The organism is Pseudomonas sp. SWRI111, from assembly GCF_014268555.1.
Taxonomy (GTDB): Bacteria; Pseudomonadota; Gammaproteobacteria; order Pseudomonadales; family Pseudomonadaceae; genus Aquipseudomonas; species Aquipseudomonas hamedanensis.
Genome location: NZ_JABWQQ010000001.1, coordinates 1 through 230,686 on the forward strand (window position 1 = coordinate 1; position 230,686 = coordinate 230,686).

Sequence of the window (230,686 nt, forward strand, 5' to 3'; positions counted from 1 at the left end):
AGGCAGTTCATTGGTGACTGACACTCCGCTTTCGCGAGCAGGCTCGCTCCTACAATGGGTTTTGTGGGTTGCCTTGATTCCCGGACGCCTCAGGCCCTGTGGGAGTGAGCTTGCTCACGAAGGCGGCAGGTCAGGCGGTGAATCCGTTCGAACACTGCGTTTGCTACTGGAAGGTGAACCGATCCTTCCCCGTATGCTTTGACTCATACAGCGCTGCATCCGCCTTGACCAGGGCCTGATTCAACGAATCACCATCGTTCACCCGGGCAATGCCGATGCTGATCGTAACGGGATGCCGGGTGGGCTGTTCGCGCACCAGTCGGCACAGTTCGGTGGCAAGCCTTTCCACATCCTCGCGCCGTACGCCGGCGAGATAAATCGCAAACTCTTCGCCGCCCAGGCGCGCATAGTCGAACGCCACCATCACAGCCTTGATATCGGCAGCGACACGAATGAGTACCTCGTCACCGATGTCATGCCCGTAGGTGTCGTTCACTTTCTTGAAATTGTCGATGTCGATCATCATCAGGTAATGGTCCTGCTCACGCGGACTCGCTTGCAAACGCTGTTGCGCGTGAGTCATGAACGAGCGGCGGTTGGGAATCTGCGTCAGCGGGTCGTTGTAGGCCTGATCGAGCAGCAGCCTGGACATAAGGTAGTTGTTGAGCTTGGCCTCGCGAAATTTCACAAACGTATACACCGTCAGCGCACAGAGAAACACGCTGTAGCAGGCGGTCAGAACGCCGCGCAGTTCGGTGATTTGAGTGGTGGTGTCGAGGAACGGGTTGAGGATCACCCAGATGACAACTTGCACCGCAAAGAACGCCCAGCGCCTGAGCGGGAGGACCGACACGCTGTACAGCATGCTGGCCGCCGCAAGCACCAGCCATAAACTGTGCGATGCAGGCGTAAGACCGTCGACGACCATTCGCACGCCGACTGTCAGACCAAGGACCAGCAGCAGGGTCAGCACATCGAAATGGCTGACCTTGCGCGTAAACGCGAGAATCGCCGTCAATAGCGCAAAACCGGCGAGAAACACCACCGAGCGCCATGTGAAGCCCTGGCCGCCAAGAAAGCTCACGATCAGATCAAACAGCAGCCACATGAAAATGCTGACCGCGTAAATCAACAGGCTGAACGGTTTGAGTCGCTCGAACTCACGTTGAAGAAATTCCGCTCTCAACTCGGTCGAGGCGGTTTGCTTCAACGCTTGCGCTTCAATGGTCTCGAACATGCTCTTCCTGATGTCTGCGCCAATCCTGGCAACCACCCGAACGTGAGGGCGGGAGCACAACGTATTCGCTCAACAGCAAAGCAGGCAGATAACGGCTTGTCCAATCCCGCTCGGGCGGTGTTCCGGCGCGCAGGTCAGCGCAAAACCCGGTGACGCGAGCGCGAGACGGTGCGCAAGGCACGAAGCGTCTGACGCAACCAAACCAGGTCATGCCTGCGTTTGCGTGGCGCCGCCGGGCCCCTGGTCTTGCCGACGTGCCGGGCGAAATCCTTGGCGAGGGTTTCCTCGCTGCCGATGCCTTTTAGCTTTTTTACCAACCTGCCGTTTCGGTAGAACAGCACCGTGGGAGTGCCGGTCACGCGCGGGTGCCTGGGTGACTGGCTGGTGTTGAGCATGTAGATATTGGCGCGCAGTCGGTAAGGCTCGGCAATCTGCCGAAAGATCGGCCCGGCCCATTCGCAGGCGGGGCAGTGTTCGTTGGCGAAATAGAAGATGACCGGGCGCCAGGTTTTCAGGGCTTTGCGATAAATCGGTGCCAGGCTGGGATCAGCGAGGGAAATGCTCATTGAAGACTCCTTTTCAATGCCCGGAAGGTTTGATGACATTAAGGGCGTAAGCGTGCTGCGGTCTACTGTCAGAAATTACAGGTAGGCTGCACAAATCTCCGATTCGCGGCCCAAAGCGCGAGATTGCGCTGACAGTTGTCGCCCCCAAACGCTGAAGGCTCGATTTGATTCACCGTCAGGCTGAATGCACCGAAACAGCACAGCCCGACCCTCGTTGGGAACCTGCTACCCGCGTCAGTAGCGATAGGTAGCGCCTCATCCGTTCAGCGCAGGGAGTGATCGCCCATCTTGACTGACCGTATCTCTTTGATTCCTCGAACATTTGACATCGCTGCGGATTTCCCGCGAATCCTGTGGCACACTTTCTGCTGTCTATTCCGTAGTAACAAACCGTGTTCCGGTATAGCGGAATAAACACCACCTGGAGTGCTCGCCATGCATCACCGTCCTTCGTTGTTCAAAGCGTGTGTTTTCGTACTTGCCGCTGCTTCCTCGGTCATGGGCCTGGCCCAGGCCGCCGACAGCAAGCTCGACAGTGTCCTGGCCCGTGGCAAATTGATCGTCGGCACTGGCAGCACCAATGCGCCGTGGCACTTTCAGGGCACGGACGGCAAGTTGCAGGGTTTTGATATCGACATCGCCAGGATGGTGGCAAAAGGGTTGTTCAACGACCCGAGCAAAGTCGAGTTCGTGGTGCAGTCGTCCGATGCGCGCATTCCCAATCTGCTGACCGACAAGGTCGACATGAGTTGCCAGTTCATTACCGTCACTGCCAGCCGCGCACAGCAAGTCGCCTTCACGCTGCCGTACTACCGCGAAGGTGTTGGTCTGTTGTTGCCGAACAACAGCAAGTACAAGGAAATCGAAGACCTGCAAGCGGCGGGCGATGACGTTACCGTTGCGGTGCTGCAGAACGTATACGCCGAAGAACTGGTGCACCAGGCACTGCCCAAAGCCAAGGTCGATCAGTACGACAGCGTCGATCTGATGTACCAGGCAGTGAACTCTGGCCGCGCCGATGCCGCCGCCACTGATCAGTCGTCGGTCAAATACCTGATGGTGCAGAACCCTGGCCGCTACCGTAGCCCGACTTACGCGTGGAGTCCGCAGACCTACGCCTGCGCCGTCAAACGAGGCGATCAGGATTGGCTGAACTTCGTCAACACCGCGCTGCATGAGGCCATGACTGGCGTTGAGTTCCCGACTTACGCGGCGTCCTTCAAGCAATGGTTTGGCGTCGATCTGCCGTCGCCTGCCATCGGTTTCCCTGTCGAATTCAAATGATCCCGTGAGAGTGGGGCGAGTCACATCGCCCCGCTCAAGGTACTGCTGACCATGAATTATCAGTTGAACTTTGCCGCCGTGTGGCGCGATTTCGACACCTTGCTGGCGGGGCTCGGTCTGGGCCTGCAACTGGCACTGTTGTCGATCGCCATCGGCTGCGTGATCGGCCTGCTGATGGCGTTTGCCTTGCTGTCGAAGCATCGCGCCTTGCGGGTGCTGGCCTCGGTGTACGTCACGGTGATTCGTAACACGCCGATTCTGGTGTTGATTCTGTTGATCTACTTCGCCTTGCCAGGTCTGGGCATCCGGCTGGACAAGATTCCTTCGTTCATCATCACGCTGTCGTTATACGCCGGGGCGTACCTGACCGAAGTGTTCCGTGGCGGCTTGCTGAGCATTCCCAAGGGACAGCGCGAAGCGGGGCTGGCCATCGGACTCGGTGAATGGCAGGTCAAGGCCTACATCACCGTGCCGGTGATGCTGCGCAATGTTCTGCCGGCGCTGTCGAACAACTTCATCTCGCTGTTCAAGGACACCTCGCTGGCCGCCGCGATTGCGGTGCCGGAGCTGACCTACTACGCGCGCAAGATCAACGTCGAGAGCTACCGGGTGATCGAAACCTGGCTGGTGACCACGGCGTTGTATGTCGCGGCCTGTTACCTCATTGCCATGGCGCTGCGTTTTCTCGAGCAGCGTCTGGCGATCCGCCGATAGGAGGCTGCGATGTACGAATCTCCCAGTTGGTTGCATGAATTATGGGTGGCGCGCGAGCCGCTGTGGCAGGGCTTTTTGACCAGCGTGCAGGTTTCGGCGCTGGCCATTGTGCTCGGCACGATGCTCGGTGTGGTCGCCGGCCTGGTGCTGACTTACGGTAAGTTCTGGATGCGCGCGCCGTTTCGCGTTTACGTTGATCTGATTCGCGGCACACCGGTGTTTGTGCTGGTGCTGGCTTGCTTCTATATGGCCCCGGCGCTGGGCTGGCAGATCGGTGCATTTCAGGCTGGTGCGCTGGGCTTGACGCTGTTCTGCGGTTCGCACGTCGCGGAAATCGTTCGTGGTGCGTTGCAAGCCTTGCCGCGCGGGCAGATGGAAGCGAGCCAGGCCATCGGTCTGACTTTCTACCAGTCCCTCGGCTACGTCCTGTTGCCTCAGGCATTGCGGCAAATCCTGCCGACCTGGGTCAACTCATCCACCGAAATCGTCAAGGCCTCGACCTTGCTCTCGGTGATCGGTGTCGCTGAATTGTTGCTCAGCAGCCAACAGGTCATCGCACGGAACTTCATGACCCTGGAGTTCTACCTGTTCGCCGGTTTTCTGTTCTTCGTCATCAACTACGGCATCGAATTACTCGGCCGGCACATTGAAAAGCGGGTGGCCCTGCCATGACTCAAGCTCAAGTTTCCCCACAGCATCAGGCGTTGCTGGATATCCGCGGCCTGCACAAACAGTACGGCGCGGTGGAAGTGCTCAAGGGCGTCGACCTGAGCATGCAGCGCGGTAACGTCGTCACGCTGATTGGCTCCAGCGGTTCGGGCAAGACCACGCTGCTGCGCTGCGTGAACATGCTCGAAGAATTCCAGGGCGGGCAGATCCTGCTCGACGGCGAGTCCATCGGCTATGACGAGATCAACGGCAAACGCGTGCGCCATGGCGAAAAAGTCATCGCTCGCCATCGTGCGATGACCGGCATGGCGTTCCAGCAATTCAACCTGTTTCCGCACCTGACCGCGTTGCAGAACGTCACCCTGGGCTTGCTCAAGGTGAAGAAAATGCACAAGGACGAGGCCGTAGTGCTCGCCGAAAAATGGCTGGAGCGCGTCGGCCTGCTGGAACGGCGCAATCACTTTCCCGGTCAGTTGTCCGGCGGTCAGCAACAGCGCGTGGCGATTGCCCGGGCGATCGCGATGAACCCGAGTCTGATGCTGTTCGACGAAGTCACGTCGGCCCTGGATCCGGAACTGGTCGGCGAAGTACTCAACGTCATCAAGGGTCTGGCCGAAGACGGCATGACCATGTTGCTCGTCACCCACGAGATGCGTTTTGCGTTCGAGGTCTCGGACAAGATCGTTTTCATGAATCAGGGGCGGATCGAAGAGCAGGGGCCTCCCAAGGAACTGTTTGAACGCCCGCAATCGCCGCGTCTGGCTGAGTTTCTCAAAAGCACGCGGTTTTGAATCTGCACTTTTGCAATCAGGAGAAATACCCATGAGCATTACGCGTTACGGGACCGGCAGCACTGCCGCCGGCGGCCAGCCTCGTCCATTCGCCCGCGCTGTTGAAGCAGATGGCTGGCTGCACGTGTCCGGTCAGGTGCCCGCAGTGGATGGCGAGATCATCGTTGGCGGTATCGTCGAACAGACCCACCAGACCATGAAGAACCTGATCGCGATTCTCGAAGAAGCCGGTTATGGCCTGGAAGACGTCGTGCGTGCCGGAGTTTGGCTGGACGATCCGCGGGATTTTTCCAGCTTCAACAAGGTGTTCGCCGAGTATTTCAAACCCGAACACGCCCCGGCGCGGGCCTGTGTGCAGGCGAGCATGATGGTCGATTGCAAGGTTGAGATCGACTGCATTGCCTACAAAAAGAAGATGTGAACGGAGGTGACGCTATCGCGAGCAGGCTCACTCCTACAGGAGAACGCATTTCAACTGTAGGAGTGAGCCTGCTCGCGATGGCGGTCTAACTGTCGACACGGGACTCTCGGTAAACTCTCGGCACTTTTATTGGGAACTGAAGAAATGACCGAAGACACCATCAAGCGCCGGGCACGCGGTCTGGACCGGGCGTTCGATATCCTCGATTTTCTCAAAGAAATCGGCCAGCCGTTGCGCCCCAACGACATCGCCAACGGCATCGGCAGCCCGAAATCCACGGTCTACGAACTGGTCGCCTCGTTGCTGGAGCGGCGGATTCTCGAGCCGGTGGGCAAGGACGGCCATGTCTATCTGGGCCGGCAGTTGTACTTCCTGGGGCAGGCGCATTTGCGTCATTTCGACCTTAGCCGTGAGGCCGATCACGCCTTGCAGGAGATCGTCAGCCAGACCCGTGAAACCGCGCAGATGTGTCTGCTCAACGGTCGTAAATACACGGTGGCGTTGATGAAGGAGGGCGAGCGGCATTTTCGCATCTCTTCCGACATTGGCGAAAACGCGCCGATTCCGTGGACGGCGTCGGGCCGTTTGCTGCTGGCGCATTTGAGCGATCAGCAGATCATCGACCTGATCGATGAGGACGATTACATCCTGCCCGACGGCGAGCGCCTGCCGCTGGAACGTTTTCTGGCGGAGATCCGTCAGGCCGGCAGCGATGGCTTTTTCTCCTTCGACAGTGTTGCCGACACCTTCACCCATTGCTTCGCCGCGCCCGTCAAAGATGCGCAGGGCGTGGCCATCTGCACCCTGTGCATCGTCGCCCCGCGCGCTGATGCGAAGAACAATTACAACGACTATCGCCGGGTGCTGATTGACAGCGCCAATAGCCTCGCCCGGCGTATCAACGAATAACCGCGGCTGCCTGCGGCCGCGACTGTGAGGATTCGACGATGACCACTGCCATCAACTCTGCAGTAGAAAAAGGTGACGCCGCCATCGGCGCGCAGTTGACGCGTGACGTCAGCCTGCCCGCGCTGGTGCTGCACCGCGATGCGCTGGAGCACAATCTTCGCTGGATGCAGACGTTTGTCAGTGGCAGCGGCGCGCAACTGGCGCCCCACGGCAAAACCAGCATGACGCCGGCGCTGTTCAAGCGTCAGCTCGACGCCGGCGCATGGGGCATTACCCTCGCCAGCGCCACCCAGACCCGCGCCGCTTACGCCCATGGCGTGCGCCGCGTGTTGATGGCCAATCAGCTGGTCGGTACACCAAACATGGCGCTGATTGCCGACCTGCTGGCCGATGCGGACTTCGATTTCTATTGCATGGTCGATCACCCGGACAACGTCGCCGACCTTGGCGCGTATTTCGGTTCGCGTGGGGTCAGGCTCAACGTGATGATCGAGTACGGCGTGGTCGGCGGGCGTTGCGGTTGCCGCAGCGAGCAGGAAGTCATTGAGCTGGCAAAAGCCATCGACGCACAACCGGCGCTGGCACTGACCGGCATTGAAGGTTACGAAGGGGTGATCCATGGCGATCAGGCGGTCAGCGGAATCCGTGCGTTTGCTGCCTCGCTGGTGCGTCTTGCCGTGCAGTTGCAGGACAGCGGCGCTTTCGCCATCGCCAAGCCGATCATCACCGCGTCGGGCTCGGCGTGGTACGACTTGATCGCTGAATCCTTCGAGGAGCAGAACGCCGCCGGACGCTTCCTCAGCGTGTTGCGTCCGGGCAGTTACGTGGCGCACGACCACGGCATCTACAAAGAAGCGCAGTGCTGCGTGCTGGATCGGCGTAGCGATCTGCACGAGGGTTTGCGCCCGGCGCTGGAGGTCTGGGCTCACGTGCAATCGTTGCCGGAGCCGGGCTTTGCGGTGATTGCCCTGGGCAAGCGTGACGTGGCATTCGATGCCGGTTTGCCGGTGCCGTTGCGGCGCTACAAGGCGGGTGTCGTACCTGCAATGGGCGATGACGTCGGTGCGTGCAAGGTCACGGCAGTGATGGACCAGCACGCGTTCATGACGGTCGCGCCGGCGGTGGAATTGCGCGTGGGTGACATCATTTCTTTCGGGACGTCCCATCCGTGCCTGACCTTCGACAAATGGCGGGTGGGCTTGTTGGTGGATGAGCAGTTGTCGGTGGTCGAGCGCATGGAGACTTGTTTCTAAAGCCTGAGATTGCGTCGTGGCGGCTATTCGCGAGCAGGCTCGCTCCCACAGAAAACGCATTTCAAAAGTAGGAGCGAGCCTGCTCGCGAAGGCGTCCGCCCTGACACCATTGAATCAACAGAGACACCACCAAGAATGAACACCTTAAGCCCCCTGGGCCCGAACACCCCACGCATCGCCCTCATCGGCGAGTGCATGATCGAGTTGCAGCAGCGCGCCGACGGCAGCCTGCAGCAAAGCTTCGGTGGCGACACCTTGAACACGGCGGTCTACCTGTCCCGCGCCATGGGCGACAAGGCGCAGGTCGACTACGTGACTGCGCTGGGCGACGATAGCTTCAGCGACGCCATGTGCCGGCAGTGGGCCGAGGAAGGCATCGGCCTCCAACAAGTGCAGCGCCTGCCGGGTCGTTTGCCCGGCCTGTACTGCATTCAGACTGACGCCAGCGGCGAGCGCCGCTTCCTCTATTGGCGCAATGAAGCGGCGGTACGCGATTGCTTCACCACGCCTGCCGCCGAACCGATTCTGGCCGCGTTGCCGGATTACGACGTGCTGTATTTCAGCGGCATCACCCTGGCTGTGCTTGGCGCCCAGGGCCGGGAGCGGCTGATCCAGGTGCTGATCGAAGCCCGGCAGCGCGATGCGCGGATCGTCTTCGACAACAACTATCGTCCACGTTTGTGGGCCTCACCCGAAGAGGCGCGCGCGGCCTATCGCAGCGTCTTGCCTCATATCGATCTTGCGTTATTGACCGTGGACGACGAGCGGGCGCTGTTCGGGTTCAGCGATTGCGCGGCGCTGTTCGAGGCTTACACGCAGATCGGCACACCGGAGGTGGTCCTCAAGCGTGGCGCCGAGGCGTGTTTGATTCGATGTGAGGGCGAAGCGTTTGAAGTGCCGGCGCAGAAAGTTGCCAAAGTCGTCGACACCACGGCAGCGGGGGATTCGTTCAGTGCGGCGTATCTGGCCAGTCGTTTGCTCGGCGGCAGCCCGGCGGAGGCGGCGCAAGCGGGACATGAACTGGCGAGCCGGGTGATACAGGCGCCCGGGGCGCTGATCCCCAGGTAATCGGCGAATGGCCGCTTGCTGCGCAATCGGTTCGCGGGCAAGCCCGCTCCCACAGGGTTCCGAGTGTTACTCAAATTCCAGGCAACCCACAAAGCCCCTTGTGGGAGCGGGCTTGCTCGCGAAAGCGGAGTGTCAGCCACAGATAAATTGCCTGACCTGACGCCTTCGTGAGCAAGCCCACTCCCACAAGATTTCCGGTGCTACTCAGATTCGCGGCAACCCACAAGATTTCGGGTGCTACTCAGATTTAAGGCAATCCACAAAGCCCCTTGTGGGAGCGGGCTTGCTCGCGAAAGCGGAGTGTCAGCCACAGATAAATTGCCTGACCTGACGCCTTCGTGAGCAAGCCCACTCCCACAAGATTTCCGGTGGTACTCAGATTCGCGGCAACCCACAAGATTTCCGGTGGTATTCAGATTTCAGGCAACCCACAAAACCCATTGTGGGAGCGAGCCTGCTCGCGAAGAGGCTCGAAAGCCAACCAGTCAATCGCGGTAAAACACCTGCACCAGGTGATAGCCAAACTTGCTCTTGATCGGTCCATGCACCGTGCGCAGCGGTTTTTTGAAGATCACCGCGTCGATCGCGCCCACCATCTGTCCCGGGCGTACCTCGCCCAGATCGCCGCCGCGTTTGCCGGACGGGCAGGTGGAAAATTTCTTCGCCAGCACGTCGAACGCTTCGCCCTTGGCAATGCGCTGTTTGAGTTGTTCAGCCTCTTCGGCGGTTTTCACCAGAATGTGGCGGGCTTGAGCTTTCATCGTGGCAGTACCTGATAACGGGGTGACGGCGGGGCGCGGGATTATGCCTCAAGTCACGCCGTCGGGTTGATCATCGTGCGGATCTTGCTCGCCAGGCGTTCCAGCGCAAAGGGTTTGGCGACCATGTCCATGCCCTCTTCGAGAAAGCCCTGGCGTTCCGCGGCGATCTGCGCATAACCGGTCATGAACAATACTTTAAGACCAGGGCGCTGCTGCCGCGCGATTTCCGCCAGCTGTCGACCGTTCATGCCCGGCAAACCTACATCGGTGACCAGCAGGTCAACTTCGGCAACGGTGTCCAGCAGCGCCAGCGCAGCGGTGGCGTCGACCGCTTCGTACGCCCGGTAACCCAGTTGCTTGAGCAAATCCAGCACCAACATGCGCACGGCCGGATCGTCTTCGACCACCACGACGGTTTCCCCGGACGTTGCCGTGCAGGGCGCACTGATCGTCTCGACCGGTGCCTGCTCCGGCATTTGCAGGTACAGGCGCGGCAAGTACAGGCGCACGCAGGTGCCTTGGTCGGGCAAGCTGTCGAGGCTGACATGGCCGCCCGATTGCTGGGCAAAACCGTAAATCATCGACAGCCCGAGCCCGGTGCCCTGGCCGATGGGCTTGGTGGTGAAGAACGGGTCGAAGGCCTTGGCGCGCACGGAGGGGGTCATCCCGGTGCCGTTGTCGCTGACCGCCAGCATCAGATAGTCGCCGGCCTTGACCGGCTCAAGCGTGGTGATGTCGTTGCCGTCGAGGTAGACGTTGGCGGTCTCGATCAGCAACTCGCCCCCGTGGGGCATGGCATCACGCGCGTTGATCACCAGATTCAGCAGGGCGTTTTCCAATTGACTGACATCCGTGCTGACCGGCCACACGCTGTCGGCCAGGCGCAATTTAAGCTCGATCGGATCGCCCTTGGTCCGGCGAATCAGATCTTCCAGCGAGTGAATCAGTTCGTTGACGTCCAGGGTCTTGCGATCCAGCGACTGGCGACGGGAAAAGGCCAGCAGACGATGAGTCAAGGCGGCGGCACGGTTGGCGGAGGACACGGCGGCTTCGGTGAACCGTCCGATCTCATTGGCGCGACCGTCGGCAATGTAGCGCTGCATCAGGTCGAGGCTGCCGATGATCCCCGTGAGCATGTTGTTGAAGTCATGGGCGATGCCGCCGGTGAGCTGGCCGACCGCTTCCATTTTTTGCGCGTGGCGCAAGGCGTCCTCGGCGCGCTCACGCTCGAACATCTCGTTCTGCAGACGCTGGTTGGCCTGGGCCAATTGTTCGGTGCGGGCGCTGACGCGCTCTTCCAGGGTTTCGTTGAGGTTGCGCAGGGCTTCTTCGGTTTTCTTGCGTTCGGTTTCATCGATCACAAAGATGTAGAACCCATTGACCGCACCATCGGCGCCGTGGCGCGGCAGGTAGTTCATCAAGGCATGGCGGTTGCTGCCGTCACGGTGCGTTGTGTAGAGGCTGAATGAACAGGACCGGCCGGCGAGCGCCTCGGCGATGTACGGCGCGCGCAGAAAGTAGGCTTCTTCGCCGATTACTTCGCGGATCGTACGGCCATAGAGTTCTTGCGGTGTCAGACCGTACCAGTCCAGGTAAGCGGCGTTGTTGAGGCGAAAACGTTCTTCGCGGTCGACGTAACTGATCAGGATCGGCATGGCGTTGATGATCAATTGCAGCTCGGTCTGGCTTTGGCGCAAGGCCTGTTCGGTGTGTTTGCGCTCGGTCAGGTCCAGCGCCGCGCCGAGAAAACGGGTCGGCCGGCCATGGTGATCCTTGTAGCAGCGGCCGCGGGCAAACGCCCAGCGCAACTCGCCATCGGTTTGCAGCAGGCGATACTCCTCGGCGTATTCGGTGCCGTGGGTGATGCAGTGCTTGATGCCGCGCGCGACCATCGCCCGGTCTTCCGGATGGACGCCTTGCAGGTAATCGCTGATCGGCAACTGGCTGGCCAGCGCCGGATCGACACCGTGCAACTGGGCGAAATGCGCGTCGGCGATAAACCGGTCTTCAGCAATGTTCCAGTCCCAGGTGCCGACTGCGTCGGTGGCGGCCAGCGCCAGCTGCAGGCGCTCTTCGGATTCGTGCTGAGCCTTGAGGCTTTCTTCGGAGCGCTGCTGCAACTCCAGGGCAATGCGTCGGCGTTCATTGGTTTCAATGGCGGTGACGAGGATGCCCGCCACTTGCGCGGTTTCATCCCGGATCGGGCTGTAGGTCAGATCCAGCCAGACGTCGGATTCTTGGCCATCGCGCAGCAGGGTGAAGCGGCGCTCGCTGTAGGTACGCACCTGGCCTTGCAGGACGGCGCTGTAGATCGGGTCGGTAAAGGCTCTGAGTTCCGGCCACATCTGGTGTGCCGGTTGCCCGAAAGCGTGCGGGTGCTTGCTGCCGGCCAGCATGGCGAAGCCGTCGTTGTAGATCTGCGTGAGTTGCGGTCCCCACAACAACAGCATCGGCATTGGCGAGTGAACCACGATGTCCACCGCGGTGCGCAGGCTTTGCGGCCATTGGCTGGCGGCACCCAGTGCGGTGTTGCTCCAGTCGGTACGGGCGATCAGTGCCTGGGCGTCGTCGTTGCTGGGTACAGCGTTCATTGCGTCGATCCTGAGCGGCGTTCGGTGAGGCGGCGTCTACTATTCTTCGAGAGGGTAGACGCTCAATGTACCGCTGCGCCACAGCAGCGGGCCATGTCTGAATATTCAAGCCGGTGGGTGAATTTGACCATGGAAATCGATGTGCTGTTAACACGGCTGGCCAACCAGCATGGCTCGGACCTGTTCCTGTCCACGGGAGCGCCACCCAGTGCGCGCTTTCAAGGCGTATTGACCGCTTTGAGCGAGCAGCCGTTCAAACCCGGTGAAGTGGCAGCCATTGCCAACGCCCTGATGGATGCCGAGCAGCGCCAGGTGTTCGACCGTGAGCTGGAAATGAACCTGGCCATTTCGCTCGCCGGTATTGGCCGCTTTCGGGTCAACGTGTTCAAGCAACGCAACGACGTATCCATCGTGATTCGCAACGTGAAGCTTGATATTCCACGCTTCGAAGACCTCAAGTTGCCCCCGGTACTGCGTGAAACCGTCATGCTCAAGCAGGGCCTGATCCTGTTCGTCGGCGCCACCGATTCGGGCAAATCGACCTCGCTGGCGGCATTGATCGATCACCGTAACCGTCACAGCGCCGGGCACATTGTGACGATTGAAGATCCGATCGAGTACATCCATCGGCATCAACTCTCGATCGTCAATCAGCGTGAGGTCGGCGTCGATACTCGCAGTTTTCACGCCGCGTTGAAAAACACCCTGCGCCAAGCCCCGGATGTAGTCCTGATTGGCGAGATCCGTGACCGCGAAACCATGGAGCATGCCTTGGCCTTCGCGGAAACTGGCCACCTGGTGTTATCGACGCTGCACGCCAACAACGCCAATCAGGCGCTGGACCGGATCATCAATCTGTTCCCCGAAGAGCGTCGTCCGCAGTTGTTGCATGCGCTGGGTAACAATCTGAAAGCCTTTATTTCGCAGCGATTGGTGCGCACCGTTAATGGTCAGCGAAGGGCTGCTGTCGAGGTGCTGCTGGGTACGCCGACCATCGCCGATCTGGTTCGACGAGGTGAGTTCGGAGAGCTCAAATCGATGATGGAAAAGTCCACGGAGCTTGGTATGCAAACCTTTGATGGCGCTTTGTTCGCCTTGGTGTCGCAGGGTGATATCAGTGAAGAAGAAGCGTTAAAACATGCCGACTCGGTGAATAATCTAAAGTTGCGCATAAAGTTCGCCACGGAAATAAAAAACCCCGATGAGCCGAAGGCGGGGGAGTGGGGCTTGATGGATTGAAAATCAATCATTAGTTTGCTGGCAGTAATAGCATTTAATATTTTAAGTGTGGAGTATAAAGTATTGCGGTCGTACAACGTCATCAAGCTGAATGGTCAGCGTAACCGATTGATGAGGTTGTTTAATGAGTTTTGCAGAAAGAAATAAAGTGATCTGGTCGGACCATGTCGTAGTTGCCAGTTTTAAACTAAGAACTGCAGCCGATGCCGCTGAGCGGCAGCTGATGATTGCGCAGTTGGAGCAGGCTGTGAGCCAGTATTCTGCTGATGAAGTCGTCAACTGGTATGCCCACGAACTGGAGTTGCAGGAAGGTTCGTCACTGTACGAAATTTATAACCCCGGCCTGCGCCTGCTCAATCAATTACTTGAAAGCAGTCCGGTCAACAGCGCACTTTCCCAGGAGCGCGCCAGTCAGCATAACGGCCTTGTGCGGGTGTCCGCTGACGGCAAAATGGAAGTGTATGGCACCGCCGGCTGGGTTGATCTGGTCGCTGCGGGTCATTTTAAATACAGTCGCTCGACGCTGGATGATCTGAAGCTGATCGCTGATTTCGCCGAGGCGGCGCGCGGGTATATATGGGCTGATCTGGACATTACGATGGATCAGTGGTTCAAGTTTCACGAGATAGATATCCCTGACACACCCGCAAAAATCAGCAACTTGCTCGAGTTGTTAAAGTTTGATCCTGCGGTCAAGGAGCCGGCCAATTATTGGGAACATTTTGCAGCGAGCGGTCAAAAGCTGGCCACGCTGTCCCAAGAACAGTTTTCAGCCATTGGCCAAGCGACCGCCAAACTTCTTCCGGGGAAAAGTCTCCTGACGGCGCTGTATAACGTTACGGGTAATGCGCCGGTATCGCATGAGAACGCAGCCCAGCGAATCAACGAATATGTCAACTACCCGGTTGCCTGCATACTGGCTGAAAAGTATTTGAAAGAACTGGGGTGGCTCGGTGGCCAAGCGGGCGAACCTATTGGCGAACAGGTTCTTCCACAGCTATTGTTGACGGCGCTGTTGCTCGATCTGGATCCGGCCATCGAAAACTTTTGTCAACGCAGGAAGATCGCTGGGTTCGAGTTGTATGCAGCCACTTATGTTGACCGGCATCCTTCGGTTGTACTCGAGGATCTGACGACGTTTCTACGAACCCGACTAAAGGTGGATGCCCGTTTAGTTCCTTTGGCCACCCACCTGTTGCTCGCGCGAACCGCGCCAGAGTTTATCGTCAGGGACATCCCGGCGTCTGTTCTCATGGGATCGATCGCATGGATCAACTTCTGTCGCGCCGTGGTGCTGGTCGAGGCGGTGAAAACCGGCGCAGCACGCGTCTTGACCTACTCGCAGATAATGGCTTATGCCGATTTGCAGCCGGTCAGTGACTCGCAAAAGCATTTGCGCGATCTGGCAATGATTGACCCGATTGTCGATTGGGCGCTGCTCAATCAGGTCGTCACCCCGGGTGAGCTTGATCAGGCAGAGGAATCGACCACACGACGGGCAATTGAGGCCTTCGAACAGCACACCGAAAAATTCACCCAGATCGCCCGGGCCTTTTCGACCGCGCTGCCCAGCCGTGCAGGCATCGCCCGCGCAGCGTTGAAAGTCGCCGCGCCAGGCTGCGATACGCTGGACGAAAAAGCATTGTCCGAGATCGGCGGGCAGCAGGTCATGTCCATGGTGGACCTGCATCAATCAGGTGACCTCGTCACCGGCAAGTGGGACAGGCGCACGGTTCGCCTGGTCACCAACGGCATACCCAGTCCGGCCATCAATTACAACCCGTCGGGCATCAGCCTTTACACACGTTATCCAGCGCTACTGAAACTCAAATCCTGTGACGACGAAATGGATCGGCAGTTGGCGGTGCATTTCAAGGATCTCAACAGTGCCATGTCGTCGACGGTGAAACTCGCGCTGGCCCAAATGCCTTCAGCGGATTTACAAGCCTTCATAAATGGCCGGATCGACTTTTTCACCGTGCGTGAGTCGGCGATTTACACCACCACGCATCGCATTGGCGGCCCGGTCACTACTCAATTGCCCAAGGAAACACAACAGAGCCGGGATGCTGCCACCGGGCGGTTTGGCTTGGTGATGTGCACGTTTCACAACAATGCCTTTATCTGTTATGAGCTGTTCACATCCCGGGGGGAGTTGCGCAAGAACGATGCCTTGGGTGAGTTGATCATCCGCGAGCGCAAACTCGAACAACGTTCGAGAATGAGCCGTGCTGCCAGTCTGACCACTCAATTTGAAGTGACTTATCCGAAAGAGCTGCCACTGAATGTGAAGTGCCATACTCATGCGATTGCCCAAGATTCCGCGGTCTCCAGCAGTATGGGGATCATCGACTATTTTGGCGCACTGGAAGAGCCCGCTGCTGCGACGGCGCTCAGGCAAGGATTTTATGCACGGTTCAACGCTCCGGAGGTTGCCCGTATCGCCGATTTCATTGTCAGGTATCGACCGTTCCTCAATGCTCAGGAGCTGCGCGAGCTGGTCCGTATCCCAACGCCGCTCGAGGAGTCTCAGGAGGAAGGCGAGCGATTGCTCACCTATTTCATCGACCTGGTGGTGCCGTTCAAAAAGTGCATCGAGGACATTGCGTCCGGTGAGCATAACAAGGTGGTCGATGGGATCTACGGCTGTCTGATGGATGGTATCGGGCTGGTAGGAACGGTGGCTGGGGCCAGTTCGAAGGCGTTGAGTATTTCGGCCAAGGCCATATCCACGACATCGAAAGCTGCGCGATTCACCAAACTGGCCTTCACGTCGGCAATTTCTTTGTTCAATCCGCTCGACGGCGTACCTTCGGGTCTACAATCCGGCGCAAAACTGGCGCACAAAGGCCTGCTGCGGTTCAATAAAAACACCCACGACATTATCGCCAAGGCGAACAGACAATTGCACACGCTCAGTGGGCGGCGGCAGTCTTATGATTTGATCGATAGCGTCGGCGGCGCGCAAGTGGGGCTCGGTAGCTGGCGCCCACGCGGCTCGGCGAGCGACGCCGTTGCTGTGCTGGCCGCGCGCCGAGACAACAAATGGTACGCCTTGAATCGTCGTGGCAACCCGTGGGGCAAACCGCTGGATGGCTTTTCCTATAACGCTCCGCTGCGTTTGCCTAACATGCCAAAGACCTTGCCAGAGAGCTATACGCGCAAGTTCATCGAGCAGAGTCTGCCTCGTGCCCGAGTGAAAATAGATAACGCGATCGAGGCCATCGCTCGGCATGACATCAAGCGCGATTGCGATCTGTTGATGAAAACGTTGTTCGGCGATACCTCATCGGTCGCCATTGATCGACTGGTCAACTACCTCCGCTTGATCCGTTTCGATTTCGCAGGTTTTTCCTTGAGTAACATTGTGCTCGATACCCTCAAGGAAAACAGCACGATCGCGGCATTTGACGTGGACGGTTATGCGCGCTGGAAAAGCGCGCGGGCCAGCGAAGGGGCTGATATAGCCTTCGTCGAAGTCTATACAAAAAACCTTAACAGACACTTTGTCAGCCTGGGCTTCAACCATGACGTGGTCGCCGATGACCTGATCCATGAGCTGTTTCATGCCAGCGCGCAAACCGATGATATCGGCTATGCCACCGATGCGCTGAGCGACGCTGAAACCGGGCAGCGACTGGATGTCGCTGCGCTGCTCAATATTGCCGCGGGCTGCCTGCCGGTCGCGCAGGACAGCACGGTCTGTCACGCGCCGTCCAAAGCGTTTGCCAATGCCGATTCCCTGGCGGTGGCGACCTCGTTGCTGAGCCAGCTTTGCACTGACAAAGCCGGCTTTGACCGCAACATGGCAGTCATTACCAGTGCCCTGGGCGCCAGTGGTGGCAAGGCCATTGTCGAGCCAGTGCTCATCACGCTGAACAAACCGGTGTGATGACTCCGGTGTTGAGTTGACGCCTGTCCCTTGACCGGTCAAACCGCCAACTCCGGCCGATCCTGAAACTGCTCAAGCGCTTCGGGATTGGCCAGGGCGTCGGTATTTTTTACCGGCTCCCCATGCACTATATTCCTCACGGCCAGCTCGACGATTTTGCCGCTGAGGGTGCGCGGTATATCCGTGACCTCGACGATTTTCGCCGGCACATGCCTTGGGGTGGTGTTGGCGCGAATCATCTGGCAGATCCGCTGTTGCAGCGTTTCATCCAGTGCCACGCCGTCCTTGAGGCGCACAAACAACACCACCCGAACGTCATCCTGCCATTGCTGACCGATAGCCACACAGTCCAGCACCTCGCTGATCTTTTCCACCTGTCGGTAGATCTCCGCTGTGCCAATGCGCACGCCACCGGGATTGAGTACCGCGTCGGAGCGGCCGTGAATCATCATCGCGCCGTCGGGCAATTGCTCGGCGTAATCGCCTTGCGCCCAGATGCCGGGAAACAGACTGAAATAGGATTTGCGCAGTTTTTCTCCATCAGCATCATTCCACAGGCCGATCGGCATCGCCGGGAAATGCCGGGTACACACCAGCTCGCCTTTTTCGCCGATCACCGGCTGACCGGCGTCGTTCCATACTTCAACCGCCATCCCCAGGCTTTTGCCCATGATCGCGCCGCGCCTTACCGGCGACAGCGGGTTGCCATTGACGAAGCAGGAAACGATGTCGGTACCGCCGGACATCGAGGCCAGGCAGACGTCGGCCTTGACGTCGCGATAGACGAAGTCATAGCTCTGTGGCGACAACGCCGAGCCGGTGCAGAGCAGGGTTTTCAGGCTGCTCAGGTCATGGCTTTGTCGCGGTTTGACGCCGCTGCTTTCCAGCGTCGCGAGGTATTTCGGACTGGTGCCGAATACGCTGATGCGCTCATCTTCGAGCAGTTCAAGCAAACGTTCCGGCCCTGGGTGAAACGGCGAACCGTCATACAGCACCACGGCGCTGCCGACCGCGAGGGCCGAGACCAGCCAGTTCCACATCATCCAGCCGCAGGTGGTGTAGTAGAACAAGCGGTCACCGGCACTGAGATCGACGTGCAAACCGTGTTCCTTGACGTGCTGCAACAACACGCCGCCGGTACTGTGGACGATGCATTTGGGCACGCCCGTGGTGCCGCTGGAGTACAGCACGTAAAGCGGATGCGCGAACGGCACCGGGACGAAGTGGGGGATTGCGCCGGGCTGATAAAAATCGTCCCACAACGTGACGTCGGCCGACGTGCGATAGTCGTCGCTGCGGGCTTGCGGCCGCGCATAAGGCACGACGATCAGTTGTTGCAGCGACGGCAGTCGCGCGAGGATTTCATTGAGCTTGCTCGTCTGGTCGATGTCCTTGCCGGCGTAGCGAACCCCTGCGCAGGTGATCAGCACCTTGGGCTCGATCTGGCCGAAGCGATCAATCACCCCCTGGGTGCCGAAGTCCGGCGACGAGCACGACCAGATCGCGCCGAGGCTGGTGGTCGCCAGCATTGCCACCAGCGTCTGCCAAGTGTTGGGCATGCACGCCGCCACCCGGTCGCCGAGACCGACGCCTGCCGCTTGCAGGCTGGCCTGAAAACCGCCGACCTGGCGGGCCAGTTCATCCCAGGTCAACTGTTCGCGTTGACCGTTTTCCGCAACCGCGACCACGGCGACGGCATCGTCGCGACGACGCAGCAGATGCTCGGCAAAATTCAGTGTTGCGCCGGGAAACCATTCGGCGCTGGGCATGTGGGCGCCTTCGCGCAGCACGGCGTCGGGTTGCGAATGAAAGTGAATAGCAAAGAAATCGACGATCGCCGGCCAGAACGCTTCGCGCTGATCGATGCTCCATTGATGCAGGGCAGGGTAGTCGGCAAGGTGCAACGAATGACGCTGATTGATAAAGCGCCGGAACGCGTCCATGCGCGAACGGGCGATACGGTTGGCATCGGGTTGCCAGAGGATGTCGGACATGGTTTGCCTCTTTTTATTTATGTCGCCACCAGGGTTCCACTTGATCTCCTGTGGGAGCGAGCCTGCTCGCGAAGGCGTTGTGTCAGTCGCCGCGACGGTGCCTGGCAAACCGCTTTCGTCGGAACGCCGCCCGGAACAGGCTCACTCCTACAGGGGGGCGCGGTTACTGCGCGAGCCACCCACCGTCAATATTCCACGCCGCCCCGCGCACCTGGCTGCCAGCCTCGCTGCACAGGAACAACACCAGCTCGCCCAGATGATCAGGCGTGACGAACTCCAGCGACGGCTGCTTCTCGGCCAGCAGATCATGCTGCGCCTGCTGCGGATCGACACCTTTGGCCGCGCGATCATCGATCTGTTTTTGCACCAGTGGCGTCAGCACCCAGCCCGGGCAAATGGCATTGCAGGTGACATTGCTGGTCGCCGTTTCCAGGCCAACCACTTTGGTCAGGCCGATTACTCCGTGTTTGGCGGCCACGTAGGCAGCTTTGCCGGTCGAACCGACCTGACCGTGCACGGACGCGATGTTGATGACCCGGCCCCAGCCTTTCGCACGCATCCCCGGCAGGCTCAGCCGGGTGCTGTGAAACACCGAAGACAGGTTGATCGCGATAATCGAATCCCAGCGCTCGACCGGGAACTCTTCCACCGGCGCGACATGTTGAATGCCGGCGTTGTTGACCAGAATATCGACGCCGCCAAATTCGCGTTCAGCGTAAGCAACCATGTCGGCGATTTGTGCCGGATCACTCACATCGGCCGGATGATGACCGACCTTGCCGCCGTACTGGCCGACCTCGGCGATCACCTTCGACGCATCGCCAAAACCATTGAGGATCAGGTTGGCGCCGGCCTTGGCCAGGCTCAGGGCGATGCCCAGGCCGATGCCGCTGGTGGAGCCGGTAACCAATGCGGTCTTGCCCGAAAGAAGGGTCATGAATACCTCACACAATGCCAGTGGCGTAGAAGGTGCCGATCACAACGAAAACCGCGAGGGTCTTGATCAGCGTAATACAGAAAATGTCTTTATAGGCTTCGCGGTGTGTCAGGCCGGTCACCGCCAGCAGGGTAATCACCGCGCCGTTGTGCGGCAGGGTGTCCATGCCGCCACTGGCCATCGCGGCCACGCGGTGCAGCACTTCCAGCGGAATATTGGCTGCGTGGGCCGCGCTGATGAACTGCTCGGACATCGCTGCCAGCGCAATGCTCATGCCGCCCGACGCCGAGCCGGTGATGCCGGCCAGCAGCGTCACAGTAATCGCTTCGTTGACCAGCGGATCGGGAATTTGCTTGAGCCAGTCGGCCAACACCAGAAAGCCTGGCAGCGAGGCGATCACCGCGCCGAAACCGTATTCGGACGCGGTGTTCATCGCCGCCAGCAATGCGCCGCTGACCGCACTTTTGCTGCCCTCGGCGAGTTTGGCGCGAATCGCCTTGAAGCCGAACGCAAGCACCATGAGGATGCCGACCAGCAATGCGGCCTGCACGGCCCAGATGGCGGTGAGCTTGGCGATTTCCGTGGTCACCGGTGCGCTCATGCCCGGCAGCGCGAGGCTGTGGGTCTTGCCGTACCACTGCGGAATCCACTGGGTGAACAGCAGATTCATGATGCCCACCGCCAGCAACGGCGAGAGGGCGATCCACGGATTTGGCAGTTGCAGGTCTTCAGCGGTTTCCGGTTCGTTGCGCAGCTCGGTGCCGTAACCTTCGCCCGCACGTTGTGCCTTGTTGCGCTGGCGTTGCAGAAACAGCATGCCGGCGCAGAACACGAAAATCGTGCCGATCACGCCAAGCCACGGTGCCGCCCAGGCGGTGGTGTTGAAGAACGTGCTGGGGATGATGTTCTGGATCTGCGGCGTACCGGGCAGGGCGTCCATGGTGAAGGAAAATGCGCCGAGGGCGATGGTCGCCGGGATCAGGCGCTTGGGAATATTACTCTGGCGAAACATCTCGGCGGCAAACGGGTACACCGCAAACACCACCACAAACAGCGAGACGCCACCGTAGGTGAGCACAGCGCAGACCAGCACAATCACCAGCATCGCTTGCCTGGTGCCGAGCACGCGAATGGCGGCGGCGACGATCGAGCGCGAAAAGCCAGACAGTTCGATCAGCTTGCCGAATACCGCACCGAGCAGGAACACCGGAAAGTACAGCTTGATGAAGCCGACCATTTTTTCCATAAACACGCCGGTGAAGGCGGGCGCCACGGCGGACGGGTCGGTGAGCAGGACCGCGCCGAGGGCGGCGATCGGGGCGAAGAGGATAACGCTGTAGCCACGGTAGGCGGCCAGCATCAGCAGCGCCAGGGCTGCCAAGGCAATGATCACACTCATGGTGTGTCTCTCCAGAATTGTTATTTTTGTGGGTGGAACGGGTGTGGAGAGGCTTTAGCGAGAACTGTGCCATATCGCTAACTCATTGAAATATAAGTGTTTTGTTGGTTTTTTGAGGCTGAATTTTTACTGTTTGTCTCTTTCTGGAGACTTGTGCTGTCTGGAACGGCGCCTTCGCGAGCAAGCCCGCTCCCACATTTGGAGTGCATTTCCCCTGTGGGAGCGGGCTTGCTCGCGAAGCTTTTGCTCTTGTCTTCAAAAGGAGATGCAATATCTCGATATGGAGACTAAGCCAGCCCCAGCGCCACCATTTTTTTGTACAGCGTCGAGCGTCCAAGTCCCAGCCGAACCGCAGCCTCCGGGACTTTCCCCGCGCATTGCGCCACGGTCGACTCAATCAATTGCCGCTCGAATCGTGCTCGCGCCTGAGCGAATGTTTCCCCGGTCAGCGCTGGCACCGGCGGCGCAGCGCTGCGCTCGACCGGCGTTAAAGTGCCAATGGCCGCGCGCAGATCACTTTCCGTCAGGATCAGGTCATCGCTGAGCAGTGCCGCCCGTTCCAGCACATTGCGCAATTCGCGGATGTTCCCCGGCCAGGCATGCTCTCCGAGCAACGCCAGCGCATCACGGTGCAATTCATGCTGGCTGCGCAGCTCTTCAAGGATCGCTTCGCTGAGCGCCGGCAAATCATCAAGGCGCTCGCGCAGCGGCGGTACATGAATTGGCAGGACATTGAGGCGATAGTACAAATCGGCGCGAAATTCGCCGCGCTTGATCGCCGCCTGCAGGTCCGTCGAAGTAGCCGCGATCACCCGTACGTCGCTCTGGATCACCTCATTGGAACCGACCGGTTCGAACTCTTTCTCCTGCAATACGCGCAGCAATTTGCTTTGCAGCGGCAGCGGCATGTCGCCGATCTCGTCGAGAAACAACGTCCCGCCCTGAGCGATCTGCAGTTTGCCGGTGCGGCCCTTGCGGTCGGCGCCAGTGAAAGCACCGGGTGCCGTGCCGAAAAATTCGGCTTCCAGCAACGCCTCGGGAATGGCCGCACTGTTGATGCTGACGAAGGCTTTGTGGGCGCGGGGCGAAGCGCTGTGGATCGCCTGCGCGAGCAGTTCCTTGCCGGTTCCGGTTTCCCCCAGCAACAGCACCGGCGAGTCGGCACTGGCACTGCGCCGCGCCCGGCGTTTGACTTCGAGGCTGGCCGCGCTGGTGCCGATGAAATGGGCGAAGTTGTATTTGGTCTGGCGAGCGCGCAGCAGGGAGCGGGTCGAGGCGAGTTCTTCCTGCATGCTCAGGTAGCGCTTGAGCATTGGCGACAGGGTGCGCAGCTCGTCGAACAGCGCGAAACCGATCGCGCCGATCACCGTGCCGGCGTCGTCGTGAATCGGCAGGCGCATCACTACCAACGGTTCCTTCGGCGTGTCCTGCATGTCCAGCAAAATCGGGCGCCCGGTGCGCACCACTTCACGCAACAGACTGCCAGGAATCACGCTTTCACAGGCTTTGCCGATCGCGCCTGCCGCCGATTCGAGGCCGAACCGCCGGGCGTAGCGCTCGTTCATCCAGACGATATTGGCGTCGCGGTCGACAATCACCGTGCCTTCGCTCGACTGCTCGATGATTTCGAACAGTGAGCGGATCGCCAGGGTGCGCACCCGTTGATAGTCCTTGAGGCTTTCGGTGGTGTTCATGAAGGCTGATCCTGATTGTATGTTGCCAGTGCCGGCCTTTCGCGAGCAGGCTCGCTGCCCCAATTACCCTGTGGGAGCGAGCCAGCTCGCAAAGGCCGCGACGCGGTTTCAAGCCGAGCGCCAATTATGCCTACCCCGGATGCGCCGCCGCCAACAGCTCTTGGGTATACGGGTGCTGCGGGTTGTCGAACACGTCATGACTGGCGCCGCGCTCGACCACCTGGCCGTCCTTGATCACGATCATGTCGTGCGCCAGCGCGCGCACCACTGCCAGATCATGGCTGATGAACAAATAGGTCAGGCCGTGTTTTTCCTGAAGCTGGCGGAGCAGGGCGACCACTTGCTTCTGCACGGTGCGATCGAGCGCCGAGGTAGGTTCGTCGAGCAGGATCAGCGCCGGTTTCAGCACCAGTGCCCGTGCAATGGCGATACGCTGACGTTGCCCGCCCGAGAACTCATGGGGGTAGCGATGGCGACTTTGTGGATCAAGTCCGACCTCCTCAAGCACGCGGATCACTTGCGCGTCGCATTCATCGGCGCTCGATGCGCAATGTACTTCCAGGCCTTCGCTGATGATTTGCGCCACCGACATGCGCGGGCTGAGGCTGCCGAACGGATCCTGAAACACCACTTGCATCTGCCGTCGCCACGGGCGCAGTTGTTTCTGATTGAGGCCGTCGAGCGCTTCACCCTGAAAGCGAATGCTGCCCTCGGAGTCGAGCAGGCGCAGGATCGCCTGACCCAGCGTGGACTTGCCGGAGCCGGACTCGCCGACAATGCCCAAGGTCTTGCCGCGCTGGATGCTCAGGCTGATGCCGTCCACGGCGCGCAGGTATTGCTTGCGCTGAAACAGCCCGCCGCCGACGACAAACTCGACCTTGAGATCGTCGACTTCCAGCACGTTTTCGCGTTCGTCCCGAGGCAATGCCTCGCCCTCGGGTTCGGCGTTGAGCAGCACGCAGCTGTAGGGGTGTTTGGGTTCAGTGAACAGGGTTTCACACGGCGCCTGCTCGACAATCTCGCCGGCTTTCATCACGCAGACCCGCTGGGCAATGCTGCGCACCAGATTAAGGTCGTGACTGATCAGCAGCAGCGACATGCCCAACCGTTTCTGTAGCGATTTGAGCAGCAGCAGGATTTTGCGCTGCACGGTGACATCCAGTGCCGTGGTCGGTTCGTCGGCAATCAGCAGCTCCGGTTCGCAAGCCAGGGCCATCGCGATCATCACCCGTTGGCGTTGGCCGCCGGAGAGTTGATGCGGGTAAGCCTTGAGCCGCTCGGCAGGTTTCTGAATGCCGACCAGCCCGAGCAGTTCCAGGATGCGTTGCTGCGCTTGCTTGCCGCCGAGGCCACGATGCAGCAGCAGGGTTTCGCCGATCTGCTTTTCAATGGTGTGCAGCGGATTGAGCGAGGTCATCGGCTCCTGAAAAATCATCGCGATGCGATTGCCGCGCAGTTCCCGCAATACTTTGGGGTCGGCCCCAAGCAGCTCCTGATCGCGATAACGAATGCTGCCAGTGGTGTGCGCCTCGGCTTCGGGAAGCAGTTGCAGGATCGAATGCGCGGTTACCGATTTGCCCGAGCCCGACTCGCCAACCAGGGCCAGGCATTCGCCGGGACGGATGTCCAGACACAGGTCACGCACCACTGGCTGGCCATGGAAGGCGACGGTGAGATGACGAATTTCAATCAGGTTATCGGTCATGGCCACGCTTCAGGATCGAGGGTCGAAGGCGTCACGTAACGCTTCGCCGATGAAAACCAACAGGGAAAGAATCAGTGCAAGGGTGAAAAACGCGGTCAGCCCGAGCCATGGCGCTTGCAGATTCTGTTTGCCTTGGGCGATGAGTTCACCCAGCGAGGCGCTGCCGGCGGGCATGCCGAAGCCGAGGAAGTCCAGTGCAGTCAGGGTCGAGATCGCCCCGGTCAGAATGAACGGCAGATAGCTCAGCGTCGCGTTCATGGCATTGGGCAGGATGTGCCGAAAAATGACCTTGCGGTCCGTCAGGCCTAATGCGCGCGCCGCTTTGACATATTCCAGGTTGCGCCCGCGCAGGAATTCGGCGCGCACCACATCCACCAGGGCCAACCATGAAAACAGCGCCATGATCCCGAGCAGCCACCAGAAATTGGGTTCGACAAAACCCGAGAGGATGATCAGCAGATAAAGCACCGGCAGTCCCGACCAGACCTCAAGCACACGCTGCCCGAGCAGGTCGACCCAACCGCCGTAATAGCCTTGCAGCGCCCCGGCGGCGATGCCGATCAGCGCACTGACCAACGTCAGCAACAAGGCAAACAGGATCGAAACCCGTGCGCCGAAGATCACCCGTGCCAACACGTCGCGCGCCTGGTCGTCGGTCCCCAGCCAGTTGACCGATGTCGGAGGACTCGGCGCCGGTTTGTTCAAGTCGTAATTGGGGGTGTCGTCACTGAACGGAATCGGTGGAAACAGCAGCCAGCCACCGTCCTTGCGGATCAGGTTCTGCACATAGTCGCTGCGGTAATCGGCCTGGAACGGCAGTTGCCCGCCGAACGCCTGCTCGGTGTGGCGTTTGAACACCGGGAAATACCACTGGCCCTGATAGCTGACCATCAGCGGCTTGTCGTTGGCGATCAACTCACCGCCCAGCGTCATGACAAACAGTCCGATAAACAGCCACAGCGACCACCATCCGCGGCGGTTTTTCTTGAAACGCTCAAAGCGTCGACGGCCCAGCGGGGAAAGCTTGAACATCAGGCGTTCCTCGCAGCGAAGTCGATACGCGGGTCCACCAGTGTGTAGCAGAGGTCACCGATCAGTTTTATCAAAAGGCCGAACAAGGTGAAGATGAACAGTGAGCCGAACACCACGGGATAATCGCGCGACACCGCCGCTTCGTAGCTCATGCGTCCGAGACCGTCGAGGGAGAAAATCACTTCGATCAGCAATGAGCCGGCAAAGAACACGCTGATAAAAGCCTGGGGCAGGCCTGATATCACCAGCAGCATTGCATTGCGAAACACATGCCCGTACAGAACGCGACGCTCGCTCAGGCCTTTGGCTCTTGCGGTCACCACATACTGGCGAGTGATTTCATTCAGAAACGAGTTCTTCGTCAGGATCGTCAGCGTGGCAAATCCGCCGATCACCAACGCCGTCACTGGCAACACCAGATGCCAGAAGTAGTCGGCGATCTTGCCCAGCGTCGACAGCGACTCGAAGTTGTCCGAGACCAGACCGCGCACCGGAAACCAGTTCAGCGAGGTGCCTCCGGCGAACACCACGATCAGGAACATCGCAAACAGGAAAGCCGGCATCGCATAACCGATGATGATCGCCGTGCTGCTCCAGATATCGAAATGACTGCCATGGTGCACGGCCTTGCGGATGCCCAGCGGAATCGACACCAGATAGGTGATCAGTGTCGCCCACAGCCCGAGGGAAATCGTTACCGGCATCTTTTCCAGGATCAGATCGGTCACCGTGGCGCCACGAAAGAAGCTTTTGCCGAAGTCCAGTTGCGCATAGTTTTTCAGCATCAGCCACAGGCGTTCGTGGGCCGGTTTATCGAAGCCGTACTGTTTTTCAATGTCCTTGATCAGTTGCGGGTCCAGGCCTCGACTGGCGCGGGACGTGCCGCTGAGGGTTTCGCTCGCGCCCCCGCCGACGCTGGCCCCGGCCCCGCCGATGCCTTGCAGGTGGGCGATGGCCTGCTCGACCGGGCCGCCGGGCGCGGCTTGAATAATCACAAAATTGACCAGCAGGATGATCACCAGTGTCGGGATGACCAGCAGCAGACGCCGCAGAATGTAAGCCCACATCAGCGCGGCCCTCCGGGTCTGCCGCGAGCGATTTTCTCGGCGGTCATCTGCTGGTTGGTCAGCGCTGTGGTGCTGATTTCCCACCAGCTCTCGATGGCTTCGTCATTGCTGGCCTGAACCGACGGGATGCCGAAGCGGTTCCACCAGACCGTCGAGGAACCGGGCGGGTAGTAGTTGGGAATCCAGTAGTAATTCCACTGCAGGACCCGGTCCAGCGCATGGGCATAGTGGAGCATGTCGGATTGGGTCGATGCGCGTATCAGGCCGTTGATCAGGGTATCGACGGCGGGGTTTTTCAACACCATGTAGTTGTTGGCCCCCGGATCGTTCGCCGACACCGAGCCGAAGTAGTTAAGCAACTCGCCGCCCGGTGACGTCGACACGGGATAGCCCGTGACGATCATGTCGTAATCGCGGCTCATCAGTCGGTTGACGTATTGCGAGGAGTCGATCCGGCGGATGTTGAGGTCAATCCCGATCTGTTTCAGCGTGCGCTTGTAGGGCAGCAACAGGCGGTCCATGCCGTTCTGGCTGACCAGAAAAGTGAAGCTCAGCGGCTCGCCGTCGGCATTGACCAGTTGATCGCCGTCGGGCTTCCAGCCGGCCTGCTCAAGCAGCTCGAGGGCTTGCAGTTGTTTGTCACGGATGATGCCGCTGCCATCGGTCTTCGGGGCTTCGAAGACCTTGCTGAAGACTTCGTCAGGCACCTGGCCGCGCAGCGGTTCGAGGATTTTCAGTTCCGCTGCGTCGGGCAGTTCCCGGGCGGCGAGGGCGGTGTTGGAAAAATAGCTCTGCTGGCGAATGTACAGATTGCGCATCATCTGCCGGTTGCTCCATTCGAAATCCCACAGCATTGCCAGCGCCTGACGCACGCGGCGATCCTGAAACATCGGTTTTTGCAGATTGAACACAAAACCCTGCGCCGACTGTGGTGCCTCGGTGGCCAGATGCGCCTTTTGCAAGCGACCGTCACTCAGGGCCGGGCTGTCATAGCCGATCGAGTAACCGGTGGCGGAGAATTCGCGGTTGTAGTCGTACGCGCCACCACGCAAAACCTGGCGGGCGACGTCGGTATCGCCGAAGTACTCGATGCTGAAGTGGTCGAAGTTGTACAAACCGCGACTGACCGGCAGGTCTTTGCCCCACCAGTCGGGGTTGCGCTCGAAGGTTATACTGCGCCCGGAATCGACTTTGCCCACCCGATATGGCCCGCTGCCCAACGGGGGTTCATAACCGCCGCCGCCGGCGAAGTCGCGGTGCTTCCACCAATGTTCGGGGAGTACCGGCAGGGTTGCTATATCGAGCGGCAGGGTGCGGTTTTCGTTGCTTTTGAAGTCGAAGCGCACAATCAGCGGCGCCTCGATTTCGACGCCTTTGACGTCGGCAAACTGGGTGCGGTAACGCAGGCTGCCCTGGGTCATCAGAAGGTCATAGGTATAGCGCACGTCCTCGGCGGTGATCGGCTTGCCGTCGGCAAAACGCGCCTTGGGGTTGATGAAGAAGCGCAGCGACAGGCCATCGTCTGAACGCTCCATCTTCTGCGCCACCAGACCGTAGACGGTGTACGGCTCGTCCAGCGAGCGCTGGGCGAGTGGCGAATACAGCAGACCGTCGATCTGGGTAACGCCGATGCCTTTGTCTATATAGGGCAGCAGATGGTCGAAGTGGCCGATCTCCAGTGCCGAGCGGCGCATCGTGCCGCCTTTCGGCGCTTGCGGATTGGTGTAGTCGAAGTGGCTGAACCCGGCAGGATATTTGGCGGGTTCGCCGTATACGGTCAACGCGTGTTGTGGGGCAGCGTTCACGCTGGCGACACTCGAAAAGAGTGCGAGGGCGGTGAGCATCAATGTCGGGAAAACCAGTCGCATCGTCAGCCTTGGAACCGGGAAATCGATAAGCGCAAGTTGTACGCGAGAGGCGCGCCAGTCGCCAGTCGCATGTGTAACTGAAACACAACGGCCCACCAAGGGGCGGGCCGTTGCGCGCAATCAGTTCAACATCAGTCCTGACGGCTGGTCACTTCCAGCAGGTGATAACCGAACTGGGTTTTCACCGGGCCTTGTACGACATTGATCGGTGCGCTGAACACCACGGTGTCGAACTCCTTGACCATCTGGCCAGGACCGAACGAACCCAGGTCGCCGCCCTGACGGCTGGACGGGCAGCTGGAGTTGGTTTTGGCGACTTCGGCGAAGTCGGCACCGCCTTCAATCTGGGCCTTGAGTTCGTTGCACTTGTCTTCGCTGGAAACCAGGATGTGGCGGGCAGTGGCTTTAGCCATGGGAAAACTCTCCAATCATTTATCAGTAAAGTGCGGAGCCTACCGCAATCAGGGGACGAATTCTCGGCAAAGTTCCGTCCGCGTCTCGTTCACAGGCCGGCAGTCCGCAAGCGCTCGGCATGCTCGACGTACAGCTCGATCGGGTCGGGCGAAGAGCGAGTGGCGATGACGGGACGACGCAGACTGGCCAAGTGGTCCAGTGAATAGTCGGAACGAATCACCTGTCCGAGATGAGAGCTGAAGCGGCCGACGAAGCCGTCATTCTGTTGCGGCTCGGTGGTGAAGTAGTGCGCCAGTAACCGGCACATGCCTTGGACCGGATCCAGTGTCGGCATCTGCTGGCTGGGTAGCACGCCGCTCCAGGAGTAATAGTGCACACCGTTGACCTTGGCCGGGCCATGTCCTCCCCACGTGTCGGGCAATCCTTGCGGGTATTTGTCATTAAACGCGCCGACACCTTCCGTGGTCAGCGCATTGAGTGCTGCCACCGCGCTCTGCGGCAACGCCGTGGTCCCACTGAGCAGCGACAGGAAGTCGGCGAACTGTGTCGCCACATTCTGGGCCACCGCTTCCGGCAATTTGCCGGGAATCAGCGCCTTGCGCAGAAAATCCGCCAGCTCCGAGCCGTGGTTCGGGCCGCTCACCGACGTCACCGATGCGACGCTGCCTGGCGTAACCGCCGCAGCGTAGCGAGCCGCCAATGCGCCCTGACTGTGTCCAATGAGATTGACTTTTTCTGCACCTGTGCCTCGCAGCACACAGGCGATCTGTGTCAGCAACTGTTCGCCTCGCGTTTCGTTGTTGTGGGTAGCGGACAGGTGCGGAACAAACACTCGGTTGCCGACTGCTTTCAAGGCGTCCTTGACGTCATGAAACAGCTCGAAATGGCCTATCCGTTCGAACCCGAACAGACCGTGTACCAGCAGGATGGGGTAACGCGTCGGAGCATTCCGTTGCATGTTCTTACCTTTTTCGAAATGGTTCATCGGGGAAATCTGCTGGCCACTCTAAAACACTCATTGGATTGAAGAAGTACGAAGAGGCTTCATGTTTATGTTGAAACTGGACTAGGGCACGTAGGACGTTTCGGATCTCCATGAAATCCAAGTCGGAATATCTGGACGTCTTAAACCTCAATGACGCCCATTTGGGCTTGCTTGCCTACCCGGCGCGTAGCCTTTGCGCTGTAGTCGCGACGTATCGGGCTGACATTAAAAACTACGGGCAAAGCGCTCAATGCATAGTGTCGATATCGCCCACGAGGGCGCTACGTTATCCAGGGAATGGAGCCGAGAATGACTCATCACGAAGTTGGCTTTTGCTATTACACATGCCACTCGAATAATGTCCGCCCGGCGTCGGAGGCGTTGCTGGCGCCGATGATCGCCGGACTGCAAGGCGATGTGCTGGACCCCGCCCTGGCCAGGGTCGTCGTCCGTGTCGCCGCCTATGCCGGCATGGCTTGTGGCGATCAGGTGCGGCTTTATTGGGAGGGCCTGGACATCGAAGGCTTTGCCTACCAACACGAGAGGGTCCGGTTTGTCAGCGAAACCTTGGTTGGCCAGGACCTCGTTTTCGTTATCAAGGGCATGCACGTGTCCGCATTGGACGGCGGATCGCTGCAGGTTTTCTGGACACTGCTGAGCGTGGATTTGCCAGCTCCGCTTGAGTCCGAGCGCCTGCAATTGTCTGTCGGCGACGTCCGGACGCGGCTGTTGGCACCGCATATTGAAACCATGGTGGGCGGAACGCTGGACCCCTCACGCGTCGAGGAGGGTGTGCTGGTCACGTTGCAACCCTATGCGCGAATGTCCGCGGGCGACCGGATACTGATGGCGTGGCGTGGAACCCAGTCATCAGAAGCGTTCAACGATGCGCTGACGGTGCAGGCATTTGCTGTCGGCGGCATGTTGTCGTTCTGGATTCCAGCTCGGTACATCGAGGCGCACCGTGGCGATCACGTCAGCGTGGACTATCGTGTCGAATCAGCGTGCGGCGCGGTTCGACCGTCAGACCCTGCCAGTGTCTTCATCGGTCCGCTTTTGCGCGGCGAGCTGGAGGCTCCGGAGGTGCTTGAAGCCGTCGACGATGTGCTCTCGGTAGCGGATTCGACGGATGGCATTACTGTCGAAATCGGCAATGCACAAACGCTGGAAGACGAGCTGGTCTATCTCAAGTGCGACGGCGACTTCTTCAATCATCGCGATGACCGGGAAATTACCCGGGAAACGGCCGGTCAGCCGCTGATATTCATCGTGCCCCACCGGTTCTGGCGCGAGCACCAGGGGACCACCGTGCGGATTGCCTACACAGTCGAGCGTCTGGATGATGTCAGTCAGAACTCGGCGGTGAGACACCTGAGGGTAGAGGCGTAGCCTGGGCGCAACACCCGCCGGTTTCATTTGAAAGCGGCGGGCGATATGGCTGCTGCGTCAGCGGTGCGAAGCGAGGCGCCGGGCGGCATCAAGCAACAAGCGCTCGGTTGCCTCGAAACCAAGGCAGCCATCGGTAATCGACACCCCGTAGCGCAGCGATGCGCTCAGTGGCTGACAACCTTCGAACAGATGAGATTCGAGCATCATGCCGATAAGCGAATGATCGCCGCGCAGCCGCTGTTCAAGCACATCGTTGAACACCGCCGGTTGACGTAACGGGTCCTTGCCGCTGTTGGCATGGCTGCAATCGACCATGATTCGGCTGGGGATCTTCACGCGTTTCAGCTCGGCGTTGATGCTGGCGACGCTCGTTTCATCGTAGTTGGGGCCGGGATGGCCTCCGCGCAAGACCAGATGCGTGTCGGGGTTGCCGGGGGTTTGAATAATCGCCGGGTGGCCTTGGCTGTCGACGCCGAAGTGCCGATGCGCATGGGAGGCAGAACGCATTGCATCGACGGCTACCGCTGCGCCGCCATCGGTACCGTTTTTGAAACCCACCGGCAGGTTCAGGCCGCTGGCCATTTCACGGTGTATCTGCGATTCGGTCGTGCGCGCACCAATCGCAACCCAACTGAGCAGGTCGTCGAAGTAATGGGCGGCCATCGGTTGCAGCAGTTCCGTGGCGATCGGCAAGCCGAGACGGATCATTTCCAGCATCAGCTCGCGCGACAGGTTCAGGCCGGCGGCCATGTCGTCACTGCCGTCCAGATGCGGATCGTAGGCCAGGCCCTTCCAGCCGACGGTCGTGCGTGGCTTTTCAATGTAGGCGCGCATCACCAGGAGCATTTCGCCGCTGACGTCATTGGCGAGGCCGGCGAGCTGGCTGGCGTATTCCAGCGCGGACTGAGGATCGTGGATGGAGCAGGGGCCTACGACAACCAACAGGCGCTGATCTTCGCCGTTGAGGATCGCGCGAACGGCCTGGCGATGAGCAGTGACTTGCTGGCTCAAGGCGTTGCTCAACGGCAATTGCTGCTTGAGTTGCAGCGAGCTGGGCAGACGCACGGTCAGTGCTTCGTTGGCACAATTGAGGGAGGACAGCGGCAAAGCGGAAACGGACGAGTTCATATTCGGTCTTCCTGGGCCAGTGGCGGGGGCTTCCCGCGCACTCGACCCTACTGGGGTGTTCGACAATTGGCCGTACCGGCCACGACTGTATGTTTGCCACCTGTGGGTGACCGATCGGAGGCGGCAGGCTGTCCCGAGCGGAGGCTGGTAAATCGCCAGGCGCTAAAGCTGTCGTAACGGTAATAAGTGGCGTAGTTCATGGTTTGATCCTCAAGGTGTCTGGTGTGCTGCTGAAAAACGGGCTCTGAAAAAAACAAAACCCCCGGTCGGGAGGCCGACCGGGGGTTGAGAAAATCTCTGGTTGGCGACCCGTTGTCTTGGGCGCCGTGTGGGTATCAGGCGCGCCAGTGGCTAAACCAATACCCAAAATAAAAGCTCACGGGAGCGCAGGCGTCATTCACCCGGACAGCCGCAACCGAGCGCGGTGCGCTGGCGATCGATAGCTGTGAATGGGCGTTGAGCATGGTCTGTCTCCGGTGAATGCGCCGAGCTTACTAGAGGCCTGCACGCATCAGCAATCAGAAAATGCTATCGCCCACCGAGTAAAACGCCTATCACTTGAGCGCAGCAAAGGTTGTGACACACTCCGCGTTTATCCAGGCGGGAGGGGTGAATGAGCTTCCAGATACGTCGCGCCACTGAAGATGACCTTGGTTTTGCGCGCGAGCTGACTTGCGCGAACATGCTGCGCTATTACATGGACTACGATTTGTTGTGGCAGGACGCGGCGTTCGATGCCGGGTGGAGCGGTCGCGAAAACTGGCTGATCCTCCTGGCGGGTATGCCGATCGGTTTTTTCAGCCTCAGCCAGGATGCGCGGGCGCTGTACATTCGCGAGTTGCAGATTGCCGAGGATTATCAAGGGCGCGGTGCGGGTTCCTGGGCGATTGATCAGGTTATCGATAGGGCACGTCAGGCAAGACGCCCGGCCGTGCGTCTCACCGTGTTCGAGACTAATCCGGCGCAACGGTTGTATTGGCGCAAGGGGCTGCGCGTGCAGGGCAGGGACGAGTATTTCCTGAGGATGCAGCTGGATTTAAGTACACCTGTGCGCTGAAACCCGCGCCGGGCAAGCTCCGGATGATGAATTGAAACTTTTTAAATGCAGCTTGATGCTAGGTCTGTCAGGCACTTTTTGCTAAGGTGTCCGGCAACCCAATAAGACCATATCGCGAGGTGTCTGCTTGATTAGGGTGCTAGTGGTCGATGACCATGATCTCGTTCGTACAGGCATTACACGAATGCTGGCCGATATCGATGGCCTGCAGGTGGTGGGTCAGGCTGAATCAGGTGAAGAGTCCCTGATCAAGGCGCGAGAATTAAAGCCTGACGTGGTGCTGATGGACGTCAAGATGCCCGGCATCGGCGGACTGGAAGCCACGCGTAAACTGTTGCGCAGCCATCCGGATATCAAAGTGGTTGCCGTGACGGTGTGCGAGGAAGACCCGTTTCCTACGCGATTGCTCCAGGCCGGCGCCGCTGGCTACCTGACCAAAGGGGCAGGTTTGCCGGAAATGGTGCAGGCTATTCGCCTGGTCTTCGCCGGCCAGCGCTACATCAGCCCGCAGATCGCCCAGCAATTGGCGATCAAATCCTTTCAGCCAACCAACGATTCACCGTTCGACGCCTTGTCCGAGCGTGAGATTCAGATCGCGCTGATGATCGTCGGTTGCCAGAAGGTGCAGATCATCTCCGACAAGTTGTGTCTGTCGCCGAAAACCGTGAACACCTACCGTTATCGTATTTTCGAGAAGCTCTCGATCAGCAGCGACGTCGAGTTGACACTCCTCGCGGTTCGTCACGGCATGGTGGACGCCAGCGCCTGACCATGACTGAAGCATTCGATTCCAGCGCTTTTCTATCGACCGTCAGCGGACGCCCTGGTGTTTACCGCATGTTCGACAGCGAGGCGCGCCTGCTGTACGTGGGCAAGGCGAAAAACCTCAAGAAGCGTCTGGCCAGTTATTTCCGCAAGACCGGGCTGGCGCCGAAAACTGCCGCGCTGGTCGGCCGTATCGCCCAGGTCGAAACGACCATCACCGCCAACGAGACTGAAGCGCTGCTGCTTGAGCAGACGCTGATCAAGGAGTGGCGACCGCCGTACAACATTCTGTTGCGCGACGATAAGTCCTACCCCTACGTGTTTCTGTCTGACGGCCAGTTTCCGCGGCTGAGCATTCATCGCGGGGCCAAAAAAGCCAAGGGCAAATACTTCGGGCCTTATCCCAGCGCCGGCGCCATTCGCGAAAGTCTCAGCCTCTTGCAAAAAACCTTTTTCGTGCGCCAGTGCGAAGACAGTTATTACAAAAACCGTACTCGCCCGTGCCTGCAGTTTCAGATCAAGCGTTGCAAGGCACCCTGTGTGGGGCTGGTCGAACCTGAGGTTTATGCCGAAGATGTGCGCCACTCGGTAATGTTCCTTGAGGGGCGCAGCCATGCGCTGACCAATGAGCTGTCTACCGCGATGGAGGAGGCTGCGGTCAATCTCGAATTTGAGCGGGCAGCCGAACTGCGCGACCAGATCGCGTTGCTGCGGCGTGTACAGGATCAACAAAGCATGGAGGGCGGCACGGGCGAGATCGATGTCATCGCAGCGTTCGTCAACCCGGGCGGCGCCTGTGTGCATTTGATCAGCGTGCGCGGTGGCCGGGTGCTGGGCAGCAAGAACTTCTTCCCGCAGGTCGGGATTGAAGAAGACGTCTCTGAAGTGATGGCAGCCTTCCTCGGCCAGTACTACATCAGCAGTCCCGAGCGCGATCTGCCGAGCGAATTGATCGTCAATGTGGTGCACGAAGACTTCCCGACGCTGATCGAAGCGATCCATGAGTTGCGGGGGCGCGAGCTGGCCATCAGTCACCGGGTGCGTGGCACGCGGGCGCGCTGGCAGCAATTGGCCGTGACCAATGCTGAACAGGCGCTGGGCGCGCGTCTGGCGAACCGGCAGCACACCGCCGCACGTTTCGAAGCGCTGGCCGAGGTGCTCAATCTGGACGAGCCGCCGCAACGCCTGGAATGCTATGACATCAGTCACTCCAGCGGCGAGGCCACCGTCGCGTCCTGCGTGGTGTTCGGCCCTGAAGGCGCGATCAAGTCGGATTACCGCCGCTATAACATCGAAGGTGTAACGGCGGGTGACGATTATGCGGCCATGCACCAGGCGTTGACTCGACGTTTCAGCAAGCTCAAGGATGGAGAGGGCAAGTTGCCGGACATCCTGCTGGTCGACGGCGGCAAGGGCCAGTTGTCGATGGCCCGTGACGTGCTAAACGAACTGGCCGTGCCGGATCTGATCCTGTTGGGCGTGGCCAAGGGCGCAACGCGCAAGGCCGGCTTCGAAACGTTGTATCTGAATGATGCAGCGCACGAGTTCACTCTGCGCGGCGATTCGCCGGCCCTGCACCTGATCCAGCAGATCCGTGACGAGGCCCACCGCTTCGCTATTACCGGGCACCGCGCCCGCCGCGGCAAGACCCGCCGCACGTCAACGCTGGAAGGGGTGGCGGGGGTCGGTCCAACCCGCCGCCGTGACCTGTTGAAACATTTTGGTGGATTGCAGGAGCTGTCTCGTGCAAGCATCGAAGAGATCGCCAAAGCCCCGGGGATCAGTAAAAAGCTCGCAGAGTCGATTTATGCGAACCTGCATAGCGAGTAGAATGCCCCCTCACCTCGTAGCCAGTTGTGCCGATGAATATCCCTAATCTGATTACCGTTCTACGCGTCCTGCTTATCCCGATCTTCATTTTACTGTTTTACCTGCCGTACCAATGGAGTTACATGGCCTCCGCTTCGGTGTTTGCCTTCGCGGCGGCCACCGACTGGCTGGATGGTTATCTGGCCCGTCGTCTTGAGCAAAGCACACCGTTTGGTGCGTTTCTCGATCCGGTCGCCGACAAATTGATGGTCGCCGTTGCACTGGTGTTGCTGGTGCAGGAACACGGTAATCTGTGGCTCACATTGCCAGCGGCAGTCATCATCGGTCGTGAGATTGTGGTGTCGGCACTGCGTGAATGGATGGCCGAACTCGGCGCCCGTGCACATGTAGCCGTCTCGAACCTGGGCAAGTGGAAAACCGCCGCGCAGATGCTCGCGCTGGTGATCCTGCTGGCCAATCCGAAGGCTTTCAGCTTCTGGGTTATCCTCGGTTACGCACTGTTGATGGTGTCCGCCGGCCTGACCTTGTGGTCGATGGTGCAATACCTTCGCGCGGCCTGGCCGCATCTGAAGACTGATGTTGAAAAGAAATAAAACTTTTTCGAATCAAGGGGTTGACGGGGCTTCTTAATTCTATAGAATGCGCCACACCAAGCGGGAATAGCTCAGTTGGTAGAGCACGACCTTGCCAAGGTCGGGGTCGCGAGTTCGAGTCTCGTTTCCCGCTCCAATTTGTACGTGTCTGTTGTTGTGCTACTGACAGCAGATGCTTTGAGGCCGAGTAGCAAAATGGTTATGCAGTGGATTGCAAATCCACCTACGCCGGTTCGATTCCGACCTCGGCCTCCACTTTAAACAAGCTCCGTAGATCCATGATTTACGGAGCTTTTTTATTTGCGGTGCGTTGCAAGACCTTGTCTTGAAATACAGCCATTGCGAACTTGCTTCACCGGGGAGTGATGTATATATTTCCCGCACTGCTGTCCGGCAGGATCCTGTCAGGATCGCTACCGACCGTGAAGCAAAGCAGTACCGCGCTACCGCCCGAATGGCGAAACTGGTAGACGCATGGGACTTAAAATCCCCCGCTCGTAAGGGCGTGCCGGTTCGATTCCGGCTTCGGGCACCATCTTTGAAACAAGGGTTTGCAGGCGAAAGCCGATGCAAACCCTTTTTTCGTTTCTGGGCTGAGTGTTCATCGCTTTACGGCCACCAATCACCTGTCCAGTGTTCTGGATCCAATTAGCTCACTTTATCGTCTGTCGACAAGCGGTAGGCTTAGTCTATTGCTTAAGGTGATGGCGCAATGACATATTGCAGCTCCTTTCTCCACTTTACGATGTACCAGACATGCGCCCCCTCAAGTCAGTTGTTGCAGCGTCGTTGCTGCTCAGCGGGTGCAATGGAATGCCAGTCGCTTTCGTTCAGGATCCTGTTTTAGACCAAGCCTTTGTCGTTCACTCCGGCGCGCCTTTGCCTTACGTGCTGATGGGTTCGGCTGTGCAATGGAATGAAGATTTCGCCGTCACGGTGAAGCACATTCCTTATTTGTCAGGCACGGTGTTCAAGGGACAGGCGGACGTGCAGTTCTTCCGCCACAAGGCCAGCAGTGTGCCGGCATGGCGCGGTTACAAGCCTGGCGAAGAGCTGACCTCGGTGGGGTTCAATTCGTTGTACATGTCGGTCAAGGGCAGCGGCCAGGCGTTGCCGGCCATGCTTCGCCTCGACGTCAAAGAGGGCAACGTGCTTTACGGCACCCACAATGGCGCGTTGGCGAAAGGCATGTCTGGCGGTCCGGTATTTTCCGCAGATGGCAAAGTCGTAGGCATCAACGTCGCGTTTCTGACCCGTGACGATGTCAGCCGGCTTAAGCGCCAGGATTTGCTGGATCAGCCGCGCGTAAGCATTTTTCTGCCCTACGCGGAGATCAATCGCGAATGGTCGCGCTACTTGGCCAGCATCACCCCGACGGTGCCGCCGGCCACCAAGTTCGCCAGCCGCTGATCAGCGTTCGCGCAACGCTTCGCGCGCGCGGTTAAGCGGTTTGATCAGGTAGTCGAGTACGGTTTTTTCGCCGGTGCGAATGTCAACCGTGGCGATCATCCCGGGCACGATGGCGAAGCGTTTGCCGGCCTTGTTGCGCAGTTCGTCCGACGCGGTGCGGATGAATACGCGGTAGTAGAAGATTTCCGGTTTGGCTTCGTCCTGAAGGGTGTCCGGCGAGATCGTCACCACTTCGCCGTCGAGGCTGCCGTAGATCGAATAGTCATAGGCGGTGATTTTGACTTTCGCCGCCTGTCCGGGGTGAATAAAGGCGATGTCACGCGGCGAGATGCGCGTCTCGATCAGCAGTTGTTCATCGAGCGGCACGATCTGCATGACTTGACCATTGGGCGCGATCACGCCGCCAATCGTGCTGACCTCGATGTCCTTGACGATGCCACGCACCGGCGAGCGCAGGGTCAGGCGCGACAGCGAATCGGTGCGACCACGAATCACCGCTTCGAGCATCTGCGCCTCGGCGTTGGCTTTGGCCAGATCTTCACGGGCGCGGACCATGTAATCGGAACGCGCTTCGGTGGCCTTCAGTTCCAGCTCTGAACGCTGGCGGGTCAGGCGCAACACTTCGACCCGACTCGAGGCGCCGATCTTCGCCAGATTCTCGGTGATCGCCAGTTCGCTGCGCACCAATTTCAATGAGCTTTGAATACCGTCGAGGGTTTCCGCCAGGCCTTTGCGACGGGTCTGGTAGAGCTCGGTTTCGGCGCGGATCAGCTCGGGGAACGCTTGCAACGATGGATCGAAGGCCAGCGGCTTTTCACTGACCTCGGCTTGCAAGCGATTAACGCTCGCCAGTGCCGCGCGGTACTTGGCCGCGCTTTCGCCGACGTTGGACTGGTTCTTCACCGGGTCGAGCTGGGCGAGGATCTGGCCGCGCTCGACCAAAGCGCCTTCGCTGACGTTGAGCTGCTCAAGAATGCCGCCCTCCATCGACTGAATTACCTGTTCGCGTGAGCTCGGCACCACCTTGCCGGTGCCGGTCGAGACCTCGACGATCTCAAACCACGCCGCCCAGGCAATGAAACAGGCGAGCATCAGCGCACACCCCCAAATCACCTTTGCGCCACCGGCAATCGCACGCTCATCGCGGCCGTCGAGGTAGGACATCGGGTCCGGTACGTCGGTCATCGTCGATTTCATACCGCTACTCCCTTGCCCGGTGCACGCAACCGCGCGAGTGCTGCGTCGCGATGGTCGTCAATGACGATGCGCCCGTTGTCGAGGACGATGATCCGCTCGACCAGTTGCAGCACACTGACCCGGTGCGTGGCGACCACCAGAGTCCGGCCCTGGGTCCAGGTCGCGAGTTTTTCCAGCAGCAGGCGCTCGGTCACGTCGTCGAGCGCGGCCGTCGGTTCGTCCAGCAACAACACTTGTGGCTGACGGATCAACAACCGCGACAGCAACAGGCTCTGACGCTGACCGCCAGACAGGCCCAGGCCACCCTCAAGCACCAGATGGTCCATGCCTTTGGGCAACTGGCGAACGAAGTCGAGGGCGCCGGTTACGGTCAGCGCGGCGATGATTTCCTGATCGCTGGCCTGACCGGCGCCGAGGGTAATGTTGTCACGCAAGGTGCCGTGAAACAGTCGCGCCTGTTGCGACAACAGGCCGACATCGCGGCGCAGGTCAGCGGGATCGAGATGCGCGAGGGCGATGCCGTCCAGCGTGGTTTCGCCGCTGCTCAGATCCATCGCGCCGCCCAGCGCCTGCAGTAACGTCGACTTGCCGGCGCCGTTGCGGCCGAGCAGGGCGATGCGCTCGCCGGGCCGAATGCTCAGGTCGATGGCATTCAGCGCTGGCGTCGATTCCTCGCTGTAGCGAAAACTGGCCTGACGCAGGCGGTAGTCACCGCGAATCGCCGGAAGGTGTACGCGCTGACTGCCTTCGGGATGATCCACCGGCATCTGCATGATCCGGTTCAAGCCTTCCAGCGCGACCTTGGCTTGCTGCCAGCGGGTGAGGACATGGGTCAGTTGCGCCATCGGCCCCATCATCCGCGATGACAGAATCGACGCCGCGACCAGGCTGCCGGTGGTCAGGTCGCCGGCAATCACCATCGGCGCGCCGAACACGATCACCACCGCGAACACCCCGCCTTGCACGTTCTGCGTCCAGGCCACCAGGCTGTTGGTCAAGCTGCGCAAACGCAGGCTGCTGTCCGCCGAGGCGGCGTTGTATTGGTTCCACTGTTGCTGGAAGCGTTGCTCGGCTTGCAGCGCCTTGATGTCGTCGAGGCCCTGGATGCTTTCCACAAGCATGGCGTTGCGCAGGGCGGCTTCGCGCATCGAGGCATTGGCCAGTCGGGCCAGCCGCGGTTGCGCGACGATGCCCGGCAGCAACATGAACACCAGCGCCACCAGCGGAATCAGCACCAGCGGCCCGCCGATCAAATAAAACACCAGCAGGAACAACAGAAAAAACGGCATGTCGGCCAGCGCCGTTGCGGTGCTGGAGGTGATCAGGTCGCGGATCTGCTCCAGTTCGCGCAGTTGCGAAATGAACGAGCCGGTGGATTTCGGCCGGGCGGAGTTGCGCAGGCGCAAGGCGTGGCCGAACACCAGATCGGAGACGCGCAGGTCGGCGCGCTTGCCCAGCACATCGGTGATGCGCAGACGCAGAATGCGCATGACGAAATCGAACAGCAGGGCGAGCATCACCCCGCCGAATAACACGTACAAAGTTGGCAGCGATTCGGCCGGAATCACCCGGTCGTACACCTGCATCGAAAACAGTACCCCGGCCATACCCAGCAGGTTCGCCACCAGCGAGGCGATCATCACTTGGCTGTAGGGCCGCAAGTCGCTGAGGACGATACGGCGGAACCAGTGTTCGTCGTAGGGTTTGATGTAGTCATTGGTGCGCACGTCGGCAACAGGTTGCGTCGGTCGCAAAATCACCGTGCGCAATGCCTGCTCAGCGAGCGCTGCCGTGTCCATGGGGCTCTGCAAGCCCTGATCGCCACTGAAGCAAATCCCCAGCTCGCCGGTTTCGCCGATGCTTTCGAGCACACCGACCTGACCATCGCGCAGTTGCACCACCAGCGGCGTGCGCCAGCGGCTCAGGCTCTTGTTATCGAACACGGCGAACTTGACGCTCAACCCGGCTTGCCGCGCCATGTGCCGGACCACTTCTTCGACGCGGCCTTCGCTGTGCACCGAAGCCAGACGCACGCTTTCCGGGGAGACGTCGAGGCGATAGTGCCGAGCAACTTTGAGCACCGCTTCCAGCCACGGCGAATAATCTTCTCGTGCCTCGGCAGCAACGGGTTCAGGAACAGTGATGCTGGCATCGGTCATGGCAGGATCTCGACATTCTGGATGGCGCTGTGGTCGATGCCGAAGACCCGGCGAATCGCACCGCTGTTATAGAAGCAGTCGATCTGCAGGCGTTGCAGATCGGCCTGGGTGTTGACCAGATCGAAGCGCGACTGGTGGATTTCCTGTTCGGCGTTGAGCAAATCCAGCAGCGGGCGCGTGCCCAGTTCCAGGTATTGGCGGCCATACAACATGCGCGCCTCGGTGATGCTGGTCTGACGAAATTCCAGCGAGCGCAGCCGGCGGTTCAGTCCCGACGTCTGCGCCTGGGCTTCAGCCAGACCCTGACGCGCTTGCAGCCGGGCGAAATCTTCGGCCGAATCGGCTGCGGTCAGCGCATGGCCGGCGGCGCGGCTGCGGGCGCTGATGGCGCCGCCCTGATAAATCGGCACTTCGAGGTTGAGAAAGATCCCGACCTGAGTGCGATCGGCTCGCGAGTTCTGGTCGTCGTAATTGTCATCCAGGTATTGGTTGACCGAGGGTTGCAACGACAGGGTCGGGTAGGCTTCGGCTTTGGCCTGCGCCAGTTCGGCCTGGGCCTGGGTGCGTTGTGCGGCGGCTTGCAGGACGGCGGGCAGGGCATCGGAAATTTGCGAAGCATCGCAGGCCTGACTCAGCGTCGACGCGGCGGCGTCGCTCACTGCCGGCGGCGTGCGCCGTCCGAGCAGGCTGGTCAGGGTTGCTTGCCAGCGCGCATATTGCGCTTTGAACTCCTGCAACGTGGCCGTCGCGCCTTCGGCCCGGGACTGCGCCTGGACCACATCGGAACGGGTGCTGGCGCCCATGTCGTTACGCTGTCTGGCGAGGTCGACAATGCCGCCGATGCCCTGAATCTGCTCGCGGGCAACGTCGAGCAGACGCTGATAACGCTGCACTTCGATGTAAGCCTTGGCGGTGTCGCGGGCAATGTCGTCGATCGCCAGCAGAATCCCGGCCTGACTGCGCGCCACCCGGGCGCGGGCAGCGTCGACCGAGCTGGACACCTTGCCGAAGTCATACAGCATCTGTTTGAGGGAAATATTCACCGACTGGCTGCCGGCATCGCTGCCGTAACCGCTGGTGTAACCACCTTTGATGCCGCCGGTGACCTGTGGGTAATAACCGGATTCGGCGACATTCACGCCTTCGCCTTGCTGGAACAGGGTGCCGATGGCCTCGCCGATACGCGGGTGCCAGTCCACGGCCAGCCTGACCGCTTGTTCCAGTCCCAGCGCCTGCTCATCGGCGGACGCCCTGGAAGCAGGGGCAGGGCGCTGACGACTGTCGTTGCCTGCTGGTTGTTGCAGTTGCGACGGGCTGATGCTGCGCAAGCTGCTGTCGAGGTTGTCGTCGGCGCGAACGCCGACGGTGAAAGCGGGGTAGAGGCCGATGGTCAACACGACCACCGGCCATTGCTTGCGAAAAACTGACTCCACAGACTTCCCTTACTGTTGAGAGACGGACATTGCCAATGTTGCGTTTTCAGACGACTTGAATGCCGTTCTGCACCCATAGGTGGTGGCTCGGATCCTCCTGTGCCGTGTATTGGACATAGTCGATGCCGTCGGCCTGCTGCGTACCCTCTGCGGTCCAGCCATCGGTCATGTGTACGCTGTCCTTTTCGTCACCCTTGATCAGCAGCGTGTTGTTGTCAGCAGATGTGATCGCCAGCAGATCGCTGAGGTTCAACGTCAGCGCAACCGCGCTGGAATGGTTGAGGTCGAGGATTTCAACGTTGTGGATCTTGCTCTGCAAATCGCCGAGGTTGATCGCCACGTCGCCGCCAGCCCAGAGCAGGGTGTCGGTGCCGCTGCCGCCATCGACCGACGTGAACTGTTGGTCGGCGATGATCAGCGTGTCGTCGCCGGCGCCGCCTTGCAGCGAAATGGCGCCACCGTGCGAACCGTCGAGGGTGTCGTTGCCGTCGGTGCCCTGGATCAGCTCACTGCCAGTGGCGTGCGCCAGACCGAGGTCATCGCTGGCCAGTGCCGAGAACGCGGTGGTAGCGAACGCACCGGCCCTGTTCAGGTCGATGGTCAGGGTGGCGGTATCGACGCTGCCGTTGGGGTGGGTCAGTTGGTAGGTGAAGGTGTCTTCCTGACCAATGACGGCATCGGTCAGCCCGGCCTTGAGCGTGTAGGTGTAGTTGCCGTTGGCCTGGACCAGCAAGGTGCCGTAGTTGCCGACCAGCGAGACGCCGTTGTAACCCGGCGCCACGTAACTGCCGGCGACCAGCACGCTGAGCAAGGTGTAGACCGAGCCCAACACATCGGCGCCGCCGCCCGCGGTGTCGGTGAGCAGGTTGCCCGACACGGGCGTGTAGCTGCCGACCACAAATTGATTGGTGTAGGTCGCCACGTTGATCAGGCTGGTGTTGACGCTCGTGAGCAGGCCGAGGCCGCCCACCGCCACCCGCACCTGATAACTGCCAGCGGTCTGGTCGTCGAACTTGATCCCGTAGTTGCCGCCGCCCAGATTGAGCAGCGCATTGCCGCCGTAGCTCTTGACCAGCACGTACTGGTTAGTGGCGGTGTTGAGTTTGTACAGGCCCACCGTCATCGAACCCAACAGCGCCAGCAGGTTGCTCGAATTGACCACCACGGTGAGATCGCTGACCGTGTCCGCCGCCACCACGGTGTTGTAGTTACCGCTGCCGCCGCCCAGCAGCACGTTGAAAGTGCCGAGGTTGGAGTTGCTGGTGACTTCACGGTTGACCAGAGTGACGTCGGTTGCAGCGACATCCGCGGTGGCGTCAAGCACCAGCGCGGGGCTGCCGAGGTTGGCGTCATTCCACACTTCGGTGGCTTGTGGGCTGTCGATACGCACGTACAGATTGGCGGTGTCGCTCAAGCCGTTCGGGTGCACCAGTTGGTAGCTGAACACATCGACCTTGCCGACACTGCTGACGCTGCCGTTGGGCGTGTAACTGTAGTTGCCGCTGGCATCGATGGTCAGCGTGCCGTACAGCCCTTGCACTGTGGTGCCGGCGCCGGCACTGACGTAGGCGCCGTTTTTGAAGATCTGCAGTTGCGCGCCGTTGTCCGGGCCGGTCTGGTCCGCTGTGCCATCGACGCCGACGTTGGTGATGACGTTGCCGGTCGCGGCTGGCCCGGCAATGCCGTTGAACTGGGTCAGGCTGCTGACGTCCAGTTGCAGTTGCGTATTGACCGTGGTCAGCACGCCGATGCCGGTGCTCGACACCGTCAGTCGGTAGTCGCCCGCCAGCAGGTTAGCGATGTCGACCCGCACGCCCTGGCCGGCCAGGGCAATCAGGTCGAGCAAGCCAGCGCTGCCGTTGGCGTCGAGCGTGACCCAGACGCCGCTGGCGTTTTTCACTTGCAGCGTATAGACCACGCCATCGATCAGCGAAATCAGGCTGCTGGTGGTCAGCGTCAGGGTGGGGTCAAGGCGCGTGCCGCTGGACACCGTGAACGTAAAGGTTTTCGAGAAACCCGACAGTAGCGTGGTGAACGAGTCGTTGAACGTCTGCGTTGCAGTGGCCGGCGTGAGGGTGACGGTGCCGACGGCGAGGTTGTCGCTGGCCACCACCGGCGCGTTGACGTCGATGTCCGGCGCCGTGACGTTGGCGGCTACCGAGACGTTGCCGCGAGCGTCGCTCAGGTTAACGGTGAGTTTCTCGCCGTTGATCTGCGCGCTGTTCAGGGCAATGGTAAACACCCCGAGGTTATTCACCGTGCCGGTGCCCAGGACAGTGCCGGTGGCCGACTTGATGGTGACCGTCGCTCCGGCCTCACCGGTACCCGTGACGGTCAGACCGTCGGCGCCGACCAGCAGCGCCGTAGCGGCCGCGGGCGGAGTCAGGTCTGGCGCCGTCGCGGTGGCCGGCGCCGAAACGTTACCGCTCGGATCCGCCTGGGTCACGCTGAGAACCTGGCTGTTGATTTGTGCCGAGGCGAGCACCACGGAGAAACTGCCGTTGGCGGCGACGGTGGCGGTGCCCAGCACCACACCGCCAGCGCCGCGCACGCTGATCGTCGAGCCGGGCACACCGACGCCAGTGAGCAAAGTGCCGCTGCCATTGACAGTGACGCCGGTCGGGATGCCGGGCGCGGTGACGTCCGGCGCCGTCAAGCTGGCGTTGGGCGACAGGTTGCCAGCCGGATCGACCAGGCGCACGGTCAACCACTGTCCATCCAGTTGTGCGCTGTTGAGGTTGAAGCTGAACGTGCCGCCACTGCCTACCGTAGTGGTGCCGATCAATGCGCCACCCGGGCCATAGACATTGACCGTTGCACCGGCTTCACCGGTACCGCTCAAGGTCAGACCGTTCGCGGCAAGCGTCAGGCCGCTGGCCGCGACGGGCGCCTGCACATCGCTCGCCGTCAGGTTGAACACCGGTGAGAGATTGCCCGCCGGGTCTGCCTGTTGCACGTTGAGCTGCTGGCCGTTGAGCTGGGCGCTGGACAGTTGCACGGTGAAGGTGCCGCCGGCATTGACCACGGCGGTGCCCAACACGGTGCCGGCCGCATTGGTCACGCTGACCGTGGCGCCGGCTTCACCCGTACCGCTGACTGCCAGCCCGGTACCGTTCAGGGTCACGTTGCTCAGCGGCGCCGGCAACGTGGTATCGGCGACGCTGAAGTTGGTGGGTGGTGAAACATTTCCCGCCGCGTCACTTTGCGTGACGCTCAGTTGCTGGCCATTGAGCTGTGCGGACGACAAGGTCACCGAGAACGTGCCGTTGCCAGCCACCGTCGCGGTGCCCAGCAACGCACCACCGGCACCGCGTACGGTGACGGTGGCCCCGGCTTCACCGAGCCCGCCCAGTACAAGGCCGGCGCCGCTCAGCACCAGTGCCGTCGGTGCCGCCGGGGCGGTGATGTCTGGCGCCGTTACGGCAAGACCGGAAGAGGTGTTGTTGGCCGCATCGGTCTGTACAGCATTGAGTACCTGACCGTTGACCTGTGGCGCATTGAGTTGTGCGCTGAAGGTGCCATTGGCGCCAACCACCGCGTTGCCCAAGACCACGCCGCCAGCGCCGGTAATGATGACCGACGCGCCGACTTCGCCGCGCCCGGTGACCAGCGTGCCGCTGGCATTGACCACCAGATCGCTGAGCGGTGCCGGTGCCGAGGTGTCGGCCGCGGTAATTTCGCTTGGCAGCGAGGCGCCGCCCAGCGGGGTGTTGGCGGTGACTTCGAGACTTTCGCCGTTGGTTTGCGCAGGCGTCAGCACGACGCTGAACGTGCCATCCGGGCCGGTGATCCCCGTACCAATCAGGCTGTTGTCAGCCCCGAAAACGTTGATCGTCGTGCCGATCGCCGCCGTGCCGGAAAGCGTCACGCCATCGGCCGAGAGGGCCAGGTTATCCGGCGCATCCGGCGCCGGAACCAACGGAACGGTAAGGAGGGTGTCCTCGGACACGTTGGTGGCGACGTCCGTCTGGTTCACCGTCAGCACTTGGCCGGCAGTGATGCCCGGAGCGAGATCGATCAGGAATGTACCGTTGGCCGCGACGGTGCCGCTGCCGACGACATTGCCGAGCGCGTCGGTGACCTCGACGCTGGCGCCGGCTTCGCCGCGACCGGCGAGTTGGCTCAAGTCGCCGCTGATGGTGAGGCCGGTGACGGCATCCGGTGCAGTAATGTCATCCACGGGGTAGAGCAGCGTTGGCGATGCGTTAAGCGCCTCATCCGTCGCGATGACCGACAACAGCTCACCGTTGGCCTGGGCCGGATTGAGTGTGACCGTGTAGGTGCCATTGCCCAAGGCCACCGTCGTGCCCAGTACGGTGCCGGTGGACGACAACACCGTTACGGTGCTGCCCGCTTCGGCAGTTCCCGCGAGCAAGGTGCCCGCACCGGTCAACGAGGTGACCGTTGGCGCGATCGGTGCAGTGGCGTCCGGTGCGTCGACCAGTGCTGGCTCGGACAGGTTGTTTTGCGCGTCCGCCTGGACCACCGACAGTGTCCGCCCATCGAGTTGCGCAGCCGAGAGCGTGACGCTGAAACTGCCGTCTGCGCCGACGGTTGCCGTGCCGAGCACGACCGCGCCGTCACGCACGGTGACGACCGCACCGGGCTCACCGGTACCGGTCACGGTCAGGCCGTCCTGGCTGACGTTGAGGTCGGCGACTTCCAGCGGATCGGTGCTGTCGCCCGCTTGCACGGGCGCGGCTGGCGAAGTGTTTAAGGCCAGGTCGGCCTGATTGACGCTCAACACCTCACCGTTCACCTGCGCCGGATTGAGGGTCACGCTGAACGTGCCATTGGCGGCGACTGTCGCAGAGCCGAGCAAGGTGCCGGCGGCGCTGGTCACGCGCACGGTGGCGCCGGCTTCACCGGTGCCGGTCAGCGTCAGCCCATCGGGACTGAGGTCGAGGCCGGCGGGAGCGGCGGGCGGCGTGATATCCGGCGCGGTGACAGGCGTGACGGGCGAAGGGTTGCCCGCGGCATCGCGCTGGATCACCGACAAGGCTTCACCGTTGAGCAACGGCTGATCGAGGGTCACGCTGAAATTGCCATCGGCCGCGACGGTGCCAGTACCGATGATGGTGCCAACGGCGTTGGTCACCACCACCTGCGAACCGGCCACACCGGACCCGGTGATGAGGCTGCCGCTGGCGTCGATATCGACCTCGGTCAACGCAGCAGGCGGCGTGCTGTCAGGCGCTGCCAGCGTGCCGGCAGGCGAGGCATTGCCCGCGGCATCGGCGAGGACCACGAAAACCGCCTGGCCGTTGGTCTGTGCCGGCGTAAGAGTGATCTGGAAGCGACCGTCGCTGCCCACCGTGCCGGTGCCCAGTTCCGTGCCGTCGGCCAAGGTGACACGGACGCTGGCACCGACTTCGCCGCTGCCGGTGAGCGAGTCGCCGTCGGCATTGACCTGCAGATCAACCGGCGTCGCCGGAGGCGTCAAATCCGGTGCGGTGACCGTTACCGGCGCACTGACGTTACCGGGTGGGTCGGCCTGCTGAACGCTGAGGATTTGTTCATTGATCTGCGGTGGGCTCAGGGTGACGCTGAAAGAGCCGTCGGCGAGGACCACGCTGGTGCCGAGCAAGACGCCATTGGCATCTTGCACCGTCACGGTCGCGCCAGGTTCGCCGGTCCCTGTGACCAGCGCGCCCGCGCTGTTGATCTCGACATTGGCCAGCGGGTCGGGCGGGGTGAAGTCCGGCGTGGTCAGGCTCACCGCCGGGGAGTCATTGCCCGCGGCGTCAGCCTGGACCACAGTGATGACTTCGGCGTTGCTCAGCGCTGGCGTCAACGCCAGCGTGAACGTACCGGTCGGGCTGACGACAGCAGTGCCGAGCACGTTGCCGTCACTGTCGATGACCCTGACCTGGGCGCCGGGTTCGCCGCGACCGGTCACGGTTGCACCGTCGCCGCCGATGCTCAGTTGCGACACTGCCGTTGGCGGCGTGCTGTCGACCGACGTGAACGGTGTGGCCGCCGAGGTGTTGCCCGCTGCGTCGGTCAGCGAAACCGTCAGGGCCTGGCCGTTGGCTTGCGGTGTGGCCAGGGTGATCGCAAACGTGCCATCGATGCTCACGGTGCCGGTGCCGACCAGTGTTCCGGCGGCGTTGTACACGTTGATCGTGGTGCCGGCCTCACCGGTACCGGACAACACGCTGCCGTCATTGCTGACCGCCAGCGCTGCCGGTGGGTTGGGGGCAATCAGGTCGGGCGCGATCAGGCTGACGCTGTTGGATTCATTGCCGGCGGCGTCGGCCTGACTCAGGCTCAGCGTCTGGCCCGAAGTTTGCGCGGGGCTGAGGGTGACGCTGAAGGTGCCGTTGGCGGCCACCACTGCGCTGCCGAGAATAGCGCCACCAGTGCCGAGCACGGTCACGGTGGCGCCGGCCTCACCGCGTCCGGTCAGGGCGGTGCCATTGGGTGCCAGACTCAGTTCACTGAGCGGCGCCGGTGCTGCGATGTCAGCAGCGGTGTAGTCGGTCGGGGATGAATTGATGCCCGTGCTCGACGTCGCCACGGCAGACAGTTGCTCGCCGTTCAGCTGCGCGGCATTGAGCGTGACACTGAAGGTGCCGTTGGCCGCCACCAGCGCGCTGCCGAGCAATGTCCCCGAGGCATTGCGAAGGCTTACGGTACTGCCAGCCGTGGCGGTGCCGGTCAGGGTCAAGCCGTCGGCGCTGAGCGCCAGATTGGTTGGCGCACTTTCCGCCAGGTTGCCCGGGGCGGTTACCGGTGTCGCCGGCCCGGTGTTGCCCGTGGTATCGATCTGCAGGACCGAAAGGGTCGAACCGGCCACTGCGGCGGGGGACAGCGTCAGGCTGAAGCTGCCGTTGTTGCCGACGGTGGCGCTTCCCAACAGGGTTGCGCCGGCGTCGCGAACTTCAACGGTGGCGCCGGGTTCGCCGGTACCCGTCAACGTCGCGCCGTTGGCGCTGACCGCCAGATTGTTGGCCGCCAGGGGCGCCGTGGTGTCGGCGGCATTGATCAGTGCCGGGGCGGATGGATTGCCCGCCGCGTCACGGGCCGTCACGTTCAGCACCTGGCCGTTGGCTTGCGGGCTATTGAGGGTCACTTGGAACGTGCCATTGGCGGCCGCGGTCGTGGTGCCGAGGATATTGCCTTGGCTGTCGCGCACGGTCACCGTGCTGCCAGCCTCGGCGTTACCGGCCAGTTGCACGCCGGCTGCGTTCAGGGTCAATGCGCTTGGAATGGCCGGCGCCGTCAAGTCCACCGACACCACCTCGATGGCTGTGGAAACGTTGCCCGGCGGATCTTCCTGAGTGACCGTCAGCACTTCGGCATTGAGCTGTGGCGTGTTCAAGGTGACGCTGAACGTGCCACCATTGCCGACCTGCGCCGTGCCCAGCAATGTGCCGTCGGCGCTGCGTACCGACACCGTGGCGCCGGGTTCACCGTGACCGGTGACCGTCACGCCATCGGCATTCACCGCGACTTGCGTCAGGGCGGCCGGTGGGCTGATGTCGGGCGCGTTGACACTGGTCGACGGCGAAATGTTGCCGGTCGGGTCGGTCTGGCTGATCGCCAAGGCCTCGCCATTGGTCGGCGCGGGCGCCAGCGTCACGCTGAACGAACCGTCTGCGGCAACGACAGCGCTGCCCAGCAAGACCCCGCTTGCGTTACTGACGTTCACGGTCGCTCCGGCTTCCCCGGTCCCGCTGAGGGTGCTGCCATCGGCGCTGATCAGCGGGTTTTGCACGGCGGCGGGCGGGGTGCTGTCGACAGTGGCGACGCCAGTGGAAGTCGAGATATTGCCGTTCGCGTCTGTGAGCGTGACCTGCAAGGTTTCACCCGAGTTCTGCGCGTTGGGCAGGGTGACCTGGAAGTTGCCGCTCTGATCGACCAGACCGGTCGCCAGGAGATTACCGGCGGCATCGCGAATCGTCACGGTGCTGCCGGCTTCGCCCTGGCCTTTGACCACGGTGCCGACGTCATTGATGCTGACACCGGTCGCGGCGGCGGGTGGCTGCAGATCCGGGGCGATAATGCTGGCGGGCGGCGACGGGTTGCCGGCGGCATCGCTTTGCGTCGCGGTGAGCGTCTGGCCATTGAGCTGCGCCGGCGTCAGCGTCAGGCTGAACGTACCGTTGCTGGCAACCAGTGCCGTGCCCAGCACGGCGCCATTGCTGTCGGTCACGGTCACCGTGGCACCGGCTTCGCCTCGGCCGGTGAGTGCGCTGCCGTTGGCATTGAGCAGCAGATTCGACACAGCGTCCGGCGCCGTGCCATCGCCCGCCGTTACGGTGCCTGGCACCGACACGTCACCGTCAGGGCTGGTCGCGGTGACTTGCAGCACTTGCGCGTTGATCTGTTTGGCATTCAGCACCAGCGTGAACCGACCGAAGCTGTTGATCAGACCCGATCCGAGCACATCGCCATTGCTGTTGGTCACGGTCACCGTGCTGCCAGGCGTGCCCGCGCCCGTCAGGGTGAAACCGTCGGCGCTCAATGCCAATTCGCTTGGGGTGGCGACCTGCGAGCCATCAGGACCTGCGAGCGGTACCGCCGGCGAGTCGTTGCCACCGCCGTCAGTGCTGATCACTTCGAGGCTACTGCCCGTGCCTGCCGCAGGGTCGAGCGGGACCACGAAGCGGCCGTCCGCCCCAGCGGTGGCGCTGCCCAGCACGCTGCCGCCGGCAATGCTGACGGTGACGACCGTGCCGGGCTCGGCAAGCCCCGACACCTGATCACCCGCCGGGTTGATCGCCAGATCGCTGACCGGCGCAGGCGGTGTGCTGTCCGGTGCGGTGACATTGCCCGGCAGCGAGCTGTTAGTACCGTCGGAGGCTACCACCTGCAAGGCTTCGCCGTTGTTCTGAGCGGTATCGAGATTGACCGTGAAGGCGCCGCTGCCATCAGCGGTCGCGTTGCCGATGACGTTGCCGTTGGCATCCAGCACCTGCACCGTGTTACCAGGCTGCGTCGTGCCGGTCACTGTCGCGCCTGCCGGATCGATGGTCAGACCGGTCGGCGCGGGTGGGGCGGTGATGTCCGGCGCGGTGACCGGGGTGACCGGTGAGGGCAGGGTGCTCGCATCGGTCTGGATGACACTCAATACCTGGCCGTCAAGTTGTGCCGTACTCAGGTTGACGCTGAAGCTGCCGTCGCTCGCAACGACCGTGGTACCCAGCACTGTGCCGTCCGGCGCGCTGACCGTGACCGTGCTCCCAGCTTGCCCGGTCCCGGTCAATGTCACGCCATTGCTGCCAAGCACGACGTTGTCAGGTGCCAGCGGCGCCGTGGTGTCCGCCGCGGTCAGCGGTGTGTCGGGTGAAACGTTCACGCCATCCGATTGGCTCACTTGCAGCGCTTGACCATCAGTCTGCGGGCTGTTCAGCGTTACCGAAAATGCACCGGTGCCGTCGACGATCGCGGTGCCCAACGTATTGCCGGCCAGATCCTTGACCGACACGGTGGCGCCAGGCTCACCGCGGCCGGTGAGTGTTGTACCGGCCGCATCCAGCGCCAGATCCGCAGGGGCGGCGGGGGCCTGAATATCAGGTGCCTGGACCGGCACCGCCGGAGCAGCGGAAGGCGAGCCGTCTGTCTGCACGACGCTCAGATTCTGGCCGTTGGTCTGTGGCGACGACAGATTGATTTCGAAGCGGCCGTTGCTGCCGACGATGGCCGTTCCCAACACGACGCCAGCTGCGTCGGTCACGGTAACGGTCGCGCCGACCTGGCCCGCACCGGTGACGATTGCGCCGTTCGCCGAAATTGACACATCAGAGACTGCAACCGGTATCGTCAAGTCCGGTGCGATCACATTGACTGGCGCCGACGGGTTGCCCTCAGCGTCGGTCTGGATCACTTGCAGTTGTTGCGCATCGGTCTGGGCCGTCGCGAGGTTGACGGTGAAGTTGCCATCGGCGCCCACCGTGCCAGTGCCGATAATATTCCCGGCCGGGTCACGGACGGTGATCGAGGCGCCCACCTCGCCCTTGCCGGTCAGCGTCTGGCCTTGGGCATCGAGTGTCAGGCCCGTGAGCGGCGCAGGGCCTTGGGTATCAGGCGTCACATAAGTCAACGGGGCAGAGGTGTTGCCAGCGCTGTCGCTGGCACTGATCAGCAGCGTTTCGCCATTGTTCTGCGGGCTGCTCAATTGGACGATGAACGTGCCGTCTGCTGCGACCACGGCCGAGCCGAGCACGTTGCCGTTGGCATCGCGTACCGTAACGGTTGATCCAGCTTGGCCGCGCCCCCTCATTTGAGCGCCATCGACGCTCAGGACGAGGTCGCTTAGCTGAGTCAGGCCGTCGAGGTCAACCGTTATGAGGGTCACCACCGGCGACGGATTGGCCGCCGCGTCAGTGAGCTGCACGTTGAGTGTTTCCCCGTTGATCTGCGCAACGTTGAGTTGCACCGTGAACGAGCCATCAGCTGCGACGAGCGCTGTGCCGAGCACCGTCCCTTGAGCATTGGTGACGCTTACGGTGCTGCCCGGTTCGCCACGACCTGTGATCGAAACACCATCGCTGCTGATCGCCAGATCAGTCGCGGCGCCTGGGCCGGTGATGTCCGGCGCATTGAGCGTGACCGCTGGCGATTGCGCGCCAACGCTGTTGATTGCCAGGACACTGAGGACTTCGCCGTTGGCCTGCGCACGGATGAGCGTCAGGAGGAAGGTGCCGTCGGCGCCTACCACCGCGCGCCCGAGTAGCTCGCCGTTGGCCGCGCGAACTTCAATGGTTGTTCCCGCTCTGGCGGTGCCGGTCAGTTGGCTGCCGTCACTGCTCAAACCGAGATTGGCCGGGGTTTGCGGTTCGACAATTTCCGGTGCGCTGACCGTGGCACCAGAGGATATATTGCCGGCGGCATCGGTGGCACTGACGATCAGTGGCTGTCCGCCGGTCTGCGCCGGGCTGAGTGTGACATTGAAGGTCCCGTCCGCCGCCACGACGGCGCTGCCGAGCAGGGTGCCATCGGCGGCACGCACCTCTATGGTGGCGCCGGCTTCCCCGGTCCCGCCCAGTTGCGTGCCATCGGCGCTTACGCTCAGATTGGCGGGCGGCGTGGGCGCGGTGGCATCCGGCGCAGTGACGGAGCCGGGTGTGGAAACATTGCCCGCAGCGTCGGTGAGCGTGACGTCGAGCGGCTGGCCATTGGTCTGCGGCGTACCCAGTTCGACCTGGAAGCGCCCGTCGGCCCCTACGGTTCCCGTGCCTAGAATATTGCCCGCCGCGTCACGTATCTGCACCAGACTGCCGGCTTCGCCAAAACCACTCAGCACTCGGCCATCGGCCGATAAGGTCAACCCGGTCGCAGGCGCGGGAGGCGTCGCATCACCGCTGCTTGCGCCGCCACCACCACCACCGCCTCCACCACCTCCACCCGCGGCCGCCGCAGCGCCGCCCGCGCCCAGCAGGCCGAGCCCGGCGATCGCCCAGGCGGGCGTCGCGCCTTCGACCACGCCGACGCCGGCAATCAGTTCGTCCAGCGAACCGATTTCGTCGAAGGTAAAGCCATTGAACGGTTCGGCGTTGTAGCGCGCCTGCCACAGCGTCGCGTCATCGCCTTGAAAGACGATGTCGTTGGCAACACCGTCAGGGCTGGTGACAAAGAAATTGGAAATTTTGATCTGCTCGCCGCTTTTCAGATTGACGATCAAATCCTGACCGCTCCGGCTGGTTGAAGCCAACTGGTCGGGGCTGACGGGCATTTGTACAACTGAAGGCTGATTGAGCTGAACATTGCCCCAGTTTTGGGCAGTGAGCTGAGAACTGGATTTGTCGGCGATGACGATGTTGTCCATTACTTCTCCCTGAGAGTGCATGGGTGGACGTCCACGGGTATGTCCAGAACCATAGATAACGCACGTCAGTTGGGGGCGTCTGATATCTGGCGATAAACCAAAGGTCTTCAGGCGGATCAAATATCTTATTGATTAAAAAAGAGAAACAAGGACTTATCCGTTGATCGGAATGTTGGATCCAACCAACTTTTGAATGAAACAAAATGTGTCGCCTTCACCGTTTGCCCAAGGCGTGGGCGATTCTCCTGTCACCGGCGTCGGCGATCACGCCTACGCAATATCCAACCGCGTGATTCACCTTCAACGGGTGTGCCTACCAAGGAATTAATGCCTAAGGAAGGACAGCGAGACAGCCTTGTACAAGAAAACCGGGCCATCGGTTTTCTATGCCTGGGCGCCTTCTTTTCGCTGATCTACAAGTTGATGCGCTAGCTATCTAACCTCGAAATGATCGAGCGTGACGATAGCTAGCGGCCCCTGTCAGGCGTGGGTGATGGACAGGTCGGTGATAATGCACACCGAGCCGTCGTTCGGGTCGGTGGTGGCGGAGTAATCGATCTGGTTGTACACCCCGCCGTGGAAAGCCAGGGTCTGGGTGCTCCAGGTGTCGTCGAAGCGCAGGATGGCGGAGGTGGACTTAACCCCGTTGCAACTGGCCGACACAGACACGGCACCGTTTGCGTTGGCGTGGATGTTGAGTTGGAACAATGCGCCGAGCGGCACATTTTCCAGCACCGTCGTATTGACCGGATCCGCTTGCAGAAAGCTCGCACGGAATCCCAGGGTTATCTTGCCCTTGTTCCAGAACACCTTGAGCGGAGGCTGTTGGGAACCCTTCACGTGTATCTGGCCGATGACCACTTTCTGCAAGGCGTTGACTTTCACCAAGCGCATTTGCTGACGGCACCAGTGGTCCGGCGCGCTGGACAGCAGCCAGTACCCCGGCTCTTTCCATTCACAGCGGGTGCGCTTGGTGCTCTTGCTGGAGGCACCCAAGGTGGGCGCCGTCATCTGCAACGAGCCGTCCGGCAGCATTGCGATGACTTCAGGGCACTCGAGCAGTGCTCGCGAACCGATCAGTTCCAGCGCAATCGGGTTGGTCGGCGAAATGGGCAGGGGGGTGGTAATGGTGAAATTGCTGATGTCCACAGTCATTGTCGAGCCCTCACTTCATTGGATGTCACCTGTCGGCTCTGTCGAGCCGTGATTGATTCGGCCGCAAGAAAATGGCGCAGCAAGCGGCCACTGCACACGCCATCAAAGCAGTGAAAACCCCGGTCGCCTCCAGCAACGTGCCAAAAAGCGGTGTGCCGGCGGTCTGGCCGAGCGCCAGAACGAGGAAGGGAATACCGAGGCCCAGGTCCGGGCGATCCGGGAACAGACCGATGCCCTGAATCAGGTAGGCGCCAGACGAAACAATGTAAGCCGCGCCGAACAGGCACAGGGCTGCGAAGCCGTAAAGGGGCGCGACTGAGGCCGCCGCGAGGGCGAGCGTGCCAAGGGCAATGCCGAGCAGGGCAAGTCCATGGATCCTGGCGATGCCGAATCGACGGGTCAGCACGCCCGTGAAGCCGCCACTGAGACCGGCCACGCCGAGCACTATCCAGGCCCAGGCAATCGCCCCTTCGGTGAAGCCGGATTGACTACGCAGAATGTCGGCGCCGAATGTCCAGACCGCCGTGCTCGCCAGCCCCATCAGAAAAGCGCTGCCACTGAGGGCAAGCAAACCGGGCCGTGCCAGCATGGACCAAGAGACGCTCGGTGCAGCGTCACTCGCAGCGTCTGGCGCTACGGCGAACCACAGCCAGAGCGTTATCGCGACGCCGATCATCGCGAACAGCGCATACAGTTCACGCCATTGCCCGGCGGCCAACATCGCCGCCACGCCGGAGAATACGATGCCGGCCGCCGTTCCGGCGTTGATAACACCATTGGCCCGAGGACGCTGATCGTCGGCGAACTGCGCAGCGACGGCGCTGGCCAGCGGTGGTGACGTCAGGCCGGTGCTCAAGCCGGCGAGCGCGACGCCACAGCCCAGCATCCAACCGTTCGAGGCCTGGACCATCACGGCCATCCCCAGCGACGCCATGGCGCCGGCAATCACTGCCAGCGCACGCGCGCTCAGCCTGCCGTTGCCCAAAAACGTCGCGACGATGCCGACACAGTAAGCGGCGAAGGCACTGCCGCCGATCCATCCAGCGGCCGATACGCTGAGTCCCAGATCCGCACGAATTCGTGGCAGCAGCAGTCCGTAGGCAAAGCGCGCCAGGCCATACGACAGGGCGGTGAGGGCGAACGCGGCCGCAACCAGATTAATGCCGCGTTTCATCCGTTCGCTGCCCGGTTGTGCGCAACGGGGTCATTTCTTCGCCGAAGGCGTTTTGGCGCGAGGCTTTTTTTCCGCTGACGCAGGCGTGTCTGTGGATTTTTTCTTTGGCGCAGGCGGCGCTACGCTGCTGGCGATAGAGCCTGGCAAGCCGTCCGAATCAAACGCATCCAGTTCCGCTTGGGCCTGGAACCAGTGCTCGAAATCCTGACCATGGGGACGGCCTTGTTCTTCCCAGATGCGGTAGGCGGTTTTTCTGAGGGTTTCTTCGTCCATTTCAGTTCTCCTGCGGATGGAATCGTTGCATGCGCTGACCGCGTGTCAGCCCAGCGTCATGGCGAGGTTAAGCCCGAGCACCACCATGATCGACACTGCGAAAATCTTTCGCGCCCAGGCTTTCTGCTCGGTTGCCGGAGGGCTGCGCAGCGCGAGCCAGAGCCAGTAGCCGCCGAGGCTCGCCACGAGCAAAAAATACGCCACGCCGAGTCGGCTGATCAGCCCCAGCAAGAGGCTGGCGGCAAGGAACGCAATCATGTAGCCGAGGATCTGCTTGCGCGCCTCGGCGAGCGTCAAGGTCGGCAATCCGGCGGCCTTGAAATCGTCGCGGCGCATCAACGTGATGGCGTGGGAGTGCGGCATTTGCCAGCAACAGAACACCACGATCAGCATCCACGCCGTCGCATCCAGGCGTGCCGTCACGGCGCAATAACCGATCACCGGCGGCATCGCACCGGACAGGCTGCCGACCAGCGTGCCCCAGTGCGAGCGGCGCTTCATCAGGCACGTGTAAACCCCCGCGTAAATCAGCAGACCGACCGCCGCCGCTGCGCACGCGACGGCATTGGTGCGTGTCCACAACAGGCCAAAACCGATCAGGCCGAGCGCCAGGGCATAGCACAGCGCGGTCGGGACCGAGACGGCGCGAATCGCCAGCGCACGGTGGCAGGTACGTACCATGCGCCGGTCGATGTCGCGGTCGACGCAATTGTTGATGACGCAGCCACAACCGATGACCAGCGCCGTTCCCAGTAACGTCGCGAGCAGATGCCCTGGCGCGATCGGCTGCCCGGCGCCGGCCAGGCAATACGCGCCGAACACCGACGCAAGATTGCCGAAGATGATCCCGGGCTTGGTCAGTTCGATACCGACGTTGAGCGGCAGCAGCCATTGCTTCAGTGCGCCAGCATGTTGTGATGAATGCTGTCCATGATCCATAACGAGAGCCCCACGAGCAGCACAATGATGACAACGGAAAAGATCAGCGCGATCAGGTTCCAGCGCTGCTCTGCGGCGGTGTCCAGGTGCAGGAAATATTTCAGATGGACGAAAATCTGCACCACACCCAGCGCGACGACCACCCACGCGGTGAGGTGTCGCGGCAGCGTGGGATACATCACCAGCGCAAACGGGATCGCGGTCAGGACTACCGAAATGATGAACCCGATCAGGTACGAACGGGCGGTGCCATGGCTGGTGCCGGCACTGCTATGAATCGGACTTTGGTTATACATGTCAGACCACCCCCAGCAGATAGACCACGGTAAATACGCAGATCCACACCACATCGAGGAAGTGCCAGAACAGGCTCAGGCAACTCAGGCGCGTGGTGTTGGTATTGGTCAAGCCGCGGCTGCGAATCTGCGCCATCAGCACCGCCATCCACACCAGCCCGCTGAGCACGTGGGCCCCGTGGGTGCCGACCAGGGTGAAGAACGCGGTGAGGAAACCGCTGCGATCCGGCCCGTAGCCTTCGGCGATGAGGTGATGGAATTCGTTGATTTCCATCGCGATAAAGCCGCAACCCAGAACGAACGTAACCCCCAGCCAGCGCAGCACATGGCCGGTGTGATTGCGGTTCATCGCCAGCATTGCGTAGCCGTAGGTGATGCTGCTCAACAACAGCAGCGCGGTTTCGACCAGCACGTACGGCAGCTCGAAAATGTCCACCGTCGACGGACCGCCCGCCACACTGTCGCGCAACACCGCATAGCCGGCGAACAGCGTGGCGAACAGGATGCAGTCGGTCATCAGGTAGATCCAGAAACCGAACACGCGCATCGAACCCGCATCTTCGTGGCCCTGCTCATGGCTATGGGCGATGTCTTTATCCAGCACGATATTGGACATGATCAGGCCTCCGCCAAGTCTTTGAGACGCGCTTTTTCAATCCGCGCGACTTCTTCAGCCGGCACGAAATAGTCAATGTCTTCGTCGTAGCTGCGAACGATCATCGCCGCCACCGAAGCGACCAGCCCGAAGATCGCCAGCCACCAGATGTGCCACACCAGGGCGAAGCTGCAGATCAGCGCGAACACGCTGATCACCAGACCGGCCGAGGTGTTGCGCGGCATATGTATGGCGCGGTAGTCAGTGTGATTGAGCGTACTGACGCCGCGCTCCTTCATGCCCCAGTAGGCGTCGAGGTCACTGACTTTCGGTTGCTCGGCAAAGTTGTAGAACGGCGGCGGCGAGGCCGTGGCCCATTCCAGCGTGCGCCCGTCCCACGGATCGCCGGTGAGGTCGCGGTATTTGGCGCGGTTGCGAATGCTGACGAACAGTTGCAGCGCCTGCGCGGTGACGCCGCAGAGAATGATGCCCACCCCCAGCAATTCCAGGAGCAGCCAGGGCTGCCAGTCCGGATTGTCGAAGTGATTGAGGCGCCGGGTCATGCCCATGAAACCGAGGACGTAGGAGGGCATGAAAGCGAAGTAAAAGCCGATCAGCCAGCACCAGAACGCGATGCGCCCGAGCTTGTCGTTGAGACGGAAGCCGAAGGCTTTGGGGAACCAGTACGTCAGCCCGGCCATGTAGCCAAACACCGCGCCACCGATGATGACGTTATGGAAGTGGGCGATCAGGAACAGACTGTTATGCAACAGGAAATCGGCACCGGGCACGGCCAGCAGCACACCGGTCATGCCGCCGATGCTGAACGTGACAATAAACCCCAGCGTCCACAACATCGGCGTTTCAAAACGCACCCGACCACGGTACATGGTGAACAGCCAGGTGAAGATTTTCACCCCGGTCGGCACCGCGATGATCATCGTCATGATCCCGAAGAACGCGTTGACGTTGGCCCCGGCGCCCATGGTGAAGAAGTGGTGCAGCCAGACGACGAACGAGAGAATCGTGATCGCGATCGTCGCCCATACCAGTGAAACGTAACCGAACAGGCGCTTGCTGCTGAAGGTCGCGGCGATCTCGGAAAAGATCCCGAACGCCGGCAGGATCAGGATGTACACCTCCGGATGGCCCCAGGCCCAGATGAGGTTGACGTACATCATCGGGTTGCCGCCGGCCTCGTTGGTGAAGAAGTGCATGCCCAGATAACGGTCGAGCGTGAGCATCAGCAGCGTTGCGGTGAGGATCGGGAACGCCGCAAGAATCAGCACCGAGGTGCACAACGCGTTCCAGGTGAACACCGGCATTTTGAACAGGGTCATGCCCTCGGTGCGCATCTTCAGGATGGTCACAAAGAAATTGACCCCCGTCAGTAGCGTGCCGATCCCGGATATCTGTAATGACCAGATGTAGTAGTCGACGCCGACCCCGGGGCTATAGCCCAGTTCGGACAAGGGCGGGTAGGCGACCCAGCCGGTGCGGGCAAATTCGCCGACGCCCAGGGAGATGTTCACCAGCGCTGCGCCGACCACGAACAGCCAGAAACTCAGTGCGTTGAGAAACGGGTAAGCCACATCGCGCGCGCCAATCTGCAAGGGCACGACGATGTTCATCAGGCCGACCACGAACGGCATGGCCATGAAGAAAATCATGATCACGCCGTGGGCGGTGAAGATCTGGTCGTAGTGTTCCGGTGGCAGATAGCCCGGCCCGCCACTGGAGGCCATCGCCTGCTGAGTGCGCATCATGATTGCGTCGGAGAAGCCACGCAGCAGCATGACCAGCGCGACGATGATGTACATGCAGCCGATTTTCTTGTGGTCGACTGAGGTGAACCACTCACGCCAGAGGTAACCCCACTTGCGCTTCCAGGTGACGGTGCCGATCAGGGCAAAACCCATCAGGCCAACAATGGCCAGGGTGTACATGACAATCGGCTCGTGCAATGGAACGGCGTCCCACGAAAGTTTCCCGAACATTATTAACGCTCCTCGGCCAGCAGACTCGGTTGTTGATCGGCGCGCTTGTCATCGCTGTTGCGTTGCACCTGACTGTCTTTGGCACGGGGTGCCTTGTTCATGCCTTCATACTTGTCGACGATGTCCAGAAACAGCCGATCCTGAACGGCCGAGTAATAAGTAATCCGGTGGGCGACGGAAGGTTTGGTCAACTGCGCATAACTGGCGTGATCAAGTTTTTGTGGCGCGCTTTTGACTTTGTTGACCCACGCTTCGTAATCCGCGCCAGTGAGCGACAACGTACTGAAGTGCATGTCGGAGAACCCATGGCCGTTATAGTTGGCGGCAATCCCGCGAAACTGGCCGGTTTCGTTGGCAATCAAATGCAACTTGGTCTGCATGCCCGCCATCGCATAGATCTGGCCACCCAGCGCCGGGATGAAAAACGAAGTCATCGCGGCATCCGAAGTCACGGTAAAACTTACCGGCGTATTAACCGGCACCGCCAGTTCATTGACCGAAGCGATGCCCAGGTCGGGGTAGATGAACAACCATTTCCAGTCAGTCGCCACGACCTGCACGTTGAGCGGTGGTGTGTCCGAATCCAGCGGTCGATAAGGGTCCAGCGAGTGCGTGGTTTCCCACGTCACCCAGCCCAGCACGCAGATGATCAGGAACGGCACGCCCCAGACCACTGCCTCGATCTTGTGCGAGCTGGCCCAGCGCGGCGAGTACTTGGCCTTCTTGTTGGTGGCGCGGTAACGGTAGGCAAACACGAACATCATGACGATCACCGGTATCACCACCAGCAGCATGAGGCCCGTTGCGAGAATGATGAGGTCGCGCTCGTCCCGGGCAACCTGGCCCTTGGGATTGAACACGATCAGATTGCAACCGGCGAGCAGAACGCTGGTAGCGAGATAGACCAGGCAATAGCTGATTGTTCGCTTCATATAGGCTCCTGTTCTAAGTTTCGATCCTTTTAACGTCGTAACGGCGACGCGCGTTTATCCCGGGGTAATAGCGCTTCGCTTGTTGGGTAAACGAAGCGAAGTGGGCCCGCTCTATTTTTTCGGCGACAGTTTGCCGTGGACAGAAAACACTGTTTCTGTACCGGTTTATTACTGTGGGGCTGACTAACGAGTAGTAGTTGAGCTCGCCTGGGCCTCGAAATTTTTGAATAAGCGCTCAGGCATTGGTTTGACAAAATGTTTCGCAAGCTGACGAACGGTTGAACTAGCGAAACGGCGGAGAGGAACTAGCGAGTTATGCTGAAAATGCCTCTCGGCAAACCGGGAATCATCCAGCGAGAGGGTGGGTCTTTGAAGAGAGCGGATTCACTTCAGGAGTACGACATGTTCATACGCGGCGAAACCTACAGGAAATGGAAGGCGACGGAAAAGGACGAAAAGTGCCATACGGAAGAGGTCGAAAACGGCTGTCACATCGAAGTGCGGACACGGGAGGCGGAGGATGGCGACATTGAAATGTTCATCAGCGTCTACACCGCGACCGGTGAATGCGCCCACGAGCGAATCAAAAAACTGCCGGGCATCGAGTGGACCGTTGAAGACGCGCTCAAGCGCGGTATCGACCAGGCGGAGCGAATTGCCGGTGGCGAGTCAGGCCGGTTGCCGTGCGCCGATGCGCATAATCACGCGGACGACTAGGTTGGCAACGCCACTGCTGCCGGCAACGCCTGCCGGCAGCAGTGGCGCTGTGCTCATCACGGTTTGAATACGGCTCGCAGGCACTGGTCGGTTTTTTCCTTGAACATCTGATAGCCCTGCGCGCCATCCTCCAGGCTCATGGGATGGGTCAGCAACCACGAGGGGTCGAGTTCGCCTTTCTGGATGTGTTCGAACAAGGTCGGCGCGTAGCGTTGCCCTGGCTGCTGCCCGGACTTGAGCGTCAGGGCCTTGTTGACAATCGCGCCCATCGGGAATTTATCGAGCAGGCCGCCGTACACACCGACCACCGACACCGTGCCGCCCTTGCGACAGGCGCGAATGGCCTGACGCAGCACCGTGCCGCGCTCGGTGTGCAGGCGCAGCATCTGCTTGGTTTTGTCGTAGGCGTAATCGATCTCGGTGCCGTGGGCCTCCATGCCGACGCAATCGATACAACGATCCGGCCCGCGCCCGCCGGTCAGTTCCAACAGGGCTTCGTGGACGTTGGTGCGTTCGTAGTTGATGGTGATCGCCTTGCCACGTTCTTCAGCCAGGCGCAGGCGGTCGGGGTAGCGATCAATCGCAATCACCCGTTCTGCACCGAGCAGATAGGCGCTGCAGATCGCCATCAGCCCGACCCCGCCGCAGCCCCACACCGCCACCGTGTCGCCCGGCTGGATCCCGGCGTTGTCGGCGGCGAAATAGCCGGTTGGCGCGGCGTCGGAAACGAACAACGCCTGTTCGTCGCGTACGCCTTCAGGCACTTTGAACAGGTTAGTGTCGGCGTACGGCACGCGCACGTAGGTGGCATGGCTGCCCGGATACCCGCCGAAGGCATGGCTGTAGCCGATGATGCCGCAGCACGGTTGGCCATAGGCGAGGTCGGTGGCCGAGGGGTTGGGGTTGGAGTTGTCGCAGCAGGAAAAATCGCTGCGCTGACAGTGTTCGCAATGTCCGCAGCCGATGATCGAAATGGTGATGACCTTGTCACCCTTGCGCAGGCCGTTGACGCCGGGCCCGACTTCGACGATCTCGCCCATGAACTCATGGCCGATGATATCGCCCGGCTTCATCGCCGGAACGTAACCGCCGAGCAAATGCAGATCGGAGCCGCACACCGACGACAGCGTCACGCGAATGATTGCATCGCGCGGGTTGAGGATCGCCGGATCGGCAACGTTGTCGACTTGCAAACGGTTGGGGGCTTGCCAGGTAAGTGCGCGCATCAGTGAATCCCTCCTTCAATCACCACGCCGGTCTTGACCGATTGCTGGCCGGCGGTGTCCGTGCTTTCGCCGTGGACATAAAAGAAATCATCGTCGCCTTCGGGGCGCAGTCGGTTGTTGCTGACTTCGCCGGTTTCCATTTGCTGTTTTATCGCTTGCAGGCCGTTGAGCAAGGCCTTGTCGCTGAACAGGCTGATGGCCCGGGCGAGACCGTAGCCGAGTTTGCCCATCGCCGGTTTGCAGGCGATCACAGCTTTGACTTCGGTGCCGCGACCGGCCGGCGCAGGCGTGAGCGATACCGAGATATCGTGCTGCCAGCGCGACTCGGCCGAGGTCTGCCAATGCAGTGAGTTTTCGTTTTCGGCAGGCTGACGGACCAGCGTCCAGTGCAGGCGCCGCCCGGCGGGTGCGCGGACCGTCCAGCGCGTGGTGTCGGGCGTCAGTTGCTCGACGCTGTCGACCCAGCGCAGCAGCGGGCCGATATTGTCGACACGGGCGATAAAGTCCCAGACTTCTTCCAGCGGTCGCATGATGGTCACGCTGCGGGTAATGGCTTCGCTGATCGGCCAGTGGTGCTCACGGCTGAACTGCTGCTCGAACGGGGTGGGTGTCAGTGCCTGTTTCAAGCGGCAATGGCCGGCAACGCCGCGCCACACGCCATACGCCCCGGCCACGATCTCCAGAGCACCGGCCAGGCCACCCTTGCGCCAGCCATGCGTCAACAACGCGGCCCCGGCCGTCAGCGACAACGCACGCTCGGCGCCGGTCATCGCCCCGCGCTGCTGGCTGTCGTTTCGGGAGTGAGTCGCTATCAGCGGATGGTCAGTCATGTTGCAATCCTCCATCGGTGTGTTAGCGATAGAAAAAACGCCGCCGTTTGAGGTTCAACTGTATTCGTGCGTGACGGGATGAGAGGTCGTTTGCCAGTGGCTGGATCCAGAAACTCCGTGAGAGTCAGCAGATCCTGTGAACAGCGAAAAACCATGTGGGAGCGAGCTTGCTCGCGAAGGCAATCTGTCAGTCAGAGCGGTGCTGACTGACCCGGCGCTTTCGCGAGCAGGCTCGCTCCCACAGGTTTTTTTGTGGTGCCAACAGGTTGTGTGTGCGGCGAAAATCCATGTGGGAGCGGGCTTGCTCGCGAATGCAATCTGGCAGTTGGTGAAGTGCTGACTCACCCGGCGCTTTCGCGAGCAGGCTCACTCCTACAGGTGTTTTTGTGGTGTCAGCAGGTTGTGTGTGCGGCGGCAATCCATGTGGGAGCGGGCTTGCTCGCGAAGGCGATCTGTCAGTTGGTGAAGTGGCGACTGACCCGGCGCTTTCGCGAGCAGGCTCACTCCTACAGGTGTTTCTGTGGTGTCAGGAGGGTGTGTACGGCGGGAGTCCACGTGGGAGCGGGCTTGCTCGCGAAGGTGATCTGTCAGTTGGAGAAGTGCTGACTGACCCGGCGCTTTCGCGAGCAGGCTCACTCCCACAGGTGTTTTTGTGGTGTCAGCAGGTTGCGTGTGTGCAGCAGGAGTCCATGTGGGAGCGGGCTTGCTCGCGAAGGCGATCTGTCAGTTGGAGAAGTGGCGACTGACCCGGCGCTTTCGCGAGCAGGCTCACTCCTACAGGTTTTATTGTGTGTCAGCAGGTTGTGTGTTCAGCGGCAATCCATGTGGGAGCGGGCTTGCTCGCGAAGGCAATCTGTCAGTTGGTGAAGTGTTGACTGACCCGGCGCTTTCGCGAGCAAGCCCGTTCCCGCAGGTGGGATCGGCTGCGGTCGAAACTAAATGAACGCACCGGCTCGCAGCGCAATCCACATAGGGACAAAGCACTGATAACAGCACAACGGGGGTGTTCACATGTCTCGTCTGCCCATCATCGGGGTCACGGCCTGTTCCTCGCAGATCGGTCCGCACGCCGTGCAAATGAATGACGACAAGAATTCGCAGGCGGTGGCCACGGCGGCGAAGGGGTTGCCGCTGATTCTGCCGATGTTTCCTGACTTGCTCGACCCGGCGCAGATCATCGCCAGCCTCGACGGTCTGCTGTTCACCGGCGCGCCGTCGAACATCGAACCGCATCACTATGGTGGCCGCCCGAACCCGCCGGGCACCGAGCACGATCCGGCGCGCGATCAATTGGCGCTGCCGTTATGGCGCGCCGCCGTCGACGCCGGTTTGCCGGTGCTCGGCCTGTGCCGGGGGTTGCAGGAACTGAACGTGGCGTTCGGCGGAACGCTTGATCAACAACTCGACGAACCGGGGCCGGAACACGAACCGCCCAGCGACGAATCCATCGAGGAACAATACGCTCGCACCCACGACGTGACCGTGCAGCCGGGCGGTGTGCTGTCGCGGCTGGGCCTGAACGGGGTGATCAAAGTCAATTCAGTGCACGGACAAGGCATCGGGCGAGTCGCCGAAGGCCTGCGTATCGAGGCGATCGCCGAGGACGGCTTGATTGAAGCGCTGTCGGTGGAAGGCAGCAAGGGCTTTGCCCTGGCGGTGCAATGGCACCCGGAATGGCACGTCATGGAAAATGCCGATTACCGGGTGATTTTCCATGCCTTCGGCGAGGCCTGCCGCCAGCGCGCGCAGTCACGCTAGCGGGCGGCCCGGCAACGCTCAGCGCCGGGCGGTGCGGGTGCTGACATCGACCCACACGGCGAGCACCAGGATGCTGCCCTTGACGATCATCTGCCAGTAACTGTCGACGTCGAGCATCGACATGCCGTTGTCGAGGCTGGTGATCACCAGGGCCCCGAGCAGGGCGCCGTACACCGTGCCCGATCCGCCGCGCATCGAGGTGCCGCCGATAAAGCACGCGGCAATGGCGTCGAGTTCGCCCATGCTGCCCGCCGACGGCGAGCCCGCCGCAAGGCGCGCGGTATTGACCATCCCGGCCAACGCACACATCACCCCCATGATGCCGAAAATCCATAATTTCACTGCCTGCACATTGATGCCCGACAGGCGCGTCGCCTCCATGTTGCTACCCACCGAATACACCCGACGGCCGAACACGGTCTGGCTGGTGACGTAGCTGAACACACCGAGCAGCACCAACAGCAGCAACACCGGCACCGGAATCCCGTCGTAGCTGTTGAGGGTCACGACGAACCCGGTGATTACCGCGCCGATCAGCACCACCCGCAGTCCATCCCGCACCCGTGAATGCGCGGCCAATCCATGCAGCGCGCGGTTGCGGCGTTGCTTCCAGGTCAGGAACAGCGTCAGTGCGAACAGCACAATGCCCAATCCGCTGCCCACCGCGTGCGGCAGATAACCCTGACCGACATACACCAGTTCCGGCGACACCGGGGCGATGGTCGTGCCGCCGGTAATCCCCAGCAAGATGCCGCGAAACGCCAACATGCCGCCCAGGCCGACGATGAACGAAGGGATGCGCAGATAGGCGGTCATGTAGCCGTTGGCCAGGCCGATCATCAAGCCACACAGCGCGACCAGACTGAGGTTGGCCAGCAACGGAATGTGGTAGACAACGTCCAGAATCGCCGCCAGCCCGCCGAGCAAACCCAGCAGCGAGCCGACCGACAAATCGATCTCGCCGCTGATGATCACCAGCACCATGCCGCAGGCGAGAATCCCGGTGATCGACATTTGCCGCAGCAGGTTGGAGAGGTTGCGCGGGGTGAGGAAACCACCCTCGGTCTGCCAACTGAAGAACAGCCAGATCAGCGCCACGGCGATGACCAGCGCGAGCATTTTGTAGCGGGTGAACAGTTGTTTGACCTGATTCATCTACGCGGACTTCCGATCATTATTGTGATGCCCATCGGGTTGGCTGAGCGCGGCGGCGAGCACCTGTTCCTGGGTCAATTGCTGGTTGATGAAGTCGCCGCGCAGGCGGCCGTCGCCGATCACCAGCACGCGGTCGGACACCCCGAGCACTTCGGCCAGTTCCGACGACACCATGATGATCGCCACCCCTTCGGCAGCCAGCGCGCCCATCAGCTTGTAGATTTCGTACTTGGCGCCGACGTCGACGCCACGGGTCGGCTCGTCGAGAATCAGCACCTTCGGTTTGGTCAGCAGCATCTTCGCCAGCACGGCTTTTTGCTGGTTGCCGCCCGAGAGGCTGGTGATCGGCAGAAACGGGCTGGCGGTTTTCAGGTGCAGGCGCGAGATTTCCCGCTCGATGCTGCCCAGTTCGGCTTCGGCGTCGATGCGTGTCAGTTTCGAATAGCTGTCGAGGACCGCCAGGGTGATGTTCTGCCCGACGCCCAGATCCGGAATGATGCCTTGGCGCTTGCGGTCCTCGGGGACCATGCATAGGCCGGCGCGGATCGCTTTGAGCGGCGTGCGCGTGTCGATGCACTGGCCCTCCAGCCACACCTGCGCTTCGTAGCGCCCCGGATAGGCGCCGAACAGCGCGGACACCAGCTCTGTGCGCCCGGCGCCGACCAGGCCGGCAATGCCGAGAATTTCGCCACGCCTGAGAACGAACGACACGTCGTCGACGCGTTTGCGCTTCGGGCTGTCGACGTCATAACAGGTGACGTGGCGTGCCTCGAAAATGACCTCGCCGACCTCGTGCGGTTCGGTGGGGTAGAGGTTGGCCATTTCGCGTCCGACCATTTGCGTGATGATCTGCGCGATGTCCATGTCGGCCATGGCCGTGGTCGCAATGTGCCGACCGTCGCGAATCACCGCAATGGTGTCGCACACCGCAGCCACTTCATCGAGCTTGTGCGAGATGTAAACACAGGCGACGCCCTTGGCCTTGAGGTCGCGGATGATGTCGAGCAGCACCTCGATTTCCGAGCGGGTCAGGGCAGAGGAGGGCTCGTCGAGAATCAGCAGGCGCGCCTGTTTGTTCAAGGCCTTGGCGATTTCCACCAGTTGCTGGTAACCCCCGCCGTACTGCGAAACCGGCAGCGAGACGTTCATGTCCGGCACTTTCAGCTCGCGCATCAGGGCTTCGGCGCGGTGGATCATCGCCGGGTAATTCATGCGCCCGCCGGGCAAGGTCAGTTCATGGCCCATGAAAATGTTTTCGGCCACGGACAGGTCGGGCACCAGGGTCAGTTCCTGATGAATGATGACGATGCCGGCCGCTTCCGTTTCGCTGATCGACTGCGCGCGCAGCGGCTGGCCATCCCAGAGAATTTCTCCGTCCCAGGTGCCGTAGGGATAGACCGCCGACAGCACCTTCATCAACGTTGACTTGCCGGCGCCATTCTCGCCGCACAGGCCGACGCATTCACCGGGCCTGACCTTGATATCAATGCCATTGAGGGCTTTGACACCGCCGAAGGATTTGACGATGCCGTTCATTTGCAGCAGATAGTCGGACATGGAGAGAGCTCATAAACAGGGTTCAGGCAGTCACTGATCCTGTGTGGGAGCGGGCTTGCTCGCGAAAGCGTCCGTTCAGACACTGCTTCGCTGACTGACACGCCGCCTTCGCGAGCAAGCCCGCTCCCACCAGGTTGTGTGTGATCAGAACGTTACGGTCTGATCACTTCCCGGCGATCTGTGCCTTGGTGTAGAAGCCGTCCTGTTCGAGCAGGTCGATGTTGTCCCTGGTCAACGCGGTGGGCGTGAGCAGGATGGTGTCGACTTTTTTGCTGCCATTGTCGTACTGCGAGCTATAGGTCGGTTTTTCGTTGCGCGCCAGTTGCACCGACAGCTTGGCGGCTTCGGAGGCGATCAGTTTCAGTGGCTTGTAGACGGTCATGGTCTGCGTGCCGTCGATGACTCGCTTCACAGCGGCAAGGTCGGCGTCCTGGCCGGAGATCGGCACCTTGCCGGCCAGCTTCTGCGCGGCCAGCGCCTGGATTGCGCCGCCGGCGGTGGCGTCGTTGGAGGCGACGATGCCGTCGATTTTGTTGTTGTTACGGGTCAGTGCGTTTTCGACGATGCTCAGCGCCTCGGTCGGGTTCCATTCCTTGACCCACTGCTGGCCGACGATTTTGATGTCGCCTTTGTCGATCGCCGGTTGCAGCACCTTCATCTGGCCTTCACGCAGGATCTTCGCGTTGTTGTCGGTCGGTGCGCCACCGAGCAGGAAGTAGTTGCCCTTCGGCGCAGCCTTGAGCACGCCGCCGGCCTGCATCTCGCCGACTTTTTCGTTATCGAAGGAAATGTAGGCGTCGACATCGGCGTTAAGAATCAAGCGGTCATACGACACCACTTTGATCCCGGCCTTCTTCGCCTCGGCGACCGCATTGGTCAGCACGGTGGCATTGAACGGCACGATGACGATTACGTCGACGCCACGGGAAATCAGGTTTTCGATTTGTGAAATCTGCTTCTGCTCGTTGGCATCGGCCGATTGCACAAAGACCTTGGCGTTCATTTTCTCCGCCGCCGCGACGAAATAATCGCGGTCGCGCGACCAGCGTTCGAGGCGCAGGTCATCGATGGAAAAACCGATTTTCGGGTTGGCCGAGTCGGCCATGACAGGTAACGAGAGCAGGGCGAGGGCGCCGGCGAGCAAGGTACGTTTGGCTTTGTTCATGGTGGTGCGTCCTTTTATTGTTGTTGGAAGACACTGCCTGACGAGGCGCATGGTGCGCCAGAAACTGTAGAACGTTGGTCGAGGTTCGCGGCGACAGAATTGTCATGGAAATGTCACCGCGACCCGCGTCGTGCTCAGGAATAAATGAACCGGTTGACGACGTTCTCGAGCATCTCCTGGCGGCCGCTGACGGCGTGTGGGTTGAGCTCGTTGCTGAAGGCGTGTTCGGCCAGCGACTCGAGGCTGAACTCACCGGCCAGCACCGCCTGCCCTAACGGCTGTTGCCAGCCGGCGTAGCGCTGATCCTTGAATTTTTGCAGGCGGTCGTCCTGGACCATCGCAGCGGCGCGTTCCAGCGCCAGGGCGAGCACGTCCATGGCGGCAACGTGGCCGTGGAACAGGTCGATGTCGTCGAGACTCTGGCGGCGCACCTTGGAATCGAAATTGAAACCGCCATGGGTGAAACCGCCGGCCTTGAGGATTTCATAGGTGGCCAGGGTCATTTCCTCGACGCTGTTGGGGAACTGGTCGGTGTCCCAGCCGTTCTGTGGGTCGCCGCGGTTGGCGTCGATGCTGCCGAAGATGCCCAGTGACGTCGCCGTGGCGATTTCATGGTGGAAACTGTGCCCGGCGAGCGTTGCGTGGTTGGCTTCGATGTTGACCTTGATTTCGTTTTCCAGACCGAACTGCTGGAGAAAGCCGAACACCGTGGCGGTGTCGTAATCGTACTGATGCTTGGTCGGCTCCTGCGGTTTCGGTTCGATCAGCAGATCGCCCTTGAAGCCGATCTTGTGCTTGTGCTCGACCACCATGCGCATGAAGCGCCCGAGTTGTTCGCGCTCGCGTTTGAGGTCGGTATTGAGCAAGGTCTCATAGCCTTCGCGACCGCCCCAGAGCACGTAGTTCGAGCCCTTGAGGCGCTGTGTCGCGTTCATTGCGCTGAACACCTGGGCGGCGGCGCAGGCGAAAATCTGTGGGTCGGGATTGCTCGCGGCGCCAGCGGCGAAGCGCGGATTGCTGAAGCAATTGGCGGTGCCCCACAGCAGCTTGATACCCGACTGCTCTTGATGACGCTCCAGATGATCGACCATCTGCGCGAAGTTATGGCGGTACTCGCGCAGGGAGTTGCCTTCGGGCGCGACGTCGGTGTCGTGGAAGCAGTAATAATCGATGCCCAGTTTGCTGAAGAACTCGAACGCCGCCTCGGCCTTGCCGATCGCCAATTCCATGGGATCGCCACTGCGCTGCCAGGGGCGCTTGAACGTACCGGCGCCGAACACGTCGGAACCCGGCCAGACGAACGTGTGCCAGTAGCAGACCGCCATGCGCAGGTGCTCGCGCATCGGTTTGCCGAGGACGATTTTATCGGCATCATAGTGGCGGAAGGCGAGGGCCGATTCGCTGGCGGGGCCCTCGTAGCGGATCTTGTCGACATCGGGGAAAAACGACATGGGGCGGTCCTTTGTTGTTCTTGGTGTGCCTCGATACTAGCAACGGCGCAGGGCGTGCTGATTATGAAAATCACCAACCGGGTGTGCGATTTTGACTATTGAGCTTCGCCGTGCACGGGCCTAGTCTGTGCCGATCGCTTCGGCATCGATGGCCCGGATCTGCCCATGAAAACCGTCCCGCCCGTGCACCGCATCGCCCTGTTGTTCAACGGCAACAAGATCTACGACCGCGGCATCATCAGCGGCATCGGCAACTACCTGAGCAGCACGCGTGCGTCCTGGGATCTGTTTCTTGAGGAGGATTTTCTTTGTCGCCTGAAAGGCATCGAACGCTGGCAGGGCGACGGGATCATTGCCGACTTCGACGATCCGCTGATCGGCGAAGCACTGGCCGGCATCAACAGGCCGGTGGTCGCAGTGGGCGGTTCTTATCAGGATGCGCGGGCGTACCCCAAGGGCATTCCCTACGTGGCGACCGATAACGACGCCCTGATGAAAATGGCCTACGAGCATTTGATCGAGGCCGGACTGACGCGATTTGCCTGCTTCAGCCTGCCCGAGGCGCAAGCCAACCGCTGGGCGCAGGAGCGCGAAAAAGCCTTTCGCCGCTTGATGCAGCGCGACGGCCTGGAGGTTGAGATCTATCGCGGCATGGGCACCAGCGCGCCGCTGTGGGACAGCGCCGTCGAACAACAGATCGCCTGGCTGCAAAGCCTGCCCAAACCGGTGGGGATTATCGCCGTCAGTGACGCCCGGGCGCGGCAGTTGCTCCAGGCTTGCCTGACCGCCGGCATCGCAGTGCCCGAGCAAGTCGCGTTGATCGGCATCGATAACGATCCGCTGACCCGCAGTCTGACCCGGGTGCCGTTGAGTTCAGTGATTCAGGGCACCGAGACCATGGGCCGCACCGCTGCGCATCTGCTCCATCAGATGCTGCACGGTATGCCGTCCACGGGGACACAGATCCTCATCCCGCCGGACGCGATCAATGTGCAGACCTCGAGCCTGCATCAGCCGTTGGGCAATCCGTATGTGATGCAAGCGCTGCTGTTCATTCGTCAGTACGCGTGTCAGGGCATCAAAACGGCGCAAGTGGCCGGGTATGTCGGCATTTCACGCTCATCCCTGGAAGCGCATTTTCGCAAGGTCCGTGGTTGCAGCGTGCACGACGAGATCCTGCGCTTCAAACTGGCGGCCGCGGCCAGTGGCCTGAACCATACCGGCGCGGCCATTGCCGACATCGCGCGCAGTTGCGGCTTCAAATCCGCGCAATACCTGCACACGGTGTTCCGCCGCGAATTTGGCTGCACGCCGCGTGAATACCAGCAGGGCGAGCGGCCTATCTGAAACGTGGCAGCGGCCGGTCGACGGGCTTGAGCGACGACAGCGTGTTGCGGATCAGCGGCGTGTCTTTTTCGATATCGTTCAGGCGGTCGCGGATGCGCAGGGCGGTGGGGTGGCCGCCTTGGTGATCGACCCAGTCGGCGATCTCCTTGCAAGCGGCGGCGAGGCGCGCCTGGCGGGCGTCAAGCAGGGTGAGGAGGGTGGTGATGGACTCTTTTTCGGACATGGAACACCTCCATTCAAGAACAGCAGTGAGTGATAGCCAAAGGCCGGCGAGTCACAGCTGATTTCAGTATAGACCCGCTAATCGCCGGCCTCCGCCGGGTGAGGGGGGGCCGCTGACACAGAACTGGCTGCGTTGAGTCGCTGGCATTCGCGTTGCGCATCGAGCTGAGCGTCGTAGCCGTCACCGATGAAGCCGTCGGTGCGTTTGTCGCAGATACGGAACCAGGCCGTGGCTTCGGCCGGTGGCTGCGGGCGCTCCCCGGCGCGGCGTCCATGAATGACGATCTTGTTGCAACGCTTCACGATGAAGGGGTCTTCCATGGCGTCACCGCAGTTGAATCGTGTCACATCAACTATAGAAGCCTATGGCGATTGTGCAAAAAATAGACAACTTGCGCCTATGCCTTCTCAGGAGGCTTGCGCCATCTCGCTCATTCGCTCCAGAAACATCGCCAGCGCCACTTCCTCTTCACGCAGGCCTTTGCGCGTACGTGGCCGTGGCAGTTCAGCGAGGGCGCCGCGCATGAAATGCTCGACCACGGCCGGATGGATGTAGCATTTGCGGCACACCGCCGGCGTGTTTCCCAGTTGTCTGGCGACACTCTTCACCATGTCTACCACGTGGCGCTTGGCTTCGCTGTCCGATTCGTGGCGGATCTCGCGCAATGTCGCCAATGCCAACGCACTGCCTGCCCAGGTGCGGTAATCCTTGGCGGTGAAATCGGCACCGGTAAGGGTTTTCAGGTAGGCGTTGACGTCGGACGAGGTCACGGTGTGGCGCTCGCCGTTTTCATCCAGATACTGAAACAGGTTCTGCCCCGGAATCTCCAGGCACCGCTTGATCACCCGCGCCAGGCGCCGGTCCTTGACGGTGATCTGATGTTCGATGCCGCTTTTGCCGCGAAACTGGAACAGGATCGCGCTGCCGTTGACCTCGACGTGGCGGCTGCGCAGGGTGGTCAGGCCGTAGGAGCGGTTGTCGCGCGCGTATTGCGTGTTGCCGACGCGGATCAATGTCGCATCGAGCAGCAGAATCACCGTGGCCATGACTTTGTCGCGGCTGAAACCGGGCGCGGCGAGCAAGGTTTCCAGCTGTTTGCGCAGTTTCGGCAAAGCCATGCCGAACTCGCGCAGGCGCGAATATTTATCCGCATCGCGCACTTCGCGCCAACGCGGGTGATAGCGGTACTGTTTGCGCCCGCGGGCATCGCGGCCGGTGGCTTGCAAATGCCCGCACGGATCGGCGCAGATCCACACGTCGGTGTACGCCGGCGGCACGGCGAGGGCGTTGATGCGTTTGATTTCCTCGGGATCGCTGATGCGTTGACCGGACGGGTCGAAATAACAGAATTTGCCTCGCAGCTTCTTACGCGTGATGCCGGGCTGGGTGTCGTCGACGTAATGCAGGTCGGCTGGCAGTGCAACGGTCAGCTCGGTATCGGACATGGCAGGTTTCCTTGGCGGCAGATCAGTAAAGCGATTGACCGCACGCCATGGCCGTCGTGCCAACCGATTCAGGCCAGCACGGCAACCGCCTTGATTTGCGCCCAGAGCGCCTGCCCTGGGTGCACGCCCAAGTGGTCCCGGGAAAACCGCGTGATGCGCGCCAGCAGCGGCGTGCCGCCGGCGTCCAGTCGAATCAGCACGTGCGCGCTGTTGTCCGCCGCCTGTTCACTGACCACCGTGACCGGCAGCCGATTGAGAATGCTGCTCGACTCGGCGTTGTCCAGAGACAGGCTGACGTCCCGCGCATGCACCTTGCAGCGCAAGGCCTGGCCCAGCGCCAGCGGTGCGTGGGTGACGCGGATGTGCATCGCGGTGGCGGGCAGTTGCAGGCTCAGCAGTTGGTAGTCGGCGTCATAGGCGCTGACCTGGCCTTCAATAATGACGCCGGCGTCATCGCCCATCGCCATGGGCAAATCCAGTCGCGCCAGCGTTTCACCGATCGGGCCACTGGCCAGAGCCTTGCCGGCGCTGAGCAGCACCAGATGATCGGCCAGTCGCGCCACTTCATCCTGAGCATGGCTGACGTACAGCACCGGAATGTCCAATTCATCGTGCAGGCGTTGCAGGTACGGCAGGATTTCCCGTTTGCGCTGGCTGTCGAGTGCGGCCAGCGGCTCGTCCATCAACAGCAATTCGGGGCTGGTCAGCAGCGCGCGGGCGATGCCCACGCGCTGGCGTTCGCCGCCGGACAAATGCTGCGGATGACGCTCCAGCAAATGGCCGATACCCAGCAGTTCGCTGGCTTGCGCCAGGTCGACGCGGCGTTCCGCACGGGCGATGCGCTTGAGGCCGAATTGCAGATTGGCCCGCACCGACAGATGCGCAAACAGGCTGGCTTCCTGAAAGACATAGCCAAGCGCACGCTTGTGCGGCGCGACGAAAATACCCTTGGCGCTGTCCTGCCAGACTTGGTCATTGACCCGGATCAGTCCGTGGGCGGCGCGTTCAAGCCCGGCAATGCAGCGCAGGCAGGTGGTTTTGCCGGAACCCGAGTGACCGTACAAGGCCGTCACCCCCCGTCCCGGTAAATGCAGATCGACGTCCAGATTGAAATCCGGCCAGACCAGGTTCAGACGTACATCGATCATCAATCAGCTCCAGCCCATGCGGGTTTTGCGGCTGGAGTACAGCGCCAGCAACACCACAAACGAAAACACCAGCATCACGCCTGCCAGCCAATGGGCCTGAGCGTATTCCATCGCTTCGACGTGGTCGTAGATTTGCACCGAGACCACGCGGGTCTTGTCGGGGATGTTGCCGCCGATCATCAGCACTACACCAAACTCTCCGACGGTGTGAGCAAAACCGAGGATCGCCGCGGTGATAAACCCCGGGCGTGCCAGCGGCAGGATCACGCTGAAAAAAGTGTCCCAAGGCCCGGCCCGTAAAGTGGCAGCCACTTCCAGCGGGCGATCGCCGATTGCCGAAAACGCGTTCTGCAAGGGCTGCACCACGAACGGCATGGAATAGATCACCGAACCGATCACCAGCCCGGTGAAGCTGAACGTCAGGGTGCCGAGGCCGAGCCACTGGGTGAACTGGCCGAGCGCGCCATGGGGCCCCATCAGCACCAGCAGATAGAAACCGATGACCGTCGGCGGCAGCACCAGCGGCAGCGCGACGATCGCGCCGACCGGGCCGCGCAACCATGAGCGGGTCCGCGCCAGCCACAGCGCAATCGGCGTGCCGATCAGCAGCAGGATGACCGTGGTCAGCGCTGCCAGCTTCAGGGTCAGCCAGATTGCGGCGAAATCCGCGCTCGTCAGCGACATCAGCGCTGGTAGCCGAAGGACTGAATCAGTGCCGTGGCTTTTGCGCCTTTGAGGTAATCAACCAGCGCCTTGGCGGCGGGGTTGTCCTTGCCTTTGTTGAGTATCACGGCGTCTTGCCGGATTGGCTGGTGGAGATCGGCGGGGACGATCCAGGCCGAGCCGCCGCTGACTTTGCCGTCCTTGTAGATCTGCGAGAGGGCGACAAAGCCCAGTTCGGCATTGCCCGTCGAAACGAACTGATAGGCCTGGGTGATGTTCTGGCCCTCGACGATTTTCGCGCGGGTTGCCTCAGTCAGCTTCAGCTTGTCCAGAACCTGGGTGGCGGCGAGGCCGTAGGGCGCGGTTTTCGGGTTGGCGATGGCCAAGTGCTGAAACGGGTTATCCGCCAGCACTTCGCCCTTGGCGTCGACATAGCCTGCTTTGGCCGACCACAGGGCGAGGGTTCCGATGGCGTAGGTGAAACGCGAGCCTTTGACGGTTTCGCCTTCTGCCTCAAGCTTTTGCGGGGTGCTGTCGTCGGCCGCCAGAAACACTTCAAACGGCGCGCCGTTTTTGATCTGCGTATAGAACTGGCCCGTCGCGCCGTAGGCGGCGATCAGTTTGTGTCCGGTGGCTTTTTCAAAATCGGCAGCGATGGCCTGAATCGGCGCGGTGAAATTAGCGGCGACCGCCACTTGCACTTCGTCAGCCTGGACGGCAGCGACGGTAAACATCGAAAGCAAAGAAGCGAGGCAGGCACGCAGAATCATTGAACAGCTCCGTGTTGGCATATGCCGGGCCGGTGTCCAAAAGAACAGCCGTGTCGACAATCTTGGCGAAAGCGCTATGTAGTGAAATATATAGCGGAACGCCGGGCAACAGGAAGTGCTGATATTCAACCGGACAAGAACGCTCTGCTCTCGCCCGGTTGCTGCTCAATGCCGTTGCAGCCTGACGAGGCCTTCTTCAGCGAGTTGTCGCGTCAGTTCCGCGCAACCCAGCTCTTTGCCCAGCGTGAACGCCTGGCCCGCCCAGAGATTGGCGAACTGCTCTTCGTTTTTTGCCCGCAGCGGCATCAGTGCACCACCGGCCAAGGGGAATGCCGGCGCCTTGTCCGACATCGGCCCGAGTTCCCGCATGACGCGATTGAGAATGCCCCGCGCCGGTCGCCCGGTGAAAAGATTGGTGATTGCCGTCTCGCTCTCTTTGGCGGTGCGCAACGCGCGGTGATGGGCGGCGCTGACTTTGGCTTCGGGCGTAAACAGATACGCGGTGCCAACTTGCACCCCGGCCGCGCCGAGCATGAATGCCGCCGCGACACCGCGCGGGTCGGCGATCGCGCCGGCCGCGATGACCGGCACGCGCACAGCGTCGACCACTTGTGGCACCAGGGCAAACGTACCGACCTGACTGCTCAAATCCTCGCTGAGGAACATCCCGCGGTGGCCGCCCGCCTCATAGCCCATGGCGATGATCGCGTCGCAGCCGTTCTGCTCCAGCCACACGGCTTCATCCACCGTGGTGGCGGACGAGAGAATTTTTGCGCCGGTGGCTTTGACCCGATCCAGTAACGACTTTTCAGGCAAGCCGAAGTGGAAACTCACCACTTCGGGCCGAAACGCTTCCAGCACTTCGCAGGCGGCAGCATCGAACGGCGCGCGGTTGGACACCGGGGTGGGCGCGTCGAAGTCGACGCCCAGTTCGCGGTAATAAGGCTCCAGCAGGTTTTTCCAGTCGCGGGCGCGTTGCTCGTCGGCCGCCGGAGGCTGGTGGCAAAAAAAGTTGACGTTGAACGGTTTGCTTGTGTGCTGACGAATCGTTTGCAGTTCGTCGCGCAATTGCTCGATGCTCAGCATTGCTGCCGGCATTGAGCCGAGTCCACCGGCATTGCACACGGCAATCACCATGGACGAGTTCGTCGCCCCGGCCATCGGGCCTTGAATGATTGGCAACTCAATGCCGAGCAGATCAATAAGACGGGTGTCTGGCCATTGGCTCATGGGGGTTCTCCGAACGACGGAACGGGCAGGAACGGCTGAGCCGGTTTTTTAACAGCAAAACCCGATGTTCAGCCAGTTCGAAATTCAGAACATCTTGTGCAGGTTTTCAGCGCCGGTGTGCTCCGCCGCCGCCGAAAGAGCGATTCATGACTTGCGAAGATCGATGGACATTCTGGGTGCGTTGGTTGCCCAAATGGCGTGCAGCGGATTCCCGGTTGAGGTGTTGCAATTGCGCGTTGTTGTTGATTGACGCCGGCCGTGCGGCACCGCCCTTGGGCATCGCTTGCCAGCCATTGTCGGTCTTCTTGTACACGTTGCCGTCGTGCCCCGCATACACATTGTCGTTGACCCGTGCGGCGCCGCTGTTGCGTCCGCGCACGCCGGCGTATTGCGTGCTGTTGCCGGTATTGGGGTTGTACACCGCGCCGCGGTTGGCCGTGACCTGGGTGCCGTTGCGCACGTTGCCGACGGTGACACGCTCGCCGGCAATCGCCGCGCCTTTCGGTCCGACGGCGACGCCGCTGCGACCCGCCGCGTAATTGCCGGTATAGACATTGTGCACGGCGGCGCGTTGACCGGCCGCCGCGACACCGGTGCGCGAGTTGTAGGAAGACCCGACTTGCCCGGCCCAGCGATTCCCCGTCCAGGCGTTGTAACCGGCGCCATAGCGACTGACCGTCGCCCGATCACCCCATTGATGATAGAGATTGCCGGTAGTGCCCGCCCAGCCGCCGGGGCCCCAGGCGATGGCGCCGCCGCGATAACCATAGGCCGCGCCGCCCCAGGCCAGCGGCGCCGGGTACAAACGTGGCCCCCAGGCGTAGCCCCAACCGTAATTGCCCCACCATGGATAAGCGCCCCAGCCCCAGCCCATCGCCACGGTGCTGCCGCCCCAGCTCCAGCCGAAGCCGAAACCGAACGTCCATCCGGTCCAGGGGGTGTAGCGAATCGCGACGCCAAAACCGTAAGTCACCGGTGGCCCGTACCAGACGCTTCCGACCCAGGGTGTGTAGGGATAACCGGTGCCATACACCACTACACCTGTGGTTGGGTCAACGTTCGAACCCTGGTAACCCGGTGTATAGCCGACCACCACCGTATCGCCGCTCGATTGGTAGACCTTGACGTAGGTGAGGTAATGCATCGGCGAGCTGGGGGGAATCGAATAGATCACCGCCGGTACCGACCCTGCGACCGCCCACGGTCCGTTGAGTGTCGTGGCGGTGAACCAGATGCCGTTTTCCACGGCGTACCAGCTGTTGTTGTCGACCCTGATGATTGGCGTCGCACTGTTGATCACGTATTGCAGCGATGTAGGGCTGATGGCTTTGAGCTGCGGTTCGCCATCGAACTGCGGCGCGGTCATGTTCACCGCGCTTTTTTTGATGACTGAGGTTTGCGCAATCGTCGCCGCGATGGCCGCTTCTTGCGCCTGCGGTGTGCCCGCGACCGAGGCCTTGACGTTTTCTTTTGCGCTGTCGTCGGGAATGGCGGCGAAGTCGGCGGGTAATTTGTCGGCCGGGACAAACGTCCACGGGCCGTTCATGTCACTGGCGCGAAACCAGCGCCCGGAGATCAGCACGTAGCTGTTCTGATCGCCGATTTCCTTGAAGATGTGGCCGGTGGTGTTGCTGACGTAGAGCAGGCTTGTGCCTTGAATCGGCAACCACTGCGCGGCGCCGTCCATAACGATCAGTTCGGTGGGCGTGGTGGCGATGAAAATCTTTGGCTGCGGCGGTTTGGCCAGGCTCGGCACTGTGTCTTGCGGGTCGCTCTGCCCGGTCAACAGGTCGACCTGGCGGCTCTTGATCGCCGCTTGCCTGGCCTTTTCAAGCTCCGCAGGCGGTGCCGCGAGGCGCTGATAATCGCCATCGAATCGCTCGGCCACCATCCAGCCATCGAAGACATGCAGATAGTGTCGGCCCTGCGCGTCTTTGAGTAACAGCGGGCGGGTATTGATGACCCGTTGCAGCGCGGTGCCGTCGACCGCTCGATACGCCGGATCGCCATCGATATAGACGAGCAGGGCGGGCACCTCGGAGGTGAGAATGCTCGGTGGCGTGTTTTCCAGCGGCGCGCTGTCTGCCTGGTGTTCCGCTGAGAGCACGCTGACGGCCGCTTCGAGCTGGTCGAGGGAAATGGTTTTCTTGCGGTTGCCGGCATCTTTTTGCAGGGCCGCTATCCAGATGTCAGCCTGCGCGGCGTCGGCGGGAAAGTCGGCCTTGGTGACCTGGTATTGATCCAGCGCGACCCAGCGGGTGGCCTTGTCGACCAGGGTGTGTGCGCTGAACTGCACGATGCCATAGGTAGATTGGCCGTCGGCGCTCGTCGCTTCCACCGCTGCGCGTCCGTTGAGTGTGTAGCCATCCCAGCTGTCCAGTTGAGGTTGGTAAACGGTGAGTTTGGCCGTGCCGCTGGTGATGACTTGCGGCCATGTCGGCTCGTCCGTCACGGCGGTTTTTTTGCTGGCTGCGGGCGCCGCCCAAGCGTTGCCGAACACCAGTGTGCAGAGCATCAACAGCATCGGTAACGCGCGCAGGTAAGACATTGTCAGCTCCATCGACAGGGCTGTTTTTGAAGGGATGACAGCCGTCGAAAAAGCATAGTCGCCCGCGATGGAAACGCCCGGCGGATACCCAGATTGGCGCAAAGTCGAGTGCGGCAACGTGAATATTGGAGATCAGTGTGGGAGGGGGCTTGCTCCCGAAGGCGGTGGGTCAGTCAGCAACTATTTCACTGCCCCGGCGCTTTCGCGAGCAAGCCCGCTCCCACAGTTTTTTTTGTGGTGCCAGTGGGTTTTTTATTGCGATGTGGTATTTGAAGGCACGCTATCTTCACAACAGCAACGAGAGGCCGTCATGTTCAACGCCATAGTGATCGATAAAGACGACAGCGGTTATCGCGCCAGCCTGCAGCAACTCAATGACGCGCAATTGCCCGAGGGCGATGTGACCGTGCAGGTTGCGTACAGCACGCTGAACTTCAAGGATGGCCTGGCAATCACCGGCAGCAGCCCGGTGGTGCGCAAGTTTCCGATGGTGCCGGGGATCGACCTTGCCGGCACCGTCGAGGCCAGTTCGCACCCGGACTACAAACCGGGCGATCAAGTGTTGCTCAACGGCTGGGGCGTCGGCGAGCAACATTGGGGCGGTCTGGCGCAGAAGGCACGGCTCAACGGCGACTGGTTGATTGCGTTGCCCGAGGCGTTTACCCCGGCACAAGCCATGGCCATCGGCACCGCGGGATACACGGCCATGCTGTGTATTCTGGCGCTGGAGCGCAATGGCGTGACGCCGGACCAGGGGGAGGTGCTGGTGACCGGCGCCAACGGCGGTGTCGGCAGTTTTGCCATCGCGCTGCTGAGCAAGCTGGGTTACCGGGTCGTGGCGTCCACCGGCCGTATGTCCGAACATGAATACCTCAAGCAACTGGGCGCCACTGAAATCATTGATCGTGACACTCTGTCCGCGCCGGGCAAGCCGCTGGCCAAGGAGCGCTGGGCCGGGGTCATCGATTCGGTCGGCAGTCACACGTTGGCCAATGCCTGCGCCAGCACGCGTTCGGAGGGCACCGTGGCGGCGTGCGGTCTGGCCCAGGGCATGGACTTTCCCGCCTCAGTGGCGCCGTTCATTTTGCGCGGGGTCACGCTGGCTGGCATCAACAGCGTCACTCAGCCCAAGGCGCGTCGCCTACAAGCGTGGGATCGCCTGGCGACAGACCTTGACGTTGCTCTGTTGGCGCTGATCAGCCGCGAGATCAGCTTGAGCGAAGCCCTCGACGCCGCACCGCAGTTGCTGGCTGGACAGCTGCGCGGGCGCGTGGTGGTCGACGTCAATCGCTGAGTTCACGGTCGAGTAACTGGCGTTTGCGTTCGACGCCCCAGCGATAGCCGGACAGGTTGCCATCGCTGCGCACCACGCGGTGGCAGGGAATCGCCACCGCGAGCTTGTTGGCGCCGCACGCCTGCGCCACGGCGCGCATTGATGTCGGTGCGCCGATGCGTTGGGCAATTTCAGCGTAACTGGCGGTGCTGCCGCTCGGAATCTCCCGCAGCGCCTGCCATACGCGTTCCTGAAACGCAGTGCCTCTGACGTCCAGCGGCAGATCGAGGCCGATTGCCGGCGCTTCGACAAACCCGACGACCTTGGCGATCAGCTGTTCGAAGTCGGTGTCGGCACCGATCAGGTTGGCCTGGCGAAACTGATCCTGCAGATCGCACACCAGCTGATGCGGGTCGTCGCCCAGCAGAATCGCACAAATGCCGCGCGCGCTTTGCGCCACCAACAGCGCGCCGAGTGAGCATTGGCCGACAGCGAAACGAATGTCATTGTTGTGCCCGGCCGAGCGGTACTCAGCCGGCTTCATCCCCAGCAACCGATCGGCCGATTCATAGAAGCGACTATTGGAATTGAAGCCCGCCTCATAAAGAGCATCGGTAATCGAACCACCGCCCGCCAGACGCTCACGCACCCGACGCGAGCGATGGGCGGCAAAGTAGCCTCTGGGCGTCAGCCCTGTAGCCGCCTTGAACACACGGTGAAAATGAAACGGGCTCAACCCGGCCGCCGCGGCCAGTTCATTGAGCGACGGCAACGTCTCGGCGGCCTCGATACGGCGGCAGGCGATCGCCACGGTGGCGGCACGTTGCGCGGCGACTTCGCTGTGATCCTTGCTGGCGCGCCTGCTCGGGCGATAACCGGCGGCTTCTGCCTGTTCGGCCGTGTCGAAAAACTCGACATTCTTTGGCTTCGGCAGCCGTGCAAGGCTGCTCGGGCGGCAGTAAATGCCGGTGGTTTTCACGGCGTAGACAAATTGCCCGTCCGCCTGCGGGTCCCGCGCCACCACAGCGGCCCAGCGTGGATCAGCTTCGGTGTCGAGAGTGTAGGACTGCGTTTTCATGAGAGGACATCCGTTGGCCTGTTTGACTCAGGTTAACCAGCCTTGATGATCGCAACACTCCGGGCCTTGCGCTCAAATTCTTGCGCTTATCCGGCAACGCGGAACGTCAGATTGATTCGTTGTTCGCCAAGTTGCGGATGCCGGCCGTGTCTGATCGGCAGCACCCCATGAAAACGCAGGCGATCGACGCCGCCCCAGACCACCATATCGCCGTGCAGCAGGGGGATGCGCTGGCTCTTGTCACTGCGTGCGAAACCGCCGAACAGGAACATCGCCGGCAATCCCAGCGACAGCGAAACGATCGGCGCGGCGTAGGCCTTTTCGTCTTTGTCCTGATGCAACGACATCTTGGCACCGGGGACATAGCGATTGATCAGGCAGGAATCAGCGTGGAAATCAGCAAAACCGGCCCGCTCGGCGGCGGCATGCGCCAATTCGGCAAACACCGTCGGCATCGGCGGCCAGGGTAACCCGCTGAGAGGATCGACACGGGTGTAGCGATAGCCGCTGCGATCGGTTATCCAGCCCAGCGCGCCGCAACTGCTGGTGCCGACCGACATGCTGAAGCCCCCCGGCGTAACCATGTGCCGCAACGGGGCGGCGGCGAGAATAGCCGCCAGCTGCGTCAGCAACGATTCGATGCGGGGCAAGGCGAAACCGCGCAGCACCCACGATTGCTCGCCGATCTGCTCGTTACGCGGCTGCTGTACGGGTTCGTGATCGCTGAACAGATCAAAAGGATTCGGTTGCATGGCGCTCATGACGCATCGTGGAAAATGATGCCTAGAGTATGCCGATTGCCACTGTGCAGGCGACTGACGCCGTGACGCATGGTCACCCGATAATCGCCCCGCACACCTTTGACCGGCCGTTGATTGACGGCAAAAATCACCGCGTCACCTTTCTGTAAATCCAGCACCTGCGGGCGCGATTGCATGCGCGGGCGCTGTTCGGTCAACACGAACTCGCCGCCTGTGAAGTCCCGCCCCGGTTGCGACAGAAGCAGCGCCACTTGCAGCGGGAACACCTGCTCGCCGTAGAGATCCTGGTGCAGGCAATTGTAATCCTGCGGGCCATATTGCAATAACAATGGGGTAGGGCGCTGTTGGCCGGCAGCATGGCAGCGCTGGAGAAACTCGGCATGAGTCGCTGGAAAACGCTGCGCCAGACCCATCCGCTCGTACCAACGGTTAGCCAGCGGCACCAGTCGCGGGTACAGCGCTGTGCGCAGACGTTCGACCGGGGCAGGAAGGGGATAGCTGAAGTATTTGTATTCGCCGCGACCGAATCCGTGGCGGGCCATGATGACCTGCGAACGAAACGGCTCGGTCTGCGGATACAGAGCACTCAAGCGCTCGCAGGTTTCGGTCCGTAGCAACGAGCGGATGATCGCGCAGCCGTGCTGATCCAGTTGCTGCTCCAGGCTTGCCCAGTCGAGTGCATCCAGCCGGGAAGGTGACAGTGTCATGCCGACTCCTTGATGGTCATCGAGGGGGCAGTCTAGGCAGGCCTTGGCGGGAAAACACTCCGCCACTTGCGGTCGAACTCTATGACAAGACGACTTACAGCGCTTTGCTGACTTTGATGTCAGTGACTTCTTCGTCGGTGTGCAGCTTTTGCAGCGCCGCTTTCGCTTCCTCGTCGGTGCCGGTTTCCAGCTCGGCGAACTCGAAACGCTGTTCACCGTCGAGCTTGTATTTGATGACGTATTTGGTCTTTTGCGCCACGGTCATGGTTTCCTTTCAGAATAGGCTACGTGTTTCAGCTCAGTTTAGTGCTGGAGCGACGGATGATCTTGATCGAGTGAGTCAGCGTCGGCTTGCGCGTCACGCTGATTGCGCGGCGATTGACGGTGTCGATGGTGATGTTCCAGAAGCCGGTGCTGGGCGCGGTGATGCGCGCCGGAAACGTGTCGAAGGCGCCGCCGTGGTAAGTGTGACGGCCGCCATTCTTGAAGCTGCGGAAGTTGGCGTCGTTCATCAGACGAATGTTGCACATTTGCGAGCATTGGATGACGACGATGTCGTCTTCGTTAAGGTGTTCGCGCTGGTGAATAAATTTCATGGGCGCCTCCAGAAGGGCTTTTTCTACAAAATCAAAACGATAGCTTGTCAATGAGCGCAGTTTATCAGCCCGCACGGGTTATTATCTGGCCGTCGGGCGTCGCTTTGACAATTTTGAACAGATATTCGCGATTGGATGCGGGTTAAATGCAAAAGGCTCCGGATAAAAACGGCATTTGTGCTGTCGGACGGTCTTTAACGGAGGTTAGGTATGAAGTGGGGTGTGGTGTGTGTGCCGTGGATTCTGGCTCTGGCCGGTTGTGCGAATGTTGCCGAAATCAATGAAACACTGCCGACCATGAGCGTGATCTCCGGAAAGAAGCCCCTTGAATACGCGCAGTGCCTGTCCGATAAGCTCGCCGACAGCCGCGGCGCGCTGCAGTTGCAGCCGCACAAAGAAGGCGTGCGGGTGATCGTTCCCGGCAAACTGTCTTCAGGCCCGGCGGCTGTGTTTGATATCGAAGACCGCTCCGGCGGCAGCAGTATCAAGCTGCATGAGCGCATGTCCAACGTGCCGGTTCGCCCGCATGATGTGCAGAAAGCCGCAAACGCCTGCATTTCCGGCTGATAGACTATCGGTCATCAGTATCGAATGCCGTCACAGTCACGCTGTGACGGCATTTTCATTCCGGGAGTCGCGATGAAGCGAGAGCACGTGCGGGAGCGCCACGCAGAAGGCCTTATTTCTGCCACCCATGTCATCCAGAACCCGGCGAATCCTGGGGAGTGGATCGTGTTTTTCAAGAAAAGCGCCGGGCGCAGTTACTTTTTGGTCGACGAGAACGACGAAGTCGAATCTTTCAACCGGCTCGACGATCTTATCGACGTCGTGCGCGGCCTTGGCATCAAGTTCGCCGAAATTCACATGTAAGCTGTTATTTGCAGACCACGACGACCGAGCGATTCTTGTAATTGCCGACATCGACTCCGAGGGTCTTGTCGCTTTCCGCTGGCGCAGGCGTGCCATCGGTGCCGACGATGCGATAGCCGGTGCCCGCGCAAGAAGCATCGGCTTTTTCATAGCACATCGCCCAGGAGTTGGCTTCGCCGGAGCAATCGATGCTCAGGCCCTGTTCGCCGTTTTTAAGGTAGGTGGGTTGCGAGGTGGCACAACCGCCGACCAGCAGAAGTGCAAAAAGGGGCAGCATCGTTTTCTTGGTCATATCAGGTCTTCAGCGAGGGGGACTAGACGCTCTGACAGCGCCGCGGTGAAAAGGTTATAGCGTTTTGCCACTTGTTTGTATGCAGGCACAAAAAAGCCCTGCGCATGGCAGGGCTCTGTGTTTCCTGGCGCCGATCAGTCTTGATCCTTGCCACGGCGTTTTGACGATGCCGGAGTGTCTGTGAACACCGATGCCACGTCTGTCGCCATCTGTTCGCTGTCGAACGGCCCGGCGATGTGTTCGCCGTTGGTGGTGGTCAGCGTCCATTTGCCGTCTTTCTTGTCGATCACGTACCCATTGATGATTTTTACCGCAGCCATCTAGTCTGTCTCGTTCGCTGGTTCAAAAGCCGCCATGATACCGGCAATTGCTCGCATCCGGGTCTGAAAAGCGTATGGTAGTGCCGTTTGCCGGCGTCTTGCGCTACGCTGACTGCGCCGCCCGAAACACCGATGGAACTATCGGCAAGAATATTTCTCTATGATGGCATCGGTTAGCCAGTGCGGGGCATTGTAAGGTGCACGCCGCCTGATTAGACTGCGCCGAAACTCGTACACACAGCCTTTTCAAGGACTTATATGATCAAGAAATGCTTGTTCCCAGCAGCCGGTTACGGTACTCGCTTCCTGCCAGCGACTAAAGCCATGCCTAAAGAAATGCTGCCGGTGGTAAACAAGCCACTGATCCAGTACGGCGTTGAAGAAGCGCTGGACGCCGGCCTGACGGAAATCTCCATCGTCACCGGTCGTGGCAAGCGCGCGCTGGAAGACCACTTCGACATCAGCTACGAGCTGGAAAACCAGATCAAGGGCACCGACAAAGAGAAATACCTGGTCGGCATCCGCAAGCTGCTCGACGAGTGCTCGTTCTCCTACACCCGTCAGACCGAAATGAAAGGCCTCGGCCACGCGATCCTGACCGGTCGCCCGCTGATCGGTGACGAACCGTTCGCCGTGGTGCTGGCGGACGACCTGTGCGTCAACCTCGAAGGCGACGGCGTCCTGACCCAGATGGTCAAGCTGTACAAGCAGTTCCGCTGCTCGATCATCGCCATCCAGGAAGTCGACCCGCAGGAAACCAGCAAATACGGCGTGATCGCCGGCGAGATGATCCGCGACGACATCTATCGCGTGCACAGCATGGTTGAGAAGCCCAAGCCGGAAGACGCACCGTCGAACCTGGCGATCATTGGTCGTTACATCCTGACTCCGGACATCTTCGACCTGATCGAACAGACCGAGCCAGGCAAGGGCGGCGAAATCCAGATCACCGACGCCCTGATGAAACAAGCCCAGAACGGCTGCGTCATGGCCTACAAGTTCAAAGGCAAGCGTTTCGACTGCGGTGGTGCTGAAGGTTACATCGAGGCGACCAACTTCTGCTTCGAGAACTTCTACAAGACGGGCAAGGCTTACTAAGTCCGTTTGAGCTGTCTGCAAGATAAAGCCACCTTCGGGTGGCTTTTTCGTTTTCCGCCCTTATATGGATGGCAGCGCTTGCCCAATGGATGGCTGCAGGTATGCTGATCGCCTGCCGAGGAGATAGAAATGGCCTACGATTTTGACCTTTATGTGATTGGCGCCGGTTCTGGCGGTGTGCGGGCGGCGCGGTTTGCGGCCGGTTTTGGTGCGAGGGTGGCGGTGGCTGAAAGCCGTTATCTGGGCGGCACCTGCGTCAACGTTGGCTGCGTGCCGAAAAAGCTGTTGGTGTACGGAGCGCACTTTGCCGAAGATTTCGAGCAGTCGTCCGGTTTTGGCTGGAGTCTGGGCGAGGCGAATTTCGATTGGGCCACTCTGATTGCCAACAAGGACCGCGAGATCAATCGCCTCAACGGTATCTACCGCAACCTGTTGGTCAACAGCGGCGTGACGCTGCATGAGGCGCACGCGAAGATCGTCGGGCCGCACGAGGTTGAGGTCGATGGCCGGCGTTACACTGCCGAGAATATTCTGATTGCGACCGGCGGCTGGCCGCAGATTCCGCAGATTCCAGGCCACGAACATGCTATCGGCTCGAACGAAGCATTCTTTCTCAAAGAGCTGCCCAAGCGTGTGCTGGTGGTCGGCGGCGGTTACATCGCCGTCGAGTTCGCCGGGATTTTCCATGGCCTTGGCGCCAACACTACACTGCTGTACCGCGGCGATCTGTTCCTGCGGGGCTTTGATGGTGCGGTGCGCAAGCATTTGCAGGAAGAACTGACCAAGCGCGGCATGGATTTGCAGTTCAACGCTGACATCGCGCGGATCGACAAGCAGGCCGACGGCAGCCTGAAAGCGACCCTCAAGGACGGGCGTGTTCTGGACGCGGATTGCGTTTTCTACGCCACAGGTCGGCGTCCGATGCTGGACAATCTGGGTCTGGAAAACACTGATGTGCAGCTCGACGACAAGGGCTTTATCAAAGTCGATGAGCAATACCAGACCGCCGAACCCTCGATTCTCGCGCTGGGCGATGTCATTGGTCGTGTGCAGCTGACGCCGGTGGCATTGGCCGAGGGCATGGCGGTGGCGCGGCGCTTGTTCAAGCCCGAGCAGTATCGTCCGGTCGACTACAAGATGATCCCGACCGCGGTATTCAGCCTGCCGAACATTGGCACTGTGGGTTTGACTGAGGAAGAGGCGCGCGAGGCGGGCCATGACGTGGTTATCTTTGAAAGCCGTTTCCGCCCAATGAAACTGACATTGACCGATTGTCAGGAGAAAACCCTGATGAAGCTGGTGGTGGATGGCAAGACCGATAAAGTACTCGGTTGCCACATGGTCGGCCCGGACGCTGGCGAGATCGTCCAAGGCCTAGCGATCGCGCTGAAGGCAGGTGCCACCAAGCGCGACTTCGACGACACGATCGGGGTCCACCCGACGGCCGCCGAAGAATTCGTCACCATGCGTACGCCGGTCGGCGCTTAAGCGTCCTTCGGTTTGGCCAGGTCTGGCGCCGCCGCAACGGTGGCTGCCAGACGCTGGCTTTCTTCAAGATTTGCCTGCGCTTTGCTTAATTCCTTTTCCAGCGCCTGATTGAGTTGCGTCTGCTCCTCGACGTTCTGTTTGAGCACTTGGCTCTCCAGTGAGGCCACGCGCAGGCGTTCCTGGAGGAGGGTGCGCTCGCTGTCGACGCGAGTGGCTTGCTCCAGCAACTGATCCTGACGCAGGTTGCTCTGCTTGAGCTGGTCCTGCATCAGGCTCAGTTCGCGCTGGGTGCCGCGGTTTTCGGTGAGCAGGCGCTCGTTGTCGCGGTGCAGTTGGGTGATTTCGTCCTGGCGTACGAGGGCGCTTTGCTGGGCTTGGCGCAATTCGGCTTGCAGTTGCTGAACCTGGGCTTCGTGGCGACTCTGCTCCTGTTCGCGTTGTTCTCGGGCAGCGTTGCGGTAGTGCTCCAGCGCGTCGCGGGCGTGCAGGTGCTTTTCTTCCAGGGAGCGAATCTGCTCATCCTTGTCCTGCAGGCGCAATTCAAAGTCCGCCAGCGCCTGATTCAGCCCGGCGTTGCGGGTCTGTTCGGTTTGCAGCATCGAGCGCGTATTGCTCAGGGCTTCGGACTCACGCGCCAGGGCGGCGCCCTGAATGTCGTGCTCGTGTTCGAGTTTCTCCAGGGCCAGACGTGTCTGCTTCAGCTCGGATTCCAGCGCCTCGCGCTGCTCCTCGAATTGTTCGCGCGCCTGTTCGATGGGCTCCTGCGCCTGTTCTTTCAAACGTTGCGCGAGGCGCGAGACCAGTGCGGCCAACTCGTCATCGATCGGTTCCGCCGAGGCTTCGACGGGCTGTGCACCGTCATCCAGTTCCTTCAAATAGCGATGGATCGTGGTTTTCGAGCCGGTGTTGCCCATTTCAATGCGTACCGCATCGATGCTCGGGTGTTCGCCGCGAGCCAGAATCGCGGTGCGCGCAATCTGCACCAGGGCTTTGGTAATGCCGCCACGGGCCATGTGAACTCCTACGGTTACGTACTGTGGTACATGCCACTAAAGTACGCAGTGTACCACGCTGAAAATAAAGTTAAATCTTTGATATAGAAGGGGCGGGATATACTGGTATTACCCAGTGTCAGGCGGCAAAATGCCGATTTGCACCCCTGAATCAGTACGCCGAGAGAAAACCGCCCATGAGCGACCTGGATCGCTATCTGCAAGCTGCGACCCGTGACAACACGCGCCGCAGCTATCGCGCCGCCATCGAGCATTTTGAAGTGGTCTGGGGCGGCTTCTTGCCTGCAACAGCCGACAGCGTTGCGCGCTATCTGGTGGAGCATGCAGGAGTGCTGTCGATCAATACGCTGAAGCTGCGTCTGTCAGCGCTGGCGCAGTGGCACAACAGTCAGGGATTTGCCGACCCGACCAAGGCGCCGGTGGTGCGCAAGGTGTTCAAAGGTATTCGCGCATTGCACCCGGCTCAGGAAAAACAGGCCGAGCCGTTGCAATTGCAGGATTTGCAGCGTGTGATCGATTGGCTGGAGCACGAAGGTCAGACTGCCCGACAGCAGCAGGATCGCCCTGCGTTGCTCAAGGCTTATCGAGATCGCGCACTGATTCTGCTGGGTTTCTGGCGCGGCTTTCGCAGCGACGAGCTGTGCCGCTTGCAGATCGAACATGTGCAGGCTCACGCTGGCCGCGGCATCACCTTGTACCTGCCGCGCAGCAAGGGCGATCGCGAGAATCTGGGGCAGACCTATCAGGCGCCGGCGCTGTTGAAGCTTTGTCCGGTTCAGGCTTACATCGACTGGGTCACCGAAGCGGCGCTGGTCCGTGGCGCGGTTTTTCGCAGCATCGACCGCTGGGGCAATCTGAACGAGGAGGGCCTGCACGCAAACAGCATTATCCCGCTACTACGCCAGGCCTTGCAGCGCGCGGGGATCGCCGCTGAGAACTACACCAGCCATTCCCTGCGTCGCGGCTTCGCCACTTGGGCTCATCAAAGCGGCTGGGATTTGAAGTCGCTGATGAGTTACGTCGGCTGGAAGGACATGAAATCCGCAATGCGTTATGTTGAGGTCAGCCCATTCCAGGGAATGGCTCGGATCATGGATAAGCCGGATCAAGCGTAGAGATCGTTTTCTTCTATTAATACAGTCACGTAATAGCGAAAACAAATCAGCAGTATCAGGTTTGCCAATGAGCCTTCCGTCCAGTGAATGGGTAGGATTCACCCATCAACTTCATAACCCCTGACGGAGAGTCATCGATGCCTATCATCAACAGCCAAGTAAAACCGTTCAAAGCTACCGCGTTCAAAAACGGCGATTTCGTTGAAGTTTCGGACGCTGACCTGAAGGGCAAGTGGTCGGTCGTGTTCTTCTACCCAGCCGACTTCACCTTCGTCTGCCCAACCGAGCTGGAAGACCTGGCCGACAACTACGCTGAGTTCAAGAAGCTGGGCGTAGAAATCTACAGCGTCTCCACCGACACGCATTTTGCCCACGCTGCCTGGCACAACACTTCGCCAGCCATCGGCAAAATCGAATACACCATGATCGGCGACCCGACCCACGTCATCTCCCGCAACTTCGACGTGCTGATCGAAGAAGCCGGTCTGGCGGATCGTGGCACCTTCGTGATCAACCCTGAAGGTCAGATCAAAATCGTTGAGCTGAACGATGGCGGCGTTGGCCGTGACGCTTCCGAGCTGCTGCGCAAGATCAAGGCTGCTCAGTACGTCGCTGCACACCCAGGCGAAGTTTGCCCAGCCAAGTGGAAAGAAGGCGAGGCCACTCTGGCTCCGTCCCTGGACCTGGTCGGCAAGATCTAAGTCTGTGACACGCAACGCAGGGCGGTACGCCGCACCTTCTTAAGTTAGCTGCACCGCCCAATAAAAATGCCCGGGCGAGATTCGCTCGGGCTTTTTTTTGCCTCAAATATAGGAAATCGCCCGTATGTTGGACGCCAATCTTAAAGCCCAGTTGAAATCGTACCTGGAACGGGTCACCCAACCGATCGAGATCGTTGCATCCCTCGACGACGGTGCGAAATCCCGTGAAATGCTCGACCTGCTCAAAGACGTTGCCAGTCTTTCGAGCCAGATTACTTTGATCGACAGCGGTGACGATGCACGCAAGCCATCGTTCTCGATCAACCGCCCGGGCGCTGACATCAGTCTGCGTTTCGCCGGTATTCCGATGGGCCATGAATTCACTTCGCTGGTACTGGCGCTGCTGCAAGTCGGCGGCCACCCATCCAAAGCCAGCGCTGAAGTCATCGAGCAGATTCGCTCGCTCAAAGGCGAGTTCAGCTTCGAGACCTACTTCTCGCTGTCTTGCCAGAACTGCCCGGACGTCGTTCAGGCGCTGAACCTGATGGCTGTGCTCAACCCGAACATTCGCCACGTCGCCATCGACGGCGCGCTGTTCCAGGATGAAGTCAATGATCGCAAGATCATGGCGGTGCCGAGCATTTACCTGAACGGCGAAAACTTCGGCCAGGGCCGCATGGGCCTGGAAGAAATCCTCGCCAAGCTCGACACCGGCGCCATCGAGCGTCAGGCCGAGAAGATCAGCGCCAAGGAAGCCTTTGACGTGCTGGTCGTCGGCGGTGGCCCAGCCGGCGCTTCGGCCGCCATTTATGCAGCGCGTAAAGGTATTCGCACCGGCGTTGCCGCTGAGCGCTTCGGCGGTCAGGTGCTGGACACCATGGCCATCGAAAACTTCATTTCCGTGCAGGAAACCGAAGGCCCGAAACTGGCCACGGCGCTGGAAGAACACGTCAAGCAGTACGACGTCGACATCATGAACCTGCAACGCGCCGACAAGCTGATCCCTGGCAAGAACGGCGAACTGCACGAAGTCCGCTTCGCCAGTGGCGCGTCCCTTAAAGCCAAAAGCGTGATTCTCGCGACCGGCGCACGCTGGCGTGAAATGAACGTGCCGGGCGAGCAGGAATACCGCAATAAAGGCGTAGCGTACTGCCCGCACTGCGACGGTCCGTTGTTCAAGGGCAAGCGCGTGGCAGTGATCGGTGGCGGCAACTCCGGCGTTGAAGCGGCCATTGATTTGGCCGGTATCGTGTCGCACGTAACGCTGCTGGAGTTCGACGTGCAACTGCGTGCCGACGCCGTGCTGCAACGCAAGCTGCACAGCCTGCCGAACGTGACAGTCATCACCAGTGCGCAAACCACTGAAGTGACCGGCAATGGTGAGAAGGTCAACGGCCTGCGTTACAAGGATCGCAACACCGATGAATTGCGTACGGTCGAGCTGGAAGGGATCTTTGTGCAGATCGGTCTGCTGCCTAACACCGATTGGCTCAAAGGCACCATCGAATTGTCGCCGCGCGGGGAAATCATCGTCGATAACCGTGGCGAGACCTCGATCCCGGGCATCTTCGCCGCCGGTGACGTCACGACTGTGCCGTACAAGCAGATCGTTATTGCCGTGGGCGAGGGCGCCAAGGCTTCGTTGAGTGCTTTCGATCACTTGATCCGGACTTCGGCACCGGCGTAATTGCCAAGTCGGAAACGAAAAAAAACCCATGAGCGATCATGGGTTTTTTTACGCCTGACTCAAATCCAATTGTAGGCCTTCGCCTGCTTGCGATGACGATAGCGGATTCAATACTTCATTGACTGACAGACCGCTTTCGCGAGCAGGCTCGTTCCTACAGGGGATTTGCGCTGCCCCTTACAGCGGCGCAGGCTGGATGATCTCGACCCAGTAACCGTCCGGATCCTTGATAAACGCCAGGCTTTTCATGCGGCCATCGCTCAGGCGCTTCTGGAAATCACAGCCCAGTTCTTCAAAGCGTGCGCATGCGGCAACAATATCCGGCACCGAAATGCAGATGTGGCCGAAACCACGCGGATCAGTGTTGCCGTTATGGTAGGCGAAGTCGGAATCGTTTTCGGTGCCGTGGTTATGGGTCAATTCGAGAATCCCGGGGATCGATTTCATCCATTGCGTGCGGGCAGCGGCATCGGCGGGGATCTGCGCTTTATCCACCAGGGCGAGGAAGTACAGGCTGAACTCGGCTTCCGGAAAATCGCGCTTCTCGACCAGCGAAAACCCCAGCACGCGGGTATAGAAATCCAGCGACCGGGTGATGTCCTTCACACGCAGCATGGTGTGGTTGAACACGAAGTTACGGGTTGCGCTGTCTGGCGTGGCGGTAACGCCGGGGAAAGTGTTCAGTTCGTTGAGGCTCATGGGCCCTCCAATAACTATGGGCGAGTGGATAGACGCAATGATACGCAAGCCTGCCAGCATCACCAAATGAAAGGGCAAGCTTGCTCTGCGCACGGGCGAGGCTCAGACTTTGCAGCTCATCTCTGCGAGTGCGTGCGCTAATGATCCGAGTGTTCAAGTCTGGGTTGGTTCTATTGGCCGTGGTTGCGGTCGGCACTTCGGTGTTCGCCGCCGAACCGCAAATTACCTGGCCAGCGGGCTGGGTAGTCGCGAAGCTTGCCGACGCGACGCCGTCGGTTTCCCGTCAGCGAGCCGTGAAAAATGATGCCGATGGCAATCAGGTAATGGTCATGGAGTTGACCATGACGCCGGTTGAAAGCGGGCATCAAGTCAACTTGCAGGGCGTGTTGATGGAAATGCGCAAATCCATCCAGAAGGATTTTTTCCAGAGCGGTTACCAAAGTGTGTGCAACAAAGTGCATGCGTCAACGCTGGGGTCTTTGCCAGCGCTGGAGACGACCTGCACCATCACTGAGAACGGTCGCCATGTGCTGTCGCAAACACTGGTCTCCGCAGTCGAGGCGGGCCGGGCTTATGTTCTTTCCTATGCAGGGCAGGCAGAGGTTTATAAGGCGAGCACCGAGGAAATAGTCGCGGCAAGAAACAGCCTGAAACTTTAGCAGAGTGTTATTTTGTGACAGGGTTAAATAGCCGAAGGGATTAAGCACAAAGTTGGACGTTGCACCGCAATCGCAACATTACGCAGCAAAATGTTTAGCGGTTCACCGCCCTTACGCTAGCAAATGCTGGCAACTTGCAGGATGAAAATCATTTCATTTGTTAAATATTGTCAATAAAAAAGCCCTGCTTCTGGCAGGGCTTTTTGTTGGCGGAAGATTAACCGCGCAACCAGGAATCAACGGTAGCTGCACCGTATTGTTCCTTCCAGGCCTTCAGGCCGCGGTGGTTGCCGCCCTTGGTTTCGATCAACTCGCCGGTGTGCGGGTTCTGATAAACCTTGACCACGCGGGCGCGACGGGTTTTAGGCGCTGCGGACACTTGCAGGCCCGATTTTGCCGGGTTCGGATCGAGAATGGCGATGATGTCTTTCAGGCCTTTGCCGTAGGTTTTCATCAGCCCCTGGAGCTTTTCTTCGAATTCGATTTCTTTCTTGAGCCCGGCATCGTTCTTCAGCGATTCCAGCTGCTTGAGCTGTTCCTGAAGGGCCTTTTCAGCTGCACGAAATTCAGCGAGTCTGGACAATATCTTTACTCCAATAGTGTGTTTAGCTGATACCAACCGCAAACAAAGCTATAAGCCGGGAGCCTTGAAGCGACTCGGTGATAAATGGCTTACCCGCCAGTTTTGCTCAGGTTGAAAAAATTGTAGTAGTTAATCGCCCCAGAGTAAATCCTGATCTTGTCTTCATGTAACAACAGCGCTTTTTTGTATCAATTTGGTGCGCCGGTCCGGTCGTTGTGTCATGTAGTTAATGGTGACTTAATGCGCTGATGAAATCCGCGGCCGGCATTGGTTTGCCGAACAAATAGCCTTGCAGGAAGTTGACGTGGTGCGCGGTCAGATAATCAGCCTGGGCCTGAGTTTCGACACCTTCGGCAACAATACCCAGGTCGAGCTTGGCCGAGAGTTCGATAATCGTGTCCAGAATATGCCGCGACAACGCGTCGATGCCGATCATCGCGACAAAACTTTGATCGATCTTGAGGAAGTCCACATTGAATTTGCGCAAGTAGCCGAGGCTGGAGTGGCCGGTGCCGAAGTCGTCGATCGCGATCTTCACGCCCAGCAAGTGCAGTTGCTCAAACAATTGACGGGTAATGTCGGTGGGTTCAATCAGCTCTCGTTCCGTCAACTCCAGCACCAGGCTTACGCTGCCAGCGACAAAGGCGTCGAGGAATTCGCGGCAGTCCTCGACCAGATCCAGATCACGGCAATGGCTGGCAGTAATGTTGATACCGATGTGAAAAGGTGTGGCGAACGTTGCCGAGTGCGGTCCCAGCAGGGCCGCGGTCTGCTGCATCAGTGAACGCGTCATGGGCACGATCAGCCCCGAATGCTCGGCGAAGGGAATAAACAGGTCCGGGCGCACCAGGCCCTCCTTGGGATGACTCCAGCGCATCAGGACTTCGGCGCCTGACCATGCCTTGCTGTCACCATGAACCACGGGCTGGAAGTACGGGATGAACTCGCCGGCCTCCAGCGCACGGAGCATTTCGTGGCTCGGCGAGGTCGAGCGCTTCTGCACGATATGGCCAATGGCACCCGAGACCACACCGAAAAAAATCAGCAGACTGAACAAGGGCGGGTATTCGTCCGCCATGTAGCGCCAGACTTGTCCCTGCGGGAAACCCGCTGCGACGCTGAACGCGTAACGCGCGGAGTTCAGCGTGCTTTGCGCCACGGGCAGAGCGGGAAGCTCGCCCTGGTGCACGCTGCCGTCGGCGGACAGCCAATTCTCACCGACTTGCAGCATGAGCAAGGTCTGCCGGCCGATCAGGCGCAGGATGTTGCTCAGGTGATAGCCATCGAGCGTGGTCAGCGCGCCGCCGCGACCGTCGCTGAGGCGGTACACCAGCAGCGCGGTGTTTGGCGTTACCGGGTTACCGTTCATGAGCCACAGTTTGCCGGCGTGATAATCGCCCGCGTTGACCGCTTCCTTGAAGTCGCCGAACAGCGAGCTGCAATACAAGTCGTTGTCCCACACCAGATTGGTCGAGCGCACGAAGGGGCGGCGGGTGACCTGTTCGCGCAAGGCCAGCTTCACCTCTTCACAGGGTTTTCCGGCCAGTGGCAGCAGATCCCGGGCGGCCTGCGCGGTGTTGTCGAGCATCAACTCGAACTGGCGCAGCGCTTCCTCGGCGGTGTGCTGCGAACTTTGCTGCAACGTCCGCTCAGCCTGCATATACAGAATCACGCTACCGAGCACGATGGGCAGCAGGCCACTGAGCAGTGTCACGATGATGCGCGTGCTGCGCTTGCGGCGGGGTCTCACGGTGAGCGGCATGGACGCATCCTGTTGCGTTGAAGTGGGGCGCTTGAGTTCAGGCCTGCCGATGGCGCGGCGCCGGACAAACGTTGAAGCAAAAGGGAGGATAGATGGCAGATGACGCTTGTGCTGCTCATTGTTGGGAGACGGTTGTCGCCAGTTTGATAAAGGCCAGCGCTGCCGGTGAGGCCTGGCGCTGATCAAGCACGGCCAGACCGACCTGACGCTTGACGGCCGGCAGCAAGGGCCGTTTCTCGTAACCCGCGCTGGCGTCGTCCGGTAATGAGCTCGCAGCGACAATTGTGATCGCGTCGCCACGGATGACCGTGTCGAGGGTGCTGAGCAGTTGCGAGCAACGATAACGGATGTTCGGTTGCAACCGCGCCGCCATGAACAGTCGCGACACCAGTTCTGCGGAACCTGCCTCGGTGAGCACAAACGGGTCGTCGCACAGGTCCTTGAGTCTCAACGCTGACTGCGCCGCCAGTCGATGTCCGCGTGGGAGCAGCGCGACCATTTGATCTTCGAGCAAGGCGAAGGTGTCGAAACGCTCTTCGGGCAGCACCACGAAACCAACGTCGATGCGCCGCTCCTCCAGCCATTGAATAACTTGCCGATCCGGCCCTTCATCGATGTGCACTTCGATGCCCGGATGCGCCTGGCGAAAGCGCTGCAGAATCTTCGGTAGCAGCCTGATTGACGAGGTCGGGCCGAACGAGCCGATGCGCAGGGTACCGGTTTTCATGCCGCGCGCATCCGCCGCTTCCTGGCGCAAGGTGTTGGCGAGGCCGAGCATCGCCCTGGCGCGCAGCAGCAGTTGTTCGCCGATATCGCTGAGTTCGACGTGGGATTGATGGCGCCGCAGCAGCTCGACACCCAGTTCCTGCTCAAGGGATTTCATCGCGTGGGACACCGCAGACTGCGAGATACCCAGGCGCTGGGCGGCGAGGGTAAAGCCACGCAGCTCAGCCACGCGCGAAAAAATTTCCAGCTGCGTGAGGGTCATGAGTATTTGCTCATTTTACGATGACGGATAATGAGCGGGATGATACGCCATCCCTTAACGGTCTGGGTCTGGAGTGTCATGCGTAACCTTGAGCAAGCCCATCGGGGCGAATCCGCTATGCCGGTGTACGTGACGCTGGCGGCCGTCACCATGATCTGGGGCGGGACCTTTGTCGCCGGGCGTTTTCTGGCGGGCAGTCTCAGTCCGATGTTCGCCGCCAGTCTGCGCTTTTTGCTGGCCAGTGCCGCGTTGCTCGGCTTCCTGTGGCTGGCGCGCATTCCACTGGCGCGGCCGACGGCACGGCAGTGGTCGCAGCTGAGTCTTTTGGGCTTGTTCGGGATTTTCTTCTACAACCTGTGCTTCTTTTATGGTCTGCAGTACATCAACGCCTCACGCGCCTCGTTGATCGTCGCGTTGAACCCGGCGGTGATCGGGTTGGCTTCCTGGCTATTGTTCAAGGAGCGTCTCGGGCGAGTGAAAGTCACCGGCATCGTCCTCTGCATCGCCGGTGCCAGTCTGGTCATCGTCAGTCGCAACCCGCAGTTGCTGGCGGCAACCACGGATGCGTGGGTCGGCGACCTGTTGATATTGGGTTGCGTGGTGGGTTGGGGCGTTTATTCGCTGTGTTCCCGCAGCCTCAATCAGAGCCTGGGGCCGCTGCAGACGGTCACTTACTCAATCCTTATTGGCACTGCCATGTTGTGGATTCTGGCGGTCGTTCGTGGCGAACTGAGCTGGACTGCACTGATTAAGCTTGGCACTGCGCAATGGTTAAGCCTGATCTATCTCGGCGTCTTCGGCTCGGCGCTGGCTTACATCGGTTATTACGATGGCATCCGTAAAATCGGCGCGACGCGCAGCGGCGTCTTCATCGCCCTGAACCCGCTGACGGCGGTAATGCTGGGTGCGTTACTGCTCGGCGAGCAACTGACCCCTGCCATGTATCTGGGTGCAACATTGATTCTGCTGGGCATTTATCTGTGTAACAAAACCCTTGCACCGATGGCAAAAAAGCGGATTTTATAGAGGCAGCAGACAAGCCAGGTTACGCTGTGTAGAATCGGTTTACGCATACAATAATAATCGTCTTCTGGCAGCAGAAGCCTCGCCCGCAAGAGCCTTGGGTCGACAATGAAGATATTCGGGTTTCAACTGATCTACGGTGACTTCCTCGCCCGCAGTGTGCGCGGCATCTCCTGCGCGCCACCCCAGACCTCACATGACTGACAAATAACCCTGGTTAATTGATAAGAAATGATGAGGCGCCACCATGGCAGATTTATACGAAAACCCAATGGGCCTGATGGGCTTTGAGTTCATCGAGTTCGCATCGCCGACGCCCGGCACGCTGGAGCCGATCTTCGAGATCATGGGCTTCACCAAAGTCGCGACCCACCGTTCCAAGAACGTGCACCTGTACCGCCAGGGCGCGATCAACCTGATCCTCAACAACGAACCCAACAGCGTCGCCTCGTACTTTGCCGCCGAACACGGCCCGTCGGTGTGCGGCATGGCGTTCCGTGTCAAGGATTCGCAAAAGGCCTACAGCCGCGCACTGGAACTCGGCGCCCAGCCGATTCACATCGAAACCGGTCCGATGGAACTGAACCTGCCGGCGATCAAAGGCATTGGCGGCGCGCCGTTGTACCTGATCGACCGTTTTGGCGAAGGCAGTTCGATCTATGACATCGACTTCGTGTTCATCGAAGGCGTTGACCGCAATCCGGTCGGTGCCGGCCTGAAGATCATCGATCACCTGACCCACAACGTGTATCGCGGCCGCATGGCCTATTGGGCGAACTTCTACGAGAAGCTGTTCAACTTCCGCGAGATCCGCTACTTCGACATCAAAGGCGAATACACCGGCCTGACCTCCAAGGCGATGACCGCCCCGGACGGCATGATCCGCATCCCGTTGAACGAAGAATCGTCCAAGGGCGCCGGCCAGATCGAAGAGTTCCTGATGCAGTTCAACGGCGAGGGCATCCAGCACGTTGCGTTCCTCACCGACGACCTGATCAAGACCTGGGATCAACTGAAGAAAATCGGCATGCGCTTCATGACCGCGCCGCCAGACACCTACTACGAAATGCTCGAAGGGCGTCTGCCGAACCACGGCGAGCCGGTCGATCAACTGCAATCGCGCGGTATCCTGCTGGATGGCGCGTCGGAGCAGGGCGACAAGCGCCTGCTGCTGCAGATCTTCTCGGAGACCCTGATGGGGCCGGTGTTCTTCGAGTTCATCCAGCGCAAGGGCGATGACGGTTTCGGCGAGGGCAACTTCAAGGCCCTGTTCGAATCCATCGAGCGCGATCAGGTGCGTCGTGGTGTGCTTGCCACCGATTAATCGGCAGCTGAAATAAAAAATCCCGGCCTGCAGCGATGCAGAGCCGGGATTTTTTATGCCTCACACAGATAACAAAAAATGTGGGAGCGGGCTTGCTCGCGAATTCGGTCTCCCATTCAACAATGAGGCTGACTGAACGGACGCCTTCGCGAGCAAGCCCGCTCCCACATTTTGAACTGCGCAGGACTTTAAGGGCGGCGCTGGCGCATCAGGTGTTTAAAACCCTCGAAAACCAGCACCACCACCGCCAGCCAGATCGGTATGTACGTCAGCCATTCGCCCGGCTTGATGCTCTCGCCCAACAGCAGCGCTACCGCCAGCAACAGCACCGGCTCGACGTAACTCAACAGGCCAAACAGACTGAACGGCAGCAACCGGCTGGCAATGATGTACACCACCAGCGCCGACGCGCTGATCAGGCCGAGCAGCGGAATCAGCCACATCAGTCCCGGGTACTCAGCAAACACCGCCAGGCCTTGCTCGCCACCCTGCACAAACCACCAGGCGACCGGCAGCATCAACGTCATGTCCACCCACAAGCCGCCCAGGTTGTCGGTGTTCAGGTGTTTACGCAGTACGAAATACAGGGGATAGCCGACCACGACCAGCAGCGTCGCCCAAGAGAAACCGCCGACCTGATACAACTCGTTCAACACGCCAAGGCAAGCAAGAAACACCGCGACTTTTTGCAGATACGACAAGCTTTCGCCGTAGGCGATTCGCCCGGTCAGCACCATCGCCAGTGGCAGCAGGAAATAGCCGAGCGACACGTCGAGGCTGTAGTCATTGAGTGGCGCCCACATGAACAGCCACAACTGCACGCCCAGCAGCGCAGACGACATGATCAGGCCCGCGAGCCGCTTTGGTTTCGCCACCATCAGCCGGACCAGTTCCAGCACCCGCCGCCATTCGCCGGAGACCAGCATGAACACGGTCATGCAGGGCACGGTCAACAGCATCCGCCAGCCAAAGATTTCCACGCCGCTCAACGGGGTGAGCAGCGAAGTGTAGTAATACATGACGGCGAACAGCACCGAGGCTGAAACCGATAGAGCGATACCTTTAGACAAGCTGTCCTCGCGGGTAGGAGATCAAACGGGGCGCGCAGGATACGTGGTTTCTGTGCTGAATATTGGCCGGATGCTCATTATTTTCAACATGGCGCGCTAGGGCTTGGCTTTCAGCGGATTGCCAAAACGCTCGAGATACAACTCGCCAAATTTGTACGACGCGTAATCGGAAACATGGCCGATGTCACGATAGACCGGCACGCCATCTATGGTGGTCCTGCACGTGCCGTCCTGGCACTGCACATCTTTCGGGTCGATAACGACAAGGCTCGGATACTCGGCCTGCAGGTCACTGAACAGCGTCGCCATAAAGGGATCCTCAAGACCTGACCATCGCACCGAAGCACAAGAACGGCTGTGCTCGGCGCTGCCCATCAGTCCGCGCAGTTTCACCTGTTTGAGCAGGCATTCATTAATTCCCGTCGGCATCGGGAAGGTGTTCATCAACAGGATTGGCGTGGCGCCGCTCTTGACGATGATAGCCAATGCTTCGCGAATCGCTGTGCCGAGGCGTTGCTGCGACAGTTCGAGGCTGCGCGGGTCATCCAGTCTGGTGACGATGGAGTCGGTGAGGTACGCCTCCCAGAACTGGCCAATGATCACGTATTGAAATTGGCCGTTCGCGATAAGCTCGTAATAGCGCTGCGCGGCGGCGTGGCATTTTTCATAGAGGGCGTTCCTGGCCTTGTACCAGTTGTAGAGATAAATCCCGGGCAGCGCCAGACAGGCCGGATGACCCTGCGCCAGTACCGAAAGGCCGGCATCCCTGGCCAGTGTTTCGACAAATCCCCAATAGTGATTTGAATAGGAATCACCCATCAGCAATACCTGCGGTTTTGCCTGCGCTGCGCCCATGATGCAGCCGGGATTGCTACCGTCGCTGGCACCCAGACAGTCTTCACGATTAGCCGGTACAAACGCTTTCAAGGTACTGAACATAGCGACGGAGTCTTCACCAAAACGGTTCGGCCATCCTTCGTGGTTCCTGCCAGCCGAGTGCAGCAGCGACAGACCGATCGCGGGCACAATCATCAGCAACATCAAGGTCTTGCCGAAACCGGCCCGCGCCTTGCGATAACGGTTTTCGATGAGCACAAAAGACAGATAGCCCATCACGAACGTCAACACGAAGTAGATGACTGTCACTGCCGGCGTCAGAGCGATACCCAGATAAGCCATCACCGCGAGGATCGGCCAGTGCCACAGATACAGCGAGTAGGAGAGGGTGCCGATAAAGACCAGCGGCTTGAACGCCAGGATTCGCGACGTGAGGCTGGCATCGCCAATGCCTTGAAACAACAACACAGCCGTCGCGACGCAGACCGCGATAGCGTGGTAGCTGGGGAATCCGGCAAGAATGTCGTCTTGGACGGCACAGTAGCCAATCACCGCGAGCGCCAGTGCGCAAATCAGCGATGCGCTCAAACGGTTCAATCTGAATCGGTCTGAACTCAAAATGACCGCGCAGGAGCCGATCATCAATTCGAAGATGCGTGCCGTGAAGTAATAGTAGTTAAGGTCGGGATACGCCCGAGACAGGTACAGCGCCAGTGCCACGGCCGTCAGGGTCAGGCCGAGAACCACAGCCTTGAACGCATGTTTGGCCACATAGCGATCAAGCAGCCAGATACCCAGCGGCAGCACCAGATACCACTGCCATTCGATGGCCAGCGACCAGGTGTGCAATAACGGCAGACTGGCGGCATCGGCGGTCGCGTAGCCCGTTGTCACCTTGGAAAAGTACTGGTTGGAAATGAGTAGCGAGGTGTACTTCTCGCTTTTCAGAAAATCAATGAAGTCATCGGGCAAGTACAACAGCGTGGTGACCAGCAGGGTCACCAGCAACAACGCAATGACCGCCGGCTGCAAGCGCCAAATGCGGCGGGTGTAGAACCCGGTGAAGCTGAACGTGCCGTTCTCCAGCGACTTCATGATGATCGACGTGGTCAGGTAGCCCGAAATCACGAAGAAAATGTCGACGCCGATAAATCCGGACGGAAAAACGGCAAGTCCGCCGTGAAAGATCAGTACGAGCAGAACGGCAATCGCGCGCAATCCGTCGATATCCGCACGGTACTCAATAGAGGATTTGCGATGGCCGACAGCGGCGCTCGCCACGGCTGCCGCGGGCGGATGCGGGTCCGTTTCGTCACCAGGATTTTTCAACAGCAGCCCGCGCGAAACCTTTGCGGATACGTCAGCGGGGCGATTGAACATTTTTTTATCCCTGGCCGGTGTCGAGCGATCAATCCATTCATTCCCTGATCGCGCTCGATTCAATGAAAAACAGCCGATTGTATCGGCTGTTAAACACTTAGGGAAAATCTTAAACCTGAAGCGCTCTACGTCCCGAGACAAAGTGGCTCACATCGTTGAACCCCGGCGTCGAGGCATGTCCCGGCGTCACCAGCGAATCGATAAACGCTTCATCCTGCGCGGTGATTTTGACTGCCTGCGCCAGGGTGTATTGCTCCCACTGCGCTTCGGTCCGTGGCCCGACAATCGCCGATGTCACTGCCGCGTTGTTCAGCACCCAGGCAATGGCAAACTCGACCATGCCGACACCCCGTTGCTCGGTGTACTGCTGGATCTGTTGGGCGATGCGCAACGACTCGACCCGCCATTCGGTTTCCAGAATGCGTTTATCCTGGCGTCCGGCCCGGCTGTTGATGTCTGGCGTCACATCCGGTGCGTACTTGCCGCTGAGCACACCACGGGCCAGCGGGCTGTAAGGCACCACTCCGAGCCCAAAACTGTGGGCCGCGGTGATCTGCTCGGCCTCTGCTTGACGGTTGACGATGTTGTACAACGGCTGGCTGATCACCGGGCGATCAACGCCCAGTTTGTCGGCGATGCGAATCACCTCGGCAATCCGCCAGCCGCGATAGTTCGACAGGCCCCAGTAGCGGATCTTGCCTTGACGAATCAGGTCGCCAATTGCCGAAACGCTCACCTCAAGGGGCGTATTGTGGTCTTCGCGGTGCAGGTAATAGATGTCGACATAGTCAGTGCCGAGCCGGTTCAGGCTAGCCTCCAGACCGTTGAAGATGTGTTTGCGGCTCAGACCGCTGCGGTTCGGCACGCCGTCCACCGGACCAAAACCAACCTTGGTTGCCAGCACCCATTCGTGCCGATTGCGGGCAATCGCTTCACCAACGATCTCTTCGGAGCGGCCATTGGTGTAAACGTCGGCGGTGTCGATGAAATTGATGCCCTGATCCCAGGCTTTGTCGATGATGCGCAACGATTCCTCGGTGCTGGTCTGCTCGCCAAACATCATCGTGCCGAGGGTCAGGGTGGACACCTGCAAGCCTGAGTGACCCAGTGTGCGATAGCTCATGCCGAATCCTTTTGTCGGTGGGAAGGGGTAACCAAATACCAGAAGCGCTGAAACCGGCCAACCGTTTTGTCGAGAAGCGCATTCAGCACCCGTTGTCCGTTCGTCGGGACTGTCAGATCTGACAGTAGGCGGGTCGACGGTTGTTCTGGCCTGATCCTAGGAGATGGCCTTGTAGAAAAGGCCTGCCCTTTCTTGAAATCAGGAGCGCTGTCATGAGCATGCGAACTTTCGATGAGGTGTTGCCAGACGACGCGGAAATCAACCTTTACGCGCCGCAACTCCCAGACAGCAACACATCAGTAGCCGGTGCCGATTGCGGTATCGCCAAGGCCTTTTACGATCTGCGGCCCGATGGCGCGACAGTCATTATCCATCCGGTTCTGGCGCAGCAGCCGCTGGATACATTTTCAATCCATGTGAACGGGCAGATGCGGGTCGACAGCCAGCAGGCCCAATCCACGAACGACACTGTGACCCTGCATATCCCGAAAAACCTGCTCAGATCCGAGCCGGGTTTCGTCAATGAACTCACTTACACAGTGAAACGCACCACCGGCGCCGAAGAAAACTACGAGCTGCCCTTGACGATTCTGTACAACGCCATTCGCCCCGGAATGGAGGACCAGAACGGCGATGAAGGGCATTCCGAACTGGAGTTGGTTTTGCCTGGCGATGTGCTTCAGGACGGTATCGATGCCGACCGCGCAGCACTGGGTGTGCAGGTGTATTTTTCCTATCCCTACTGCCGGGCCTACGACCGGATCCAGCTCAGTTGTAACGGCCACGACGTATATCGCGAGGTTCATCCCGATGAGGCACCCGCTGCACCGACCAGCGTGCCGACCCGGATCGGCTTGCTGTTGCAAAAAACCGACCTGGAGGCGGCGGGCGATCATCTGCAGTTTTCTTTCTCCTATACGGTGAATGACCAGATCGGCAACGGCGCGGATTTGAATTCGCCTTGGTCAGCGCCGGTTCGGGTAGTTGTCGATCTGAAGGGCGCACGGATGGCGGCGCCGGATATCGCTGAAGATCCGGATGACCCTTATGACGCTCCGGACACCATTGATTTGAACAAACTGGGCAGCAATGACTTGACCGTTCAGGTGCATGTACTGGATTCGCTGTGGGCAATTAACGATACCGTACGGGTGACATATCGCGCGACGCCTGGGACCGGAGCCGTGGTGGAGCATGTTGTCGAAGAGCTTGTCGGCAGACTTCCGTTCGTGCACAAGTTGTTGATTCCCAATGCCAAGGTGATTGCTGACAGCGCTGTTGCAGTGACGTGCCAGCAAGTGCGTGGGGGTGGTGTTATCGCAACGTCGAAAATTGCGCGGGCACGGGTCGTCGTGAAGCCTGTAATTACTTCATTGAAGAACTCGTTTGGGGTTGAACTTGAGGACGGCGGTACGGTTTCTGATAACAAAGTTATGTTGTCGGGTTCGGCGTTGGCGGGGGTTGTACTGCAAATTTTCGAGGGAACTGATTTTATAGGGGAAGTTACAACGGGTGCAGACTATAAATGGCAGAGTGCGTGGATACCGATCAGCGTGGGGCAACGGCGTTTTACGGTGAAGGAAAAAAGCGGAAGCCAGCTTGAGTCCGAGCCTTGGTTGATTGAACGGCTGGCGCTTGGCATCGACAAGCAGCCCATGATTCTGAATGGATTATCTGTGAAGGTTTCAGGTTGGCAAAAAACGGGGGAGGATTCGCTTGGCAACACGGCCTTGCGAACGGCCACCGGAGGAGTCCCACCGTACACCTATTTGTCGTCTGAGCCGCTGACCGCATCAGTGACGGAGAAAGGTGGAAAGGTAACGGGGCTTAGACATGGGGCGCCGACAATCTATGTCATAGATCAGGAAGGCAACGAGGTGAATTATCGGGTGTCGGTATCGAATGTCTATCAATTGCAGATCAATGATCAGCTTGTGAACTCGCCTGAGGCGGTAAGCTGGATGGAGTCAATGCAAGGAGTCCCCGTTTGGTATGCCAGCTATAGAGACATGTACAGAGTGTACGTACCCCCTCCCCGGACAACAGCAATCTGGACATGCTACCCTTCGGTGGTAGTAGTTCCTAATGGAGGATTCTGGTGGTTTGGTGAAACTTTGAGATATAACGCATGGTGCATAACACCTATTTGAAATAGCTATTTAAAATAAAACAAGAGGAGATGCAGGAATGCCTTTGTCTTCTTTTTGTTTAAGAGGGGAGTAATGGTCGGGGAGAAACCCCAAGTACGACCAGAATGCCAAACCGGACGCAATGAAAACGGCCCAATCAAGGGCCGTTTTCAGAAAGCATCTAAAACTTAAGCCCGCAACGTCCGCGTCATCCGCAACGCCAGCAAACTCCCGCCGACAATCACCGCCGCCAGCAGATACAACGCCGCATCCGTCGACCCTGTACTGTCCTTGACCCAACCCACCAGGTACGGGCTGAGGAAACCGGCCATCTGCCCCATCGAGTTGATCAGCGCCAGGCCACCGGCCGCAGCCCCAGCGCTCAACATGGCGGTCGGCACCGGCCAGAACATCGGCAGACCCGTCAGCGCGCCCATGGTCGCAATGGTCAAACCGAGAATCGCAATCGCCGGGTTAGCGGCGAAATTCACCGCGATGACCAAACCGATCGCGCCCATCAACATTGGCACCACCAAATGCCAGCGGCGCTCTTTGCGCAAGTCTGCCGAACGCCCGACCACCAGCATGAACACCGCCGCCAGCAGATACGGAATCGCACTCAACCAGCCGATCACCAGGTTATCGCTGAAACCCAGGTTCTTGATGATCGACGGCAGCCAGAAGTTGATCGCGTACACGCCGCTTTGAATGCAGAAGTAGATCAGGCCAAACGCCCAGATCGCCGGGTTCTTGAATACGGCGAGCAGCGAGTCGGTCGCGGTTTTCGGTTTGTTGGCCAAGTCTTCGGCATGGTCGGCTTCCAGCACCGAGCGTTCGTGCGCGGTCAGCCATTTGGCATTGGCGAAGCTGTCGCTGAGCAGGAAATAGGCGAGGGCGCCGAGGATTACCGTCGGAATGCCTTGCAGGAGAAACATCCACTGCCAGCCGGCCAGGCCGCCCTGGCCTGCGGCGAAGTGATTGAGGATCCAGCCGGAGAACGGGCTGCCGAGCAAACCCGAGACCGGGATCGCCGACATGAACAGCGCCATGATCCGCCCACGGCGGAAGGTCGGAAACCACTGCGACAGGTACAGCACGACACCGGGGAAGAACCCGGCTTCGGCCGCACCGGTAAACAGGCGCAGGGTGTAGAACCCGGTGGGCGTGGTGACGAACAACAGGCAGGTCGACAGCGTGCCCCAGGTGATCATCATCAGCGCAATCCAGCGCCGTGGACCAAACTTCGTCAGGGCCAGGTTACTCGGTACGCCGCACAGCACGTAGCCAATGAAGAAAATACCAGCCCCGAGGCCGTACACGGTTTCGCTGAATTTCAGGGCGTCGAGCATCTGCAGTTTGGCAAATCCGACGTTGACCCGGTCGAGGTAGTTGAACAGGTAGCAGATGAAGATGAAGGGGATCAAACGCAGGGTGATGCGTTTGTAGACGGCGTTTTTACCGTCGTCGATGGTCTGGGTAGCAGCGGCGCTCTGCGACATGGCGGCTCTCTCTTTATTATGATTTTTTGCGATGCAAAGGGTAACGTTGATCGCCCTGAGAGTCTCGGCCACCTCCGGCCGGATTGTCTTTGTGCCAGCGCACAGCGATTGCCGCCAAGCCCTGTGCCGGTGAACAACCGCGTGCCGTATTTTTCAAGGATCTGCCCATCATGTTCGAACTCGATCACGACCTCGCTCAGGACATCGTCGACCGGGCGATGGCCATTTTGCCGTACAACGTCAACGTCATGGACAGCCAGGGCTTGATCCTCGGCAGCGGCGAACCGGAGCGCATCAACACCCGCCACGAAGGCGCGCAGCTGGTGCTGGCGAACGGGCGGGTGGTGGAGATCGATGCGCAGACGGCGGTGCACCTCAAAGGTGTGCAGCCGGGCATCAACCTGCCGTTGCTGCTCGACCAGCGCTTGATCGGGGTGCTTGGCATCACCGGCGAACCGGAGCAATTGCGCACGTATGCCGAACTCGTACGCATGACCGCCGAAATGCTCGTTGGCCAGCGCAATCAGCAAGCCGAGCAGCAATGGCGACGCCAGCGTTGCGATGATCTTTTGGCGTTGTTGTTGAGTGAGGCGGGGGATTCGCCGCGTCTGGTCGATGAGGCGCAACAGCTCGGGCTCAAGCCGCAATTGACGCGGGTGCCGTATCTGTTTGAGCTGGGCCTGGAGCATGGCCCGGGGCAAACCGTCGAGGCGCTGAGTGCCTGGCTGATGTCGCGTTACCCGGACAGCTGGTGCGTGAGTTCGGCCAAGTCATCGCTGCTGTGGTGCCGGCCGGCAAGTCAGCACGTTGAGCATGACCGTCTGCTGGAAAAACTCGACGGCCTCGGCTGGAAGATCCTGCGCATTGCCGTGGGCGGGCAGGCCGATGGCCTGGCCGGGTTGCGCCGCTGTTATCGACGGGTCGGCGACTTGCTCGCTTATGGTCGTGACGTGCTGCCGCACTCGCGTTTGTTGACGCTGAACCGTTATCGGTTGCCGGTCATGTTGTGGCGCCATCGCAACGATGATGCACTGGACGAATTGCTCAAACCACTGCGCAAGGTAATCGCCAAGGACAGCAACGGGCAACTGCTGGCGACCTTGCGTAGCTGGTGCGAGCACGACGGGCAGAGTCAGGCCTGTGCCGAGGCGCTGGGCATCCATCGCAACAGCCTGCGCTATCGCATGGAACGGATTGCTGAGCTGAGTGGTGTCGATCCTTTGAAACTGGACGGGATGTTGGCGCTGTACCTGGGGGTGCAGTTGTTGCCGCAGACAGATCCGCAATGATCGGGCGCCGCGCAAATCGCCTTCGCGAGCAGGCTCGCTCCCACATTGGAATGCATTTCAAATGTGGGAGCGAGCCTGCTCGCGAAGAGGCCGGCACATCCAACACAAGACTTTGTGAAAATGAACAACAATCCTCCCTAACCCTTGTGCACTCGACAGGCGTCAACGCCCATGCCGACTGGCAGCATGAAGGCCAATGCAACCGGAGAATTCGCATGAAGATCGTCATCGCCCCCGATTCGTTCAAGGACAGCCTGAGTGCCCAAGGCGTTGCCGAGGCCATTGCCCTGGGTTTGGCGCAGGTCTGGCCGCACGCGACGCTGGTCAAATGCCCGATGGCCGACGGCGGGGAAGGCACGGTCGAGTCGATTCTCGCCGCGTGCGAAGGCCAATTGCGCCGCACCCGCGTGCGTGGGCCGTTGGGGGCACCGGTCGACGCGGCCTGGGGCTGGTTGCCGGACAATCACACCGCGATCATTGAAATGGCCGAAGCCAGCGGCTTGCAGTTGGTGCCGCCGGGCCAGCGTGATGCGTGTATCAGCAGTACATTTGGCACCGGTGAGTTGATTCGCGCGGCGCTGGACGCTGGCGCGCAGCGGGTGATCCTTGCCATTGGCGGCAGCGCCACCAATGATGGTGGTGCCGGGGCGATGCAAGCGTTGGGCGCGAAGCTGCTGGATGCGCAGAATCAGCCGTTGGTGCCCGGTGGCCTGGCCCTGGCGCAACTGGCGCGGCTGGACTTGAGTGAGCTTGACCCGCGCTTGTCCAGCGTGCGCTTCGACATCGCCGCTGACGTGAATAATCCGCTGTGCGGCCCACACGGCGCCTCGGCGATTTTCGGTCCGCAGAAAGGCGCTTCGCCCGCGCAGGTTCAGCAACTCGATCAGGCACTGGGACATTTTGCCGAACTGTGCGCTCAGGCGTTGGGCAGGGATGTGCGCGATGAGCCGGGCAGCGGCGCGGCGGGGGGGCTGGGGTTTGCCGCCAAGGCGTTTCTCGGCGCGCAGTTTCAGGCCGGTGTCGAGGTGGTGGCGGAACTGGTTGGACTCGCTGAGGCGGTCAAAGGCGCGGATCTGGTGATTACCGGCGAAGGCCGCTTCGATGCGCAGACCTTGCGCGGCAAGACGCCGTTCGGTGTCGCGCGTGTCGCCAAACAATACGCCGTGCCGGTGATTGTCATCGCCGGCACCTTGGGTGAGGGCTATCAGGAGCTCTACCAACACGGCATCGACGCGGCGTTTGCCGTGACCAGCGGGCCGATGACGCTGGAGCAAGCCTGCGCCGAAGCCCCGCGTCTGCTACGTGAACGCGCCACCGACATCGCCCGGGTCTGGCAACTAGCCGCCAAGCGCTGATCCGCGAGCCTTCTACGAAAATATTTGCGACGAACCCGAAACCTTCCTCAAGCCTGGCCGATACAACGATCAGGCGCACACAAAATTCGCATAACAGTGACGCCGGACTGCCGCCCGCCCAGGGGCCAGTGATCACGGCATGGACGCTCGTAGTTTCTTTCTTTCGAGAGTCCGACCATGTCCCTGCGTAATCTGAATATCGCGCCCCGTGCGTTCCTCGGTTTTGCCTTTATCGCCTTGCTGGTGATTGTTCTTGGCGTGTTCGCCGTCAGTCGCATGACGGTCATTCGTCAGGCGTCGATCGACATGGACACCAACCAGTTGCCAAGCGTGACGCACCTCAGCGTGGTCACGGAAAACGTCCTGCGCATGCGCATTCTCTCGTTCCGTGTGCTGGTCAATCGCGAACCGGCCAGCCTGCAAGAGGCGCAGACCCGCATCGCTGTGCTGGTCGACAAGGTGCGCAAAGCGCAAGCCAGCTACGCTGCGTTGCCGGCAGGTCCTGAAGAGCGCGCGGTCTTCCAGACATTTTCGACCACGCTCGACAACTACCTGCAAGCGCAGAACCAGATGCTTGAGCTGTCGCGCCAAGGCGATCTCGAAGCGCTGCGTGCTTTGATCAACACGCGAATAAAGGAAGGCACCGATCAGATGGGCGAGCAGCTCAACAAGCTGATCGGCATGAACACGGCCGGGGCCAGAGCGGCGGCCACTCAAGCCGGTGAAAACTATGACAGCGCCATCACCGGGATCATTATCGTTGCCGTGATAGCGGCGCTGGCCACGGTGTTGCTCGCCTGGTTACTGACCCGCAGCATCGTCACACCGCTTAACCGCGCCGTGCAGGCCGCGCAAACCATTGCCGGTGGCGACCTGAGCAAAGCCATCGAGATCGACGGCAAGGACGAACCGGCGCGTCTGCTGGAAGCCTTGGGCGCGATGCAAACCAATTTGCGTAAAACCATCGAACAGATTGCCGGTTCCGCTACACAACTGGGCGCCGCCGCCGAAGAACTCAGCGCCGTCACCGAGGAAGCCTCCCGTGGCTTGCAGCAACAGAACAATGAAATCGAACAAGCCGCCACCGCCGTCAACGAAATGACCGCGGCCGTCGAGGAAGTCGCACGCAACGCCGTGTCTACTTCCGAAGCGTCGAACCAGTCGACTCAAGCCGCCCGCGAAGGCCGCGACCAAGTGGTGAAAACCGTCGACGCGATCCAGACCATGACTCACGACGTGCAAAACACCGCGCAAATGATCGAAGGCCTCGCGGCGCAAGGTCGTGACATCGGCAAGGTGCTGGACGTGATTCGCGCCATCGCCGAACAGACCAACCTGCTGGCGCTCAACGCCGCCATCGAAGCTGCCCGCGCGGGTGAGGCCGGGCGCGGTTTCGCCGTGGTCGCCGACGAAGTGCGCGCCCTGGCCCATCGCACTGCGCAATCGACCCAGGAAATCGAGAAAATGGTTGCGGGCATTCAGAACGGCACCGGCGAAGCGGTCTCGTCGATGCAGCAAAGCAACCAGCGCACTCAGTCAACGCTGGAAATGGCCCGCGCTGCCGGTGTGGCGCTGGAGCAGATCACCCAATCGATTCACTTGATCAACGAGCGCAATCTGGTCATCGCCAGTGCTTCGGAAGAACAGGCGCAGGTGTCCCGTGAGGTCGATCGCAACCTGGTCAACATCCGCGACCTCGCCACGCAATCCGCCGCCGGCGCCAACCAGACCAGCGCCGCGACCCACGAACTGTCGCGACTGGCGGTGGATTTGAACGCCATGGTGGCGCGTTTCGTGATTTGAGATACGGTGAAGGCTGGAAACCGCGCAATCAGGAGACGTACATGCGCTATTCAGCCTTGACCCAACGAATCGCCGGGGAGGGTGCCGCGGCCTGGCAGATTCACGACCGAGCGCTGGAACTGCGCGCCGAAGGTGTCGACGTTTTGTTGCTCAGCGTGGGCGATCCGGATTTCGACACGCCGTTGCCGATTGTGCATGGCGCCATCGACAGCCTGTTGGCCGGCGATACGCATTATGCCGACATTCGTGGCCGGCTTGAGCTGCGCAGGCTGATTGCCGAGCGCCATTGCCAGCGCAGCGGTCAGCGCGTTGATCCTGACCAGGTGATTGTCCTGCCCGGCGCGCAATGCGCGGTGTATTCGGTGGCGCAGTGTCTGCTCGATCCGGGCGATGAAGTGATCGTCGCTGAACCGATGTATGTCACTTACGAGGGCGTGTTCGGCGCTTGCGGCGCCACGGTGATAGCAGTGCCGGTGCGGCCGGAAAACGCTTTTCGCGTCGACCCTGTAGATGTTGCCGCGCGCATCACGTCGAAGACCCGCGCCATATTGCTCAACAGTCCGAACAACCCCAGTGGCGCGAGTCTGTCACTGCCGATCTGGCAGGCACTGGCGGCACTGTGCATTCGTCACGATTTATGGCTGATCAGCGACGAGGTCTACAGCGAGCTTTTATATGAAGGCCAACACATCAGCCCGGCGAGCCTGCCGGGCATGGCCGAACGCACGGCGACGATCAACAGCCTGTCGAAATCCCATGCGATGACCGGTTGGCGCATCGGCTGGATGATCGGGCCGAAACCGTTGGCTGAGCATTTGGTGAACCTGTCGCTGAGCATGCTGTTCGGTCTGCCCGACTTTGTACAAAAGGCTGCGCAGGTCGCCTTGGAGAGTGACTTGCCCGAGGTGGCGCGGATGCGTGAGGAGTACCGCTTGCGCCGGGATCTGGTGTGTGAGCGTTTGCGCGATTGCCCGGGGCTGCGGCCGATTCGTCCGGATGGCGGCATGTTCGTCATGGTCGATGTCCGCCAGACCGGCCTCGGCGCGCAGGCGTTTGCCGAGCAGTTGCTGGAGGGCTATGGCGTGTCGGTGCTCGCCGGCGAAGCGTTCGGGCCGAGCGCGGCGGGGCACATTCGGATCGGGCTGGTGGTGGATCGGGTCAAACTGGCGGATGCCTGCGCGAGGATTGCGTTGTGTGCGGTGCAGCTGTTGCAAGCGCGTAGTGCCTGATGGTTTTGTGTTGCCTGCATTGGCCTCTTCGCGAGCAGGCTCGCTCCCACAGGTGACCGCATTCCAATGTGGGAGCAGGCTTGTTCCCACAGGTGACCGCATTCCAAGGTGGGAGCGGGCTTGTTTCCACAGGTGACCGCATTCCAAGGTGGTGGGGCTTGCTCCCACAGTTGAAATGCATTCCCCTGTGGGAGCGAGCCTGCTCGCGAAGGCGGTTTAGCAGACGCCGAAAGTCTCAGCCCTGCCAAGCGGTGGGATTCACCAGATTCGCCGGCCTTCCCCCACCCAACGCCGCCAACATATTCTCCACCGCACACCGCGCCATCGCCTCACGCGTCTCATGCGTTGCCGAGCCCATATGCGGCGTCGCCACCACATTACTCAACTGCAACAACGGCGAGTCATGGTTCAGCGGCTCGCGCTCAAACACATCCAGCCCCGCCGCGCGGATGCGCTTATTGCGCAACGCCTCGATCATCGCCGTCTCATCGACTACCTTGCCCCGGGAGATGTTGATAAAAATGCTCTCCGGCCGCATCAGTGCAAACTGCTCGGCGCCGATCAGTCGTTCAGTCTGCGCCGTCAATGGCAAGGTCAGACAAATGAAATCAGCCTGTGTGAGCAAATCTTCAAGGCTGCGATATTGCGCGTCGAAACGCTCCTCGACCGCCGGTTTGCGCGACTGGCTGTGGTAGATCACTGGCATGCCGAAACCGAAATGCCCACGCTGAGCCAAGGCCTCGCCGATACGGCCCATGCCGATGATGCCCAACGTCTTGCCGTGCACGTCGGTGCCAAAGTGCGCCGGGCCGATGTTGCGACTCCATTGCCCGCCACGCACCATGTTGGCCAGTTCGACCACACGCCGGGCAGCGGCGAGGATCAGCGCGAAACCGGTGTCGGCGGTGGTTTCGGTGAGCACATCAGGAGTATTGGTGAGCAGGACGTTGCGTCGGCTCAGGTAATCGATGTCGTAGTTGTCGACACCTACCGAGACGCTGGCAATCGCCTCCAGTTGCGGCGCGAGATCCAGCAGCGCCGCATCGAGTTTCAGGCTGGCGCCGAGCAAACCGTGGGCGCGGGGCAGGGCATCGCGCAGTTGCATGAGGCCGTCGGCGTCGAGGCTTTCGATCAGCGTCACGTCAAACTGCTCTTGCAGCCGCACCATCAGCGCTGGCGAGAGTTTCTTGTACAGCACGATGTGTTTTTTCATGGCAAATTCCTTCAGGAGTGCGCCGGCACGCGCGGCGTGGCGACGGCGTTGGCGACGACGCGATCACTGGCGCCGGGCTTTAGGAAAATGGTCAGCACCACCGACAGCAACAGTGCGCCGCTCATCAACAGATACGACGCGCCAGGCGAACCGGTGGAGCTGTTCAGGTAGCCGACCAGATACGAACCGCCGAAAGAGCCGAGTGCGCCCATGCTGTTGATCAGCGCCATCGCGCCGCCGGCGACGTTGGCCGGCAGGATTTCCGGGACGATGGCAAAGAACGGCCCGTACGGCGCGTACATGCAGGCACCAGCAATCACCAGCAGCGTGTACGACCACCAGAAGTGTTCGGCGCCAAGTGCGTAAGAACCGTAAAACGCGATGGAAGCGATCAGCAGCGGCGGCCAGACGAAGCGTTTACGCTTCTGCAATTTGTCCGAACCCCACGACACCGCGAGCATGCCGATCACCGCCGCCAGATACGGCAGCGCCGACAGCCAGCCGGCCTCGATCATGTCCATTTGCGCGCCGGCTTTAAGGATCGACGGCAGCCACAGGACGAAACCGTAAACGCCGATGCTCCAGCAGAAAAACTGCAGGGCCAGAATGATGACTTTCGGCGAACGGAACGCCTCGGCGTAATTCTTCACCGCTTTGATCCCGACCTGCTCAGCGGCAAGGGCGCTTTCCAGGTCGTGTTTTTCCTGCTCATTGAGCCACTTGGCCTGGGCTGGACGATCATCGGCCAGACGCCACCAGATAAACGCCCAGAACACCGCTGGCAAGCCTTCGATGATGAACATCCAGCGCCAGCTGAAATGCTGCACCAGATAGCCGGAAACCACCGACATCCACAGCATCGTCACCGGGTTGCCGAGGATCAGAAAGGTGTTGGCGCGCGAGCGTTCGGCGCGGGTAAACCAATGACACAGGTAGACCAGCATGGCCGGCATCACCGCCGCTTCGACCACGCCGAGCATGAAGCGGATGACGATCAGCCAGTAGGCGTTGGACACCACGCCGGTCAACGTGGCGAGACCGCCCCAGAGAATCAGGCTGACGAAAATCAGCTTCTTCACGCTGTGCTTTTGCGCGTAGATCGCCCCCGGTACCTGGAAGAAAAAGTAACCGAGAAAGAACAGCGCCCCTAGCAGCGAGGACAGGCCCGGAGTGATCATCAGGTCTTCGGCCATGCCGGACGCGGCGGCAAAACCGTAATTGGCGCGATCCAGATACGCCAGGCTGTAGGTGATGAACACGATGGGCATGATGTACCACCAGCGGCGGGTGGCAAGGGTTGCGGTTTTCATGGTGTGACTCCTGAGCTTGTTGTTTTTGTCGCAGCAGGTTCAATGATTTACGGTGACTATGCGGGCCTCTTCGCGAGCAGGCTCGCTCCCACAGGGGAGTGCTTTTCAAATGTAGGAGCGAGCCTGCTCGCGAAGGCGGCCTCAAATTCAACGGATAACTCCAGACGGGTCGGCAACCCCTCCATATCCCCGCGACTCTGCACCGCGCGACTGCCAATCCAGTTGGCACGCTGCACCGCCTCGGCAAAACTCTGGTGTTCCAGCAGGGCGCTGATCATCCCCACTGCGAAGCCGTCACCGGCGCCCACCGTATCGACGACGTTGGTCACCGGCACACCCGCGATAAAGCCCTGATCCAGATGCGTGCGGTAATAGGCGCCCTCCGGCCCGAGCTTGATCGCCACCGCCTCGGCGCCCTGATCCAAATAAAACGCGGCAATGTCCGCCGGGTCGTCGAAACCGGTAAGCAAACGACCTTCACTCAATCCCGGCAGCACCCAGTGGGCGAGGGCGGCGAGATGGTTGATCTCGCGGATCATCTCGCCCTCGCTGGCCCACAGGCTCGGGCGCAGATTGGGGTCGAATGACACGCTGCGCCCGGCATTACGCATGCGGGTCATCAACTCAAAGGACATTTCCCGTGCCGACGCCGACAGCGCGGGCGGAATCCCCGTGGCATGCAAATGGCGGGCGTTAAGCAGCGATGGTGTGATCGATTGCGGCGACAGATGACTGGCTGCCGAACCGCGACGGAAATACTCGACCTGCGGGTCGCTGCCATCGTCGTTGCGCGATTTGAACTGGAAGCCGGTCGGATGCTGTTTATCGACGTCGACGTGACTGCAATCGAGTCCTTCGTTGACCAACGTCTCGACCACAAAGCGTCCGAGCGAATCGTTGCCGACCCGGCTCAGCCACGCCACGTTAAAACCCAGGCGCGACAGCCCGATCGCGACATTGCTGTCGGCCCCGGCGATGCGCTTGTGAAAATGCTCGACTGCGGCCAGATCGCCGGTCTGCTCGGCGACCAGCATCGCCATGGTTTCGCCGAACGAGAGAATATCGATCTCAGACATGGGCAGGCTCCAGGCGCGATTGACCGAGGCGGGCGAGGGCGGCGACGTGTTCGCGGGTCAGTTGCACCAGGTCATCGCCCTGCAGTGGATATTCGGCGGCGCGCATAACGCCTTGGTCCATGTGCCTTAGCAGTTGTTCCCACAGATGCAGGTCGCTGATGGCCGGCGGTACGGCGACCAGTTTGCCGTCGGCGCGGCGGGCCACGGCTTTGCAATGCACATAACCCACGTGACGGCCGAGCGCGCGGGCGGCGCTGGCGGCGGACTGGTCCTGCCAGTGCCAGTTGCCAATATCGAAGGTCATTTTGATCGGCAGATCATGCTGCTCGACGGCGTCGAAGAAACGCTGAAACGGCTCGATGCGCCCGCCCTGCAAGGTCTGATCGTTCTCTACCAGCAGTTGCACGGGGCTGTGTTTGAGCCGCTCGGCCAGTGCCTGCAAATCAGAGTTATCAGTGAAATAGCCGAGCGATACTTTCAGCCATTTCGAACCGAACGCCTGGGCCTGTTGCAGCGCAGTGATCAATTCGGGATTCGGCTGCGCCTGGCCGGCGAGCCACAGTTCGGTGGGCGAGGAATAGATGCTTTGCAAACCCTGCGCCTGAGTGGCCTGGGCCAACTGCGCAGGATCTTCGCGTGTCAGCAGTTCTTCGCGCCACTCGATGCGATTGGCGCCGGCCGCGGCGAGGATATCGATGAAAGAATCTTGCCCACGCTGGCGCACAAGCTCGGCGCCGTAGCTGGACAGACTGATGGAAACGGCGGGTTTATTCATTGTTATTGACCTCTGAAACCGGTTTCATTTTTGTTCAAAAAAATATCAGGTGTTTCTTTGGTGCTCTTGAGGGCCTCATCGCGAGCAGGCTCACTCCTACATTGGAAGGCATTTCAAATTGTAGGAGTGAGCCTGCTCGCGATGGCGTCATTTCAAGCGCCACGGACCCCAAGGGTCGAGCCCCGCTCAACCAGCACCGGCGCAAAATCCACCACCCGCGCCACTTCATCATCCCCACGCAAACGCTTGAGCAGACACTCAAACGCCCGCGCGCCAATTTCCTGGGTCGGTTGCGCAAGAGCAGTAATCCCGCTGCCCACCAAGGGATACCAGTCCAGATCATCCAGCGCGATCAGTCCGACATCCTCAAACAGGCGCACACCGAGCGCGCGCAACACACGAGTCGCCTCCAGCGCCGCTACGCCATTGGCGCAAAACAGCGCTTTCGGCCCTGCATCGGTTCGGTTCATAAACGTCTGAAGTTGGCTTTCAAGATCATCACCGGTTTCAATAACTTCACCGGCTAACCCCGAGCGCTGCGCAACCTGCGCCTGAAAACTGCTGACCCGCTCGATCCGCGAACTGGTGCCGTCGAATGGTTCGGTGACCAGCAATAGATTGCGATATCCGCGCTGCTCAAGGTGTGTGAGTGCCATTTCAATCGCTTGCGGGTTGTTCAGCCCGACCATGTCGCTGTCGAGCCCATCGACTTTGCGATCCACCAGCACCATCGGCATCTCGCGGCGCAACGCGTGTAACTCGTCACGGTGATGGCCCAGCGTGTTCACGATCAGCCCCTCGATGTTGTACGAGCGCAACAGCGCCAGATGCTGGCGCTCCTGTTCATCATCGCGGTCGGTATTGCACACCACCAGACTGTAACCGTGCGCACGGCAGGCGGTTTCCACGCCGTGCATCACTGCAATCGAATAAGGGTTACGGATATCGGCGACCAACATGCCGATCAGACGCGTCCGACCGCGTTTCAGGCCGCGGGCCATTTGGTTGGGGCGATAGCCGAGTTCGCTGATGGCCTGTTCGATGCGCAGGGCAATGGCATCGGAGAGCAGGGCGCGGTCATCGCCAATGAAGCGCGAAACGCTCGCCTTGGATACGCCGGCGCGTTCGGCGACATCAAGCATGGTCACGCGACTGCGTTGGGCGATGGAAAAATCATTCACGGTCTGAAACCTTGTTATTGGATTTATAGGGTGTCAGTGACTGGAAGGAACTGAAACCGGTTTCAGGAAACACCAAAAACAAATCCATCGTCAAGTGAATGATTGCCTGACCTCCACCCGACGCCGACGGGCGGGGTTAACGGTCAGCCGAGCAAACCTGCCGCGATATTGATGGAGAAGCCCAGGATTGCGGTGTTGAACACGAAGCCGATCAAGGATTGCGCCAATACGATTTTGCGCAGCTCCCGTGTGGCGACGCCGACATCTGCAGTCTGCACGGCCACGCCAATCGTGAACGAGAAGTACAGGAAGTCCCAGTAATTGGGCGTGGTCAGCCCTTCAGCGAAGCGTAGCGCGGGTTCCCTGCCGTCCCAGGTGTAGTAGAGGCGCGCGTAATGTACGCAGAAAATCACCCCGATCAGTAACCATGAACCGATAACGGTCAACGCAGTGAAGCCGTAGTGAAGCAATTTTCGCGAGCTTTCCAGGTCCTTGCTGCCGGCCAGTTCGAGAGTAATGGCAGCCAGACTCGCCAGCGCGGCGATGCACACCACGAATAGCACCAGGCCCGCATTTTCATCTTCGACTTCGGCGATGCGTTTGACGTCCGGCGCCTTGGCGCGCACGGTCAGCCAGAACATCAGGATCAGGTACGCCCAGACACCGGCATTCCAGCCGACGAGGATTTTGCTGACGATCGAATCGGCGGGCGCCAGAAGTCCTGTCGCGAGGCCGAACAGTGTGGCGGCAGACAAGCGAGGCTGGGTGCGGGCTAGGAAGCGCATGGGGACTCGATGGGCCAGGGTGGTTCAGATACCTTAGCCCAGCGATGTGAGGTGTGACTAGAATGCTGGCTGTATGCAAATCCTGTGGGAGCGAGCCTGCTCGCGAAGACGTCGGTAGATTCGACATCAATGTTGGCAGACCGGATGCATTCGCGAGCAGGCTCGCTCCCACAGGTTCGATCAGTGATGCTTGGTAAATCGCCGCACGAGCTTCATCACGACGACAAAGAACACCGGCACGAAGATCACTGCCAATGTTGCGGTGATCATCCCGCCGATCACGCCGGTGCCGATTGCCTGCTGACTTGCCGAGCTGGCACCCGTGGCAATGGCCAACGGTACTACGCCAAGAATGAACGCCAGCGAGGTCATGACGATCGGCCGCAGACGCAAACGCGCTGCTTGCAACGTCGCGTCGATCAGATCGTGGCCTTCATCGTACAGGCTCTTGGCGAACTCGATGATCAGGATCGCGTTCTTCGCCGACAGGCCAATGATGGTGATCAAGCCAACCTTGAAGAACACATCGTTGGGCATCCCGCGCAGCGTCACTGCCAGCACCGCGCCAAGCACGCCCAGCGGGACTACGAGCAACACCGAAGTCGGGATTGACCAGCTCTCATAAAGCGCCGCCAGACACAGGAACACCACCAGCAACGACAACCCGAGCAGTATCGGCGCCTGGTTGCCGGACAAGCGTTCCTGCAACGACAAACCGGTCCATTCCTGGCCCAGACCTGTCGGCCCTTGGGCAACCAGACGTTCTATTTCCGCCATGGCCTCACCAGTGCTGTACCCCGCAGACGGTTCGCCGGAGATCGCAATCGCCGGGTAGCCGTTGTATCGGGTCAACTGCGCCGGGCCTTGAATCCAGTTGGCCTGGACAAATGCCGACAGCGGCACCATGTTCCCGGCGTTGTTGCGCACGTGCATTTTCAGCAAGTCATCGACCTGACTGCGCTGGTCGCCCTCAGCTTGCACCACCACGCGCTGCATGCGGCCCTGATTGGGAAAGTCGTTGATGTAGCTGGAACCCACTGCAGTGGACAGCACGTTACCAATGTCGGCGAACGATACGCCCAAGGCGTTGGCCTGCTTGCGATCGACGATCAATTGCACTTGCGGCGCTTCGGCCAGTGCGCTTTCACGGACATTCATTAACACCGGACTTTTTTCCGCGGCGGCGAGCAGTTCTGTGCGCGCCTGCATCAAGGTCGCGTGGCCGAGGCCGCCGCGATCCTGCAAGCGAAACTCGAAACCACTCGACGTACCGAGACCATCCACGGGCGGCGGCAGTACCGAGAAGGCCATGGCGTCCTTTATCTGGCTCAGGGCGACGTTGGCGCGGTCGGCAATCGAACTCGCGGCATCGTCGCTGCCACGTTCCGACCAATCCTTCAGCGTAGAAAACGCCAGCGCCGCGTTCTGCCCGCTGCCGGAGAAGCTGAAACCGAGAATCACCACACTGTCGCTGATGCCTGGTTCGCCGGCGTTGTGGGCTTCAAGCTGTTCGGCCACTTGCACCGTGCGGTTCTTGGTCGCCCCGGGTGGCAACTGAATATCGGTGATGGTGTAACCCTGGTCTTCCGTCGGCAGAAAGGAGGAGGGCAGGCGCGAAAAACACAGTCCCAGACCCACCAGCAGCACAACGTAGATCAACAGGTAGCGACCGGTGCGTTTCAGTGCATACCCGACCCAGCCCTGATAGCGATCGGTCAAGTGCTCGAAACGCCGGTTGAACCAGCCAAAGAACCCGGTCTTCTCGTGATGCTCGCCCTTGGCGACAGGCTTGAGCAATGTCGCGCACAACGCTGGCGTCAAGGTCAGGGCGAGGAATGCCGAGAACAGAATCGAGGTCGCCATCGACAGTGAAAACTGCTGATAAATCACCCCGACCGAACCTTGCATGAACGCCATCGGAATAAACACCGCGACCAGCACCAGGGTGATGCCGATAATCGCGCCGGTAATCTGTGTCATCGCTTTGCGCGTCGCTTCCTTGGGCGAAAGGCCTTCAGTCGCCATGATGCGTTCGACGTTCTCGACCACGACAATCGCGTCGTCCACCAGAATGCCGATGGCCAGCACCATGCCGAACATGGTCAACACGTTGATCGAGAACCCTAGCGCCAGCATGGTCGCGAACGTGCCCATCAGCGCCACCGGCACCACCAGCGTCGGGATCAGCGTATAGCGCACGTTCTGCAGGAACAGGAACATCACCGCGAACACCAGCAGCATCGCTTCGCCGAGGGTGTAAACCACTTTGGTGATCGAGACCTTGACGAACGGTGAGGTGTCGTACGGGATCTTGTATTCCACGCCTGCCGGGAAGTAACGCGCCAGCTCATCCATTTTTGCCCGCACCAGCGTTGCGGTGTTCAGCGCATTGGCGCCCGGCGACAACTGCACGCCGACGGCCGTGGACGGCTTGCCATTCAAACGGGTGCCGAATTGGTATTCCTGACTGCCGATCTCGACTCGCGCGACATCGCCGATGCGCACGGTAGAGCCGTCGCGATTGGCCTTGAGCACGATGTCGGCGAACTCTTGCGGCGTCGACAACTGGCCCTTGACCAGAATGGTCGCGGTGATTTCCTGCGACGAGGGCGACGGCAGATCACCGATGCTGCCCGCCGAGACCTGAGCGTTCTGCGCAACGATGGCTTCGTTGACGTCAGCCGGGGTCAGGTTGAAGGCAATCAGTTTCTGCGGATCGATCCAGATGCGCATGGCCCGTTCGGCGCCATACAACTGCGCCTTGCCGACGCCATCGAGACGCTTGATCTCGTTCATCACGTTACGCGCCAGATAATCGCTGAGCGCGACGTCATCGAGCTTGCCGTCGCTGGAGGTCAGGGTGAGCAGCAACAGGAAACCGGACGAGACTTTCTCGACCTGCAAACCTTGCTGATTGACCGCTTGCGGCAGGCGTGACTCAACCACTTTCAGGCGGTTTTGCACATCTACCTGCGCCAGTTCCGGGTTGGTGCCGGGCTGGAACGTCGCTTTGATCGTCGCGCTGCCAAGGCTGCTCTGCGATTCGAAGTACAGCAGGTGATCGGCGCCGTTGAGTTCTTCCTCGATCAGGCTGACCACGCTTTCATCGACGGTCTGCGCCGACGCGCCCGGGTACACGGCATAAATTTCAATCTGCGGCGGCGCGACATCGGGGTACTGCGCCACCGGCAACTGCGGGATGGCCAGCGCACCGGCCAACAGGATGAACAACGCGACAACCCAGGCGAACACCGGGCGGTCGATAAAGAACTGCGGCATAAAAAAGCGTCCTGCTTACTGACCAGAAGTCTGGGCGAGTGGAAGAGGGGTTTCGTCGATCTGCACTTTTTCGCCGGGACGGGCATGTTGCAGGCCTTCGGTGATGATGCGGTCGCCGGGCTTGAGGCCACCGGTAACAATCCAGCGATTGTTCTGCACCGCGCCCAGTTGCACCGGTTGCAGCGCCACACGCAGTTGCTCATCAACCGTCAGCACCTGGGCAACGCCGGCGCTGTCACGCTGTACGGCCCGTTGCGGCACGGTGATGCCGTTCTGGATGGTTGCCTGCTCGAGACGCACACGGATGAAACTGCCCGGCAACAGGTCGAGATCCGGATTGGGGAATTCGCTGCGCAGAATGATCTGCCCCGTGCCCGGATCGACCGTGATGTCGCTGAATAGCAGTTTGCCCGGTAGCGGGTAGAGGCTGCCGTCATCCTGAATCAGCGTGGCTTTGACCTGATCGCGGCCGACTTCCTGCAACTGCCCGGAGCGGAATGCGCGGCGTAGCTCGTTGAGTTCGCGGGTCGACTGGGTGAGGTCGGCATGGATCGGGTCGAGCTGCTGGATCAGTGCCAGCGGCGTGGTTTCGTTCTGCCCGACCAGCGCGCCCTCGGTGACCAGCGCGCGACCGATTCGGCCTGAAATAGGCGCGGTAACGGTGGCGTAACCCAGGTTGAGCTTCGACCGTGTCACAGCGGCTTTGCTGGCGGCGACGTCGGCGGCGGTCTGCCGCGCATTGGCCCGTGCGTTATCGTAATCCTGAGCGCTGATGGCCTTGTCGTCGATCAACTGCGCATAGCGCTGCTCCTGCAATTTTGCCTGGAAGGCGTTGGCCTCGGCCTTGCGCAGCGCCGCTTCGGCGCTATCGAGGTCAGCCTTGAACGGTGCCGGATCGATGCGAAACAGAACGTCGCCCTGTTTCACGTCGCTGCCTTCACGAAAGGTACGTTGCAGCACTACGCCGGCGACCCTGGCGCGCACTTCGGCGATCCGTGGCGCGGCGATGCGCCCGCTCAGTTCGCTGCTGATGGACAGGGGGCGGGCCTGGAGGGTCTCGATGCGCACGGTCGCTGGCGGCGTCTGTTGTTCGGCGTTCGAGGATGAATCACAGGCGCCCAGCGACAGCGTCATTGCGATCAGGCCGAGCCCGGCCAGCAGTTTCTTCGACATGTACAACCCCCAATATTGATGGCCGCATCCTACGGCCAGACGAGGAGGTTAGCGGTGAAGCTTTGTAGCTGCTGTGTGAAATTGTGTAAGGGTTTTGCTCAGGGGCGGGTGAGGACGTATATCCTGCAGGCCTGAAATTTATTGCGACAGTTCGATCGCTTTCGCGAGCAGGCTCGCTCCCACATTTGTCTACGATGTCCTCTGGGAGCGAGCCTGCTCGCGAATGAGCCCTGACTGTCGCCACTGCATCTTCTGGAACACCCATGCCCAACATCCTCCTGGTCGAAGACGACACCGCCCTCGCCGAACTGATCTCCAGCTACCTGGAACGCAACGGTTACTCCGTCAGCGTTATCGGCCGTGGCGACCACGTGCGCGAGCGGGCGCGGATCAATCCGCCGGATCTGGTGATCCTCGACCTGATGCTGCCGGGGCTGGATGGCCTGCAAGTCTGCCGCTTGCTGCGCGCGGATTCGGCGATGCTGCCGATACTGATGCTCACCGCGCGCGACGACAGCCACGACCAGGTGCTGGGCCTGGAAATGGGCGCCGACGATTACGTTACCAAACCATGCGAGCCGCGGGTGTTGCTGGCGCGGGTGCGCACGTTGCTGCGCCGCAGCAGTCTCGGCGAACCGATGACGGTCAACGACCGCATCGTCATGGGCAACCTGTGCATCGACCTGTCCGAACGCACCGTCACCTGGCGCGACCAAGCGGTGGAACTGTCCAGCGGTGAATACAACTTGCTGGTGGTGCTCGCCCGGCACGCCGGCGAGGTGCTGAGTCGCGATCAAATCCTGCAACGCTTGCGCGGTATCGAATTCAACGGCACTGACCGCTCGGTGGACGTAGCGATTTCCAAGCTGCGGCGCAAGTTTGACGATCACGCGGGCGAGGCGCGCAAGATCAAGACTGTGTGGGGCAAAGGCTATCTGTTCAGCCGCTCCGAATGGGAATGCTGAGCTGATGTTTCGCATTCTGTTTCGCCTGTATCTGGTGACGATCGTTTCGTACAGCGCGGCGATTTATCTGGTGCCGGATCTGGTGGTGATGGCCTTCAGGGATCGGTTCGTCACCTATAACCTGGATTTTTCCCGTGGCCTGCAATCGCTGATCACCAAACAGTTTCATGCTGCACCGCAGGATCAGTGGCCAGCCATCGCGGCGACAATGGATAAGGAATTCCAGCCGCTGCACATTGTGCTGACGCGTATCGACGACGCTGTGTTCACGCCCATCGAGCAGGAGCGCCTGCACCGCGGTGAAAACGTGGTGCGCATCGGCGACTGGGGCTGGCGCACGTTGGCGGTCACCCCGCTGAATGATGAGATGGCGGTGCGCATGGTCGTTCCGCCCGATCCGGTGGACGTCGATTTGTTGTATTGGAGCATCAACGTGCTGATCGGCGCGACATTACTCGGCTGCCTGCTGCTCTGGCTGCGTCCGCACTGGCGCGATCTGGAGCGCCTGAAAAGCACCGCCGAGCGCTTCGGGAAAGGCCATTTGAGCGAACGGACGAACATTGCCCCAAGCTCCAACATCGGCAGCCTGGCCAAAGTCTTCGACACCATGGCCGGTGACATTGAAAACCTCCTGAACCAGCAACGCGACCTGCTCAATGCTGTTTCCCACGAATTGCGCACGCCATTGACGCGTCTGGATTTCGGACTGGCGCTGGCACTGTCCGATGATTTGCCGGCCCCTAGCCGCGAACGCCTGCAAGGGTTGGTCGCGCATATTCGTGAGCTGGATGAATTGGTTCTGGAGCTGTTGTCTTACAGCCGCTTGCAGAACCCGGCGCAATTGCCCGAGCGAATCGAGGTGGCGCTGGATGAGTTCATCGACAGCATCCTGGGCAGTGTCGACGAGGAGCTGGAATCGCCGGAGATCGTTATCGATGTGTTGCTGCACGGTCAGTTGGAACGCTTTGCGCTGGATCCGCGTCTGACGGCGCGAGCGATCCAGAATCTGCTGCGCAATGCCATGCGCTATTGCGAAAAGCGCATTCAGATTGGTGTACAGGTCAATGTCGACGGCTGTGAAATCTGGGTGGACGATGACGGGATCGGTATCCCCGACGACGAGCGCGAGCGGATTTTCGAGCCTTTCTATCGGCTCGACCGCAGTCGCGACCGGGCGACCGGTGGTTTTGGCCTGGGCCTGGCAATCAGCCGCCGGGCTCTGGAAGCTCAGGGCGGGACCTTGACGGTAGAACACTCACCACTGGGTGGGGCGCGATTCAGGCTTTGGTTGCCGGCCACGGCCTGAATCCGCGGAGCGCTATCAGGTCGGCAGATCCGACGATTGAATCAGGCCGACGCCGGCCTCTTGCATCCGGGTGATCGCGGCGGCCAGCGAACCGTCCAGATCAATCGCCCGGCAGGCATCCAGTACCACAAACACATTGAATCCCGCCGCGCGCGCATCCAGCGCCGAAAACATCACACAGAAATCCAGCGCAAGCCCGACCATGTAGACCGTGTCGATGCCACGCTCTTTGAGGTAGCCAGCCAGTCCGGTGGTGGTGCTTCGATCCGCTTCGAGAAAGGCTGAGTAACTGTCGATGTCAGGATTGCAGCCTTTACGGATGATCAATTGAGCATGAGGCAAATCGAGCTGCGGATGAAGCTCGGCCCCGGCGCTGGCTTGCACGCAATGCTCGGGCCACAGCGTTTGTTCGCCGTATGGCAACTCGATGACATCGTAAGGCTGACGCCCGGCATGACTTGACGCAAACGAGATGTGGCCGCGCGGGTGCCAGTCCTGAGCAATGACGACCTGTCTGAATTGGCGTGCAATGAGGTTGACCAGCGGCACAATCCGGTCACCTTCAGGCACCGGCAGTTGTCCGCCGGGAATGAAGTCGTTTTGAACATCGATCACCAGCAATGCAGTGCGAGATGCAGCAATGGGCACAAGGCAATCCTCGTTGGAAAAAACTCGGCCCAGTTTAGCAGGATGGACGTCAGCCGCTGGTCTGTAACACGCATTGCTGGGTCTTGCTGTCCCAGATCTGGCCTTTCGGGCATTCAGGTTTTTTGACCGCGTCGGTTTCATCGCTGGCAAGGATTGAAGGGCTGGACAGGGTGGCGACCAGCAGTGGGACGACGAGCAGCACTTGGCGGATAGTCATGATCAATCTCCACTTTCTTATGCCTGGAGCGGGATGTGTCGTTCTTCTTTTCAGTGACTGTTCAGTGTTGAAGAAGATTCAAAGGTTGTGTGGCTGGCCTGCTACCGTTGATCAACTCACCGAAGCGGTCTTACCCACTCTGCGCCGCTCCTGAATTCCACGAACCACCAGATACAACAACGGCCCCACCGAGACGAATACCGCCGTCAGCACCAGATAAGGCACTACCGACCAGACCGATCGCCCGCGAGCCCTGGCATCCTTGAACATCCACACCCCGGCCAATGTCGCCAGCAGATACAGATCAATCACCACCTGCGCCGTGTCTGGGCGCGACATCAGGCTGATCCCGAAGTCGATCAATGACTGTTCCGCCTGAACCATCACTGAAAGGGTGTAACCGCTAAAAGCGAGCAAGGCGGTGAGAGGCAGGGCGATGGACATCATGGATTCCTTCCTTGGGTGGTAAGCAGAACCGCCAGCCTACCGGCAGCTCGCAAAATAGGCCATTGACTTGTCAGTCGCCCGCAGGCTAATTTCCAGCCCATGACTTTCACCGTATTGCGCCACCAGCCAAGCATTATTACCGCCATTCCTCATTTGGCGGGCTAGCACACGGCTGCAGCACCCAACCCGCCCCTGGAGGCGGGTTTTTTACTTTCTGTCTCCCGGGTTCTGAAAAACGTCAGGAGACGACCATGCCGTATAGCCCCGCCCAGCAAGCCCTGCTTGAACACTATGTGAAACAGATTCTGGCAGCGCCGGTGTACGACATTGCCGTGCGCACGCCGTTGCAGGCAGCGCCGGCACTCTCCGACGCGCTGGGCAACCGCGTCTTGCTCAAGCGCGAAGACCTGCAACCGACGTTCTCCTTCAAGATTCGCGGCGCCTACAACAAACTGGTGCAACTGAGCGATGAGCAAAAGTCCCGTGGCGTCATCACCGCATCGGCCGGTAATCACGCCCAAGGTGTGGCGCTGGCCGCGCGAGAGTTGGGCATTGCGGCGACGATCGTCATGCCGTCGATGACACCGGAGCTCAAAGTTCTTGGGGTTCGCAGTCGCGGTGCCGAAGCGCTGCTGCACGGCGAGAGTTTCCCGTTTGCCCTGGCCCACGCGTTGCAACTGGCACAGCAAACCGGGCGCACCTTCGTTTCACCCTTCGATGACCCGCAAGTGATCGCCGGGCAGGGCACCGTGGCGATGGAGATCCTCCGCCAGCATCAAGGTGCTCTGGATGCGATCTTTGTTCCGGTCGGCGGCGGTGGCTTGATCGCCGGCATTGCGGCTTACATCAAATACCTGCGCCCGGATATAAGCATCATCGGGGTCGAGTCAGAACACTCGGCCTGCCTGCAAGCGGCGATGGCGGCGGGAGAACGCGTGGTGCTGCCGTGCGTCGGTACGTTCGCCGACGGCGTGGCGGTGGCGCAGATCGGGGCATTCGGTTTCGAGGTTTGTCGTTTTTGCGTGGATGAGGTCATCACTGTCAGCAACGACGAACTGTGCGCTGCGATCAAGAACATCTATGACGACACCCGTTCGATCACCGAGCCTTCCGGTGCATTGGCCGTGGCTGGAATCAAGCGCTATCTGGCGCGAACCGGGGTGCGCGAGCAAACCTTTGTCGCCATCGATTCGGGCGCCAATATCAACTTCGACAGTCTGCGTCATGTCGCCGAGCGCGCCGCTGTGTGCGGCGTCACGGCGTGATGAGAGCAGAAGCGGCGATTATTGCTGGAGGGCGGTGCCGACTTTGTCCGCCGCCGACCAGATGCGATAGCGCACCTCAACGTCAGCAGGTGCGTACACCACGACCGGCAGTTTGCTGTTGTAGCGCAACATGAAGCCATCCCCGACGACCGGCACGAACGCGCGTTTCTTCTCGCTGCCGGGCGGACAGGCCATCATCGTACTCATCGGGCCGATAACCGTCTCCAGGCGATAGAACGGATAACCCCAGCCTTCAAGATTCTTTTCATCCAGAACGCCGCCCAGGCGCTGACGGTTGCAATCCACTTCCAGGGTCTTGCCAGCGAGAATTTCGACCTGGAAGTTTTCTTCCTGCTCCTGTTTGGGCAGGTGAATGACTTGGCGGGTGAATCCAGCTTCTGCCTTGGGGTACGGCGCGACGTCTTCAAGCCTGGCGGCGTGGGCGAGGGTGGACAGGCTGGCGAGGATCAGGCCAGTCGTCGCATAGATACGTAAAGAACTCATGGAAGCCTCCGTGCAGGTGAGATTGCACAAGCATTCTTGCCGCCATGGCCTCCGAAAGCAAATTCGTCGGGGATTGCATATTGCAGGAGACGGGTGGTCGATTCATGCATTTTGCAAATAGCAAAGTACTGGCCCCGTCGCCAAGTCTTTGATTTCGCTAGGCTCAAAATGACCTGACCAGAGGCATGGTTTATGCGTCGTAATAGTGCAGCGCACCGGGTTTGGGCGCCTACACTCCAATGAGCATTTCGCAGTACCGCCCGTTGCCGACCAGGGAAAAGCGGGGAGCACACCCGTGCAGGATCGGCAAAAGGTCAGTGTGAATAGTTGATTGGCAAACGCATAGAAAGGAGAGGGTTCGCCATGTTTTTATCTGCCTTGGAACTTCGTAACATCATCGAAAGCAGCTTTCTGCCGAAACGCTGCCAATGCACGTTATCGCCAGACCTGTCGATGACCGTCAAAGTGTTCGGCGACCATCGAACCGATCAAGCCGATTTGTACGTCAGCGGAATCGACGCAAGCCGACTCAACAGCTGCCGTGAAATCAACAACCTGGTCGCGGGCTTGCGTTCGGATCTCGCCCAACAGACAGCCTCGCATCAGCACAGTCCACGATCCCGAGCCATTTAACTCACCGTTTCAACCTGTTCGACCGTCACGCGCCGGGCCTGCACAAAGCCAAGGCCCAGCGCGAACTCGACCAGCACCGCGAGCAAAATCCCGGGGCCGGCATGGCCGTTGAGCCATTCGCCAAAACCGAGCACCGCCAAGCCGAAACAGCCGACGATAAAGCCATTACTGAGCGCATTCCGGGTGACGGATGGCGGTGAATTGCGCAGCCAATAAAACATCACCCCCAATGCCACAAACAACACCGCGCTACGTCTTGCGACTACGCCGGTGCCTTCCGAATAGCCAATACTCCAGATCGCCAGCAATACATCCGGGAAAAAGCCCCAGACCAGCGCCAGCAGAAAACACAACATGGAAGTGAAGGTCGACAACGTACGAAACGACAACTGCATGGCCAGTCCTTGCGGCAGTAGGGAAGGCCTGAGCATACCTTCTGAAAACAGCTTAAACCTACTGCCAAACCGCAAATCAGAATTTTCTGTCAGTTCTGCAGACTGCACGCGTCAGACAATTTCCTGTAACTGATCTCTGCGGGCTTGCCAGTGTTGTCGATGTACTTCATATCGGCCGTAATCACCTTACACTCCTGCGTCGGCGGCTCGGTTAACGAAAGCACCTTCGCCACGTGAAGTGGCATGCCGTATTGGTAGGGCACAGCGTTGGACAGGGTAGTGGTGTCATTGGCCTGGGCCAGCCCGGCGAATGCGCTGAAGGCGAGGGTGGCGGTGAGCAGGAAGGGATGAGTGTTCATGAGGGGACTCCCGTGTGGCGGATAGGCGCCCGGCGTGAAACCGGACGAGCCTGCCGCACTGGGCGTCAGCGTGAGAGCTGAAGTTGTGCGGTGCTGTAGAGTTTTTGCCTGGGGTGTTAAGGGAAGGTTAACCAAAAAGAATGGGGGCTGAGTTATTTACCGTTACTACTCGTTCTGTCTAACTTGGGGCGCCTGATTTCAGTTTTCCGCTTAAAAAACTGGCAATTAAATTTTGCTTACCATATTAGCTGCGAGCTCCATCGCAGCAAGAGGATAGCCATTGTTAGCGGAGGCCCTGAACAAGGGGTCGTTTTTTTGAGGAGATATCGCCGAGCTAGGGGCCTTTGTGGAGTGAATGTTCTTATTCATTGCAGTTAGGGTATGCCGTGCATTCGCGGCCGTTCATCTTGAATGTTCTAAAGGTTGGAGGTGTCTGGCATCGATTTGATGTTGTGCTGCCCTGACAAGGCCTCCACCCTCCGGTAGTTTTGATCCATCGGTTGAGCATGCTGGGTTCTTCATCTTTTGATAGATGGAAGGTAAATTTTACGTTTTTACCGTTAAGGCTTGATCGTTGAATTGCGCCCCCCGGTTTGCTGCGCTCATAATAGTCAGAGGGTATGCTCCAATCTGTATTCGCCGCGCTGCAAGATAGAATCTTGGAAATTCCGTTCTTTTCAATTCTTGCGATGCTAAGTTGAAACAACCAAGTGCATAGACCTCTAAATTCAGGATTTTCACTCCGTGGTTGCGTTGAGTTCGCATGAGAGGGGTCTCCTGTCACAGATATTCCCCCGACATCTCCACCGATATCCAGTGAAGATGTCCCATAGCGCCCTTCGATGGCGACATCTACTCGAGTCAACTCCATTTTGCATCCGGCTGCACGATAGCTGAGCGGAATATCGAACCGGGCGGTTTGCTCTACATTTTTTACATGGATTTCATCTGTTTTTTGATGCCGTCTTGTTACATGCCCACCCAAGCCCGCTGAATATGTTCTACAGTCCTGTCCAACTTGTGGCGAGTATTGTGATTTTGCTGTGAGCCCAAAGTTGGCGGGTGTAGTCGCTATCAGGGTGAAAGAGTCGGCCCCATAATAGCCGGTCGCACCTTTTAGATTGTTGCATCCGCCAATTAAAGAAAGCGCCAGAAGCAATGCTGACTTTTTACCAAATAAAAGCTGGAAATTACACTTTTGTTGCTTCATAAGGCATGTCGATAAATTAGGTAAAAAAGCGCGCAAAAATCAAAGTGTTTATCAGTGTCGCTAAAGTCTCTGTAAACATGCATTACTATTAATAACCTAATTTGTCAGGAAAAAACGAGAGGGGCGGATGGTCTGCCTTCCACATTTTTGCAAGTTCTTTTGCTTTTTCTATTTGTTCTTTTGATAGGTGTTTTTCTACGTCAGGCAATGTGTCGTTGACATCTCGCATTACGTTGCCTCCGCCATTAAGCTCCAGCAGATCTGAAAGTAAAGCATATGACTTTATTGGGTCGAAGGCAAAACCGTACTTGGAGTTTGCTTCACCTATGTAGGATGCATATCCAAACACGCCTTCTACGTAGCTCGTGTCAGCTGCTTTTTCGTTCCAGAATCTGAACGAAGCTAGATCATTTTTTTCGATCATGATTGCGGCTAACCCCATCATTGCGAGTGGATAACCATTTTCAGCAGACGCCTTCATCCATCGTTCGATAGCTTGGTTGCGCCTTGAGGTAGTAAAAATGAACCATTCCCTTCTTGGTACTTCGTCGCCAGACGGAACTGAGCAAATGCGAATCCGTTTTCCGCCGACTTCTCCAACCAGTCATCGTTGCCTGTCATTTCATATAACAGGTATATCGATTCGCTATCTCCCTGCTTTGCCCGTTGAATTGCAAGGCTTTTGGCCTTAACCACCCAGCTGCCAGCAGAATTTTCACCTTGAGGACAATTTTTCATGGTTGAACACAAATCTTCTTCAATTCTCCCAAGGCGAATCATCGCGTAGATATTTCCTTTTTTTGCGGAGCTTTCGTATGCTTTTTTAGCCTCCGGAGTCATGTGGCGGCTGTTTTTTCTTAACGCTTCACCCAGATAGTAAAGTCCTTCATCGTCACCGCCTTCGGCTGCTATTTCTAGCAGCTCAATTGCAGAGCTAGCTTTGTATTGATTGTAAAGCTCTATGCCCTTGATTTTTGCGTTGGATTGTTCGTTCGTAGGCGCGAATGTCTGGGGCGACGCTAGTGTGAATAAAGTTAATGTAGCGGTGACCACTTTTAGTAGTGTAAGTGATAAATTGCTTTTCGATTGCAACTGTTTTATTGGTGTATCGGCCTTCGCAAAACATCTTAAGAAGATACAGCAGAGCGCCAACGCCAAGGCTGTCGATTGTTCTAATTCGGGAAGATTAGCCTCGTAGCGCTTATTTCTTGCGTTCAGCTTCATTACCAATTAAAAACCTAATTTCTTTGGAAAGAAAGAAAGGGGCGGGTGCGTGGCCTTCCACTCAATTGCATATTTTTCCGCTTCCTCAATCTGGGTCGATGTCATTTTTGCGGCAATTTTAGGAAGCTTTCCTTCCACATAAACTTGAACGTTTCCACCGCCATCCAATTCTTTTAGCAAAGAAACCAGTGCGTAGCCCTTGATCAAATCGATGGGGTAGCCAACTTTGTCGGGTGTGTGGGAAAGATATGCACCATAGGTTGCGACAGCATTTTGATAGCCGGTTTTTGCCGCTTCTTCCCACCAGTGTCGAACACCTTCTAAATCATTTCGCTGGGAAAGAATCGAAATATATTCAATCATTGCGGGAGGGTAACCTCCTTCCGAAGCAGCCTTTAGCAACTCCTCCTCGGCACTCTTTCTTTTCCAAGGCAGCAAAAATGTGCCTTCGCCCTCGGCGTAACGATTAGCGAGCAACCACTGTGACGGTGCATATCCAGCCGCTGCTGACTTCTGCAACCAATTCAACTCTGCGGTCGCGTTGTAAAGCACAGCCATTGCTTCGCCGTCGCCACTCAAAGCGCGAGGTGTAGCAGTTTTTATCAATAAATCTAGCCAGTCACTTGGTTTTTTGCTACTAGCAGGACATTGGCTGACAACCGAGCACAGGTCTTCCGATACGGTGGCAAGTTTGAACATCGCATAATAATCACCCTGTGATGCTGATGCCTCGTACCATTTTTGCGCTTCAGCGGTCATTCGTTTTTTTTGCTGTCGAAGCTCGTCAGCTAGATAGAATTGTGCTTCCGCATCGCCCGCTTCGGCTGCGATACGAAGTTCGAATTCTGCCGGTTTGTATTGATTGAAAAGCATTATTCCGCGAGTTTTTGCAGCTTGTTGAGTTGGTGTTAGTTCGGCAAGTACATTGTTTGATAAAAGGATTGCAATGGTGGTTGCTATATATATAAGTGCGCGCGACATTTCATTTTATCCCTTGATATTTTTAGCTTGAGAGACATATTTTGCTTTTCCGCCAGGAATAAAAGTTTTTCCGTAGTATTGGGTTCTGTGACAAAAGCCATCTAGGTTCGCGCCTAAGATACTCACGTGCGTTTTGTACCGGGCACGCATTTCGTCGTTCGCATCGTCGTGCAGTCGCAGAATTGCTTCTGACATGAAATTGTCCATATGCAGTCGATTTTCGCAATATAGCTGTTCTGCTTCGTCTACGGTTTTGGTTCCGAACCGATTCATGCTCATGCATGCTTCTTCAAATTGTGATTGGGCCAGGGTTATTGTTCCCTGCTTTTCTGCTTGGCGGACAATCAATCCTAATATGCGCTCGACGGCCTGCTGCTGAAGCAGTTGACACTGGTCCTTTGTATAAGATTTTTCTGGGGTTTTAGAATTTGCACCAAGCGCTCCATATTCCGAGATGTTGAATTTCTCTGGCGCAGAAGTCAATGTCATCAACATTGGACCAAGCGCACCTGGAGTTGCTGCCAAAATCCATTGGTCTAGCTCAGCTTGATTGTGATAATTCATAATCGTATGAGCGATAATTGCTCCTCTACCGCCCCCGGTTAATGCCTCATATAACGACATCACCATATCAACGCCTTGCATGTAAGTCATCGCCACTTGCATTCCCGCTGCGCCAAGGAAGTTAAGTTTATCGATGTAGTCAGCCGCATCTTCCGTTATGAAAATCAGCGACTTATCCTGATTTTTATGCATTTCCCGTCGCAGCAAGTTAATCAGGTCAGTAACTCCATCATAACCCACTTCAAACTGGAATTCGCCGCCAGCGCCAGTGCCGACTATCACAGAGGCTTTAAATCGCATGATGAATCGGCCTTCATGCAGTGAAATCCCTATATCAGCGTTGGCACCGAGCCCGTACGCGGCAGTAAAGCCCGCTGTGAGTCTGGCCAGGCTCGCCCATTGGCTAGCTTTCGTGCTGTTGACGGTGTTCGCCATGCCGGGCGAAGGGGTGGTGCGCAACGCCGCGATGTCTTTCGGCGGAGCCCAGTTCAAGGCGCCTGTAAGAAGAATTCCCGCTTGTACTCCGGCAAAGAGGTTGAACTGAGCTTTAGCTCCATCCTCAACCCGCACATTTGCGGCGCCCCCCGTTAGAGCGGGTTCGCTTCTGGTCGTACTCGCGACAGCATTGGAGGTCTCTGGGCGTTTTGCATCGGGGATTTCCGGAAGATTGAGGCCGCCTTGTACGTTTGCGCGGCCCAACTGCACGCTGGAGGAAAGGAGGAGGGTGGCGCCTGTGTAGCCCCACGCTCTGGCGCCCAAGTGGATCGAGAACCTACCGAGATTCAGGTTTTTGCGGTTCTTCTCGTAATCCAGGTACGGGATCAGGATGTCTTTCGCCTCATCTTTTCCTGGCAGATCCATTTTCATCAATTCAACTTCGCCACGAGCGAGGTCGATACCCAAGCTGACTTCTGCTTTGGCGGAAGCTTTGAAGTTGTCGGTTACGCTGAAGCTTGGACCAGTGACCTTTGTTCCAGTGTGGATGGAGGATTGTGGTGGCGTCAGGCAACGAACCAATTGTGCTTGAGGACTGTTGTCGAACAGGCGCAACGAACTCCTGACCTCCTCTTTGAACAGCAACTGCCTCAGGCGCAGCCCCCAGTCTTTGCGGGCGCCAGCGTCCTCGAGAGTGTCCACCTTGAGTTTTTTCGACTTGAGATATGAATAAAAGGCTTCTACATCGAACCAGCCTTTTTCATCGAACCAGTTGCTTTCCTGATCCTTGATGGCCATCGCGCCTTGGAGGCGCAGCCATTCATGGAAAGGGTTATCGTCGGTGTCAGATTGCGCTTTCCCATTGCTGTTGCCGGGCAGTTTTTGCAGGTCTTTGCTAGCAGTAGCACCGATCGCGCTTACGTCTTTTTTCAGGGCTTTTTCAATGCCTTCCAGATTAAGCAGACTCAAATGCTTCACTGGGCTGTTGGGGCTATTGAAAAGCGCTACTTCGCGCAACGGGAAGCCAGCCTTGACCAGGCGTTCTTCCGGTTTTGGCTGAAATTGCTCGGGCTCCCACAACAGATGGCGCAGTGGCAGCGCTGCGGCTACAGCGGCTTCTGCATCATCGCGAAGCTGCATGCGATCTTGTTGAATGCGCTGCCACTCGGCTTTTTCAGCCTCCACGATGCCCGCAGGTGCCGCTACGTTTTGGCCGCTGGCATCAATCCAGGCTTTGTATTTGGTGCGGATTTGTTCAGCCAGTTTGACCTGCCGCTGTTCCATCTCAAGATATGACTTGAATTTCTCGATACCTGCGCTGATTTCGCCTGTGTCAGGGATGAGCGCAAACTCTGGAAGCGCCAAGCCATAGTCGGCAACTTTCAAAATTGAATCGATATAAGCAGCGAAGTCTTTTTCCACTTTTTTTCGATCGTTGGCGACATCGTTCAAATAGCCGCACATCCGGGCCTTGCCATCGATCACACAGTTTGTGGCGTCCAGATACGCCTTTTTGTTTTTCTTGAAGTCTTCTTCTTTGAGGGTAGCCAGCTTGCCGCTGGCTGTGAGCGCCGCACGGGCTTTCAGATAGGTCTGTACGCGCGTTCTGGCCTCAAGTGCGCCGGGCGAAAACAGGTTGCCGCTTTCGTAGGTGTAGCCCGCTAGTTTGGCTTGCTCGATTGCTACGGTTTTCAGCTTCTTCCACTCGTTATAGAGGCGTTGCAGCTTTTGCCCCTCCGAGTTTGCCTCAAGGAGGCTGGCCTGCTGCTGACCGGCCAGTTCCCGGTTGCGTGCGTATTCACTCTGATCCGGCAACTTGTCCAGCGCCGCTGAGTTTCGGGCTTCACGGCTGACCGCTTTCAGGCGCATGGCCATGGTTGGCTGCGCAATATCCGGCTCCTGAGCTTCGATTTCCAGCATTCGGCTTTTCTGTTCACCTTGCAGGAAATTTGACAACTTGGGTTCGAGGAAATACTCGAGCAACCCTGCGGTGTTCATCCCCTTTAACCGTTCCTCAGGAGACTTGCTTGCGCTGATGTGTTGCTCAAGTTCATTCATTGCCTCTTTGATCGAGCTCGCAGCGCGCTTGGGCAGCAGATAGAACATTTTTTCCTTGGTGGCGTAGATCACTTCGCCATAACTTGTCGAGCAAGCCGTTTCCACTTTGTCGAACGCGTTGGGGCAACTCGCAGGCACTTCAGGCTGAGGATCAAGTTCCAAGGCGGGTTTTGTTTCAACCAGTGTCGCCGGGGCCGAGGCACCTGCCGCAGAGCTGTCGCGATCTACCTTTGTTGCTTCTGAGATTTCAGTATCCATTTCGCTTCCATTCATTCTTAACGGACGGGCTCATCAAGCAGCGCTGGTGGCGAGTTGCTGCAGCTGCTGAACTTTGATGAACGACTCTTCCCTGGATTGCAGGATGGCCATCGCCTGTGGCTGTGTTTCAAGCAGCGGGCCGTTGGTAATCGGCCCCAGTTTCAGCAAGTGGCGGCCTTCGTAAATATGGTGGGCGACCAGCACGTTGAGGTTTTCAACGAGGTTGGGCAGTTGTTCGTCGGTGGGTTCGCCGTAGGCGACGTAGTGTTCGTCCACCCAATAAACCCAACCCAGATGCTCTTGAACCTTTGGCGCTGCTGGCGGCAGGCTGAACGCTGCGGTATCGCCCAGCCATTCAAGTTCCGAGACGGCGTGCCAACTGAGCCACGAACCGCGATTGCGTCCGAAGTGGGCGGGCGCCGGGCTGTATACGTGCTGCCAGGGGCCGAAGAGTTGATGGGAGTTATCGCCTGCGGTGTAGGCCAGCGCAGCCCACAGGCTGGGCTTGTGATAGCTCAGCAGGCTTTGACCGCCAGAGCCATCGTTGGCGCGCAGGAGCCACCGCGCATGGGCCAGTGCCTTGTCTGGGACTGTTGTAGCGAGCGCTATGCCGGAGTAATTTGCCACGCAGAGCTGCGCTGCTTCCGCCGCGAGGCGACTGCCCCACGGTGCGGTCAGCCAGAGTGGGCCGTCGGAGGCGATTTCAGCGAAGTCGGTGTTGAGGAACAGGCCTTGGGCATCCACGACTGGTTCACCGACACGATAGAGACGGCTCATCGCGTCAGGCTGGCGAGTCCGATCGATTATGAAACATAGTGTCAGGTCAGAGCTTTCTCTCGGTAGATCCGCGAACCCATGGCGTGGGGCTTCGAGGAGGGCGCTCAGCGCTTTTACATGCATGTGCAATCCTTACGGCTACAGGCGCCGTTGCTTTGCTTGCCGCACAACGGCGTTATGCCGGACTCGTTCAGACGTTTGGGCAGCGGGATGAGGACTTTCCCCGCCTTATCCGCATCCGCCACCTTCATCGGCCCCGGCAGCAACGGCGCCGCCGGCGTGCCCACCCCCGGCGAGCCGCCAGTATTAACCTTCACCTCAGCGCCACTGATCGTCACGCCACCGGCATCGACCTTGACGAAGCTGCCCCCAGCCTTGGCGGTCAGTTCCATGGCGCCTTCAATCACCACTTTCTGGCCGGCGTAGTAGTGAATCTCGGTCCCTGCCTCAACAAACTGCCCAGTCCCCACCTTCACATGCTGCGTAACCCCCACCGTCAGGTGATCATCCGCGCGCATCTCACTGATCCGGTCCAGATGGGTAATCCGGTGTTCTTCAACCTTGAATTCGCTCAGCGTGTTGGCTTCCACGGTGTCGTGCCGTTCGTTGCCGACGCGGATTTTCTGGTCGTGTTCGATGTTTTCGTCCCAGTCGCGCTGGGCGTGGATGTAGATCTGTTCGGCGCCTTTTTTGTCTTCGATGCGGAATTCGTTGTAGCCCTTGCCGCCCGGGGAGCTGAGGGTTTTGAAGGTGCTGCGGGTTTTGTTCGCCGGCAGGTCGTAGGGGACGACGTTTTCCTTGTGGTACAGGCAGCCGGTGACGAGTGGCTGGTCGGGGTCGCCCTCGAGGAAGGTGACGAGGACTTCCATGCCGATACGCGGGATGGCGATGCCGCCGTAGGCTGCGCCAGCCCAGCCGCTGGCGACGCGCATCCAGCAGGTAGTTTTGTCGTCAGACTGGCCGTCGCGGTCCCAATGGAATTGCACTTTGATGCGGCCGTACTGGTCGCAGTGAATTTCTTCACCGGCGGGGCCTGTGACGACGGCGGTCTGGCTGCCGAGGACTTTCGGTTTCGGGTGTTCGAGGGCAGGGCGGTAGTGCGCGTCCCAAGGGGTGGCAATGAAGCTGTTGCGGTAGCCCTGGTGGAAATCGCTCTTGTTGTCGGTGACGTCGCTGGTGACGTTTTCGCCGAGCACTTGCGGCTGTTTGCCTTCGTGGAAGACTTCCAGCAGCAGCCACAGGTCGTTCCACTCGGCACGCGGGTGTTCGGCGAGGCTGAGGAAGTGGCCGCTGGTGAGGGTCGGCTCGTCACCTTTGCCTTCCGCGAGTTTGTAGTCGCTGCGATGGCGTTCGAGCGCGCGGGTCGAGAGGAACTTGCCGCGCTCGCGGGTGGTGAAGCGGCCGGGGTAGTCGTAGTCCTCCAAGTCCGGGGCGAACTCGGATTTGGCGGCGCCTTCGGGAAGGATCTTCGGTTTTTCGAAATCGTAGTCGCGGCGGCTGACGCGCGTGGTGCGGGTTTCCAGACGCAGGTTGAAGCGCTTGATCACCGGTTTCTCGGCAGCCATGCCGGAGTCTTGCTGGTAGCTGACCGGCTTCAGTTTGCGGAACACGGTCTGGTCATCGCCGAACACCAGTTTGTGCCCGCTGCTGCTGTGCTGGAAATGGAAGTGAATGCCTTCCTCTTCGCACAGACGCTGGATGAAATGCAGGTCGGACTCGTCGTACTGCACGCAGTATTCGCGTTCCGGGTACTCGGCGCCGAGCTGGAAACTATAAGCGTCCGCGAGAATGCCGCGGTCTTCCAGCACCTGAGCGATGATTTTCGGCACCGTCAACTGCTGGAAGATCTGCTGATCGTGGTTGTGTTGCAGATAGGCCAGTTGCGGCATCAGGCTGATGCTGTAGCGGGTCAGGGTCTTGCCGGAATCGCCTTGCTCGATGCGGTACACCTGGCCGTGAATCTTGCCTTCGCCGGTGGCCCCGAAAGTCAGGCAGGCGCGCTTGTGCAATAGCTCTTCGAGTTTCAGGTCGGGGCGGGCGCTGACCAGTTCGAGGTCGAAACGGAACGGTTCGTTGAGGGCTTCGCGACCGGTGAAGCTGAGGACTTGCAGGTCGGCGTTGGCGCCTTCGATCGTGAGGGTGATGTGGGTTGCATTGGCGTCCAGCATGCCTTGAATTCCGTCCGTTGAATAAGCAGGTGATGGATGTTGCAGGATTAGACCGCCTCATTCAAGGCGCAAATGGCGTAGGCGTGGGCGCCGCATCACATAGGGAAAACCCTTAGAGGGCCGTTTTGGTCCAGTAAAACCGGGCATTTCGTTAACATTGCTGGAGGCAGAACGCCGATATTGATGCGCCAGTATGGTCAGTGATGACCGCTTGGTTTCAGACCAAAGCGATTGGCGGTGCCCGAAAGATTGCCTTCGCGGGCAAGGCCGCTCCCACAGGTTTCTCGGGTGAACACGAAATCTGCGTTTACTGAGGTTCCTGTGGGAGCGGGCTTGCCCGCGAATGCGTCTTCAGCATCACCGCTACAACCAATGCCAGAACCGGCTCCAGAACCCGCGATTCAAATCCTCCTTGCACCCGGCATACTGCCGCGCATACATATCTGAACGATTCTGCACCTTGCGCGCCGTCGGCGGCAGCCAGGCTTTGCTCGCGTAGGTCTTGTTGCGAAAGCCGCCCCAGCCTTCGTGATAGTTGAGGTACTGGTTATACGCGTCGTATTTGTAGACGCCATTGATCGAGGTGGTCTTGTCCATGTACCAGCCGATGAAGTCGATGGCATCGTCGAAGTCTTCGCGGTCGGCCCAGTTTCTGCCGGTGCTTTTCTGGTAATCGGACCACACTTCATCCTTGGCTTGCGCGTAACCCGACGCCGTTGACACCCGACCCCAGGGAATCACCCAGAGCAGATATTTGCGCGGCGTCTTCGCGTCGTAGCGATAGCCGGACTCCTGATACATGATCGCGAAGGGCACCTGGATCGGTACGCCCCAGCGGTTTTGCGTGACTTGCGCGGCGTCGTACCAGTCGCTTTTTTCCCGGAAGATCTCGCAGATGTCTTCCGGCGAGCGGGGCGGCGAGGTGCCGCAACCGCTCAGCAGGGTTGCCAGTGTCAGGAGTGCGAAGGTCTGCCGGTAGTTCAAAAGCGGTTATCCCGTCATGCGCAAAAAGGCCGACAGTCTACGCGCTCAGCGCAACTGATGACGATAGGGCAGATCCGGACCGGTTTTGCTGCAGGTCAGCGCGGCGGCTTGCACGGCGAACCTGAGCATGGCGTCGATCTGCTCGCGTGCGAGTTGCTGCACGCCCTCCACCGAATCCAGAGCATGTTCGCTCAGCCAGGTAATCAGCGCCGCTTGAAAAGTATCGCCGGCACCGACGGTATCGGCGATGTTCACCGAGGCGGCCGGCACCGACCATGTGCCGTGTCGGCGACTGAACACACTCGCACCGTCGCCTCCGCGGGTGAGAAAGACCAGTTGGCAACGATGTTCGAGCCAGCCCTCGATCACGTTCTGCGGGTCCTGCTCGGGGTAGAGCAGGCTCAGGTCTTCGTCGCTGACCTTGATCAGGTCGGCCAGTTTTACCAGCGTGGCGATGCGTTCCCGCCACAGGTCGATGTTCGGCTCGGGATTGAGGCGTACGTTCGGATCAAGGCTGATCAGGCGTTTGCCGCTTTCGCGCTGGACCAGTTGCAGCAAGGTGTCGCCGACTGGCTGCACCACCAGCGAGTACGAGCCGACGTGCAAGCCGCGCACCTCAGGCCCCAGCGCCGGCAAATGCGCCGCGCTCAGTTGTCGGTCTGCACAGCCTTCGCCGCGAAAGCTGTAGTGCGGTGAGCCGTTGGCACCCACGGCAACCATCGCCAGGGTGGTCGGCGCGGCAAATTCCACGAGATAGTCCGGGCACACACCTTCCTCGCGCAGCACTTGTTGCAGACGCCGGCCCAGATAGTCAGTGGACAACCCACCGAACAAGGCTGAATCCACGCCGAGCCGGCGCAATCCCACCGCGACGTTGAACGGCGAGCCGCCGGCAATCGCCTTGAAGTTCACCTTCGACGCCAGACCGCTGGCATCGTCTTCGCTGAAGAAATCAAACAGGGCTTCGCCACACACCAGGTACATAGTTGTTTGCTCTTTATAGGGTTGCGACATGCTGTTGATAGCGTTCGTAGGCCTGCTGGAACGCTGCGACATTGGCGGCGATCGGCAGGGTTTCACTGTTCGGGTCAAGCTTGACACAGCGCTGACACAGGTCGGCCAGGCTGACTTCGTGTCCGTCAGCCCACGATTGGCACCACGCCGCCTGAATCGCCGCGCCCAGTGCCGCCGCTTCGCTTTGCTCGGTGCAGATCACCGGGGTGTTCATGATGTCGGCGACGATCTGCCGCCACACGGCGCTTTTCGAGCCGCCGCCGATCAGGCAGATGCGCTGGCTTTGTAAACCATTCTGGCGCAGCAGATCCAGCCCGTAACGCAAACCGAACGTCGTGCCTTCGACGGCGGCGCGGCACAGATTGGCCTGGGTCAGGTTGTCCAGCGTCAGCCCGTGCAGGCTGCCGGTGGCATGGGGCAGGGCGGGCACGCGCTCACCGTTGAAAAACGGCAGCAGGCTCACGCCGTCCGCCCCGATGGGCGACTGCGCGACCAACTGGTTGAACTGAGGAAGATCGAGATTGAACAGCTCGCGAATCGCACCGGTGGCATTGGTCAGGTTCATGGTGCAGATCAGCGGCAGCCAGCCGCCGCTGGACGAACAGAAGGTTGCAACCGAGGCATCCGGGCTCACGCTGGGTACGTCGCCATAGGCGTACACCGTGCCGGAGGAGCCGAGGCTCATGGTGATCGCGCCGGGCCGGATGTTGGCGGTGCCGATCGCGCCCATCATGTTGTCGCCACCGCCGCTGGAGACCACTGCATCAGGGTTGATGCCCAAGTGTTCGGCAATCGACGGCAGCAGCGTGCGGACCGCTTCATGGGCGTCGATCAGCTTTGGCAGTGCGGCTTGCAGGCGTCCGCTGGCGTCGATATCGCGCAGCAGCTGCAAGTCCCACTGGCGGGTGCGCACGTTGAAGTAGCCGGTGCCGGATGCATCGCCGTATTCGCTGCAGCAACGCCCGGTCAGCCAGAAATTGAGGTAGTCGTGGGGCAGCAGAATCCGCGCGATACGTGCGAACACCTCGGGATGTTGCTCTTTGGTCCAGAGCAGCTTGGACACGGTATAGCCCGGTGCGATGGCCACGCCGAGGCGTTCCAGCGAACCTTTTTCGCCGCCCAGATGTTGCAGCAAACGGTCGTTTTCAGCGCTGGTTTCGGTGTCGCACCACAGCTTGGCAGGGCGCAGGACTTGCCCTTGATCGTCGAGCAGGACCAGGCCGTGCTGCTGGCCGGAGACGCCGATACCGAGAATCGACTGGCCGTCGACGTTCGCCGATTGCAATGCCTGACGCGTGGCGATGGTGAACGCGTCCAGCCATTGCTGGACGTCCTGTTCGCGGCGACCGTTGGCGCCGCTGATCATCGTGTGTGGCGCCGCGCCCTGGCCGAGTACCTGACCGCTGACGGCGTCGAGGATGATCGCTTTGGTGCCTTGGGTGCCGCAGTCGATACCCAGGAAGAGCTTTGTTGTTGTCATGGAAACTCCACGGCTGCTCGTTCCCATGCTCTGCGTGGGAACGCCTCAATGGACGCTCTGCGTCCGCTTTAGATGGGACGCGGAGCGTCCCGGGCTGCATTACCACGCGGAGCGTGGGAACGATCAAGTCGCGAGAACTTTTTCCAGAGTCCGCGAAACCCCAACCTCGCGCAAACTCTCGCAGCACCACTCGAACGCCGCAACAAATTCCGCCGAGTTCGGTATCGCCGTGCCGAAAATCTCTTCGACGCCCAACAACCGTTCCGTTATCGACCCGTCCTCCGCCACCAGTCCCTGGCAAAAAACCGCCCGCGGATCCGGTATCGAATAGGTATCGCCATTCTCGTCTATCCCCTTCAGATACAACGCCCACGCCGCTACCACCAATGCAGCGCGTCTGGTCTCGCGTCCATCGGCGATCAATCGGTTGATCGTCGGCACGGTGAACTTGGGGAATTTCGACGAGCCATCCGAACACACCCGCTCAAGTTGATCGGCAATCGCCTGATTGGAAAAGCGCGCCACCAGCGTGTCCTTGTAGTCGCTCAGGTCGATGCCCGGCACCGGTGCCAGTTGCGGGGTAACGTCGAGATCCATATAGGCGCGCATGTATCGGACGAACAACGGATCGTTCATGGTTTCGTGGACGAAGCGATAGCCTTTCAGAAAGCCCAGATACGTCAGGGCCAGATGGCTGCCGTTGAGCAGTTTGATTTTCATCTCTTCGTAGGGCGTTACATCGTCGGTGAACTGCACGCCGACCTTTTCCCAGGCCGGACGGCCGTTGACGAATTTGTCTTCCAGCACCCATTGCACGAACGGTTCGCAGACCACCGGCCAGGCATCGTCGACGGCGTGCTTGTCGGCCAGTTGCAGACGGTGCGCGGTGCTGGTCATTGGCGTGATGCGGTCGACCATGGCATTGGGAAAGCTGACGTTCTGCTCGATCCAGTCACGCAGGTCGGGATCGCGCAACGCGGCGAACGCCAGCAGCGCCTTGCGCGTCACCGCGCCGTTGTGCGGCAGGTTATCGCAGGACATCAAAGTGAACGCTGGCGTGCCCGCTCCGCGGCGTTTGGCCAACGCAGCACAGAGGAAACCGAACACGGTTTTCGGCGCCTCAGGGTGGGCCAGGTCCTGTTGAATCTGCGGCAAGTGCGCCATGAATTCGCCGTTGCTGTCGTCGATGCAGTAACCGCCCTCGGTGATGGTCAGCGAGACGATGCGGATCTGTGGATCGGCCAGTTTGTCGATCAGCGCCCGCGCGCCGTCCTCGGCCAACAGCATGTCGCGGATCGCACCGATCACACGCACTTCGGTGTCATCGCTGTCACCCAGTTCGAAGAGGGTGAAGAGGTAGTCCTGCTCCTTGAGATCGTCACGGGCGCGGCGGTCTTCGGCACGCAGACCGACGCCGCAGATTGCCCAGTCGAGTGCCTCGCCGCGGTTCATCAGCGCGTCGGTGTAATACGCCTGATGGGCGCGATGAAAACCGCCGACGCCAATGTGGGCGATGCCTTGGCGCGTGTCGCGCAGCTCATAGCGCGGCAGCTGCACTTCGGGGGCGAGGCGGTTGAGGTTGTGTGAGTTGAGTTTCATCGCAAAAGTCTCAGGCGGCCGCGCGCAGTGGGCGGGTCAGCGCCACCCCGTCGGCATTGAATAAATGGCAGTGAGTCGGGTCCAGACGCAGGCTCAGTTGTTCACCGTAACGGCTGGCCAGATCGCCGCGCACGCGCATGGTCAGGGCTTCACCGGCCGCGGTGGTGACGTGGCAGAAGGTGTCGCTGCCCAGCCGTTCGCTGACGTCGGCCGTGACCTGCAAGGTGCAGTCGCCCGGTTGCGCCAGCTCCAGATGCTCCGGGCGAATGCCCAGGGTCACGGCGCTGCCGACACTCAGCTCGCCGGCATTGAACGCCAGGACGATGCGGCTGCCCGCGTCCAGGGCCACTTCACAACTGTGGCCGTCAATGCGCGCAATCTTGCCCTTGAGGAAACCCATTTTCGGCGTGCCGAGGAACCCGGCGACAAACAGATTCGCCGGTTGGTGGTACAAGTCCAGCGGCGAGCCGACCTGTTCGATCTTGCCGCCATTGAGCACCACAACCTTGTCGGCCATGGTCATCGCTTCGACCTGATCATGGGTGACGTAAATCATCGTCGCTTGCAGGTCTTTATGCAGGCGCAGCAGTTCCAGACGCATCTGCACGCGCAACGCGGCGTCGAGGTTGGACAGCGGTTCGTCGAACAGGAAAATCTTTGGATTGCGCACGATGGCGCGCCCGATCGCCACACGCTGGCGCTGGCCGCCGGACAGTTGTTTCGGCTTGCGCTCGAGCATCGGGCCGAGTTCAAGAATGCGCGCCGCTTCGCCGACCTTCTTTTCGACTTCAGCTTTCGGTACGCCGGCCAGGTCGAGGGCGAACGACATGTTCTTTTTCACCGTCATGTGCGGGTACAGCGCGTAGGTCTGGAACACCATCGCCAGATCGCGCTTGGCCGGGCTGACTTCGGTGATGTCGCGGCCGTCGAGTTCGATGGTGCCGCCGCTGACTTCTTCCAGGCCGGCGATCAGCCGCAGCAAGGTGGATTTACCGCAGCCGGACGGGCCGACGAAGACCACGAATTCCTTGTCGTGCACTTCCAGGTCGATGCCCTTGATGATGGAAAAACCTTCGAAGCCTTTTTGCAGATTCTTGATTTTCAGGTTGGCCATGAAATGGGCCTCCGCAATTTATTATTCAGTTGAACCGGGCATGCTTTTTCCAATGTGGGAGCGGGCTTGCTCGCGAAGGGGCCCTGTCAGCCGGCATTCATGTTGAATGACACAGCGCATTCGCGAGCAAGCCCGCTCCCACAGGGGGACGGTTTCGCTTTGAGATCATTTCACCGCGCCAAAGGACAGGCCGCGCACCAGTTGTTTCTGGCTGATCCAGCCAAAGATCAGGATCGGCGCACAGGCCAGGGTCGAGACCGCCGACAACTTGGCCCAGAACAAGCCCTCGGGGCTGGAATACGAGGCGATCAACGCGGTCAGCGGCGCGGCTTTCGATGAGGTCAGGTTGAGCGACCAGAACGCTTCGTTCCAGCACAGGATCAGCGACAGCAGCACGGTCGATGCCAGTCCGCCCTTGGCAATCGGCAGCAGCACGCGAACCATTTCCTGCCACAACGTCGCACCGTCGAGGCGGGCGGCTTCGAGGATGTCTTTGGGGATGTCTTTGAAGTAGGTGTAAACCATCCACACGACAATCGGCAGATTGATCAGCGTGTAGATCACGATCAGCGCCAGGCGCGTGTCGAGCAGGCCGAAACTCTTGGCCAACAGGTAGATCGGCATCAGCACGCCCACCGGCGGCAGCATTTTCGTCGAGAGCATCCATAGCAGCGTGCCTTTGGTGCGCTGGGTTTCGTAGAACGCCATGGAGTAGGCGGCCGGCACCGCGATCAACAAACACAGGGCCGTCGCGCTGAAGGAAATCACCACGGAGTTCCAGGCGAAACTGAAGTAGTCGCTGCGCTCATTGATGTGCAGATAGTTTTCAAGCGTCGGCGCGAAGATGAACTGTGGCGGTGTGGCGAAGGCGTCGATTTCGCTCTTGAAACTGGTCATCACCATCCAGAAGATCGGGAAGAAAATCACGATCGCGATGGCCCAGGCCAGCGTGCCGAGCAACAGGCTTTGCAAGCGGCGGGATTGTTGGAGAGTCATGGCAGGCCTCAGGCTTTGTCAGTCAGGTTTTTGCCGATCATCCGTACCAGAATGATCGCGGCGATGTTGGCAATGACCACGGCAATCAAGCCGCCTGCCGAAGCCATGCCGACGTCAAACTGCACCAGCGCCTGGTTGTAGATCAGGTAGGCGAGGTTGGTCGAGGCGTAACCGGGGCCACCGTTGGTGGTGGTGAAAATCTCGGCGAACACCGAGAGCAGGAAAATCGTCTCGATCATCACCACCACGGCAATCGGCCGCGCCAGGTGCGGCAGGGTCAGGTGCCAGAAAATCGCGATCGGGCCGGCACCGTCCAGGCGTGCGGCTTCTTTCTGCTCCTGATCCAGCGACTGCATGGCGGTCATCAGGATCAGGATCGCGAAGGGCAACCACTGCCACGAAACAATGATGATGATCGACAGCAGCGGGTAGTGCGCGAGCCAGTCCACCGGTTGCGCCCCGAACAGTTTCCAGATGTAGGCGAGGATCCCGGAGACCGGATGGAAGATCAGGTTCTTCCAGATCAGCGCGCCAACCGTGGGCATGATGAAAAACGGCGATATCAGCATCACCCGGACGATGCCGCGACCAAGAAATTCGGAGGCCTCCAGCAAGGCGCTGATCAACACGCCGCACACCACGCTGATCAGCAACACGCTGCCAACCAGCAGCAGAGTGTTGGTCGCACCGGGCATGAACCCCGAATCGCTCAGGAAGTAAGTGAAGTTTTCCAGCCCCACGAACTGGTTTTCACCGGGGTAAAGCAGGTTGTAGCGGATCATCGAAAAGTACACGGTCATGCCCAGCGGCACGATCATCCACAGCAGCAATAGCGCCACCGAAGGGCTGACCAGAAACCAGCCGGGATTGCGCACGCGGATTTTGCGCTGGGGTGGCGCAAGGTCGAGCTGGGCTTTGGCAGTTGAAGTATTCATGGCAGTAACCGATTTCCGACAGGCAAATGAAGATCCCCTGTAGGAGTGAGCCTGCTCGCGATAGCGGTGTGGCAGTCACCACTTGGCTGGATGGAAAACCGCTATCGCGAGCAGGCTCACTCCTACAAAAGGCAAGAGCGAACCGTGGGAACTACTTGGGATAACCCGCGCGCTTCATCTCGCGCTCAGTGGTTTGCTGGGCCGCGGTGAGGGCTTGATCCACCGAGCTCTGGCCGATCAGCGCCGCCGAGAACAGCTTGCCGACCTGGGTGCCCACGGCCTGGAACTCAGGAATGGTCACCAGCTGAATACCGATGTAAGGCACCGGTTTTAGCGTCGGTTTGCTCGGGTCGGCTGCTTTCAGCGATTCCAGCGTCACCTTGGCAAACGGCGCGGCGCTCATGTACGCATCGCTGTAGGTCGAGGCGCGGGTGCCCGGCGGCACGTTAGCGATGCCGTCGGTCTTGGCGACCAGTTCGCCATACGCTTTGGAGGTGGCCCAGGCGCTGAAGACTTTCGCCGCGTCTTTGGACTTGGAGCTGGTCGGAATCGCCAGAGCCCAGGAATACAGCCACGCTGAACCTTTATCGGTGACCTGATGTGGGGCAAAGGTGAAGCCGACGTGATCGGCGACCTTGCTTTGGGTTTTGTCGGTGACGAATGACCCCGCCACGCTGGCATCGACCCAGATCGCGCATTTGCCGCTGTTGAACAGCGCAAGGTTCTCGTTGAAACCATTGCTGGAGGCACCCGGCGGGCCGGATTTTTTCATGGTATCGACGTAGAAGTTCAGCGCGTTTTTCCACTCGGGACCGCTGAATTCGGGTTCCCACTGCTCATCGAACCAGCGCGCGCCGTAAGCATTGGCGACCGTGGTAATCAGCGCCATGTTCTCGCCCCAACCGGCCTTGCCGCGCAGGCAGATGCCGTACTGCTCTTTGTCTTTCTGAGTGAGCTTTTCCGCGAACCCGGCAATCTGTTCCCAGGTCGGCCGCTCCGGCATGGTCAGCCCGGCATTCTTGAACAGGTCGGTGCGGTAATAGGTGATCGAACTTTCCGCGTAGAACGGCAGGGCATACAGCGAACCCTTGACCGACAAGCCTTCGCGTACCGACGGGAACACGTCGTCGAGGGCGTAATCGGCCGGCAGATCCTTCATCGGCTCCAGCCAGCCCTTGCCGCCCCAGAGTGCTGCTTCGTACATGCCGATGGTCAGCACATCGAACTGCCCGCCCTGAGTGGCGATATCGGTGGTCAGGCGCTGACGCAGGACATTCTCTTCCAGCACCACCCAATTGAGCTTGATGTCCGGATGCTCGGTCTCGAAGGTTTTCGAGAGCTTTTGCATGCGGATCATATCGCTGTTATTGACGGTGGCGATGGTCAGCGTCTGGGCGCCAAGGCTGACGCTGCTGAGGGTCATGCAGGTGAGGGCCAGCAGAGCTTTTGCAGTGGGTTGCATCGTGCACTCCTTTTCTGCACCCGGCGGGTCGCAGAAGGACAGTTATTGTTTTTGTGTCTTCCGAATGCAGGAAGAATCTGCGCTGATTACAACGGTCAATCACTTGGGTGACAAATCATCCGTCGCACTTTTGTTGATACTTTTTTGCACTGGGCTTTGGCGACGGGAACGCAGGGTGGGGGATTGCAGCGGCCAGGGCTCATCCGATGTGTACAGGTTTCGGATACCTACACAGCCCCCTGTAGGAGTGAGCCTGCTCGCGATAGCAGTGTGTCAGTCGATACATTCGGGGCTGACACACCGCTATCGCGAGCAGGCTCACTCCTACATGGGTATTTATGCATTAGCCGAGATTTTGTTCCGTCAGTCGCTGGACAGCCAATCGCCGATAATGCGACGGCGTCATGCCCTTGAGCTGCTGAAACCGCCGATTGAAGTTGGAAATATTGTTGAAGCCCGATTCGAAACACACCTCGGTGACCGGTTTATCACCGTCGGCCAGCAATTCGCAGGACTTGCTGATGCGCAGGCGATTGACGAACTCGATGAAGTTGCGCCCGGTGGCCTGTTTGAACACGCGGCTGAAATAGGTGGGGGTCATGCCCAGATGGTCGGCGACTTCTTCCAGGGAGATGTCCCGGGCATAGTGGCTGAAGATGTAATCGACTGCACGGTTGGTGCGGTCGATGTTGTGCTCGTCCGCCAGTTGCGGTGTGGTGGCACCGGACAACAGCTGAAAATCGTCGCTCGCCGCCAGCAACTCCATCAAGATGAAAAAGTGTCCGAGGCGGGTGATGCCCTGACTGTCGGCGATGCGCTGCATCAGGGTCATGGCTTGACGGATCGTGCGCTTGCAGCGGAATTCGATGCCGTACTGGGCACGCTCCAGCAACGGCGCCAAGGATTTAAGCTCGGCGAAGACCTGGTGGCCGCTTTCGAACAACTCATCGGTGAAATTAACCAGCATGTCGCGCTTTTCCACCACTTCATCCTCGGCCACCTGGCTGATCCAGTTGTGCGGCAGATTCGGGCCGGTAAGAAACAGCGTCTCGGGATAGAAGTTGCCGATGTAATCGCCGATGAACACTTTGCCGGAACTGGCGACGATCAAGTGCAGTTCGTATTCCTTGTGGAAATGCCAGCGCACCAGCGGGCAGGGAAAGCCATGCTGGCGGTAGATGATGGATAACCCGTTGTGGTCATCCATCAACTCGTAAGAAGGGTCGGTCACACGGGCGGTTCGGGTCATGGCTCGGTACTTTTCTTGTTATCGCCTGCCGATCATGCCTCGTTCCGCGCGCCTTGTGCCAGCGCACCGTGACGGTCAACGGCCCTGTCGGTTGCGTTCGAGCGCCGATTTATCCATGGCTTTCTGCCGATTGACCTCCAGGCAGAACTTCACGATGTTCGAATTTTTGATGAAGTCGAAGTTGATGATGTTGCACTTCTTCGCCCAGTCTGTTCTGGCCGGATCGAACCAATCGTCCAGTTCGTCGAGAATTCGCTGCGGACCACCGAGGGTGTAGCAGGTCGCTGACAGGGACCACATGTCCCATGTGCCCGGCGGATTGCTCATTACTTCGGTGATGAAGCGCTGCAGTTCCGAGGTGCTGACCTGCGCCTGCCCGATCCAGCGATGATCGATCTGCCTGTCGAATGTGCCTTGGTCAACTGTCCAAGGCACGGATGCCGCCACCAACACTCTTTGCCTACGACTGATGTCTTTCAGCTCGCCAAGGGTCAAGCGGCGATGGTCCGGCGGGATCATCCGTTCGCCCAGATGTTGCAGCATCAGTTGTTTGAACTCGGCGTGATTGAATTTGGTGCTGCCATCGGCAAGTTCATGGAAATCCAGAACGATAAACTCGTCGCTGCTTCGCTCCAGAAAACCATTAATGTCGCGAACAAGATCACCCAAATGTCGAGTAGAACGGTAATTGCTGTGTTGGAAGCGAAACTTATTGAAGCCTGAAGCTTTCGCGTCATAAATGAGTCGGACGTCAAGTGCCCTTGCGCCGCGATTCAATTGCGAATAAAACGGCACGTCCTGACACGCGAGCCAGTTGGCTCCAGGAATCAGCGGGTAGGAAGCTTCCCAGTCGCAGCCCGCGTTGTGTGTGCCGGGTAATGTCAGTTCCATCAGCGATAAGTTATCGATGTGCGGCGTATCAGCCATCCATTGGTGTGCCTGGATACTTGTTCCATTGTTCATGTGGTTGTTCCTGTGTTGTTTTGTGCGGAGGCAGAAGTTGTTTTCGCAGGAACGTTATAGTGGTTGTTTCTTGTTGAGCCAATGCTTGTTTTAATGCGAGTTATATGTAAATGGATGTACCAGAATTGCTGTAATCAATCGCGCTGGTTCTTTGCTTCAATCCATTGCGCCATGTATTGCGTACTTTTGTGGAGATGATGTCGTAACATGCTGCCGGTAAAATTATTGTTTCTACGGGTTTGTAAGTGCTGCCGGCAGAACTGCAACTTTTCTATCAGCGCGGGGCCGTGTATCGCTTGCTGATAGCGTTCGGCGAGCAAGGCATCACCGGTCGATTGGGCTGCTTGCCAGCGTGTTTCGTCCTGATAAAGCTGGACGGCCGCGTCGGCCAGCGCCGATGCCGAGCTTTCGACCGCGCCAGGCCAGGCATGCGGGCCATGCATGGCCTCGGCACCGACAGGCGTGGTCACGCTTGGAGTGCCACAGAGCATGGCATCGATCAGCTTGCCTTTGATGCCCGCACCGAAGCGCAAGGGCGCCAGACAAATGCGCGCCTCGGACATCACCTGCAAGGCATCTTCCGCCCAGTTCATCACGTGAAACCCTTGAGCGGCATTGTGCAGGGCTGTGGCTTTCGGCGGTGTATAAGCGCCATAAACGTGCAACCGGGCGTCGGGAAGTCGCTGACGGATCAACGGCCAGAGTGTGGTTTTCATCCAGAGTACGGCGTCCCAGTTCGGCGCGTGGCGGAAGTTGCCGATGCTGAGGAAATGTGCCCGCTGGGCAAATGCGCGGTGCGCCGTTGCCGGCGGATCAATCATCAGCGGACACCAATGGAGCAAGTCGCGTGGCAAGCCGAATTGCTCGACCAGCAGTTCGATTTCGACTTCAGAAATCATCAGGTTCAAGTCGCAGCGATACAATGCGGCGATTTCGCGTTTGGCCATATCGGTGTCGGCCATCCGTTCAAACTCTTCGCGCAGGGCAGGACGGAACAACTCACTGAAGTCATCTTGGTCAGTGTTGGCTTTCAATCGTTCTTTGAGCCGTTGATGTCGCGCATGTCGCAGACTTTGCAGATCGGAGGTTTCCAGTACGCGTAACGCGTTCGGGCAGTGCTTTTCCACGCGCCAGCCGAACTGTTCTTCCATCATGAATTGGTCGAACAGCACGATGTCCGGTGCAAGTTCTGTGATGAACGCGTCGAAACTGCTGTTGTTCAACTCGATGGCGACTTCGCGGATGCCCAGCGAGGCGAGATCGGCCTTGTGTTCACCGGGCCCGGCCGGACTGCTGAAGGTGATGTCCCAGCCTTGCCGCTGGAACGTTTCGAGTATCTGCATGACATGCCCGCTGGCCGCCGAAGAACGGGGTTCGGGCCAGACATAACCGATAACCAGAACTTTGGTGGCGCAGGGGCGAGTCATGTTTGGATCCTTGAGTACTGGCGAAAAAAGGCGCAATTAAACCACAGTGAAGGTGGCCGGATGCGCCTTGATTCAGGCTAGTGGATCATGGGAGCGGGCGAGGCGTTTTCGAGAGACCGAGCAGCACCGGGCCATCAATGAAACCCAGCGTTGTGGTGTTTTTCACTCCCTGTTCAATGGTTTGCAAATTAGCGGCGAACTGGTCAGGAAGGGTCTTGCGTTGGTCAAGCAATGCGACGGCCAATAAATAGGATTCCGCATTCGCCAGCGCGGGGTAGTCCTGGACAACCTGTGGAAAGCTGCTCTTGGCTTTTTCGAACAGCTCAAAGTGAGGCCGGTGGAAACTTGTGTGAGGATTGAACAGGTTGTTGGGGTGGGCTTTGTGCGGGTTCCGCGCAAAGTCGAGCAATGCAGCCGCATCAAATTCGCCTTTTAACGAATCCGGGAAGTTGACCGCATAATACATATCAAAGGTATTGGGGCCGCCGTGTGACATTTCATGCACCAGCACGTCACCGATAGCGGCATCGTCATATCTGTTTAGCTTGTAGTGGTCGTCCAGATTAGTTGGAAACACGCTTAGAAAGCGTGTCGCCGACTTGTCGTATTTAACCCCGCCCGCGAGTCCTTCCTTCCAACGCATGTAGGCCGGCGGTGACAGAGCCGCAACGGCGCTATCCGTCGCCGGGCGAAACTCAATATTAGACAACTTCAACGAATCAAGGTCTGAGCGCATGACGCGCATGTTATCGACCAGATTCTCCGCGGCGGCGGCGGAGTCAGTGCCGAATACGTGTTTCAAAACGGCACGTACTTCTTCGTCAGGTGCATTCGACAGTGTGCTGATCGCGTTATCCAACTTGCTTTTGGCGTGCGGAATCGCCTTCGTCAAATATCCTCGCGTGTAGCTGTGCGGCTTGTTAAGCCCCAACAGTTGTCTCAAACGTGAAAAATCACCTAAGCCCTGGACCTTCAGGCGCGGCCCCCACGCGCCACCGGTTTTGATATTCAGTGCGTGCCACTCCTTATTGCGTGGCAGCACTGCAAGATCAATTGCATCGCCCAGATCATCGGCATGACGCCACGCAGCCACGCGCACGTCGCTCAGACTGCCGGCCTTGATCAACGGATGAATATCGGTGCCGATGGCGAGTTTCTTCAACTGGCCGGTTGCCGTGCTGATAGCGTTCAGGGAGTGCTTGCCCACGTAAACGATGCCGCGCTTGGCATAACGAAAGCCTCCCTGTGCCAACGCCGGGAGCCCGTCGAGGGGGTTGAAAACAGACACGGCAGCACGAGCGACAGTGCTGGCGATCTTCAATATTTTCGCTGTGGTCGAACCGGTTTTGGCGACGATGCTCGCCACCGACGCCCCCACGCCGATCATCAATCCGATGATGGAAAGTCCGTCGAGCACACATCCACCAATGCCTTCAGCGACCCGGTCCGTCTGCCCCGAGCGGATATCCTCGATACATTGCTTGAAGGGGACGACGATGTTGATCAGCAGGGTTTCTACCTTCTCTTTTGTGGTGCGCCACTCCTCAAGTTCAGTCGGGACATTCAGCGAGCCATATATTTCCTCCCGGCTGGCCACCGGATGATGGGTCAGCAGCAACTCAGCGATATCGTTGACTTGGGGGGAAAAAAATAAAGGCACGGGCTGTACGCTGGCAGTTTCCAGTCTCAAGTGCCAAAGTTTTTCAACGACTACATTGGAAGTGATGCCGTTTCGTGCTTCGCTTCCTTCGTTGTACGCCGCATAATCCAGTGGCCAGTTGCGGGCTTTGTTCTTGGGTTGGAAATCGAATTTGCTGCCGGTAAAGGAAAGCTTCGGGTTGTCATTGATGATACCCGTACTATTTAGCAGCGCCGCCAGTTCCGGGCGTTCGCGAAACAGGCCGCGCAGTGTGAAAAATTCATAGGCCCGCAACGAAGTGCGATTTTCGCAGCAGACAATAATACCGTGGCGGCATATCGCTTCGTCACGGGCGCTCTGTGTTTCCTGACTAGGATTGAGGGGGTTGACTTCTTTTCGCACGGTATAAAACGACAGCTTGCCGTTGGTCAATGCGTAGCGGTCGCGTTCAGGCAGGCTCGTGATAGCCATTTTGATAATAGAAGACAGAGCTGTTCGTACACTGTCGTAGTAATTATCGACAGCTTGCTTGAACACGTCATTGGCGGGTTTTAGTTGTGATAGCTTCTCAAACGCTTGGGCTGGCGGACGGAAGTCGCTCAGGGCCTCGAATCGCTGCGTGAACTTACCGTTTTCGATCAAGTCGCCGGAAAGATAGGATCCAGGATCGAGAAGCGCATGCGTAATAAAAGGTTAATCGCATCTTGATTGTTGTCGGTCTTGCTTAACTGGTAATCATGATACAAGGCCCAATGGCCAAGCGGATTTGAATGGCCTAGGAGTGCCAGCCAGCCATTCTCGCTTAAACCTTCGACAAATTTCAGTTTATAAGCTTTCTTTTCCAGATAATCGCCGGCAGGCATTACCTTTTGCAGCTCCTCAAGTCCGACTTTCCTTCGGCTGGGGGGCGGCGTCGACAAGCCGGTTTCGGATTGCGCGAAGGCTTCCATGTATCGCTTGAAGCAAGCCGTGGCCGTCACCACTTGGGCCTGGTCGTAATCCTTTGCTGCACGGTGGGGTATAACGCTGTTGAGAACTGCCCAGTTGATCACCGGCATAACGCCCGCTTGCTGATGCAGTTGAATTTGCTCGGGTGACACCGGCGCCAGCTCGGAAAACGCCATGATGTGCGCGTATTTCATCAGTCGCGATGAGCCGGGCGAAGCCTGTTCGATCAAGGCCACTGCCCGGGAAAGAGCCATCCAGCCAGGCTTTCCCAAGGTTAGCCCGGGAGGCACGTCTCGTATCAGTAGCTCAGGCGCTGCTCCGGCCAGCAGAAGGTGCGCCGCCAACGCCGCACTGTCCGGATCGGCCATGCCGGCAGCAACCAGATGATCCTCAAAGTCTTCGCGTATCTGGGCTGCCTGTAACGTTGCATTGGCAGGTTGGTACGGATCGAAGCCGGCCAGACTCGATTTGGCTTGCATGTCGATGACCAGCGCAGCCACAACCATCTCTTTAAGTTGACGTGAGCGTACTTGTTCGTCCACCTCCAGTTGCCAGTTGAGGCGCTCGTGCAGCGTCTGCCCCAGGTTGCTGGCGACTTTGCCGCTCAAGAATGTTTTCAGGAATCTGTCGGCGTGTTCGCGTTTATCGACAACCGCAATAGCATTGAAATTGGCGAAGACCAGCTTTTGCAAGAGGCGTGTCTTGCCCTGTGTGACCTCCTCGATGACGCCTGTAATTACGTCGCGATCAGCGGTCGACAAATGAAACGGCGAATCCTCTGGGGCGTTCAGTAGTTCATGGTAATCGCCGGCATCAGGCGCGGCGGGGATCTCGAACTGCAAGTAGCTGATCAGCTCGTTTAACTCGTCGCGTGATTCAGGTGCAGTCAAACCTTCGAACGCCAGCCATTGTGCGATTTGAATGACTTCGCCGGTATAGACATAACCGCCGGTTATTTTCGCGAACGCAGCAAGCGTTTCAAGTTCGCTGTTCGCTGCAACGGGTACGTCGCGTCGACCGGTGATTTCGAGTGCGAACAGTACGCCGTTGCCATCGACGCCAAATCGGGCATCGAGGGTAAGGTCGTACTGCTTGGGAAGGTATGAAAACTCTTCCTTCGCGATCATTTTTTGCAACAGGTTGCGCGCCGGGTCGTACACTTCGTCAAAGGTGCTGTCAGGCACGCGCGGAATGAAAATGCTGCCGAATCTGGATTTACCATGCAGGTGCGAAAACCAGCCGGTAGTCGACCAGAAGTCCTCATCATGAGCCATTCTGGAACAGGTGATTAAAGCTTCAATGACTTTGGCTTTTTCATTTTTATCGAGGTTGGAGCGATCAATAATGCGGGGTTTATCTGTAAAAATCAGGCGCATGCCGTTCTTCCTGAGTTGGATTGGTTTCAACTTTTGTTGGTTGTGGCGTCACGATAGAGTGACGCCTTAATTAGCAAGTTGACTCAGGATAAGCAGGCGCGGTTAGTGATTGAAAGCGTTTAAGCATTGCAAAGAGTGCTTGAATATAACAAGGTGCTTCGACGTCATTTAACTTTTCAAGATGCCGTTTACTTTATCGCGTAGTTGATCAATCGAAAACGGCTTGCCGATCATGTACATGTCTTTCGGGACATCAATCGATTCGGCATAGCCACTGGCGAACAGTACAGGCAGTTCCGGGCGTGACTTTCGTGCTTCGGTGGCAAGTTCACGACCGTCCATGCCGGGTAGCCCCACATCCGTCATCATCAGATCGATGCGGGTGTCCAGATTCTTGAGGATTACCTGCGCCTCAGCGCTACCATCAGCCTCTACAACCGTGTATTCCAACTCCTCAAGCACATCGACAATGAGCATGCGCACGATGTCGTCGTCTTCTACGACGAGGATGGTGGCAGGGGTGGCAGGGTTGGCAGACATGACAGGACTCTCGGAAGAAGGAAATCGGGGGATACCGGTCGATCAAAATCACCGGACTCTTGCATGAGTAAATGGCGCATAGCCACAAGTTCCCGTTCTGATACAAAAAAAGAGCGGGGCCGTGCGCGACGACAAGGATAACTGCTGCTGCCATCACAAAGGGCAGGCGTGTAGGAAAATGCCATCAATATTGTCAGAAAAATGGATCCAGCCTGTGGTTTTGGGGCAAACTCTCGGGTTTTCAACAGTTCGACAAGGCTGCCCCATGTCCTCTCCGTCTTCGGTTGATGAACAACGGTTTCGTAAACTTCTGAGTCGCAACATCAGCCTGCCGCTGGGTGTTGGCGCGATCAGTGCGGTGTTCTTCGTGTCGCTGATTACCTATCTGCTGTCGGTGATCCAGTGGGTCGAGCACACCGACCGGGTCATCAATAACGCCAACGAGGCGGTCAAGTTGACCGTCGACCTCGAAACCGGGATGCGCGGTTACCTGCTCAGTGGCGATGAGCATTTTCTCGATCCCTACGAAACGGCCAAGCCGCGTATCGCCGTCGCGCTCAACACGCTGCTCGAATTGACGGCGGACAATCCTATTCAGACCGATCGCCTGCGTCGTCTTCAGGCGTTGCAGGTCGAGTGGGCCAACTACGCGCAGTCGATGATTGATTTGCAGCGCAGCAGCGGCGATTACCGCGGCGCGGTGAAAGCGGGGCGGGGCAAGCGCCTGACGGATGAGATTCGTAAACAGTTTGAAGACGTGATCGAAACCGAGCAGGTCCTGCGCGCCACGCGCAACGAGGATGTACGCCGCACGACGGTCTGGAGTATCAGCCTGTACCTGCTGTTCATCGCCGGGATCAGCGGCTTGCTTGCCTATATAGGCCGCCGCGATCTGGTCAACCTGTCCCAGAGTTACTCCGCCACCCTGTCGGCACAGGAGGCCAGCGCCCAACGCCTGGAGCGCCAGGCCTGGCTGCGCAATGGGCAAACGCAGTTGGCCGAGCAGGTGTTGGGGCAACTCACACTGAATCTGCTGGGCCGCAATATTCTGCAGTTCTGCGCGCAATACCTGGGAACCGCCGTCGCGGCGCTGTATGTGCGTGAAGAACACGGTGGCCTTAAGCGCGTCGCCACTTACGGCTTCTCCCGTGAGCAGGAAGACCAGGAACAGGTGATCTACAGTGGCGAAGGTATCGCCGGGCAAGTCGCCCAGCAGGCGCGGCTGATTCGTCTGGACTCGGTGCCGGCCGATTACTTCAAGGTCAGCTCGGGTCTTGGCGAAGGTCTGCCGCACAGCGTGCTGGTGGTGCCGACCAGCGACGACGATCGGGTCAACGGTGTGATTGAACTGGGCTTTCTGCGGCCATTGACCGATCGCGACATCGACCTGCTGGAACTGATCGCCGGCAACATCGGTACGTCGATCGAAGCGGCACGTTACCGCCAGCGATTGCAGGAAGTGCTCGCCGAAACCCAGCAACTCAACGAAGAGTTGCAAGTGCAGCAGGAAGAGCTGAAAACCGCCAACGAAGAGCTGGAAGAACAGTCGCGGATCCTCAAGGAATCCCAGGCGCACCTGGAGACCCAGCAGGTCGAACTGGAGCAGACCAACGAGCAGCTTGCCGAGCAGGCGCAGACCCTGGCCGAGCAACGCGATGCCATGGACTTGAAGAACAACTTGCTCAACCAGGCTCAGGTGCAGCTCGAAGAGCGCGCCGAAGAGTTGCAGCGTTCGAGCAAGTACAAGTCCGAATTCCTCGCCAACATGTCCCACGAACTGCGCACGCCGCTGAACAGTTCGCTGATTCTGGCCAAGTTGCTGGCGGAAAATCCGCACGAAAACCTCACCGCCGAACAGGTCAAGTTTGCCGAGTCCATCTATTCGGCAGGCAATGATCTGCTCAACCTGATCAACGACATTCTGGACATTTCCAAGGTTGAAGCCGGCAAGCTCGAGGTGGTTCCGGAGAACACCAGCGTCGCCCGTCTGGCCGACAGCCTGCGCAGCCTGTTCGAACCGGTGGCCGCCGACAAGCACCTGACGTTCAGTGTCGATTTGCTCCCGGGCGCGCCGTCGGTGCTGTTTACCGATCGCCAGCGTCTGGAGCAGGTGATCAAGAACCTGCTGTCCAATGCCGTGAAATTCACCGAACAAGGCGCCGTCAGTCTGACCATCAGCGGTCAGCCGAACGACAGCATTGCCTTCGTTGTGCAAGATTCGGGGATTGGCATTGCGGCCGATCAGCAGGAAAGCATTTTCGAAGCGTTCCGCCAGGCCGACGGCACCACCAATCGCAAGTACGGCGGCACCGGACTGGGGCTGTCGATTTCCCGCGATCTGGCGACTTTGCTCGGTGGTTCGATCAGCGTCTCCAGTACACCGGGGCAGGGCAGCGTCTTCACGCTGGTATTGCCGCAACACTACAGCGAGTCCAACCAGGTCGCATCGCTGCCCTCGACGTTTACCCCGCCGGCCCCGAGCGCGGCCGTCGCACCTGCGCCCACGCCCGTGGTATCGCCGCTGGCGCCAGTACACATTCCGCGCTTCGCCGACGACCGAGACAAGGCACCGTTTGCCACGCGGTGCATTCTGGTGGTGGAAGACGAGCCGAACTTTGCACACATCCTCTACGATCTGGCGCATGAACTCGGTTATCACTGCCTGGTAGCCCATGGCGCCGATGAAGGCTACGACCTGGCCCGTGAGTTCGTCCCGGACGCGATCCTCCTCGATATGCGCCTGCCGGATCACTCTGGTCTCACTGTGTTGCAACGCCTGAAGGAGCACGCTGGAACCCGACACATTCCGGTGCACGTAATCTCGGTCGAGGACCGGGTTGAGGCAGCGATGCACATGGGCGCGATCGGCTACGCGGTCAAGCCCACCACCCGTGAAGAACTGAAAGATGTGTTCGCCCGTCTCGAAGCCAAGCTGACCCAGAAGGTCAAGCGCGTGCTGCTGGTCGAGGACGATGATTTGCAGCGCGAAAGCATTGCCCGGCTGATTGGCGATGAGGACATCGAAATCACCGCTGTAGGCCTCGCCCAAGACGCGCTGGAGCTATTGCGCACCACGATCTACGACTGCATGGTGATCGACCTGAAGCTGCCGGACATGCTCGGCAACGACTTGCTCAAGCGCATGTCCACCGAAGACATCTGTTCGTTCCCGCCGGTCATCGTCTACACCGGCCGCAACCTGACCCGCGATGAAGAGGCCGAACTGCGCAAGTATTCGCGTTCGATCATCATCAAGGGCGCGCGATCGCCAGAGCGACTGCTGGACGAGGTCACACTCTTTCTGCACAAAGTCGAATCGCAGCTGTCCCATGAACGGCAGAAGATGCTCAAGACCGCACGCAGCCGCGACAAGGTCTTCGAGGGTCGCAAGGTGCTGCTGGTGGATGACGATGTCCGCAACATTTTCGCCCTGACCAGTGCGCTGGAGCACAAGGGCGCCGTGGTGGTGATCGGCCGTAACGGCCGTGAAGCCATTGAGAGACTCAACGAAGTCGAAGACATCGATCTGGTGTTGATGGACGTGATGATGCCGGAAATGGATGGGTTCGAAGCCACTGTCGAGATCCGCAAGGACCCGCGCTGGCGCAAGCTGCCGATCATTGCGGTGACGGCCAAGGCCATGAAAGACGACCAGGAACGCTGCCTGCAGGCTGGCGCGAATGACTATCTGGCCAAACCGATTGATCTCGATCGCCTGTTCTCGCTGATTCGCGTGTGGTTACCGAAGATGGAACGCATCTAGTGGAACGAAGTGAACGAAACAGCGAAATTGAACTGCGCTTGCTGATCGAGGCGATCTATCTCAAGTACAGCTACGATTTTCGCGATTACTCCGGCGCATCGATCAAGCGCCGGGTGCTGCATGCGTTAAACCAGTTCGAGTGCGCGACGATTTCAGCGTTGCAGGAGAAAGTCCTGCACGATCCGACGGCATTCATGCAGCTGCTGCAATTGCTGACGATCCCGGTCAGCGAGATGTTTCGCGATCCGTCGCACTTTCTCGCGATTCGCCAGGAAGTGGTGCCGTTGCTGCGCACCTATCCGTCGCTGAAGATCTGGATTGCCGGCTGCAGCACGGGCGAGGAGGTCTACTCGATGGCGATCCTGTTGCGCGAAGAAGGCCTGCTTGACCGCACGATCATCTACGCCACCGACATCAACCCGCGCTCGCTGGATAAAGCCAAGCAAGGGATTTTCTCGATGGAGAACGTGCGTGCCTACACTGCCAATTACCAGCAGGCCGGCGGCCAGTGTTCGTTCGCCGACTATTACACGGCGGCGTACGGTTACGCGATTTTCGACAAGAGTCTGTGCGAGAACGTGACCTTCGCCGACCACAGCCTGGCCACCGACAGTGTGTTCTCCGAAACCCAGTTGATCTCCTGCCGTAACGTGTTGATCTATTTCAACAAGAAGCTCCAGGACCGGGCGTTCGGGCTGTTCCATGAATCGCTCTCGCACCGTGGCTTTCTGGTGCTGGGCAGCAAGGAAACCCTGGATTTTTCCAGCTACGCCAACCAGTTCGAGCCGCTGGTGAAACAAGAACGGATCTACCGCAAATCATGAACGGCACCCCAAGCCTGCCTCGAATCGAGGCTGTTGTGATCGGCGCGTCGGCCGGCGGCGTTGAAGCGCTGTTGACGCTGCTTGGCCCGCTGCGCCAAGGGTTTGTGCTGCCGATCATTATCGTCCTGCACCTGCCCGAAGAACGCCGCAGTCAGCTGGCCGAAGTGTTTGCCCGACGTCTGGCCCTGCCGGTCAAAGAGGCCGAAGACAAACAGGATATCGAGGCCGGCACGGTGTATTTCGCCACCCCCGGTTATCACCTGTCGGTGGAGGAGGATCGCAGCCTGTCCTTGAGTCTCGAGGATCGCGTGAACCACTCCCGGCCTTCGATCGATTACCTGTTCGAGTCGGCCGCCGACGTTTACGGCCCGACATTGGCCGCCGTATTGCTGACCGGCGCCAACCACGACGGCGCACGTGGCCTGGCTGTCGTCAAACAGCGGGGCGGACTGACCATCGTCCAGGACCCAACAGAAGCACAAGTTGCCACCATGCCCCAGGCTGCGCTGAATGTTCACCAGCCGGATCATGTCCTAACCATTCACGGCATCGGCCGTCTGCTTGTCGAGCTGGAACGAATCGCATGCTGAGTAATATCCAAGCCAAATTGCTGATCGTCGACGATCTGCCGGAAAACCTGCTGGCCCTTGAAGCGTTGATCAAGCGTGAAGACCGCACCGTCTACAAGGCGCTGTCGGCAGATGAAGCGTTGTCGCTGCTGCTGCAACACGAATTCGCCATGGCCATCCTCGACGTACAAATGCCCGGCATGAACGGCTTTGAACTCGCCGAGTTGATGCGCGGCACCGAGAAAACCAAGAACATCCCGATCATCTTCGTCAGCGCCGCCGGCCGTGAACTGAACTATGCGTTCAAGGGCTACGAAAGCGGTGCGGTGGATTTCCTGCACAAGCCGCTGGATATCCATGCGGTGAAGAGCAAGGTCAACGTCTTTGTCGATTTGTATCGCCAGAGCAAGGCGATGAAGCAGCAGGTCGAAGCACTGGAGCAGGCGCGCCGCGAGCAGGAAGCCTTGCTCCAGCAGTTGCAGAGTACCCAGCTTGAGCTGGAGCAGGCCGTGCGTATGCGTGATGACTTCATGTCAATCGTCGCCCACGAAGTGCGCACGCCACTCAACGGGCTGATACTGGAAACCCAACTGCGCAAGATGCATCTGGCGCGCGACAACGCCTCGGCGTTCACGCTCGACAAAATGCACGCGATGGTCGACCGCGATGAACGGCAGATCAAAAGCCTGATCCGGCTGATCGAAGACATGCTCGACGTGTCGCGCATTCGCACCGGCAAGCTGTCGATCCGGCCGAGCCATTTCGATCTGGTGCAGTTGGTGAGCAATCTGCTGCAAAACTTTGCGCAACAGATCGAGGCGGCGGAAACCGAAGTGTCTTTCACCGCAGCGGAGCCGGTGGAGGGGCACTGGGATGAATTCCGGATCGAGCAGGTGGTGTCCAATCTGCTGACCAACGCCTTGCGTTACGGTGGTCGCAGTCCGATTCAGGTGCGCGTTTACCGCGTCGATGACGAGGCGCGTATCGAGGTGCAGGATCACGGCATCGGCATCAGTGCCGAGAACCAGAAGCGTATTTTTCAACAGTTCGAACGGGTCTCCGCCAAGACGGTAGTGGCCGGGCTCGGACTGGGTCTGTTCATCTCCGAGCAGATCGTCGCCGCCCATGGCGGCTCCATCGTCGTCGAGAGTGAAATCAACGAAGGCGCCCTGTTTCGCGTTTGTCTGCCCATCCAGGAAAACGGCACATCCGACGCAACCTCTGAGTGACCACACGGTCGTATCAGCAGCTATTGACCGAACAAAGGCTTCCCATGAGCGTAGATGCGCAAGATGTTGTACTCGTCGTCGAAGACGAACCGGTTATCTTGATGGTTCTGACCGATTACTTGTCAGGGCAGGGCTATCGCGTACTGCAAGCGGAAAACGGCGAGCAGGCATTCGAAATCCTCGCCAGCAAACCGCACCTGGACATGTTGATCACTGACTACCGTTTGCCGGGCGGCATCTCCGGCGTGCAGATCGCCGAACCTGCCGTGAAGTTGCGACCTGACCTCAAAGTGATTTTTATCAGCGGCTATCCGCAGGAAATCCGCGAGACCGGCAGCCCGATTACCAGCAAGGCGCCGATCCTTGAAAAACCGTTTGACCTGGACGTGCTGCAGGAAAAGATCCAGGAATTGCTGGCCTGAAAACGCGGCAAATGGCGCGATACCTGTAATTTCTGACAGTTGACACAAGCGGCTTCAGAGCTAATAAAGACCTCGTAACCACCGCGAGGTCACTGTTCATGCATCGTCACACGCCAAAGCTTGCCGTCATTGAACCTCGTGGTGCCGCGGTACGCGAGGTCTCGTACTTTCGGCGATCGGGCCTGGACGAGCTTCAAGCCTATGTCTGGCAAACGGTTCATGACCTTCCGCGCCGCGCGAGTCACACGCGTGATCCGCGGCTGTTTTTGCGCTTTCAAAGCGACGATACCTCTCCCGCCAACCAGACCAGCATCACCACTCTGTCTGGAGCATCCTTGCTATCGGTCAACGTGGATGCCGGTTGGCGTTTGACGTTGACGGGAGCGTCTGGCCAGCCTCTTGAAAGCTGGGATCAAAAGCTCAATCACCGCCGCGTGCAATACGATGCGTGGCTGCGCCCGACGTTCGTGTTCGACCGCTCGGCCGGCGAGTCCGAGCACCGAAGCGAATGCCTGTCTTACGCCGACGCCAGCCTCGAGTCTGCCCGGCATAATCGCTGCGGGCAGTTGGTCCGTCATGACGATGCGGCGGGTTCGGCGTACTTTACTGAGTTTGGCCTCAACGGTGCGCCTATCGAGCAATCTCGGCGATTCCTCAAAGAGCTGAATGAGCCGGACTGGCCTGAAGAGGCAAGTAAGCGCGACGCCCTGCTGGAAGATTGGAATGCCATCACTGGCATGGGCTATAACGCTTCAGGTGATCTGATCCGGCACGTTGATGCGCAGGGCAATCAACAATTGTTGCGACAGACCGTGGCCGGGGAATTGGCCCGGGCGTGTCTGAAACCGGTCGGCGCCAACGGATACACCACGTTAGTGGCTGATATCCGCTACAACGCGTCTGGTCAAATAGAACAGCAAACTGCCGGTAACGGGGTCGTCACTCGCAGCGTTTTCGACTCGCAGAATGGACGGCTCAATAGCCTGGCCGCGCAAGCGGCCAACGAGCCGGTGTTGCAGGATCTCGCGTATGACTATGATCCGGTGGGCAAGTTGCTAAGCATCACCGACAGCGCTCAGCCGATCCACTATTTCCGCAATCAACGAGTCGCGCCTCTCACTGCCTATGGGTACGACACGCTTGGGCAATTGATCAAAGCCTCTGGTCGGCAACGAATCCGGGCCCTGAGCGGGCCGCAGCTGCCCGAGTTCATCTCACCGGCGGATCCGCTGCAACTGGAAAATTATCAGCAGACGTTTGACTACGACAGCGCTGGTAACCTTTGTATGCTGCAGCACACCGCCGACAGTGGTTCGCGCTGCGAACGCACGGCTGTCGCGCTGACCAGCAATCGTAGTTTGCCGTACACCGTCGCAGGTGAGCGACCGGATGAGGTAGAAATCGCCAGACGTTACGACGCCAACGGCAATCTCAACCTGCTGCAAACAGGCCAGAATCTTCTTTGGGACAGGCGCAACCAGTTGCGCCAGGTCCATCAAGTGATTCGTAAAAACGGTCCCAACGATAGCGAGTGCTATTTTTATGACTGTACGGGTCAACGTCTGCGTAAAATTCGCACGGCACATACCCCTGAACTGACCCGCACCCATGAAACCCGCTATTTGCCGGGGCTGGAAATCCGCACTACACCTGAAGAAACCCTGCACATCATCACTGTTCAGGCTGGCCGCTGCACTGTGCAGGTCCTGCACTGGGAACGGGGGCGGCCCTCGCGTATCGCCGACAATCAACATCGCTACATCCTCACCGATCATCTGGGCTCCAGCAGTCTGGAGCTGGATTTCGAGGCGCATCTGATCAGTCAGGAAAGTTACTATGCCTATGGCGCCACAGCTTGGTGGGCCGGGCGTGACGAGGTCGAGGCCAGCTACCGGACGGTGCGCTATTCAAGGCAAGAGCGCGACGCCACCGGTCTTTATTATTACGGGTTTCGTTACTACATGCCGTGGCGACAGCGATGGCTGAGTGCCGACCCAGGGGGCACCCACGATGGGCTGAATCTGTACGCGATGGTCGGTGGCAACCCGGTCGGGTATGTCGATTTGCAGGGCTTGTCGCGATGGGAGACGGCAAAGGCGATGATATGGGCCGGTGGCTTTGACTTTGCAGCAAAAGTGCCTGCGGCGGCTATCGGCTATCTCATAAAGGCTGCGAATCCGGCGAGTTGGGTGTTGGCAGTTGCAGGCGGGGCTTCGGCAGCGATCAATGGGGCGATCACGGGAGCAGCATGGGTCGCTCATAATCAGAATGAAGATATCGGTCGTTTACGGCGATATGCAGAGCGTTCCGCGGGAGCCTTGGGAGGCGCAGTATTAACGGCTGCTCCTGTGGCGGTTGAGCATGTTTTCACCCCGGGATTGAATCTTGCGGCAATCGATCAGATCACGTCATTAGGGGATAACTTCGGGTTTGAATTTTTTTCTCAATTCGAAGCAAGCCGGCCGAACAATGATTGGACGGGGACGCCTCCAAGAGCCGGTATTAACGCTGAGATCGGCGCTACGGTGCTGACTAAAGGGGTTTCCAAATTAATTGATTACAACCTGTTTGGTCCTGCGCAATCCCTTTCTGTAAGCCTTGCCCAAGAGGTTTTGTACCCCGCAGCTACCAAAGGGGCGGTGGCCATGAGTATGAGTTTTTCCCGCAGTTATTTCCCGGAGGAGGCGCCATACCAGGAAAGTCGAGATCTCTCGCAGTTTTCAGTTGTAAAACAGCTCAGCAATGTGGCCGGCCGAGATTCTTTTAGCGCGGTCCCTCGACTGGCGGCGCAAGGGCTGCAGCTTGAGGGCGTGAGCGCCGTAATCAGCGACGGCGTACGAGAAACCGTGAATTACGCTGTAAACTCCGGGTTTCAGATAATGCGAAATGCTTATAAACGCGACATAAAGTCCGGCCTGCAGAAAATGGTGAAAACGAATCGCCCACCGCTTGCTGACACAAAGGTTCAAAACTATGGGGCCGTTTGAGATTACCTGGCGCTTCTTTAGATCGTTTACCAGGCTGCGCAGCAAAGGCGGTTAACTTCAAATCAGCGCGAAGCAACTGCCCTGTTGATATAAATGGCGTGACCTGCTGTTGATGGGAGCTGATCATCAGATCATCCCCGGATCATCTCCCGCACCTTGGCGGTCAGCAGGTCGAATGTGAACGGCTTGGTGATCATCTGCATCCCTGAGTCGAGGAATCCGCCGCGCACCGCCGCGTGTTCGGCGTATCCGGTAATGAACAATACCTTCAGGCCTGGTCGGTACTGGCGGCCGACCTCCGCCAGTTGCCGGCCATTCATGCCGGGCAGGCCGACATCGCTGATCAACAGGTCGATGCGCTGCGAAGAGTTCAGGATCGGCATGGCGCCGTCCGCATCACTGGCCTCGACGAAGGCATACCCCAACTCACTGAGTACAGCGCTGACCAGCACGCGTACGGCCGGATCGTCTTCGACGATGAGCACGGTTTCGCCATCCATGGCATAGGGCGCTTGCTGCGAATCCGACACAGGGAGTTCGATTTCCTCACCGCGAAAGCGCGGCAGGTACAGTTTGACGGTGGTGCCCTGATCGATCTCGCTGTCGATCGACACATGGCCGCGTGATTGTTTGCTGAAACCGTAAATCATCGACAGGCCCAACCCGGTGCCTTGGCCGATGGGTTTGGTCGTAAAGAACGGGTCGAAGGCCCGGCTGACCACACTTTGCGGCATGCCGCTGCCATTGTCGGTAACGCTGAGCATGACGTAATCACCAGGCTCCAGATTGCTGTAGGCCTCGGTGAACTCCGGATGCAGCACCTCATTGCTGGTCGCCACCACCAGTTTGCCGCCTTCGGGCATGGCATCGCGGGCGTTGATCACCAGGTTGAGCAGGGCGCTTTCCAGTTGATTGGGGTCGGCTTCGGCGACCCAGAGGTCGTCATCCAGGCGCATTTCCAGATGAATACTTTCGTTGAGACTGCGCTGCAGCAGTTCACCCATCGACAGCACCAGCGTGTTCATTTGCACGGCTTTGGGGTCGAGCGACTGGCGCCGGGAGAACGCCAGCAGGCGGTGGGTCAGGCCGGCGGCGCGGTTGGCTGAGGTCACGCCAAGGTCAATCAGGCTGTCGAGGTCTTCGGTACGGCCGCGGGCCAGACGTCGGCGCAACAGTTCCAGGCTGCCGATAATGCCCGTCAGCATGTTGTTGAAATCGTGTGCGATGCCGCCGGTGAGTTGGCCGACCGCTTCCATCTTCTGCGACTGGCGCAACGCTTCTTCGTTATGACGAAGTTGCGCGGTGCGTTCTTCGACCTGTTGCTCAAGGGTTTCCAGGGTCGATTGCAGGCGCCGTTCGCTTTCGCTCAGATCAATCAGGCGGTCGCGGGCTTCATATTGTCGTCGCCGTCCGCGCAGGGCTGCGGTAACCAGACTGACCAGTGTCGCCGGGTGGAAAGGGCGCTCAAGAAACGTCACGTTGCCGAGCAATTCGCTCAGGCCGGACGGCGGGCCTTGTTCCTGGCCGCCGTGATGGGTCAGCAGCACGATCGGCAGGTCGGACCAGGCGGGCTGCTGATCGAGGTAGAGGATCAGCCCTTCCAGCTCTGGCCCGCGCAAGGCTTCCGCAGCGATCAGCAGCAGCCCGGCGCCGAATTCGAGCTCGGCGCACAGGGCACCGAGACTCGCCGTGATCTGACCCTCGTAACCTGCTTCGTTGAGGATCTTCAGCGCGATCTGACTGTCGCGACCCAAGGGCGCCAGAATCAGGACCCGTTCGGCCAGCGGCGTGTTGACCGTCACAAGCTTTCATCCTCGAGCAATGGATTGCTCGCTCCCATGTAAGTCGGCACGCCACGCAGTACGCCCTGAAAGGACTCCAGCGGTTGCCCGATGGTCATGCCGCGCGCGGAAATCCGGTATTCACGAATGGTCGACTCATGGTTGCCGGTGCGTTTTTTGATGATCGAGATGGCCCGGCGGACTTTGCCCAGAGCTTCGAAGTAGCGCAACAGAATCACCGTGTCGGCCAGGTAAGTGATATCGACCGGCGCCTGCATGTCGCCGACGAGGCCATGCTGGGCAACGGTCATGAAGGTCGCCGCGCCTTTACGGTTCAGGTACAGCAACAATTCGTGCATGTGCAGCACCAGCGCGTTTTCTTCCGGCATTGCCGCTTGATAGCCGTTGATGCTGTCGATGACCACGGTCTTGATGTCGCGCTCATCGACACAGCGTCGAACGCGGTATGACAATTCGCCTGGCGACAATTCGGCGGCGTCGACTTGTTCGATCAGCAAATTGCCGGTCGCCTGCAAGGCTTTGAGGTCGATGCCGATATGACGCATGCGTTCGAACAGCAGGCCCAGCTCTTCGTCGAAAATGAACAGCGCGGCCTTCTCGCCGCGGGCCACGGCGGCGGCCGCGAAAATCATCGAGATCAGCGATTTGCCGGTACCGGCCGGACCCAGGATCAGGGTGCTTGAACCGGTTTCGATACCGCCACCGAGCAGCGCGTCGAGTTCCTTGATGCCGCTCGATAATTGCAGTCGCGCATAGTCGCCGCGATGCTCGGCGGCGACCAGGCGCGGAAACACGTGCACGCCGTCGCCCATGATGGTGAAGTCGTGAAAGCCGCCACGGTATTTCTGCCCGCGATACTTGACCACGCGCACCCGGCGGCGCTCCGCGCCGTAGCTCGGCGTCAGCTCTTCAAGGCGAATCACGCCATGGGCCACGCTGTGCACGGTTTTGTCGAGGGATTCGGTGGTCAGGTCATCAAGCAACAGGACGGTCGCGTCATAGCGCACGAAGTAGTGCTTGATTGCGAGGATTTGTCGGCGATAACGCAACGAGCTCTGCGCCAACAGACGGATCTCCGAGAGGCTGTCGAGGACGACGCGCGTCGGTTTGAAGCGTTCGACCACCTCGAAAATCTGCCGGGTTGCCTCGCCCAGTTCAAGGTCCGAGGAGTACAGCAGGCTTTGCTGGTGCTCGGCGTTGAGCAGGCTTTCCGGCGGCGTCAGCTCGAATATTTCGATTTTTTCGTTCAGCTCCCAACCATGGGAGAGTGCGCCCTGGCGCAGTTCCTTCTCGGTTTCCGAGAGCGTGATGTACAGGCAGCGTTCGCCTGCCAGCGCGCCGGCGCGAAGGAAATGCAAGGCCACCGTGGTTTTACCCGTACCGGGTTCACCCTCGAGCAGGAATACGTGGCCACGAGACAGTCCACCGGCCAGAATGTCATCGAGACCTTCAACGCCGATGGCGGCTTTCGCACTGATCAACTCGTTTGATGTAGTCAAAAAACGCCCTCTTATGACTAGGGAATCAGGCGACTGGCTTAAGTGAGCCGCCTGAGTTACTTGACCTCATGGCGTGTTCACGGTTCCGCTTTTTCTTTCGATAGATGGCAGATTGCGCTCACTGAGCCTTGATCAGAGGCCTTGCTGCAGGGCCGGGTCGTCCGGGTTCAACTGCTCAAGTTGCGCCAACAGAATCTGCACGTTTTGCAGCTGGCCGCTTTCTTTCCAGTAGTTGATCAAAAGGACCCGCGCCTTGCGGTCGGCGGGGTGGCGCTGGACGATTTCCTGCAATTGTTTCTGCGCCGCTTCCAGCTCTTCTGCGCTGTGCAGGGTGGTCGCCAGGTCGTAGCGGTAATCTTTGTTGTCCGGTTCCAGCTCGACTGCCTTGGACAGGCCGAGCAGGGCGTATTCACGCTGGCCATGGTGCAACAGCCACAGGCCGAGGGCGTGTTGCAGATAGGCCGAATCGGGTTGCGCCTTGAGTTGTTGGGCGAGCAATTGACGCGCGGCATCGCTCTGGCCCTGACGGTCGAGCACGTCGATCTGCATCACCAGCGCCGGCAGATTGCCGGGTTCCAGCCGCAGCGTATTGTCCAGGGCCTGTCGGGCCTGCTTGTATTCAGCGTTATGAATGTAAAGACGCGCCAGTTGCGCCTGATTGGCAGCGCTTTCCGGCTGTCCTTCAAGCGCCTGTTGCCAGCCATCGATCGCTTGCTGCAACGGGGCGAAGTACAGCCCCAGCTCGTCAGGCGTCAGACCGAGCAGGGCATTGATGGCGGCGAAGCGGACCGTCTGATCCTCATCGTCCAGCAACGGTCCGAGCAGCAGACTGCGTTGCCCGCCGGGCACCAGACCGACGACACTTTTAATCGCAGCCACGCGCACTTGTGGCGCTTCGTGGTGTAAGTCCGCGTCGGCCAGTTTCAAGGCCTGTGGACTCGGATAATTAGGTAATTCACCATGTAGCCAGACCCGACGCTTGACCGAGATGTCCGGCCGGCCCATTTGCTGGTACAGCTGACGCGCCGCGCCGGGTTCGCCGGTTCGGGCTGCGTTCAACGCTTCGCTGTAGCCATGTTTGATAGCGTCGGGGAGGGTCGGTGTGGCGCTGCGCAAAGACAGCCAGACGACACCGAGGACCAGTACGAGGCCAAGGCCGATCAGCAGGTTGCGGCGGGACTGAGTCATGCGGGTTTCCGAAAGCTTCGAACTTGAGCAGAGCGGCAAGCTTCGGTCAGCTTGGCGCGTGAGTCAAACCCTTGCCAGCGAATCGTCCTACGCGTCGTGTCGACTGTGAAATCCGTCAGGCTTTTGAAGCAGTGTCTACGCTTGCAAAAGTCGTTTTAAAGAGTGTGCCCATGCCAGCGCTGTTTGCTTACTTCAAGGCTTTGATCCATCCCGGCCAGGCTGTTTTGCTGTTTGCCCTGCGCACCATCGCCGCCGGGCTGTTGACCCTTTATCTGGCGTTTGTGTTCGATCTCGAGCAACCCAAGTGGTCGATCATGGCCGTGGTCATTGTCAGTCAGCCACTGGCGGGAATGGCGTTGGCGCGCAGCTTTGGCCAAGTGATTGGCACCACTGTCGGCGCGGCGGTGGCAGTGCTGATCATGGCGATTTTCCCTCAGGCGCCGTTGCCGTTCATTACCACGCTGGCCCTGTGGCTGGCGCTGTGCACGGCGGGCGGCACCTTGCTGCGCTACACCAGCTCCCAGGCGTTCGTGCTCAGCGGATACACCGCTGTGGTCGTGGCCTTGCTGGCGATTCCGGATCAGGACGGTACGTTTCTGCTCGCCGTCACTCGCGTCACTGAAACCCTGCTGGCGGTCGCTTGCGTTTGCGTGGTCAGCCTGTTGACGGCCCGGCCGGAAGCCGTCGCCAAGGGTTATTTTTCCAAGGTCGATCAGGTGATCAAACTGGCCGCCAGCCACGCCGCCGAGGTTCTTCGCACGGAAGAAAGCGAAGCCGATTTCCAGCGTCGGCAAATGCAGCTGCTCGGTGAAATCAGTGCGCTGGAAGGGTTGCGGCGCCATTTGTATTTCGATGCGCCACGGTTGCGCAGCGCCGATAACCTGGTATTGCTGCTGGGTAACCAACTGATGTTGCTGACCTCGCGACTTACCGCGCTGCGTCATCAACGCGAACTGCTCATAGAGCGCTGGGAGGGCGATTTGCCGCCGCAGGTTCAGCAACTGCGGGCCGAGGAGCTGACGTTACTGGATCAGTTGGCGCAACAGGGCCGTGCACTCCCTGGCGAGGACCGGCAGCGCTTCGTCACCTTGCAGCAACAGTTCGAAGCGCTGGCGTACAAAGCCGAGCAACAGACCGAGAACATGAGCGCGACCCTGCGCTCACTGGCCTGGGCCTTGCGCTGGGAGCAGGCGCGACTGCTGCAGCAACTGGAGCAGATTCTTGAGCTGAGCGACGCCATTCAGCAAGGGCGACCGGCCAGTTGCCTGTATCGGGGCCAGTCAAGTCCGCTGCATCTGGATTTCACCCTGGCCTCGATGAACGCCATTCGAGCCTTTACTGCGCTTCTGGTCGCCGGGCTGATCTGGATCGAAACGGCATGGGACGGCGCGCGGGGCGGGATGATTCTGGTGGGGATTCTCTGCTCGCTGATGGCGACCTTTCCACGTCCGCTAATGGCTGCGCAAAGCTATGCCAGAGGGTTGGGACTGGCGCTGGTGGTGTCGGCGATCTATCAATTCATGCTGGTGCCGGCGATCAGTGATTTCGAATTGCTGGCCTTGCTGCTGGTGCCGCTGCTGTATGCCATTGCCGTCGGTATTGCCAGTCCGGCGACTGCAGGGATCGGCATGGGCCTTGGCCTGTCGAGTTTCCTTATGATCGGGCCACAGAACTTCGGCACCGGACAGAACACAGCGATTCAATGGTTCGAATTCGCCGGTGCCTACGTCAGTGCAGCCATGCTGGCGCTGATCGTCTATGCGCTGATCTTTCCGTTTCGCCCAGGCTTGCGAATTCGTCGGTTGTACGGCGAAGCGCGCGAGCAGGTATATCAACTGAGCAAAATGCCGGCGACCGATGAACAACAATTCGCCTTCGAGAGTCGGATGACCGACCGACTGACCAGCATGCTCGGCCTGTTGCCAGCGGCAAATGAGCGCGCCATGCAGCGATTGTATGAAATCAGTCTGGCTTGTGTAGCGTTGGGCGTAGCCATGCATCAGTTGCGTCAGCAGGCACAGAGCAACGCCTTGTTGACCGAGGCATTCACTCAGCGCCTGGCGTCGGCGTTACGCAAGACCGGTCGTTTCGTCGCCGGGCGTCAGGATGTACAACTCGCAGGGTTGCTGGCCATGCTGCACGAACTGGGCGATGAACTGGATGATTTGCATGCCACCAGTCATGAGCATTTATGGTCGGTGTTCCGCATGCGCGTGGCGCTACTGATCGTTGTGTCGTTCCTTGAACGCCACGGCGAGTATTTGCAACCTGAAGCTCTGGATGGAGAACCGCAACTTGCCCATTGATTTCGAGATTGGCGGCGTCTATCTGCCGCCGATTGCCCAGGCGCTGTTACTGGCAATTCCCATCTTCATGTTGCTGGACGGGTGTTTGCGGCGTCTGGGCGTGCTGCGTCTGGTCTGGCATGAGGCGCTGTTCGAGGGCGCGCTGTATGCCTGCGTCTGTGCCACGCTGATTTTGTTGATGGGAGCCTGATGCCTTGAAAGCGCTAGTTGCACGAATGACGACCGTGGCGGTGGTGATCCTGGCGATCGTCCTTGGCTGGTTCGCCTGGGAGTATTACACCCGCGCGCCCTGGACCCGGGATGCCCGGGTGAGGGCAGATGTGGTGACGCTGTCGGCCGATGTCTCCGGACGTATCGTCAAGCTGGCGGTGCAGGACAATCAGCATGTCGACAAGGGCCAGTTGCTGCTGGAGATCGATCCGGCGCGTTATCAATTGGCCGTCGAACATGCCCGGCGTTCGGTCGAGGTATCCAAGGCTTCGCTGGGGCAATCGCAAGCGGCGATTGTTGCCAGTGAAGCGTTGCTCAAACAACGCCAAAGCGAGGAGCGCCGGCGACGCACGCTGAAACAGGGCTTCGCCATTTCCGGCGAGGAATGGGAGAAATCGAGCACTGACGTGGCTGTCGCTCAGGCTGACCTGTTGCGCAATCAGGCCAACCTCGGGCTGGCCGAGGCCAATGTGCAGTTGGCGATTGCCGCCCTGACCCAGGCCGAACTCGATTTGCAGCGTACCCGCGTCGAGTCGCCGGTCAGCGGTTACGTGACCAACCTGCTGACCCGTCAAGGCGATTACGCGCAGGCAGGCGGCGCACTGCTGGCACTGGTCGACAGCGATTCGTTCTATGTCAGCGGTTACTTCGAAGAAACCAAGCTGCCGCGAATCGAGGAGGGCGACCGGGTGCGCATTCAGTTGATGAGCGGAGAACGTTTTGGCGGAACGGTCGAAAGCATTGCTTTTGCCATCGCCGACCGCGAAAACGCCCCCGGCAGCCGGCTGCTGGCCAATATCAACCCGAGCTACACCTGGGTGAAACTGGCGCAACGAGTGCCGGTGCGCATTGGCATTGATGGTGATTTCGCCGGCAAGAATCGCTTGCGCGCCGGTACAACCGCGACCGTCACCGTCCTGGAAGATCACAACTCTCAAGACCAGCCCTGATCCACTGTGGGAGCGAGCCTGCTCGCGAAGGCGGAGTGTCAGCCACCGCTGATTTGCCTGACAGGGTGCTTTCGCGAGCAGGCTCGCTCCCACAAGGGACCTCATTGACCGAAAAAAATCATAAAAAAACCCCGCGACCGAATGATACGCGGGGCAAAAGAATTGGTTGGTTGCGGCCAACCAAAGGAGCTCTTTAACAATCTTTACTTGCTGGCGACGGTCTCCGGTTGCCAGCCACCGCCGAGGGCTTTGTAGATCGCGACGATGCCGCGATATAGATCGACTTCAGCCTGGGCCTGGCTGTCTTCGGCGTTCAGGCGCTCACGCTGGGCGTCGAGCAACACAAGGAAGTCGGTGGTGCCTTCGCGATAGCGGATCTCGGCGAGATCGGCAGCCTTGCGGCTTGATTCGCTCTGACGGATCAGCGAAATCAGGCGTTGCTGGCGTTTGCCGTAATCGCTGAACGCGTTTTCCGACTCTTCCAGGGCCAGCAAAACCTGTTGCTCATAGGTCGCCAGCGCACCTTCGGCTTCTGCATCGGCACCGCGCAAACGGGCGCGCACGCTGCCCAGATCAAACGCTGCCCAAGTGATGCTCGGGCCGAGCGCCCAGGCATTGGCGGCTGAGGAGCCGATTTGCGAACCACGCCCGGCGGTCCAGCCAAGGAAGCCGCTGAGGCTCACCCGTGGGAACAGATCGGCTTTAGCCACACCGATGCGCGCCGTGGCCGATGCCAATTGGCGTTCGGCGCTGAGGATGTCCGGACGACGTTGCAGCAGCTCGCCCGGATCGCCGATCGGCAAGGCCTTGGCAATGGCCGGCAGGTCTTTCGGGCTCAAATCGACAGTCAGCTTGTCCGGACGCTCACCGAGCAGGGTGGCGATACGGTTTTTCTGCCGAACCTGCTCCGCTTGCAACTGCGGGATGGTCGCTTCGACATTGGCCAGGCGCGCATCGGCCCGCTCGACGTCCAACTGATCGCCGACGCCGGCATCACGCAGGCTGATGGTGATCTTGCGCGACTCCTGTTGGTTGTTCAGGTTGGCCACGGCGATCTTCTCGCGCAACTGGGCGCCGCGCAGTTGACCGTAAGCATCGACCAGTTCGGCAATCATGGTGACCTGCAACTGGTACAGATCGGCTTCAGCCGCTTGCTGGTCGGCATCGCTGGCTTCCAGATTGCGCTGGATGCGCCCGAACAGGTCGAGCTCCCAAGCCATGTCCAGACCCAGGTCATAGCGTTCGCTATTGACCCGGTCGGTGGTCTGGCCGGGAATCTGACCCTTGCCCAGGTCACTGCTGGCGCGGCTGGTGATGGTCGGCATCGCGTCGTTGCTGGCGTCGTCGCGGATCGCCCGGGCGGCTTTCCAACGGGCGAACGCCACGCGCAGTTCACGGTTGCCTTGTAGCGATTGCGTCACCAACTGGTTGAGTGTCGGATCGTCGAATTGCTGCCACCAGATGCCTTCGAATTTCGACCGGTCGAAGTTCTTCTGGCCGGCGGCGCCATCGGTGGCGGCCGTGATATTGGCCGCCTCTGTGGCTGGGGTCTTGTAGTCGGGGCCGACGGCGCAGGCGCTGAGGGCCAGCACCAGCAGGGTCGGCAGGAAGACTTTCAGACTCATTGTTGCGCCTCCAGTTTCAGCGCCTTGGCCGCCTTGCGGGCCTCGCTGCGTTCAACGAAGTTACGGATCAGCACGTAGAACACGGGGGTCAGCAACAGACCGAAGAAGGTCACGCCAAGCATCCCGGAGAACACGGCTACACCCATGGCATGACGCATTTCGGCACCGGCACCGCTGGAGAACACCAGTGGCACTACACCCATGATGAACGCGAAGGAAGTCATCAGAATCGGCCGCAGACGCAAGCGGCAGGCTTCCAGAACCGCGGCGAGAGGGTCGAGGCCTTCTTCCTGTTTGTCCTTGGCGAACTCGACAATCAGAATCGCGTTCTTACAGGCCAGTCCCACCAATACGATCAAGCCGATCTGGGTGAAGATGTTGTTGTCACCGCCCGAGATGATCACACCGGTGATGGCCGACAGCAGGGTCATCGGTACGATCAGGATCACCGCCAGTGGCAGGCTCCAGCTTTCGTACTGCGCAGCGAGTACCAGGAACGCCAGCAATACGCAGAGCGGGAACACGAACAGTGCGGTGTTACCGGACAGAATCTGCTGATAGGTCAGGTCGGTCCACTCGTAGGTCATGCCGTTCGGCAACTCGTCCTTCAGCAGTTTTTCGATGGCTTTTTCGGCCTGGCCGGAGCTGTAGCCGGGGGCGGCGGCACCGTTGATTTCAGCGGTAATGAAGCCGTTGTAATGCATCACGCGATCCGGCCCCGAGGTGTCGCTGACCTTGATGAAGGTCGCCAGCGGGATCATTTCGCCTTTGTTGTTGCGTACTTTCAGTTGACCGATCTGATCGGATTCGAGGCGGAACTGCTGCTCGGCCTGAACGTTGACCTGATAGGTGCGCCCGAAGCGGTTGAAGTCGTTGGCATACAGCGAACCCAGGTAGATCTGCAGGGTGTCGAAGATGTCGCTGACGGCCACGCCGTGGGTCTTGGCTTTTTCACGGTCGATGGCGGCATCGACCTGCGGCACGTTCACGGTGTAGCTGGTGAACAGGCCGGCCAGTTCTGGCACGTTATGACTCTTGTTGATGATGTTCATGGTTTCCTTGTACAGCTCGTCGTAGCCGAGGTTGCCCCGGTCTTCGATTTGCAGGCGGAAACCGCCAATGGTGCCCAGGCCTTGTACCGGCGGTGGCGGGAAGATCGCCATGTACGCTTCCTGAATGTTGGCGTACTGGCCGTTCAAGGCACCGGCAATCGCCCCGGCGGACATGCTCGGGTCTTTACGCTCGTCGAACGGTTTCAGGGTGACGAACACGATGCCGGCGTTCGGGCTGTTGGTGAAGCCGTTGATCGACAGGCCCGGGAAGGCAACGGCGCTTTCCACGCCTGGCTGTTTCAGGGCCAGGTCGGACATGCGTTTGATCACGTCTTCGGTGCGATCCAGGCTGGCAGCGTCCGGCAGTTGGGCGAAGGCCACCAGGTATTGCTTGTCCTGGCCGGGCACGAAACCGGTCGGCGTGCTGGAGAAACCGAAGAACGTCAGCACCATCAGGCCGGCATAGAGGAACAGCGCGATGCCACTGCCGCGGATTACCCGGCGCACGGTACCGACATAGCCATGGCTGGCGCGATCGAAGAAGCGGTTGAACGGGCGGAACAGCCAGCCACCGAAGAGCTTGTCGAGCACCCGGGAGAAGCGGTCTTTCGGCGCGTCATGGGCTTTGAGCAGTACCGCAGCCAATGCCGGCGACAGGGTCAGCGAGTTGAACGCCGAAATCACGGTCGAGATGGCAATGGTCAAAGCGAACTGCTTATAGAACTGTCCGGTGAGACCAGAGATGAACGCTGCGGGAATAAACACCGCACACAGCACCAGTGCCGTCGCGATGATCGGCCCCGTCACCTCACGCATGGCGCGTTTGGTGGCCTCGACCGGGGTCAGTCCCAGTTCGATGTTGCGTTCGACGTTTTCCACCACGACGATGGCGTCGTCAACCACGATACCGATGGCCAACACCAGGCCGAACAGCGACAGAGCGTTGAGCGAAAAACCGAACAGGTGCATGACCGCAAACGTACCGATCAACGATACCGGCACCGCCACCAATGGAATGATCGAGGCGCGCCAGGTCTGCAGGAACAGGATGACCACCAGCACCACGAGGATCAGCGCTTCGAAGAGGGTGTGAACCACCGCTTCGATCGAGCCGCGCACGAAAATCGTCGGGTCATAGACGATGCTGTAGTCCATGCCCTGCGGGAAGCCTTTCTTCAGCTCGTCCATCTTCGCGCGCACTTCGTTCGAAATGTCGATGGCGTTGGAGCCAGGGCGCTGGAAGATCGGGATCGCAACCGCAGGCTGGTTGTTCAGCAGTGAACGCAGGGCGTATTGGCTGGAGCCCAGTTCTACGCGAGCAATGTCCTTGAGGCGGGTGATTTCACCATCGTCGCCTGCACGAATGACGATGTTTTCGAACTCTTCTTCAGTGACCAGGCGGCCCTGAGTGTTGATCGACAGCTGAAAACTTTGCGCCGTCGGGGCAGGGGGCGCGCCCAACTGGCCGGCGGCGACTTGACGGTTCTGCTCACGAATGGCCGTCACGACATCGGTTGCGGTCAGGTTGCGCGAAGCGGTCTTGTTCGGATCGAGCCAGACCCGCAGCGAATAGTCGCCCATACCAAACAACTGCACATCACCGACACCGCCCAGACGGGCGAGCTCGTCCTTGATGTTGAGGATCGCGTAGTTGGACAGATAGAGCATGTCGTAGCGCTTGTCCGGTGAGGTCAAGTGCACAACCATGGTCAGGTCGGGCGAAGCCTTGTCGACGGTGATACCGATGCGCGTCACTTCTTCGGGAAGTTTCGGCTCGGTACGGGTCACGCGGTTCTGCACCTGCACCTGCGCGTTATCCAGGTCGGTGCCCAGCGCGAAGGTGATGGTCAGGGTGATCTTGCCGTCAGCGGTCGATTGCGAGGACATGTACAGCATGTTCTCGACACCGGTGATGGCCTGCTCCAGCGGAGCCGCCACGGTTTCACCGATGACTTTCGGGTTGGCGCCCGGGAAGTTGGCGCGGACCACCACGGTCGGCGGCACGACTTCGGGGTATTCGCTGATCGGCAACTGGAACAGCGAGATCGCACCGGCAATCAGGATCAGCAGCGACAGCACCGCTGCGAAGATCGGCCGGAATATGAAGAACTGGGAAAAATTCATCGGAGTTGTCGTCCCTTAACCGCGTGGGGTCGTAGCAGCCAGCTTCGCAGCCGGACCCGAGGCGCCTTTGGCAGGGGCGACTTTAGGCAGGTTGCTGGCTTCCAGCGCTTGACGTTGTTGAGCGAGTGCCGCGAGGGTTTGTTCGCTGGCCATCGGGATCACTTCAGGGGTCACTGGCGAGCCAGGACGTACCCGTTGCAGACCCTTGACGATAATGGTGTCGTCCTTGTTCAGACCGTTGCGCACGATCCGCAGGCCCTCGATTTTCGGCCCCAGCTCGACGGCGCGATAAACGGTTTTGTTGTCCGCATCCATGACCAGAACGAATTTCTTGCCCAGGTCCGTGCCGACGGCTTCGTCATTGATCAGCATGGCGTTGTAGGTGCCGCTGCCGACCAGTTTCAGCCGTGCGTACAAGCCCGGGGTGTAGGTGCCGTCAGCGTTGTCGAAGACTGCTCGACCACGGATGGTGCCGGTTTTCGGATTGACCTGGTTGTCGACGAAGTTCATCTGGCCCAGGTGCGGGTTGCCGTCTTCGTTGGACAGGCCCATGTACACCGGAGTCGTCGCGCCGCGCTGGCCGTTACGAGCCAGTTGGGTGTATTTGAGGAAGACACGCTCGTCGGCGTCGAAGTAGGCGTAGACCTTGTCGGTCGACACCACGCTGGTCAGCGCGGTGGTATCGGCGGTCACCAGGTTGCCGGCGGTGATTTCGGCACGGCTGACGCGACCACTGATCGGCGCAGTGACACGGGTAAAACTCAGGTTTAGCTTGGCCAGATCGAGTTGCGCCTGCAGGGCACCGACAGCGGCGCGGGCTTCCTGAGCGGCGGTGGTGCGCGAGTCGGCGAGTTCGGCGGAAATCGCGTTGCTGGCGCGCAGACGTTCACCGCGGCTCGCTTCGTTTTCATTGCGGCTGGCGGTGGCGCGGGCCTGGGCGACCAGTGCTTCGAGGCGGCGCACCTCAGCCTGGAACGGACGCGGGTCAATCTGGAATAGCAGGTCGCCTTTTTTGACCAGCGCGCCTTCGGTGAACGCGACTTGATCAATCTGGCCCGACACCCGTGGACGAATCTCTACGGTTTCCGGCGCTTCGAGGCGCCCGGTGAATTCGTCCCACTCGTTGACCGGTTGTTCCAGCACCTTGGCCACGCTGACTTTTGCCGCAGGCATCGTGGCGGCAGTCTCCGGAGTCTTGCCGCAGGCGCTCATCACCAGTACGGCCAACATGGCCAACGGGAAGCGCAAATGTTTGAGTGACTGTTCCATGGAATGCATCCGCCAAAGTATTGAAGATGGGCGGATGATGCTCGGCGGGGTGTGATGGCACGAATCGAATGAAGCAAAGGTAACTATCATTCGGAATGATATAAGCACCAGATCAGCCCTCTAGCATGGGCCTTTCGTTAGGGCGCTATCAATTGTATCCGTGACAAAAGTGTGTTGCGAGAACCGCAACGATTGCGATCAGCCGTGAATGCGTCAGCCAGAAATAAAGAAACGGCCATGAAGGCCGTTTCGATCAGCGGGTCGCCGCTGTGTGTCAGTTGATGCCTTTGCGGTTGGCACCGAAGCGATTCGGCCCAGGCTGGCTGTCTTGTGCCAGGAATACGATATTGACGATCGGCAGCAGCAACCACCAGCCGCTGCGATCGGTGTCGTGCATACGGCGCACACCGACGGCAATGCTCGGCACCAGCAGCGCCAGATTATAAATGCCTTGCAGGACTCCACCGGTGTTCAAAAAGCCATCCATGAAACCCATGACGAACGCGATGCCCATGTTGATCAGGAAGAACAGCCAGTATTCACGACGCGTAGCGCGACCGTTGAACACGGCGTAATTCTTCAGCGCCTCAAGGTAGGGGTTGCCTGTGGTGATGGCAGGGCCGCTTGCGTAGGTTTGCTGAGCTGCCTGAGGCGCGCCGCACTGAGGGCAGGCCAGGGCCAGCGTACTTATTTCCTTGGCACAACCGCGGCAGAAAACCATGCTCATGTTTTTTTCCCTAAAAATTATTGAATCGATAGACAGCAAAGAATCAACGCGGTGAAGCCTGACAATATGATGCCGGCGATCGCGAGGTTTCTTCCCGAGTGTTTTTCGTTGATGCAGACGATGCCGCAAGTGAGACCTGCGACGCTGAACAGTCCGACGCCGAGGATCGTTTCGATGTCCCATTCGGAATCATCAAAAAGGGTGAGAGCGCCGATAATTCCGCAGATCAGCGAAACGATGGCGAGCCAGGGAACCCCGGCTTGCGTGGGTGGCACGAAGGCCTGTTGGCTTGCCCCGCATTGGGGGCAGGTGAGCGCCGTTTCATGAAGCTCCTTGGCGCAAGCACGACAATAGACCATTGCCATCGTTTTCCTTAACTGAGTGCGAATGCCCGACCCTCCATCGGCGGGGCGGCGGTAATTTAATCTCTATTAGAGGATTTGTCACGGCTCTTTGCCATCATTGGGCGGAGCCCGTCGCCGCTCTCAGTCAGGCGGCGACGGGGCGGGGACGCCGTCATCGTGAGCGCAGCGGCAAATCTGCGCTCAGCACGCAGCTGCCTCGGGCACGTTAGTGCCCATGCCCTGGGGCAGCAACGGCGCGATCTCGGCCAGTTCATCAGTGCTCAGGCGAAATTCAGCCGCGCTGAGCAGCCCGTCGACTTGCGCCGGCCGGCGTGCGCCGACGATAGCACCGGTCACAGCGGGTTGCCGCAGCACCCAGGCGATTGCCACCGCCGCCGGTGTCAGCCCGTGGCGCTCTCCGATACGGCGGAAGGCTTCGACCAAGGCCAGATTCGCGGTCAGGCGTGGTTCCTGAAAGTCTGGGCTGCGGGTTTTGCGCCAGTCGTCGTTCGGCAAGCCGGCGATGCGTTGACGCGTCATGGCGCCGCTCAGCAGGCCCGATTGCAGCGTGGAATAGGCTATGACGCCGATGCCGGTCTGCTCGCAGTGCGGCAAGATGTCGGCCTCGACCTCGCGCATCAGCGCCGAGTACGGCGGCTGGAGCGAGGCGATCGCCGTCACCGCCTGAGCGCGTTTGAGTTGGGCCACGTCAAAGTTCGATACGCCGATGGCGCGAATTTTCCCCAGTCTGCGCGCCTTGTCCAGCACCGAGAGTGCAGCTTCGATGCCTTCGTCCGGGCCACCCGGCGGAAAGGTCGGCCAGTGGATCTGGTACAGGTCGATGGTCTCGACCTGGAGGCGGCGCAGACTGTCGTCAATTTCTTGCGCCAGCGACGCCGGTGCCAGCGAATGCGAAATCTGCCGACTCGCGCGATCCCAGACCAGACTGCCTTTTGTAAACACCAACGGACGGCGCGAGGCAGGCACGCGCCGCAGCGACTGCCCGACAACTTCCTCGGCGTGGCCCAAGCCATAGACGGCGGCGGTGTCTATCCAGTTCACCCCGCGCTCCACCGCGTATTCCAGCGTGGCAAGGCTCTCGGCGTCGTCTTGTGCGCCCCAGCCAAATTCCCAGCCGGGCCCCGCGATGGCCCAGGTGCCCAGCCCGATCGGTGAAATCATGAGGTCGGTGCTGCCGAGTCGTTGCTGCTGCATGGTCAAATCCCTGGATTGTGAGAAGGCGCCAGCGTCACGCGGCGAATAGATGCTGATAAGCTGGGTTTTGCTTGATTGGGTACTGAGAAAAATTCATCAATGACGCCTGACCTACATGATCTGGATGCCTTCGCGGCGGTGGCGCGGCATCGCAGCTTTCGCAAGGCTGCGGCTGAGCGCGGCGTGTCCGCTTCAGCCTTGAGCCATGCCGTGCGCAGTCTGGAAGAACGGCTGGGCATGCGTTTGCTTCACCGCACAACGCGCAGCGTGACGCCGACCGAGGCGGGCGAGCGGCTGTTGGAGCGCCTCGACCCAGCCTTGCGAGAAGTGGCCGACGCGCTAGCGGCCCTGACCGCCTTGCAGGCCGAGCCGAGCGGCACGCTGCGCCTGAATGTGCCGCGCCCGGCAGCACGGCTGGTGCTGGCGCCGATGCTGGCGGGATTCGTGGCGAAGTACCCGCGCATGCAAGTCGACGTCGTGACCGACGACGGCCTGGCTGACATCGTCGGGGATGGTTTCGATGCGGGCATCCGTTTCGGCGAGAGCCTGGCCGGGGACATGGTGGCGGTGCCGGTGGGGCCGCCGCAGCGTTTCGCCTGTGTGGCCGCGCCGGCCTATCTTGCCTTGCGCGGCACGCCACAGACACCGCGTGAGCTACTCGGTCACGCCTGCATTGGCCGCCGTTTCCCAAGCGGCAAGCGCTATGCCTGGGAGTTTCAGGCCAATGGCGAGCCGCTGACTATTGAAGTCAGCGGCCCTCTGATGTTCGACGACGACGGACCGATGATCCAGGCCGCGTGCGACGGTGCAGGCGTGGCCTACGTCTACGAGGCGATGGTGCGCGACGACTTGGCCGCAGGCCGGCTGGAGACGATATTGGCGGGCTACGCTGCGCCGCCGGGCCGGTTCTTTCTCTACTACTCCGGACGGCGGCACCTGCCCGCGGTGCTGCGGGCGTTGGTGGATTTTATTCGGGTGTGACGGGGCGTGCGTTGTTGTCAGGCTTGTTAACTTCGATGCCTCACGCCTTTAGAGACTATCAGGATCCTGAAAGACATTTTGACAGGGCTCTGGGGCAATGTTTTCAGGTCGATAACACTTTTGTTTGCCCCCACTTTTGCCTCCATTCGTACCGAGTGTGCGTGTGATCACGAATGGCGATCTCCGACGGACTTCGCTATTCTTGGCCAGTTAAGCCGTTCGGCCAGGTCGCTGATCAGTCGTTAGGCAAGTGCAACTGCACTTCCATGGCGTCATGAAGGAGTCTGACGACCTCGATCACGTCGCCGTTTGTCACACGATAGAACACAATATAGCCTAAGGATGTCGACAATGTCGGCGCGCGCCGAGTTGGAAACCGATACTGCGGCATACTCAGTGCTTCTCTCTCGTGGAAAGGGTTGCCTCCAGGCTCAAGCCCTCGAGGTAGTTCTCCAGATCACCCTCGTTCACCTGAGTAAAGCGCCCGTGCTCAAGATCCATGATGCCGATCGAGGTCGCCTGACGCAGTGCCTCAATTTTGGCGGTGTCTTCGGCGACGCGCTGCTCCAATAAACGTAAACCTTCTCGCATCACTTCGCTGGCATTCTGATAACGGCCGGACTGCACCAAGTCATGGATAACCTGTTCCTGGTGAGGGGTGAGCACAACGTTTCGCGTCGCCATAACTAGCTCCAGGTCTATGCAAACAGGTACTTTTGGTTGTTGGCATTTTATGCCAATTTCGCTCAGGGAATAGCTTGGGGCCGACATCCGGCGATATCCTCGGTCACTTCAGCCCCGGCCCCGGTGGATAGCGTAACCTTCAATCATCGGTCACCACGCCTGGCCACGGTGTTTCAGTTCCAGCCTTTGCGTGAAGGCATGGAGTACACGCAGATAGAGTTCGTTTCCAAGCACTGCGTCCTCGATGCCGGCGTCCAGGTTAGGGTTGTCGTTCACTTCGATTACCAGTACACGATCACCCGCCTGCTTGAGGTCGACGCCGTAGAGGCCATCCCCGATGAGGCGGGCCGTTTGTACGGCAAGCAGGACGACTTCGGGCGGGGCTTGATCCACGGGCACCGCCTCGCACATCCCGTTGATTTCCCCAGGAACTGCCTTGTGGTTGTAAATCTGCCAATGCCCTTTGGACATGAAGTATCTACATGCGTAAAGCGCCTCGCCGTTGAGCACACCGACGCGCCAATCGTATTCGGTGTAGCAATATTCCTGGGCAAGCAGCAGCACGGAGTGTTCGAACAACTCCTGGGCAGCAGTGGCCAGTGCTTGCGCGTCGATGACTTTGATGACGCCTCGTGAGAAACAACCATCGGGAATCTTCAGCACCAAAGGGAAACCCAGACGACGCCCGACATTCTCAAGCTCCTGGGGACGATCCTTGTAGAGTATCTCCGTTGCCGGCATGCCCAGACCTCGACGCTTCAGCAAGTCGGCCAGGTAAACCTTGTTGGTGCATCGCAGAATTGACGACGGATCGTCAATGACCACGAGTCCTTCGCTTTCAGCCTTCTTCGCAAACCGATAGGTGTGATCATCCACTCGTGTTGTTTCGCGGATGAACAGCGCGTCGAATTCAGCGAGGCGCGCATAGTCCTTTTTCTCGATCAGCTCGACATCGATACCCAGTTGTTTGCCGGCGTCGATGAAGCGCTCCAATGCCATCGGATTGGAAGGTGGTAGCGCCTCGGCAGGATCATGCAGGATGGCCAGGTCGTATCGGGCAACGCGTTTGGATGCAGGCTGTCGCCAAGTCCTGCGGTTGAAGGCATCCAGCGCGTCAGCGAAGACATGCTGTTGTTCGTCCCGAAGCTTGTGCAGCGCCCCGGCTTTGATACCTGCGATCTGCCACGTCTCACCCCTGCGAAATTCCACCAGCAGGATGGGGCAGGGGAAGGCCTCGAACAGTTGGCGACCGATCTCTTGCAGCGGTTCAATCGACGCCTTGCCGAAGTATAACGAGAGCGTGAAGGCTTCGGTTTCGCCGTAGGGATGGTTTGCCAGCGCTCCCTCCAGGGTACGCTCAAGATCATTCAGCCCGACGCCGTAAAGCGCTTTGCGTGCCAACTCGCTGACGGTGCGTACCGAGGGGAAAACCTTGTGCCCGCGGGCCTCGGCCAGCAATGAGCAGTAGTAACCCTGGCCGAGGTATTTGTAATTGCGGCAGAGGTTGATGACTTGGGTACGGTGAGGAAAATCATCACTGTGTTCAAGGTAATCCTGAGCGAGCATCAGGCTCTCGCTGGGTAAGTAATCGGCCCAGTCATCCTTACGTTCGACGAGGATCAGCAGTCGACTCCCTGAGTGTTTGAGACTGGGAGGTTCCTCGCTGAGGGAGATTGTCGAATGCTCGGTTTTGTCTAATACTTCGTTCACGTTGGCTTGCACCGCTGACATGAGTAATGGATCCCTGTTGAAGAAGACGCCGCTTCAATAAATCACGGGCTTCTCGGCCTGTCCCGGTTCGTTACTCAAAAATTACGGTGTTGCCATGTCTTTTGATTTTCGCTTTGCATCGATGGACGATATCGACGATCTGGTCGAATTGGAGCAGGAATGTTTTACGCTTGACCGATTGAGTCAGCGCAACTTCAGCTGGATGCTCAGTCGAGCCAATGCATCTCTGATCGTCGCCACCTCGGGCGAAAAACTGGCCGGATATGCCTTGGTGCTTTTTCACCGAGGCACTTCGCTTGGACGCTTGTATTCCATTGCCGTCAGCCCCGCATGGCGAGGGCATAACCTTGGCCAGCGTCTGCTGGATGAAGCCCAGGCCTGCGCGTTAGCGCGCAATTGCGCATGGCTGCGGCTGGAGGTGCGCGCTGATAACCCCGCGGCCATTCGGCTCTATGAAGCGAATGGGTTCCATCGATTCGCAATCGTCGAGAACTACTACGAAGATCACGCTGAGGCGGTGCGCTACGAGAAACGCATCCTGTGTGATGCTCCAACACCCGCACGCCAGGTGCCCTATTACCAGCAGACCACCGATTTCACCTGCGGCGCTGCGTGCCTGCTAATGGCCATGGCAGCGATCGACGTGAGCCGTCCCATGAGTCGCTCGGAGGAGATACAACTCTGGCGCGAGGCGACCACCGTTTTCATGACAGCAGGGCACGGTGGCTGCAGCCCCCAAGGAATGGCATTGGCGGCATGGCGACGCGGTTATGACGTGCGTCTGGAAGTCAGTCATTCGGGCTCGCTTTTTCTGCATGGCGTACGTAGCCCGCAGAAGAAGTCCATCATGAAGCTGGTGGAGGAAGGGTTTGCCCAAGACTTGACTGAAACAGGTGTTAAACAGGTTCTCGCCTCTTCTCTGGACGTCGGCGCTGCATTGAAAGCCGGATTCAGGCCAGTGGTACTGATCAGCAGCTATCGATTCACCCGATTGAAAGCCCCGCACTGGGTAATCATTACAGGCTGCGACGATGAGTTCGTGTACCTGCATGACCCAGATATTGACCATAGCAAGCTGAAACGCAGCCTGGACTGCCAGCACTTGCCGGTTAGCCATGAAGAATTCCTTCGCATGACGGTGTTTGGTATTCAGCGCGTTCGTGCCGCCGTAATGCTGCGCGCACGCTGAACCTTCGTAAGCGCTCACCTGTCGGAACAAAAAAGCGGGTCGCTAAATGGGATCGCTCGAGATATGTGGCATACCGGAATGTTCAGAAGGTGCCCGCAGTTTCGACATTTTCATAGGCGGCACAGTTACCAGCAGGGACGTTCCGATGCAGCAAGACAGCTCTGTGGACCAAATCATTGTGATCGGTGCTTCCAGCGGTGGATTAGAGGCGTTGCGCGCATTGCTTGATCGGCTTCCAGCCGACCTGGACGCTTCGGTTTTTATAACGATGCACATAGGCGACCAACCGAGTTTGCTGCCACGTCTTCTTGCTACGGCGACCTCCCTGGATGTCGACTTCGCCTTGTCCGGAGAAAAAATAAAGAGCGGTCGTATTTATGTTGCACCACCGGATCGACACCTACTGATCAAACGCGGAACGATACGGCTGGTCCGGAGCGCTAAAGAAAACCATTCTCGCCCTGCAATTGATCCCATGTTCCGATCCGCTGCCATCAGCTACGGGGACAGAACAATAGGAGTGATCCTCACGGGTGAGCTTGATGATGGGGTCGTCGGCCTTCAGGCTATCAAGGCTTACGGAGGCATGGCGTTTGCTCAAGATCCAAAGACAGCCGAAGCTCCGTCCATGCCTGCGAACGCTCTCCGTCATGTTGAGGTGGATGTTTGCTTGCCGCTGGGCGAACTGGGTAATGCTCTGGGGCGTACTATCCAGCAGCGCGCTACTGAAGCTCCGCCAGCCCGGACGTTTAATCGCATCGAACCGTATGCTACTGAACACGACCTTACTGAAGATCTAAGTTCAGGTGGAGCATATGCTTTAGACGCGATAGGTAAGGTCTCAGGATTGTCTTGCCCAGAATGCGGGGGCTCATTGTGGGAGCTGGGAGCTTCGCCCCCGCGCTTTCGTTGCCACACTGGGCATGGCTATACCTCCACCGCATTATTACAAGCCCAAAGCGAAACGATTGAAGAGGCTTTATGGGTGGCAATTCGGGCAATGCACGAAAAACAGTTACTGCTAGGTAGACAGATTCAAAATGGCAGAGATTCCGGGCGAACCAGCGCCGTACAAGAGTACGAACTCGCAAGGGAGGGGCTTGAAAGCCACAAGGAGACGCTTCGAGTTTTGGTGACGAAGCTACGCCCTGTTTCAGGCTCGTGATCCAGGCGCCCCTGTGTCTCCACGTAGCTAAAGCCCATTGGATTTAGAAAGGCGCCTTGTTGTTGAAACGGTTTTATGGAATTCCACTGGAACTCCATTACAGGCTATCAGGGTCCCCGAAAAACATTTTGACTAGGCTGTAGGACGGTGTTTCCAGGCGGAAAAAATTCAAATGTGCCCCCAGTTTTGCCCCCATCCACATCGGGTGTGCGAGCGATGCGAATGGTACGCGCGCTTGGTGATTTTCGCCTGAGGCGCATCATCCGACGTCGTTTGTTCCTCCGATCAGCACTCCTTGCCAGAGCCGTTACAAGGCAAGACCTCATGAGCTCGCCATTCCTTGATAAGCTGACGTCGGTTACGACTATAGCGCTCGGCAAGCACTTCCAGTTTCGCGATGTCATCCATCGCTATCACGCGGAACCGGTTGTCTGCTTCACACCACGCCGACAGGAAGTGCTTTGCGTCTATGAAGCCCAGCATGATCGGCCAGATAATTTGTTTATCTACAGGTGCGTGGGATATCGACAAGGTGATAAGCAGTTTGCGCTGATCACGCAATGCGAATCGGACTTCACTCAGGTCGATTGAAGTGGAAAGGTTGGAGTGGGCGCCCACGTAGAACGTTTCGTCGTCAAAGGTGTGACGCATATCCAGAGGCAACACGGCATTGATTTTGGCCAACGCGTTCTTTACCGCGAGGGCAAATTTATCGTCTGTCTGACGACTGACCCACTGGGCACCGACTACAAGCGCCTGTATTTCTTCTTCTGTAAATGCAAGCGGGGGTAACAGAAAACCAGGTTTCAAAATATAACCTAAGCCCGGCTCACCCTCGATGTCGGCGCCCATCCCCTGCAAAGTCACTACATCGCGACGTATTGTGCGTAATGAAACGCCCAATTCCAGCGCAAGTGTCTGACCCGACACCGTTCTACGATGTCGGCGCAGCACTTGCATTAGTTCAAACAAACGGTGACTTCTGGCCATGTCTACTCCATCGCGATGACACCTTTACCGCCGAGCTTACGGCCTTTCTCAAGCTCAGTGATAAGTCGAATCGCCTCGGCCATCGAAACGGTTTCTGCTACTCGGACGCTGTAGCGCCTCTCACTGGCAGCCTTGGCGAGCTTATCCAATATCTCGGCGCGCGGTGAGCCTATGACCATTTTGAGTCTGCGATCAAAAAAAGCGCGGACAAACTTACCTGGGCCGGGGTTTAGATCAAGAAATACGCCGCCCGATTTTAGCGTCACAACGCCTTTAGATATCGGCAGCGTAGCCGCAGTGTCGTAAACCACGTCGAATCGATTAGCAATACTCGATAGCTGCATTTTCCGATAATCATAAACAGTGTGCATACCCAACGACTTTGCTCGCTGCATGTCCATGTCGCTGCAACTGCCCGAGACGACGGCCCCTTGCATCAGAGCTATTTGTACAGCCGCTTCGCCTACGGCTCCGGCGCATCCATTGACGAAGACATGCTGGCCGGCTCGCAGCTTGGCCTTGTCTATAAGCCCGTTCCAGGCAGTTATACCTGGGGTGCCCAGGCAGGCGGCGTGCTCGAATGACACATCATCCGGCTTATGGGCTAAGAACGCCTCTTTTGTGATAACGGCATGACCAAACGCTCCGCTTTCTTTAAATCGAGCAAGTCCAAACACCGGGTCCCCGACCTTGAATCGCGTGACGCCGGCGCCGATCGATATAACCCTGCCAGAGAAATCCATTCCCATCGTGCGAGGGAATTTCCTACCGGTAACGATCTTCATTTGCCCAGTCCGCAGCTTCCAGTCAATTGGATTGATCGCTGAAAACTTGACGCTGACACCGACCTCACCTTCGCCTGGGTGAGGGAGCTCAAAGTTCTGGACCTGCATGACCTCTGGCCCGCCATATCTGCTGTACTGAATGCGTTTCATGATGCGTCTCCAAACTTCGGCATACGACTGGGGTAGTCACCGAGTGGAATCTACAGAACAAGGCGGTCAGTTTTTGTCACCATTCGATCAGTTTTCCACTTAGTTCGCCTGTGCTGAACTATGCCGATTTCGATGGTGTGTAATTGTTCGTTGAGGTAGTTGAAGCCGATGGTTTTGCCAAGGCTGGCAAACGACGTGCTCGCACTTTGAGCTTCCCAAGATCCTCGAAAGCCAAGCGCCAATTAACCCGACATCACCAGCGCAGCAAGTTACCGGTGTATCAAGCTCATTTACGCAAGCATGGGGGGGCTGGGTCGAGCAGGCCGGCGCGATCGCTGGCGGAACCGGTACGTGACTGGCCGTGGATTCTGCAACCGCAACCCAGCCCGGCGCGTATCAGCTTTCACTTGGCGTTGCAGGACCTGGCACTGCCCAGCCCGGCCGATATCATCGAATGCAGTTCGGTGTATTTGATGCAGCAACTGATCCAACTGACCGATGCGGTGATGTGTCATCGGAAAGCGCCTATGTAGGAGGGGGCTTGACCGCGAAGGTAGTTGACGCGGCCCACTATGGAAACGTGGAGCTTCCATGGCAGAGGGCGGCCCACTGATGGTGATAAATATCTGTAAGGTCTTTTGCCATTATTGGGCTCGATACCTGATCTATTTTACTGGACACACCAATCGAAGCTCTTGGCCCCTAGAACCACTGGAGAGGTTTGCATGATCTGTCGCGAAATGACCTTGCCCTCACTTGCTCGAAGGAACGTCTTGAAATGTGCGGATTCCACATGTGCCAGATAGGCCGCCTGATCCCGATAAACTTCCACCACATAGAGCCTGGTAGGGTCGTCTGTATCAACGGCGCAATACATTGAGAGAACACCCGGCTCGCTCCGTAACGACGTCTCAATATTTATCCTGCCTGCTTCGAGAAACGGTGGTATGTCGTGTGGATCGAGCACGAACTCGAAGATTCGCAGGATCGGAACATCATTTTCGATGGCCATGGTTTACTTGCTCCAACGGATCGCTATCAACATGATCATGGCAGGTCTCCCAAGTCCCTCTGTTCCACACGCTCATGGTTATCCCTTTCTACTTCGGCTCGCCTTCGACGATATAGGCATTAGTATGGCCTGATCGCTGCCGGAAGGGCCGGATCTTGGCGTACTCAGGTGAGTTGTACCAGGCACGAGCCTGCTCAAGGCTATCGAACTCGATGATGATTAACCGATGACTCGGTGGAGTGCCTTCGAGCGGGACGACTCCGGGGACACGCACTATGTATCGTCCGCTGTAGCGCTCAAACGTGGCATCCACCTGCTCCCGGTATGGCTTGATTCCCTCCGGGTCGGTCAGTTCGAATTCGGCAATGTAGTAGGCAGGGGCGCTTCCTTTAGCCTGCTGAGCCTGGGGAGGCGGTGTCTGAGCTTGGACGATGGGCGCGCCAAGGGACAAGATTACAGTCGCGACGGCCATATAAAATGCGGTGTTATTCAGCTTCATTGGTAATGCTCCTTCGCAAGATTGAAGTGACGTTGGTCGTCAGTCAGGCTGTAGCGCTTTGGCGCTGAGTTGGACGGGCTGTGTTTCAATCAGCTTGCGCGACACGATCATGGGCTGTGTGATCGCTACATATTTCTTGAAGTGCGGTGATTCGATGTGTGCTCGATAGGCTTCCTCGCTAGCGTAAATCTCGAAAAAACGAAGACTGTTGGGTTTTCCCTTTTCCGCGACTGAATAGATGGCGAGCACGCCAGGTTCAACGCGGATGGATTCTTCCATTTCTTCCCTGACGGCCACCTTGTAGGCTTCAAGCTGTGCCGGATCGATCACCAATTCGGCAATGTGTACAACGGTCGTGGTTGTCTCTTGTGCCTGCACCGTACCTGCTCCGAGACTACATGCCATCCCAGCGAAAAATACTGCCGGCAGGAGTCGGTTTCTGTTTTTCGTCATGTGATATCTCCTTGGGTCAATGGGGGCTGATGCAGCGGCGCATGACTTACCTTTCAATCATCGGGGGTGCTTTCAGTCTTGCGGGTATTTCTCCAATTCGTATACAAGCACGTCGATAGCAAGTCGAGATCGAAGCGGCTGATATTGGGCGGCAGGCCAGACCACATAGCACTCCATGGCTGCTTTAGGCCGATCTCCCCATATCTCTACGAGCGAGCCCTGCTGCATCCGATCCCGGATCAGCCAGTAAGGAAGCCAAGCCAGGCCCATGCCCTCGGCGGCGGCATCCGCAATCACCTCCAAGTCGTCGAAGCGCAGGCGTGAGGTGACATTAACGTCAACCAGCGCACCTTTTGCGTCGGGAAGCTTCCACGCCAAACCGTGATCGTTGCGCCAGTATGGAAGTAGGTCATGGTCAGACAGATCGGCTAACGTGTGTGGCTCGCCCCGTCGTTCAAGATAAGCCTGCGAGGCGCACAGCACCTTTCGTTGACTGACTAACTGGCGCGCACGCAGGGTCGAGCCATTGCCTAGCCGACCGTTGCGTACTGCGAGGTCAAAACCCTCGGCGATCAAGTCAACCTGGCGGTCGCTGAAATTGAGCTCCAGCTCTAGGTTGGGATGTTGGCGCGCATAGGACCGCAAAATGGGCGCGACACGATAGCGCCCGAACAAAACAGGAAGCGTGACTCGCAACTTGCCGACGACCTCCCGCCGGCCGTTCTCCAGCATGGTCTCACCCGCGCGCAACTCATCGATCGCACGTAGGCAGCGCTCATAGTACTGCTGGCCGTCCTCGGTCAGACACTGAGTTCTCGTGGTCCGCTGAAACAGCTGAACGCCAAGTCGCTCCTCTAGACGTGCAATCGCCTTGCCGACCGCCGAGCGCGTCAAGGAAACCCGTTCACCGGCTTTCGCAAAACCACCGGCGTCGACGACTTCGACGAACAGCTGCACACCATCGAATCTATCCCGCACGGCTAGCTCTCTGCAATTGTAGAATTAAAGGATGCATTGACGAGAATTATTACCTCCAATGCTGATTAATATTCTACTTTAAAGTAGCACAGCAGCACACGTTGTCTCGCTGTGCTTTTGCAACGTTGTGGTTTACACCAAAAGAACTACCTGCCTATGGATCTCGCGTATGGCCAAAGAACAGGGGGGAGTTATATGAAGTTGATCTCAATTGTGTATGACAGTGGTTATGGTCATACCGCACATGTGGCCGAGGCAGTTGCTGAAGGCGCCAGATCGGTCGACGGTGCGGACGTCCTGCTGATCGCCGTGGCGGATTGTCCGATCGACTGGGAGCGGCTAGAGAAGAGCGACGCGATTATCTTCGGCTCACCGACTTATAACGGCATGATCAGCGCCCGTTTCAAGCAGTTCTTTGAGGACTCCACGAAGGCCGCGTGGATCGAACTCAAGTGGCGCGACAAGCTTGCTGCCGGTTTCACCAATTCTGGCGCGCAGCACAGCGACAAGCTGAATTCGCTGGTCTCCATGGCGCTGTTCGCCGCTCAGCACGGCATGATCTGGGTCGGTCTGGACATGATGCCGGGCAACAGCAGTAGCACCGGTAGCGAGAACGACCTCAATCGTCATGGAAGTTGGCTCGGCGCCATGACGCAGTCGAACAACGACCAAGGCGCCGATCTCACGCCGATTCGCAGTGATCTCGATACCGCCTCTTATCTAGGCAAGCGGGTCGCCCAGACTGCCCGTCGATTCAATTCTGTATAAGCCATTTCGCCTCAAATCCAATCCAGGAGCAAGACCATGAAATTGCTTTGCCTCGACGTCCCGCAGCCCGGCGCCACGATGGAAAAATATGCACCACACATGGCGGACGAAGTCCGCCACACCTGGCAGATGTACAAGGGCGACATTATCCGGGATATCTATTTCCGGCAGGATCGTCCCGGTGTCGCGATCATCGCCGAAGCCGAATCTGTCGAAGTCGCCAAGGCAGCATTGGCCGAATTCCCGCTCGCCAAGGCAGGCCTCATTGATTGGGAGGTTATCCCGCTCGGTCCCTTCACCAACTGGGAAGCGCTGTTCGCGGCTGGCAACGCCTGAGGCCAACAACAAGAGGCACCGATGGGATCGACCGCGCTGCGCAAGTGGCGCGGCCGGATTTGGACAGGAGATGCTGGATTTCTGTGGAGAGCACGGCATTGTCTCGGATGTCGAGATCATTCCCATCCAGAAGATTAACGAAGCCTACGAGCGCATGTTGAAAAGCGATGTGAATACCGCTTCGTCATCGATATGGCCACGATAAAGTCCTGAGGAAGTAAAAACATGACAAGCACAATCAAACCCATCCTGTGCGTGGTCACCAGCCATCCGATCCGCGGCGACAGTGGCGAACCCACCGGTTTCGCCATGGTTGAGCTGACCCATCCGCTGGAAGTCTTCGAGGCAGCTGGGATTGCGGTGGAGATCGCTTCCATCCGAGGCGGTCATCCGCCGATCGACTTCTTTGACTTGTCCGATTCAACCAACGACCACTACTGGAAGGACAAGGGCTTCCGAGACGCACTGGCTCATTCCCTGGTGCTCAGCGATCTCGACCCCTCGCGCTACTCGGCGGTCTTCTTCGTCGGCGGCCATGGCACGATGTGGGACTTTGCGGACAGCGCGGCTGTGCAGAAGGTCATTCGCGAGATATGGGAGGCCGGCGGCATCGTCTCGGCTGTTTGCCACGGCCCGGCCGCACTGGTGAATGCGACATTGTCGGACGGTAGCTACCTCGTCGCCGGCAAGAAGCTCGCTTCCTTCACGGATGAGGAGGAGGCCGAGGTCCAGTACACCACGGTTGTGCCGTATTTGCTGGCGAGCACGTTAAAGGCGCGCGGCGCGCTGCATCAGCCAGCCCCTAACTGGTCAGAGCAAGTGGTAACCGATGGGCACCTGGTGACCGGCCAAAACCCAGCCTCAGCGCGTGGCGTGGGCGAAGCGGTCGTCGCCCAGTTGAAGGCGACGACCTGACGGAGGGGACGGAAGTGGTTCGTCTGTCGATTTTGTCATCGGGGCGGGCACGATTCTGGCTCCGATATGGAGGCAAGCATGCAGCCACGATCATCCAAGGCCCGCTTGGGTTCGAATCAGCCGAGGCTGTTCATTCTTTCGAACATGGCTTCTCCAAGCTCGCGTGTCTTGGCCGAAACACCGATCAACACTTCATCCTTGCCTTCGGCAAGTTGCTCAAGCGTCTCCTTGGCGAAGTCGTCGGGGGTGACCATCATGTGATTGACGGTGCCTTCGCTGCGGGCGCCGCCACCCAGTCCGGTATCGACGATCGGCGGGGCGATCTCGATCACTCGGATGCCGGTCGTCTTGAGTTGATGCCGCAGACTGAGCGTGAAGGAGTGAATCGCGGCCTTGGTCGCGCAGTAGACCGGCACGTCAGCCATTGGCGAGAAGGCCAAGCCCGAACTGACGTTAATCACATAGGCTTGGGCTTGCAGCCTGAGCGTAGGCAACAAGTCAGCAATCAAGTGGATGGGCGCAGTGAAATTGATCGCCACTTCTTGATCCAGGCTGTCCGTTGCGGGATCGGTGGTGAAGTCGCGATGTGCCTGGATGCCGGCATTGTTGATAAGGACGTTCAGGGTCGGATGGTGGGTCTTCAACCACTGTACCAACGCACGGCGACTGACCGCATCGGCCACGTCGCAGACGTGCGTAACCAGGGCCGGCACCGAGTCCTTGGCCTGCCGCAAGGCGGTCTCGCTACGGCCGCAGATGATGACCTTATTGCCTTCGCTGGAAAAGCGTTTCGCCAGCGCCAAGCCGATGCCTGTCGCGCCGCCAGTGATAAGAATGGTGTTGTCTGTAAGTTTCATCGTCGTCTTTCCTTCCGTATTGATAGAGAAGGCGCGCCGACGATTAATGAGGTTATCCGCGGGCACACCTTCGCAACCGGCAAGCCGGGCTAGGTGTCGCGGATACCCCGAGGGGAGGAGTTGCCGTTCCGTGGAACGGCGACCGGGCTACCATCCGGCCAGCACTCTTTCGACGGTTAGAACTTTATCGGTTTGATTGGCCGTTCACAACCATTGCCAACGTTGGCAACGGGCACGCTTTGAAGGCGACAGAGAGCGCTCGTGAAGGGCGATCACTTTTCGCAACCCAGGAAGTCATCATGAAACTGATCTGCGTCGAAGACATGTACTCGATCCTGCCATTGGTAAAGCTACGCAAATGCGCGCACTGGCGCAGGCTCCTTATCTTCCTGATTGGGGTAGTCGCGTAACCGACGGTTGCAATGTCACGGATGACAGTCGTCCGCATGTGGTTGCGGCCAGCGAGTCGGCAAGAAAGGCACTGGAGATGGGCGCCGCACGTTTGGCGGACATGGACGCGGCGGGAATTGGCATGCAGGTGCTTTCCTATGGTGGGTTCCCCCAGTTGTTGACTGCGCAAGAAGCCGTCGAACTGAATCGAGCTGCCAACGACAGGCTGGCCGAGGCTGCCCAAGCCCATCCAGAACGTTTCGCCGGCTTTGCAACCCTGCCGTGGCAGGCGCCGGAAGCAGCTGCACGGGAATTGGAGCGGGCAGTAAAGGAGCTGGGCCTCAAAGGAGCACTTATCAACGGCCGTCCCGGCGAAACGTTTCTGGACGATCCGCGCTATGCACCGATCCTGGCAGCGCTCGATGAAATGCAGGTGCCGCTGTTCGTCCATCCCGGCCTGCCGCTGCCGGCGGTGCAGGCCCCATACTACGGTCGATTTGATCGCGAACTAACCGCTCGCCTGTCGATGTTCGCTTGGGGTTGGCACAACGAAGCCGGTATTCACGTCGTGCGTTTATTGCTTGCAGGTGTGTTTGACCGTTATCCAAATCTGCAGGTCATCAGCGGACACTGGGGGGAAATGGTGCCGTTCTACGTGCAGCGTTTGGAAGACTCCATTCCGCAGGAGGCCTCTGGCCTGAAACGACCCATCGTGCAGACTTATCGTGAGCATATGTACGTCACCCCCAGTGGCATGCTGACGCTGCCGCACTTTCAATTTATTCATTCGTTGATGGGGTCTGAGCGCATCCTGCACTCCATCGACTATCCCTACCAAAGCCTGGATGGCGCGCGAGCCTTCATCGACGCGCTCCCAATTAGCGATGCGGAGAAAGCACTCATCGCTCACGGTAATGCCGAACGTCTGCTGCGTCTTTGAAGCGAACAACCGGGCTGCAAAATACGCGGGCCGGGAACGCTTGAGTGCATCGGCCACCGCCTTCAGGACAATGGTGGGAGTATGGAAGCGGTCCCCGGGCGATCCCGCGAGGTCTCGGACCATCGCTAGCGCCAGCACGACGCCTGCTCAAGCCCCAGCGCTGAGCGCGCACCGGCCTATTGTTGAGGGCTGCTCATCGGTGCATAAACGAAACAGCCGGTAGTTCAACGTAGAGACATCAATTAGGTTGTTCGTAACTCTATTCATTCTGCAAGGAGCTACCGATGCGCCCAAGAGCAGCCATGCCTGCAGTCGCCCTGTTGGTCACCGTCGCACTTAACGCCTGCGCTGCTGATGCCCCCTCCGAGCAATCCATGACGATCGTGAGAAATGGTGAGCAGGCATCCGTAATCGGGCCGCCAACTAATTTTGTGGGGCATGCACGAATTGACCCTCTCTTCGCCCCACGGGCACCGTCGAAAGTCTCGGCCGGGTATGTGACCTTTCAACCGGGTGCGCGATCGATGTGGCATACCCACCCGTTGGGACAAATGTTGGTGGTCACCATGGGCACCGGATGGGTTCAACAAGAGGGCGCTGATAAACAGGTCATCAAGCCTGGAGACGTGATATGGACGCCGCCTGGCGTCAAGCATTGGCATGGCGCAACGAGCACGACCGGCGTGACTCACATGGCCATTCAAGAGACGCTTGACGGCAAAAATGTCGAGTGGCTTGAGCCAGTTACCGAAGCCCAGTACGGCGCTTCATTATGATTATTCGAACATTTGCAGCAGCAGCAGGCTTAGCGCTGTGCTTGTCTGCATGCGCCACCCCCGAGGGGGCGCGGACTAAGGAAATTTCGCACATGTCAAATTCAGCCGATATACACGCCGCATCACCGGTAATGGCTCACAACGCTGACACATTACTGCTCGGTGAGGTCTGGAAACGCCCAGAGTTGTCTCCCCGTGACCGGAGCCTGGCAACGGTCGCCGTGCTGATTGCGCGAGGTCAGACAACTGAGCTGGCGGCATACTTGGATCTGGCGTTGAAGAACGGGGTGACGCCTTTGGAGTTGTCCGAAACTATCAACCATCTCGCGTTTTATTCGGGTTGGGGTAACGCCGCTCGAGCAGCGCCGATTGCCAAAGAGGTGTTTAGCAAGCACGGCATAGCCTCTGACCAACTGGCGCCGGTGTCGCCCGTGCTATTGCCTATCGATCAGGCTGCCGAAGACGCACGCGTTGCAGCTGTCGACAAATCTGTTGGCCCGGTTTCGCCAGGGTTAGTGAAATTCACCACCAGTGCGTTATTCAACGATCTCTGGCTGCGTCCGGGTCTTGCGCCCAGAGACCGTAGTCTGATTACTGTTACGACGTTAGTTGCAAACGGTCAGGTTGCGCAGATCGGTTACCACCTTAATCGTGCGATGGACAATGGCCTGACGCAGACCGAGGCCTCCGAATTGCTTTCACATCTGGCGTTCTATGCAGGATGGCCGAACGCCTTCTCAGCCGTGCCGGTATTCAGCGATGTGTTCACCAAGCGCCAGGCGAGCTGAGTCGCTAGGGGAGTGGCCCCATGGGTTCGAGTTCGCGGATGAGGTCAATCAGTAGGCGAATGCCTACGGGAACTTGTCTGAAGCTTGAGTAGTAGATGTGAAAGCCTGGGTCATGGTGAGTCCAGTCCTCAAGGACTCGCCGCAGGGAGCCTTCCGCGATCTGTCGTTCGACGACCTTCGCAGGAACATACATCAAGCCGGCGCCGCGCATTGCCATCGCCACACCAACGCGGGTCTCATCGATAGTGATGACGCCCGGCGCGTCTACCTCCATCTGTTGATCCCCCTTCGAGAATTGCCAGTGGTAAATGCGTGCATTCCCCAGACGCACGCGTAAACAACGATGTTGGTACAGCTCTTCCGGATGTAGCGGGGTGCCGAATCGCTCAAGGTAGTCAGGCGCGCCGACGACGGCCCATGCCACATCGGGAGAGAGTCGTTGAGCGATCATGTCTTCGGGCACCGTCCCGCCGAAACGAATCCCTGCATCGTGGCCGTCGCCGATAATATCGACCATTCGGTTAGTCACGGTGAGGTCAACCTCGATGTCCGGATAGCGATCAATGAAAACCGGAAGAACGGGGCCGAGCAGCAGTTTTGCGCCATCGCTCAACACGTTCAGGCGGATACGCCCGGCTGGCTCATCGCGTAGCCGGTTCAGGGTCTCCAGCGCCTGTCCGATATCATTGACCGGGGTGCTGATGAGGCTTTGCAGCTCCTCACCAGCTGCTGTGAGTGTCACGCTTCGGGTGGTGCGATTGAGCAGTCGAACACCAAGCCGTGTCTCCAGCCCTTTCATGGCATGGCTCAGTGCAGACGCGCTGATGCCCACGTCCAGACCCGCCTTTCTGAAGCTTTGATGCCGAGCGATGGCGAGGAAATAAACAATATCTGCCAGGTTCGTGCGGCTCAGTTGCATTGGTGACTCCGAAGCAAAAAGCGGTAAGGTCAGCCCACAGCGGGCAAGTGGTCAATCAACTTGTCGAGCGTAATGGGGTAATCACGAACCCTAATGCCGGTGGCGTTATAAACAGCGTTGGCAATCGCCGCTGCCGCTCCTGAAATACCGAGTTCGCCGACACCCTTAGCCTTCAGCGGAGTCGCATAGGCGTCAACTTCATCCAGGAAAATAACCTCCTGGTGGGGGATGTCGGCATGTACCGGCACTTCGTAGCCCGCCAGATCATGATTAACAAAAAAGCCCAAGCGATGATCCACTACCATTTCTTCCATCAGCGCTGCACCTGCGCCCATGGTCATTCCCCCGATAATCTGACTGCGTGCTGTTTTGGGGTTGAGTATTCTGCCTGCTGCGCACACTGCCAGCTGGCGGCGAATGCGAATTTCTCCGGTGGCCGCGTTTACACCCACCTCTACGAAGTGAGCGCCAAAGGTTTGTTGGGCATACTGCTCAGCCAAGTCGCCAAACTCCATGACGTCTTCTGCCTGCAAGTCGCCGTCTTTTGTCGCTTGTGCCAATGGCAGGTTTTTCGACCCTTCGCGGACGTGGCCATCGATAAATTCGGTTTTTGTCGGATCGAGGCCCAACTTGGTTGCGACGGCTTCTCTAAGTTTCACACAAGCAGCATAGACGCCCGCCGTGGATGAGGCTGCGCCCCATTGGCCGCCTGAACCCGATGATTCCGGAAATCTTGAGTCGCCCAGGTAGACGTTTACCTTGTCCATGTCCACGCCCATCATTTCCGCAGCCGTTTGAGCAATGATTGTGTAAGAGCCGGTGCCAATATCAGTCATGTCGGTTTCAACGGTGACCATGCCTTTGCGATCAAGTCGCACGCGAGCAGCGGATTTTGTCGTGGGTGCGCCTCGAATCGCCGACGCCATCCCCAGCCCGACCCACCAACCGTCATGCAGTTCTTTAGCCGGTTGGGTACTACGCCGAGCCCAGCCAAAATGATCAGCTCCCGTATGCAGACATTCGACTAACTGGCGCTGAGAGAACCGGCGATCAGGCTGCTCCGGGTCTACCTGAGTGTCGTTGATGACGCGAAACTGCACAGGATCCATCCCCAGTTTCTCAGCCATTTCGTCCATGGCAATTTCCAGTGCCATCATGCCTGGAGCTTCACCGGGCGCGCGCATGGCGCTACCTTCGGCAAGGTCGAGTTCGGCTAGATACAAGCGTGTCATGCGGTTTGCGCCCGCATACAACGTTCGGGTCGATGCGGTGGCCGCTTCAGTGCGACCACCGCGCAGATTGCCAGACCAGCTCTCGTGGCCGACGGCAGTGAGTGTGCCGTCCGGATTTGCACCGAGCCGGATTCTTTGAATCGTCGCGGGTCTATGGGTCAGGTTGTTAAACATGAGCGGGCGGGGGAGTGCTACTTTTACCGGGCGCCCGGCCGCTCTAGCGGCAAGAGACGCCAATACGGCGTCGCACAGGATGGTGCCTTTTCCACCAAAGCCGCCGCCGATGTAGGGCGAGACCAGGTGAATGTTGTCTTTGGAGATGCCTAGCGTTTTAGCCAGGTCTCTGACCCCCCAGTTTATCTGCTGAATGGATGTCCATAGCGTCAGTTTTTCTCCCTCCCACTGAGCGATGGTGGCGTGAGGCTCCATCATCGCGTGGGCATGATCCGGGGTGGTGTAATGGTCGTCGAGGGTGACGGCTGCCTGCTTGAACGCGCCTTCGAAATCCCCGATCGTGGTGTGCGGAGGAGGGCCGAACGCACCCGGCGCGGGTGTTTTGGCTGACGCTCTCTGTGCGGCGAGGTCGTAGGCCCCAGGCTCTCTTACGTAGTAGACCCGAAGCAGAGCCGAAGCAGCCCTGGCTTGTTCAAACGTCTGTGCGACGACAATGGCTACGGCCTGGTGATAGTGATCGATCCTTGGGCCGGCAAGTGCGCGGTCAACGTAAAATTCGCCCCTGTCCAGTTGACCCGCATTTTCATAGGTGACGATTGTAATCACGCCGCTGGCTTGGCGTGCTTCGCTCGAATCAATTGAGGAAATTCGACCTTTGCCGATTGCTGAACCGACGACATAGCCGTAGGCGGGGGGACTGACAGCGGCCTGTTGTTCGTAGGCATAGGTCGCCGTGCCGGTTGTTTTCAGTTTGCCTTCAACTCGATCTTTGGGTTGACCAATCACCTTCATTTGATCGATGGGGTTGGTGCTCGCAGGCGTATCAAACTTCATGAGACTTACTCCTGGTCAATCGACCGCAGCCGTGCAATGTCGGTGATGTCGCTTAGGAAGATGCGGTGGAAAGCGCAAGGCCAATTGTCCGTTCCGCCAGTTTGATCTTGAAGGCGTTCTGCGCGGTAGGGTTAGCGGCAGCCAGCAACTGTGTGGCTACGGCCTTCGCGCCATCAGGCAGATAAGCTTCGGCCTCTTCACTTCGCCAAGGCTTGTACGCCACGCCTCCCAGGGCGAGTTGCCCGGTCCGGTCTGGCAGTACGATCGCCGCGACAGAAACCAGCGCAAACGCGTAGGAGGCGCGGTCACGAACCTTGTAGTAGATATGCTCGCCCCCTAAAGGTTTAGGCAGTGTCACGGCAGTAATCAGTTCGCCGTTGTTCAGGATGTTCTCGATATGTGGGGTGGCCCCCGGTGCGCTGTAAAGGTCGGCGAGATCAATCGTTCTGACTTGGCCGTCCGAGTTGAGTGTTTCTACCCTTGCGCCCAATGCTCGCATCGCCACAGCCATGTCGCTGGGGTGGCTGGCAATGCAGGCATCGCTGACCCCGACGATCGCTTGTTGCCGACTGGCGCCACCGATTGCAGAGCAGCCGGCACCCGGACGCCGCTTATTGCAAGGCTGATTGGTATCGTAAAAGTAAGCACACCGGGTGCGTTGCAATAGATTGCCCGCCGTTGTGGCTTTGTTGCGCAGTTGTCCTGACGCTCCCGCGAGCAGCGCTTTGGAGAGTACGGCGTAGTCTCGACGTACCTGAGGCGCAGCGGCCAGGTCGGTGTTACGCACCATGGCGCCGATCCTTAGCCCGCCGTCCTCGGTCGGGGTGATTTCATCGAGCGCCAGTCCGTTTACATCAATCAGGTGCTGCGGGGCTTCTATCTCCAGTTTCATCAGGTCGAGCAAATTGGTACCGCCGGCGATGAATCGGGCGCCCGGGTTATTGGCAGCGGCATTAACCGCTTGCTGCAAAGAGGTGGCTCGTTCGTAAGTAAAGGATTTCATGCCTTACCTCCGGCTATCTCTTGAATGGCATCGACGATGTTGGAGTACGCCCCGCAACGGCAGATATTGCCACTCATGCGCTCGCGGATTTCGGCGGCTGTGACGGTGCTCCTGGCGATCAAATCGCCGCTGACGTGGCTGGGTATGCCAGCCTTTATTTCTTCAAGCATCGCGACTGCTGAGCAAATCTGCCCAGGCGTGCAGTAACCGCATTGGTAGCCGTCGTGCTTGATGAATGCCGCTTGCAGAGGGTGCAGGTTGTCCGGCGTACCGAGCCCTTCAATGGTGGTGATGCTGTCCCCTTCGTGCATGACCGCAAGCGTGAGGCATGAGTTTATTCGTCGACCTTCTACGATTACCGTACAGGCACCGCATTGGCCGTGGTCACAGCCCTTCTTGGTGCCGGTTAAATGCAGCCTTTCTCGAAGGACGTCCAGGAGCGTGCTGCGGTTGTCGACATCCAAGGCAACTCGCCGCCCGTTGAGGGTGAACGTCACATGACTGCCTGGCGGGCTCTGCGCTGCTGATTTCGTGTTGGCAGTCGCTTGGGCATCATCGACCTTTGTTAATACGGCCGTGACTGCAGTACCTGCGGTACCTATCAGCACTTGTCGTCGGGAGAGTTCTATTCCAGCTCCCGTTGCGGTGGGGGTTTTAGTGTTCATCAACGTCTCCATTCGCAGTAGGTGTGGCTGAAGCCGGTGTTCAGTGTGGGAGCGTATGGCACTAGGTTGCGGCTGATAACTGGCGTTTTCAGAATGAATCCGTGAGCAGCACTCAGTAATCCACGCCACGGCCAGGAGTGGATAGGAACCGGGCGTGCGGGCTATTTACTCGGTGAAGGAAAGAACACCCGGCTGCGTTGAAGGTCTGGCGCCAGAGCTATGAAGGCGAAGCCAGCTACGTTCGGCGCTTGGTAGTTTCAGGACACGCACGAACGCTTCTTCGATGTCACGCTCACGCAAATAGAGCTGGAAGACGATCTAGGCCAAGCGCTCTTTTCTAACCGTGAAAAGGTGCTTGAGGCTGGCTTGTTGGTCGATGTACGAAGGATTACGGTGTCACGCCTGCTAGAAGTCTGATCAAGCTTCCTGCATCCCAAGGAGTGAGCTGCCGACTTTCTGGCAGAGTTTTGAAAAGCGTCGGAGTGAGGTCTGAATTCAGTTGGCGATCTGCACCTGAGATGTTAATGGCATGGGGAGTTATCACTCGGTTGCTCACGCTCTTAGGCAGAGGAGAGCCTCTCATCGACCTACCTTCACTCCGCGGTGTTTGGGAACAACAACGGGTCAGTTTTCGAGAAGGAGACTGTTGGACCTTAGGGTGGGGGCATCCTTTTCAAACCATCCAAAGCATGCCCCTCAAATGTGCCCCCAAGTAGCAATCCACTGGAAGTGAATGGAGCTCCATGGTTTGTGGAAAGTCAGAAATGATCAGATAAACAGCCCATCCGGCGACGCCTAAAGACTCTCAGGATCGCCAAAAAACATCTGAATCCGCGACCGCAACCAGCGCTCGCCCGGATCGTTATCCTGCGAGCCGCGCCATGCCATGTGGAGTTCGAAGGTGCGCGTCGGCAGCGGCGGATCCTCGGCGCGCAGACCGCCGGCCGCCGTCAGTGCTTCCGCCGTGTAATCTGGCACGGTGGCGACGATGTCTGTGCCCGCGAGCAGTGTCCCCAACCCGTTGAACTGTGGCACCGCCAGCACGACGTGCCGTTTGCGTCCGAGCTTTTCCAGTTCTTCATCGACAAAACCACTGAGATCGCCGGCAAACGACACCAATGCGTGCGGCCGGGCGCAGTAGTCGTCCAGGCTCAAGGGGCCGGGGACGGTGTCGGCGCGCAGCAGTTTCGGGGCGCTGCGGCGCAAGACTTTGCGTTTGGCGTTGGCCGGCAGGTCGGTAGTGTAGCTGACGCCGATGGAGATCTCGCCGGAGGCCAGCAGGGCCGGCATCAATATGTAATTGACCCGCCGCACGACGAGGACGATGCCCGGCGCTTCGGCGCGCAGACGTTTGAGCAGCATCGGCAGCAAGGCGAACTCGACGTCATCGGACAGGCCGATGCGGAACACCGAGGTACTGGTCGCCGGATCGAAATCCGCGGCGCGGCTGACCGCGGTGGAAATCGAATCGAGGGCAGGCGAGAGCAGGGCGAAGATTTCCACCGCGCGGGCGGACGGTTCCATACTCCGGCCGGTGCGCACGAACAGCGGATCATCGAACAGGCTGCGCAAGCGAGAAAGCGCCGCGCTGATGGCCGGTTGGCCGAGGAAGAGCTTTTCCGCGGCCCGAGTCACACTGCGTTCGTGCATCAATGTTTCGAACACGATCAGCAGGTTCAGGTCGACACGACGCAGGTCATTACGATTCATCTGGAGTCCTGGCAGAGTCATCAAGCTTGACGAGAGCGGCCATATGAGAACAATGGCCGGCATGAATCTTACGGGGAAAGGCTGGTACTCTGCACCGGAAAATTCAGCTTTACCGAGACGGCGACCACAGTTTTTTCAGCGTTTGTGCCCGTGCCGCTTCTGCTGCGGAATCAATGACAGGCATGTCGACTATTAATAGCCACTGATGGTCTTGGGTCAAAAGCCCAGATAGAGTTCATGGCATTAGAGGTTACTTTGACGAGGTTTGCGATGTCCCGCACGATCCGTTTTCACAAGTTTGGTCCGGCCGAGGTGCTCAAATGCGAAGAGCATGCGGCCGCTCAGCCAGGTCCTGGCGAAGTGCAGGTGCGTGTCGAGGCGATCGGCATCAGCTGGTACGACACGTTATGGCGTCAGAACCTGGCCTCGTCACAGGCACGGCTGCCTTCGGGCCTGGGCCATGAAATGGCGGGGGTGGTCACTGCCGTCGGCGCCGATGTCGAAGACCTCAGCGTCGGAGACAAAGTCGCCAGTTTCCCGGCCGAAAGCCCGAACGACTATCCGGTTTACGGCGAGTCGATCGTGTTGCCGCGTACCGCGCTGACCCGTTACCCGGATGTACTCAGCCCGATCGAAGCCAGCGTGCATTACACGCCGCTGTTGATCGCCTACTTCGCCTACGCCGATCTGGCGCGGGTCAAGCCCGGGCAGTTTGCCCTGGTCACCGACGCGAGCCATTGCGCCGGCCCCTCGTTTGTCCAGTTGGGCAAGGCGCTGGGCGTGCGGGTCATTGCCGCGACCAAAACGGCGGAAGAGCGCGAGTATCTGCTGTCCCTCGGCGCGGAAAAGGTGATTGTCACCGAGGAAGAAGATCTGTTGATGCGCATCAACAAGATCACCGACAACCGTGGCGTCGATGTGGTCTTCGATGGCCTCGGCGGCCCGCAGATGTCATTGCTTGGCGATGTCCTCGCACCGCGCGGCAGCCTCGTGTTGTACGGTCTGCAGGGCGGCAACCAGACGCCATTCCCGGCGTGTGCAGCGTTCCAGAAGAACATCCAGTTCTTTGTGCACTGCATCGGCAACTTCACTGGCAAGCCGGAACTGGGCATCACTCAGGATCACGTCGCCCTGCAACGTGCCCTGCGCGACATCAACCAGTTGACCGCTGACCGTGTGTTGCTGCCGCTCAAGACTCGCGTCTTCGCGTTTAACGAGTTCGTCGAAGCTCACCGCTACATGGACGAATGCCCTTGCCGCGAGCGGGTTGCCCTTCAAGTCGAACCGGCGTAACGCCGGCTACCAGAGTCCGTGGCCCCACGGACTCTTTTGCGTTTATGCCGCGTTGAAATACACTCCTCTCTGATCCGGGATTCTCTCGCCGCTCAGCAACTGAGCTGGTTTTTCCTGTTGATCTGTATCTACTAATCACAATGTAAGCCCTGATAATTGAGTGATTACTTTCATCTCAAGGAATGAGCCATGGCTGTGCATTCAATTTGTCTCCGGCAATATCAAACGGCTAGCGTTATCCGCTTTGTCAGGTTCTGTTTAATTGCTGTAGGCATATTCCGAAACTGCTTCTCTTTTTCTTGTACTCATTTGGCGTCGGACCTTGTCGGAAGTTTCCTAGGATATTTTCGCGATATAAAAAAACCTTAAAAAACAAATAGATAGAGCTGCGAGATGGCTGATTTTCGGGCTTTTCTGCGCTCAAGTGTTTCAAGTGACTACAACTTTGTAAGTGTTAGCATTTGGGCGTCTATTACTTATTGATGAATTGCCATGCAGCAGAGACTCCAGTCCGCATGGCGTGAAATTTCGATTCCGGGTAAATACTGATGAGCACGATCCATGATCAGGCAATGAACTATGTCTATCAGCAAGTGTTGCAACGCTTGCTGGGTTTCTTCTCGCGCGCAGAACGCACTGCATTGCAGTTATTGATCCAGCGCCTGGTCGCAGCGGCTGGCGGCATGGATAACATCGGGCATTTCAAGGTGCTGGTGAATCAGTCCGGGTCTCGCGACAGCTGCTACACGCTGGCCTTGCTTCGGGCGGCGCAGTTGAGTATCGCTGGGCGTGCCCCGGCGACCTTCCAGCTGCGCGTGGCAACGCTGCGCTGGAATGGCGAACGTCCCGCGGCCTTGCAGAACATGCACCGCAGCTACAGCGCGCTGTTCCTTTACGACGATCCTCGGGTCGAGTTGCTGATGGTGGACCACTGCGAGGTTTTGCCGTTCGACCATCGTGCGCCCGTCAGCGAGGCGGGGCGCGAGGCCAGCCGCATCAATCTGATGCTGGTCGGCCATCGCCGCAACTGGATTGAAACGCTGGAGCTATGGGATGACGCTTACCTGGCAACGGCCGATTATTACGGCCAGATTGCCCGCTGGAATAACGGCGTCGATGCCATGGTCAGTACCGAATCGACAGCCAGCCAGCAGCACTTTCTCGACGGCTTGAATCGTGCAGTGCAGCGGGTAGGGCTGGCCGGACCGCTGCCGGGTGGCGCCGGATTCGACATGCTGTTCGCGCTGCTCGACGGGTTGGGTCACGACTTTTACCGTGAGTTCAATATCGAGGAAGAGCGTGCGCAATGGCGTCCCGAAGGCCAATTTGAAACCTGCCGGCGTGCCCACTTCATCGACATCAACGACATGATCGTCGGCGGGCCTGAGGAGCGCTGGCCGCTGCTTGGCGATTTTCTCGAGTTCGATGCCGATGACCTGACGCTTTACCCCTGTGACGAGCCCTTCGCGGACCCGTTGGTTTCGGCGCATTTGCGCGGGTTGCATGCACAGTTCATTGAGGGGCGGACGTATCAGGCGGGCGTCAGTGATTACCTCGAGGCGCGGTTGGTCAGGATGCGTAAGGAGTCAGTGCCCGAGCCGGTTTGCGAGCAGTTGCTGGCATGCCTCGGCAATGTGCAGCCATCTGAGCATTTGCACGCGGCAGAGAGTTATCTGTTGAAGAGCTTCGATCTTAATGAAGTGCAGCTGACATGCCTGCTGTTCGCGCCGTTCATCGATGCTGGTGCCGGTCTTGAACGGTTCCTGCGCAATTGCCATCCGGGAATGCTGGTCGCCATGCCGGAGCTGCACCGTGCAATGCAGGGCTTGCAGGCACCGGAGCAAGTTCTGAAGTGGATGACCGACGTCAGCGGATTGCCGACCGTCTTGATCGAGCGTCTCTATGCAATGGGTCCGGTGCAAATCTCGGCCGTGCGCGAAAGTGCCTCACGCGATGGTTGCCAGGGCGGGACGGGGACTGTGCCGGCAGTCGAGCGGTCGACGGAAAGCTGAGTGTGAGCCATTTGTCAGGATTTGCGTCGGTGTTTACGGAACCGGCGTTGTGAAAGCGCCGCGGGAAAATGACTTCGTTTATCAGGCGGTCTACCGATATCTGACGATGCTGATTGAAGAAGCGGGGAGTCATGCGCCGGTGCGCATGCCTTCATTGCGGCAATTGGCAGACCGGCTCAATGTGTCGATCTCGACCGTGCAGTACGCGTACTCCTTGCTGGAAAAAGAGGGCCGGGTGTACTCAATCGCCAAGTCGGGCTATTACGCGCCAGCGCTTTTGGCGACAGACACGCCCGACAGTGGCAGTGATCTGCTCGAAACCGTGTACGTCAACGCCCGCCGCCCGGGGATGTGTGTGTTGAGCGCCGACGAGCCGGCTTCGCTGCAACCGTTGGATAGCCCCTTGTTGACGCTTGAGCGAGAACTCTTGCGTCAGTATCCACGACAATTGCAAACGATCGCGCAGCCCTGCGGCGAGCTGGAATTGCGCACGGTGCTGGCCGCACGCTACACCACCTCCACGGCCAACTGCTGGTATGCCGATGACGTTTACGTTGGCGCCGACCTGCGTGGCGTACTGGAAATCCTGATCTCGGTACTGCAATTGCGTCAGGCGACTGTGGTGGTGGAGTCGCCTTGCGACTGGGTAATCCTGCGCCTGCTGGATGCGGCCGGAGTGCGGGTCATCGAGCTGCCCGTGCTGGCCGAGGGTGCGCTGGATCTGATGGCGCTGGCGGGCTTGCTCAAACGTGAACCGGTCAGACTGGTTCTGTTGTCATCCGCGCTGAGCATGCCTCAGGGCAACCTGTTATCTGCGGCCAACTGCCAGGCTATCGCCCATCTGCTGGGCTGCCACGGCACTTGGGTGCTGGAGAACGATTGTTATAGCGAACTCGATGAATCGGGCAGCGGCCAGCGTCTGCGTGACTGGCTTGATCCTGATCGCCTGCTGGTGTTTTCCGCATTCGAGAAATTCATGGGTGCCGAGGCGCCGTTCGGTTTTGTGCTGTCGCGCCACTGGCGCAGCGAGCTGCAGCGACATTTTCTGCTGCGTGCGTTTCGCCTGTCGCCGATCCGCCAGAAAGCCATTGCCAGACTCCTGGGAAGCGGACGGCTGGACCAACATCTGGCCGTCCTGCGGCGAATGCTCAAGGAGCGTCGCACGCAGTTGATTCAGTTATTGCGCGAGCGCCTGGTGGACGCGCTGCACATGGTCGAACCGCAGGGTGGGGCGACCGTCTGGGTGGGGTCGTTACGTCCGGTGGACATGGAACGTGTGTTTCATCGTCTGCTCAGGCAGCAAATCATCGTTGCGCCGGGAGCGCTGTTCAGTCTCGAGGGATTGCACAGCGATTACCTGCGTTTGAGCTCGCTGGGGCATGGCGAGCGCGATCTGGGCACTGTCATCGGCTTGCTGGGCGATGCCTTGCGCTTGTCCCAGCGTGGATAACGTTAAAAAACATCGGGCGCACTTCGGAAACATCCCTTCGCCCCGCGGTCAAACTGCCAGTAAACTGCGCTGTATTTCCTGAACCACTCGATTTCAGAGGTTTTGCATGACACTCAGTCCTTTTGCGGGCAAACCGGCACCGGCAGACTTGTTGGTCGACATCCCGCGACTGGTTACGGCCTATTACACCGGCCAGCCTGATGCATCGGTTTCCACCCAGCGTGTGGCGTTCGGTACATCCGGCCACCGGGGCAGCTCCTTCGACTTGAGTTTCAATGAATGGCACGTGCTGGCCATCAGCCAGGCGATTTGCCTGTACCGCGAAGCCCAGGGCATCACCGGTCCGCTGTTCGTTGGCATCGACACGCATGCACTGTCGACCCCGGCTGGGGCGAGCGCACTGGAAGTACTTGCTGCCAACGGTGTCACCGTGATGATTGCCGAAGGCGATGAGTACACGCCAACGCCGGCGATCTCCCACGCCATTCTTTGCTATAACCGCGGCCGTACCTCGGGTCTGGCTGACGGTATCGTCATTACACCGTCGCACAACCCGCCACAAAGCGGTGGCTATAAATACAACCCGACCAATGGCGGTCCGGCTGACACGCACATCACCAAGTGGATCGAAGCCAAGGCCAACGAATTGCTCGCCAACAAACTGGCGGGTGTAAAGCGCATCAGTTACGAGCAGGCACTCAGGGCCAACACCACCCATCGTCACGATTACCTGAACACCTACGTTGCCGACCTGATCAACGTCATCGATTTCGACGCCATCCGTAACGCCAAACTGCGTCTGGGTGTTGATCCGCTGGGCGGAGCAGGGGTGCGCTACTGGTCCGCCATTGCCGAGCACTATCGTCTTGACCTGGATGTGGTGAACAAAGAAGTCGATTCGACGTTTCGTTTCATGACCGTCGACTGGGACGGGCAGATCCGCATGGACCCGTCGTCTAGCCATGCCATGCAAGGTCTGATCGGCCTCAAAGAGCGTTTCGACGTCGCGTTCGCTTGCGACCCTGACCACGATCGCCACGGCATCGTTACGCCATCCGGTGGTTTGCTCGCGCCGAACAATTACCTGGCCGTGTCCATTGATTATCTGTTCCAGAACCGTGAGCAATGGCGCGCCGATGCGGCGGTGGGTAAAACCGTGGTCAGCAGTGGCCTGATCGATCGCGTTGCCACGCGTCTGGGGCGTCGCCTGTACGAAGTGCCGGTCGGCTTCAAATGGTTCGCTGACGGTCTGTTTGACGGTTCGCTCGGTTTTGGTGGGGAAGAGAGCGCCGGCGCATCGTTCCTGCGCAAGGACGGCGGTGTCTGGAGCACCGACAAGGACGGTCTGATCCCGGCATTGCTCGCCGCCGAAATGACCGCGCGTACCGGTCGCGATCCAAGCCAGGCTTACCGCGCGCTGATCGATGAACTGGGTGAGCCGTTCTCGGTTCGCGTCGACGCCAAGGCCAACCCACAGCAAAAAGCCCTCCTGAGCAAGCTGTCGCCCGAGCAGGTGACCTCGACTGAGCTGGCCGGTGAGCCGATCCAGCGCATTCTCAGTCACGCGCCGGGCAACGACCAGGCCATCGGTGGCCTGAAGGTGATGACTGAAAACGGCTGGTTCGCGGCGCGTCCATCGGGTACCGAGGACATCTACAAGATCTACGCCGAAAGCTTCGTCGGTGAGGACCACCTCAAGCAATTGGTGGCAGAAGCGCAAACACTGGTGGACGGCGCCATTTCCGGCCAGTGACAGCCCAAAAAAAGGGGCGACCTTGCGGCCGCCCCTTTTTTTTGCCTGCGATTTACGCCAGATCCACCAGCACGATTTCGCTGTCCTCGATGGCTGTGACTGTCAGCACCTGCTCATGGGCCACCGCCACGCCATCGCGCGCCTGAGCGCGTAAACCGTTGACGTCGATCACGCCGGTCGCCGGAACCAGATAGGCGCGACGACCTTCATCGAGCCGATACTCTGCGGTTTCGCCAGCCTTGATGTTGGCCGCGACCAAACGAGCATTGGCGCGAATTCGCAGGCTTTGATCGTCGCCAGCCTTGCCGCTGGCGAGTGTCACGAAGCCTTCACGCTGCCCCTTGGGGAACGGTTTCGCGCCCCATGACGGCGGTGCGCCGGTTTCGGTAGGGAGAATCCAGATCTGGAAGATTTTCGTGTGCTTGTCTTCCAGGTTGTATTCGCTGTGAGCGATGCCGGTGCCAGCGCTCATCACTTGTACGTCGCCCGCTTCGGTTCGGCCCTTGTTGCCCAGGTTGTCCTGATGGGTAATCGCACCTTCGCGGACATAGGTGATGATTTCCATGTCGCGGTGCGGATGCTGAGGGAAGCCAGTGCCGGGGGCAATGATGTCATCATTCCACACCCGCAGGTTGCCCCAACTCATGCGGTTCGGGTCGTAGTACTCAGCGAAGGAAAAGTGGTGATGGGCATCCAGCCAGCCGTGGTGGGCACCGCCCAGGGAGTTGAAAGGTCTGAGTTCCAGCATGATCGTCGCCTCGAAAAGTTCATCATGGGCTGTGCCCGTGGTTAATGGAGGCGATCATCTATCAGCTGACCATCGATAAAAAGCGTAAAAACTGCGGCATGATGATCCGGTTTTTTGATCAATTGGGCGCTGGTGATGGTCTTATCTCACCTTCACTTCGTCACCTAAACCAATGACCCGTAAGCATTTCGCTAGAACTTGCCGGCGAATACAGACACCATAGCCGCCAACAGCCTCAGACACTGGAGCCCGTCAGCGTGGCGCAACACACCCCCGAACTGCCCCCCGAACTTCGTCCACTGGCCGAGATGCCTTGGTTCAAGCGTCTGGCCGCACGCTTCTTCGGCCACGGACTGACCCGTCTGCGCGCCCAGCACCGTGCGTCCTGGCTGCACGGCCAGGCGGATGGGTTTCGCAGCGGCCACACGGCCGGCGTCGAGTACGGTTTCAAGGAGGGTAAGCTCGAGGGGCTGGAAGAGGGGCGTCAGGTCCTGTTGATCCGCGACAGCCGCAGCACCGAACATCGGCCGCCCAGTGTTGATAACCATTTGTTCGACGACTGGCGCCTGCCGCTGACGGCTGAACTGAAAAAACGCATGAAAGCGGATGTCGGCCGTTTGCTGCCCGGACACGCTCAGCCCAGCGCCGCGCAATGGAAGATGATTTTCAGCGACACGCCGTCGACTTCGGTGGTGGCCGGCGCGGGTGCCGGCAAGTCGACCACACTGGTGTTGCGCATTCTGCTGCTGAGTCATTACCTGGGTTTTGAGCTGGATTCGATGACCGTGGTCACCTTCACCCGCGAGTCGCGCAAGGACTTCATCGATAAACTGATTGAAGTGTTTGCGCTTTGGGGATTGACGTTGAGCCTCAGGCAAGCGCGGGAGCTGGTGCGCACGTTCCACTCGCGAATTTTGCCCATGGTGCGCAGCTTGGCGGGATTCGAGCGTTTGCAGGCCTTCGAAAATCTCAGCCAGCGTTCACTCGCAGGCGAAGAGGAGGCGGACAGCAATCCGTTCGACCTGCGCATCAACGATGCGCAGCGCCAGCAACTCAATGCCTGTTACCACCGTTTATTCACCGAGGACGAGCGGTTTCGTCAGTTGATTCAGCCGCTGTCGCGTGCCGGTTTGCAGCTCAAGGAGCTGGAACGTGACCATCCTGATGTGCAGAAGCGCATGGCCGTCACCGAACTGGCGTCCAGGCGCGATGAGGAACTGTGCGATGCGATCGAGGACCTCTGGTTTCGCGCGGGCGCCTGGCCGATCAAAGGCATCGAGCCGAATCGGCAGACGTTCGACATCAATGGCTCGACCTTCCACTGCCATGGTTACATCCCCAGTCTGGATGCTTGGGTGGTGCTGGGTTTTGACCCCCGGGAAAACCCGCAGGTCTGCCGACCCAACGCCAAGCTTAGCCTGCGTGCAGAGTGGGCGGTCAAGCGCACCCTGTTTCAAGCTTTCTGCCGTAAGCCTTTGATTTGGTTAGATAGCTACGAGTCGTCTCGCCGGGTTCTGGCGACCCTGGCCGGTGATGCCAGTGCTGGCCCCGGCTTCGATTACAAGGTCAAGGGAGAACTGGCCTCGGCGCCATTGCTCGACTGTTTCGTCGCGGCCGCAGGCTTTATCGAGAATCTGGGCCTGGATGTGCCGGATGCCGTCGGGCGCATGAGCTTCGCCAAGGATGATCCGGACCGGTTTTTCTTTGAGGCACTGAGCCTGTTCTGGCGGGCGTTCGAAGACCACCTGCTGGACCAGAAACCTCCTGTGATGACTTACAACCGCATGTTTGCGCTGTTCAGCGAGCATTCGCCGGAGAATCTCAAGCTGCTCAGCGACGAACTGCTCAGGCCTTTGTCGCACCTGATGATCGACGAATTTCAAGACGTTTCACCACAAATCGTCTCCTGGATCCGCGCCAGCCTCAGCGAAATCCGCAGCCGCGGCCCGGCCATGCACATCGGCCGCGGTGCGCAGCGCTCGTCGCTGCTGTGCGTGGGGGATGACTGGCAATCCATCTATGGCTGGCGCGGCAGTTCGCCGAGTTACTTCATGGAATTCAACAAAGAGTTCCCGTCGCCGAGCACCACCCGAGTGATGCTCAGCGACAATTACCGCAGCCACCAGTACATCATCGACGCCGCCGAACACATCGTCCGTGCAGCACCGGCGATCGCGGGCAAGAAAGCCAAGGCCAGCGGTGAGCCGAAGACGCCGCACCCGGTCAATGTGTTGGAGCGCGATGATCAGGCCATGGGCCAGCGCCTCGCCGAGCATTACCGGCAGGGTCATTCAATCTTGATGCTTTATCGAAAAAGCAGCGATAAGCTATTGATACAAGAGCATATTCAGCCTGTAGTTAATGTTGATTCGAGCTTGCCGTACGAAGCCCGACGGCTCAAACAGCTCACTTATCACAGCGCAAAAGGCCTACAGGCCGATGCCGTGTTTCTGCTTGGCGATTGTCAGCACCTGACCAGCTCACCTTACAAAAATCAGGTTTACCGCATGGCCGGCCTGGGCAAGAACGGCGACAGCGAACCCTACGACAGCGCGCAAAAGGACGAAATCCTGCGCCTGGCCTATGTCGGCATCACCCGGGCGGTGAGCCATTGCTACTGGTACGTCGATCCTCAGGAAGCACCTGCGGCCAACATGCCGCGTGCGTCCGATCGGGTGGCGAGGGGCAAGCCGTTTTTTGCCGACCAGCGACCTGAAAAGAAAATCGGCTGAACGACAAAGCCCCGGCTTTTGGGCACGGGGCTTTTTGCATTGGAGCTTGGGCGGCGCTGGAGCGCGGTTATCGGGATTAGGTGTGTTCAGTCATGGATGAGGCGGCTATCAAACCGCTATCGCGAGCAGGCTTGCTCTCACAAACAAAAAAGCCCGCATCGCTGCGGGCTTTTCAAATTAAATCAATACATTACGCGTAGCTCTTGAATAATTCCGGAGGAGTAAAAGCCTCCAGCTCAGCCTCGATGGCCTCAATGATCAGCTCGACATCCGCCGCATTCATTACCGTGGCACAAGGAATGCCCGCGATTGCAATCAAGGTTTCGCCGCTCTTTCGATCGAACAAACGAGCCACCAGGCTGCCAGGCGCATCCATCGTGGCCTCAAACCCCATGGGATGAAAATGCCAGCGCATCAGCTGGCAGGCATTGGGAAACGTGACTTTGCTAAACCCTTTGTTCATGTGTTGCCCGCCTTCTTCATCGAGCGCTTCCGTTTGCTCATGTTAGGAGGGAAGAGCCTTCATTGGCTCAACCGGTGACAGGTATTAAAAGTAGCATCCGTATGTGAAAAAGCTGTGAGTTTTTTCAGTCCGTTTGGCGATTGAACTGATTTTTTTGATGTGGATCACGTCACCTTCATTAATCGCCAAAATGCCACTACGGTTTTTTCATTGAAGCCGGCGGCGATCTTGGGCAAGCTCGGTTCTTTTCGCCGAGCCTCCTATGCACGCCGACGACGACGGCCCAGAACAGACCCAGGCCACGGCCGCCACGGTCATGCGCTACCATTTGAGCTGGAAGCACCGGGACCTGGACAGCGTCATGGCGCTCTACCATCCGGCCATCCAGTACAACGATTTCTTTCAGAATCGCGTGCTGGGCCTGGATGAGTTGCGCGAGTACGTGCGTGTCAGCATGCCGCGAGAATCCGACGAACTGCTGGAGCACTGCGACCGCATTCGCGTGGATGGCAACACTGCATTCATTCAATACGAAGTCACCCTGCGCGGCGGTGAAGGGTTGGTGTCGTTCCGTTCCAGCGAGGCGATTACGGTCAGGGACGGGCTGATCTGGCGTGTCAATGAATACGCATCGTTGCTGCGTGCCCAGGCGAGCGGCACGGCGCCGGCGAGCCAGCGTCCGGCGGTGAGTCGTCTGGGCCTGTCGCCACGGCAGTTAAGCTTCATGGCGCAAGACCTGCAGCAATACTTTGAGCAACAACAACCCTACCTCGATCCCGAGCTTGACCTGCAACGGGTGGCGAAGGAGTGCGGGTATAGCCGTAATCAGATCTCGTATTTGCTCAATCAAGTGCTGGGTCAGAGCTTCTATCGCTACGTCAATCAGGCGCGCTTGCAGCATTTATTGCGCTCGCTGGACAGCGCCACATTGCCGGTGCGCATTGATGAGATGGCGTTCGCCGCTGGCTTCAACTCGTTGTCGGCGTTTTACAGTTGTTTCCGCCAGCACACCGGGCAGTCGCCAAAGGCTTACGCCAAACAAATTTCTTTGCGGACACGCGCGCAAGACATCGGCTAACGCCCGCCGCTAGGATCGACGTCATCGAAAGTTCTTCAGTGGCGGAGTCTTGCATGCCGGCGTGGCGCACTATCAGTTTGTGGATGGACCAACTCGATGAGCCGCTGATCGCGCGCCCGGCGCTTGAGCAGGATCTGGACGTTGACGTGGCGATCATCGGTGCCGGTTACACCGGGCTGTGGACCGCCTATTACCTCAAGCAACACGCTCCCGGACTCGATATCGCTATCGTCGAAGCGCAAACCGCCGGTTTCGGCGCGTCCGGGCGCAATGGCGGCTGGCTGATGGGCAATCTGCTCGGCGAAGATCGCTTGCTGGCCGGGTTGTCGTCAGAGCAGCGTCGAGCGTCGTTCGATCTGCTGCACAGCATTCCCGATGAGGTGGAAATCGTCGTCGAAAAAGAAGGGATCGATTGCGATTATCGCAAGGGCGGGGTGCTTTATTGCGCGGCGCGCTATCCAGAGCAGGAGACAGCTCTGCGCGACTATCTGAGCAAGCTGTACGGCCAAGGCCTGACCGAGGACGATTATCGTTGGCTCAGCCCGGAGCAACTGGCGCAACAGATTCGCGTGGCGAAACCCTATGGCGGCATTTTTGCGCCGCACGTTGCCACGATTCAGCCGGCAAAACTGGTGCGGGGGCTGGCGCGCACCGTGCAGGCCATGGGCGTGAGGATTTACGAAAACAGCCCGGTCACCCATTGGCAATCGGGCCATTTGCGCACCGCCAAGGCAAGCGTGCGCAGCCGCTGGATCGTCCCAGCCGTCGAAGGCTATTCGGTGACGCTGCCGCCATTGGGTCGCTACCAGTTGCCGGTGCAGAGCCTGATTGTCGCCACAGAGCCCTTATCTGCCGCGACCTGGGACGAAATCGGCCTGAGTCGCGGCCAAGCCTTCAGCGAGTTCAGCCGCCAGGTTACCTACGGTCAGCGCAGCGCCGACAATCGTTTGGTGTTCGGTGCGCGCGGCGGCTATCAGTTCGCCGGCCGCTTGCGCCACAACTTTGATCTGGCTCGCGATGAAGTCGAACTGCGCCGCTACCTGTTCGGTGAGTTGTTCCCGCAACTGAAAAACGTTCGGATCACTCACGCCTGGGGCGGCAACCTTGGCATGTCCCGGCATTTCAGGCCGCACATGCTCTGCGATCGCGCCGCAGGCATTGCGCTGTCCGGCGGTTACGGCGGCGAGGGCGTTGGCGCCAGCAATCTGGGCGGGCGCACCCTGGCCGATCTGATCCTTGAGCGCGAATCCGAACTGACGCAACAACCGTGGGTGCTGCCGGACGGCGGCATTCAAGCCTTGCGCGCGTGGGAGTCGGAGCCGTGCCGCTGGCTTGGCTACAACGCAATCATCAAAAGCTTCGTGCACGAAGACCAGACCCTGGCCAATCCGGCGACGCCACCCTGGCGGCGCAAACTGGCCAGCCGCGTCGCGGGGTTCATGGAAGGTTTCATGCACTGAACGTCGTCCCCCTCCAAAAAACAGGTCATGCCCATGAGCATCACGCAATTCAAGCACACCGCGACATTGTCGCTCGATGACTCCGCCCCGGTGGCCGTGCCGCTGGGCGAGCCGGTCGCTATCGCTTCGACCACCAGCGTGGAGCGCGACGACGGCGTCGAAACCGGCGTCTGGGAGTGCACGCCAGGGCGCTGGCGTCGGCAGATCACCGCGCAGGAGTTCTGCCATTTCATTGCCGGGCGCTGCACGTTCACCCCGGACGGCGGTGGCGAAACCCTGCACATACAAGGCGGCGACGCACTGATGTTGCCAGCCAACACGCTCGGCACCTGGGATATCCAGGAAACCGTGCGCAAGAGCTACGTGCTGATTTTCTGATTGCTTGATCTTTGATTGCCTGCCAACAAAAAAAGCCCATACAGGAATCGCCCCATGATCCAGAAAACCCTCACATTGGCGCCGCTGTTGCTGGCCGCTTCCGTCAGTCATGCGGCCGAGACGGTCAAGGTCTACAACTGGTCTGACTACATCGCGCCGGACACGACAAAAAACTTCACCAGGGAAACCGCGATCGGCGTCACCTATGACGTTTACGACAGCAACGAAACCCTCGACGGCAAGCTGATGACCGGCAAATCCGGTTACGACGTGGTGTTTCCCTCCAACCACTTCATGGCGCGACAGATTGAGGGCGGGGCACTGAAGACACTCGACAAAAGCCAGCTGCCTAACTGGAAAAATCTCAATCCGGTGCTGCTCAAGGCGTTGCAGACCAATGACCCGAACAACGAGCACGGCTTTCCGTATCTGTGGGGCAGCACCGGCATCGGTTACAACATTGCCAAGGTCAAAGCGGTACTGGGCGAAGATGCGCCGGTGGATTCGTGGGATTTGATCTTCAAGCCCCAATACATGGAAAAGCTGCAGAAGTGCGGTGTGGCGATTCTCGATAACGGCCCGGAGTTGCTGCCGGCGGCGCTCAACTACCTTGGCCTGCCACATCACAGCAAGAATCCCGAGGACTACAAAAAAGCCGAAGCGCTGCTGATGAAAGTGCGGCCCTATGTCAGTTATTTTCATTCCTCGAAATACACCAGTGACTTGGCCAACGGCGATATCTGCGTCGCGGTCGGCTTCTCCGGCGACATCCTGCAAGCGGAGAATCGCGCCAAAGAGGCGAAGAACGGCGTCGACATCGGTTATGCGATTCCCAGAGAAGGCGCGGCGATCTGGTTCGACATGGTCGCCATGCCCGCCGACGCGCCGGACGAGAAGGCCGGTTACGCCTTCATGAATTACCTGCTGCGCCCCGACGTCATGGCTGCCATCAGCAACCACGTGCACTACGCCAACGGCAACGAACAGGCCGGCAGCCTGATCGACCCGGCGATCAGAAACGACACCAAGGTTTATCCGAGTCCGGAGATGATGGGCAAGCTGTTTGCACTGGAAGCGATGCCGTTGAACATTGACCGGATTCGTACGCGGGTGTGGAACAAGATTCGCACCGGTAGCTGAGTTTTTTCGGGCATACACACGGCCCCTGTGGGAGGGGGCTTGCTCCCGAAAGCGGTGGGCCAGCGAACACAGTTATCGACTGACAGGCCGCCTTCGCGAGCAAGCCCGCTCCCACAAGGGAGAGCGGAAGACCTGATATTAGTTGATGCCAGAGTGCTGGCACTGCCATGCCAAAATGAGACTTTGCTAACAAAACCAAACTCACCGATATTTAATATTTAAATAGAAAATCGTCAGACAATTTCCAATCTTCCCGCAACTAAAAACAATATTCCCGCCCCACGCGCTTTGTTTACGGCAGTTTCCTGATACAGCCAAATTGGATCGCAAAAAAATCCTTTACGACGGATTTCAAATTGTGTCAGGTTCGTTACGCCTTCATTGGGCGAGTGATAGGACGATCTCGCCAAAGATCGTCCTGTCGGACAAAAACTGTTCCATTGCTAAACAAGGAAGTGTGTTTATGTCGAAAGTTAAAACCAACGCTGTTGATTCCGCCGAACAGGCTTTCCAGCTGGCCGCCTTCAGCTCGGCGTATAACCAGATCAATAGCTTCAGCCATCAGTACGATCGTGGCGGCAACCTCACGGTCAACGGCAAACCTTCGTACTCCGTCGACCAGGCAGCTACGCAATTGCTGCGCGACGGCGCTGCCTACCAGGACAAGGACGGCAGCGGCAAGATCGAACTGACCTACACGTTCCTGACGTCGGCATCGTCCAGCACGATGAACAAACACGGGATCAGCGGGTTCAGTCAGTTCAGCGCGCAGCAACAAGCCCAGGCCAAGCTCGCCATGCAATCCTGGGCGGATGTGGCCAACGTGACCTTCACCGAGAAAGCCTCGGGTGGTGACGGCCACATGACCTTCGGTAACTACAGCGGTGGCCAGGACGGTGCCGCAGCGTTCGCCTATCTGCCAGGCACGGGCGCCGGTTATGACGGCACCTCGTGGTATCTGATCAACAGCGGCTACACGCAAAACAAGAACCCGGACCTGAACAACTACGGCCGTCAGACCCTGACTCACGAGATCGGCCACAGCCTGGGCTTGGCCCATCCTGGGGACTACAACGCCGGCAATGGCAACCCGACCTACAACGATGCGTCCTACGGGCAAGACACCCGCGGCTACAGCATCATGAGTTACTGGAGCGAGAGCAACACCAACCAGAACTTCAGCAAGGGCGGCGTCGAAGCCTACGCGTCCGGTCCGTTGATGGATGACATTGCTGCGATCCAGAAACTCTACGGTGCCAACACCACCACCCGTACCGGTGACTCCACCTACGGTTTCAACTCCAACACCGGTCGCGATTTCCTTAGCGCTTCGTCGTCGAGCGACAAAGTGGTGTTCTCGGTGTGGGATGCCGGCGGCAAGGACACCCTGGATTTCTCCGGTTTTACGCAAAACCAGAAAATCAACCTCAATGACGCCTCGTTCTCCGACGTTGGCGGCATGGTGGGTAACGTGTCCATCGCCAAAGGCGCGATCATCGAGAACGCCATAGGCGGTTCCGGCAGCGATTTGCTGATCGGTAACAGCATTGCCAACGAGCTCAAGGGCGGTGCCGGCAACGACATCCTCTTTGGCGCCGGCGGTGCCGACAAGCTGTGGGGCGGGGCGGGTTCGGACACGTTTGTGTTTGCGGCCAGTTCCGACTCCAAACCCGGTGCGATCGATCAGATCCTCGATTTCGTCAGCGGTCTGGACAAAATCGACCTGACCGGCATCACCAACGGTGCCGGCCTGCACTTCGTCAGCAGCTTCACCGGTGCGGCCGGCGATGCGGTGTTGACTTCGTCGGGCGGCAACAGCCTGTTGTCGGTGGACTTCACCGGGCATGGCGTGGCTGACTTCGCTGTCAGCACGGTTGGCCAGGCAGCGTACAGCGACATCGTGGCGTGATGTGAACGGGAAAGCGGCGCTTGATGCGTCGCTTTCTTTGCTTGCATCGGTACGCGCTGTACGCAACGCTACAGGCTGGAGCGAATTTTCTTATGGTCAATAAAGCTTTTACCTACAGGGCAGCGGCGTGGCTTTGTGCAGCGTTCCTTGTGATTTCAGGAGAAACAGGTATGGCCAGCAGCCTCAGGCTCGAACAACCTTCAGTGTTTGCCGGAAAGTGGCTGGCAACGCTGTCCACCACAGGTGATGACCCCAAAGCGCAAAAGCTGCAGGACAAGCCCTCGAATACGTGTGACGTTGAACTGCTTGCCAACCAGACTTTGGGTCAAGGGACCAATTGTCTGGGGGCATGGCTGGAGCAGGCGCCGATTGGCTGGTTTGCCGACCCCGACGGCTTATCCATGACCGGCAACGAAGGCTCAAGAATCCAGTTCTTCAGCCGACAACGTGATGGGTATTACCTGGCGACTTTGAAGTCCGGCCTTGTCGTGACGCTGGAGCGTGTAGCACCCGGCAAATGATCAAGGTTGCCAATCAAGCCGGATATAAGGATTCACCCACTGGTTATATAAAAGATTTTTGAAGACAACTGCGCCGCATTGAGCAGCGCTAGTTGTTATGAAAGTGTAAGCGGCCCCTCGCGAAACAGTGTTGACGCATGGCTCGCTTGATTAATTGAAGTCCCGTCAGCGCATGGCGAGCAATAATTCCAGGAAGAACCAATGAAGATGGCGAAGGCCCCAGCCACCGTTCCGTTAATCAAGGCACTGGGTGACTATAAGAGCATCCTGATCAGCGTCGGTTGTTTCACCGCGCTGATTAACGTGCTGATGCTGGTGCCCTCCATTTACATGCTTCAGGTCTATGACCGGGTGCTCTCGTCGCAGAACGAAACCACGCTGGCGATGCTGTCGCTGATGGTCGTCGGTTTCTTCGCCTTCATCGGTCTGCTGGAAGTGATCCGCAGTTTTATCGTGATCCGCATCGGCAGCCAGTTGGAGCGCCGCTTCAACCTGCGCGTCTATCAGGCCGCGTTCGAACGCAATCTGTTCAAGGGCGAAGGCAACGCCGGGCAATCGCTGGGTGACCTGACCCACATTCGCCAGTTCGTCACCGGGCCGGCGCTGTTTGCTTTCTTCGATGCGCCGTGGTTTCCGGTCTACCTGTTTGTGATTTACCTGTTCAACGTCTGGCTGGGCGTACTTGCTACGGCGGGGGCGCTGCTGTTGATCGCACTTGCGTGCCTGAATGAATACATGACGAAAAAGCCGCTGGGCGACGCCGCTGGTTTCTCCCAGAAGTCCAGCCAGTTGGCTACCAGCCACTTGCACAACGCCGAAACCATTCAAGCCATGGGCATGCTCGGCTCGTTGCGCAAGCGCTGGTTTCAGGTGCATTCACGCTTCCTCGGTTTGCAGAACCAGGCCAGCGACACCGGCGCGGTGATCAGCTCGCTGAGCAAGACCCTGCGTCTGTGCCTGCAATCGCTGGTGCTGGGACTCGGTGCATTGCTGGTGATCAAGGGCGATATGACCGCGGGGATGATGATCGCCGGTTCCATTCTGATGGGGCGCGTGTTGAGTCCGATCGATCAATTGATCGCCGTGTGGAAACAGTGGAGCGGGGCGAAACTGGCGTACCGCCGTCTCGATGCGCTGTTGCAGGCATTCCCGCCGAGCGACGAGGCCATGGCCCTGCCGCCGCCGAAAGGCCAGATCACGTTCGAACAGGTCAGCGCCGGGCCGCCGGGGCAGCGGACAGCGACCCTGCACATGGTCAATTTCAACCTGGGCGCCGGTGAAGTGTTGGGCGTGCTGGGCGCTTCTGGCTCCGGCAAATCGACGCTGGCGCGGGTGCTGGTGGGTGTGTGGCCGACCCTCGGCGGCACGGTGCGTCTGGACGGCGCCGACATTCACCGTTGGAACCGCGATCAACTCGGCCCCTACATCGGTTATCTGCCCCAGGACATCGAGCTGTTCAGCGGCAGCATTGCCGAGAACATCGCCCGTTTCAGCGACGCCGACCCGCAAAAGGTTGTCGCCGCCGCGCAGCAGGCCGGCGTTCACGAGATGATTCTGCGCCTGCCGCAAGGCTACGACACGCAATTGGGCGAGGACGGCAGCGGCTTGTCCGGCGGCCAGAAACAACGGGTGGCCCTGGCCCGCGCTCTGTACGGCAACCCGAGCCTGGTGGTGCTGGACGAACCCAACTCCAACCTCGACACCGTCGGTGAAGCGGCACTGGCCAGTGCCATTGCGCAACTCAAGGCGCAAGGCACCACCGTCGTACTGGTGACGCATCGCTCCTCGGTGCTGGCCCAGGCCGACAAGCTGCTGGTCCTCAATGACGGCCGTTTGCAGGCGTTCGGTCCGAGCCAGGACGTGCTCAAAGCACTCTCCGGTCAGCAGGAACAACCCCGTGAAAAAGCTGCACCAGCACCGGGCGGGCTCAGCATGAGTCGGCAGTATCAGCCCACGACAAGGAATTCGGGTGTATGAGCAGCGCCAGCATGAACACTGAAAACGAAGCGAACATGGAACACGCCTACCTCACCGAACGCCCGGAACGCGATGCGAAATTCTTCGCGCGCCTGGGCTGGATCCTGGCCATCGTCGGCGCCGGCAGCTTCTTCACCTGGGCCGCGCTGGCACCGCTCGATCAAGGCATTCCGGTGCAGGGCACCGTCGTGGTGTCGGGCAAGCGCAAAGCCGTGCAATCGATGAGCAGCGGTGTGGTCAGCCGGATTCTGGTGCGCGAAGGCGAGATCGTGAAGCAGGGCCAGCCGCTGTTTCGTCTCGACCAGACCCAGGTCGCTGCCGACGTGCAATCGCTGCAAGCGCAATACCGCATGGCCTGGGCCAGCCTCGCGCGCTGGCAGGCGGAGCGCGACAATCTCAAGCAAGTGACCTTTCCCGCCGAGTTGAGCAACGACCCGGACCCGCGCCTGGCGCTGGTGCTTGAAGGCCAGCGCCAACTGTTCAGCAGCCGTCGCGAAGCGTTCTCTCGTGAGCAAGCCGCGCTGCGCGCCAATATCGAAGGCGCCACCGCACAACTGGCGGGGATGCGCCGCGCCCGCAGTGACCTCAATGCCCAGGCCAGTTCCTTGCAGCAACAACTGAGCAACCTGCAACCGCTGGCCGACAACGGCTACATCCCGCGCAACCGCTTGATGGACTACCAGCGACAACTGTCGCAAGTGCAACAGCAACTGGCAGAGAACACCGGCGAAAGCGGGCGTGTGGAGCAGGGCATTCTCGAGTCGCGCCTGAAGTTGCAGCAGCACAGCGAGGAATACCAGAAAGAAGTCCGCACGCAACTGGCCGACGCGCAACTGAAAAGCGTCACCCTGTCCGAGCAACTGACATCCGCCGGTTTCGACCTGCAACACAGCGAGATTCTCGCCACTGCCGATGGCGTCGCGGTCAACCTCGGCGTCCACACCGAAGGCGCCGTGGTGCGTCAGGGCGAAACCCTGCTGGAAATCGTACCGCAAGGCACCACCCTGGAAGTGGAAGGGCACTTGCCGATCAACCTGATCGACAAGGTCGGCACGCATTTGCCCGTGGACATTCTGTTTACCGCCTTCAACCAAAGCAAAACGCCGCGTGTACCCGGCGAAGTCAGCCTGATTTCCGCCGACCAGATGGTCGACGAGAAAACCGGCGTGCCGTACTACGTGTTGCGCAGCAGCGTCAGCGATCAGGCCATGGAAAAACTCAACGGCCTGGTGATCAAGCCCGGCATGCCTGCGGAAATGTTCGTGCGCACCGGCGAGCGTTCACTCCTCAACTACCTGTTCAAGCCGCTGCTCGATCGAGCCGGTTCCGCGTTGACCGAGGAATAAGGATGTTCGGCTGTATGAATAAGCTTTCAATGCTGGGGGCAGCGATGATGCTGCTTGCAAGCCACTCGGCAGTCGCGGCGATGGGGCCGTTCGAGATCTACGAACAGGCGCTGCGCAATGATCCGGTGTTCCTTGGCGCGATCAAGGAGCGTGATGCCGGTCTTGAAAACCGCGCCATCGGCCGCGCCGGACTGTTGCCCAGAATCGGCTACACCTACAACAAGGGGCGCAACTCTTCGAAAGCGACGTCCCTTGATGAGCGTGCGCGCAACCGTACCGACGAGCGCAACTACAACAGTTACGGCTCGGCACTGACGGTGCAGCAACCGCTGCTCGACTATGAGGCTTACGCCGCGTATCGCAAAGGCGTGGCGCAGTCGCTGTTTGCCGATGAAGCGTTTCGTGGCAAGAGTCAGGAACTGCTGGTGCGGGTGCTCGATAACTACACCAAGGCGCTGTTCGCCCAGGACCAGATCGACATCGCCCAGGCGAAGAAAAAAGCCTACGAGCAGCAGTTCCAGCAGAACGAACACATGTTCAAGCAAGGCGAGGGCACACGTACCGATATTCTCGAAGCCGAGTCACGTTATGAACTGGCGACGGCCGAGGAAATCGAGGCGCGCAACGAACAGGACGCGGCCCTGCGTGAGTTGGGGGCGCTGGTCGGCGTGCCGGCCGTGGACATCGGCGATCTGGCACCGCTCGGTCCGCAATTCCAGACCTTCACCTTGCAGCCGGCCAATTTCGACACTTGGCACGAGCTGGCGATCAGCAACAACCCGAACCTGGCGTCGCAGCGCCAAGCGGTTGAAGTGGCTCGCTATGAGGTCGAGCGTAACCGCGCCGGGCACCTGCCGAAAATCAACGCCTACGCCTCGATGCGCGATAACGAGTCG

At 59.4% G+C, this 230,686-nt stretch carries 188 protein-coding genes, 3 tRNA genes and 3 pseudogenes (1 of these 194 cut by a window edge); 76 read left to right on the top strand and 118 right to left on the bottom strand.

The annotated features are described in order from the left end of the window. Positions 1 to 163: 163 nt before the first annotated feature. Positions 164 to 1,237: a diguanylate cyclase gene (locus tag HU755_RS00005; protein WP_186630135.1), complete on the bottom strand. Its 1,074-nt coding sequence runs from the start codon at positions 1,235 to 1,237 to the stop codon at positions 164 to 166. A gap of 134 nt (positions 1,238 to 1,371) precedes the next feature. Further along, positions 1,372 to 1,803 carry a co-chaperone YbbN gene (locus tag HU755_RS00010; protein WP_186630136.1) on the bottom strand — a complete coding sequence of 144 codons (432 nt, stop codon included), beginning with the start codon at positions 1,801 to 1,803 and terminating at the stop codon, positions 1,372 to 1,374. Between the two features lie 435 nt (positions 1,804 to 2,238). On the opposite strand from HU755_RS00010, the gene HU755_RS00015 reads away from it, so the two are divergent. From HU755_RS00015 to HU755_RS00050, 8 genes are all read left to right on the top strand, one after another. Continuing rightward, a complete protein-coding gene (locus HU755_RS00015; protein ID WP_186630137.1) occupies positions 2,239 to 3,087 on the top strand; it encodes a transporter substrate-binding domain-containing protein in 849 nt (282 codons plus the stop codon). A 51-nt stretch (positions 3,088 to 3,138) separates the two neighbouring features. Continuing rightward, entirely contained in the window at positions 3,139 to 3,801 is a 663-nt protein-coding gene (locus HU755_RS00020; RefSeq protein ID WP_186546417.1) for an amino acid ABC transporter permease, read from the top strand. Between the two features lie 9 nt (positions 3,802 to 3,810). Next, entirely contained in the window at positions 3,811 to 4,473 is a 663-nt protein-coding gene (locus HU755_RS00025) for an amino acid ABC transporter permease (protein WP_186546416.1), read from the top strand. Then, positions 4,470 to 5,261 carry an amino acid ABC transporter ATP-binding protein gene (locus HU755_RS00030; RefSeq protein WP_186546415.1) on the top strand — a complete coding sequence of 264 codons (792 nt, stop codon included), beginning with the start codon at positions 4,470 to 4,472 and terminating at the stop codon, positions 5,259 to 5,261. The genes HU755_RS00025 and HU755_RS00030 overlap by 4 nt, the downstream gene beginning before the upstream one ends. Before the next feature lie 31 nt (positions 5,262 to 5,292). Beyond that, positions 5,293 to 5,682: a RidA family protein gene (locus HU755_RS00035; protein ID WP_186546414.1), complete on the top strand. Its 390-nt coding sequence runs from the start codon at positions 5,293 to 5,295 to the stop codon at positions 5,680 to 5,682. A gap of 144 nt (positions 5,683 to 5,826) precedes the next feature. Next, on the top strand, positions 5,827 to 6,591 hold the full coding sequence (locus HU755_RS00040; protein ID WP_186546413.1) for an IclR family transcriptional regulator: 765 nt from the start codon (positions 5,827 to 5,829) through the stop codon (positions 6,589 to 6,591). 38 nt (positions 6,592 to 6,629) lie between these two features. After that, positions 6,630 to 7,844 (top strand): amino acid deaminase, encoded by a 1,215-nt coding sequence (locus HU755_RS00045; RefSeq protein WP_186630138.1) that lies wholly within the window; start codon positions 6,630 to 6,632, stop codon positions 7,842 to 7,844. 135 nt (positions 7,845 to 7,979) lie between these two features. Continuing rightward, entirely contained in the window at positions 7,980 to 8,912 is a 933-nt protein-coding gene (locus tag HU755_RS00050) for a sugar kinase (RefSeq protein WP_186630139.1), read from the top strand. Positions 8,913 to 9,397: 485 nt separating this feature from the next. On the opposite strand, the gene HU755_RS00055 is transcribed toward HU755_RS00050, so the two are convergent. Together HU755_RS00055 and HU755_RS00060 are read right to left on the bottom strand one after the other, a co-directional pair. After that, a complete protein-coding gene (locus HU755_RS00055) occupies positions 9,398 to 9,673 on the bottom strand; it encodes a peptidylprolyl isomerase (RefSeq protein WP_007912322.1) in 276 nt (91 codons plus the stop codon). A 53-nt stretch (positions 9,674 to 9,726) separates the two neighbouring features. Beyond that, positions 9,727 to 12,264 carry a PAS domain-containing sensor histidine kinase gene (locus HU755_RS00060; RefSeq protein ID WP_186630140.1) on the bottom strand — a complete coding sequence of 846 codons (2,538 nt, stop codon included), beginning with the start codon at positions 12,262 to 12,264 and terminating at the stop codon, positions 9,727 to 9,729. Between the two features lie 129 nt (positions 12,265 to 12,393). Here HU755_RS00060 and HU755_RS00065 point away from each other — a divergent pair, with 129 nt between their 5' ends. Both HU755_RS00065 and HU755_RS00070 read left to right on the top strand, forming a co-directional pair. Continuing rightward, a complete protein-coding gene (locus HU755_RS00065) occupies positions 12,394 to 13,503 on the top strand; it encodes a PilT/PilU family type 4a pilus ATPase (protein ID WP_186630622.1) in 1,110 nt (369 codons plus the stop codon). A 124-nt stretch (positions 13,504 to 13,627) separates the two neighbouring features. Continuing rightward, complete coding sequence (locus tag HU755_RS00070) at positions 13,628 to 17,395, top strand: hypothetical protein (protein ID WP_186630141.1); 3,768 nt, start codon at positions 13,628 to 13,630, stop codon at positions 17,393 to 17,395. A gap of 38 nt (positions 17,396 to 17,433) precedes the next feature. Here HU755_RS00070 and HU755_RS00075 read toward each other — a convergent pair whose 3' ends face one another. From HU755_RS00075 to HU755_RS00120, 10 genes are all read right to left on the bottom strand, one after another. Beyond that, positions 17,434 to 19,389, bottom strand: coding sequence for an acetoacetate--CoA ligase (locus HU755_RS00075; RefSeq protein WP_186630142.1), 1,956 nt, complete (start codon positions 19,387 to 19,389; stop codon positions 17,434 to 17,436). Positions 19,390 to 19,552: 163 nt separating this feature from the next. Beyond that, entirely contained in the window at positions 19,553 to 20,326 is a 774-nt protein-coding gene (gene hbdH / locus HU755_RS00080) for a 3-hydroxybutyrate dehydrogenase (RefSeq protein ID WP_186546407.1), read from the bottom strand. A 7-nt stretch (positions 20,327 to 20,333) separates the two neighbouring features. Further along, a complete protein-coding gene (locus HU755_RS00085; RefSeq protein WP_186623275.1) occupies positions 20,334 to 21,725 on the bottom strand; it encodes a GntP family permease in 1,392 nt (463 codons plus the stop codon). Positions 21,726 to 22,012: 287 nt separating this feature from the next. Beyond that, positions 22,013 to 23,419 carry a sigma-54-dependent Fis family transcriptional regulator gene (locus HU755_RS00090; RefSeq protein WP_186619079.1) on the bottom strand — a complete coding sequence of 469 codons (1,407 nt, stop codon included), beginning with the start codon at positions 23,417 to 23,419 and terminating at the stop codon, positions 22,013 to 22,015. Between the two features lie 130 nt (positions 23,420 to 23,549). Further along, positions 23,550 to 25,124 carry an ABC transporter ATP-binding protein gene (locus HU755_RS00095; protein WP_186630143.1) on the bottom strand — a complete coding sequence of 525 codons (1,575 nt, stop codon included), beginning with the start codon at positions 25,122 to 25,124 and terminating at the stop codon, positions 23,550 to 23,552. 9 nt (positions 25,125 to 25,133) lie between these two features. Beyond that, positions 25,134 to 26,156 carry an ABC transporter permease gene (locus HU755_RS00100; protein WP_186630144.1) on the bottom strand — a complete coding sequence of 341 codons (1,023 nt, stop codon included), beginning with the start codon at positions 26,154 to 26,156 and terminating at the stop codon, positions 25,134 to 25,136. Then, complete coding sequence (locus HU755_RS00105) at positions 26,156 to 27,223, bottom strand: microcin C ABC transporter permease YejB (protein WP_186630145.1); 1,068 nt, start codon at positions 27,221 to 27,223, stop codon at positions 26,156 to 26,158. The genes HU755_RS00100 and HU755_RS00105 overlap by 1 nt, the downstream gene beginning before the upstream one ends. Continuing rightward, positions 27,223 to 29,091, bottom strand: coding sequence for an extracellular solute-binding protein (locus HU755_RS00110; protein WP_186630146.1), 1,869 nt, complete (start codon positions 29,089 to 29,091; stop codon positions 27,223 to 27,225). Before HU755_RS00110 ends, HU755_RS00105 begins: the two co-directional genes overlap by 1 nt. 131 nt (positions 29,092 to 29,222) lie before the next feature. Beyond that, on the bottom strand, positions 29,223 to 29,504 hold the full coding sequence (locus HU755_RS00115) for a peptidylprolyl isomerase (RefSeq protein WP_186546400.1): 282 nt from the start codon (positions 29,502 to 29,504) through the stop codon (positions 29,223 to 29,225). A gap of 89 nt (positions 29,505 to 29,593) precedes the next feature. Then, positions 29,594 to 30,463, bottom strand: coding sequence for a triacylglycerol lipase (locus HU755_RS00120; protein ID WP_186630147.1), 870 nt, complete (start codon positions 30,461 to 30,463; stop codon positions 29,594 to 29,596). Positions 30,464 to 30,799: 336 nt separating this feature from the next. Here HU755_RS00120 and HU755_RS00125 point away from each other — a divergent pair, with 336 nt between their 5' ends. Then, positions 30,800 to 31,879, top strand: a complete 1,080-nt coding sequence (locus tag HU755_RS00125; RefSeq protein ID WP_186630148.1) for a hypothetical protein — start codon at positions 30,800 to 30,802, stop codon at positions 31,877 to 31,879. Positions 31,880 to 31,936: 57 nt separating this feature from the next. On the opposite strand, the gene HU755_RS00130 is transcribed toward HU755_RS00125, so the two are convergent. Then, complete coding sequence (locus HU755_RS00130) at positions 31,937 to 33,007, bottom strand: 3-deoxy-7-phosphoheptulonate synthase (RefSeq protein ID WP_186630149.1); 1,071 nt, start codon at positions 33,005 to 33,007, stop codon at positions 31,937 to 31,939. Positions 33,008 to 33,620: 613 nt separating this feature from the next. Between HU755_RS00130 and HU755_RS00135 the strand changes: the two genes are divergently transcribed. The 8 genes from HU755_RS00135 to HU755_RS00170 all read left to right on the top strand — a co-directional run bounded on the left by HU755_RS00135 (position 33,621) and on the right by HU755_RS00170 (position 38,662). Beyond that, positions 33,621 to 34,064, top strand: coding sequence for a GNAT family N-acetyltransferase (locus tag HU755_RS00135; protein ID WP_186630150.1), 444 nt, complete (start codon positions 33,621 to 33,623; stop codon positions 34,062 to 34,064). A 127-nt stretch (positions 34,065 to 34,191) separates the two neighbouring features. Beyond that, entirely contained in the window at positions 34,192 to 34,833 is a 642-nt protein-coding gene (gene uvrY, locus HU755_RS00140) for a UvrY/SirA/GacA family response regulator transcription factor (RefSeq protein WP_024012761.1), read from the top strand. Positions 34,834 to 34,835: 2 nt separating this feature from the next. Continuing rightward, positions 34,836 to 36,659, top strand: a complete 1,824-nt coding sequence (gene uvrC, locus HU755_RS00145) for an excinuclease ABC subunit UvrC (protein ID WP_186630151.1) — start codon at positions 34,836 to 34,838, stop codon at positions 36,657 to 36,659. A gap of 32 nt (positions 36,660 to 36,691) precedes the next feature. After that, complete coding sequence (pgsA, locus tag HU755_RS00150) at positions 36,692 to 37,252, top strand: CDP-diacylglycerol--glycerol-3-phosphate 3-phosphatidyltransferase (RefSeq protein WP_186630152.1); 561 nt, start codon at positions 36,692 to 36,694, stop codon at positions 37,250 to 37,252. A gap of 60 nt (positions 37,253 to 37,312) precedes the next feature. Then, positions 37,313 to 37,388 (top strand) — tRNA-Gly (locus HU755_RS00155). Between the two features lie 45 nt (positions 37,389 to 37,433). Continuing rightward, positions 37,434 to 37,507, top strand: a tRNA-Cys gene (locus tag HU755_RS00160). 193 nt (positions 37,508 to 37,700) lie between these two features. Next, positions 37,701 to 37,787 (top strand) — tRNA-Leu (locus HU755_RS00165). A 278-nt stretch (positions 37,788 to 38,065) separates the two neighbouring features. Continuing rightward, positions 38,066 to 38,662 carry a trypsin-like peptidase domain-containing protein gene (locus HU755_RS00170; RefSeq protein WP_186630153.1) on the top strand — a complete coding sequence of 199 codons (597 nt, stop codon included), beginning with the start codon at positions 38,066 to 38,068 and terminating at the stop codon, positions 38,660 to 38,662. Here the strand turns inward: HU755_RS00170 and HU755_RS00175 are convergent, their stop codons facing one another. The 12 genes from HU755_RS00175 to cyoA all read right to left on the bottom strand — a co-directional run bounded on the left by HU755_RS00175 (position 38,663) and on the right by cyoA (position 62,585). After that, positions 38,663 to 39,847: an HlyD family type I secretion periplasmic adaptor subunit gene (locus HU755_RS00175; RefSeq protein ID WP_186546694.1), complete on the bottom strand. Its 1,185-nt coding sequence runs from the start codon at positions 39,845 to 39,847 to the stop codon at positions 38,663 to 38,665. 8 nt (positions 39,848 to 39,855) lie between these two features. Next, positions 39,856 to 42,018, bottom strand: a complete 2,163-nt coding sequence (locus HU755_RS00180; protein WP_186630154.1) for a type I secretion system permease/ATPase — start codon at positions 42,016 to 42,018, stop codon at positions 39,856 to 39,858. After that, entirely contained in the window at positions 42,015 to 43,451 is a 1,437-nt protein-coding gene (locus tag HU755_RS00185) for a TolC family outer membrane protein (RefSeq protein ID WP_186546392.1), read from the bottom strand. Before HU755_RS00185 ends, HU755_RS00180 begins: the two co-directional genes overlap by 4 nt. A gap of 46 nt (positions 43,452 to 43,497) precedes the next feature. Beyond that, complete coding sequence (locus tag HU755_RS00190; protein WP_186630155.1) at positions 43,498 to 55,224, bottom strand: BapA/Bap/LapF family large adhesin; 11,727 nt, start codon at positions 55,222 to 55,224, stop codon at positions 43,498 to 43,500. A 480-nt stretch (positions 55,225 to 55,704) separates the two neighbouring features. Continuing rightward, positions 55,705 to 56,379, bottom strand: coding sequence for a polysaccharide lyase family 7 protein (locus HU755_RS00195; RefSeq protein ID WP_186630156.1), 675 nt, complete (start codon positions 56,377 to 56,379; stop codon positions 55,705 to 55,707). A gap of 25 nt (positions 56,380 to 56,404) precedes the next feature. Continuing rightward, positions 56,405 to 57,553: an MFS transporter gene (locus tag HU755_RS00200; protein WP_186630157.1), complete on the bottom strand. Its 1,149-nt coding sequence runs from the start codon at positions 57,551 to 57,553 to the stop codon at positions 56,405 to 56,407. A 30-nt stretch (positions 57,554 to 57,583) separates the two neighbouring features. Continuing rightward, complete coding sequence (locus tag HU755_RS00205) at positions 57,584 to 57,826, bottom strand: DUF2934 domain-containing protein (RefSeq protein WP_186630158.1); 243 nt, start codon at positions 57,824 to 57,826, stop codon at positions 57,584 to 57,586. Between the two features lie 45 nt (positions 57,827 to 57,871). Beyond that, positions 57,872 to 58,765 carry a heme o synthase gene (gene cyoE, locus HU755_RS00210; protein ID WP_186630159.1) on the bottom strand — a complete coding sequence of 298 codons (894 nt, stop codon included), beginning with the start codon at positions 58,763 to 58,765 and terminating at the stop codon, positions 57,872 to 57,874. Next, complete coding sequence (gene cyoD, locus HU755_RS00215; RefSeq protein WP_186546386.1) at positions 58,723 to 59,061, bottom strand: cytochrome o ubiquinol oxidase subunit IV; 339 nt, start codon at positions 59,059 to 59,061, stop codon at positions 58,723 to 58,725. The genes cyoE and cyoD overlap by 43 nt, the downstream gene beginning before the upstream one ends. Position 59,062: 1 nt before the next feature. Then, on the bottom strand, positions 59,063 to 59,677 hold the full coding sequence (gene cyoC, locus HU755_RS00220; protein WP_186546385.1) for a cytochrome o ubiquinol oxidase subunit III: 615 nt from the start codon (positions 59,675 to 59,677) through the stop codon (positions 59,063 to 59,065). A gap of 2 nt (positions 59,678 to 59,679) precedes the next feature. Then, positions 59,680 to 61,653, bottom strand: coding sequence for a cytochrome o ubiquinol oxidase subunit I (cyoB, locus tag HU755_RS00225; RefSeq protein ID WP_186630160.1), 1,974 nt, complete (start codon positions 61,651 to 61,653; stop codon positions 59,680 to 59,682). A 2-nt stretch (positions 61,654 to 61,655) separates the two neighbouring features. Further along, complete coding sequence (gene cyoA, locus HU755_RS00230) at positions 61,656 to 62,585, bottom strand: ubiquinol oxidase subunit II (protein ID WP_186630161.1); 930 nt, start codon at positions 62,583 to 62,585, stop codon at positions 61,656 to 61,658. Between the two features lie 402 nt (positions 62,586 to 62,987). Here cyoA and HU755_RS00235 point away from each other — a divergent pair, with 402 nt between their 5' ends. Further along, positions 62,988 to 63,302 (top strand): hypothetical protein, encoded by a 315-nt coding sequence (locus tag HU755_RS00235; protein WP_186619058.1) that lies wholly within the window; start codon positions 62,988 to 62,990, stop codon positions 63,300 to 63,302. A gap of 56 nt (positions 63,303 to 63,358) precedes the next feature. Here HU755_RS00235 and HU755_RS00240 read toward each other — a convergent pair whose 3' ends face one another. Then, complete coding sequence (locus tag HU755_RS00240) at positions 63,359 to 64,528, bottom strand: zinc-dependent alcohol dehydrogenase (RefSeq protein WP_186619057.1); 1,170 nt, start codon at positions 64,526 to 64,528, stop codon at positions 63,359 to 63,361. Further along, complete coding sequence (locus HU755_RS00245) at positions 64,528 to 65,358, bottom strand: SRPBCC family protein (RefSeq protein WP_186630162.1); 831 nt, start codon at positions 65,356 to 65,358, stop codon at positions 64,528 to 64,530. Before HU755_RS00245 ends, HU755_RS00240 begins: the two co-directional genes overlap by 1 nt. Before the next feature lie 1,011 nt (positions 65,359 to 66,369). Between HU755_RS00245 and HU755_RS00250 the strand changes: the two genes are divergently transcribed. Further along, positions 66,370 to 67,116 carry a gamma-glutamyl-gamma-aminobutyrate hydrolase family protein gene (locus HU755_RS00250; RefSeq protein ID WP_186630163.1) on the top strand — a complete coding sequence of 249 codons (747 nt, stop codon included), beginning with the start codon at positions 66,370 to 66,372 and terminating at the stop codon, positions 67,114 to 67,116. Between the two features lie 18 nt (positions 67,117 to 67,134). On the opposite strand, the gene HU755_RS00255 is transcribed toward HU755_RS00250, so the two are convergent. The 4 genes from HU755_RS00255 to xylA form a co-directional block, all read right to left on the bottom strand. Next, positions 67,135 to 68,271, bottom strand: a complete 1,137-nt coding sequence (locus tag HU755_RS00255) for a sugar ABC transporter permease (RefSeq protein WP_186546379.1) — start codon at positions 68,269 to 68,271, stop codon at positions 67,135 to 67,137. Then, complete coding sequence (gene xylG, locus HU755_RS00260) at positions 68,272 to 69,828, bottom strand: D-xylose ABC transporter ATP-binding protein (RefSeq protein WP_186630164.1); 1,557 nt, start codon at positions 69,826 to 69,828, stop codon at positions 68,272 to 68,274. A gap of 163 nt (positions 69,829 to 69,991) precedes the next feature. Next, positions 69,992 to 70,993, bottom strand: a complete 1,002-nt coding sequence (xylF, locus tag HU755_RS00265) for a D-xylose ABC transporter substrate-binding protein (RefSeq protein ID WP_186630165.1) — start codon at positions 70,991 to 70,993, stop codon at positions 69,992 to 69,994. A gap of 134 nt (positions 70,994 to 71,127) precedes the next feature. Continuing rightward, entirely contained in the window at positions 71,128 to 72,444 is a 1,317-nt protein-coding gene (gene xylA, locus HU755_RS00270; protein WP_186630166.1) for a xylose isomerase, read from the bottom strand. Between the two features lie 165 nt (positions 72,445 to 72,609). Here xylA and HU755_RS00275 point away from each other — a divergent pair, with 165 nt between their 5' ends. After that, on the top strand, positions 72,610 to 73,791 hold the full coding sequence (locus tag HU755_RS00275) for a XylR family transcriptional regulator (RefSeq protein WP_186630167.1): 1,182 nt from the start codon (positions 72,610 to 72,612) through the stop codon (positions 73,789 to 73,791). Here HU755_RS00275 and HU755_RS00280 read toward each other — a convergent pair. The 8 genes from HU755_RS00280 to HU755_RS00315 all read right to left on the bottom strand — a co-directional run bounded on the left by HU755_RS00280 (position 73,784) and on the right by HU755_RS00315 (position 81,818). Next, positions 73,784 to 74,014 carry a hypothetical protein gene (locus HU755_RS00280; protein WP_186546374.1) on the bottom strand — a complete coding sequence of 77 codons (231 nt, stop codon included), beginning with the start codon at positions 74,012 to 74,014 and terminating at the stop codon, positions 73,784 to 73,786. The genes HU755_RS00275 and HU755_RS00280 overlap by 8 nt on opposite strands. A 77-nt stretch (positions 74,015 to 74,091) precedes the next feature. Next, positions 74,092 to 74,334 (bottom strand): hypothetical protein, encoded by a 243-nt coding sequence (locus HU755_RS00285; RefSeq protein ID WP_186630168.1) that lies wholly within the window; start codon positions 74,332 to 74,334, stop codon positions 74,092 to 74,094. A gap of 87 nt (positions 74,335 to 74,421) precedes the next feature. After that, the gene (locus HU755_RS00290; RefSeq protein WP_186630169.1) at positions 74,422 to 75,459 is read right to left on the bottom strand and encodes a DNA topoisomerase IB; all 1,038 of its coding nucleotides are present in this window, start codon (positions 75,457 to 75,459) and stop codon (positions 74,422 to 74,424) included. 68 nt (positions 75,460 to 75,527) lie between these two features. Then, positions 75,528 to 76,607 (bottom strand): molybdenum ABC transporter ATP-binding protein, encoded by a 1,080-nt coding sequence (modC, locus tag HU755_RS00295; RefSeq protein ID WP_186619049.1) that lies wholly within the window; start codon positions 76,605 to 76,607, stop codon positions 75,528 to 75,530. Positions 76,608 to 76,610: 3 nt separating this feature from the next. Next, positions 76,611 to 77,291 (bottom strand): molybdate ABC transporter permease subunit, encoded by a 681-nt coding sequence (gene modB, locus HU755_RS00300; RefSeq protein WP_186630170.1) that lies wholly within the window; start codon positions 77,289 to 77,291, stop codon positions 76,611 to 76,613. Beyond that, the gene (gene modA / locus HU755_RS00305; RefSeq protein WP_186630171.1) at positions 77,291 to 78,061 is read right to left on the bottom strand and encodes a molybdate ABC transporter substrate-binding protein; all 771 of its coding nucleotides are present in this window, start codon (positions 78,059 to 78,061) and stop codon (positions 77,291 to 77,293) included. Before modA ends, modB begins: the two co-directional genes overlap by 1 nt. A 144-nt stretch (positions 78,062 to 78,205) precedes the next feature. Next, positions 78,206 to 79,270 carry a nitronate monooxygenase family protein gene (locus tag HU755_RS00310; RefSeq protein WP_186630172.1) on the bottom strand — a complete coding sequence of 355 codons (1,065 nt, stop codon included), beginning with the start codon at positions 79,268 to 79,270 and terminating at the stop codon, positions 78,206 to 78,208. A gap of 106 nt (positions 79,271 to 79,376) precedes the next feature. Beyond that, the gene (locus tag HU755_RS00315) at positions 79,377 to 81,818 is read right to left on the bottom strand and encodes an autotransporter (RefSeq protein WP_186630173.1); all 2,442 of its coding nucleotides are present in this window, start codon (positions 81,816 to 81,818) and stop codon (positions 79,377 to 79,379) included. Between the two features lie 310 nt (positions 81,819 to 82,128). Between HU755_RS00315 and HU755_RS00320 the strand changes: the two genes are divergently transcribed. Beyond that, positions 82,129 to 83,112, top strand: coding sequence for an MDR family oxidoreductase (locus HU755_RS00320; protein WP_186630174.1), 984 nt, complete (start codon positions 82,129 to 82,131; stop codon positions 83,110 to 83,112). Here the strand turns inward: HU755_RS00320 and ada are convergent. From ada to HU755_RS00345, 5 genes are all read right to left on the bottom strand, one after another. Then, positions 83,102 to 84,169, bottom strand: a complete 1,068-nt coding sequence (gene ada, locus HU755_RS00325) for a bifunctional DNA-binding transcriptional regulator/O6-methylguanine-DNA methyltransferase Ada (RefSeq protein ID WP_186630175.1) — start codon at positions 84,167 to 84,169, stop codon at positions 83,102 to 83,104. The two genes, HU755_RS00320 and ada, sit on opposite strands and share 11 nt — an antisense overlap. Before the next feature lie 86 nt (positions 84,170 to 84,255). Further along, positions 84,256 to 84,921 carry a DNA oxidative demethylase AlkB gene (alkB, locus tag HU755_RS00330; RefSeq protein WP_186619085.1) on the bottom strand — a complete coding sequence of 222 codons (666 nt, stop codon included), beginning with the start codon at positions 84,919 to 84,921 and terminating at the stop codon, positions 84,256 to 84,258. Between the two features lie 5 nt (positions 84,922 to 84,926). Further along, positions 84,927 to 85,637: a 2OG-Fe(II) oxygenase gene (locus HU755_RS00335; RefSeq protein WP_186630176.1), complete on the bottom strand. Its 711-nt coding sequence runs from the start codon at positions 85,635 to 85,637 to the stop codon at positions 84,927 to 84,929. 94 nt (positions 85,638 to 85,731) lie between these two features. Continuing rightward, entirely contained in the window at positions 85,732 to 85,902 is a 171-nt protein-coding gene (locus HU755_RS00340; protein WP_186630177.1) for a hypothetical protein, read from the bottom strand. 28 nt (positions 85,903 to 85,930) lie between these two features. Beyond that, entirely contained in the window at positions 85,931 to 86,233 is a 303-nt protein-coding gene (locus tag HU755_RS00345; protein WP_007912251.1) for a DUF1883 domain-containing protein, read from the bottom strand. A 210-nt stretch (positions 86,234 to 86,443) separates the two neighbouring features. On the opposite strand from HU755_RS00345, the gene HU755_RS00350 reads away from it, so the two are divergent. Further along, positions 86,444 to 86,800 carry a hypothetical protein gene (locus tag HU755_RS00350; protein ID WP_186546362.1) on the top strand — a complete coding sequence of 119 codons (357 nt, stop codon included), beginning with the start codon at positions 86,444 to 86,446 and terminating at the stop codon, positions 86,798 to 86,800. A 72-nt stretch (positions 86,801 to 86,872) separates the two neighbouring features. After that, entirely contained in the window at positions 86,873 to 87,103 is a 231-nt protein-coding gene (locus HU755_RS00355; protein ID WP_186546361.1) for a hypothetical protein, read from the top strand. A 4-nt stretch (positions 87,104 to 87,107) separates the two neighbouring features. Here the strand turns inward: HU755_RS00355 and HU755_RS00360 are convergent, their stop codons facing one another. Both HU755_RS00360 and HU755_RS00365 read right to left on the bottom strand, forming a co-directional pair. Beyond that, entirely contained in the window at positions 87,108 to 87,395 is a 288-nt protein-coding gene (locus tag HU755_RS00360) for a hypothetical protein (protein WP_186630178.1), read from the bottom strand. A gap of 134 nt (positions 87,396 to 87,529) precedes the next feature. Beyond that, positions 87,530 to 87,715 (bottom strand): hypothetical protein, encoded by a 186-nt coding sequence (locus tag HU755_RS00365; RefSeq protein WP_016774922.1) that lies wholly within the window; start codon positions 87,713 to 87,715, stop codon positions 87,530 to 87,532. A 258-nt stretch (positions 87,716 to 87,973) separates the two neighbouring features. Between HU755_RS00365 and galU the strand changes: the two genes are divergently transcribed. Both galU and gorA read left to right on the top strand, forming a co-directional pair. Beyond that, positions 87,974 to 88,813 carry a UTP--glucose-1-phosphate uridylyltransferase GalU gene (gene galU / locus HU755_RS00370; RefSeq protein WP_007912230.1) on the top strand — a complete coding sequence of 280 codons (840 nt, stop codon included), beginning with the start codon at positions 87,974 to 87,976 and terminating at the stop codon, positions 88,811 to 88,813. Between the two features lie 129 nt (positions 88,814 to 88,942). Then, on the top strand, positions 88,943 to 90,301 hold the full coding sequence (gene gorA / locus HU755_RS00375; protein ID WP_186630179.1) for a glutathione-disulfide reductase: 1,359 nt from the start codon (positions 88,943 to 88,945) through the stop codon (positions 90,299 to 90,301). Here the strand turns inward: gorA and HU755_RS00380 are convergent. Beyond that, positions 90,298 to 91,314, bottom strand: coding sequence for a DNA-binding protein (locus tag HU755_RS00380; RefSeq protein WP_186630180.1), 1,017 nt, complete (start codon positions 91,312 to 91,314; stop codon positions 90,298 to 90,300). The genes gorA and HU755_RS00380 overlap by 4 nt on opposite strands. 176 nt (positions 91,315 to 91,490) lie before the next feature. Here HU755_RS00380 and HU755_RS00385 point away from each other — a divergent pair, with 176 nt between their 5' ends. The 3 genes from HU755_RS00385 to ahpF all read left to right on the top strand — a co-directional run bounded on the left by HU755_RS00385 (position 91,491) and on the right by ahpF (position 94,817). Beyond that, positions 91,491 to 92,429 (top strand): site-specific integrase, encoded by a 939-nt coding sequence (locus tag HU755_RS00385; protein WP_186630181.1) that lies wholly within the window; start codon positions 91,491 to 91,493, stop codon positions 92,427 to 92,429. A 137-nt stretch (positions 92,430 to 92,566) separates the two neighbouring features. Then, positions 92,567 to 93,130 (top strand): alkyl hydroperoxide reductase subunit C, encoded by a 564-nt coding sequence (gene ahpC, locus HU755_RS00390; protein ID WP_186546356.1) that lies wholly within the window; start codon positions 92,567 to 92,569, stop codon positions 93,128 to 93,130. 124 nt (positions 93,131 to 93,254) lie between these two features. Further along, positions 93,255 to 94,817 carry an alkyl hydroperoxide reductase subunit F gene (gene ahpF, locus HU755_RS00395; RefSeq protein WP_186546355.1) on the top strand — a complete coding sequence of 521 codons (1,563 nt, stop codon included), beginning with the start codon at positions 93,255 to 93,257 and terminating at the stop codon, positions 94,815 to 94,817. Between the two features lie 177 nt (positions 94,818 to 94,994). Here ahpF and gloA read toward each other — a convergent pair whose 3' ends face one another. Next, entirely contained in the window at positions 94,995 to 95,516 is a 522-nt protein-coding gene (gene gloA, locus HU755_RS00400) for a lactoylglutathione lyase (RefSeq protein WP_186630182.1), read from the bottom strand. A 140-nt stretch (positions 95,517 to 95,656) separates the two neighbouring features. On the opposite strand from gloA, the gene HU755_RS00405 reads away from it, so the two are divergent. Next, positions 95,657 to 96,175: a DUF4946 domain-containing protein gene (locus HU755_RS00405; protein ID WP_186630183.1), complete on the top strand. Its 519-nt coding sequence runs from the start codon at positions 95,657 to 95,659 to the stop codon at positions 96,173 to 96,175. Positions 96,176 to 96,392: 217 nt separating this feature from the next. On the opposite strand, the gene HU755_RS00410 is transcribed toward HU755_RS00405, so the two are convergent. The 3 genes from HU755_RS00410 to HU755_RS00420 form a co-directional block, all read right to left on the bottom strand. Beyond that, complete coding sequence (locus HU755_RS00410) at positions 96,393 to 96,758, bottom strand: histone-like nucleoid-structuring protein, MvaT/MvaU family (protein ID WP_123468398.1); 366 nt, start codon at positions 96,756 to 96,758, stop codon at positions 96,393 to 96,395. 226 nt (positions 96,759 to 96,984) lie between these two features. Further along, positions 96,985 to 98,520, bottom strand: coding sequence for an EAL domain-containing protein (locus tag HU755_RS00415; RefSeq protein ID WP_186630184.1), 1,536 nt, complete (start codon positions 98,518 to 98,520; stop codon positions 96,985 to 96,987). Between the two features lie 115 nt (positions 98,521 to 98,635). Further along, complete coding sequence (locus tag HU755_RS00420; protein WP_186630185.1) at positions 98,636 to 99,508, bottom strand: LysR family transcriptional regulator; 873 nt, start codon at positions 99,506 to 99,508, stop codon at positions 98,636 to 98,638. 78 nt (positions 99,509 to 99,586) lie between these two features. On the opposite strand from HU755_RS00420, the gene HU755_RS00425 reads away from it, so the two are divergent. Both HU755_RS00425 and hppD read left to right on the top strand, forming a co-directional pair. Next, complete coding sequence (locus tag HU755_RS00425; RefSeq protein WP_186630186.1) at positions 99,587 to 100,534, top strand: DMT family transporter; 948 nt, start codon at positions 99,587 to 99,589, stop codon at positions 100,532 to 100,534. A gap of 244 nt (positions 100,535 to 100,778) precedes the next feature. Beyond that, positions 100,779 to 101,855 (top strand): 4-hydroxyphenylpyruvate dioxygenase, encoded by a 1,077-nt coding sequence (gene hppD, locus HU755_RS00430; protein WP_186630187.1) that lies wholly within the window; start codon positions 100,779 to 100,781, stop codon positions 101,853 to 101,855. 188 nt (positions 101,856 to 102,043) lie between these two features. Here the strand turns inward: hppD and rarD are convergent, their stop codons facing one another. The 3 genes from rarD to HU755_RS00445 form a co-directional block, all read right to left on the bottom strand. Next, on the bottom strand, positions 102,044 to 102,925 hold the full coding sequence (rarD, locus tag HU755_RS00435; RefSeq protein ID WP_186630188.1) for an EamA family transporter RarD: 882 nt from the start codon (positions 102,923 to 102,925) through the stop codon (positions 102,044 to 102,046). Positions 102,926 to 103,021: 96 nt separating this feature from the next. Beyond that, positions 103,022 to 105,142 carry an acyltransferase family protein gene (locus HU755_RS00440; protein ID WP_186630189.1) on the bottom strand — a complete coding sequence of 707 codons (2,121 nt, stop codon included), beginning with the start codon at positions 105,140 to 105,142 and terminating at the stop codon, positions 103,022 to 103,024. 109 nt (positions 105,143 to 105,251) lie between these two features. Beyond that, on the bottom strand, positions 105,252 to 106,265 hold the full coding sequence (locus HU755_RS00445) for an aldo/keto reductase (RefSeq protein ID WP_186630190.1): 1,014 nt from the start codon (positions 106,263 to 106,265) through the stop codon (positions 105,252 to 105,254). Positions 106,266 to 106,477: 212 nt separating this feature from the next. On the opposite strand from HU755_RS00445, the gene HU755_RS00450 reads away from it, so the two are divergent. After that, positions 106,478 to 108,415, top strand: coding sequence for a hypothetical protein (locus HU755_RS00450; protein WP_238349920.1), 1,938 nt, complete (start codon positions 106,478 to 106,480; stop codon positions 108,413 to 108,415). A gap of 167 nt (positions 108,416 to 108,582) precedes the next feature. On the opposite strand, the gene HU755_RS00455 is transcribed toward HU755_RS00450, so the two are convergent. After that, on the bottom strand, positions 108,583 to 109,893 hold the full coding sequence (locus tag HU755_RS00455; RefSeq protein ID WP_186546344.1) for an MFS transporter: 1,311 nt from the start codon (positions 109,891 to 109,893) through the stop codon (positions 108,583 to 108,585). A gap of 170 nt (positions 109,894 to 110,063) precedes the next feature. On the opposite strand from HU755_RS00455, the gene HU755_RS00460 reads away from it, so the two are divergent. The 4 genes from HU755_RS00460 to HU755_RS00475 all read left to right on the top strand — a co-directional run bounded on the left by HU755_RS00460 (position 110,064) and on the right by HU755_RS00475 (position 115,569). After that, a complete protein-coding gene (locus HU755_RS00460) occupies positions 110,064 to 111,182 on the top strand; it encodes a sugar diacid recognition domain-containing protein (RefSeq protein ID WP_186630191.1) in 1,119 nt (372 codons plus the stop codon). Positions 111,183 to 111,397: 215 nt separating this feature from the next. Continuing rightward, positions 111,398 to 112,537, top strand: a complete 1,140-nt coding sequence (locus tag HU755_RS00465; RefSeq protein WP_186630192.1) for a glycerate kinase — start codon at positions 111,398 to 111,400, stop codon at positions 112,535 to 112,537. Positions 112,538 to 112,714: 177 nt separating this feature from the next. Further along, positions 112,715 to 114,340, top strand: coding sequence for a methyl-accepting chemotaxis protein (locus HU755_RS00470; protein ID WP_186630193.1), 1,626 nt, complete (start codon positions 112,715 to 112,717; stop codon positions 114,338 to 114,340). A 41-nt stretch (positions 114,341 to 114,381) separates the two neighbouring features. Next, on the top strand, positions 114,382 to 115,569 hold the full coding sequence (locus tag HU755_RS00475; RefSeq protein WP_186630194.1) for a pyridoxal phosphate-dependent aminotransferase: 1,188 nt from the start codon (positions 114,382 to 114,384) through the stop codon (positions 115,567 to 115,569). Between the two features lie 235 nt (positions 115,570 to 115,804). Here HU755_RS00475 and HU755_RS00480 read toward each other — a convergent pair whose 3' ends face one another. From HU755_RS00480 to HU755_RS00515, 8 genes are all read right to left on the bottom strand, one after another. Further along, positions 115,805 to 116,782: a D-glycerate dehydrogenase gene (locus tag HU755_RS00480; protein WP_186630195.1), complete on the bottom strand. Its 978-nt coding sequence runs from the start codon at positions 116,780 to 116,782 to the stop codon at positions 115,805 to 115,807. A gap of 11 nt (positions 116,783 to 116,793) precedes the next feature. Continuing rightward, positions 116,794 to 118,092 carry an MFS transporter gene (locus HU755_RS00485; protein ID WP_186630196.1) on the bottom strand — a complete coding sequence of 433 codons (1,299 nt, stop codon included), beginning with the start codon at positions 118,090 to 118,092 and terminating at the stop codon, positions 116,794 to 116,796. Between the two features lie 56 nt (positions 118,093 to 118,148). Continuing rightward, positions 118,149 to 119,168, bottom strand: a complete 1,020-nt coding sequence (locus tag HU755_RS00490) for a sugar kinase (protein ID WP_186630197.1) — start codon at positions 119,166 to 119,168, stop codon at positions 118,149 to 118,151. Next, complete coding sequence (locus HU755_RS00495; RefSeq protein ID WP_186630198.1) at positions 119,161 to 119,943, bottom strand: sugar phosphate isomerase/epimerase; 783 nt, start codon at positions 119,941 to 119,943, stop codon at positions 119,161 to 119,163. The genes HU755_RS00490 and HU755_RS00495 overlap by 8 nt, the downstream gene beginning before the upstream one ends. Before the next feature lie 152 nt (positions 119,944 to 120,095). Then, a complete protein-coding gene (locus HU755_RS00500) occupies positions 120,096 to 121,124 on the bottom strand; it encodes a substrate-binding domain-containing protein (protein WP_186630199.1) in 1,029 nt (342 codons plus the stop codon). 143 nt (positions 121,125 to 121,267) lie between these two features. Continuing rightward, complete coding sequence (locus HU755_RS00505; RefSeq protein WP_186630200.1) at positions 121,268 to 121,909, bottom strand: DUF1345 domain-containing protein; 642 nt, start codon at positions 121,907 to 121,909, stop codon at positions 121,268 to 121,270. Between the two features lie 180 nt (positions 121,910 to 122,089). Beyond that, the gene (locus tag HU755_RS00510) at positions 122,090 to 125,188 is read right to left on the bottom strand and encodes an efflux RND transporter permease subunit (RefSeq protein ID WP_186630201.1); all 3,099 of its coding nucleotides are present in this window, start codon (positions 125,186 to 125,188) and stop codon (positions 122,090 to 122,092) included. 15 nt (positions 125,189 to 125,203) lie between these two features. Next, positions 125,204 to 126,361 carry an efflux RND transporter periplasmic adaptor subunit gene (locus HU755_RS00515; protein ID WP_186630202.1) on the bottom strand — a complete coding sequence of 386 codons (1,158 nt, stop codon included), beginning with the start codon at positions 126,359 to 126,361 and terminating at the stop codon, positions 125,204 to 125,206. A 263-nt stretch (positions 126,362 to 126,624) separates the two neighbouring features. Between HU755_RS00515 and HU755_RS00520 the strand changes: the two genes are divergently transcribed. After that, positions 126,625 to 127,326: a response regulator transcription factor gene (locus HU755_RS00520; RefSeq protein WP_186630203.1), complete on the top strand. Its 702-nt coding sequence runs from the start codon at positions 126,625 to 126,627 to the stop codon at positions 127,324 to 127,326. A 4-nt stretch (positions 127,327 to 127,330) separates the two neighbouring features. Further along, a complete protein-coding gene (locus HU755_RS00525) occupies positions 127,331 to 128,632 on the top strand; it encodes an ATP-binding protein (RefSeq protein WP_186630204.1) in 1,302 nt (433 codons plus the stop codon). 15 nt (positions 128,633 to 128,647) lie between these two features. Here HU755_RS00525 and pncA read toward each other — a convergent pair whose 3' ends face one another. The 3 genes from pncA to HU755_RS00540 form a co-directional block, all read right to left on the bottom strand. Further along, positions 128,648 to 129,280: a bifunctional nicotinamidase/pyrazinamidase gene (gene pncA / locus HU755_RS00530; RefSeq protein ID WP_186630205.1), complete on the bottom strand. Its 633-nt coding sequence runs from the start codon at positions 129,278 to 129,280 to the stop codon at positions 128,648 to 128,650. 49 nt (positions 129,281 to 129,329) lie between these two features. Beyond that, positions 129,330 to 129,497 carry a hypothetical protein gene (locus HU755_RS27355; protein WP_186630206.1) on the bottom strand — a complete coding sequence of 56 codons (168 nt, stop codon included), beginning with the start codon at positions 129,495 to 129,497 and terminating at the stop codon, positions 129,330 to 129,332. A gap of 111 nt (positions 129,498 to 129,608) precedes the next feature. Continuing rightward, complete coding sequence (locus HU755_RS00540; RefSeq protein ID WP_186630207.1) at positions 129,609 to 129,944, bottom strand: DUF2834 domain-containing protein; 336 nt, start codon at positions 129,942 to 129,944, stop codon at positions 129,609 to 129,611. Positions 129,945 to 130,195: 251 nt separating this feature from the next. Here HU755_RS00540 and ilvA point away from each other — a divergent pair. Beyond that, positions 130,196 to 131,191, top strand: a pseudogene (gene ilvA / locus HU755_RS00545) (threonine ammonia-lyase, biosynthetic); the annotation flags it as partial. A gap of 36 nt (positions 131,192 to 131,227) precedes the next feature. On the opposite strand, the gene eco reads toward ilvA, so the two are convergent. Continuing rightward, the gene (gene eco, locus HU755_RS00550; RefSeq protein ID WP_186630209.1) at positions 131,228 to 131,713 is read right to left on the bottom strand and encodes a serine protease inhibitor ecotin; all 486 of its coding nucleotides are present in this window, start codon (positions 131,711 to 131,713) and stop codon (positions 131,228 to 131,230) included. Between the two features lie 363 nt (positions 131,714 to 132,076). Between eco and HU755_RS00555 the strand changes: the two genes are divergently transcribed. Continuing rightward, entirely contained in the window at positions 132,077 to 132,346 is a 270-nt protein-coding gene (locus tag HU755_RS00555; protein ID WP_186551408.1) for a DUF1652 domain-containing protein, read from the top strand. On the opposite strand, the gene HU755_RS00560 is transcribed toward HU755_RS00555, so the two are convergent. The 23 genes from HU755_RS00560 to HU755_RS00660 form a co-directional block, all read right to left on the bottom strand. Continuing rightward, a complete protein-coding gene (locus tag HU755_RS00560; RefSeq protein ID WP_186630210.1) occupies positions 132,343 to 132,741 on the bottom strand; it encodes a hypothetical protein in 399 nt (132 codons plus the stop codon). The two genes, HU755_RS00555 and HU755_RS00560, sit on opposite strands and share 4 nt — an antisense overlap. 89 nt (positions 132,742 to 132,830) lie before the next feature. Further along, positions 132,831 to 133,100 (bottom strand): DUF2790 domain-containing protein, encoded by a 270-nt coding sequence (locus HU755_RS00565; protein WP_186551409.1) that lies wholly within the window; start codon positions 133,098 to 133,100, stop codon positions 132,831 to 132,833. A 361-nt stretch (positions 133,101 to 133,461) separates the two neighbouring features. Next, the gene (locus tag HU755_RS00570) at positions 133,462 to 134,310 is read right to left on the bottom strand and encodes a hypothetical protein (RefSeq protein WP_186630211.1); all 849 of its coding nucleotides are present in this window, start codon (positions 134,308 to 134,310) and stop codon (positions 133,462 to 133,464) included. 88 nt (positions 134,311 to 134,398) lie between these two features. Continuing rightward, positions 134,399 to 134,791: a sel1 repeat family protein gene (locus HU755_RS27360; protein WP_238349921.1), complete on the bottom strand. Its 393-nt coding sequence runs from the start codon at positions 134,789 to 134,791 to the stop codon at positions 134,399 to 134,401. Next, positions 134,788 to 135,534, bottom strand: coding sequence for a tetratricopeptide repeat protein (locus HU755_RS27365; protein WP_238349922.1), 747 nt, complete (start codon positions 135,532 to 135,534; stop codon positions 134,788 to 134,790). The genes HU755_RS27360 and HU755_RS27365 overlap by 4 nt, the downstream gene beginning before the upstream one ends. 6 nt (positions 135,535 to 135,540) lie before the next feature. Continuing rightward, positions 135,541 to 136,515, bottom strand: a complete 975-nt coding sequence (locus HU755_RS00580) for a tetratricopeptide repeat protein (protein WP_186630212.1) — start codon at positions 136,513 to 136,515, stop codon at positions 135,541 to 135,543. Between the two features lie 6 nt (positions 136,516 to 136,521). Next, positions 136,522 to 139,830, bottom strand: coding sequence for a hypothetical protein (locus HU755_RS00585; protein WP_238349923.1), 3,309 nt, complete (start codon positions 139,828 to 139,830; stop codon positions 136,522 to 136,524). 33 nt (positions 139,831 to 139,863) lie between these two features. Further along, positions 139,864 to 140,730, bottom strand: a complete 867-nt coding sequence (locus HU755_RS00590) for a DUF4123 domain-containing protein (RefSeq protein WP_186630214.1) — start codon at positions 140,728 to 140,730, stop codon at positions 139,864 to 139,866. Continuing rightward, positions 140,721 to 142,775, bottom strand: coding sequence for a type VI secretion system tip protein VgrG (locus HU755_RS00595; protein WP_186630215.1), 2,055 nt, complete (start codon positions 142,773 to 142,775; stop codon positions 140,721 to 140,723). The genes HU755_RS00590 and HU755_RS00595 overlap by 10 nt, the downstream gene beginning before the upstream one ends. Positions 142,776 to 143,138: 363 nt before the next feature. Continuing rightward, positions 143,139 to 143,759, bottom strand: coding sequence for a hypothetical protein (locus HU755_RS00600; protein WP_186619008.1), 621 nt, complete (start codon positions 143,757 to 143,759; stop codon positions 143,139 to 143,141). Positions 143,760 to 143,804: 45 nt separating this feature from the next. Beyond that, positions 143,805 to 144,743 (bottom strand): carbohydrate kinase, encoded by a 939-nt coding sequence (locus tag HU755_RS00605; RefSeq protein ID WP_186630216.1) that lies wholly within the window; start codon positions 144,741 to 144,743, stop codon positions 143,805 to 143,807. Between the two features lie 13 nt (positions 144,744 to 144,756). After that, positions 144,757 to 146,253: a xylulokinase gene (xylB, locus tag HU755_RS00610; RefSeq protein ID WP_186630217.1), complete on the bottom strand. Its 1,497-nt coding sequence runs from the start codon at positions 146,251 to 146,253 to the stop codon at positions 144,757 to 144,759. A gap of 123 nt (positions 146,254 to 146,376) precedes the next feature. Continuing rightward, positions 146,377 to 147,852: a mannitol dehydrogenase family protein gene (locus HU755_RS00615; RefSeq protein WP_186630218.1), complete on the bottom strand. Its 1,476-nt coding sequence runs from the start codon at positions 147,850 to 147,852 to the stop codon at positions 146,377 to 146,379. Positions 147,853 to 147,862: 10 nt separating this feature from the next. Next, positions 147,863 to 148,966, bottom strand: a complete 1,104-nt coding sequence (locus tag HU755_RS00620) for an ABC transporter ATP-binding protein (protein ID WP_186630219.1) — start codon at positions 148,964 to 148,966, stop codon at positions 147,863 to 147,865. A 165-nt stretch (positions 148,967 to 149,131) separates the two neighbouring features. Beyond that, the gene (locus HU755_RS00625) at positions 149,132 to 149,962 is read right to left on the bottom strand and encodes a carbohydrate ABC transporter permease (RefSeq protein ID WP_186630220.1); all 831 of its coding nucleotides are present in this window, start codon (positions 149,960 to 149,962) and stop codon (positions 149,132 to 149,134) included. An 8-nt stretch (positions 149,963 to 149,970) separates the two neighbouring features. Then, positions 149,971 to 150,897 (bottom strand): carbohydrate ABC transporter permease, encoded by a 927-nt coding sequence (locus HU755_RS00630; RefSeq protein ID WP_186630221.1) that lies wholly within the window; start codon positions 150,895 to 150,897, stop codon positions 149,971 to 149,973. 151 nt (positions 150,898 to 151,048) lie between these two features. Further along, complete coding sequence (locus HU755_RS00635) at positions 151,049 to 152,359, bottom strand: sugar ABC transporter substrate-binding protein (protein ID WP_186630222.1); 1,311 nt, start codon at positions 152,357 to 152,359, stop codon at positions 151,049 to 151,051. 343 nt (positions 152,360 to 152,702) lie between these two features. After that, entirely contained in the window at positions 152,703 to 153,608 is a 906-nt protein-coding gene (locus tag HU755_RS00640) for an AraC family transcriptional regulator (RefSeq protein WP_186630223.1), read from the bottom strand. A gap of 75 nt (positions 153,609 to 153,683) precedes the next feature. After that, on the bottom strand, positions 153,684 to 154,571 hold the full coding sequence (locus HU755_RS00645) for a phospholipase (RefSeq protein WP_186630224.1): 888 nt from the start codon (positions 154,569 to 154,571) through the stop codon (positions 153,684 to 153,686). A gap of 134 nt (positions 154,572 to 154,705) precedes the next feature. Further along, complete coding sequence (locus HU755_RS00650) at positions 154,706 to 155,998, bottom strand: glycosyltransferase (protein WP_186630225.1); 1,293 nt, start codon at positions 155,996 to 155,998, stop codon at positions 154,706 to 154,708. Between the two features lie 85 nt (positions 155,999 to 156,083). Further along, a complete protein-coding gene (locus tag HU755_RS27370) occupies positions 156,084 to 158,279 on the bottom strand; it encodes a hypothetical protein (protein WP_238349924.1) in 2,196 nt (731 codons plus the stop codon). After that, complete coding sequence (locus tag HU755_RS27375; protein ID WP_238349928.1) at positions 158,276 to 159,961, bottom strand: hypothetical protein; 1,686 nt, start codon at positions 159,959 to 159,961, stop codon at positions 158,276 to 158,278. The genes HU755_RS27370 and HU755_RS27375 overlap by 4 nt, the downstream gene beginning before the upstream one ends. A 168-nt stretch (positions 159,962 to 160,129) precedes the next feature. Continuing rightward, the gene (locus HU755_RS00660; RefSeq protein ID WP_186618996.1) at positions 160,130 to 160,501 is read right to left on the bottom strand and encodes a response regulator; all 372 of its coding nucleotides are present in this window, start codon (positions 160,499 to 160,501) and stop codon (positions 160,130 to 160,132) included. Positions 160,502 to 160,766: 265 nt separating this feature from the next. Between HU755_RS00660 and HU755_RS00665 the strand changes: the two genes are divergently transcribed. From HU755_RS00665 to HU755_RS00690, 6 genes are all read left to right on the top strand, one after another. Then, positions 160,767 to 164,264, top strand: coding sequence for a response regulator (locus tag HU755_RS00665; protein ID WP_186630226.1), 3,498 nt, complete (start codon positions 160,767 to 160,769; stop codon positions 164,262 to 164,264). Continuing rightward, on the top strand, positions 164,264 to 165,088 hold the full coding sequence (locus HU755_RS00670) for a protein-glutamate O-methyltransferase CheR (protein WP_186551427.1): 825 nt from the start codon (positions 164,264 to 164,266) through the stop codon (positions 165,086 to 165,088). The genes HU755_RS00665 and HU755_RS00670 overlap by 1 nt, the downstream gene beginning before the upstream one ends. Continuing rightward, the gene (locus HU755_RS00675) at positions 165,085 to 165,678 is read left to right on the top strand and encodes a chemotaxis protein CheB (RefSeq protein WP_186551428.1); all 594 of its coding nucleotides are present in this window, start codon (positions 165,085 to 165,087) and stop codon (positions 165,676 to 165,678) included. Before HU755_RS00670 ends, HU755_RS00675 begins: the two co-directional genes overlap by 4 nt. Beyond that, positions 165,672 to 166,886 (top strand): hybrid sensor histidine kinase/response regulator, encoded by a 1,215-nt coding sequence (locus HU755_RS00680; RefSeq protein ID WP_186551429.1) that lies wholly within the window; start codon positions 165,672 to 165,674, stop codon positions 166,884 to 166,886. Before HU755_RS00675 ends, HU755_RS00680 begins: the two co-directional genes overlap by 7 nt. A 44-nt stretch (positions 166,887 to 166,930) precedes the next feature. Further along, the gene (locus HU755_RS00685; RefSeq protein ID WP_186618993.1) at positions 166,931 to 167,308 is read left to right on the top strand and encodes a response regulator; all 378 of its coding nucleotides are present in this window, start codon (positions 166,931 to 166,933) and stop codon (positions 167,306 to 167,308) included. Positions 167,309 to 167,406: 98 nt separating this feature from the next. Beyond that, positions 167,407 to 170,295, top strand: coding sequence for an RHS repeat-associated core domain-containing protein (locus HU755_RS00690; protein ID WP_186630227.1), 2,889 nt, complete (start codon positions 167,407 to 167,409; stop codon positions 170,293 to 170,295). 131 nt (positions 170,296 to 170,426) lie between these two features. Here the strand turns inward: HU755_RS00690 and HU755_RS00695 are convergent, their stop codons facing one another. The 3 genes from HU755_RS00695 to HU755_RS00705 all read right to left on the bottom strand — a co-directional run bounded on the left by HU755_RS00695 (position 170,427) and on the right by HU755_RS00705 (position 174,784). Further along, positions 170,427 to 172,097: an ATP-binding protein gene (locus HU755_RS00695; protein WP_186551432.1), complete on the bottom strand. Its 1,671-nt coding sequence runs from the start codon at positions 172,095 to 172,097 to the stop codon at positions 170,427 to 170,429. Beyond that, positions 172,094 to 173,596, bottom strand: coding sequence for an ATPase domain-containing protein (locus tag HU755_RS00700; protein ID WP_186551433.1), 1,503 nt, complete (start codon positions 173,594 to 173,596; stop codon positions 172,094 to 172,096). Before HU755_RS00700 ends, HU755_RS00695 begins: the two co-directional genes overlap by 4 nt. Positions 173,597 to 173,728: 132 nt before the next feature. Continuing rightward, positions 173,729 to 174,784, bottom strand: coding sequence for a tetratricopeptide repeat protein (locus HU755_RS00705; protein ID WP_186618991.1), 1,056 nt, complete (start codon positions 174,782 to 174,784; stop codon positions 173,729 to 173,731). Positions 174,785 to 174,954: 170 nt separating this feature from the next. On the opposite strand from HU755_RS00705, the gene HU755_RS00710 reads away from it, so the two are divergent. The 3 genes from HU755_RS00710 to HU755_RS00720 are packed head-to-tail and all read left to right on the top strand — an operon-like array spanning position 174,955 to position 178,250. Continuing rightward, entirely contained in the window at positions 174,955 to 177,090 is a 2,136-nt protein-coding gene (locus HU755_RS00710) for an FUSC family protein (RefSeq protein WP_186630228.1), read from the top strand. Then, complete coding sequence (locus HU755_RS00715) at positions 177,080 to 177,280, top strand: DUF1656 domain-containing protein (protein ID WP_186551436.1); 201 nt, start codon at positions 177,080 to 177,082, stop codon at positions 177,278 to 177,280. Before HU755_RS00710 ends, HU755_RS00715 begins: the two co-directional genes overlap by 11 nt. A 4-nt stretch (positions 177,281 to 177,284) precedes the next feature. Beyond that, on the top strand, positions 177,285 to 178,250 hold the full coding sequence (locus tag HU755_RS00720; protein ID WP_186630229.1) for an HlyD family secretion protein: 966 nt from the start codon (positions 177,285 to 177,287) through the stop codon (positions 178,248 to 178,250). A 203-nt stretch (positions 178,251 to 178,453) separates the two neighbouring features. Here the strand turns inward: HU755_RS00720 and HU755_RS00725 are convergent, their stop codons facing one another. From HU755_RS00725 to HU755_RS00750, 6 genes are all read right to left on the bottom strand, one after another. Next, the gene (locus tag HU755_RS00725; protein WP_186551438.1) at positions 178,454 to 179,875 is read right to left on the bottom strand and encodes an efflux transporter outer membrane subunit; all 1,422 of its coding nucleotides are present in this window, start codon (positions 179,873 to 179,875) and stop codon (positions 178,454 to 178,456) included. Beyond that, positions 179,872 to 183,051, bottom strand: a complete 3,180-nt coding sequence (locus HU755_RS00730; protein ID WP_186618988.1) for an efflux RND transporter permease subunit — start codon at positions 183,049 to 183,051, stop codon at positions 179,872 to 179,874. Before HU755_RS00730 ends, HU755_RS00725 begins: the two co-directional genes overlap by 4 nt. A 15-nt stretch (positions 183,052 to 183,066) precedes the next feature. Next, on the bottom strand, positions 183,067 to 184,320 hold the full coding sequence (gene mexE / locus HU755_RS00735; protein ID WP_186630230.1) for a multidrug efflux RND transporter periplasmic adaptor subunit MexE: 1,254 nt from the start codon (positions 184,318 to 184,320) through the stop codon (positions 183,067 to 183,069). A 274-nt stretch (positions 184,321 to 184,594) separates the two neighbouring features. Then, the gene (locus tag HU755_RS00740; protein WP_186618987.1) at positions 184,595 to 185,047 is read right to left on the bottom strand and encodes a DUF805 domain-containing protein; all 453 of its coding nucleotides are present in this window, start codon (positions 185,045 to 185,047) and stop codon (positions 184,595 to 184,597) included. Between the two features lie 17 nt (positions 185,048 to 185,064). Then, positions 185,065 to 185,412, bottom strand: a complete 348-nt coding sequence (locus HU755_RS00745; RefSeq protein ID WP_186551442.1) for a DUF4190 domain-containing protein — start codon at positions 185,410 to 185,412, stop codon at positions 185,065 to 185,067. 180 nt (positions 185,413 to 185,592) lie between these two features. Beyond that, a complete protein-coding gene (locus tag HU755_RS00750; protein ID WP_186630231.1) occupies positions 185,593 to 186,606 on the bottom strand; it encodes an aldo/keto reductase in 1,014 nt (337 codons plus the stop codon). 99 nt (positions 186,607 to 186,705) lie between these two features. Between HU755_RS00750 and HU755_RS00755 the strand changes: the two genes are divergently transcribed. Beyond that, on the top strand, positions 186,706 to 187,587 hold the full coding sequence (locus tag HU755_RS00755) for a LysR family transcriptional regulator (protein ID WP_186630232.1): 882 nt from the start codon (positions 186,706 to 186,708) through the stop codon (positions 187,585 to 187,587). Positions 187,588 to 187,822: 235 nt separating this feature from the next. Here the strand turns inward: HU755_RS00755 and HU755_RS00760 are convergent, their stop codons facing one another. The 3 genes from HU755_RS00760 to HU755_RS00770 form a co-directional block, all read right to left on the bottom strand. Next, positions 187,823 to 187,978 carry a type II toxin-antitoxin system RelE/ParE family toxin gene (locus HU755_RS00760; protein ID WP_186630233.1) on the bottom strand — a complete coding sequence of 52 codons (156 nt, stop codon included), beginning with the start codon at positions 187,976 to 187,978 and terminating at the stop codon, positions 187,823 to 187,825. A gap of 2 nt (positions 187,979 to 187,980) precedes the next feature. Next, positions 187,981 to 188,271, bottom strand: a complete 291-nt coding sequence (locus tag HU755_RS00765) for a type II toxin-antitoxin system ParD family antitoxin (RefSeq protein ID WP_169378849.1) — start codon at positions 188,269 to 188,271, stop codon at positions 187,981 to 187,983. A 150-nt stretch (positions 188,272 to 188,421) separates the two neighbouring features. Beyond that, positions 188,422 to 190,002, bottom strand: coding sequence for a RimK family protein (locus HU755_RS00770; RefSeq protein ID WP_186630234.1), 1,581 nt, complete (start codon positions 190,000 to 190,002; stop codon positions 188,422 to 188,424). Between the two features lie 94 nt (positions 190,003 to 190,096). On the opposite strand from HU755_RS00770, the gene HU755_RS00775 reads away from it, so the two are divergent. Continuing rightward, positions 190,097 to 191,191, top strand: a complete 1,095-nt coding sequence (locus tag HU755_RS00775) for a GNAT family N-acetyltransferase/peptidase C39 family protein (RefSeq protein ID WP_186630235.1) — start codon at positions 190,097 to 190,099, stop codon at positions 191,189 to 191,191. Between the two features lie 145 nt (positions 191,192 to 191,336). Continuing rightward, positions 191,337 to 192,356, top strand: coding sequence for a chemotaxis protein CheB (locus tag HU755_RS00780; RefSeq protein ID WP_186630236.1), 1,020 nt, complete (start codon positions 191,337 to 191,339; stop codon positions 192,354 to 192,356). 285 nt (positions 192,357 to 192,641) lie between these two features. On the opposite strand, the gene HU755_RS00785 is transcribed toward HU755_RS00780, so the two are convergent. Both HU755_RS00785 and HU755_RS00790 read right to left on the bottom strand, forming a co-directional pair. After that, on the bottom strand, positions 192,642 to 193,346 hold the full coding sequence (locus tag HU755_RS00785) for a YafY family protein (protein ID WP_186630237.1): 705 nt from the start codon (positions 193,344 to 193,346) through the stop codon (positions 192,642 to 192,644). Positions 193,347 to 193,348: 2 nt separating this feature from the next. Continuing rightward, entirely contained in the window at positions 193,349 to 194,281 is a 933-nt protein-coding gene (locus HU755_RS00790) for an NAD(P)-dependent alcohol dehydrogenase (RefSeq protein WP_186630238.1), read from the bottom strand. Between the two features lie 335 nt (positions 194,282 to 194,616). Between HU755_RS00790 and HU755_RS27380 the strand changes: the two are divergent. Then, positions 194,617 to 194,807: pseudogene (locus HU755_RS27380) on the top strand (LysR family transcriptional regulator); the annotation flags it as partial. Between the two features lie 144 nt (positions 194,808 to 194,951). Here HU755_RS27380 and HU755_RS00795 read toward each other — a convergent pair. From HU755_RS00795 to HU755_RS00810, 4 genes are all read right to left on the bottom strand, one after another. Continuing rightward, complete coding sequence (locus HU755_RS00795; RefSeq protein WP_202885358.1) at positions 194,952 to 195,293, bottom strand: putative quinol monooxygenase; 342 nt, start codon at positions 195,291 to 195,293, stop codon at positions 194,952 to 194,954. Positions 195,294 to 195,381: 88 nt separating this feature from the next. Beyond that, positions 195,382 to 195,792, bottom strand: coding sequence for a DUF1330 domain-containing protein (locus tag HU755_RS00800; RefSeq protein ID WP_186630239.1), 411 nt, complete (start codon positions 195,790 to 195,792; stop codon positions 195,382 to 195,384). 39 nt (positions 195,793 to 195,831) lie between these two features. Next, positions 195,832 to 196,245, bottom strand: a complete 414-nt coding sequence (locus tag HU755_RS00805; RefSeq protein ID WP_238349929.1) for a putative quinol monooxygenase — start codon at positions 196,243 to 196,245, stop codon at positions 195,832 to 195,834. 72 nt (positions 196,246 to 196,317) lie between these two features. Continuing rightward, positions 196,318 to 197,202 (bottom strand): LysR family transcriptional regulator, encoded by an 885-nt coding sequence (locus HU755_RS00810; RefSeq protein WP_346655417.1) that lies wholly within the window; start codon positions 197,200 to 197,202, stop codon positions 196,318 to 196,320. 216 nt (positions 197,203 to 197,418) lie between these two features. On the opposite strand from HU755_RS00810, the gene HU755_RS00815 reads away from it, so the two are divergent. The 4 genes and pseudogenes from HU755_RS00815 to HU755_RS00830 all read left to right on the top strand — a co-directional run bounded on the left by HU755_RS00815 (position 197,419) and on the right by HU755_RS00830 (position 199,242). Continuing rightward, on the top strand, positions 197,419 to 197,991 hold the full coding sequence (locus tag HU755_RS00815; RefSeq protein ID WP_186630241.1) for a flavodoxin family protein: 573 nt from the start codon (positions 197,419 to 197,421) through the stop codon (positions 197,989 to 197,991). Positions 197,992 to 198,027: 36 nt separating this feature from the next. Further along, entirely contained in the window at positions 198,028 to 198,327 is a 300-nt protein-coding gene (locus HU755_RS00820; protein ID WP_109754029.1) for a superoxide dismutase, read from the top strand. A 64-nt stretch (positions 198,328 to 198,391) separates the two neighbouring features. Then, a pseudogene (locus HU755_RS00825) lies at positions 198,392 to 198,540 on the top strand (NAD(P)-dependent alcohol dehydrogenase); the annotation flags it as partial. Between the two features lie 12 nt (positions 198,541 to 198,552). Continuing rightward, complete coding sequence (locus tag HU755_RS00830) at positions 198,553 to 199,242, top strand: type 1 glutamine amidotransferase domain-containing protein (protein ID WP_186630242.1); 690 nt, start codon at positions 198,553 to 198,555, stop codon at positions 199,240 to 199,242. A gap of 116 nt (positions 199,243 to 199,358) precedes the next feature. Here the strand turns inward: HU755_RS00830 and HU755_RS00835 are convergent, their stop codons facing one another. Then, on the bottom strand, positions 199,359 to 200,099 hold the full coding sequence (locus tag HU755_RS00835) for an SDR family oxidoreductase (protein WP_186630243.1): 741 nt from the start codon (positions 200,097 to 200,099) through the stop codon (positions 199,359 to 199,361). A gap of 358 nt (positions 200,100 to 200,457) precedes the next feature. Here HU755_RS00835 and HU755_RS00840 point away from each other — a divergent pair, with 358 nt between their 5' ends. From HU755_RS00840 to HU755_RS00850, 3 genes are all read left to right on the top strand, one after another. Beyond that, a complete protein-coding gene (locus HU755_RS00840; protein ID WP_186630244.1) occupies positions 200,458 to 201,429 on the top strand; it encodes an amidohydrolase family protein in 972 nt (323 codons plus the stop codon). Between the two features lie 284 nt (positions 201,430 to 201,713). Further along, a complete protein-coding gene (locus HU755_RS00845) occupies positions 201,714 to 202,205 on the top strand; it encodes a cupin domain-containing protein (protein ID WP_186630245.1) in 492 nt (163 codons plus the stop codon). Further along, positions 202,202 to 202,993: a carboxymuconolactone decarboxylase family protein gene (locus HU755_RS00850; protein ID WP_186630246.1), complete on the top strand. Its 792-nt coding sequence runs from the start codon at positions 202,202 to 202,204 to the stop codon at positions 202,991 to 202,993. Before HU755_RS00845 ends, HU755_RS00850 begins: the two co-directional genes overlap by 4 nt. A gap of 4 nt (positions 202,994 to 202,997) precedes the next feature. Here HU755_RS00850 and HU755_RS00855 read toward each other — a convergent pair whose 3' ends face one another. The 5 genes from HU755_RS00855 to HU755_RS00875 form a co-directional block, all read right to left on the bottom strand. Then, positions 202,998 to 203,912, bottom strand: a complete 915-nt coding sequence (locus HU755_RS00855) for a LysR family transcriptional regulator (RefSeq protein WP_186630247.1) — start codon at positions 203,910 to 203,912, stop codon at positions 202,998 to 203,000. A 29-nt stretch (positions 203,913 to 203,941) separates the two neighbouring features. After that, positions 203,942 to 206,152, bottom strand: coding sequence for an aldehyde oxidoreductase molybdenum-binding subunit PaoC (gene paoC, locus HU755_RS00860; protein ID WP_186630248.1), 2,211 nt, complete (start codon positions 206,150 to 206,152; stop codon positions 203,942 to 203,944). A gap of 52 nt (positions 206,153 to 206,204) precedes the next feature. Next, entirely contained in the window at positions 206,205 to 207,155 is a 951-nt protein-coding gene (locus tag HU755_RS00865) for a xanthine dehydrogenase family protein subunit M (RefSeq protein WP_186630249.1), read from the bottom strand. Continuing rightward, a complete protein-coding gene (paoA, locus tag HU755_RS00870; protein ID WP_186630250.1) occupies positions 207,152 to 207,820 on the bottom strand; it encodes an aldehyde dehydrogenase iron-sulfur subunit PaoA in 669 nt (222 codons plus the stop codon). The genes HU755_RS00865 and paoA overlap by 4 nt, the downstream gene beginning before the upstream one ends. Positions 207,821 to 208,615: 795 nt before the next feature. Further along, positions 208,616 to 209,530 carry a LysR family transcriptional regulator gene (locus tag HU755_RS00875; protein WP_238349930.1) on the bottom strand — a complete coding sequence of 305 codons (915 nt, stop codon included), beginning with the start codon at positions 209,528 to 209,530 and terminating at the stop codon, positions 208,616 to 208,618. Between the two features lie 270 nt (positions 209,531 to 209,800). On the opposite strand from HU755_RS00875, the gene HU755_RS00880 reads away from it, so the two are divergent. From HU755_RS00880 to pgm, 4 genes are all read left to right on the top strand, one after another. Then, positions 209,801 to 210,823, top strand: a complete 1,023-nt coding sequence (locus tag HU755_RS00880) for a zinc-dependent alcohol dehydrogenase family protein (RefSeq protein WP_186548384.1) — start codon at positions 209,801 to 209,803, stop codon at positions 210,821 to 210,823. Positions 210,824 to 211,371: 548 nt separating this feature from the next. Then, positions 211,372 to 212,835, top strand: coding sequence for a hypothetical protein (locus HU755_RS00885; RefSeq protein ID WP_186630251.1), 1,464 nt, complete (start codon positions 211,372 to 211,374; stop codon positions 212,833 to 212,835). Between the two features lie 49 nt (positions 212,836 to 212,884). After that, the gene (locus HU755_RS00890; protein ID WP_186630252.1) at positions 212,885 to 214,285 is read left to right on the top strand and encodes an aminotransferase class I/II-fold pyridoxal phosphate-dependent enzyme; all 1,401 of its coding nucleotides are present in this window, start codon (positions 212,885 to 212,887) and stop codon (positions 214,283 to 214,285) included. Positions 214,286 to 214,391: 106 nt separating this feature from the next. Continuing rightward, positions 214,392 to 216,038 (top strand): phosphoglucomutase (alpha-D-glucose-1,6-bisphosphate-dependent), encoded by a 1,647-nt coding sequence (pgm, locus tag HU755_RS00895; RefSeq protein ID WP_186630253.1) that lies wholly within the window; start codon positions 214,392 to 214,394, stop codon positions 216,036 to 216,038. A gap of 52 nt (positions 216,039 to 216,090) precedes the next feature. On the opposite strand, the gene HU755_RS00900 is transcribed toward pgm, so the two are convergent. Then, complete coding sequence (locus HU755_RS00900) at positions 216,091 to 216,786, bottom strand: pirin family protein (RefSeq protein WP_186630254.1); 696 nt, start codon at positions 216,784 to 216,786, stop codon at positions 216,091 to 216,093. A 257-nt stretch (positions 216,787 to 217,043) separates the two neighbouring features. Between HU755_RS00900 and HU755_RS00905 the strand changes: the two genes are divergently transcribed. Beyond that, complete coding sequence (locus tag HU755_RS00905) at positions 217,044 to 219,518, top strand: UvrD-helicase domain-containing protein (protein WP_186630255.1); 2,475 nt, start codon at positions 217,044 to 217,046, stop codon at positions 219,516 to 219,518. Positions 219,519 to 219,708: 190 nt separating this feature from the next. Here HU755_RS00905 and HU755_RS00910 read toward each other — a convergent pair whose 3' ends face one another. Then, positions 219,709 to 219,981, bottom strand: coding sequence for a DUF1652 domain-containing protein (locus HU755_RS00910; RefSeq protein ID WP_186548372.1), 273 nt, complete (start codon positions 219,979 to 219,981; stop codon positions 219,709 to 219,711). 262 nt (positions 219,982 to 220,243) lie between these two features. Between HU755_RS00910 and HU755_RS00915 the strand changes: the two genes are divergently transcribed. From HU755_RS00915 to HU755_RS00955, 9 genes are all read left to right on the top strand, one after another. Next, positions 220,244 to 221,059 carry an AraC family transcriptional regulator gene (locus tag HU755_RS00915; RefSeq protein ID WP_186630256.1) on the top strand — a complete coding sequence of 272 codons (816 nt, stop codon included), beginning with the start codon at positions 220,244 to 220,246 and terminating at the stop codon, positions 221,057 to 221,059. Positions 221,060 to 221,112: 53 nt separating this feature from the next. Further along, positions 221,113 to 222,519, top strand: a complete 1,407-nt coding sequence (locus HU755_RS00920) for an FAD-binding oxidoreductase (RefSeq protein WP_186630257.1) — start codon at positions 221,113 to 221,115, stop codon at positions 222,517 to 222,519. Between the two features lie 33 nt (positions 222,520 to 222,552). After that, positions 222,553 to 222,897 carry a cupin domain-containing protein gene (locus HU755_RS00925; protein WP_186630258.1) on the top strand — a complete coding sequence of 115 codons (345 nt, stop codon included), beginning with the start codon at positions 222,553 to 222,555 and terminating at the stop codon, positions 222,895 to 222,897. A 54-nt stretch (positions 222,898 to 222,951) separates the two neighbouring features. After that, positions 222,952 to 224,037 carry a polyamine ABC transporter substrate-binding protein gene (locus HU755_RS00930; protein WP_186630259.1) on the top strand — a complete coding sequence of 362 codons (1,086 nt, stop codon included), beginning with the start codon at positions 222,952 to 222,954 and terminating at the stop codon, positions 224,035 to 224,037. A gap of 463 nt (positions 224,038 to 224,500) precedes the next feature. Continuing rightward, complete coding sequence (locus HU755_RS00935) at positions 224,501 to 225,946, top strand: serralysin family metalloprotease (protein ID WP_186548361.1); 1,446 nt, start codon at positions 224,501 to 224,503, stop codon at positions 225,944 to 225,946. Positions 225,947 to 226,038: 92 nt separating this feature from the next. After that, complete coding sequence (locus HU755_RS00940; RefSeq protein WP_186630624.1) at positions 226,039 to 226,467, top strand: AprI/Inh family metalloprotease inhibitor; 429 nt, start codon at positions 226,039 to 226,041, stop codon at positions 226,465 to 226,467. 201 nt (positions 226,468 to 226,668) lie between these two features. Beyond that, entirely contained in the window at positions 226,669 to 228,444 is a 1,776-nt protein-coding gene (locus HU755_RS00945; RefSeq protein WP_186630260.1) for a type I secretion system permease/ATPase, read from the top strand. After that, complete coding sequence (locus HU755_RS00950; RefSeq protein WP_186618972.1) at positions 228,441 to 229,790, top strand: HlyD family type I secretion periplasmic adaptor subunit; 1,350 nt, start codon at positions 228,441 to 228,443, stop codon at positions 229,788 to 229,790. Before HU755_RS00945 ends, HU755_RS00950 begins: the two co-directional genes overlap by 4 nt. A gap of 2 nt (positions 229,791 to 229,792) precedes the next feature. After that, a protein-coding gene (locus HU755_RS00955) for a TolC family outer membrane protein (protein ID WP_186618971.1) crosses the window boundary here: on the top strand, positions 229,793 to 230,686 show its 5' portion. Its footprint extends 477 nt past the window's final position; 894 of the gene's 1,371 nt are visible here — the first part of the coding sequence; the start codon lies at positions 229,793 to 229,795; its stop codon lies beyond the right edge, outside the window.

Excerpts from the sequence above, each read along its gene's own strand:
- HU755_RS00005 (WP_186630135.1), bottom strand. The coding sequence starts at position 1,237 with ATGTTCGAGACCATTGAAGCGCAAGCGTTGAAGCAAACCGCCTCGACC.
- HU755_RS00010 (WP_186630136.1), bottom strand. The coding sequence starts at position 1,803 with ATGAGCATTTCCCTCGCTGATCCCAGCCTGGCACCGATTTATCGCAAA.
- HU755_RS00015 (WP_186630137.1), top strand. The coding sequence starts at position 2,239 with ATGCATCACCGTCCTTCGTTGTTCAAAGCGTGTGTTTTCGTACTTGCC.
- HU755_RS00020 (WP_186546417.1), top strand. The coding sequence starts at position 3,139 with ATGAATTATCAGTTGAACTTTGCCGCCGTGTGGCGCGATTTCGACACC.
- HU755_RS00025 (WP_186546416.1), top strand. The coding sequence starts at position 3,811 with ATGTACGAATCTCCCAGTTGGTTGCATGAATTATGGGTGGCGCGCGAG.
- HU755_RS00030 (WP_186546415.1), top strand. The coding sequence starts at position 4,470 with ATGACTCAAGCTCAAGTTTCCCCACAGCATCAGGCGTTGCTGGATATC.
- HU755_RS00035 (WP_186546414.1), top strand. The coding sequence starts at position 5,293 with ATGAGCATTACGCGTTACGGGACCGGCAGCACTGCCGCCGGCGGCCAG.
- HU755_RS00040 (WP_186546413.1), top strand. The coding sequence starts at position 5,827 with ATGACCGAAGACACCATCAAGCGCCGGGCACGCGGTCTGGACCGGGCG.
- HU755_RS00045 (WP_186630138.1), top strand. The coding sequence starts at position 6,630 with ATGACCACTGCCATCAACTCTGCAGTAGAAAAAGGTGACGCCGCCATC.
- HU755_RS00050 (WP_186630139.1), top strand. The coding sequence starts at position 7,980 with ATGAACACCTTAAGCCCCCTGGGCCCGAACACCCCACGCATCGCCCTC.
- HU755_RS00055 (WP_007912322.1), bottom strand. The coding sequence starts at position 9,673 with ATGAAAGCTCAAGCCCGCCACATTCTGGTGAAAACCGCCGAAGAGGCT.
- HU755_RS00060 (WP_186630140.1), bottom strand. The coding sequence starts at position 12,264 with ATGAACGCTGTACCCAGCAACGACGACGCCCAGGCACTGATCGCCCGT.
- HU755_RS00065 (WP_186630622.1), top strand. The coding sequence starts at position 12,394 with ATGGAAATCGATGTGCTGTTAACACGGCTGGCCAACCAGCATGGCTCG.
- HU755_RS00070 (WP_186630141.1), top strand. The coding sequence starts at position 13,628 with ATGAGTTTTGCAGAAAGAAATAAAGTGATCTGGTCGGACCATGTCGTA.
- HU755_RS00075 (WP_186630142.1), bottom strand. The coding sequence starts at position 19,389 with ATGTCCGACATCCTCTGGCAACCCGATGCCAACCGTATCGCCCGTTCG.
- hbdH (WP_186546407.1), bottom strand. The coding sequence starts at position 20,326 with ATGACCCTTCTTTCGGGCAAGACCGCATTGGTTACCGGCTCCACCAGC.
- HU755_RS00085 (WP_186623275.1), bottom strand. The coding sequence starts at position 21,725 with ATGAGTGTGATCATTGCCTTGGCAGCCCTGGCGCTGCTGATGCTGGCC.
- HU755_RS00090 (WP_186619079.1), bottom strand. The coding sequence starts at position 23,419 with ATGAACACCACCGAAAGCCTCAAGGACTATCAACGGGTGCGCACCCTG.
- HU755_RS00095 (WP_186630143.1), bottom strand. The coding sequence starts at position 25,124 with ATGACCGATAACCTGATTGAAATTCGTCATCTCACCGTCGCCTTCCAT.
- HU755_RS00100 (WP_186630144.1), bottom strand. The coding sequence starts at position 26,156 with ATGTTCAAGCTTTCCCCGCTGGGCCGTCGACGCTTTGAGCGTTTCAAG.
- HU755_RS00105 (WP_186630145.1), bottom strand. The coding sequence starts at position 27,223 with ATGTGGGCTTACATTCTGCGGCGTCTGCTGCTGGTCATCCCGACACTG.
- HU755_RS00110 (WP_186630146.1), bottom strand. The coding sequence starts at position 29,091 with ATGCGACTGGTTTTCCCGACATTGATGCTCACCGCCCTCGCACTCTTT.
- HU755_RS00115 (WP_186546400.1), bottom strand. The coding sequence starts at position 29,504 with ATGGCTAAAGCCACTGCCCGCCACATCCTGGTTTCCAGCGAAGACAAG.
- HU755_RS00120 (WP_186630147.1), bottom strand. The coding sequence starts at position 30,463 with ATGCAACGGAATGCTCCGACGCGTTACCCCATCCTGCTGGTACACGGT.
- HU755_RS00125 (WP_186630148.1), top strand. The coding sequence starts at position 30,800 with ATGACTCATCACGAAGTTGGCTTTTGCTATTACACATGCCACTCGAAT.
- HU755_RS00130 (WP_186630149.1), bottom strand. The coding sequence starts at position 33,007 with ATGAACTCGTCCGTTTCCGCTTTGCCGCTGTCCTCCCTCAATTGTGCC.
- HU755_RS00135 (WP_186630150.1), top strand. The coding sequence starts at position 33,621 with ATGAGCTTCCAGATACGTCGCGCCACTGAAGATGACCTTGGTTTTGCG.
- uvrC (WP_186630151.1), top strand. The coding sequence starts at position 34,836 with ATGACTGAAGCATTCGATTCCAGCGCTTTTCTATCGACCGTCAGCGGA.
- pgsA (WP_186630152.1), top strand. The coding sequence starts at position 36,692 with ATGAATATCCCTAATCTGATTACCGTTCTACGCGTCCTGCTTATCCCG.
- HU755_RS00170 (WP_186630153.1), top strand. The coding sequence starts at position 38,066 with ATGCCAGTCGCTTTCGTTCAGGATCCTGTTTTAGACCAAGCCTTTGTC.
- HU755_RS00175 (WP_186546694.1), bottom strand. The coding sequence starts at position 39,847 with ATGACCGACGTACCGGACCCGATGTCCTACCTCGACGGCCGCGATGAG.
- HU755_RS00180 (WP_186630154.1), bottom strand. The coding sequence starts at position 42,018 with ATGACCGATGCCAGCATCACTGTTCCTGAACCCGTTGCTGCCGAGGCA.
- HU755_RS00190 (WP_186630155.1), bottom strand. The coding sequence starts at position 55,224 with ATGGACAACATCGTCATCGCCGACAAATCCAGTTCTCAGCTCACTGCC.
- HU755_RS00195 (WP_186630156.1), bottom strand. The coding sequence starts at position 56,379 with ATGACTGTGGACATCAGCAATTTCACCATTACCACCCCCCTGCCCATT.
- HU755_RS00200 (WP_186630157.1), bottom strand. The coding sequence starts at position 57,553 with ATGAAACGCGGCATTAATCTGGTTGCGGCCGCGTTCGCCCTCACCGCC.
- HU755_RS00205 (WP_186630158.1), bottom strand. The coding sequence starts at position 57,826 with ATGGACGAAGAAACCCTCAGAAAAACCGCCTACCGCATCTGGGAAGAA.
- cyoE (WP_186630159.1), bottom strand. The coding sequence starts at position 58,765 with ATGGATCATGGACAGCATTCATCACAACATGCTGGCGCACTGAAGCAA.
- cyoD (WP_186546386.1), bottom strand. The coding sequence starts at position 59,061 with ATGTATAACCAAAGTCCGATTCATAGCAGTGCCGGCACCAGCCATGGC.
- cyoC (WP_186546385.1), bottom strand. The coding sequence starts at position 59,677 with ATGTCCAATATCGTGCTGGATAAAGACATCGCCCATAGCCATGAGCAG.
- cyoB (WP_186630160.1), bottom strand. The coding sequence starts at position 61,653 with ATGTTCGGGAAACTTTCGTGGGACGCCGTTCCATTGCACGAGCCGATT.
- cyoA (WP_186630161.1), bottom strand. The coding sequence starts at position 62,585 with ATGAAGCGAACAATCAGCTATTGCCTGGTCTATCTCGCTACCAGCGTT.
- HU755_RS00235 (WP_186619058.1), top strand. The coding sequence starts at position 62,988 with ATGTTCATACGCGGCGAAACCTACAGGAAATGGAAGGCGACGGAAAAG.
- HU755_RS00240 (WP_186619057.1), bottom strand. The coding sequence starts at position 64,528 with ATGCGCGCACTTACCTGGCAAGCCCCCAACCGTTTGCAAGTCGACAAC.
- HU755_RS00245 (WP_186630162.1), bottom strand. The coding sequence starts at position 65,358 with ATGACTGACCATCCGCTGATAGCGACTCACTCCCGAAACGACAGCCAG.
- HU755_RS00250 (WP_186630163.1), top strand. The coding sequence starts at position 66,370 with ATGTCTCGTCTGCCCATCATCGGGGTCACGGCCTGTTCCTCGCAGATC.
- HU755_RS00255 (WP_186546379.1), bottom strand. The coding sequence starts at position 68,271 with ATGAATCAGGTCAAACAACTGTTCACCCGCTACAAAATGCTCGCGCTG.
- xylG (WP_186630164.1), bottom strand. The coding sequence starts at position 69,828 with ATGTCCGACTATCTGCTGCAAATGAACGGCATCGTCAAATCCTTCGGC.
- xylF (WP_186630165.1), bottom strand. The coding sequence starts at position 70,993 with ATGAACAAAGCCAAACGTACCTTGCTCGCCGGCGCCCTCGCCCTGCTC.
- xylA (WP_186630166.1), bottom strand. The coding sequence starts at position 72,444 with ATGTCGTTTTTCCCCGATGTCGACAAGATCCGCTACGAGGGCCCCGCC.
- HU755_RS00275 (WP_186630167.1), top strand. The coding sequence starts at position 72,610 with ATGAAAACCGTCCCGCCCGTGCACCGCATCGCCCTGTTGTTCAACGGC.
- HU755_RS00280 (WP_186546374.1), bottom strand. The coding sequence starts at position 74,014 with ATGTCCGAAAAAGAGTCCATCACCACCCTCCTCACCCTGCTTGACGCC.
- HU755_RS00285 (WP_186630168.1), bottom strand. The coding sequence starts at position 74,334 with ATGGAAGACCCCTTCATCGTGAAGCGTTGCAACAAGATCGTCATTCAT.
- HU755_RS00290 (WP_186630169.1), bottom strand. The coding sequence starts at position 75,459 with ATGTCCGATACCGAGCTGACCGTTGCACTGCCAGCCGACCTGCATTAC.
- modC (WP_186619049.1), bottom strand. The coding sequence starts at position 76,607 with ATGATCGATGTACGTCTGAACCTGGTCTGGCCGGATTTCAATCTGGAC.
- modB (WP_186630170.1), bottom strand. The coding sequence starts at position 77,291 with ATGTCGCTGACGAGCGCGGATTTCGCCGCAATCTGGCTGACCCTGAAG.
- modA (WP_186630171.1), bottom strand. The coding sequence starts at position 78,061 with ATGCCAACACGGAGCTGTTCAATGATTCTGCGTGCCTGCCTCGCTTCT.
- HU755_RS00310 (WP_186630172.1), bottom strand. The coding sequence starts at position 79,270 with ATGAGCCAATGGCCAGACACCCGTCTTATTGATCTGCTCGGCATTGAG.
- HU755_RS00315 (WP_186630173.1), bottom strand. The coding sequence starts at position 81,818 with ATGTCTTACCTGCGCGCGTTACCGATGCTGTTGATGCTCTGCACACTG.
- HU755_RS00320 (WP_186630174.1), top strand. The coding sequence starts at position 82,129 with ATGTTCAACGCCATAGTGATCGATAAAGACGACAGCGGTTATCGCGCC.
- ada (WP_186630175.1), bottom strand. The coding sequence starts at position 84,169 with ATGAAAACGCAGTCCTACACTCTCGACACCGAAGCTGATCCACGCTGG.
- alkB (WP_186619085.1), bottom strand. The coding sequence starts at position 84,921 with ATGCAACCGAATCCTTTTGATCTGTTCAGCGATCACGAACCCGTACAG.
- HU755_RS00335 (WP_186630176.1), bottom strand. The coding sequence starts at position 85,637 with ATGACACTGTCACCTTCCCGGCTGGATGCACTCGACTGGGCAAGCCTG.
- HU755_RS00340 (WP_186630177.1), bottom strand. The coding sequence starts at position 85,902 with ATGACCGTGGCGCAAAAGACCAAATACGTCATCAAATACAAGCTCGAC.
- HU755_RS00345 (WP_007912251.1), bottom strand. The coding sequence starts at position 86,233 with ATGAAATTTATTCACCAGCGCGAACACCTTAACGAAGACGACATCGTC.
- HU755_RS00350 (WP_186546362.1), top strand. The coding sequence starts at position 86,444 with ATGAAGTGGGGTGTGGTGTGTGTGCCGTGGATTCTGGCTCTGGCCGGT.
- HU755_RS00355 (WP_186546361.1), top strand. The coding sequence starts at position 86,873 with ATGAAGCGAGAGCACGTGCGGGAGCGCCACGCAGAAGGCCTTATTTCT.
- HU755_RS00360 (WP_186630178.1), bottom strand. The coding sequence starts at position 87,395 with ATGACCAAGAAAACGATGCTGCCCCTTTTTGCACTTCTGCTGGTCGGC.
- HU755_RS00365 (WP_016774922.1), bottom strand. The coding sequence starts at position 87,715 with ATGGCTGCGGTAAAAATCATCAATGGGTACGTGATCGACAAGAAAGAC.
- galU (WP_007912230.1), top strand. The coding sequence starts at position 87,974 with ATGATCAAGAAATGCTTGTTCCCAGCAGCCGGTTACGGTACTCGCTTC.
- gorA (WP_186630179.1), top strand. The coding sequence starts at position 88,943 with ATGGCCTACGATTTTGACCTTTATGTGATTGGCGCCGGTTCTGGCGGT.
- HU755_RS00380 (WP_186630180.1), bottom strand. The coding sequence starts at position 91,314 with ATGGCCCGTGGCGGCATTACCAAAGCCCTGGTGCAGATTGCGCGCACC.
- HU755_RS00385 (WP_186630181.1), top strand. The coding sequence starts at position 91,491 with ATGAGCGACCTGGATCGCTATCTGCAAGCTGCGACCCGTGACAACACG.
- ahpC (WP_186546356.1), top strand. The coding sequence starts at position 92,567 with ATGCCTATCATCAACAGCCAAGTAAAACCGTTCAAAGCTACCGCGTTC.
- ahpF (WP_186546355.1), top strand. The coding sequence starts at position 93,255 with ATGTTGGACGCCAATCTTAAAGCCCAGTTGAAATCGTACCTGGAACGG.
- gloA (WP_186630182.1), bottom strand. The coding sequence starts at position 95,516 with ATGAGCCTCAACGAACTGAACACTTTCCCCGGCGTTACCGCCACGCCA.
- HU755_RS00405 (WP_186630183.1), top strand. The coding sequence starts at position 95,657 with ATGATCCGAGTGTTCAAGTCTGGGTTGGTTCTATTGGCCGTGGTTGCG.
- HU755_RS00415 (WP_186630184.1), bottom strand. The coding sequence starts at position 98,520 with ATGCCGCTCACCGTGAGACCCCGCCGCAAGCGCAGCACGCGCATCATC.
- HU755_RS00420 (WP_186630185.1), bottom strand. The coding sequence starts at position 99,508 with ATGACCCTCACGCAGCTGGAAATTTTTTCGCGCGTGGCTGAGCTGCGT.
- HU755_RS00425 (WP_186630186.1), top strand. The coding sequence starts at position 99,587 with ATGCGTAACCTTGAGCAAGCCCATCGGGGCGAATCCGCTATGCCGGTG.
- hppD (WP_186630187.1), top strand. The coding sequence starts at position 100,779 with ATGGCAGATTTATACGAAAACCCAATGGGCCTGATGGGCTTTGAGTTC.
- HU755_RS00440 (WP_186630189.1), bottom strand. The coding sequence starts at position 105,142 with ATGTTCAATCGCCCCGCTGACGTATCCGCAAAGGTTTCGCGCGGGCTG.
- HU755_RS00445 (WP_186630190.1), bottom strand. The coding sequence starts at position 106,265 with ATGAGCTATCGCACACTGGGTCACTCAGGCTTGCAGGTGTCCACCCTG.
- HU755_RS00450 (WP_238349920.1), top strand. The coding sequence starts at position 106,478 with ATGAGCATGCGAACTTTCGATGAGGTGTTGCCAGACGACGCGGAAATC.
- HU755_RS00455 (WP_186546344.1), bottom strand. The coding sequence starts at position 109,893 with ATGTCGCAGAGCGCCGCTGCTACCCAGACCATCGACGACGGTAAAAAC.
- HU755_RS00460 (WP_186630191.1), top strand. The coding sequence starts at position 110,064 with ATGTTCGAACTCGATCACGACCTCGCTCAGGACATCGTCGACCGGGCG.
- HU755_RS00465 (WP_186630192.1), top strand. The coding sequence starts at position 111,398 with ATGAAGATCGTCATCGCCCCCGATTCGTTCAAGGACAGCCTGAGTGCC.
- HU755_RS00470 (WP_186630193.1), top strand. The coding sequence starts at position 112,715 with ATGTCCCTGCGTAATCTGAATATCGCGCCCCGTGCGTTCCTCGGTTTT.
- HU755_RS00475 (WP_186630194.1), top strand. The coding sequence starts at position 114,382 with ATGCGCTATTCAGCCTTGACCCAACGAATCGCCGGGGAGGGTGCCGCG.
- HU755_RS00480 (WP_186630195.1), bottom strand. The coding sequence starts at position 116,782 with ATGAAAAAACACATCGTGCTGTACAAGAAACTCTCGCCAGCGCTGATG.
- HU755_RS00485 (WP_186630196.1), bottom strand. The coding sequence starts at position 118,092 with ATGAAAACCGCAACCCTTGCCACCCGCCGCTGGTGGTACATCATGCCC.
- HU755_RS00490 (WP_186630197.1), bottom strand. The coding sequence starts at position 119,168 with ATGTCTGAGATCGATATTCTCTCGTTCGGCGAAACCATGGCGATGCTG.
- HU755_RS00495 (WP_186630198.1), bottom strand. The coding sequence starts at position 119,943 with ATGAATAAACCCGCCGTTTCCATCAGTCTGTCCAGCTACGGCGCCGAG.
- HU755_RS00505 (WP_186630200.1), bottom strand. The coding sequence starts at position 121,909 with ATGCGCTTCCTAGCCCGCACCCAGCCTCGCTTGTCTGCCGCCACACTG.
- HU755_RS00510 (WP_186630201.1), bottom strand. The coding sequence starts at position 125,188 with ATGCCGCAGTTCTTTATCGACCGCCCGGTGTTCGCCTGGGTTGTCGCG.
- HU755_RS00515 (WP_186630202.1), bottom strand. The coding sequence starts at position 126,361 with ATGTCGAAGAAACTGCTGGCCGGGCTCGGCCTGATCGCAATGACGCTG.
- HU755_RS00520 (WP_186630203.1), top strand. The coding sequence starts at position 126,625 with ATGCCCAACATCCTCCTGGTCGAAGACGACACCGCCCTCGCCGAACTG.
- HU755_RS00525 (WP_186630204.1), top strand. The coding sequence starts at position 127,331 with ATGTTTCGCATTCTGTTTCGCCTGTATCTGGTGACGATCGTTTCGTAC.
- HU755_RS27355 (WP_186630206.1), bottom strand. The coding sequence starts at position 129,497 with ATGACTATCCGCCAAGTGCTGCTCGTCGTCCCACTGCTGGTCGCCACC.
- HU755_RS00540 (WP_186630207.1), bottom strand. The coding sequence starts at position 129,944 with ATGATGTCCATCGCCCTGCCTCTCACCGCCTTGCTCGCTTTTAGCGGT.
- eco (WP_186630209.1), bottom strand. The coding sequence starts at position 131,713 with ATGAGTTCTTTACGTATCTATGCGACGACTGGCCTGATCCTCGCCAGC.
- HU755_RS00555 (WP_186551408.1), top strand. The coding sequence starts at position 132,077 with ATGTTTTTATCTGCCTTGGAACTTCGTAACATCATCGAAAGCAGCTTT.
- HU755_RS00560 (WP_186630210.1), bottom strand. The coding sequence starts at position 132,741 with ATGCAGTTGTCGTTTCGTACGTTGTCGACCTTCACTTCCATGTTGTGT.
- HU755_RS00565 (WP_186551409.1), bottom strand. The coding sequence starts at position 133,100 with ATGAACACTCATCCCTTCCTGCTCACCGCCACCCTCGCCTTCAGCGCA.
- HU755_RS00570 (WP_186630211.1), bottom strand. The coding sequence starts at position 134,310 with ATGAAGCAACAAAAGTGTAATTTCCAGCTTTTATTTGGTAAAAAGTCA.
- HU755_RS27360 (WP_238349921.1), bottom strand. The coding sequence starts at position 134,791 with ATGAAGGCGTCTGCTGAAAATGGTTATCCACTCGCAATGATGGGGTTA.
- HU755_RS27365 (WP_238349922.1), bottom strand. The coding sequence starts at position 135,534 with ATGAAGCTGAACGCAAGAAATAAGCGCTACGAGGCTAATCTTCCCGAA.
- HU755_RS00580 (WP_186630212.1), bottom strand. The coding sequence starts at position 136,515 with ATGTCGCGCGCACTTATATATATAGCAACCACCATTGCAATCCTTTTA.
- HU755_RS00585 (WP_238349923.1), bottom strand. The coding sequence starts at position 139,830 with ATGGATACTGAAATCTCAGAAGCAACAAAGGTAGATCGCGACAGCTCT.
- HU755_RS00590 (WP_186630214.1), bottom strand. The coding sequence starts at position 140,730 with ATGCATGTAAAAGCGCTGAGCGCCCTCCTCGAAGCCCCACGCCATGGG.
- HU755_RS00595 (WP_186630215.1), bottom strand. The coding sequence starts at position 142,775 with ATGCTGGACGCCAATGCAACCCACATCACCCTCACGATCGAAGGCGCC.
- HU755_RS00605 (WP_186630216.1), bottom strand. The coding sequence starts at position 144,743 with ATGTACCTGGTGTGTGGCGAAGCCCTGTTTGATTTCTTCAGCGAAGAC.
- xylB (WP_186630217.1), bottom strand. The coding sequence starts at position 146,253 with ATGACAACAACAAAGCTCTTCCTGGGTATCGACTGCGGCACCCAAGGC.
- HU755_RS00615 (WP_186630218.1), bottom strand. The coding sequence starts at position 147,852 with ATGAAACTCAACTCACACAACCTCAACCGCCTCGCCCCCGAAGTGCAG.
- HU755_RS00620 (WP_186630219.1), bottom strand. The coding sequence starts at position 148,966 with ATGGCCAACCTGAAAATCAAGAATCTGCAAAAAGGCTTCGAAGGTTTT.
- HU755_RS00625 (WP_186630220.1), bottom strand. The coding sequence starts at position 149,962 with ATGACTCTCCAACAATCCCGCCGCTTGCAAAGCCTGTTGCTCGGCACG.
- HU755_RS00630 (WP_186630221.1), bottom strand. The coding sequence starts at position 150,897 with ATGAATACTTCAACTGCCAAAGCCCAGCTCGACCTTGCGCCACCCCAG.
- HU755_RS00635 (WP_186630222.1), bottom strand. The coding sequence starts at position 152,359 with ATGCAACCCACTGCAAAAGCTCTGCTGGCCCTCACCTGCATGACCCTC.
- HU755_RS00640 (WP_186630223.1), bottom strand. The coding sequence starts at position 153,608 with ATGACCCGAACCGCCCGTGTGACCGACCCTTCTTACGAGTTGATGGAT.
- HU755_RS00645 (WP_186630224.1), bottom strand. The coding sequence starts at position 154,571 with ATGAACAATGGAACAAGTATCCAGGCACACCAATGGATGGCTGATACG.
- HU755_RS00650 (WP_186630225.1), bottom strand. The coding sequence starts at position 155,998 with ATGACTCGCCCCTGCGCCACCAAAGTTCTGGTTATCGGTTATGTCTGG.
- HU755_RS27375 (WP_238349928.1), bottom strand. The coding sequence starts at position 159,961 with ATGCGCCTGATTTTTACAGATAAACCCCGCATTATTGATCGCTCCAAC.
- HU755_RS00660 (WP_186618996.1), bottom strand. The coding sequence starts at position 160,501 with ATGTCTGCCAACCCTGCCACCCCTGCCACCATCCTCGTCGTAGAAGAC.
- HU755_RS00665 (WP_186630226.1), top strand. The coding sequence starts at position 160,767 with ATGTCCTCTCCGTCTTCGGTTGATGAACAACGGTTTCGTAAACTTCTG.
- HU755_RS00675 (WP_186551428.1), top strand. The coding sequence starts at position 165,085 with ATGAACGGCACCCCAAGCCTGCCTCGAATCGAGGCTGTTGTGATCGGC.
- HU755_RS00680 (WP_186551429.1), top strand. The coding sequence starts at position 165,672 with ATGCTGAGTAATATCCAAGCCAAATTGCTGATCGTCGACGATCTGCCG.
- HU755_RS00685 (WP_186618993.1), top strand. The coding sequence starts at position 166,931 with ATGAGCGTAGATGCGCAAGATGTTGTACTCGTCGTCGAAGACGAACCG.
- HU755_RS00690 (WP_186630227.1), top strand. The coding sequence starts at position 167,407 with ATGCATCGTCACACGCCAAAGCTTGCCGTCATTGAACCTCGTGGTGCC.
- HU755_RS00705 (WP_186618991.1), bottom strand. The coding sequence starts at position 174,784 with ATGACTCAGTCCCGCCGCAACCTGCTGATCGGCCTTGGCCTCGTACTG.
- HU755_RS00710 (WP_186630228.1), top strand. The coding sequence starts at position 174,955 with ATGCCAGCGCTGTTTGCTTACTTCAAGGCTTTGATCCATCCCGGCCAG.
- HU755_RS00725 (WP_186551438.1), bottom strand. The coding sequence starts at position 179,875 with ATGAGTCTGAAAGTCTTCCTGCCGACCCTGCTGGTGCTGGCCCTCAGC.
- HU755_RS00730 (WP_186618988.1), bottom strand. The coding sequence starts at position 183,051 with ATGAATTTTTCCCAGTTCTTCATATTCCGGCCGATCTTCGCAGCGGTG.
- mexE (WP_186630230.1), bottom strand. The coding sequence starts at position 184,320 with ATGGAACAGTCACTCAAACATTTGCGCTTCCCGTTGGCCATGTTGGCC.
- HU755_RS00740 (WP_186618987.1), bottom strand. The coding sequence starts at position 185,047 with ATGAGCATGGTTTTCTGCCGCGGTTGTGCCAAGGAAATAAGTACGCTG.
- HU755_RS00745 (WP_186551442.1), bottom strand. The coding sequence starts at position 185,412 with ATGGCAATGGTCTATTGTCGTGCTTGCGCCAAGGAGCTTCATGAAACG.
- HU755_RS00750 (WP_186630231.1), bottom strand. The coding sequence starts at position 186,606 with ATGCAGCAGCAACGACTCGGCAGCACCGACCTCATGATTTCACCGATC.
- HU755_RS00755 (WP_186630232.1), top strand. The coding sequence starts at position 186,706 with ATGACGCCTGACCTACATGATCTGGATGCCTTCGCGGCGGTGGCGCGG.
- HU755_RS00760 (WP_186630233.1), bottom strand. The coding sequence starts at position 187,978 with ATGCCGCAGTATCGGTTTCCAACTCGGCGCGCGCCGACATTGTCGACA.
- HU755_RS00765 (WP_169378849.1), bottom strand. The coding sequence starts at position 188,271 with ATGGCGACGCGAAACGTTGTGCTCACCCCTCACCAGGAACAGGTTATC.
- HU755_RS00770 (WP_186630234.1), bottom strand. The coding sequence starts at position 190,002 with ATGTCAGCGGTGCAAGCCAACGTGAACGAAGTATTAGACAAAACCGAG.
- HU755_RS00775 (WP_186630235.1), top strand. The coding sequence starts at position 190,097 with ATGTCTTTTGATTTTCGCTTTGCATCGATGGACGATATCGACGATCTG.
- HU755_RS00780 (WP_186630236.1), top strand. The coding sequence starts at position 191,337 with ATGCAGCAAGACAGCTCTGTGGACCAAATCATTGTGATCGGTGCTTCC.
- HU755_RS00785 (WP_186630237.1), bottom strand. The coding sequence starts at position 193,346 with ATGGCCAGAAGTCACCGTTTGTTTGAACTAATGCAAGTGCTGCGCCGA.
- HU755_RS00790 (WP_186630238.1), bottom strand. The coding sequence starts at position 194,281 with ATGAAACGCATTCAGTACAGCAGATATGGCGGGCCAGAGGTCATGCAG.
- HU755_RS00795 (WP_202885358.1), bottom strand. The coding sequence starts at position 195,293 with ATGGCCATCGAAAATGATGTTCCGATCCTGCGAATCTTCGAGTTCGTG.
- HU755_RS00800 (WP_186630239.1), bottom strand. The coding sequence starts at position 195,792 with ATGAAGCTGAATAACACCGCATTTTATATGGCCGTCGCGACTGTAATC.
- HU755_RS00805 (WP_238349929.1), bottom strand. The coding sequence starts at position 196,245 with ATGACGAAAAACAGAAACCGACTCCTGCCGGCAGTATTTTTCGCTGGG.
- HU755_RS00815 (WP_186630241.1), top strand. The coding sequence starts at position 197,419 with ATGAAGTTGATCTCAATTGTGTATGACAGTGGTTATGGTCATACCGCA.
- HU755_RS00820 (WP_109754029.1), top strand. The coding sequence starts at position 198,028 with ATGAAATTGCTTTGCCTCGACGTCCCGCAGCCCGGCGCCACGATGGAA.
- HU755_RS00830 (WP_186630242.1), top strand. The coding sequence starts at position 198,553 with ATGACAAGCACAATCAAACCCATCCTGTGCGTGGTCACCAGCCATCCG.
- HU755_RS00835 (WP_186630243.1), bottom strand. The coding sequence starts at position 200,099 with ATGAAACTTACAGACAACACCATTCTTATCACTGGCGGCGCGACAGGC.
- HU755_RS00840 (WP_186630244.1), top strand. The coding sequence starts at position 200,458 with ATGCGCGCACTGGCGCAGGCTCCTTATCTTCCTGATTGGGGTAGTCGC.
- HU755_RS00845 (WP_186630245.1), top strand. The coding sequence starts at position 201,714 with ATGCGCCCAAGAGCAGCCATGCCTGCAGTCGCCCTGTTGGTCACCGTC.
- HU755_RS00850 (WP_186630246.1), top strand. The coding sequence starts at position 202,202 with ATGATTATTCGAACATTTGCAGCAGCAGCAGGCTTAGCGCTGTGCTTG.
- HU755_RS00855 (WP_186630247.1), bottom strand. The coding sequence starts at position 203,912 with ATGCAACTGAGCCGCACGAACCTGGCAGATATTGTTTATTTCCTCGCC.
- paoC (WP_186630248.1), bottom strand. The coding sequence starts at position 206,152 with ATGAAGTTTGATACGCCTGCGAGCACCAACCCCATCGATCAAATGAAG.
- HU755_RS00865 (WP_186630249.1), bottom strand. The coding sequence starts at position 207,155 with ATGAAATCCTTTACTTACGAACGAGCCACCTCTTTGCAGCAAGCGGTT.
- paoA (WP_186630250.1), bottom strand. The coding sequence starts at position 207,820 with ATGAACACTAAAACCCCCACCGCAACGGGAGCTGGAATAGAACTCTCC.
- HU755_RS00875 (WP_238349930.1), bottom strand. The coding sequence starts at position 209,530 with ATGAATCGTAATGACCTGCGTCGTGTCGACCTGAACCTGCTGATCGTG.
- HU755_RS00880 (WP_186548384.1), top strand. The coding sequence starts at position 209,801 with ATGTCCCGCACGATCCGTTTTCACAAGTTTGGTCCGGCCGAGGTGCTC.
- HU755_RS00885 (WP_186630251.1), top strand. The coding sequence starts at position 211,372 with ATGAGCACGATCCATGATCAGGCAATGAACTATGTCTATCAGCAAGTG.
- pgm (WP_186630253.1), top strand. The coding sequence starts at position 214,392 with ATGACACTCAGTCCTTTTGCGGGCAAACCGGCACCGGCAGACTTGTTG.
- HU755_RS00900 (WP_186630254.1), bottom strand. The coding sequence starts at position 216,786 with ATGCTGGAACTCAGACCTTTCAACTCCCTGGGCGGTGCCCACCACGGC.
- HU755_RS00910 (WP_186548372.1), bottom strand. The coding sequence starts at position 219,981 with ATGAACAAAGGGTTTAGCAAAGTCACGTTTCCCAATGCCTGCCAGCTG.
- HU755_RS00915 (WP_186630256.1), top strand. The coding sequence starts at position 220,244 with ATGCACGCCGACGACGACGGCCCAGAACAGACCCAGGCCACGGCCGCC.
- HU755_RS00920 (WP_186630257.1), top strand. The coding sequence starts at position 221,113 with ATGCCGGCGTGGCGCACTATCAGTTTGTGGATGGACCAACTCGATGAG.
- HU755_RS00925 (WP_186630258.1), top strand. The coding sequence starts at position 222,553 with ATGAGCATCACGCAATTCAAGCACACCGCGACATTGTCGCTCGATGAC.
- HU755_RS00930 (WP_186630259.1), top strand. The coding sequence starts at position 222,952 with ATGATCCAGAAAACCCTCACATTGGCGCCGCTGTTGCTGGCCGCTTCC.
- HU755_RS00935 (WP_186548361.1), top strand. The coding sequence starts at position 224,501 with ATGTCGAAAGTTAAAACCAACGCTGTTGATTCCGCCGAACAGGCTTTC.
- HU755_RS00940 (WP_186630624.1), top strand. The coding sequence starts at position 226,039 with ATGGTCAATAAAGCTTTTACCTACAGGGCAGCGGCGTGGCTTTGTGCA.
- HU755_RS00945 (WP_186630260.1), top strand. The coding sequence starts at position 226,669 with ATGAAGATGGCGAAGGCCCCAGCCACCGTTCCGTTAATCAAGGCACTG.
- HU755_RS00950 (WP_186618972.1), top strand. The coding sequence starts at position 228,441 with ATGAGCAGCGCCAGCATGAACACTGAAAACGAAGCGAACATGGAACAC.